Here is a 224,263-nt window from a genome sequence, read left to right as displayed (position 1 = left end):
GGCCGTCACCTGCCAGCCGTCCGCGGCCAGGGCGCGTACGGCCTGCCGCCCGATCTGTCCAGAAGCGCCGATCACGAACGCGGTTCCCGTCATGGTGAGGACGCTATGCGGGCGGGCACCGCGCGGACCAGAGGGGTTCGCCCTGCGCGGATTCGCCCTCGGCGCAGCCCCGGCAGCGCGAGAAGGAGCCCCGGCAGCGCGTGGCGGGGTCCCGGCGGGGCGCGGCGCAATCCCCGGCGGGGCGGGAACAGGCCCCGGATCAGGACGACTTGCGGCGCAGCCGCCCCCCGGTGCCGCCCTGCGCGAGCGCCGCCTGCTCGGCCTTCACCTCGCCCGCGTACCGGTCCACGTACTCCTGCCCGGACATCGCCATGATCGCGTACATGATCTCGTCGGTCACCGACCGCACCACGTACCGCTCTTCCTCCATGCCGAAGAAGCGGCTGAAGTCCAGCGGCTCGCCGAAGCGGATGGTGACCCGGCCGATCCGCGGGAACTTCCGTCCCGGCGGCTGGAGTTCGAAGGTGCCGAGCACCGCGCAGGGGATCACGGGGGCCTGGGCGCGCAGCGCCATCAGCGCGACGCCGGTCCTGCCGCGGTACAGCCGCCCGTCGTGCGAGCGGGTGCCCTCCGGGTAGATGCCCAGCAGCTCGTCGCGCTCCAGGACCTCGATCGCCGCGGTGACGGCCGCCTGCGACGCCTTGCCGCCCGACCGGTCGACCGGGATCTGTCCGACGCTGCGGAAGAACGCCGCCGTCAGCCGCCCCTTCAGACCGGGACCGGTGAAGTACTCGGCCTTGGCCAGGAAGGTGATGCGGCGCGGCAGGATCGCGGGCATCACGAAATGGTCGGTGAACGACAGGTGATTGCCCGCGATGATCGCCCGGCCGCTCTCGGGGATGTTCTCCATCCCCTCGATCCGGGGCCGGAACATCAGCCGCAACAGCGGCCCGAGGACCACGTACTTGAGCAGTCGGTAGAACACGGTGGCTGCCTCCCCTGACCCGTCCCGGTGCGCCCGGAGAGCGGTGCCCCGATCCTCGGTGCCCCGGCAGAGTAGTGCCCGCGCCCCCGCCGCGCGAGCCCGGAGCACGCCCACGACCCGCGCCTTTGACCGGCCCGGGGCGTACGCACGGTTCTCCGGTCAGTGTCCGGCCGGCCCCGACTCCTCGCCCTGCCCGGCGTGTTGGGCCGCGCGCGGCATCAGGAAGGCCACCAGGAAGGCGGCGGCGAGCCCGCCCGCCGCCATCAGCAAGGTGGCCACGGCCGCCGCGCCCATGCCGTGTCCGGTCCGAGCGAAGAAGGCCGTGCCCAGGACGGCGACGCCGATCGAACCGCCGAGCTGCTGCACCGCGTTGAGCACCCCGGAGGCGGAGCCGGTCTCCTGGTCGGACACACCCGCCAGCGCGATGTCGAAGAACGGCGCCATCACCACACCGAGTCCCGCGCCGCTGACCAGCAGGGACGGTACGAGCTGCCAGCTCGTCACGGAGTCGCCCGCCAGGCGCACGGTCAGTGCCACCGCGCCCACGGACAGCGCGGTGAGCAGCAGCCCGCCCTGTACGGCACGGCGGCCGTAGCGCGGGCCGAGCCGCATGCCGGACAGCGTCGCGCCGACGGCGGAGCCGAACGCCCAGGGGATCATCGTCGCGCCCGCGTGCAGGGCGCTGAAGCCGAGCCCGTACTGGAGGTAGAGGGTGACCACCAGCATCAGGCCGGTCAGCGCGGCGAAGAAGACCAGGCCGACGGCGAGGGAGCCGGTGTAGCCGCGGTGCCGGAACAGTCCCGGCTCGATCAGCGGCGAGCCGCCGCGGGCCCGTACCGACTTCTGGTAGCGCGCGAAGAGGACGAGGACCGGTACGGACGCCGCCATGCAGAGGTGACTCCACAGCGGCCAGCCCAGGTCGCGGCCCTGCACCAGCGGATAGACCAGCAGCAGAACGGCGACGCTGAGGATGCCGACACCCGGCACGTCGAGCCGGGGCGGCCGTGGGGCGCGGCTCTCCGGCAGTACGCGCAGGGCGGCGGCGAAGGCGACGAGCGCGATCGGCACATTGATCAGGAAGATCGCCCGCCAGCCGGTGCCGAACAGATCGGCGTCGGTCAGGAAACCCCCGAGCACCGGACCGGCGACCGCCGCCAGACCCATCACCGGCCCGAACACGCCGAAGGCGGCGCCCATTTCGGCCGGCGGAAAGACCTCCCTGATCAGGCCGAGGCCCTGCGGCACCATCATCGCGGCGAACGCGCCCTGCGCCGCCCGCATGCCGATCAGCATGTCCGCGGAGCCCGAGCAGGCGCACAGCAGCGAGCAGACCGCGAAGCCCGCCACCCCGATCAGGAACATCCGGCGGCGGCCGACGATGTCACCGAGCCGCGCCCCGGTGATCATCAGGACGGCGAAGGCGAGGGTGTACGCGGCGGCGATCCACTGGATACGGGTGGAGCTGCCGCCGAAGTCCGCCTGGATCGAGGGCGAGGCCACGCCGACGATCGTGGCGTCCAGCAGGTCCATCACCTCCACGGCCAGGACCACGGCGAGGGCGAGCCAGCGCAGCCGCGCACCGCCGACCGGGGCCGCGTCCGGCTCCGACGCGCGATCCGGGTCCTCGGTGAGGGTCGATGCGGTCACGGTGATTCCTCCGGGCGGTGGCGGGACGGCGTGCTGTGAACGAACACCGTTCTACTTACGAACACTGTTCGTGTCAAGTACGATGTTCGCAGCCGCTGTCCCTGGAGGTTCCACCGCCGTGACCGAGATCCCCGCCCCGCCCTGGGGGCCGACCCGCAAGCGCGCGCCGCGCCGCGTCCTCAGCCAGGACGGGATCATCGCGGCGGCCCTGCGGATCGTCGACACCGAGGGCATCGACGCGATGAGCATGCGCCGGGTCGCCCAGGAGCTGGGCACGGGAGCGGCCTCCCTCTACGCGCACGTCGCCGGGCGGGACGAGCTGATCGCCCTGGTCCTCGACCGGGTCAGGGCCGAGATCCACTGCCCGGTCCCCGACCCCGAGCGGTGGCAGGAGCAGGTGAAGGACGTGATGCGGCAGGCCCGCGCGGCGCTGGCCGCGCACGGCGACCTGGCCCGGCTCTCGATCGAGACCGGCGTCCCCACCGGCGAGAACGCGATGCGCACGGCCGAGGGCGTGCTCGCCATCCTCGCCGCGGGGCGACTGCCCGTGCAGGTCTGCGCCTACGGGGTCGACGCGCTCGCGCTGTACGTCACCGCCGCCGCGGCCGAGGAGGCCGCCCTCGCCTTCCGCACCGGCGTCACGACGGCGGGCAAGGACGACTTCCTCGCCCAGGTCCGCGACTACTACAAGAGCCTGCCCAGCGGGCAGTTCCCCGTCATCACCGGCATGGTCGACGAGCTGATGCGGGACGTCGGCGACGAACGCTTCGAATTCGGCCTCGACCTGCTGGTCTCCGGCCTCGCCCGGCACGCGGCCCCGGCGGCGGGGGAGTAGGCCACTCGCCCAGATCCGGCCGCCCGCCCGTATCCAGCCGCCTGCCCAGATCCGGCCGCCCGCCCGTATCCGTATCAGGCCGGTCGGCCGCCCGCCCGGCCCGGGGCTCGCTCAGCCGGCCCGCTCGTTCGGCGCGCCCGCACACTCAGTGCGGCTCCCGGATCGCCGCCGCCCCCGCCGTGCACAGGCCCAGCACCACCCAGCCGAACCACAGCCAGCCGTTCGACCCCAGTGCCACGGTGTAGGCGACCACCGCGACCAGAAACGCCACCGTGGTCAACGCCATCGCTTTCACGGAACCCGGCATCGCACGCCTCCCTTCCGCAGGCGCGTGCGCGCACCCGCCGACGAGGCGGAAGCCGTATCGCGGCCCTTCCTTCATGGTGACCCCACGGGCACCCCGCGCGCCACCACGCCTCACGGCCCGCCGCGCGCCAGGCCGCTCACCACTCCCCGTCGGTCACCCGGCCCGGATCGTCGCCCAGGTGCTCGACCTGCTCCGGCTTCGGCGGCGCCCACGGCTGCTCGTCATCGCCCAGCCAGTCACCGACCGGCCTGACCCCGGTCAACGGCTCGGTGGCGGCCAGATCCTCGCCGTCCGCGTCGTAGTAGTCGAACCACGGCAGCCCCGCCGCGTTGTACGCCGCCCGGTCCACCGGGGACGCGGGCGCCGGTTCTCCGGTGATCTCCCGCCACTGCGGGGCCGTCGCCAGATGGACGAAGACCCGGCCGGACGGCTTCTTCCGCCAGTCCTGCGCGGGCCGCTCGTCGCGGTACACCTCCTGGCGCATCCGGCCGCCCGCGCCGAGCCCCATCGCGGGCGCCGACCTGGCCGCCATCGGTGCGGGCGGCGGCACGTGACCCGCGCCAGGGGCCATCGACGGGAGCGCGGGTCCGCCGTACCCCCCGCCCGCCTGCGCCGACACACCCCACGGCCCGTTCGTCGTCACCGTCCTGCGGCTCTGCTCGGCGCGCCAGCGCGCCAGCGGCTCCTCGCGCAGCTCGAACACCTGGAGCTGCACCCCGCCCCAGACCTCCTCGCCGGAGACCTGCCCCTCCACGGTCGCCCCGAGCCCCAGGGGCACGGCCACGAACTGCCGGATCGTGCCGGGGCCCGAGTTGATGCCGTCCAGCCACGGCTGCCGGGGCAGCACCACGTAATTCTGCGGGTCGCGCGACAGCCGGTCGCTCCACGGCCGGCCCGACACCGCGCACACCTTCCCGACACCGACCTGGAGGGCGGCGGGCGCGGCCGAGGAGAAGCTGAGCCACATCGCCTCGCGCTGATACACCGGCAGCAGCACCCCGCCGTGCGCGCGCCACCGCTCCGGAGTCCGCCCGGCGAAGTCGCCCACGCGGCGCAGCGGGAAGGAGCCCAGGCCGGGCGGCAGCGGGTGCGTGCCCTTCTCGGGCAGCCGCAGCGTCCGCATGAAGCGGACCGTCACCCCGCCGGGCAGCTCCAGCGCCGCCCCCGAGATCCGTACCTGTTCGCCCATCCCGGGCCCCCCTCCGTCAGCCGCGACCGCGCGCCTCCAACGATGCCAAATACGCGTTGTACGCGACGAGTTCCGCGTCACCGTCGCGGTCCGCGGCCCGGTCGCCGCGCCGTGCCTGCCGCTGCTCGGAGGTGTACCACTGGAAGAGCAGCGCCACCAGCACGACGACCGACGGGATCTCGCTGAACGCCCAGGCGATGCCGCCCGCCGCCGTCTGGTCGCCGAGCGCGTCGATGCCCAGCGAGGCGGGCGGGTGCTCGAAGGTGGTCAGCATCGGCTCGCTGGCCATCATGACCGCGATGCCGAAGAACGCGTGGAAGGGCATCCCCGCGAACAGCTCCAGCATCCGCATCACATAACCGGGCCGGTGCGGCCCCGGGTCGACGCCCATGATCGGCCAGAAGAACAGCAGGCCCACCAGCAGGAAGTGCACCATCATCGCGATGTGCCCGGTCCTGGTGTGCATCAGCGTGTCGAAGATCGGCGAGAAGTACAGCCCGTACAGGCTCGCGATGAACAGCGGGAGCGTGAAGGCCGGGTGCGTGATGATCCGCAGATACCGGCTGTGCAGCAGCTTCACCAGCAGCTCGCGCGGTCCGGTGCGCCCGCGCTCGGCGGCGGGCAGCGCCCGCAGCGTCAGCGTCACCGGGGCGCCCAGCAGGATCAGGATCGGCGAGAGCATGCTCAGCACCATGTGCTGCACCATGTGCACGCTGAACATGACCATGCCGTAGTCGTTGAGCTTGGTGCACATCACCAGAGCGACCGTCAGCACCCCTGTGACGAACGCCACGGTACGGCCGGGCGACCACGAGTCGCCGCGCCGCCGCAGCCGCAGCACACCCCAGCCGTAGAGGACCAGCGCCACCAGGCAGCCGATGAGGAAGAACGGATCGCCGCCGCTGAACGACAGCCCCCGGCCGAGGGTGAACGGCGGCAAGTCCATGTGCATGCCGTGTCCGCCGTGGTCCATCCGTCACTCTCCTGTCGCGCCGGGCCGCGTGCTGCCGGTCCGGCCCGTGCTCCGATTCGACCCTTGTGCCCGCTCCAGAGTAGAACCGCCCCCGGACGCCGATTCGGCCGGGGGCGGGGAGCGCCGACGCACGTGGTCGGAGCACGTCATGAAGCGTCAGGACACGCCACTCACAGCACGCACTCGGCCTCGACGTACCGCTCGGCGGGCACCGTCTTCAGGTGCTCGACGGCCTCCCCGAGCGGGACCAGCGTGATGTCGGTGCCGCGCAGCGCCGTCATCATGCCGAACCGGCCCTTGTGGACGGCCTCCACGGCGTGCCAGCCGAAGCGGGTGGCGAGAACGCGGTCGTACGCGGTGGGCGTGCCGCCGCGCTGGACGTGCCCGAGGATGACCGGCCTGGCCTCCTTGCCCAGCCGCTCCTCCAGCTCGACCGAGAGCTGGTTGGCGACGCCGCTGAACCGCTCGTGGCCGTAGATGTCGGTCGCGCCCGACGTGAAGTCCATGGTGCCCTCGCGCGGCTTGGCGCCCTCGGAGACCACCACGATCGCGAACTTCTTGCCCGCCTCGAAGCGCTGGCCGACGACCCGCGCCAGCTCCGACACGTCGAACGGCCGCTCCGGCACCAGGATCGCGTGCGCGCCCGCCGCCATCCCGGAGTGCAGCGCGATCCACCCGGTGTGCCGCCCCATGACCTCCACGATCAGCACCCGCTGGTGCGACTCGGCGGTGGTCTTGAGCCGGTCCAGGGCCTCGGTGGCCACCATCACGGCGGTGTCGAAGCCGAAGGTCACGTCCGTGGACGCGATGTCGTTGTCGATGGTCTTGGGCACACCGACGATGGGCAGGCCCGCGTCCGACAGCAGCCGGGCCGCCTTGAGGGTGCCCTCACCGCCGATCGGGATGATCGCGTCCAGGCCCAGGTCGGCCACGTGGCCCCTGGCCTGTTCGACCCCGCCGCGCAGGTGGGCGGGCTGGACCCGCGAGGAGCCGAGGATCGTGCCGCCGCGCGCGAGGATGCCGCTCACGGCATCGAGGTCCAGCTTGCGGTAGTCGCACTCGAGCAGGCCCTTCCACCCGTCGTGGAAGCCGATGACCTCGTCACTGTGGTCCACCACGGCGCGGTGCACCACGGACCGGATGACGGCGTTCAGCCCGGGGCAGTCGCCGCCGCTGGTCAGCACACCAATACGCATTGCTCTCGTTACTCCCGCAACTCGACCGGACGGCCGGACCCCGTCGTCCGGATGGATCGCAGCCAGCTTACCGAGAGCGGCTGTCACGCCTCCACGGCGACCGAACTGCGGACACCTGACGATTACTCAAACTCCGGGGAACGCCTGCGCAGCGTGACGGACCCACCTCGGACCCCCGCCGACGCACGACGCCCGCGCCCTCCTGCGAGGACACGGGCGCGGTACGGGTCAGGCGGGTCGGAACGGTGTCACGCGGGCTGTACGGCCGCCGCGATCCGCTCGGCGCGCAGCGCCTCGAACCACTGGTCGTCGACCGGCGGCAGCGCGTTGACGTCCAGCGCGAGCTTGATCAGCAGGTCGGCGATCTGCGGATTGCGGGCCATCACCGGACCGTGCATGTACGTACCGAAGACCGTGTCGTTGAAGGCGCCCTCGGTGCCGTCCCCCGTGCCGTTGCCCTTGCCCATCCGCAGCCGGGCCAGCGGCCTGGCCTGCGGGCCGACATGGGTGACGCCCTGGTGGTTCTCGAAGCCGGTCAGCGGCGGCAGATTGAGGTGCGGGTCGATGTCGGCCAGGACGTCGCCGACGCACCGCTCGCCCTCGCCGCGCACGCTCACCACGTCGAGCAGGCCGAGGCCCGGCTCGGGGCGGCCCAGGTCGTTGACGAACTCGTGGCCGAGGATCTGGTAGCCCGCGCAGACCGAGAAGACGATCGCGCCGTTGGCGACCGCCCGGTTCAGGCCGCCGTCGCGGCGCAGCCGCTCCGCCGCCAGCCGCTGCGGGCGGTCCTCGCCGCCGCCGATCAGATAGATGTCACCAGACGTCGGCACCGGCTGGTCGGAGCGGACGTCGACCCGGGTGACCGGCACCCGGCGCTGCTGGGCGCGGCGCTCCACGACCAGCGCGTTGCCCTGGTCGCCGTAGGTGCTCAGCAGGTCGGGGTAGACCCACACCAGGCGGAGGCTGGACTCACTCATGCGTGCTTCTCCTTGTCCGTCGTCAGCAACGTGACGCGATGTGACGCGACGTGGTCGCGGTCAGTTGCCGACCCGGCGGCGCAGGTCCTGGAAGGCGGTGTAGTTGGCGATGGCCTCGATCCGGCCGGGCGGCGCGGAGCGCACCGCCTCGTCGAGGTTGGCGCAGACCCGGAACTGGAGCCCGGCGACCTCCAGGCGGACCGCGAGGTCCAGCTTGCGGTCGCCGATCACCATGATCGGGTGTCCGGCCAGCCGGGTGTAGTCCACGTCCCACAGCCAGGAGGTGTCGGTGCCGTCGGCGCCGCGCGCGTTGACCGACAGGATCACCGGGGTGGGCGGGCCGTCGATCAGCGAGAAGGTCTCCAGCCAGCCGGCCGGGTTCTTCGCCAGCAGCAGCCGCAGTTCGCGCTGCTGGAAGCTCACCACGTCGTAGCGGCCCGCGACCGCCTGCACCGCGTACATCCGCTCCAGCGCGACCTTGGGGTCGATGCCGAAGGCCGCGGCGGCGGCGGCCGAGACCGCCGCGTTCGACTTGTTGGCGCGGCCCGGGAGCTGGAGGTGGATCGGCCAGGCGGAGCCGTGCGGGTCGATCACGTGGTCGCCGGACAGCGCCCAGGTCGGGGTGGGGCGGCGGAAGCCGCACTCGGCGCAGAACCAGTCCTCCGACGGGCGTTGCAGGACGCCGCCGCAGGACGGGCACGACCAGGCGTCGTCCTTCCACTCCTGGCCCGCCGCGACCCACACCACGGTCGGGCTGGAGGAGGCGGCCCAGGTGATCAGCGGGTCGTCGGCGTTGGCGATGATGATCGCCTCGACGCCTGCCAGGCCCTCGCGCCACTTCTCGGCCAGCATGCGGGTCTCGGCCGCGCGGTCGAGCTGGTCGCGGGAGAGGTTGAGCAGCGCGATGGCCTTGGGGGCGACGTCGCGGGCGACGCCCGCCAGGTACTTCTCGTCGACCTCGATCACGCCGAAGCGCGCCTCGGAGCCGCCCGCCAGCGCGGAGGTGATCCCCGCGGGCATGTTCGCGCCGAGCGCGTTGGAGACGACGGGGCCGCCCGCGCGCAGCGCCTCGGCCAGCAGCCGGGTGGTGGTGGTCTTGCCGTTGGTCGCCGACACCAGGATCACGTCGAGGTGCCGGGCGAGCCTGGCCAGCAGGTCGGGGTCGAATCTCAGCGCCACCTTGCCGCCGATCACCGAGCCGCTGCCACGGCCTGCCGCACGCGACACGCCCGCCGCCACCTTGCCCGCCGTCACGGCCAGTTTCGCCCGCGGCGACAGCGGCTCCGAGTTGCCTGCCATCGTCTCTCTTCCTCCTCGACTGCGACCGGCCCCGCTGCCCCGTGGCGGCTGGTTGTACGCCTCCGAGCGCCACTTGGGCGGCCGACAAGGTTCGGTCCCGGCTCAGCCTATCGACTCCGGGCCCCCGGACCGCACCGCGCCGCCCCGGTCGGACCGTGCGCCGAACTCCACGCGCACCGGGGGCATCCGCGCCACCGGCGCTGTCTGTGGGGACGGGTGCGGCCCGCCCGCGGTTCCTGATCCGCCGACCGCGTCACAGCCCCGGGCTGCCCGCCCGGTCGCCGGCCGCCGCGAGGCGGCCCCACAGCAGGTCGGCCAGGTGCCTGACCAGCAGGTCGCGGGAGAACGGCCGCTCGCCGAGCCACCAGTCGCCCGCCGCGTACATCATGCCGACGATGCCGTGTCCCCAGGCGCGGGCGAGCTGCTCCGAGTCGGGGCCGAGGTCGAGGCGTTCGGCGATCACCTCTGCCAGGTCCTCGCCCATGCGGCGCAGCAGCGGTACGGAGTGCCGTCCGGCGTCCAGTCCCTTGTCGCCGTCGGCGGGCGCCTCGGCCGGGTGCATCAGGAAGCGGTAGACCTGCGGGTGGGCCTCGATGGCGGACAGATACGCGTGCAAGGTGGCCTCGACGCGGTCCCTGCGGTCGCCGGGGGAGTCCAGCGCGGCCCGCAGGGTGGCCAGCAGCGCGTCGGTGTGCCGCTTGGCCAGCGCCCGGTACAGGCCGCTCTTGTCGCCGAAGTGCCGGTAGAGGATCGGCTTGGTGATGCCCGCCTCGGCGGCGATGGCGTTCATGGACGCCTCGGGCCCGTCCCGCAGGACGACGCGGTCGGCCGCTTCGAGCAGCTCCGCCCGGCGCCGCTCCGTGGCCGTCCGCTGGTCCTGCCGCTGGCCGGTGTCCACCCGCGCCTCCCCAATTGTTCGATTGCTGGTGGTCAGCGCAACGTAACACCCCGCCAGCCGCCCCCCGCGCGCGGCGGAATGAGTTGACATGGCCTACCGGTCGGTAACAGACTGCTGTTACCGCTAGTAACTGGCACGTGGAGGGGAAGATGGGCGACTTCACGCTCGAACTCAATGACGACCAGCAGTCCGTGCGCGACTGGATCCACGGCTTCGCCGCCGACGTGATGCGCCCGGCCGCCGCCGAATGGGACGAGCGCGAGGAGACCCCGTGGCCCATCATCCAGGAGGCCGCCAAGATCGGACTGTACTCGCTGGACTTCTACGCCCAGCAGTTCTTCGACCCCACGGGCCTGGGCATCCCGCTCACCATGGAAGAGCTGTTCTGGGGTGACGCGGGCATCGCCCTGTCCATCGTCGGCACCGGACTCGCCGCCGTCGGCGTCCTCGCCAACGGCACCGAGGAGCAGATCGGCACCTGGGTCCCGCAGATGTACGGCGACGCCGACGACGTCAAGCTCGCCGCCTTCTGCTCCTCCGAGCCCGACGCGGGCTCCGACGTCTCCGCGATGCGCACCCGCGCCGTCTACGACGAGGCCACCGGCGAGTGGGTGCTCAACGGCACCAAGACCTGGGCCACCAACGGCGGCATAGCCAACGTCCACGTCGTCGTCGCCGTGGTCGACCCGGAGCTGGGCACCAAGGGCCACGCCTCCTTCATCGTGCCGCCCGGCACTCCCGGCCTGTCCCAGGGCCAGAAGTTCAAGAAGCACGGCATCCGCGCCTCGCACACCGCCGAGGTCGTCCTGGAGGACGTACGGATTCCCGGCGACTGCCTGCTCGGCGGCAAGGACAAGCTCGACGAGCGGCTGGCACGGGCCCGCGAACGGGCCAAGTCGGCCCATGGCGGCGAGCGGGTGAAGAACGCGGCGATGGCCACCTTCGAGGCCTCCCGCCCGGCGGTCGGCGCCATGGCCGTCGGCACGGCGCGCGCCGCGTACGAATACGCCCTCGAATACGCCACCGGCCGCGAGCAGTTCGGCCGCCCGATCATCGACAACCAGGGCGTCGCCTTCCAGCTCGCCGACATGCGCACCCAGATCGACGCCGCCCGCCTCCTGGTCTGGCGCGCCTCCTGGATGGCGACGGCGGGCAAGCCCTTCACCTCCGCCGAGGGCTCGATGTCCAAGCTCTTCGCCAGCGAGACCGCCAAGAAGGTCACCGCCCAGGCCATCCAGATCCTCGGCGGCAACGGCTACACCCGCGAGTACCCGGTGGAGCGCATGCACCGCGACAGCGCGATCTACACGATCTTCGAGGGCACCAGCGAGATCCAGCGTCTGGTCATCGCCCGCACGCTGTCCGGGATGCCGCTGCGCTGAGGCGGCGCGACGGCACAGGGCTCAGGGGCGGACGCCGGGGGTGTCCGCCCCTGACGCATGTCCCGGCGGCCACCCCCTCGTTGGGCAGGGTGTACATCATCCGATACGCGCCGATTTCCGGCGCAAGCCCCGGGGAGGGCCGATGGCCGACCCGCAGTGGAAACGACTCATCGAACACGTCATGGCGGTCCCGGAACGCGTCTACGAGCACTGGAGCGGCGCCGACGGCTGGGACAACGACACCGAATTCGGCAAGGAGTACGGAGAGAACCGCGTCTCCTGGTGCGTGATCTTCGACTGGGACATGTACCACGACGTCGGTCTCGACCAGGCCGTCCCGAAGACCGACAACGTGACCGCGTTCAGCACATGGGCCCGACGCAAGGGCGCCTGGTCCGCGTACCCGAGCATCGGCGCCTGGGTGAATCTGGACGGCGGCGGGCACACCGAGATCGTCACCGGCTTCGACGAGCGCTACGTCCACACCAAGGGCGGCAACAGCGTGAAGGCCGGGGCCACCGACCGGGGCCAGGGCAACGGCGTGTGGTCGCACCGTGAACTGCGTCACGCCCAGCGCGTCACCGGCTACTTCGCGCCGCGCTTCCCCGACGGGATCTGCCCGCCGACCGCGGACCCCGCCGACCCGCGCGGCGGCACGGCGGTCGCCTCCTACCGAGTGCGCCCGACCGCCACCACGCACCCGGCGCCCGCGTTCCCCGGCCGTGAGTACTTCGTCCTCGGCGCGGTCAGCGACCACACCCTGCTGCTCCAGACCTGGCTGCAACGCGGCAACTGGGGCCCGCCGTACAAGGTCGGCCCGTCCCGCACCATGACCGCGCTCGACCTGACCAAGGTCAAGGCCCTCCAGCGGCACTACGTCGCCGCGCTCGGCCCGGCGGACGGCGCCGTCGGGCCGCTGACCTGGCTGTACGCCTACGAGGTCGCGTACGGCCTGCGCGCGAGATGACCGCGGCCGCCCGGCGCGGCCCCGCGTGACTAGTCCCCGTCGTTGCGGTAACCGCGCAGCAGGAACCAGGCGAGGAACACCACACCGACCACCGAGACGACGATGATGCTGCGCATCACCGGACCGGGGCCGGGCGAATTCGACATCGCGAACGTCGTGACGTCGTGGAACGCGCCGAGATCCATGTGGGTATGCATGGGGGTACTCCTTATGGTCCGGCTGCCCAGGGTAGACCCGCGCCCCGAGCCGTCCGCGCTCCGGGTCGGCCCGCGCGCCGACCCGGAGCGCGCGCCCAGGTCAGTGGCCGGAATGCGGGCAAAGCGGCACCAGTGTGTCCGGGCGGTCACCGCACGCGCACGTCGTCTGGTTCAATAGGACACATGGCCAGCACTACTGACTCCGGGACAGGTCGCGACGACCTCGAACCCTTCTGGCCGTCCCGGCAGGAGCACCACTTCGACCGCTGGTGTTGCCGCGCGACCCCCGCGCGGACCCGCGTCCTGAGCTGACCCCGCCGCACCGGCCTCCGAGCCGCTGCCCGCAGCCACCGGTCCCCGCGCAATACGGCGTCCTGACGACCCCATCGCGCGAAAGAGCCGAATCATGTCGAACCTGCCGAACGTCCACTCCCTTTCCACGCTGCCCGCCCGACCGGGCGGCGCGCCCTCCTCCGGCGGCGCTCCGGCCGTCAACCGGCAGCGACTGCGCGCCGTACGCCCCGACGAGGTGCCGCCCGCACCGGACTTCCTGCCGCCCGGCGCCACCTGGCTGCCCGCGCCGGGACATGTGCTGCCCACCATCCCCGGCGGCGCCCCGATGGTCGGTTACCTGGTGCTCGTCCCGGCCGAGCAGGTCCCGACCGCCGTCCCCGCCCCGGCCCCCGAGTTCCGCACCGGCCGGACGGAGACCTCCGACCCGCTTTCCCAGGTGCCGATCAGCATCGACGACGAGCGCCGCACCGCCGCGGTCGACGGTCGCCAACTCGACCTGACCTACCTGGAGTTCGAACTGCTCGCGCACCTCGTCGCGCACCCGCACCGGGTGCACTCGCGCGACCAGCTCGTGACCACGGTCTGGGGATACGGGCATGTCGGCGACGGCCGCACGGTCGACGTCCACGTCGCCCGGCTGCGCCGCAAGCTCGGCGCGGAGCACCGCGCCAGCATCGTGACGGTGCGCCGGGTCGGCTACAAGTACGCCCCCGTCGCGCCGGTATCGACCGCGGGCGCGACCGCGGCTACGGCACGACCGTGACCGGCCACCGTCCGGCTTTCACGAGCCGGACGGCGACCGAGCCGACGAACCGGTGCCCGGCGCGCTCCGAGGCGCCCACCACGACCGCGTCCGCGGTGAGCTGTTCCGCGGCCGTGGTCAGGCCGTTGTAGGGGTCGCCGCGGAAGGTGTGGAACTCCCACCGCACCGTGAACGTCCCCTGCAACCGCTCGACGGAGTCGCGGATCTCCGCCATGAGCTGCTCGGCGATCCCGGTGTCGACCTCCGACACCGGGACCCCGAGGGCGGCGCCGGTCGGCATGTACGGCTGCACGTAGACCAGGGCGAGCAGCGCGTGCTGCCGCCGCGCGAGCCCCGCCGCGTACGCGGCGGCCCGCCACGACGTGTCGGAGCCGTCCAGTCCGGCGAGGATGACCTTCGGTCCGTCCGTGCCGCGCTCGAAGTGCGCCGGCAGCTTCTGCTCTTCCACGCGCGCCAGGCTATCGGCCTCCGGCCTGCGGTTTCATCCCCCGGCACGCAGCGTTCTCACTCCAATGGGCGCATTGCCACGACATGTGCACCTTTGCGGGGCACGCTGTGCGAGAGGAGTGAAACAGGCGGCGGTACCGCGCCGGAGCCGCGCACCCCACGGGTGCGGTCGGCGTACCCGCGACGGCTCGCCGCCCACGCCGCTACCGGGGAGGTTTGTGATGCCGAGCGTGTCCACGAACGTGTTCGTGTCGAGGCCGACCACGGAGGTCTTCGACTTCCTCGCCGACGCCCGCAATCTCGCCCTGTGGAGCTCGGGGGTGGCCTTCGTCGACTCAGCGCCGGTCCCGCCGGGTGTGAACGCGGAGTACCGCTACCGCTACCCCGGACGGCGCAGACCGCACCGGCTGGTCTGCGCCGCCTTCGAACCGGGCCGCCGGATAGTCTTCCGCGGCCAGCGTATGTGGTGCCCGCTGGGCACCCAGGTGCCCGTGTACGGCTTCGAGCTCGCCCCGCACGCCGACGGCACGCTGGTGCGGCTGTCGGTCACCAGCTCGCTGCGCGCGGCCCTCGTCCTGCTCGCCCCGGTCGTGGCCATGGCCTGGCGCCGTGACCTGCCCGCGGACGCCAGGAAATTCTGCGATCTGCTCGGCGGCTCCCGCGCCCCGGCCGCCCCGCTGCACGCTCCCGTGTCCGCTCCCGCGGTCGCCTCGGCCCTCGAGGACCCGGCGCGGTCCACGTCCGCGCCGAGTGGCTTTGACTTCGCTCATTGAGTGTTAAACTAATATTGTGAAGACGTTCGCACACGTTCTTCACCCTTTACTGCCCCGGCCTGGTCCCCCCGTCCCGGCCGGGGCTCCTCCATGTCCGGACCCGCTCCGGGCCCGCCCCGAACCCGCTCCGGGCTCGTTCCCGCCTGTGCCCGGCCCGCGCCGGCCCGCCTCGGGGGCCGACTGTCAGACCCTCGTCGTACGGTGCGGACATGAACGACGCACATGAGCCGCGAATTCGCATCGAGCCCTGGTCGGCGGACGACCTGTGGCTGCTCCGCAGGACGAACACACCCGAGATGACCGAGTACCTCGGCGGACCGGAGACCGAGGAGCAACTGCTCTCCCGGCACCAGCGCTACCAGGACATCGAGAAGACCGGCGGCAGGATGTACCGCGTGGTGCTCGTCCCGGACGGCGAGGTCGCCGGTTCCATCGGCTTCTGGGAACAGACGTGGCGGGGCGGGAAGGTCTACGAGACCGGCTGGGCGATCCTCCCGGAGTTCCAGGGCCGGGGCCTGGCGGCGGACGCCGCCCGCGCGGTGACCGAGGCGGCCAGAGCCGCCGGTGCCCACCGCCACCTGCACGCCTTCCCCAAGGTCAGCCACCCGGCGTCGAACGCCGTCTGCCGCAAGGCCGGATTCACGTTGCTGGGCGAGGCCGACTTCGAGTACCCCAAGGGCAACCCGATCACGTGCCACGACTGGGTGATCGACCTGACGCCGGACGCCCCTGAGGCTGACCCGGCCGGGGCTCCCACGACGACCGGCTGACGGTCGCAGGGCGTTCGCGGGGCGCCGCGGGCCGTCAGGAACCGGCGGCCCGCAGTTGGGGAACGATCTGCTGCCGTACGTAACCGCGCACGTCCTGGCCGCGCAGGCCGCCCCGAATCACCGTCACCGAGTGCGCGGCGGCGGCCTTCCGCAGCCGACGCGCGGCCAGCGGGCCCACACCGCCGCCGATCACCAGCGCCGTCACACCGCCCGCGCCGATCAGGGAGACGGCGTCGCGCGCGCCGGTGACGCCACGCGCGTCGAAACCCTCCTCGCGAAGGACCGTGGTCGCGGAGCTGACAATGCTCTCCATACGGCCGATTACCACAACGGTCATGCTTAGCTGCTGCCCATCCACACCCCGCACACACCCGGCTGGCGCTCATCCGCCACCACCGCACCGAGGAGACCCCGTGCGCCCACTGACCCCGACCACCCTGGTCACCGCCGCAGCCCTCGCCACCACGCTCGCGGTCGGCGGCGCCGGCGCCGGTCCCGCTCCCGGCTCGGGTACGGCGCAGCCCCGGCCCGTGGCGAACCTCCCGCAGATCATGAAGGACACCGGCGGCGGCACCCAGCTCATCACCGCGAGCGCCCCCACCCTCGGCTCCACCAGCGGCACCCTCACCTGGTGGGAGAAACAGAGCGGCGGCTGGAAGGCCGTCGGCACCGCACCCGCCCGCTTCGGCGCCCACGGCCTGGCCGACGGCGCGACCCGCACCCAGAACACCAGCACCACGCCCACCGGCCTCTACGGCCTGCCGCTCGCCTTCGGCAACGCCGCCGCGCCCGCGGGCACCGCCCTGCCGTACCGCGCGGTCACCCCGACCGCCTGGTGGTGCGAGGACACCCAGTCGACCTCCTACAACCGCTGGGTCGACCCGCTGCCGAAGGACTGCCGGGGCACCGAGTCCGAGCGCCTGGCCGACTATCCCGGGCAGTACGCGCACGCCGTCCTGATCGACTTCAACTACGCCAAGCCGGTCAAGGGCCGCGGCGCTGGCATCTTCCTGCACGTCAACGGCAGCGGCGCGACGGCCGGTTGCGTCTCGGTACCCGCCGACGCGATGAGCCGGATCCTCGCGTGGCTGCGGCCCGCGGCGCAGCCGCACATCGCCATCGGCACGGTGGACGGCGGCACGGCATTGACCGGTTACTGACCCCCTGGCGCGCTGTTGGGTGACGCTACCGCCCCGTACCGTAGGGCACAGGCGCAACACCAGTGACGCGAAGGGGAATTGCCGTGTCGTTCGCAGAGGACCGGTCGCAGGCCGTGGAAGACGTCGTCCACGCGTGGACGCACGGCACCGACTGCCTGTTACGCGAGGCCGACGGCGGCTCGGGGGAGACGGTCGGGACGGAGACGGGCCCCAGGATGCTCTCGCACGCGGAAGCCGTGCAGATCGTCCACGCCCAGCTCGTCCTGATCGCCCTCGGAGCCGACCTCGGCCGCCTCCAGACGACCGCGAGGACCTGCTACCGCACCGCGGTCGACACGCGGCTCGAACGGCCGGAGGACGCCCGCGCCTATGCCAGGGCCGCCGATCTGTGCGAGCGCGCCGCCCGGCTGGTGGTCGACGCGGGAGCCGCGGGCGACGACCGGGCCAGGCGCCGCCTGCTCGCCGTCGCCGAGCACGACACCGCCGTGGCGACCGGAGCCGTGGACCCCGAGGTCGCCGACCGCGCCCGCCGCGTCCTGGAGTCCGCGCTCAGCGAGGCCGAGAACAGGGCCGCCCGCGACACCGCGCCCCAGCAGCGCGGCCCGCGCTATCCCGGCCCGACCTACGACGAGACCACCGGACGGCACCGCGTCGGCGTCGGCGCGACCGGCGAGCCCGCCTACTGGCAGCTCAACACCCCCGGCTCCGGCATGGAGAGCGGCCTGATCTGCGGCGCGCCCGGCAGCGGCAAGAGCAGCTTCCTGCTGATGGTGCTCTACGAGGCCGCGCGCCGCGAGGAGTTCACGCTGTGGCTGGCCGACCCCGGCGGCCGGCACGACACCCCGGCGCCGATCGCCGAGGCCGCCGCCCGTACCGCCGCCACCCGCGAGCAGACCGTGGACCTGCTGCGCGACGCGGTGGCCGTGATCGCCGACCGCGCCCGCCACCACGGCCCGGTCCCCGACCCCACCGACACCTGGCAGGGCATCGTGCTCGCCGTCGAGGACTGCCGACTCGTCTTCGCCGACGACCTGGAGGCCACCCGGCTCGCCGAGCGCGTCGTCGCCGTCGGCGGCCGGTTCGGCGTGGCGCTGGTCGTGACCGCGCCCGACGCCGACCTCGCGTCCTTCGGCGGCAGCCTCGCGCTGCGCGCCGGGCTCGCCAGGACCAACTGCTTCCCGCTCGGCCCCGGCGGACGGCAGATGCTCACCGCGCTCGGCCGCGCGGTCTGACGGCCAACCGCCTCCGGCCGGACGTCGGTCGGCGGGCCGCCGGTCGGCCGGCTCTCGCCCGCCTACCGCCGGATCTGACACTCCTCTGACACGCGCCTGGCCCTTTCCGGAAGGTCGGGCGGTGCATCTGTGGTTCCTGACCGAGACCTGAAGCCGGGGATCTTGTGACGGACCGGCGGACCGAAGAACCTGGTAGTCAGGATCCGGTGCGGTGTCGGCGAAAGCCCCCGGCGCGGTCCTTTCTCTCGGAATCTCTACGAATCTTCACGAATCTCGCGGATTCTCCCTGATTCTCTTTGATTCTCTCCGAACGACCATGGCGACCGTCCCCTGACGTCCGGGTGCGGCCCCTGAATCGCGTTGTCGGGCTCTGTGGTGTGGGAGGTGTGGACGATGGCAGGTGCGATGTCGTCGAACGCGGTGGCGGCCGGGACCGTCGCCGGAAATACGGTGGCGCCGCCGGAGGAACGGGTGGGCGAACCGGCCCCGTTGAGCAGACTGATGTCACTGCACCAGGCGCACCCGGTGGACGGCCGGTCACTGCGGACGGTGTGCGGGATGTTCGTGACCGGCGTGACGGTGATCACCAGCGGCGAGGACGGCAACGCCGAAGGCACCACGGTGAACTCGTTCACCTCGGTCTCCCTCGACCCGCCGCTGGTGCTGTTCTGCCTGCACAACGAGTCCCGACTGCGGTCCGTCGTGCGGGAGTCGGGGAAATTCGTCGTCAACTTCCTCCAGGGGCAGCAGGAGGGCGTGGCCCGCGCCTTCGCGGGCAAGGGCACCGCGGAGATCCACGACGTGGCCAACCACCCGTCGGTGACGGGCGTTCCGGTGCTCAGCGAGGCGCTGGCGTTCCTGTCCTGCCACCTGGTCGAGGAGTTCGACGGCGGCGACCACACGATCTTCCTCGGCCGCGTGGTCGAGTTGGGCGTGCCCCGGCAGCACCAGGAGCCGCTGGTCTTCTTCCGCGGCTGGCTCGGCGCGCTGGAGGAGGAACTGCGCGGCGTGCACCCCATCATCGACGGCTGACCGCCCCGCCCGTTCCCTGTCTCCTTGGCACGGCGGTGCGTCGCACGGCGGTATTTCGCGGCGCCCCGCGGTCTTCCGCGTGGATCCGAGGTGATCCGCGCTGTTCGTGTTCCTGACGTTTCTGCGAGTTCCCGAATTCGACCGGTGGAGGGTGTGATGGGCGTGGATTCCGGCAAGGTCGTCCGACTGGAGGACGTCGTACCGATCACATACGGCGGAGGCGAGGAGACCCGCTTCCTGCTGCGCGGCTCGGACACCAGCGGCCGTTCCTCGTTCTACGAGGTCCGGATGCCCGCGGGGGAGGGCTCGGTGTGGCATGTGCACCATGACACCGACGAGTCCTTCTACGTCCTCGAGGGCGAATTCGAGGTCAAGGTCGGCGAGGAGATCCACAAGGCGCCCGCCGGGACGATGGTGCACGGCCCGCGCGGCGTGTGGCACTCCTTCTTCAACGTGGGCGAGACCACGGGACTCATGCTCTGCACGATGACGCCCGGCGGCATCGAGCTGTTCTTCGAGGAGCTGAGCGAGGTGCTGACCCGCCCCGAGCGGCCCGACTGGGACACGATCAAGGCGGTCGGCGAGCGGCACGGCATCACCGCCGCCCGGCCGCAGGGCGGACCGCACGGCGGCCCGCCGGTCAGCGCGCCGCAGTAGTCCGTACCGTCGCGCACCGTCCTCGCGACGGGGGTCGGGAGCCGCCGGGTGACCGGCGCCCTGCGCGCCGTCGGGTGACGGGGGGCGGCCGGTCCGGGGGATTCACCCGGCGGCTCCCGGGCCTAGGGGGTGTCCGCGCGCCGTCCGGCGTCCCGGGGGTGCGCGTCCTCCTGCTCGGGGTCCAGCTCCGGCTCGGGCACCGCGTCCGGCGCGAGCCGCGGCGCGCCCGTCGGCTCACCGCTCTCGTCGAGCCGGACCCGGGAGAGCTTGTCGGGGTTGGTGACCAGGTAGATGTCGGTGATCTGGTCGTTGCTCGGGTTGAGGTCCATGACCATGACCGCGTACGGCGAGTCGCCGGAGAAGACGACGGCCGACGGGTCGCCGTTGACCTGCTGGTAGCGGATGTCCAGCGACTCGGGCAGCCGGCTGGTGGCGTAGCCGTTGAGGAAGCGGGCGACCTTGTCCCGGCCGTTGACCGGCCGGAGCGCGGAGCGGACCTTGCCGCCGCCGTCGGTCCACATCGTCACGTCCGGCGCGAGCAGGCTCATCAACTCGGCGATGTCGCCGCCGAGCGCGGCGGCCACGAACCGCTCGGTGACCTGCTGCTGGAGGTGCGGATCGGCCTGGTAGCGGGGCCGCCTGGCCTGGACGTGCTCGCGGGCCCGGTGCGCGAGCTGCCGGATCGCGGACGGGCTGCGTCCCAGGATCTCGGCGATCTCCGTGTGCGCGTAGCCGAACACCTCGTGCAGGACGAAGACCGCCCGCTCCAGCGGCGTCAGCGTCTCCAGCACCACGAGCAGCGCCATGGACACCGACTCGGTGCGCAGCGCGGACTCCGCGGCGTCCACGGCCTGCGCGCCCTGCGGGCTGTCGAGGGCGTCGGGCGTACGGGTCAGCAGCGGCTCGGGCAGCCAGGGGCCGATGTACGTCTCGCGGCGACGGCTGATCGTCGCCTGCCGGGCGAGCGCCTGGTTGACCGCGATCCGCACCAGGTACGCGCGCGGGTTGTCGATCTCCTCGGCGTCCGGCTGGCGGACCCGGCGGGCCCAGGCCAGCCAGGTCTCCTGGAGGACGTCCTCGGTGTCGGAGACACTGCCGAGCAGGTTGTAGACCACCGAGAACAGGAGTTCCCGATGGCCGACGAACACCTCGGTCGCGCGGTCACCAGCAGCCGAGGGGAGCTGAGCCGGAGTGTCGGACACGATGTGAGCCTCCCGTGATGCGTTTCACCTATGAGGTACGACGGACCCGAAAGCGTGACACTCGCGCCGCGAAATGTGACGCGCGTCTCTTTCACCTGCGATATTCCGGCGCGCCCCACCGATCTCCATGAGTGCTGGAATGATCACACGGTGCCACGATGTCACATCGACCGTGGCCCGAAGCTCTTTATCCGCGGGGCCGGACACGGTCTGGCGGTGGCCCGGACGCCGGGCCCGGAGGGGAGCCTCCGGACCGTCGAGGCTCCGAGCGGTCACCCCGATCCCCGGGGGGCCGATAACGACATTCGTACGAAGAAAGTGGTGGGCCGTCGTGGCCGAGTCGAAAGACCCGAACGTGGACATCGATTTCACCGTCATGTATGCGACGCACAAGGCGTTCCGACGCGACCTGCGCCGGCTGGCGACCGCGGTGGCCGCCGGTCAGGCGACGGCGCCGCAGGTGCGCGCGGGGTGGGACAACTTCAATCACCAGCTCCACAACCACCACTCGGTCGAGGACCGGGCGCTGTGGCCGCAGGTGGAGGCCAAGATCGCCGACCGTCCCGACGATCAGCGGCTGATGAAGGAAATGGAAGAGGAGCACGCCGAGCTGGGCCCGCGCATCGAGGCGGTGGACACCGCGATCAAGGGCGGCGGGGGCGACCTGGCCGCGCTGATCGAGGACCTTTACCAGGTGATGGACGGCCACTTCACGCACGAGGAGGAGGCCGCGCTGCCGCTGATCCAGGACGTGCTGTCGCCCGCCGAATGGCGGACCTTCGGGCTCGCCAACGCCAAGAACCTCGGCATCAGCGGCGTCAGCGTCTACATCCCCTGGGTCATCGACGACGCGACGCCGGACGACCAGAAGCGGTTCCTCGGGTCCTTCCCGCCGCCGCTGCGCGTCGTCAACAAGCTGATCTGGCAGCGCGGTTACGCGAAGAAGGAGCTGTTCAAGGTCTGACCGGACCCGGGCACCGACGACCGGGCGCCTGAACGGCCGGAATCGGCGGGCACCGCGCCACCGGGCGCGGTGTCCATGCTCGGGCGCGGTGTCCATGCTCGGGCACTGCGGAAAGGCGTGGCCATGGACAGCACGGCGATCGTGGAGCGGGCCCGACCGGCCCCGCCCGCCCGCCGCACCGGGCGGGTGCCCGGCGCGGCCGAGCTGCTGCGGAGGGTGCCGTGACCGGCGCTGTGGTGGTGACAGGTCTGGGCATCGTCTCGCCCGCGGGACTGGGCGCCCGCGACTACTGGGCGCAGGCGTGCGGGAGCGGGCGCGGCGCCGGACGGCACGGCGAGGCCCGTACGGCGGGCGAACCCGCCTGGCAGACCGCCGCCCTCCTCGACCCCGCTCCGGGCGACCAACTGTGGGGCAGGCCCGCGCCGCAGGCCGACCGGATGGCCCGGCTCGCGCTGGCCGCAGCGGACTGGGCGCTGGCCGACGCGGGCATCCGCCCGCAGGACCTGCCCGACTTCGGCCCCGACGCGGTGACGGCCGTCACCGCCGCGGCTGCCGCCGCCGCGGCTCCCGGCGGGCGGTACGGCGAGGGCCGCGGGCCCGGCTTCGGCACCCGCTTCCGTGCCGGCACCGGCGGACCGCGCGGCCAGGCCGGGCGGCAGAGCGGCGCGTACCGCTCCTTCGCCTGGTTCTACGCCGTCAGCAGCGGCCAGATCTCGATCAGGGACGGCATGAAGGGCCTGGACGCCGTGGCGCACGCCCGGCGGCAGATCCGGCAGGGCGGACGGCTCATCGTCTCCGGCGGTGTGGACGCGCCGGTCTGCCCCGCCACCTGGAGCGCGCACACCCCGCCGCCCGCCGCCCGGCCCGGCGGCGGAGCGCTGCTGGTACTGGAGACCGCGCACGCGGCCCTGGCCCGCGGCGCCAAGATCTACGGCGAGGTCGCCGGATACGGCGCGACCTTCGACCCCGACCCGAGCGGCGGACGCGAACCGGGACTGCGGCGCGCGGTGGAACTGGCCCTGTGCGACGCGGGAGCCGTCCCCGGCGAGGTGGACGCGGTGTTCGTCCCCGGCCTCGACGCGGCCGAATCGGCCGCCGTCACCGCGGTGTTCGGCGTGCACGCCGTACCCGTCACCGCGCCCCGCACCATGACCGGGCGCCGCTACCCGGGCACGGCCGCGCCGCTGGACCTGGCGGCAGCCCTGCTCGCCATGGAGGAGGGCCTGATCCCGCCGACCGCGGACGATCTGCCGTCCCCCGGCTACGACCTCAATCTGGTCCTGTCGCCGCGCACCGCGGAACTGCGCACCACGCTGGTGGTGGCCCGCGGCCACGGCGGCTTCAACTCCGCCGTCGTGCTGCGCACCCTGGACTGACCGCACCGCCCCGCGACAGCGCGGCGAGCAGCAGCACCGCACCGACCCCGTGACGTCCCCTCTCCCGCACCGGGAGCCGGGGACGTTTTCGCGTGCCCCGACACATTCCTACCCGGGAGGGACGAAGCAGCATGAACACAACCGCCCAACAGGCCCAGTCCAATGAGAAGTTCGATGTGGCGATCCTCGGCGCGGGAATGGCCGGCGGTCTGCTGGGCTCGGTGCTGGCCCGCAACGGGGTGAAGGTCCTGCTCATCGACGCGGGCGTGCACCCGCGCTTCGCGGTGGGGGAGTCCACCATCCCGTACACCTCGTCGATGACCCGGATCATCGCCGAGCGCTACCAGGTGCCCGAGATCGAGCCGCTGGCCAGCTTCAAGGGCATCCAGGAGAAGATCGCCCCGTCGTGCGGGCGCAAGCAGAACTTCGGCTTCGTCTACCACGTCGAAGGGCAGCCGCAGGACCCCGAACAGATCAACCAGCTCGTGGTGCCCGAGTGGCAGCGCACCGAGACGCACCTGTTCCGGCAGGACGTGGACGCCTATCTGTTCAACCTCGCCGTGAAGTACGGCGCGGTGCCCAAGGTCGCCACGAAGATCGCCGACATCGAGGTGTTCCCCGAGCACGGGGTGCTGCTCAGGTCCGACAAGGGCGAGGAATTCCACGCCAGTTACCTCATCGACGGCAGCGGCTTCCGGTCGCCGGTCGCGGAGAAGTTCGGGCTGCGCGAGACCCCGACCCGCGCCAGGGCGCACTCGCGCTCGCTGTTCACGCACATGGTCGGCGTCACACCCTTCGACGACGCGAAGGCGGCCCGCTCGCACAAGCAGCCCAGCCCCTGGCACAACGGCACCCTGCACCACGTCTTCGACGGCGGCTGGCTCTGGGTGATCCCGTTCGACAACCACGACGGCGCCCTCAACCCGCTGTGCAGCGTGGGCCTGCAACTGGACGAGCGCAAATTCCCCGCCGAGCCCGGCGTCTCCGCGCAGGAGCAGTTCGACCAGTTCCTGGAGCGGTACCCCGAGATCGCCGAGCAGTTCACCGGCGCCACCGCCGTACGCCCGTGGGTGGCCACCGGCCGGCTCCAGTACTCCGCGACGCAGACCGTCGGCGAGCGCTACTGTCTGACCGCGCACGCCGCCGGATTCATCGACGCGCTGTACTCGCGCGGCCTGACCAACACCCTCGAGGTCGTCAACGCCCTCGCCTGGCGGCTGATCGAGGCGTCCAAGGACGGCGACTGGTCCGTCGAGCGGTTCGCGTATGTCGACAGCCTCCAGCAGGGCCTGTTCGACATCCACGACGACCTCGTCTACTGCTCCTTCGTCGGCTTCCGCGACTACGACCTGTGGAACGCGGTCATCCGGGTGTGGGAGTCGACCAGCATCCTGCCGACGGTCACCATCGACCGGGCGTACCGCACCTTCATGGCCGACCCCGAGCGCGACGAGCAGGTCTTCCGCGACCTGGAGAAGCGCGATGTGCCCGGACTCCCGGCCCCGGTCGGCCAGGACATATCGGAGCTGCTCGGCTTCACCCGCTCCATCTGCCAGCAGGTCGAGGCGGGCACGCTGGAGGCCAAGGCCGGCGCGGCCCAGCTCTTCGAGCGGCTGCGGACGTCCGAATTCCTCCCCGCCCCCTTCGAGTTGGGCTCGCCCGACAACAGGTGCTTCGAGGCCACGCCGGCGGTGATCCAGAGCGCCGTCGAATGGGCCGGTACGGACGCGCCCGCGCACATCGCGCAGCTCTTCGCGCGCTGAGCCCTCGCCGTACCCAGGCCGTCGAGCGCCGCCGTACGCAGGGCCCCCCGCCGTACGCATCGCAGACGTACCGCACCCGCGCCAGCGCCGCCGGACGCCTCCTGACGGGCCGTCCGGCGGCGCGTCCCTGCCCGTGGCCCCGTTCGCCGGAGGCAACTTCCTTTCAGACAGGAGTCAGACGTGGACGAGAAGGTGGACGAGAAGGTGCACGAGAGGGACAGCACGGACGCGGGCGGAGCCGCTGCCCTGGACACCGATGTGATCATCGTGGGGGCGGGGCCCACCGGGCTGATGCTCGCCGGTGAACTGCTGCTGGGCGGCGCCCGGGTGATCGTCGTGGAACGCCTGGACGAACCCACCGGGCAGTCGCGCGGCCTGGGCTTCACCGCCCGCGCCATGGAGGTGTTCGACCAGCGCGGGCTGCTGCCCGCCTTCGGCGGCCCCGACGGCACCCTGGAGATCTCCCCGGTCGGCCACTTCGGCGGCCTGGTCTTCGACTACACGGTGCTGGAGGGCGCGCACTTCGGCGCCCGCGGCATCCCGCAGTCGCTCACCGAGTCCGTGCTGGAGGCGTGGGCCGTGGGCCTGGGCGCCGACATCCGCCGCGGCTGGGAATTCCTCGAAGTCGCCGACGGGGAAGGGGCGGTGACCCTCACCGCGGGGACCGCGGACGGCGTACGCCACCTGCGCGCCTCGTACCTGGTCGGCTGCGACGGCGGAAAGAGCGCGGTCCGCAAGGCCGTCGGCTTCGACTTCCCCGGCACCGACCCGACCCGCGGCATGTACCTCGCCGACGTGGTCGGCTGCGGGCTGCGCCCGCGATTCCTCGGCGAGCGGCTGCCCGGCGGCATGATCATGGCCGCGCCGCTGGGCGAGAACGTCGACCGGGTCATCGTGGTCGAGAACGGCACCCCGCCGCCGGACCGCACCGAGGAGCCGACCTTCGCCGAAGTGGCAGGTGCCTGGCAGCGGATCACGGGCGAGGACATCAGCGCCGGTACCGCCGACTGGGTCGGCTCGTTCACCGACGCCAACCGGCTGGTCACCGAATACCGGCGCGGGCGCGTGCTGTTGGCGGGCGACGCCGCCCACATCCACCTGCCCGCGGGCGGCCAGGGCTTGAGCACCGGCGTGCAGGACGCGGCCAACCTCGGCTGGAAGCTGGCCGCGGTCGTCACCGGCTGGGCGCCCGAGGGTCTGCTCGACACCTACCACGCCGAGCGGCACCGGGTCGGTGAGCGGCTGATGATGAACACCGCCACCCAGGGCATGGTCTACGTCGGCGGTCCCGAAATGGACCCGATCCGCGAGATGTTCGCCGAGCTGATCGAGTACGACGAGGTCAAGCGGCACCTCGCGGGCACCGTCAGCGGCCTCGACATCCGCTACGACTTCGGCGCGAAGGACGACGACCACCCGCTGACCGGACGCCGGCTGACCCCGCTGAAGGTCGACACCGACGGCGGCGGCACCGACACCACGGAACTGCTGCACACCGCGCAGGGCGTGCTCGTCGACCTCGCCGACGCGGCGGCCGTGCGCGCGGTCGCCGCGCCCTGGAAGAGCCGCGTCCTGACCGTCAGCGGCACGGTCGCCGAGCCCGAGGGGCTGTCCGCACGGGAGTTGGCGGGGGCCACCGCGGTCCTGCTCCGGCCCGACGGACATGTCGCCTGGGTCTCGACGGGCGGTGAGGACGGCCTGGCCGAGGCGCTCCAGCGGTGGTTCGGCGCGCCCGAGACGGGCGCGTGAGTTCCAGCCTCCGACCGGAGGGCGCCGACCGTTCGAGGGCCGGCGCCCTCCGCCAACCGAAGGGCGGGGCACGGCGGTCCGCGGGCGGGCCCTTCCGGTCGCTGGCCGTGCGCAACTTCCGGCTCTTCGCGCTCGGCCAGGTCGTCTCGGCGGCCGGCACCTGGATGATGGTGGTCGCGCAGGACTGGGCGGTCCTCTCGCTCACCGACAACTCACCCACCGCGCTCGGCTTGGTGACGGCCCTTCAGTTCACCCCGGTCCTGCTCCTCGCGCTGTACGGCGGGCGGCTCGCCGACCGCCACGACAAGCGCGCGCTGCTCGTCGCCGCCAACCTGGTCTGCGGTGTGCTCGCCGCCCTGCTCGCGCCCCTGATGCTCACCGGGACGCTGCGGCTGTGGCATCTGTATCTGTTCGCCCTCGGCCTCGGCACCGCGAGCGCCGTGGAGATCCCCACCCGCATGTCGTTCGTGCGCGAGATGGTCGGCCCCGAACTGCTGCCCAACGCTTCGGCGTTGAGCGCGGCGTACTTCAACGTCGCACGGGTGGCGGGGCCCGCCTTCGGCGGCCTGCTCGTCGGCTGGCTCGGCACCGGACCCGTCGTCCTGCTCAACGCCGTCAGCTATCTGGCCACGGTCGTCGCGCTGCGGATGATGCGGCCCGCCGAACTGCACCGCGGGCCGCCGGGCGCAGCCCGCGCCCGCGTGATCGACGGCCTGCGCTACACCGCGAGCCGCCCCGACCTGCTGCTGCCGCTCGCCCTGGTCGCCGTCATCGGCCTGGCCGGGTTCAACTTCCAGCTCACGCTGCCGCTGGTGGCCAAGACGGTCTTCCACACCTCCGCGGCCTCCTTCGGACTGCTCACCACGGCGCTGGCGGCCGGATCACTGCTGGCGGCGCTGGTCACCACCTCGCGTACGACCCGGCCGAGCGGACGGCTGGTGACCGGCTCCGCGCTGGCCTTCGGCGCGGCCGAGACCGCGGCGGGCTGGGCGCCGAACTACCTGAGCGAGCTGCTGCTGCTCGCGGTCACCGGCTTCACCACGCTCTACTTCGCCCAGGCGGCCAACCACCGCATCCAGCTCGGCGCCGACCCCGCGTTCAGCGGGCGGGTGCTGGCCATCTACGCGCTCATCCTCCAGGGGACCACCCCGCTGGGCGCGCTGGCGGTCGGCTGGCTCACCGAGCACTGGGGCGCCAGATCAGGACTCTACGCGGGTGGCATCGTCTCGCTGGCCGCGGCGGCGGTCGCCATGCTGCTTGACCGGCCCCGTCCGGGCCGAGGGGACGACGGCGACCGGGCGGAGCGCGAGGGCGACCGGGCGGAGCGCGAGGGCGACGGTGATCGGGAGGCCGGGCGCGCGCGGGAGACCGACAGCCGGTCGCCCGAGACCCCGGCCGTCCCGACGACCGGCGCGTGACGCCGGCGCGCGCACGGTGCCCCGAGGTCCCCGCACCCCCTCCCGTACGCGCCCCGTCCGTACCGCGCCCGTCCCCACGAGGGCCGCGGGCCCGGTCCCGGACGACCGCCGCGGGCCGATGCTCCGCCACCGCGCGGAGCGACCCGTGCCCCGCGGAGCCGTCCGCGCGGCACGTTCTCGAACCTGCCGGTGAACCGCCGCGCCACAGCGCAACGGCGGCGCCGGTCCGTGCACTACCGATGGAAGGCGGTATGCCGTGATGGAACAGACGGTCCCCCTGCACCTGAGGGGGCTTCCCGACCCGCACGTCCTGCGTGCCGCGGGCATCGACGTGCGGACCAGGATCATCGAGCGTTACATCTGCCGTCAGTTGGAGCCGTATCTTCATGTGCCCCCGGCCCACCGGATCAGCACCGACCGGTCGCTGCGCAGCCAGGGCGTCGACTCGATCACCGCGCTGGCGCTGCGCCGCAGGCTCGTCTCGGCGCTGGGCGTCGACGTCCCCGCCGCGGACCTGCTGCGGGACGACTCGGTCACCGAGGTGGCGGCGCTGCTGGCCGGGCTGGTGACCCCCGTCCCGCAGAGCGTCCCGCAGACGGCCCCGGTCGGCGCCGTCGCCGGGGCCGTCTTCGACACCCCGGCGGAGAGGCCGCGGCTCACCGCAGCGGCGCGCACCGCGCGGTGAGCGGCGCGGTGGACCGTACGGGGGCCGCCACCGCACCGGCTCTGACCGTCGCGCCGGGCGACCTGCACATCTGGGTGCTGCCCCGGCCCTGGACGCACACCGACCCGGCGCCGCTGCCGGTCGGGGAACTGGACGACGACGAACGCGAGCGTGCCGCGGGCCTGCTGCGTACGGGCGACCGGGTGCGCTACCTCTCCGCCCACGTCGCCCTGCGCCGCCTGCTGTCGGCCTACACCGGCCTCCCGCCGCGGGCGCTGCGGCTCGGCCGGGACCGCTGCCCCTGCTGCGGCGGCCCGCACGGCCGCCCGGTGCTGCTCGACCGCCCGCGCGGCCCCGTGCCCGACTGGCCGCACTTCTCGCTGTCCCACAGCCACCAGGTCGCGGTCGTCGCCCTCGCGGGCGCCACCGTCGGCGTGGACGTGCAGCGGGTGCCGCCGGCCAACGCCGTACGGCTGTGCCTGCCCGACCTGCACCCCGCGGAACAGGCGGAGTTGGCCGCTGTGCCCGGCCGCAGGAGGCCCGCGGCCTTCGCCCGGCTGTGGACCCGCAAGGAGGCGTATCTCAAGGGCCTCGGCACCGGTCTGCGCCGCGACCTGGCCGCCGACTACCTCGGGACCGCGGCGGCCCGGCGCGGCGGCCCGCACCGCCCGTCCGGATGGTCCGTCACCGATGTGCCGGGACCGCCGGGCCACGCCACCGCGGCGGCCGTCCGCACCCCGCACCACTACCGCACCGTCGTCCGCACACTGACCGCCGACTGCCTCCACGCCGAGGACGCCACGGAGCTGATCGCCGATTCCCGCACGCGGGTGCACCGCGTGCCGCAGGCCGCCGTCCGGCGGCCACAGGAGTGATCGACATGAACCCGAGCAAGGGAGGGTGGAGCGCCATGCCCAACGCGGAGTCTCCCGCCGAGGTCCCCGACCGGTTGCAGGAACTGAGCGACCTCAAGGAGCTGGCCCGGCAGGGCCCCGACCCCACGGCGACAGAACGCCAGCACGCCAAGGGCAAGCTGACCGCGAGGGAGCGGATCGACCTGCTCCTGGACAAGGGCAGCTTCACCGAGGTCGAGGCGCTGCGGCGGCACCGGGCCAGCGGCTTCGGCCTGGAGGGCAAGCGCCCGCACACCGACGGCGTGGTCACCGGCTGGGGCACCGTCGAGGGCCGGACGGTCTTCGTCTACGCCCACGACTTCCGGATGTTCGGCGGCGCGCTCGGCGAGGCGCACGCCGAGAAGATCCACAAGATCATGGACATGGCCATCGCGGCCGGCGCCCCGCTGGTCTCGCTCAACGACGGCGCGGGCGCCCGTATCCAGGAAGGCGTCTCCGCGCTCGCCGGTTACGGCGGCATCTTCCAGCGCAACACCAAGGCGTCGGGCGTGATCCCGCAGATCAGCGTGATGCTCGGCCCCTGCGCCGGGGGCGCCGCGTACTCCCCGGCCCTGACCGACTTCATCTTCGCCGTCCGCGGCATCTCGCAGATGTTCATCACCGGGCCCGACGTCGTGCAGGCCGTCACCGGCGAGGAGGTGACCCAGGACGCGCTCGGCGGCGCCGACGTGCACGCCAGCGTCTCCGGCGTCGCCCACTTCGCCTACGACGACGTGCACACCTGCCTCGCCGAGGTCCGCTACCTGCTGTCGCTGCTGCCGTCCAACAACCGCGAACTGCCCCCGGCCAGCCCCGGACAGGACCCGGTGGACCGGCCGGGCGACGCACTGCTGGAGATCGTGCCGACCGACGGCAACCGCAGCTACGACATCAGGGACGTCATCGAGGAACTGGTCGACGACGGCGACTCGATGGAGGTGCACGCCGCCTGGGCGCCCAACATCGTCTGCGCGCTGGCCCGGCTCGACGGGCAGACCGTCGGCATCGTCGCCAACCAGCCGTCGGCGATGGCCGGGGTGCTGGACATCAAGGCGTCGGAGAAGGCCGCGCGCTTCGTGCAGTTCTGCGACGCCTTCAACATCCCGATCGTCACCCTGGTCGACGTCCCCGGCTTCCTGCCCGGCGTCGACCAGGAACACGACGGCATCATCCGGCGCGGCGCCAAACTGCTGTACGCCTACTGCAACGCGTCGGTGCCGCGGATCTCGGTGGTGCTGCGCAAGGCGTACGGCGGCGCGTACATCGTCATGGACTCGCAGTCGATCGGCGCCGACATCGCGCTGGCCTGGCCCAGCAACGAGATCGCCGTCATGGGCGCGGAGGGCGCGGCCAACGTCGTCTTCCGCCGCGAGATCGCCGCCGCCGAGGACCCCGAGGCGATGCGGATCCAGAAGATCGAGGAGTACCGCAGGGAACTCGTGCACCCCTACTACGCGGCCGAACGCGGCCTGGTGGACGACGTCATCGACCCGCGCGACACGCGGTCGGTGCTGATCCGGTCGCTGTCCATGCTGCGGACGAAGGACGCGGACCTGCCGCGCCGCAAGCACGGCAACCCGCCGCAGTAGCCCGCCGTACTCCGCACAGCCCTTGACGGTGCGTCAGCGCAGCCGCCCGCAACTCGTGCATTCCGTCCGGCAGTTCCGAGACCGAAGGGGACACCGCCCATGCCCGCCGCCATCACCGCTCCCACCCCCGCCGCACCGCACCTGGTGCGGGTCGGCACGCTGACCATCCCGGCGCAGCCGGGACCGCCCGCGCTGGAGACGATCAACGCCGCGCCCGCCGTGGTGCCGCTCGCCGCACCCGAGGCGGCTCCGGCGCCGACGACGCTGGTACGTGTCGAGCGCGGCACCGCGACACCCGAGGAGATCGCCGCGGTCACCGCCGTGCTGCTCGCCCGCGCCGCCACCGTTCGCGCGGCGGCCGACGCCGACCACGCGACGGCCGCCCGCCGCCGGGGCGCCGCCCGCTGGCGCGCGCACGGCTTCACCGGCCCGCGCGCCTGGACCGCCGGGACCCGGGATCTGCTCGCGAGTTGAGCGCGGGCGGTCCCGTAGGAGTACCTGAGCGCCCGACGCTTTGAGCACTGAGCACTGAGCACTGAGCACCGAGCACTGAGCACTGAGCACCGAGCACTGAGCACCGAGCACCGTCAACGGCCCCACGCGCTTCGGCGCGTGGGGCCGTTTTTCGTCGTCTCACCCGCGATTCCCGCCGGAGGCGATTTCCCCCGGCCGCGCGGCGGGGTCCCGCGGCCGGAAGAGGGCAGGCGTCGTAGCGTGACGGGGACGTACAACGGATCATCGGACCGCACGACGCGAGGGGACCTCATGTGCTGGAGCGCCACGGCCGATCTGGCGGCGGGCTCGGTGATCTGCGCCCTGGGCGTGACCTGCGTCGCGCGCGTACGCCGGGCCCGGGACCTGCCGCTGGCGGCGCTGCCGCTGGTGCTCGGCGCCCATCAGCTCATCGAGGCCGCGGTCTGGCACCGCGGCGGCGGCACCGGGCCCGCCACCCTCGCGTGGGCGATCATCGCGCTGCCGCTGCTGGCCGCCTATGTGCCGCTCGCCGTGCTGACCGCCGCGCCGCCGGGCGGGCGGCTGCGGCTGGCCGTACCGGTGCTGGCCGGACTCGCCACCGCCGTCGTGCTCGTCGCCTGCCTGATCGACCGGGCGCCCGTCGCCGACATCCGCGGCCACACCGTCGGCTACGCGGTGGACGTGCCCGCCGTACCGCTGGTCATCGCCGGATATCTGGTGGCCACCGTCGGCTCCCTGCTGCTCAGCGCGGACCGGATGCTGCGGCTGCTCGGCGTCCTCACCGGGGTGGGGGCCGCGGTCTGCGCGGCGGTGTGGCGGACCGAATTCGTCTCCACCTGGTGCGCCTTCGCCGCCGTCGTCTCCGTCGTCCTCCTGCTGTGGGTACGGCGGCCGTCGACTGGGCCGGCGCCGAGCGCGCCCGTACTGTCGTAGCGGCTGATCACACGTCAGACTGAGCGGATGCGTCCTCACCGTACCGTGTCCACGGTCGCCCTCACCGTCGTCCTGATCACGCTCGGCCCGGCTCTCGCCGCCTGCTCGTCGGGCTCGCCGTCCCCCGGCTCGCCCGGCGCCGCCCGTTCCGGCCCGTCCGGCCCCGGCACCGTTGATCCCGACGCGGTCGACCCCGACAGCGGTGTGAAGCCGTCGGAGTCGACCGCCTCGGGCCGCACCGTCGCCACGTACACCGCCGCCTCGGCGATGAGCGCGGACCAACTCCAGGAGACGGTGCGGCGGCTCAAGGAACGCGCCGCCGCCTTCGGACTGACCGGCACCCGTATCGAACAGCGCGGCAACGTCATCACCGCCGACGCGCCCGGCGACAGCGGCGACCGGCTGCGGCAGTTGGCGGCGACCGCCGAGCTGGCCTTCCGGGCGGTCAAGGGCGATCACGCGGAGGGGTCCGCCGAGATTCGGCAGCGCTTCGACGCCCTCACCTGCCCGGTCACCGGCACGCCCCCGCTGTCCAGGCCCGAGGAGCCGACCCCGGCCTGCGACGCCAAGACCGGCCAGAAGTACCTGCTCGGCCCGGTCGCGCTCGACGGCGAGGACGTCAAGAGCGCCAAGCCCGCGTACGAGCCGAACTCCGGCCAGTGGATGGTGAATCTGAACTTCACCGAGCGGGGCGCGAAGACATTCGGCACGGTCACCGCGGCGCTGGCCCAGGAGACGCCGCCCGCCAATCAGTTCGCGATCCTGCTCGACGACGACCTGCTGTCCGCACCGGCCGTCCAGCAGGCCATCACCGACGGCGCGGCGCAGATCTTCGGCGACTTCGACCGGCAGCGCGCGGAGGACCTGGCCGCCCTGATCGGCAGCGGCGCGCTGCCGGTACGGCTCACGGTGAGCGGGGTGACGCGGCAGCCGTAGCCGGTCGCCGCGCCGGCATGATCGCCGGACACTGTGTGTCCGGCGTGTGTTCGGGTGTGTGTTTGGCTAGGGTGACGGCCGGAGGTGGTCCGGTTGTCGAATGAGCAGGGCGAGCTGTTCGCTTCGGTCGACGCGCTGCTCGAACAGGTGGCCGCGCAGGACTCGCTGCCGGAACCCGCCGAGCGCAAGCGGCTGCGTGAGGCGGCCGGGATCAGCCAGGACCAGATCGCGAAGACGCTCAAGGTGCGGCGCGAGACGGTCACCGCGTGGGAGTCCGGCCGCGCCGAGCCGAGGTCGCCGAAGCGGGCGGCGTACGTACGGCTGCTGGACGGTCTCGCTGCGCTGCATCCGGCGCCGCCGGTCGCCACGGCTCCTGAGCCGGCCCCGCAACCTGTGCCCGTACCTGTGCCCGTACCTGTGCCCGCGCCGGTCGCCGTGGTGGCGCCGCCAACTCCCCGTTCCGCGGCCCCCGTTGACCCCGCACCCGAACCAGCAGCCGCCCCCGCGCGCCAGCCCGCCGCGCCGCCGCGCCGCCCCGCCTCTGCTCGTCGCCCCCAGGCCCCCGCCTCCGTCCGTGCCCCCGAGCCCGGTGCCGATCCGCGGTTCGCCAACGGACCGCTGGCCGTCGTGGACGGCGACGGCAGCGCGTACTGCGTCGGCGGCCTCGTCCTGGAATGCCCGGCGGACGACATTCCGTCGCTCGTGCAGTGGGCCCTCACCGACGCACGCCTCGGCGCGGCCCGGCTGCACCGCTCGGGCAAGGACGCCGACCCGCTGGTCGTCCTCACCGAGTCCGCCACCACCCGCTTCGGCCTCCCCGCGGAACTGGCCGACCGGCGCGGGCTGCGGCTGCCCGAGGACCACGAGGCCGTACGCCGCGTCGCCCGCGCGGGCTGGCAGCTCACCCGGCGCGGCTTCGGCCCCTGGGCACGCGTCTACCGGCCCGCGCAGGCCGGACAGCGCCAGTGCGTACAGCTCGCGATCCTGCCCTGGGGCGCGCTGGACAGCCGGTCGTGGGGGAACGTGGACCAGGCGCCGCCCGCCGAAGTGGCCCGCGTCCTCGGCACGTACGCCACCCGCGTGATCACCCCGCGCGGCTCGACCGCCGTCTGCGGCCTCGAACTGATGACGAGCCTGCGCCCGCCGACCAGGGCCGTACGGGACGAGACGAGCGGCGCGTGGGTGTCGGGGCAGGTGGCAGGCGCGCTCGGCGCCGCCGTCGACCCCGCGCCGCCCGAGGCCCCCGACGAGCACCCCGTGGCGGCCCGGCTCCATCCGCGCGGCCACCGGCGCACACCGGACCAGGTGCTGGACGAGGAGGCGTACGACTGGATCCGCGACCCGCAGCTCCTCGGCGACGACGAGTGCGCCAGGCCGTACGCGGTCGGCATCGACGTCAACATGGCCTTCGCCGCCGCCGCGAACCGCCTCACCGTCGGCCTCGGCGCCCCCGTCCACCGCACCGCCCCCGGCTTCGACAAGGCGCTGCCCGGCTGCTGGCTCGTCGACCTCTCCGGCATCGAACTCGACCCCCGGCTGCCGAGCCCCTTCACCCCCCAGGGCACCCGCCCCGAGGGACCCGCCTGGTACGCCACCCCGACCGTCGCCTACGCCGTCGAACTCGGCCACGACGTCAAGCCCGTCGAGGCGTACGTACGGCCGGAGACCGGCGCGTATCTGGACGCCTGGTACACCCGGCTGCGGGACGCCTACCTCGCCACGATGGGGCAGCTCGGCGTCACCGCGGGGATGGACGAGGCGGACTTCCTGGCCGCGATGGCCGTCCACAAGGACACCGATCCGGGCCTGGCCGCCGTGCTGTCCGCCGTCAAGGCGACCGTCAAGGGCGGCATCGGCAAGCTCCGCGAGCGCCCGCAGGGCGCGGGCTACCGGCCGGGGGAGCGGTGGTCCGCGCTGGACCGCCCCACCTGGCGGCCCGACATCCGCGCGGCCGTGATCTCCTCCGCGCGGGTCAACATGCACCGCAAAATGCGGAAGTTCGCCGCCGTCGGGCTCTACCCGCTCGCCGTGCTGTCCGACTGCGCCGTCTACGCCTCGGACGGCCCCTCGCCGCTGGACTTCCTGCCGCGCGCGCCGGAGGGCAAGCCGCTGCCCGGCGGATTCCGGCTCGGCGTCAGTCCCGGCATGGTCAAGCACGAAGGCACCCAGGACCTGATGTGGGCGGTCGAACTCCTCGACCAGGGCCACAACCCGGCCCGCCACATCAAGGGCACCGACGCCGCCGTCGACGGAGAGTAGGACCACAGCGTGGGCATCATCGGCGACAGCCTCGACAAGGCGACGGCCAACACCCAGACCCGGCCGATCCCCAAGTCCGCGCAGGCCCAGATGCGCTTCCTGGTCAAATACGCCAAGGGCTCCACCCGCGCCGTCGCCCAGCGCCTCGGCGTCACCCAGCGCACCGTCGAGCGCTACCTGAAGGGCACGCTCAAGCGGCCGCGGCGCGAACTCGCCGACCGCCTCGCCGCCGCCGTCCGGCAGGACTGGCAGCCCCGTGTCAAACAGCGCGCCCAGCGCCGCGCCGCCACCTCCGACGGCCTCGTCATCGAGACCCGCGCCCGCTTCGGCTTCACCGCCGCCCCCGGCTCCACCGACGACGGCCGCATGCGCCGGATCACCCAGCACCTCCCGCCCGCCTACGCCGCCCGGCTCTTCGAAGCCCAGTCCTCCGGCGCCACCGAACAGCAGCTCCAGGCCATCGCCGCCGAGGGCCTCCAGGAGGTCTACTTCAAGGACAGCGGCCGCCGCGCGGACGGGCTGCTGGTCGAGTTCACCGACATCGACTACGTGGAAATCGACTTCTGACGGAGGCGCTCGTACGGGCGGACCGCACGCACACGGTGACGCCGACCTGGCGGACACCGCGCTGCGCGCCGCGGAGTCCAAGGCGCGCCAGCGCGGCGCCGCCGTGCGGTTCCCGCGCCACGACGCGCGGCGGCTGCCGGAGCTGGGGGAGCGGGCAAGAGGCGGGGCCCGCCGCGCAAGAGACCGGGCAAGAGACCGCGTATGAGGCGAGGCCCGAGGCGGAGAAAGGCCGTGCGGGCCGTCAGTAGCGCAGCACGGCCGCGATGTGGTGGGAGCCGTTGAGCATCGCGTCGGGGACGAAGTGCACGCGGGCGCCGGTGTCGAGGGCCTGTTCGGCGATCTCGTCGACGATGTCCTCACGGGCGCCCGGGGTTTCTGGCGTGGCGGGGACGAGGTGGTCGGCGTCGTCGCGCACGGTGGTGCGGTAGTCGTCCTCGATGACGACGACGGCGGCGCGGCCCTCGACGACGCACTGCCAGACCTCGTCCACGCCCGCGGCGAAGGTACGGCGGCCTCGGGCGGCGTCGAGTTCCGCGAGGACATCGGAGACGTCCTGGTCGGCGCGCTCGCGGACGGCGGGCAGCACGGCCTGCCGGACGGCTTCGGCGGGGCCCTTGGACAGACCGCCCTGGAGGACCCGGACGGCCTCCTTGGCATCGGGGCTGACCTCGTCCAGGACGGCGAGGGCCTCGGCCTCCGCGACGACGTAGAGGGGCCGCGGCTCGGCCGTGAGCACCGTACCGACGGCGTCGGCGACCTCGCGCAGATAGCGGCGGGTCTCCTCGTCGTTGAAGGTGCTGGGCCGGTCTCCGATGCGCTCCTCGCGCTCGATGTCGGTGTCGGGCAGCGACCGGGTCTTCGGGAAACCGCTCGCGGTGTGCTCGGTCAGCCGCTCCCGGCCGCCGCCCCACAAGGTGGCGTGGTCGGCGGAGACCGCCAGCACCCAGTACGGCTGGTCGGCCGCCTGCGCGGCGATGAGGTTACGGGTCAGGAACGTCTGCGCGAGCAGCACCCGCTCCGGCACCGAGCGGTCCAGCGACCACACCTGGTGCTCACCGGGGGCCGCGAAGATCGCCAGACCGTCCTCGGCGTGCACCAGGTCCACCTCGGACAGCGCCTTGTCCAGCTGCTCGACCACATCGATCCGGTCGGCCCTGGACACCTCGGGGTCGGACTCCACCTCGTCCTTGGCCCGCGCGATGAGATTGCGCAGGCGTACGGCGTCCTGCGCGTTGTCCGGCTCCCGGCGGTGCGTCGGCATCAGCACGGAGACGGCGGGGTAGTGGCGCGGACGGCGCAGGTCGGCGAGGGTGGCGGGGCTGAGAGGCGAGTGCATGGCAGGCCCTTCCGGCGAAGTCCCCCCGGACATGAAATCCCTTTGTCTCTTTATGGATATCTCACTGGGGCAGTGGCCGCAGCTCGTACAGCAGTGCGTCCTCCGCCCACGCCAGCGCGTCCTCCACGCTGTCGTGCCGTACCGCGACACCGCCCCAGTGCTGGTCCGGCGCGCCGACCAGGGCGACCTGGTGCCCCGCCGCCGAGATCCGCTCGAAGGCGTTGCCGAGCATCAGCCCGGCCACCTGATTGACGTGCGTCACGCGCTCCATGTCGACCACCACCCAGCCGGGCACCAGCGGCACGGCGCTCGCCAGGGCGTGCAGCAGCCGCTCCGCCGCGGGGAAGTCCACCTCGCCGCGCGCGGCCACCAGCACCACCCGGTCGCCGTCCCGGTCCAGCAGGTCGCGGTCGGCCGTCACCCGCTCCCGCCCGGAGGAGACCCGGGTCCCCGTACCGCCGCTGCCGCCCGTGCCGACCCGCGTCACGGTGTCCGCGCCCGGCACCGGGTGGTGCATCAGATGCATGCCGAACCGCCGCGACAGCTCCCGCAGCGCGACCACCCCGCGGATCGTACTGCCGGTACGGTCCAGCGGCGGGCTGTAGCAGGCGATGCCGAACCGGGCCGGGCTGGCCGCCGCGAGGCCGCCGGACACCCCGCTCTTGGCGGGCAGCCCCACCCGCACCAGCCAGTCACCGGCCGCGTCGTACATCCCGCAGGTCGCCATCACCGACAGCACCTCGACGGCCACCTGCTCGGCCACCACCCGCTCGCGCGTCACCGGATTGACCCCGCCGTTGGCGAGCGTCCCCGCCATCACGGCCAGATCGACGGTGTTCACCAGCACCGAGCACTGCCGGAAGTACACCTCGGCCGCCTCCACCGGATCGGTGCGCAGCGAACCGGCCGCGTGCATGAGATACGCCAGCGCCCGGTTGCGGTCGCCGGTGGCCGCCTCCGAGCGGTAGACGTCCTCGTCCACGGTGAGCCGCCGCCCGGCGAAGGCGCTCAGCGCGTCGAGGATGCGCGCGGACCGTTCGCCCGGCGAGGCGGCCGGTACGAGATTGGTCGTCGCGATGGCCCCCGCGTTGATCATGGGGTTGGCGGGGCGGCCGGTGCCGTGCTCCAGGCTGATCGCGTTGAAGGCGTCGCCGCTCGGCTCGTTGCCCACCCAGCGGGTCATCTCGTCGAGGCCCAGCTCGGACAGGGCCAGCGCGTGCACGAACGGCTTGGACACCGACTGCACGGTGAACTCGGTACGTGACCTGCCCGCCTCGTAACGGTGGCCGCCCATGCTCACCAGCGCGATGCCGAAGTCGTCCGGGTCGGCCAGCGCGAGCTGCGGGATGTACGACGCCACCTCGCCGTCCCGCAGCGGCAGCAGCCGCCGGTGCACCTCGGCCAAGCCCTCGCTGACCACGTCGAACGCCACCGGATCGGTCATGGCCTCATGCTCGGCCCGCCCCGCCGACCCCGCAAACGCGCAAGGCCCGCGGCGGACACCCCCTCGCAGGGCCGGTGCGGACACCCGACCGCCGGGCCCGGCGCGTCACCCGTACGGCACCGCGCACGCTGCGCGCCGCCGGGGCACCCCGCACGGTGGAGGGGCGGCCGGAGCGTGTGCCCGGCCGGTGACCAGCGCAGAAACCGGAGGGGAAGCCCGTGAGCCGACGTCGTACCGAGGGGACCCGCGCAGGAGAAACCGGTGACGGACGGGTCCGTACGGCCCGCTCGCGCCGCCTGCGCTCACTGACCGCGGCGGCGCTGGTGGCCATGGCGGCCGGCGGCCTGGCGCTGGTGTCGGCCTGCGACAACTCCTCCGGCAACAGCTCGACCGGAGCGACGACGCCCGGCGCCCCGCCCAGCACCGGGAACTTCTCCGGCACCCTGCCCTCCCCGCTGGACTCCCTCGCCTCCGCCGCCCAGCAGACCGCCTCCGCCGCGCAGTCCTCCGCGAAGGCAGCCGCCTCCAGCTTCGAGGCGTCGGTGGAAGCGGGCGCGGGCAGCGCCGCGGCCGAGGCGAAGTCGGAGCTGGCCAAGGTCGACGGGCAGGGCAACGCCGTCGAGGACGTCCAGCTCACCGGCTTCCCCAAGGCCAGGACCGGCGGCCTCAACGCCGTCCTGGTCAGCATCACCAACACCACCGACACGAAGGCGTCCTTCGCCGTCAAGGTCGAATTCGCCGACTCCGACGGCGCCGTCGTGGACTCCACGGTCGTCGGCGCCCGCGACGTCGAGCCCGGCAAACACGCCCAGCCGGTCGCCTTCAGCACGAAGGACGCCGACAAGACGCTCTTCCCGCGTGTGGCCCAGGCCCAGCGCTACTGAAGGACGCCCCGGCCCGCTCCCGCCCCCCCCGTCAGCGCGTCCGCCCCGGCGGGGGGCCTGCTGACAGCCCTGGACTCGTGTGCGAAGCTGCCTTCCGCGACAAGGGGAGGTGGCGGTGGGACGGGCGGGGAACGGGGGAGGGCCGCGGACGAGCGCCGGGGCACGGGCGGCGCTCGGCGTCCTGGTGATCGCGGGTCTGGCGCTCAGCGCCCTGGTGCTGCGGCCCGAGGGCAAGGCGTTCGGCAAGGGCGGCGGACCGCTCGGCGGCAATGTGTTCGTGGTGGCGCTCGGCCTCGCGTGGTTCATCGGCGCGCTGATGCTCCACAACCGCTATGTGCTCCAGGTCGGTGACGACGCCGAGTCCGACCCGCTGCGGCAGCGGCTCGCGGACGTGGTCCGCGCCGCACTGCTGGGCGCCGCCTTCGTCGTCCCGCTGCTGATCTTCGTCATGCACCGGTTCCACGCGTCCGGCCGTACCTCGGGCGGCGGCAAGGACCGCAAATGGCGAGACGCCACCGCGCCGACCCCCAGCGCCCCCACACCGCCGCGTCCGCTCAAGAGGCACCAGGACAACCACGGCTTCCCCTCCTGGCTGACGCATGTCCTGATCGGCATCGGCATCGGACTGCTGGTGCTGGCCGTCGTCCTCGCCGCCGTGCTGCTCTGGCGCTATCTGCGGTCGGGCGAGGCGGAGCGGCAGGACGGCCCCGGGTACGACCAGGCCGACGACGAGGACGAACTGCTCGCCGAGGCCGTGGAGTCCGGGCGCCGGGCACTGCGGGACGACGCCGACGCGCGCGCCGCCGTCATCGCCTGCTACGCCGCCATGGAACGGTCCCTCGCCGCCTCCGGCATCGCCCGCCGCGCCTCCGACAGCCCGCAGGACCTGCTCGAACGGGCCGTCACGGCAGGCCGGTTGGCGGGCCCGAGCGCGGCGGCGCTCACCGCGCTCTTCCGTGAGGCGCGCTACTCCACCCACCCCATGGACGACGGCCACCGGGACCGCGCCGCGCGGGCACTCACCGAGATCGCCGCCCAACTCGCCCCGGACGAGGCCGCCTCGGGCGACGGCGGCGGTTCCGGGGAGCGGACCACCGAAGCAGCCGCGGAGGCCGCACAGTGAAAGAACGCCTCCGGCGGGCGGCGGGCCCGCCCGGCTCCGTACGCCACTCGCTGACCCTGCTCGGCTGCCTCGTCGTCGCCGCCGAAGTGCTGCTCGCGCTCACCGACGGCCTCGTCGCCGCGGCCACCGGCCTCGCCCTGATCACCGTCGTCGCGCTGGGCGTCGCCCGGTACGTCGGCGGCGCGGGCGCGCAGGACAGCGGATACCGCAAGTCCGTACGGCTGCTCGGCGGTCGCGCCCCGGCGCTCGGCGAATGGCCGCGGGTCGTCCGCAAGGCGCTCGGCCCCGAAGGCGCCCTGCACTTCCACTCCACGCTCCGCCCGCAGTTGCAGCGGCTCTTCGCGGCCCGGCTCGCCGAGCGGCACGGGGTGCTGCTGCGCAAGAGCCCCGACCGGGCCCGCGCGATCGTCGGTCCCGACCTGTGGCGGTGGATCGACCCGACGACCGGCCCGCCGCAGCCGGCGATTCCCGAAGCCGTACTGCGGGCGCTGCTCGACCGGCTGGAGACGCTGTGACCGCGCCCGCATTCCGCGCGTCCGCCGCCCCGTGCCCGCATTCCGCGCGTGCACCATGCGGCGCGCCCCCGTACCCCGTTTCACGACGCTCCACGACCAGGCAAGGTGAGGACCGCAGTGACCAGCTCCGAGCGCATATCCGACCACGACGCCGACGCCCTGAGCCCCCGGCGGGCGGGTGAGAGGGCCGCCGAGGTGCTCGCCGAGATCCGCACCGCCGTGGTCGGCAAGCCGGAACCGCTGGAGCTGGTCATGCTCGGCGTGCTCGCGGGCGGCCACGTCCTCATCGAGGACCTGCCGGGACTCGGCAAGACGCTGCTGGCCAGATCCTTCGCCACCACCCTCGGACTGGACTTCCGCCGCATCCAGTTCACCCCCGACCTGCTGCCCTCCGACGTCACCGGCGCGCCCTTCTACGACCAGCACAGCGGCGAGATGGTCTTCAGGCCCGGCCCCGTCTTCACGCACCTGCTGCTCGCCGACGAGATCAACCGCACCCCGCCCAAGACCCAGGCCGCCCTGCTGGAGGCGATGGCCGAGTCCCAGGTGTCGATCGACGGCAGCACCCGCGAACTGCCCGACCCGTTCGTGGTGATCGCGACCGCCAACCCCATCGAGTACGAGGGCACGTACACGCTCCCCGAGGCGCAGCTCGACCGGTTCCTGCTGCGGGTGCGGATGGGCTATCTGTCGGCGCCGCAGGAGACCGACATGCTGCGGTCCAGGATCGACAGGGCCGCGCCCGAGGCGAAGCTGCGCACCCTCAGCGGGCCGTCGGAAGTGCTCGCGATGCGCGCGGCGGTGGAGCGGGTCGAGGTCGAGGACGACCTGCTGGAGTACATCGTGGCGCTGGTCGGCGCGACCCGCGACCACGCGCACATCCAGGTCGGCGCGTCACCGCGCGGCGGCCTCGCGCTGGTCCAACTCGCCCGCGCCCGCGCCGTGCTCGACGGCCGGGACTACGTCACCCCCGAGGACGTGAAGTGGGTGGCGGTCCCGGCGCTCGCCCACCGCGTCACGCTCCGCCCCGAGCTGTGGGTCCGGCAGATCAACGCCGACGACGTGATCCGGGAGATCGTGCAGTCCGTACCCGCCCCGCAGACCCTGCCGCTGGCGGCCCGTGACGCCGTCGCGTCATGACCGACCCCCACGCGGCCGTCGCCCGCGCGCTCGGCGGCGCCCAGTCTCCGCCCGGCGAGCGGCGGGCCGTGCCCGCGGAGCCACCGCCGCCGCCGCCGACCGGCTGGCGGGCGGGCGAACGCGCCCTGCGGTACGGCACGGTGACCGCGGTCGCCGTCGCCGCCGCCCTGCTCACCGGACGGCCGTGGCTGCTCGCGCTGGCCGCCGGCCCGCTGGTGCTGCTCGCGCTCTCACTCCCGTACGGCACGCGCACGGCGCGGATGGACGTCACGGTCGACGTCGAACCGCGGCGGCTGTTCGAGGACGAGACCGTCACCGCCAGGATCACCGTCGCGTACGACGGCGACCGCGGGCGGCTCGACCCGGGCGTCACGCTGGGGCCCGGTGTACGGCTCGACCATCTCACCGTGGGCAGCTCGCGCGTGGAACTGCGGCTGACCGCCGAGCGCTGGGGCCGCTGGACGCTCGGTACCGTCGACCTCGACCTCTACGACGCGGGCGGCACCGCCCGCCGCACGGTCCGCGCGGACCTCGGCGAGGTGCGGGTGTTCCCCGTGCCGTCCCGCGCCGGGATGACGCCCATCCCGGTCCGCCTCCCGCAGCGGCTCGGCGAGCACACCGCGGCGCAGCGCGGTGAGGGCGTCGAGGTCACCGGCGTACACCCGTACATCCGCGGCGAGCGGCAGCGGCGGATCAACTGGCCCGCCACGACCCGCCGCGGCTCCCTGCAACTCCAGCAGTTCGCCGCGGAGCGCGCCGCCGACACCGTCGTCATGCTCGACGGACTCGGCGACGTCCTCGACCCGGTCACCGGCACGTCCTCGCTGGACGAGACCTTCCGCGCGGCGGCCGGACTGGTCCGCGCCTATCTGCGCACCCACGACCGGGTCGGCGTCGTCTCGGTGGGCGGCACGACCCGCTGGCTCCAGCCGGGCAGCGGGGACGGCTACTTCTACCGGATCGTCGAGAGCGTCCTCGAAGTCCGCAAGGACATCTCCTACCGCACCGAGGGCGTGAGCAACCTCCCGCCGCCCGCGCTGCCCGAAGGCGCGATCGTGTACGTCTTCACGCCGCTCGCCGACCAGCGGATCCTCGACGTGCTGCATCGCGTGGCCGCGCGGGCCCTCGCCCTGGTGGTGATCGAGATCGCCACCGCGGACCCGTACATCGAACCCGGCGACGTCAACGCGGAGCTGGGCCTGCGGCTGTGGCGGTCCGAGCGGGACGCGACGCGCTTCGCGCTGAAGGAGCGCGGCATCGCGGTGGTCACCCACGAGCGCGGCGAGACCCTCGATCTGGCCCTGGCGCCGCTGGTGCGCACACGTATCCACGGAGGCAGGCGATGAGCGGTACGGCGGAGCGGCCGGGCGCGGCCCCGGCACCCTCGCCCCTGACGCCCGCGGCACCTTCGGCCGACGCGCCCGCGGCGCCTTCGGCCGACGCGCCCGCGGCGCCTTCGGCTCCCGCCCTGACGCCCGCGGACCCGGCCCCCTCGGCCGACGCGCCTTCGGCACCTTCTGCACCTTCGGCCTCCGCCCGGGCGGCCCGCCGCATCCGGCTCCCCGCCCAACTGCCCGCCCGCTGCCTGGCCGTGGCGCTCGCGCTCGCGGCGTGCGACGCGCCGGAGGCCGTACGCCACTCGCTCGGCGCACAGGTGGCGCTGCTCGTGGTGGCCGGGGTCGCCTGGTGGGCGGCGCCGATGGTGGACGAGCGGCCGGTGCGCAATTCGATGCGCTGGGCGAAGATCGCCGCCCGCCGCCGCTCCACCGTCCTCGCCGTGGGGTCGGTGGTGGCCGCGGCGGTCACCGAACCGCCGACCTGGCTGGCCGCCTGCGTCGTGGGCCTCTTCCTGGCGTATCTGCTGATCACCGACGACTGGACGCGGGGCGCGACCGCGCCGCGCGCCGCCCGCGGCCCGGCCCCCGCCCTGACCGCGGCGGCGGCCGTCGCCCTGACCTTCGTCTGCGCGACGGTGCCGGTGGCCGGTACCGACTGGGCACGGCTGCCCGCCGCGCTGGCCCTGGCGGCGACGGTCGGCTGCGTGGCCCTGGCCGTGCGCGGCCGGCGCGGCCCGCGCTGACCGCCGCCTCCTCGCGCGGTGCGGCCTCGCCGCGTGCCGCGGCCTCCCGCGCTCAGGCCGACTCCGCCGCGGCCAGCGCGCGGGCCTGGGCGAGCCACCGCGTGAACAGTTCGGCGTCCACGTCGTCCAGAGCGCGCAGCTTGACCGAGGCCATGGCCCGCGCGCCCGGCTCCAGCCGCCCGCTGGCGTCCTCGACCTGCTGGCCCTGCCAGAGCCCGAAGGTCACATAGGAGCCGTACGCCTTGAGCAGGCAGACCGGTGCGACGCCCGGCGCTCCGCCCAGGCTCCACACCGGGTGGCCGTGCCACATGGCGCCGGGCGCGTCCGGCAGCGCGGCCTCGATGATCTCCCGCGCCTTCGTGCCGACTTCGCGCAGCGGCTCCTCCAGGGCGGCGAGGTAGTCGGTGACGGTGGTGGTGGACTTGGCCATGCGGATCACTCCCGAGGATCGGATACGGCTTGTGCGGGGTTGACCGGCGCGGCGTCCGAAACTCATCGCCTCCGGCGGAGGTTTTTTCACCGCCACGGCCCGCCGGGTCCCGCACCGGCCCCGGACAGGCTCCGGGCCGGCTCCGGGGCGGCCCTGTATCGGTTCAGCAAACCCCCTGACATCAAGGGAACACCCCGCTTCCCATCAGCACTTGCGGTGCTTTACCGTTTAATGGACAGCCGGTCGGCGGGGTCGCTAGGTTGGGCGCCGCGGGCCACGGGGCCGACAACCGGCCGGAAACCGCCCGGCGGCAAGGCAACAGCAGGCAAGGAGCAGGGATGAAGGACGTCACGCCGATCGCCGACGGCTGGAGGCTGCGCCTTCCCGAGTCCGGGTCGGCAGCCGGAGGCGGAGCCGGAGCCGGAGCGGACGCCGCCCCCGCGCTCGGGGGCGGCACCGTACCCGCCCAGGTACCCGGCTGCGTGCACACCGACCTGATGGCCGCCGGGCTGCTGAAGGACCCGTTCCTGGATCGGAACGAGACCGCGGCGGCGTGGGTGGGACGCGCGGACTGGACGTACGAGACGGCGCTGCCGCCGCGTGCCACCGGGCACGAGCGCACCGACCTGGTCTTCGACGGCCTGGACACGGTGGCCGAGATCCGCCTCGGTGACACCGTCCTCGGCGCCACGCGCAACATGCACCGCGGTTACCGCTACGACGTCACCGAGCGGTACGGACCGGCGGCCGAGACCGCGCTGACCGTCGCCTTCACCTCCGCCTACACCGAGGCGGAACGGGTCCGCGCGCTGGTCGGCGACCGGCCCAACTCGTACCCCGAGCCCTTCCAGTACATCCGCAAGATGGCCTGCTCCTTCGGCTGGGACTGGGGTCCGACACTGGTCACCGCCGGGATCTGGAAGCCCGCGCGGCTCGAACACTGGTCGACCGCGCGGCTGTCGGGCGTCACCCCGCTGGTCACGGTGGCCGACGGCACCGGACGGGTCGAGGCCCGGCTGGAGATCGAGCGCACCGCGTCCGGCCTGAACCGTCCGCTGACCGTCCGCCTGCGGGTGGGGGAGACGCGGGTCGAGGCCGACGTGCCCGCGGGCGCCGACCGGTGCACCGTCACCGCCGAGGTGCCCGGCCCCGAGCTGTGGTGGCCGCACGGCTACGGCGCCCAGCCGCTGTACGACTGCGAGGTCACCCTCGTCGACGCCGGGACCGAGGGCACCGACGGCGAAGGCGGCGTCGCGCTCGACCACTGGCAGCGTCGCATCGGCTTCCGCACCGTCACCCTCGACACCGCCCCCGACGAGAAGGGCACCCCCTTCACCCTGCTGGTCAACGGCGAGCCGATATTCGCCCGCGGGGTCAACTGGATCCCGGACGACGTCTTCCCGACCCGGATCACCCCCGACCGCTACCGCCGCAGGCTCCAGCAGGCCAAGGACGCGGGCGTCGACCTGATCCGCGTCTGGGGCGGCGGGATCTACGAGAGCGACGACTTCTACGACGCCTGCGACGAGGCCGGGCTGCTGGTCTGGCAGGACTTCCTGTTCGCCTGCGCCGCCTACTCCGAGGAGCAGCCGCTGCGTTCGGAGGTGGAGGCCGAGGCGCGGGAGAACGTGGCCCGGCTCGCCCCGCACGCCAGCCTCGTGCTGTGGAACGGCAACAACGAGAATCTGTGGGGCTTCCGCGACTGGGACTGGGAGCAGGATCTGGCGGGCGCGTCCTGGGGCGAGGGCTACTACCTGGGCCTGCTGCCCCGCGTGGTCGCCGAGACCGACCCCACCCGGCCCTACTGGGCGGGCAGCCCCTGGTCCGGCTCCTGGAACCACCACCCCAACGACCCGGCGCACGGCACCGCCCACTCCTGGGAGGTGTGGAACCGCCGGGACTGGACCGGCTACCTGGAGGACGTGCCGCGCTTCGTCGCCGAATTCGGCTGGCAGGCGCCGCCCGCGTACGCCACGCTGCGCCGGGCGCTGACCGACGACCCGCTCACCCCGGACTCGCCCGGCATGCTGCACCACCAGAAGGCCGCCGACGGCAACGGCAAGCTGGACCGCGGCCTGGCCCACCACTTCCCGGCCCCCGCCGACTTCGACACCTGGCACTACCTGACGCAGGTCAACCAGGTCCGCGCCATCGCGTGCGGCATCGAGCACTGGCGCTCGCACTGGCCTGCCTGCGCGGGCACCGTCGTCTGGCAGCTCAACGACTGCTGGCCGGTGACGTCGTGGGCCGCGATCGACGGCGACGAGCGCGAGAAGCCGCTTTACCACGAGCTGAAGCGGCTCTACGCGGACCGGCTGCTCACCGTCCAGGAGCGCGCCGACGGCCTGATCGCGGCCCTGATCAACCAGAGCGCGCGGGACTGGTCGGGCACGGCGGTCCTGCGCAGGGTCGCGGTGGACGGCGCCGTACTCGCCGAAGCCCGGCTGCCGTTCACCGCGACGGCCCGCACGGTCGCCGAGATCGCCGTACCGCGCGACCTCGTACCGCCGGGCGACAGCACCAAGGAACTGCTGACCGTCGAGGCCGAAGGACCCGGCGGCGGCGAGGACGTCCGCGCCCTGTGGTTCCCGGCCAGGGACAAGGACTTCGCCTACCCCGCGCCCCGCTGGGACCTGGAGCTGGCCACCTCCGACGGCGGCGCCACCGAAGTGACCGTCACCGCCCGGACGCTCCTGCGCGACCTGCTGCTCCAGGCCGACCGGCTCGACCCCGCGGCCCACGCCGACCGGGGCCTGGTCACGCTGCTGCCCGGCGAGCGCGTCACGATCACCGTACGCGGCTGGGACCGGCCGGAGCCCGGAGCCGCCGCCGCGGCGCTGTACTGCGTCAACTCCGCGGTCCAGCGCACGGATCCGGGCGACGAGCGGTGAGCCCTCCGGCCGGGGAGCCGGGACGCCGCCCCACCGCGATCCTCCACGACAACGACCTGATGGCCGTCGCCGGTCTGTCGGTGGCCGCGAGATGGGCCTCGCCGTCCCCCGTGACGTCTCGCTGCTCGCCTGGGACGACTCGCAGCTGTGCCAGCTCACCCCGCCGAAGCTGTCGGCGATGAGCCATGACGTCTTCGGCTTCGGCGCCGAGGTGGCCCGGCTGCTGCTGACCGTGCTGAAGGGCGGCACACCCGCGACGGGACCGGTGGCCACCCCGGTGCCGACCCCGCGTGAGAGCACCGCCCCGCCCGCCCGTACGACCTGACCGGCGAGCGCCGGTCCGCTTCGCTCCCGCTGCGTCCCTACTTCGTCGCGCCTCTGGTGAATCCGTTGTAGATGAACCGCTGGAGGAACAGGAAGATCACCAGCGTCGGCACGATCACCAGGATCGCGCCCGCCGAGATGTCCTCCCAATGCGCGCCGTAGGGCCCCTTGAAGCGGAACAGCGACGTCGAGATGGTCCCCAGACTCTCCGACGGCATGTACAGGAAAGGGATGAAGAAGTCGTTGTAGACCGTGATCCCCTTGATGATCACCACCGTGGCGATGGCCGGTTTGAGCAGCGGCAGGATGATCCGCCAGTAGATCGTGAAGGTGTTCGCGCCGTCGATCCTGGCCGCCTCGTCCAGCGAGACCGGAATGCTCCGGATGAACTGGAGGAAGATGTAGATCGACACGATGTCCGTGCCCATGTACAGCACGATCGGTGCCCAACGGCTGTCGTACATGCCGAAGTTGTTCACGATCTTGAAGGTCGCCACCTGTGTCGTCACGCTCGGCACCAGCGAGCCGATCAGGAACAGCGCGATCACCAGCCGCCGCAGCCGGAAGTGGAACCGGTCGATCGCGTACGCCGCCATCGAGCCGATCAGCACCGTGCCCGCGATCGAGAAGACCAGGATGAAGGCGGTGTTCCCGAACGCGCGCAGCATCTTCCCGGCCCGGAAGGCCGTCACATAATTGTGGTAGTTCAGCCAGTTGTGCGGCAGCGACAGCGCCCCGCCGTCCGCCGTCATCTCCCGCGACGTCTTGAGCGAGGTCAGGAACACCGCGACCAGCGGCAGCAGCACCACCGCGGAGGCCAGCACGAGCGAGAGGTACACCAGCGCTCTGACCAGCACCCTGCGGGTGCGGGCGGGCCAGTCGACGGTCTCCGGCGGCGGGGCCTGCGCCGTGTCGCGGACGAGCAGCGAGGTCATACGAGATCGTTCCTCTCGTCGGGCACCACGACGCGCTGCAACCAGGTCACCAGCAAGATGATCACCAGCAGGGCGACGGCCGCCGCCGAGGCCAGCCCCATCTTGTTGAACTCGAAGGCCAGCTTCACCGTCTGGATCACGAAGGTCTGAGTGCCCGCCGCGCCGCCGGTCATGATGTACGGGATCTCGAACGCCGACAGCGAGCCGGAGATCGCCAGGATCGCGCTCAGACTCAGCACCGGTTTGATGCCCGGCGCGATGATGTGCCGGAACTGCTGCCAGCGGTTGGCGCCGTCCAACTCCGACGCCTCGTACAGCTCACCGGGGATCGACTGGATCGCGCCGAGGAACAGCACGAAGTTCAGGCCCATGAAGCGCCACACCGACACCGCGGACAGCGAGGTGTTCGCCGTCCGCCCGCTGCCCAGCCAGAAGTGGTGCCCGTGCACCCCGAAGGCGCTCAGCACGGTGTCGAGGGTGCCGTGCGGCTGGAAGAAGTACAGGAAGACGAAGCCGATCGCGACCCCGTTGAGCAGGTAGGGGAAGAACAGCAGGCCCTTGAAGAGATTCCGGAACCGCAGGTCGAAGCTGAGCACGGTCGCGAAGTACAGCGCCAGCGCGATCTGCGCCACCGACGCCACCAGGTAGTAGACGCTGACGAAGAAGACCTGGAACAGCTCGGGTCTGGTGAACAGCTCCACGTAGTTCTTGGCCCCGACGTAGTTCCGGTCGGGGCTGACCCCGTCCCAGTCGGTGAAGCTGTCCCTGATCATGGTGCCGACCGGCAGGTAGGTGAACGTGATCAGCAGAGCGAGCGGCACCGCCAGGTACAGCCACGGCGTCACGGTCCGCCAGACCCGGGCGCGCGTCACAGGGCGGCGGTCTTCTGCGCGTTCGCCCACTTCTTGGCGAGGCCGGCGAAGATGCCGGGGAGATCACCCCCCGCGGCGCCGCGCGCCACGTCGATCAGGTGCTGGCGGTACTCAGGCTTGTCGGTCATGCCGATCTCGGACTGGTTGTCGATCCTGGTGACCTTGGCGCTCTGCGCCTGCGACATCTCCACGAACCGCACACCGGCGTCCTGGAACGGCTTGAGGGCCGACGGCAGCGGTCCGCCCTTGAGCGTGGGGACGGCCTGATTGGTCTGCACGTAGCCGGACTTGTCGGTGAACCAGTCGATCCAGGCGCGGGCCGCCGCCTTGTTCTTGGAGTGGACGTTCACCGCCTCCTGGTAGTCGGGCGCCACCGGGGTGCAGAAGGTGCCGTTCTTCTGGGAGGGGAAGGGCATGTAGCCGATCTCGGACGGGTCGCGCCCGGCCTTCTTCGCCGCGTCCTGCATCTGCACGATGGACCACGAGCCCAGCCACATGGTGGCGATCTTGCCGGTGGCCAGCAGATTCTTGCTGTTCTCCCAGTTGGTGGTGGTCGGGTCCTGCTCGGAGAGCTTGTCGTGCACGATGGTGTAGAGCAGCGTGTCGCCGACGTTCAGGTCGGTGCCCGCGCGCCAGGGGTCCGGGTCGGTGGCGGGCTCGTCGGCCGCCTCGGCGTCGCAGGTGGCCGCGCCCTGCACCGAGGTCCAGGCGGTCAGCGGCCAGCCGTCCTTGTAGTTGGTGTAGTACGGCGTCGCGGAGGTCTTGGCCTTGACGGCCTTGAGGTCGGCGAGGAAGGCGTCGGGAGTGGTCGGCCAGTCGGTGACCCCGGCCTGCCGCCAGACGGCCTTGTTGTAGACGAAGCCCGCCGCGTTCGCGAAGTTCGCGATGCCGTAGACCTTGCCGCCGACCGTGGCCTTGCCGGTGAAGGTGTACTTCTTTCCCAACTCCTCGGCGCTGCCCAGCGAGGCGAAGAACTTCGGGTAGTCGTCGGTCTTGATGGCCGCCGGGATCATCAGCACATCGCCGTAGTTCGAGGTGTTCATCCGGATCTTCACCTCGCCCTCGTAGTCCGTGATCCCCTCGAAGGTCACCCGCACCTTCGGGTAGAGCTTGCTGAACTCGGCGGCGTACTTCTTCATCGTGCCGTCCTGCACGAGGTCGGTCCGCTGGGTGAGGACCTTGATGTCACCCGACACCGCCGACGGGTCGGCGGGCACGGTGGCGGTGCCGCCCTTGGACGTCGAGCCCCCGCCACCGCAACCCGCGGCGAGCAGCGCCATGGTCGCCAGCAGCGACCCGGCGAGTGCCTTGCCCTTCATGTGCACCATCTCCGTCTCCACAGCGCGGTACTTAAGCGATTCAGTGGCGGAACGACCGCACTATTGCATTGGGTTGTGGGCCGGTAAAGGGACTGATTCAGCGCTGATGCTTAACCGTTACATTGCGGTTAGTGCGCCGCCGTCCGAGGGCGCGGGTCCGGGGCGACGGGCGCGGCGCGCCGTGGGGTAGGGTCGATGCCGTCAGCGGCGGGCCAGGACCCGCCACAGCAGTGGAGATCAGCCGAGATCAGCCGAGGAGGTGGGACCGATTACCGGTATCGCAGGCCGGGTGCTCCCGCCGTACGGCCGAGCGGTCTCTCCGACGTAGGTGAGGCCGGGGGAGTGCCCGTGGGCTTCCCGAAAGGCTCTACATGTCGGACTTCACCGCACCGTCGCCCGAATCCACCGTCGTCGCCGCGCTCAGGGCGGCGGGCTGCGTCTTCGCCGAGGACGAGGCGCGGCTGCTCATCGCGGCGGCCGGGACCCCCGAAGAACTCACCGCGATGGTCGCGCGCCGCGCGGACGGTCTGCCGCTCGAACACGTCCTCGGCTGGGCCGAGTTCGCCGGACAGCGGTTCGCCGTGGACCCCGGCGTCTTCGTGCCGCGCCGCCGTACCGAATTCCTCGTCCAGGTCGCGGCCGGGCTCGCCGCGCCCGGCGCCGTCGTCCTGGATCTGTGCTGCGGCTCGGGGGCCGTCGGCGTCGCCCTGGCCACCGCGCTCGGCGGCGGCGTCGAACTGCACGCCGCCGACCTCGACCCGGCCGCGGTGCGCTGCGCCCGCCGCAATGTGGCCCGCGTCGGCGGGCGGGTGTACGAGGGTGACCTCTTCGCGCCGCTCCCGGCCGACCTGCGCGGACGGGTCGGGCTGCTGGCCGCCAACGTCCCCTACGTACCGAGCGAAGAGGTCGGCCTGCTGCCGCCCGAGGCCCGCGACCACGAGGCCCTGATGGCGCTCGACGGAGGCGCCGACGGCCTCGACGTCATGCGCCGTGTCGCCGCGCGGGCCACCGACTGGCTCGCCCCCGGCGGTTCCCTGCTGGTCGAGTCGAGCGAGCGGCAGGCCCGGCGGGCGGTCGGCCTCTTCACCGCCGCCGGGCTCCGCGCGCACGTCACCGACTCGGACGAGCTGTACGCGACCGTCGTCGTCGGCACCCGCCCGCCGCTCGGGGCGGGCGGTTAGGGCCCGCCCCGGACGCGTCGTGGGCCGTGGGCGGGCCGCCGGTCAGTCGGCCTGCTGGTCGGCGGTGCGCAGGCCCGCCGACCACTTCTCCTCGATGTTGCCGAACCGCCAGACGGCGAAGGCGACGGCCCAGGTGGCGAAGAACAGGCCCACGATGACGTAGCCGACGATGTTGAGGTCGATCCCGCCGACCCAGTCCCAGAAGGCGCCGTGGAATCCCGCCTTGTCCGCGACCAGGCCGAGGAGTTCGACGGTGCCGATGATGAGGGCGACGGCGACGGACAGGCCGGTGATGGTCAGGTTGTAGTAGACCTTGCGGACCGGCTTGGAGAACGCCCACTCGTAGGCGAAGTTCATGAACGAGCCGTCGATGGTGTCCAGCAGCGACATGCCCGCGGCGAAGAGCACCGGCAGGCAGAGGATCGCGTACCAGGGCAGCCCGGACGCCGCGCCGGAGCCCGCGAGCACCAGCAGCGCGATCTCGGTGGCGGTGTCGAAGCCGAGGCCGAAGAGCAGGCCCAGCGGGTACATCTGCCACGGCTTGGTGATCGACTTCATGACCCGGCCCAGCAACCGGTTCATGAAACCGCGGTTGTTGAGCTGCTCCTCCAGCGCCGCCTCGTCGAAGTGGCCCTCGCGCATCTGCCGGAAGACCTTCCAGATTCCGGCCAGGATCACCAGGTTGATGAAGGCGATGACGTACAGGAAGGTGCCGGAGACGGTGGTGCCGATCCAGCCGGTGACGTTGTGGAGCTGGGAGTCGTCGTCCTCGACGGGATTGGCGAGCGCCTTGACGCCGAGCGAGAGCAGGAAGGCCAGGCCGAAGACGATGCTGGAGTGGCCCAGCGAGAACCAGAAGCCCACCGACAGGGGCCGCTTGCCCTCGCCCATCAGCTTGCGGGTGGTGTTGTCGATCGCCGCGATGTGGTCGGCGTCGAACGCGTGCCGCATGCCGAGGGTGTACGCGGTGACGCCGATGCCGATGCCGAAGGACTTGGTGCCGAGGCTGTAGTGCTCGGGGGCCACGATCGCCACCAGCGTGAACCAGCCGATGATGTGCAGGGCGAGGATGAAGGCGAACATGCCGCCGACCCTCGTCCACTCGGCGCGGGTCATCGAGCCGGCGATGCGGCGCCAGCGGGACCCTGGTGGTGCCGGTGCGTCCGGAGACGTGGCGGTGGTCATTTCATCAGTCCTTTGTCGAAGCGGGCGAAGCCAAGCTAGACGCACCTCTGTCCTTGTTGCAAGGTACTGGCAATAAGGATGCCCACCCTGGCCTGCCCCAAGCTCAGCGGGGTGCCGGTACCACCGGCGCGAGGACGCAGTCGCCGCAGAGCCCGCCCGCGCCCCCCGGCGCGGCCCGGTAGATCAGGCAGCAACTGCGCCGGCGGAAAGGCGCGCCCGGTGCGCCCGTACGTGCCCCCGTGCTCGTACCGCGCAGCGGCGGCCGGTCCAGCAGCAGGGCGGCCAGCGACCGTACGCGCCCGGCGTCGGCGGGGCGCGCCGCGGCGAGCATCCCGGCGGCGCCGTTCAGCGCGGAGGCGCTGTTGCCCCACAGGATGTGCGGGGACACCTTGAAGGGCGTGAAGGCGTCGGCCAGTTCGCGCACCGGCCCGTCGAGCAGATGGCGGGCGAGGGCGGCGGCCAGGGCCTCCCCTCCCGCGGGCGCGACGGGAGCCGTGTGGCCGGTGTCCTGAGGCGTGTGCGGCAGCGACAGCGGGAAGGGGCCGCCCAGGACCGGCTGCCAGCGCAGATCGGCGAGCCGCAGGCCCGGCGCGACCTCGCCGCGCAGGACCGCGAGGGCCAGCGACGGCGACAGCACCCGGGCGACCAGGCCGAGGTGGGCCACGGACGCGGCGACCCGCGGTTCCACGGCCTCCGCCTCCCGGCCGCCCGCCGCCGCGAGATACCGCCTGACGCCCGCCACCCGGTCGCCGAGCGCGGGTCCGCCGTCGGCCAGCTCGGCCATCGAACGCCAGGGAGCGCCGGTATCGGAACCGGCGCGGTGCCCCTCGGCGGCGAAGAACGGGCCGAGGGCCGCGAGATCCGCCGTCCGGGACGCCTCGGCGGGCGGCTCGGACGGCGGCGGCGCGTCGTCGTTCATCGGTTCACGCGCTGACCGGGTCCGTCCTGCCGGTCTGCGCGGCGGGGGCGGTGCGCGAGGCGAGCACCCGCTCGGCCAACGGGCCGAAGGCCAGCCCGATCACCGTCCACAGCAGGAGCTGCGCGGCCACCGAGTAGAAGCGGAAGGAGAACAGCACATCGGCGGGGAATCCCGGATAGACGATCCGGCCCTTGTCGTCGGTGAGCGGCAGCGGCGTCTCCGTCGCGTGGTTGCCGAAATTCTCCTTGTTGTACGCCAGGTGGCCCAGTTGCGGCAGCAGCGCCATCACCACGCCGATCGCGACGACGAAGGCGGCACCGGCGAGCAGGGTCGCGTTCCAGTTCCCGAACCGGGCCTGGAGCCTTCTGCCGAGCAGTGCCGCGCCGACCAGAAAGGCCAGCGAACACACGACCATCACCAGATAGAGCCCGGTGCGGTCCTTGATGGTGTCCTCGTGCCCGATGGCGGGCGGATTCGCCGGGTACTTGAGGAACGGCACCAGGTAGATGCCGAGGAATCCGCCGCCCGCGACCAGCAGCGCGAGATTGCGCGCCCGCAGATTGCCGACGCGTCCCAGGCAGACCGCGTAGGCGACCGCGAAGAGCGCGCCCATGGCCATGCCGAAGAAGATCATGCCGACGCCGATGCCCACGTCCGCCTGGACGGTGCGGCTGAACAACTCGTGTCCCGCGTGCTCCATCGGCAGCCCGGCGGCTTTGTCGAGCGCGGCCTGCGCGTCGTCCCTGCCGCTCTCGTAGTCGATCGCTTTACTGATGTCCGGCTCCGCGAAGATCCGCGCGAAGAGGAATGCGAGCAGCCCTGCGACTGCGCCGACGACTATGCCGCGCAGGATGAGTTTCTTTTCCATGTCGAATTGTCCGTCTGTTCTGTCGGCTCCGTCGGCGCGAACTCAGTGGCAGGGGAAACCGAGGAAGTGCCGGGCGTCGTGGACGAACTCGTGGATGTGGGTGTCCTTGCCGAAGACGCTGACCGCGCCCTGGTCGACACCGATGAAGTAGTAGACGGCGAAAGCCAGGATCGCGGTGCCTACCAGCCACATCACGGCCTTCGAGACCGGCAGGACAACCGGTGTGGCGGTGGTGGTGGGAGCGGACACAGAGCTCACGGGTGGGCCTCCTTCAGGGATTCGGCGTCCCTCGATCGAATGGGGCGTTGTGACGGCGGAGTATCTGACTCACCGGCCACCTCCTCGATGACCGGCTACACAGTGGCGCGACCGTGCTGGATTTTCACCAGCTTCCTCACGCCATCACGTAATTGAGCGTAGGGGCTGTCGAACAGGCACGTCAATCGGGCCTGCGACGTTGTGACATACGCCCCTGACCGCTGTGCGAGACTCCGGACCGTGAAACAGATCTTCGTCATCGGTATCGGGGCGGGCGACCCGGACCAGCTCACCCTCCAGGCCGTGCGGGCGATCGGCCGCACCGAGGTGTTCTTCCTGCTCGACAAGGGCGAGGAGAAGGCCGATCTGGTCGCGCTGCGCGAGGAGATCCTGCGACGGCACGCCGTACGGCCGCACCGTGTGGTCGTCGCGCGCGACCCGGAGCGCGACCGGGAACGGACAACTCCCGGCTACGCGAACGCGGTTGGCGACTGGCGACGGCGCCGCGCCGACATCTACGAGCGGCTGATCGCCGGGGAACTGCCGGACGACGGCTGCGGGGCGTTCCTCGTCTGGGGCGATCCGGCCCTGTACGACAGCACGTTGGGCATCCTCGAAGAGGTGCACGGCCGGGGGAGCGCCGCGTTCGAGTGGACGGTCGTGCCCGGCGTCAGCAGCGTCTCGTCGCTGGCCGCCAAGCACCGCACGGGCCTCAACCAGGTCGGGCGGCCGGTGCAGATCACCACCGGGCGCAGGCTCGCCGACGGCGGGCTGCCGGACGGGGTGGACGACGTGGTGGTGATGCTGGACGCCCACCAGACCTTCGGGCGCTTCACCGGCCAGGGGCTGGAGATCTACTGGGGCGCGTATCTCGGCACGCCCGACGAGATCCTGCTGTCCGGACCGCTGGACGACGCCCTCGCGCAACGGATCAGCGACGTACGGGCGCGGGCCAGGGCGCGCAAGGGCTGGATCATGGACACCTATCTGCTGCGGCGCGGCGTCGCCAAGTGACCTCGCCCGGCGCGGAGTCGAGGCATGTGCTGATCCTCGGCGGTACGGGGGAGGCCCGGCGGCTCGCGGAGCTGCTCGCGGCCGTTCCGGGGTTGGTGACGACGAGTTCGCTGGCCGGGCGGGTCGCGGAGCCCCGGCTGCCGGACGGCCGGGTCAGGATCGGCGGCTTCGGGGGAGCGGACGGGCTGGCCCGCTGGCTGCGCGAGGAACGGGTGGACGCGGTGGTCGACGCCACGCATCCCTTCGCCGCCGTCATCAGCGCCCACGCTGCCGAGGCGGCCCGCGCCGTACGCCTGCCGCTGCTCGTGCTGCGCCGGCCGGGCTGGGCGGCCGGTCCCGGCGACCGCTGGCACTGGGCCGACTCCGTCGCGGACGCGGCGGCCCTGCTGCCGGGCCTCGGGAGCCGTCCCTTCCTGACCACGGGGCGCGGCGACCTCGCGGCCTTCGCCGCGGCGCCCGCCACATTCCTGCTGGCACGCTCGGTCGACCCGCCGGACCCGCCGCTTCCCCCGTACGTCCATGTTCTGCTGGCCCGCGGCCCGTTCACGGCGGAGTCCGAACGGGCGCTGCTGCGCGAGCACCGGATCGACGTCCTGGTCACCAAGGACAGTGGCGGCTCCGCGACCGCCCCCAAACTCACGGCGGCCCGTGAGGCGGGTATCCCCGTCCTGATCGTCCGCCGCCCGCCCCCGCCGGAGTCCGTCCCCGTCGTCGCGACCCCCGCGGAGGCCGTCAGCCTGCTGCGTGCCCCACGCAGGACCTGGCCGCCTCCATGGGGGTGGCCGTCCCCGCGAGGACCTGGTCACGGTGGGTCCGCGCCGTGACCATCAGGGCGTCGAGGGTGTCGCGGGTGCGGACGAGGTCGTCGATATGGGCCGAGAGGCGGTCGCGCTCCAGGGCCATCCGGTCGAGGGCGGCGTCGGAGTTCTCCTCGCTGGGGGAGTCGACGCAGGGGAGCAGTTCGGCGATGGTGCGGCTGGACAGGCCCGCCGCGTAGAGGCGCTGGATGAAGGCGACGCGCTCGACCTCCTCGTCCGTGTAGTGCCGCTGCCCGCTGCCGCTGCGCACGCTGGTGAGCAGCCCCTGCTCCTCGTAGTAGCGCACGGACCGCACGCTGACCCCGGCCCGCGCCGCGAGTTCCCCGATCCGCACGATGTCCTCCCGGCTGTTCCCACCGCCCGGGCGGTGGCTCCCGGGCGGGCTATGGTCTGCGTCACAGAGCTTGCCTCTGACGTCAATGTCAGGTTTTAGCGTAGCAGTCGTGTCCGGGAGACCGGGCGGTACGGAAGTGACGCGCTACGCATGAAGGAGCCCGACGTGACGAACCTCTTCACCAGCTACCGGCTCGGCGGTCTGACCCTGCCCAACCGGCTGGTCATGGCCCCGATGACCCGGGTCAGGGCCGCGGCGGGCGGGCTGGCGACACCGTCGATGGCGGCCTATTACGCCCAGCGGGCGACCGCCGGGCTGATCGTCAGCGAGGGCGTGCAGCCGAGCGCGATCGGGCAGTCCAACCCGGGCACGCCGGGGCTGCACACCGACGAGCAGACCGCCGCGTGGCGTCCGGTGACCGACGCCGTGCACGCCAGCGGCGGCCGGATCTTCGCCCAGCTCATGCACGGCGGCCGGGTCTCGCACCCCGACACCATCGGGACGCTGCCGGTCGGGCCCTCGGCCGTCGCTGCCGTGGGAGAGGTGTTCACCCCGACCGGCCCGCAGCCCGCCCCGACGCCCCGCGCCCTGGAGACCGCCGAGATCCCCGAGCACGCGCGGTCGTACGGCGACGCCGCCCGCCGCGCGGTCGACGCCGGGTTCGACGGGGTGGAACTGCACGGCGCCAACGGCTATCTGATCTCACAGTTCCTCTCGTCCAACGCCAACCTGCGCACCGACGGGTACGGCGGCTCGGTCGTGAACCGGATCCGCTTCGCCGTCGAGGCGGTCGCCGCCACCGTCGAGGCTGTCGGCGCGGACCGCACCGGCATCCGGCTCTCGCCGGGCGCCACCTTCTGGGGCGTCCGGGAGGACGACGTACCGGAGCTGTACGCGGCGCTGCTCACCGAACTGGCGGCGCTCTCACCGGCGTACGTCCACCTGGAGGCGACCGCCGACGAGGAGGTGCTGACCGCTCTGCGCCGGGCGTGGCCCGGCACCCTCATCATGAACCCCGTGCTGCCGATGGGCCCCAAGCAGACGGGCCGGGATGACGCCGACCACTGGCTCGCGCTGGGCGCCGACCTGATCAGCTTCGGCCGCGGCTTCATCGCCAACCCCGACCTGGTCGAGCGGCTGCGCGTCGGCCTGCCGCTGGCCCCCGTCGACGAGGCCACGTACTACCAGGGCGGCGACGCGGGCTATCTCACGTACTCCTCCCACCAGTACGCGGCCTGAGACCCTGGTCGGTCAGGCGGCCTCGACCGCGGGCCTGAGGACGTCCTCGCACCACTGCCGGAGCGTGGTGGGGGTGTCGACGGCGTGCTGCGGGGTGCGGGTGATCCCGTTGTCGAGGCCGCCGTCCTTGGCGATCGCCATGTCCAGCATGCCCTGGGCGATGGCCTCGGACATGCCCGCGCCGAGGAACCGCTCCTTGAACGGCCCCGCCGGGACCTGCTGGTAGCGGACCGGGAAGCCGAGGACGTCGGCCATCACGGCGGCCGTGTCATTCTGCGACAGGTCCTCGGGACCGAGCAGCGGTACGTCCTCCCGGCCGCTCCACGAGGGGTCGAGCAGCAGGCGGGCGGCGACGGCGGCGATGTCGCGGGTGGCCACCGTGGGCAGCGCGCGGTCAGGGGAGAGCGCGTTGAAGAACACGCCCTGCGCCTTGATCACTTGGGCCTGGCGGAGCAGGTTGTCCATGAAGCTGGGCAGATTCAGGGACCGGAAGGCCGCGCCGGTCTCCGCGAGCCGGTCGTCCAGGGCCAGCGTGGCCGTCACATGCCCGGCCCGGTCCGCGTAGGCGGTGCCGCGGCCCAGGGAGCTGACGCTGACGACGTGCTTGACGCCGTAGGCGCGGATCGCCTCGACGGCGGGCCGGGCGAAGTCGGAGTACACCTCGTCTAGGGTGGCCGCGTGGGGGTTGGGCGGCGGCAGCCAGAACAGCGCGTCGGCGCCGTCGAGGGCGCGGGCCACGGCCTCGGGGTCGCCGTGCGAGCCCTGGACCACCTCCGCGCGCTCGCGGACGTCGGCGCTCAGCCGGGCGGGGTCGCGGACGACGACGCGGACCGGCTCGTCGGCGGCGAGGACGCGGCCGACCACCTGGTGTCCGATATTTCCGGTAGGTGCGGTGATGACGATCATGAGTTCACTCCAGCGGCATGGGAAAAGGTCGCTCGAACAAGTAAACTCTACCGTACCGTTTACTTTTGAGGATGCAAGCCGATGACCGAAGAAGGCGGGCCGCGACAGCGCGGGGAGCAGCGACGGGGCGAGGAGTTGCGGCGCCACATCCTGTTCATGGCCAAGGATGTGTTTCTCGAGGCCGGGTACGCGCGCGCCTCGATGGACGCCGTCGCCGCCCGCGCCGGGACGTCCAAGCGGTCGCTGTACGCGCACTTCGAGAACAAGGAGAAGCTGTTCCTCGCCGTCCTCGGACTCGTCCGCGAGCTCTACCTCGGCAGGCTGCGGACGCCCGACGCGTACTCCGCGGACCCCGCGGAGGCCGTCACCCTGTTCTGCGGGCGGTTCCTCCAGCTCATGACGTGGGAGTCGCAGGTGCGCACCTGTCGGCTGAGCATCGCCGCCGCCGCGTGGCTGCCCGCCAGTTCGCGCGCGTACTTCGACGCCATGTTCGCCACCACCCACGAACGGCTGGCCGCGTATCTCGTCGAGCACTACGGCATGGGACCCGAGGACGGCGCCGCCCTCGCCGAGGACCTGCTCGGCCGCACCGTGCTGCCGCGCGTCTTCCGCACCCTGCTCAACGTCGAGGACGCGACCACGGGCATGCCGGAGGACGACGCGCTCGCCGCGAGCGTCGACCTGCCCGCCATCCGCCGGGTGGTCGCGACGGCGCTGCCCGCCGCCGAGGACTGACGGCTACCGGTGTTCGCGCCGAGACGCGGTCCTCACGCGCAGGACGGGCACACGCCCCGGTAGGTGACCTCGAACGCCGAGACGGTGAAACCGAAGCGCTCCTCGGGCGGCAGGTCCGCCAGCGGGGCGCCGGTCGGGTGGACGTCCCGGATCGTGCCGCAGCGCGAGCACACCAGGTGCTGGTGGGCGTGGTGCGCGTTCGGGTCGTACCGCTTGGCGCGGCCGTCGGTGGAGACCTCGATGACCTCGCCGAGCGCGACCATCTCGCCCAGGGTGTTGTAGACGGTGGCCCGCGAGATCTCCGGCAGCCGCCCGGCCGCGCGGGCGTGCACCTCGTCGGCCGTCAGGTGGACGTGGTCGCCGTCGAGAACCTCGGCGACGACGCGCCGCTGGGAGGTCATCCGCCAGCCGCGTCCGCGCAGCCGCTCCAGCAGGTCACTCATGTCGGTTCACCTATTCAGGTTCGGCGGGATGCCCGAAGTTTACTCATGGGCGTCCGGAGTCTGATGGGATATGAGCTTGGCCCGCTTCTTGACTTGGACACAGTCCATCGTAGGATCGGTTCCGGCGATAACCAAGGGACAGGAAGCCCCCAGTAGGGCAGGAGACGGAGACGTGACGGGACCACCGCCGTGAAGTCGCGCGGCGTCGGCCTGAGGGTGGGGACCGCCCGCGTCACGGCCACCGCCCGCCCGACCGTGTCCGATGACCCTGACTCGTCGTTCGACTTGTCGCCCGACGAACCGCGGTCGTCTCCCGGGGCCGAGCGCCCCGACTGTTCCATTTCCCCGCAGTTCCTGAGCACCGTGATCCGCCTGGTCCGGAAGGATTCCCATGTCTGAGAACCATGATGCAATCGTCACTGACGCGAAGGCGGAGGGCGGGGGTGGCTGCCCGGTCGCGCACGGACGCGCGCCGCACCCGACTCAGGGCGGCGGAAACCGCCAGTGGTGGCCCGAGCGGCTCAATTTGAAGATCCTTGCCAAGAACCCCGCCGTGGCCAACCCGCTCGGCGAGGACTTCGACTACGCCGAGGCGTTCAAGACCCTCGACCTCGCGGCGGTCAAGCAGGACATCGCGCAGGTGCTGACCAGCTCCCAGGACTGGTGGCCCGCCGACTTCGGCAACTACGGCCCCTTCATGATCCGTATGGCGTGGCACAGCGCGGGCACGTACCGCATCAGCGACGGCCGCGGCGGCGGCGGCGCGGGCCAGCAGCGCTTCGCCCCGCTCAACAGTTGGCCGGACAACGCCAACCTGGACAAGGCCCGCCGTCTGCTGTGGCCGGTCAAGAAGAAGTACGGCCAGAGCCTGTCCTGGGCCGACCTGATGATCCTCACCGGCAATGTCGCCCTGGAGCAGATGGGCTTCGAGACCTTCGGCTTCGGCGGCGGTCGCGCGGACGTCTGGGAGCCCGACGAGGACGTCTACTGGGGCCCCGAGACCACCTGGCTCGGCGACGAGCGCTACACGGGCGACCGCGAGCTGGAGAACCCGCTCGGCGCCGTCCAGATGGGCCTGATCTACGTCAACCCCGAGGGCCCCAACGGAACGCCCGACCCGCTGGCCGCGGCCCGCGACATCCGTGAGACCTTCCGCCGGATGGCGATGAACGACGAGGAGACCGTCGCGCTGATCGCGGGCGGCCACACCTTCGGCAAGACCCACGGCGCGGGCCCGGCCGACAGCGTCGGCGACGACCCCGAGGCCGCCTCCGTCGAGCAGCAGGGCCTCGGCTGGAAGAACAGCTACGGCACCGGCAAGGGCGGCGACGCGATCACCAGCGGTCTCGAGGGTATCTGGACCAACACCCCGACCGCCTGGGACAACAGCTTCTTCGAGATCCTCTTCGGCTACGAGTGGGAGCTGTTCCAGAGCCCCGCGGGCGCCAACCAGTGGCGGCCGAAGGAGGGCGCGGGCGCCGGCACCGTACCGGACGCGCACGACGCGTCCAAGAGCCACGCCCCGACGATGCTCACCACCGACCTCGCGCTGCGGGTCGACCCGGCGTACGAGCAGATCTCGCGGCGCTTCTTCGAGAACCCCGCCGAGTTCGCGGACGCCTTCGCCCGCGCCTGGTACAAGCTGACCCACCGCGACATGGGCCCGGTCGTGCGCTACCTCGGTCCCGAGGTCCCCTCCGAGGTGCTGCTGTGGCAGGACCCGCTGCCCGCCGCCACCCACGAGCCGCTCGACGCCTCCGACCTCGCCGCCCTCAAGAGCCAGATCCTCGGCTCCGGGCTGTCGGTGGCCCGGCTCGTCTCCACCGCGTGGGCCTCGGCCTCGTCCTTCCGCGGCAGCGACAAGCGCGGCGGCGCCAACGGCGCGCGCGTCCGCCTCCAGCCGCAGATCGGCTGGGAGGTCAACGAGCCCGACCGGTTGGCGACCGTGCTGCGCACCCTGGAAGGTGTCCAGGAGTCCTTCAACGCCGCCCAGAGCGGCGGTAAGGGGATCTCCTTCGCCGACCTGATCGTGCTGGCCGGTGGCGTCGGCGTCGAGCAGGCCGCCAAGGCGGCCGGGTTCGACATTCAGGTGCCGTTCACGCAGGGCCGCGTGGACGCGACCCAGGAGCAGACCGACGTCGAGTCGTTCAGCGCCCTGGAGCCGACCGCCGACGGATTCCGCAACTACCTCGGCAAGGCCAACCGGCTGCCCGCCGAGTACCTGCTGATCGACAAGGCGAACCTGCTGAACCTGAGCGCCCCCGAGCTGACCGTCCTCGTCGGCGGCCTGCGCGTCCTGGGCGCCAACTACCAGCAGTCCGCCCTCGGCGCCCTCACCGAGACCCCCGGCACGCTGACCAACGACTTCTACGTCAACCTGCTCGACCTGGGCACGACGTGGAGCGCGACGTCGGAGGACGCGAACACCTTCGAGGGCCGCGACGCCTCCGGCGCGGTCAAGTGGACCGGCACCCGCGCCGACCTGGTCTTCGGCTCGAACTCCGAGCTGCGCGCCCTGGCGGAGGTCTACGCGAGCGACGACGCGAAGGAGAAGTTCGTCAACGACTTCGTCGCGGCGTGGGCCAAGGTCATGGACCTCGACCGGTTCGACCTGGTCTGAGAACGGTGCCTCCGGGGCACCGCGTGAGGACGCCTGACCGCGTCTGACGCACATCCCGGCCACGACGTCCGGGGCGGCTCGCAGAAGCCGCCCCGGACGTCGCTGTGTGCGGGGCCCTTTCGGCCGCCGGGTGCCCAGGCGCCCAGCGGCCCGGGGGCTCAGTCCTGGGCGAGCACCGCGCGGATCACATGCCGGGCGTTACGTGCCATCGTCGGATTCGTCTCGCGGTAGTACGGCAGCGCGTTCACCGCCTGGGAGAGCGCCCGGCCCCGCCCGCGCCTCCACGTCGCGTCGTCGACGCCGAGCGCGCCGCGCAGGACCTCCCGCGCGTCGGGCGGCAGCAGATTCCACGCGGGGAACAGGTCACAGGCCGGATCGCCCACGCCCGCGCACCCGAAGTCGATCACCGCGGTCAGCCGGCCCCCCGACACCAGCAAATTGCCCGGCATCAGATCGGAGTGCACCCACACCGGCGGCCCGTCCCAGACGGGCGCGCGCAGGGCGTCCTCCCACACGGCGGTCAGGCCGGCGCAATCGACGCCCTCCTGCGGAATCCCGCGCAGTCGCGCGATCGCCGACCGGGTCGACGCGTCGTGGTGGGCGAGCGGTTCGCCGCGATAGGCGGGCGGCGGGTCCGGCAGCGTGACGTCCCGCATCGCCCGCACGAATCCGGCGATGTCCTCCGCCAGGCGTACGGGTTCGGTCAGCGCCCCCGCCTCCGGCGGCTCGCCGTCCAGCCACCGGTACACCGACCACGGCCACGGATACCCCCGCGCGGGCTCCCCGGCGCCGAGGACTTCGGGAACGGCCGCGGGCAGCAGGGGCGCGAGCCGCGGCAGCCACTCCTGCTCCAGCGCGACGTCCCCGGCCCCGCCCGCCACGAGTGGCAGACGGACCACCATGTCGTCGCCGAGCCGGTACATCGCGTTGACCGTGCCGCCGGACGGGAACCGCCGCACGTCCAGCCCCGCCCACCGGGGGAACTGTTCGGCCACCAGCCGCCGTACGAGGTCGGCGTCGATGGGGTGCAGGTCAGGGTGCATGGGCGGGGTGGTCATGGGGCGTCATACGACCTCGCGGCGGCGGCTCCCGTCAACCGCTTTTCCCCGCGCGTCGGCCCGCCGCGCGGGCGCCCCGCCGGGGGCCGGCGAGGGGGGCCCGATCCCGCCCCCGCAATCCATTTGCCATTCCTTTACTATGGCTCGGTCGGTCCGCCCGCGACCCTGGTAGGAGCCGCGGTCGCCGCCGACCCGGCGAACGCGCCGCGCCGCCCGACCGCCCGACCAACACCGGTCGGCCCGGACGCCGTTCACACGACACGTCCCGTCCCCCTTGGAGCACGCAATGCAGCACACCGTCCACGCGCGCAAGACCCCGCTCCCGGGGGTGGGCATCCGCTACGACGTGTCCACCGACGCCGGTCGGCACCTGTCGGTGGTCGTGCACCACGACGGGCGGCGCACCCTGGCGTTCCACGACCCGGAGGACGACGACGCCTGCAAGGACGCCGTGGTCCTGGAGCCGCACGAAGTGAGCGCGCTCGCCGAACTGCTCCCGCCCGACCCGGTCGCGCACCTGCGCCAGCACTTCGAGATCGACCTGGTCACCGAGCACATCACGGTGAGCAAACGGTCGCCGTACGCGGGCCGCACGCTCGGCGACACGCAGGCCCGTACCCGTACCGGCGCCTCGATCGTCGCCGTGCTCCGCCGCACGGCCGCCGTGCCGTCGCCCACTCCCGACTTCCGCTTCGCGGTCGGCGACATCCTTGTCGTCGTCGGCACCCGCGAAGGTGTGGACGCCGTCGCGGAACTGATCACAGGGGGATAAGAGCCTGTGCACGACACGACCGACATGCTCATCGAGCTCGGGGCGATCATTCTCGCCCTGGGCATCCTCGGCCGCCTCGCGGGACGCGTCGGCTTCTCGCCGATCCCCCTCTATCTGCTCGCGGGGCTGGCCTTCGGCAATGGCGGGCTCATCCCGCTGCACGCCAGTGAGGACTTCGTGGCCACCGGCGCCGAGATCGGCGTCGTCCTGCTGCTTCTGCTGCTCGGCCTGGAGTACAGCGCTTCGGAACTCGTCACGAATCTGAAAACGCAGTACCCCTCGGGCGCGGTGGACTTCGCGCTCAACGCCGTACCCGGCGCGGTGGCCGCGCTGCTGCTGGGCTGGGGTCCGGTCGCCGCCGTCGCGCTGGCGGGCGTGACGTGGATCTCCTCGTCGGGTGTGATCGCGAAGGTCCTCGGGGACCTCGGCCGTCTCGGCAACCGTGAGACCCCGCTCATTCTGGGTGTGCTGGTCCTCGAAGACCTCTCGATGGCGGTCTATCTGCCGATTCTCAGCGCCCTGCTGGCGGGCGTGAGTCTCGCGGGCGGCACCCTCACACTGCTGATCTCGCTCGGCACGGTCGGGATCGTCCTGTACGTGGCGCTGCGCCACGGGCGGCTGATCAGCCGCGCGGTGTCGTCGGACAACGCGGAGATGCTGCTGCTGGTCGTGCTCGGGCTGACGCTGCTGGTGGCCGGTGTCGCGCAACAGCTCCAGGTCTCCGCCGCTGTGGGCGCGTTCCTGGTCGGCATCGCGCTGTCGGGTGAGGTCGCCGAGGGGGCGAGAAGTCTGCTGACTCCGCTGCGGGACCTGTTCGCGGCGGTCTTCTTCGTCTTCTTCGGCCTGAGCACCATCCCCGCCGACATCCCGCCGGTCCTGGTCCCCGCGCTGATCCTGGCCGTCGTCACGACCCTCACCAAGGTCGCCACCGGCTGGTACGCGGCGCGCAGGGCCGGAATCCGGTCCGCCGGACGGTGGCGGGCGGGCGGCACGCTGGTCGCGCGCGGCGAGTTCTCCATCGTCATCGCGGGACTCGCGGTCGGTGTCGAGCCCCGGATCGGGCCGCTGGCCACCGCGTATGTGCTGATCCTGGTCGTCCTCGGCCCGCTCACCGCCCGCTGGACCGAGCCCATCGCCCGCAAACTCACCGGGGCCATCGGCCCGTACGCGCGCCGCCGCGCCGCGCTCCCGGCCGCCGCCGCGTCCCCCGGCCCGGCCGAGGAACAGATCGACACGACGGCCACGCGTTCCTGAGCGCCCCGCCCGCTCCGCGACGACGGCTCACTCGTGTCGCTGGGCGCGCACCAGCACCTCCCCGGCGTCCGTCCGGTAGTAAAGCACCGACCGCCCCGCGCGACGGCGCCGGATCAGACCGACGTCGAAGAGCACCTTCAGATGGCGGCCGACGGAGCCGAGTCCCTGGCCGGTGAGCGCGACCAGTTGGGTGGTGCTCTTGGGGGAGTCCAGGAGGACGAGGACGGCCGCGCGCCCCGGCCCGAGCAGCGCGCGCAGGGCGTCCGGCGCCGAGGGCCGGTCCGGCTCGGCCAGTACGCCCGCGCACGGGTAGATCACGGCGTAGCGGTGCGGCCGGTCCCAGGAGACCCAGCTGCGGCGCGGGGTGACCGGCACGAACAGCAGCCGCGCCCCGGAGATCTCGCGCGGCGGATTGTCGTACGCGTTGATCTGGAGCCGTCCCTCGCCCAGCCAGCGCATCCCCGGCCGCATGTCGTCCAGCGCCGCCGTCCAGCCGCCCTGGCTCAACTGCCGGGTGCGCGCCACGATGTCGGCCTCGAGAACGCGGCGCCGCCGTGGCCAGTACGGCAGGACCGTCTCCGTCCACACCCACCGCATCACATCCGCGGCCCGCCGGGGCACTTCGGCCTCGGGCAGCCAGGCGGGCAGCGGTCCGCCCAGCGATATCGCCAGGTCGGCGCGGGCGACGTCGGCCGGGGTCGTACGGATACGGTCCAGCTCCGCCTCGATCGACGGCTCGCCCTCGGCCCGCGGCGGGGGGATGAGGAAGTCCGCGATCCAGGTCGGCCGGAATCCGGCCCCGACGATCAGCGCGGCGACCGGGTCCTCGGCCAGGCGGCGCCGGTACGCGGACCGGTGGGCGCGCAGCCACGCGCTCTCGCCGGGGTGCGCGGCCGTGCCGCCCGCCAGGTCGAGCAGGCTCGCGACGGTCTCGGCCAGCGGGGAGACGACGAAACGGCCTCCCGCGAGGGTGTCCGCGTTGACCAGCCACCAGCCCATCGTTTCGCCTCCCCGCGAAACTCTAACGCCGGGCCGGCCGGGCCGCGGAGACTCCCCGTCCATGCGCACCTACCGAGAACTCTTCCGCGCCCCGGAGTTCACGCCGCTGTTCGCGACCGGCTCGCTGTCGACGGCCGCGTCCACGGTGAGCGGTCTCGCGCTGGGCACGCTGATCTACACGGCGACCGGCTCGCCGCTGCTGTCCGCCCTGGCGATGTTCGGCCCGGCGCTGGTCCAGGTCGTCGGCGCGACCACACTGCTGTCGGCCGCCGACCGGCTGCCGCCGCGCGCCGCGACGGCCGGGCTCGCCCTGCTCTTCGGCCTGTGCACCGCCGCCCAGGCCGTGCCGGGACTGCCCGTGTGGGCGGCCTTCGCCGTACTCCTCGGCGAGGGGCTGATCGCCTCACTGGGCGGCGGAGTGCGCTACGGGCTGCTCAACGAGATCCTTGAGCGCGACGGCTATCTGCTCGGCAGGTCCGTGCTCAACATGTCGGTCGGCGCCACGCAGATCTGCGGCTTCGCCGTCGGCGGGGTCCTGGTCACCGTGCTGTCCCCGCGCGGCACCCTGCTGGCCGGCGCCGCGCTCTACCTGGCCGCCGCGGCCGTCGCCCGGCTCGGCCTGAGCGGTCGCCCGCCGCGTACCGCGGGACGCCCCTCGGTCGCCGACACCTGGCGCACCAACGGCCTGCTCTGGTCGTCCGTGCCCCGCCGCTACGTCTACCTCGCCCTGTGGGTGCCCAACGGGCTCATCGTCGGCTGCGAATCCCTCTACGTCCCCTACGCGCCCCGGCACGCCGGGCTCCTCTTCGCCAGCGCGGCCCTCGGGATGCTCGCGGGCGACACCGTCACCGGCCGCTTCCTGCCCCGCCGTTGGCGCGAACGCCTCGGCGCGCCGCTGCGGCTGCTGCTCGCCGCCCCCTACCTCGCCTTCGCCCTCCACCCCGCCCTGCCGCTCGCCGTGACCGCCGTCGTCCTCGCCTCCGTCGGCTACTCCGCGAGCCTCCTCCTCCAGGAACGGCTCATGTCCCTCACCCCCGACGCCCTCAGCGGCCACGCCCTCGGCCTCCACTCCTCCGGCACGCTCACCCTCCAGGGCGTCGGCGCCACCCTGGCGGGAGCTGTCGCCCAGCGCACCTCACCCGCCACCGCCATGACCGTGATGGCGACCGCCTCCGTAGCCGTCACCCTCGCCCTGGCCCCCGGCCTGCGCCCGCTCCCCACCGCTGAAGGTCCGGCCCTCGGCGAGACCCCGGCGCGGAGCCCGTCCGCCTGACCGGGCCCGGCGGGAGCGCCGACCGGGAACGGGAGGGGGGCTCGCCTAGGGTGGCTGTGAACCGGTGGGAAAGGGGCGGGGCGTGGGTCCGAGGAGCGGGGTGGCGCGGGCCGATGTCGTGGTGGTCGGGGGAGGCGGGAGCGGGGGGCCGATGGCCGCGCGGCTGAGCGAGGACGCGGGGCGGACGGTGGCGCTGATCGAGGCGGGGCCCGCGCCGAGAACCTTCGCGCCGGAGTTGCTGGACGCGCGGCTCGTACCGGGGGCGTGGGCGCGGGGGGCGCCGCTGTGGCTGTATCCGGCGCGTCTGACACCCGAGCGTCCCCACACGATCGGCCGCGGCAGGATCCTGGGCGGCTCGACCACCGTCAACGGCGGGTATTTCGTACGGGCCCGGCGGGACGATTTCGACCGGTGGGCGGCGGCGGGCAACGACGCCTGGTCCTTCGACCGGATGCTGCCGTTCCTGCGCCGGATGGAGACGGACCTGGACTACGGCGCGTCCGCCGTCCACGGCGCTGACGGCCCGGTCCGGGTGCGGCGGACCGCGCTCGACCACCCCGCCGCCGCGGCGTTCGGCGCGGCGGCCCGCGAGTCGGGGTTCCCGGCCGAGCCGGACAAGAACGACCAGGGCGCGCCCGGCTTCGGCCCGGTGCCGTCGAACGCGGTCGACGGCGTACGCGCCAACACCGCCGTCGGCTACCTCCAGGACGCGCTCGCGCGCCCCAACCTCACCGTCCTCGGCGACCGCACCGTCCGCCGAGTCCTGGTGGAGCACGGCCGCGCGGTCGGCGTGGAGACCGAACGCGACGGCGTACGGGAGACCGTCACGGCGGGTGAAGTCGTGCTGTGCGCGGGCGCTTTCGGGTCACCGCACCTGCTGGCGCTGTCCGGCATCGGCCCGCGCGCGGACCTCGAACGCCTCGGCATCCCCGCGCTGCGGGACGCCCCCGGCGTCGGCGGGTCGTTCAGCGACCACCCGCAGATCGTCGTGGAGTGGACCCCGGTAGGCGACGTGCCCGCCGCCGACGGCGGTTGGCTCGGCGGCGCCCTCCACCTTGCGTCGAGCGGCGGCCCCGCGGCGGGCGACCTGGAAATCCTCCAGTCGCTCACGCCGATGGCGGCCCTGATCCGCGCCCGCACGTCGCTGCCCGGCGCGCCGCTGCCCTTCCTCGTCTCCGCGCTGGCCCCGCGACCGCGCGGACGCCTGCGGATCGTCTCCGCCGACCCCGCGGTGCCGCCGACCGTCGACTACGGCTATCTGCGGACGCCCGACGACCGGCGGCGGCTGCGCGAGGGCGTCAGGACGACCGCGGCACTGATCGCCGCACCCGCCTTCCGTACCGTCGTCGCGCCGGACTCGACGGCCGGGCCCGGCCACGAGACGCTGGCCGACGACGGCCTGCTCGACGCGTGGATCCGGGCCCGGATCGGCACCTCGGTGCACGCCTGCGCGAGCGCGCCCATGGGTCCGGCCGACGACCGGCACGCCGTGGTCGACCAGTACGGCAGGGTCCACGGGGTGCGGGGGCTGCGGGTCGCGGACACCTCGATCCTTCCGGCCGCTCCCCTGCGCGGTCCCGCGGCGACCGCCGTCCTGATCGGCGAGGTCGTCGCGGACGCGATCCGCCACGACCGCGCGTGAGCGTCAGCCCGAGGCACCCTTGCCGGACCCCAGGCGCGGGCGCAGCGCCGCTGTCGAGCGGCCCTTGAGCGCGGAGAGCCAGACGCCCGTGCCGTAGGCGAGGTCGTCCAGGCGGCGGGCGACGGCGTAGCGCAGGGGGTCGAGGCCGACCTCGCCCGGACGGTATTCGAGGGCGACGTCGGCGACCGACGCGACGGCGACCGCGCGCCGGATCCGGGGGGAGACCGCGCAGCCGACGGCGGCCAGCGGCCACCAGTGGCGGGTGAGCAGGGCGCCGGTCTGGGACAGGGCGCTGACCGCGCCGTTGGCGGTGAGCCGGGTGGCCAGCCGTACCGGGTGGTCGGCGCCCTTGAGTTTGCGGGCGATCCGTACGGTCGTGACCCCGCAGACGGCGCCCGCCACCGGCAGCGACCAGCGGCGCTGGGCCAGCAGCGCGAGGGACAGCGCGCCCGCCCAAGGGGCGAGGACGGCGGGGGCGATGAGTTCGGGGTGGCGCTCGGCCAGCGGATGCGCTCCCGTGCCGTACGCGGCCTTGCGCAGCATCCAGTCCGTGAACCGCACGCGGTGCTCGTGCTCGGCGCGGACCGACGGCTCGTACCGTACGCGCCAGCCGTCCTCGATCAGCCGCCAGCACAGGTCGACGTCCTCGCCGACCCGCATGGCCGCGTCGAAGCCGTCCGCCATCGCGTCCACCCGCGCCACGCTGCACGCGGTGGAGGCCCAGGAGACGGGGGTCCCCGGGCGGACGGCCGCCGGGTCCCGGCCGAGGTCGAGCGAGGACCTGGCGGCCTCGTACCGGCCGATCCAGCCGGTGGCCGCGGCGGTCGGCAGCCCGGTGATGCGCGGCACGGCCATGCCGACCTTGGGGTCGGTGAAGTGCCGGAGCAGGACGGGGACGGTCTCCGGGGGCAGCACGATGTCGGAGTCCACGAAGACCACATAGGGGGTGCGGACCAGCCGCAGCCCCGCGTTGCGGGCCGCGGCCGGGCCCATGTTCCGCTCCAGCACGACCAGTTGGGCGCCGTGCTTGGCGGCGGTGTCCTCGATGTCGTCGGCGTGCCGCGATCCGTCGTCCACGACGACGACGCGCTGGCCGGGGCCGATGCTGGTGAGCAGCCGGTCGAGTTGCGCCGCCCGCTCGTGGACGGGCACGACGAAGGTGTGCCGCGGGTCGGGATTCTGCGGCAGGTCGCGGGCGACCGGGTACGCCATGCCGTTGTCGAGCAGCCGGTCGGCGAGGACGCCGCTCGCCGCGTCCCGGACGCGCACCGTACGGTCGTCGGCCAGCAGCGGGCGGGCGCGGGGGGTCAGCCGGACGAGCCGGGTCGGGAAGCCGCCGAGCAGGGCACGGCCGCCGTCGATGACGCGGGTGTGGCGGTTGAGCGCGATCACGAAGCCGCCGGGCAGCCGCGCCGTCCCGCCGGGCGCGCCCGTACCGCTCCTGCCGTCCGGAGCGCCGGCGCCGCGCTTGCCGTCCGGCGCACCCGTACCGCCGTCGCCTTCGGGCGCGCTCCCCGCCGGTTCCGCGGTCATTCGGTCACCGTCCCGTCCACCGGTTCGGCGTCGACCAGTCGGCCGCGGGTGTCCGCGGACCCTTCGGCGATCAGCCGGGTGGCCGTGGTGACCATGTACGTCATCGCCTTCTCTCCTTCTTCGGCGGACGCCCCCGCCGGGTCGCCGAGGACCCCGGACGGCGAGACCGCCAGCACACCGCCCGCGACCAGGTCGGGCATGAGGTCCGCGAGCGGCCGGGTGTCCCCGGCGACGGCCTGCGCGGTCCGCACGTCCCCGGGCGCCAAGTGGAGCATGACCGAGGTCTCCCACCGTCCGGCGTGCGGGTCCGCGTCGGGCGCCACGCACGGCACCCACGCGACGTGGTGGCCCTCGGCGCGCAGCAGGACGACCGCCTCGGCGAGCGTGGCGACATTGCCGCCGTGCCCGTTGACGAAGACGATCCGCCCGGCCCACATCGCCAGCGACCGCACGGACTCCACGAGGACCGCCTTCAGGGCCTCGCGGCCGATCGAGACGGTGCCCGCGAAGCCCGCGTGCTCGCCGCTCGAACCGTAGGCCATGGTCGGCGCGACCAGGGTGTGCCACTCGGGCGGGGCCCCGGCCGCCACCCGCTCGGCGACCGCCCGCGCGATGGCGGCGTCGGTGCCCAGCGGCAGATGCGGCCCGTGCTGCTCGGTCGAGCCCAGCGGCACCAGGACCAGCGGCGCGAACGGGACCGTCGGCCAGACGGCGTGCGCCAGGTCGGAAGGGGCCGCGGGTCCTGCCGTGCTCCCGGGGCCCGCGCGGTTCGCGGGTGTCGACGGCATGTCAGCGGATCGGGTCCTTGGAGCGCGGCGCGGCCTCCGCGGCGCCCGCGCGGTCCGCGCGGCCGACGAGCCCGCCGCCGAGTGTCCTGGTGAAGCCGTCGGGGATCACCAGGTCGTCGGGGGACAGCTCGTGCACCGACGAGTGGCCCAGGCCCAGCACCGCGGAGTCCAGGCCGCCGCGCATGATGTCCAGGACGTTCTCCACCCCGGCCTGGCCGTTGGCCGCGAGCCCCCACAGGTAGGCGCGGCCGATCAGCACCGCGCGGGCGCCGAGCGCCAGCGCCTTGGCGACGTCGCCGCCGCGCCGGATGCCGCCGTCGAGCACGACCTCGATCTGGTCGCCCACCGCCTCGGCGATCGACGGCAGCATCCGTATCGTGCCCGGCGTCGTGTCCAGGTTGTTGCCGCCGTGGTTGGACACCGAGATCCCGCTGACCCCGGCGTCGACCGCGCGCTTGGCGTCGTCCACCCGCGTCACGCCCTTGAGCAGGAACGGGCCGCCCCACTCCTCGCGCAGCCACTTCACGTCGTCCCAGGTGGGCGGCGCCGTCTGCATCCACTCGTAGTAGGCGCCGAAGAAGGTGGGCGCCGCGCCGCCCGGCGGGCGGAGGTTGGGCGCGGTGAGGTCGGGGAGCCGACGGGATTTGAGGAACCGCATCAGCCAGGCCGGGTGCGGCGCCACGTTCGGCGCGAACTTCAGCATCGTCTTGAAGTCCAGCTTCTCCGGGATCGAAGGACTGCCCCAGTCGCGCCCGTTGGAGAAGGACCAGTCGAGCGTGGAGATCAGCGCCTTGGCCCCGGCGGCCCTGGCCCGGTCCATCCGCTGCACCATCGACTCGCGGGTGCCGGTCCAGTACATCTGGAAGAAGGTGTTCTCGTTCGCCTCGGCGACCTCCTCGACCGGCTTGCTGGCGAAGGAGCTGAGCCCCATGATCACGCCCCGGTTCGCGGCGGCCCGCGCGACGGCCACCTCGCCGTCCGGGTGCACGGCCTGCACACCGGTCGGCGAGATCACCACGGGCATCGACGTCGGGATCCCCAGCACCGTCGTCGACAGGTCGCGCTCGGCGTGATGGCCCACCACCCGCGGCGCGAAGCCCAGTTCGGCGAACGCCTCGATGTTGTCATCGACGGTCCGGCCGCGCTCCGAGCCCGCGACCAGGGCTCCGTAGACCGAACTCGGTAGTTGCTTCTTTGCCCGGCGCTGCGCCTCGGCGACGGTCTCGAACCAGGGATTCCTGCTCATTGCGTGTTCCTCTTCGTCTCGGAGCCGGTCCTTCGGGGCCGGTCCATGTCCGTGAGCGTCAGGTGCCGCCCGTGCGCCGCTGAGGCGCGGGTCAGCCGCTCCTCACGTGCCCCGGGCGAACGTGCCTCCACGCGCCGTTCATGTGCGGAAGACCTCCCTGAGAGCCGGTGCGATGTCGTGGTGGGTGCGGATGCGGTGGAAGGTGCCGTGCCCGGCCCTGGCCAGTTCCGCGCCCAATTCGACGTCCTTCTCACCGCTCGTGTCGAGCAGCACGTCCAGCCGCGGCAGCCGGGCCGCCGCCGGGCGCGGGTCCGGCCCCGCGTTGTGGACGCAGTCCGACAGCAGCAGCACCCGCGCGCCGCGCCGCGGCACCGACGCCAGCCGGGCGGCGGCGAGTTCCAGCGGGAAGGCCACATTGGTCAGGCCCCTGGCCGGGATGCGCAGCATCGCGTCCAGCAGCTCCATCGGCCTGACCGGGTCGCCCAGTTCGAGCAGCACCGCCGCGTCCGACCAGAAGGCGACGACGGCCAGCGCCTCGGACTCCAGCTCGGCCGCGAGCGCGCCCACGGTCGCCGCCGCGGTACGTACCCGCTCGCCCTTCATCGACCCCGACAGGTCCACCGCGAGCACGACGGAGCGGGGCGCGCGGACCCGCTCGAAGACGAAGACGTCCTCGTCGTCGGGGACCGGCCGCTCCGCCAGCCGCTCCAGCGTCGGATCCAGGTCGATGTCGCTGCCCCGCTGCCGGTACGGGAGGCTGGCCAGCCGCCCCGAAGCGGCCGGCCGTCCGCCGCGCGCCCGCTTCGGCTTCGGCAGGGACAGCCGCGCGGCGATCTCGCGGGCCCGCGCCCGCACCGCGGGGTCCACCGGCTCGGTGTCGTCCGAGCCGCTGAGCAGCTCCCCCCGCTCCTCGGTGAAGTCGGCCGCCGAGCGGGTCGGCCGCGGGCGCGCGGGACCGGCGCCGCGCGAGCGGGCGCGCAGCACCGTGCCTCCCGTGCCTGCCACCGCTTCGAACACCTTCGGCTCCTCGTCGAGTGTCTTGGGGATACGGCGCAGCGGTCGCCGCGACCGGTCCGTGGACGCCGGTTCGCGCCGCCGTACGGGCGAGTCGGCCTCCACCGCTCTTCATCCGGGCTCCGCCCGCGCCGGATCCAGCACGAAGCGGTCCTCCCAGATCTCCCGCAGGACGCGCTCCGCGGTGGTCTCCGCCGCGTCGTCCAGCCGGATCCGGCCGGACAGCGAGACCGTCATCGCGTCGTAGAAGCTCTCCGGGTAGCGGTCGTCGTCCGGTCCGCCCAGGCCGCGCATCGTCATCAGGCCGTCGGCGACCAGCGCGCAGTCGATCGCGCCCCGCACGCTGCTGCCCGCACGCAGATCCGGGTGCGCGCGGGTGGCCCGGGTCACCGCGACGGCGTCGGGCACGATCCGGTCCGCGAGCGGACCGGACAGCGCGGCGCGCAGCCTGACGATGTCCTCCTCCGCGGCGGCGTCCTGGTAGCCGACCACGATCCGGTTGAGCCGGTCGCTGACGCCCGCCGACAGCCGGGTGGTGCCGATGTCGTCACTGGGGTTCATCGAGGCGATGACCCGGAACGACGGCTCGGCGGTGACCAGGCCGACCCTGGGCACCTCGACCGCGCGGTCGGCCATCGCCGACAGCAGGGTGTTGAGGGTGTCCTCGGGGGCGCGGTTGAACTCCTCGATGTAGAGGAACCCGCCGGTGCGCATCGCCTGGACCAGCGGCCCCGCCACGAAGTTGTCGGCGCTGTAGTCCTCCCGCAGCACCCGCGCGGGATTGTGGTGCCCGACCAGCTTGGCCGGGGTCAGATCGGCGTTGCCCTCCACGAACACCAGCGGGATGCCCCACTCCTCGGTGATCGCCTTGAGCATGGTGGTCTTGCTGGTGCCGGGCGGGCCCTCCAGGACGAGATCCCGCCCGGCGCCGACGGTCGCGAGCGCGAGTTCCAGCTCGCGCTCGCGGCCGACGATGCGCGAGGCGATCCGCTCCCCGGCCGCCGCGACGCCGGAGCCGGCCCCGGCGTCCCGTACCGTCCGCAGTGTGGTCATCGTTCGCGCTCCCTACGCTCGACGTGGCTGACAGACCCGCTATTTGGCCGTCTGGCCCGCGTCGATCGGCAGGGTGACGCCGGTGACGTACCGCGCCTCGTCCGAGGCCAGCCACAGCACCGCGTTGGAGATGTCGACCGGCTCGACCCACGGGATCGGCAGCGCGTTCATCGAACCGAAGCGCGGGCCGAGATTCTCCTTGGTCCGCTCGGCCACCGGCAGGTCGGACGCGAACAGCTCGTACGTCGCCGAATTCTGGATCATCGGGGTGTCGACCGACGTGGGGTGCACGCTGTTGACCCGGATGCTGTCCGGGGCCAACTCCAGCGCCAGCGTGCGCATCAGGCCGACGACACCGTGCTTGGCGGCGACGTAGTGCCCGATGTTCTCCATCGCCATCAGTCCGGCCGTCGAGCTGGTCAGCACGATCGAACCGCCGTTGCCACCCGCCTTGATGTGCGGGATCGCCGCCTTCGCGGTGTGCCACACACCGGTGAGATTGACGTCGATCATGTCCTGGAACACCTGCTCGTCCAGCTCCGACATGGTGCCGAAGCTGAAGATGCCCGCGTTCGCCGAGACGATGTCGAGCCGTCCGAGCTGCGCGACCCCGGTGTCCACGGCTGCCTTCAGCGCCTCGAAGTCACGGACGTCCGCCTGTGCGGCGACGATCCGCCGGTCCAGCTTCTCCACCTCGCGTACGGTCTCCGCGAGGTCGTCGGGCGTCGCCATCGGGTACGGCACCGAGTCGATCTGCGACACGACGTCGACGGCGATGATGTCCGCGCCCTCCTGCGCCAGGCGTATCGCGTGGCTGCGGCCCTGACCACGGGCGGCCCCGGTGACGAGTGCGACCTTTCCCTCTACACGCCCCATCGCGTGTTCACCTCTTTCTCTTTCGATGACGCTGTCGTTCTGCGAACCCCCGTGAACCCCCGCTGATCCCCGTGAGCCGTGTCGCGTTCTGCCGCGAACCGCCTGGCTCGCGGCCCTACTTGAGGAAGTTGCCGCCGTCGACGGGCAGCGTGACCCCGGTGACGTACCGGCCCTCGTCCGAGGCCAGCCACAGCAGGGCGTTGGAGATGTCCACCGGCTCCACCCACGGGATGGGCAGCGCGATGACCGACCGCGAGACCTCGGCGAAGTCCTCCGCGGTCGGGTGCTCCAGGTCGGGACGGAACAGCTTGTAGGTCATCTCGTTCTGGATCATGGCCGTGTCGACCTGGGTCGGATGGATGCTGTTGACCCGGATGCTGTCCGGGGCCAACTCCAGCGCGAGCGTGCGCATCAGGCCGACGACGCCGTGCTTGGCGGCCACGTAGTGACCCGCGTGCGGATACGCGCGCAGGCCCGCCTCCGAGCTGGTCAGGATGATCGAGCCGCCGCGCCCGCCCGCCTTGAGGTGCGGGATCGCCGCCTTCGCGGTCTTCCACACGCCCGTCAGATTGATGTCGATGACATCGCGCCAGCGCTGGGCGTCCAGTACGTCGAGGGTGTCGGGTATGACGCCGATCCCGGCGTTCGCCGCGACGATGTCGAGCCGTCCGAGCTGCGCCACACCGTCGTCCACGGCGGCCTTCAGCGCCCCGAAGTCACGGACGTCCGCCTTCGTGGCCACGATCCGGCGGTCCAGCTTCTCCACCTGCCGTACGGTCTCGGCCAGGTCCTCGTCGGTGGCGCCCGGGTAACCGGCGCTCGGCACGTCCTCGCAGATGTCCACCGCGATGATGTCCGCGCCCTCCTGCGCCAGCCGCACCGCGTGGCTGCGGCCCTGACCGCGCGCGGCTCCGGTGATGAATGCGACCTTTCCTTCTACACGCCCCATTGCGTGCACCTTTCGTTACGGGTTGATTACTGTGAGTGATGTCCCCGAGGTGTGCGGAATCGATACGGTGGCCGGGTTCCGTGACCGGAACCGGCGGCCGGGCCGGTGGGGCGGTCCCGGAGTGCTCAGACCGGACGGAAACCGGCGAGCGGATCCTCCGCGCAGTCGCTGACGGGCGGCCGGTCCAGATCCTCACGACGGGTGAGGGTCAGCGGGACCGGTCCCCGGCGCGGTGCGGGGGAAGTACGGTGTGAGTGGTCGACGGACGACTTCGGGACGGGTGTGTGCTGCGTACGGTTCGCGAGCAGTTCCTCGCCGTAGCCCTGCACGCACTCCGGGTCCGGCCCGTCCAGCGGCAGGCCGGTGAAGAACTTGGCCGCCATGCACCCGCCCTTGCAGGTGTCGAAGAACTGGCAGGAGGCGCAGGCGCCGCCCGACTGGGGCTCGCGCAGGCCGCGGAACAGCTCGGACTCGCGCCATACGCCGGTGAAGCCGCCGGGTTGCCGGATGTTCCCGGCCAGGAACTCCTCGTGGATCGCGAACGGGCAGGCGTAGACGTCCCCGACCGGGTCGATGAGGCACACCACGCGTCCGGCGCCGCACAGATTCAGGCCGGGCAGCGCCTGCCCGTAGGCGGACAGGTGGAAGAAGGAGTCACCGGTCAGCACGCTGTCGCCGTGCGCCACCAGCCAGTCGTACAGCTCGCGCTGCTGGTCACGCGTCGGGTGCAGCTCGTCCCAGACGTCGGCGCCGCGCCCGGACGGGCGCAGCCGGGTCAGCCGGAGCTGGGCCCCGTACCGGTCGGCGATGGCCTTGAACTCGTCCATCTGGGGGATGTTGTGCCGGGTGCACACCACGGACAGCTTGAAGTTCTTCATCCCGGCGGCGGACAGATTCGCCATGGCGCGCAGCGCGGTGTCGTACGAACCGGGGCCGCGGACCGCGTCGTTGACCTCGGCGGTCGCGCCGTCGAGGGAGATCTGCACGTCGACGTAGGAGTTCTCGGCCAGCCGGGCCGCGACCTCCGGGGTGATCCGGACGCCGTTGGTGGAGAACTTCACGCCCACGTGGTGGGCGGTGGCGTAGTCGACCAACTGCCAGAAGTCGGGGCGGACCGTGGGCTCGCCGCCGCCGATGTTGACGTAGAAGACCTGCATGCGTTCCAGCTCGTCGATCACCGCCTCGGCCTCGGCCGTGGTGAGTTCGCGCGGATCGCGGCGGCCGGAGCTGGACAGGCAGTGCGTGCAGGACAGATTGCAGGCGTAGGTCAGTTCCCAGGTCAGGCAGATGGGCGCGTCGAGTCCGTACTCGAACAGGTCCACCAGCCGTTCGGCGCCGGGAGCGCGGGCGGGGGCGTCCGTGGTCGTCGTGGTCATGGGGCTCACGGGGTCCTTTCCACCACCATCGACGACCTGGCGAGGGTCGCGAGGGCGCGGCCGTACCGCGGCACGTCGGCTTCGGTGACCCCGGCCGCCGAGCAGGCGGCCCGTGCCGTGGGGGAGTCCTTGAGGGACTGGACGACCGACAGCAGTCGCCGGTCCTTGAGGAACGAGAGTTTGCGCGTTCCGAAGTGGTACAGCAGGGCGCCGAACGGTTCCGGCCGGACCGAGACCTGCGGGTGCAGATCCCAGGGGCGGTCGAGATCCATGCCGGGCGCCGGGTCCGGGGCGTTCACCGGACGGTCCGTGCCGCTCATGGCGGGGCGGCTCAGTAGACGCCGCACATGCCGTCGATCGAGACCTCTTCGACCAGGTCGTCGGCCTCGATCACGGAATCCGCGGTGACATCCTCGTCGGCGGCACGCGGCTCGCCGGGCTCCTTGAGCTGAAGCTCTTCCATACCATGGCTCCTCAGTCGGGCGATGGTCGCAGGCGGGGTTGTTGTCGTCCGCCGTGCCTTCAATAATGTTCAGACTAATGGCACCCGGTGCCAAATGGAAGAAGGAAAATCCGTGAGGTCCCCAGCCGACGCTCCGAAACCGCCGTCGACCAGCACTCGCATGGGGCGTCAGCCCTCCACGACGGTGGACGAGCTGAGCCATGTGGCGCTGGAGCTGTTCGCCGAGCGCGGCTTCGCCGAGACGACGGTGGACGACATCGCCGCCGCCTGCGGCATCGGCCGCCGGACGTTCTTCCGCTACTTCCCGTCCAAGAACGACGTGCCCTGGGGTGACTTCGACGCCCTGGTGGAACGGATGCGCCGCTACCTCCAGCGCACCCCGCCGGACATGGCGCTGGCCGAGGCGCTGCGCGGCGCCATCGTGGAGTTCAACCGCTTTCCGGCCAGCGTCGTCCAGGACCACCGGCTGCGGATGTCCCTGCTGCTGAACGTGCCGACGCTGGTCGCGCACTCCACGCTGCGGTACGCCACCTGGCGGCAGGCCATCGCCGAGTACGCCGCCCGCAGGCTCGGGGTGGACGAGGACGACATGCGGCCGCAGGTGATCGCCTGGGCGGCGCTGGCCGCCTCGCTGTCGGCCTACGAGCAGTGGCTCAAGGACGAGGACGCGGATCTGCCGGCCCTGCTGGGCTCGGCCTTCGACATCCTCGGCGAGACCTTCTCCGGCGAAGGGCGCTGAGTCGGGCCTCGATCGCGGGTGTTGAGCATGTCCCCAGCCAATCGCGGTGCGCCTGGCCGCCGTTGGCGTGAAAGCACCGCAAGGTCGGGTGCCCGCGACGGGTACGTCAGGCGCCGACGTACGCCGCGAGGTGTTCCCCGGTGAGGGTCGAGGCGTCCGCGACCAGGTCGGCGGGGGTGCCCTCGAAGACGACCCGGCCGCCGTGGTGACCCGCGCCGGGGCCCAGGTCGATGATCCAGTCGGCGTGCGCCATCACCGCCTGATGGTGCTCGATGACGACGACGGACTTGCCGGAGTCGACCAACCTGTCGAGCAGGCCCAGCAGTTGCTCCACATCGGCGAGGTGCAGGCCGGTGGTCGGTTCGTCCAGCACATACACACCGCCCTTGTCCGACATGTGCGTGGCCAGCTTCAGCCGCTGCCGCTCGCCACCGGACAGCGTGGTGAGCGGCTGGCCGATGCCCAGATAGCCCAGGCCCACATCGGCCAGGCGCCGCAGGACGGCGTGCGCCGCGGGGGTGTGCGCCTCGCCGCCGCCGAAGAACTCCTCGGCCTCGGCCACCGACATCGCCAGCACCTCGCTGATGTCGCGCCCGCCGAAGCGGTAGTCGAGCACCGACGCCTCGAACCGCTTCCCCTCGCACTCCTCGCACGTGGTCGCGACCCCGGCCATCATCCCCAGGTCGGTGTAGACGACGCCCGCGCCGTTGCACGTCGGGCACGCGCCCTCGGAGTTGGCGCTGAACAGCGCGGGCTTCACCCCGTTGGCCTTCGCGAACGCCTTGCGGATCGGGTCGAGCAGCCCGGTGTACGTCGCCGGGTTGGAGCGCCGCGAGCCGCGGATCGCGCCCTGGTCGATCGACACCACCGCCGTACCGTCGGCGCCCTTGACCTGCGCGCCCTTGACCAGCGAGCCGTGGATGAGCGAGCTCTTGCCGGAGCCCGCGACACCGGTCACGACGACCAGCACACCGAGGGGGACATCGACGTCGACACCGCGCAGATTGTTCGTGGTCGCGCCGCGGATCTCCAGCGCGCCGGCCGGTTCGCGGACCGTCTTCTTGAGCGAGGACCGGTCGTCGAAGTGCCGCCCGGTGAGGGTGCCGCTGGTCCGCAGCCCGTCGAGGCCGCCCTCGAAGCAGACCGCGCCGCCCGCCGTACCGGCGCCGGGCCCCAGGTCGACCACATGGTCGGCGATGGCGATCGTCTCCGGCTTGTGCTCCACGACGAGCACCGTGTTGCCCTTGTCCCGCAGCCGCAGCAGCAGGTCGTTCATCCGCTGGATGTCGTGCGGGTGCAGACCGGCGGTCGGCTCGTCGAAGACGTACGTGATGTCGGTGAGCGCCGACCCGAGGTGCCGGATCATCTTCACGCGCTGCGCCTCGCCGCCGGACAGCGTGCCCGCGGGCCGGTCGAGCGCGAGATAGCCGAGGCCGATCTCCACGAACGAGTCGAGGGTCCGGAGCAGCGCGGTCAGCAGCGGGGCGACCGAGGGCTCCTTCAGCTCGCGGACCCACTCGGCCAGGTCACTGATCTGCATCGCGCAGGCGTCGGCGATGCTGATCCGCTTGATCTTCGAGGACCTGGCGCCCTCGCTGAGCCGGGTGCCGTCGCACTCGGGGCAGGTGGCGAAGGCGACCGCCCGCTCCACGAACGCCCGGATGTGCGGCTGCATCGCCTCCTTGTCCTTGGAGAGCATCGACTTCTGGATCCGGGGGATCAGCCCCTCGTACGTCATGTTGATGCCCGCGATCTTCATCCGCGTCGGCTCGCGGTGCAGGAAGTCGTGCAGCTCCCTCTTGGTGTACTTGCGGATCGGCTTGTCCGGGTCGACGAAGCCGGACTCCTTGTACAGCCGCATGTTCCAGCCGTCCGAGCCGTAGCCGGGGATGGTGATGGCGCCTTCGGAGAGCGACTTCGTGTCGTCGTAGAGCTGTGCGAGGTCGATGTCGGAGACCGTGCCCCGGCCCTCGCAGCGCGTGCACATGCCGCCGGTCCGGTGGAAGGTCGCCTTCACCGCCGTCTTCGAGCCGCGCTCCACGGTGATCGCGCCGCTCGCGCTGACCGAGGGGACGTTGAACGCGTACGCGCCGGGCGGGCCGATGTGGGGCTTGCCGAGGCGGCTGAAGAGGATCCGCAGCATCGCGTTCGCGTCGGTGGCGGTGCCGACCGTCGACCGCGGGTCGGCGCCCATCCGCTGCTGGTCGACGGTGATCACCGTGGTCAGCCCGTCCAGCACGTCGACGTCGGGGCGTGCCGTGGTCGGCATGAAGCCCTGCACGAAGGCGCTGTAGGTCTCATTGATCAGCCGCTGCGACTCGGCGGCGATCGTGCTGAACACCAGCGAGCTCTTGCCGGAACCGGAGACCCCCGTGAACACCGTCAGACGGCGCTTGGGGATCTCGATGCTGACGTCTTTCAGATTGTTCACCCGCGCGCCGTGCACACGGATCAGGTCGTGGCTGTCGGCCGGACGCACCGCGGACGGCCGGGTCGTCCCGGCGCTTTCGGCGGCCTCGTCCGCGCCGGCGGGTGCGGCGGTCCTCGCAGGCTTGGCGGTTTTGGCGGTCCTGGCGGTCTTGGTGGTTGCCGCGGCTGTCGGCCTGGCCGTCTTCTTCGCCGTGCTCATCGTCTCTCCATGACGTCAGGTCGACCGGCGGGCGTCGTCACCCGGCGCGTGGCCGGACTCGCGCGGGTCGGCGGTCATCGGTCCTGGAGGATACCGAGGACATTGCCGTCGGGGTCGGTGACGGTGGCCACCAGCCGGCCGCCGCCCACGTCCGACGCCGCGTCCTTCACGGTGGCGCCCGCGGCGGTCAGCTCGGCCAGCTTCGCCTCGATGTCCGACACCTCCCAGTACACCACCGGGGACGTCAGACCCTGCGGGCCGCCGCCCGGCACCAGCCCGATGTGCTGGTCCCCGGTCTCGAAGCCCACGTAGTACGACTCGTCGGTCTGCGGCTCGATGCCGAGCAGCGCCGCGTACACCGCCTTCGCCTTCGGCAGGTCGGACACGGGGTGCAGCACGGTCTTGATGCCCTGGGTGGTGGTGCCGGTCATGATCGCTCCTGTGGTCGCGGGCCGCATGGACCCGGTGTTTCCGTGCCGAGGTCCCCTGACGTTCGGGGGCTCGGCGTCCATGCGATTCACGCTACGGGCGGGCGCCGGGATTCGCTTCTCCATTCCTGACCGGTCCCGCGCCGCCCTCGCGACCGGCCCTTTCCCGCCGGGGCCCGAGGCCCGGTGGCCGGGGCCCCGCGCCCGGTGTGCTCAGGCGCGGGCGGTGGGGGACATCTCCCAGGGCGCCTGCGGCAGCACCTCACCGGTTTCGAGCAGCGACTTGAGGTTGGCCAGCACGGCGGGCCAGCCCCGCGAGATGCCGTTGAACATGTCCGTATTGGCCAGCTTCTCGTGGGTCACGGTCAGCCGCACGATGTCCTGGTGCGGCTCGACGAGGAAGGTGACCTCCGACGGCTCGCGCGGCGGCTCCTTGCCGACGGAGTCCTCGAAGGTGAGGACCAGGCGCGTCGGCGGCTCGGCCTCCCGCACCTGGCCGACGGCGTCCACGGCGCCCGAGCCGTCGGCGCGGCGGTGCTCCCAGGCCGAGCCCGGCCGCCAGTCCGAGACGTTGGCGTGTCCCCAGTACCGCGCGGTCAGATCGGCGTCGGTGAGGGCACGCCACACCTGCTCGGGCGTCGCCCGGATGTAGGTGACGTAGACATAGGTCGGTACGGATACGGATTCGTCGGTCATGGCGTACTCCTCTGCCAGGTTCTTGATGGCGCTCAGGGCCCGCAGCCGGGGCTTGTCGAACCCCGAGATCCAGCGTTCCTCGATGTCGTGGATGGGTGCCGGATTCAGGTAATGCAGCCGCTCCCGCCCACGGCGCACCACGGTCACGAGATTGGCCTGCCCGAGCAGGTCGAGATGCTGCGTCACCGATTGGCGGGCCATGCCGAGACGCTCGCACAGCTCACGCAGCGTCTGACCGTTCTGTTCCCGCAGCCGGTCCAGCAGGAGTCGCCTGGTCGGGTCGGCCAGTGCTTTGAAGACCGGGTCCATCTCGCTCGGTTCTGGGCTCACCTCTCCATTATGCAGGTATCTGCCTGCCTATTGTCAACGACGCAGGTCAGGGGCGAGGTCAGGGGCGAGGTCAGTGGCGCGGGCCAGTGAGGTGGGCCCCATGGCTCAGCTCGGGGACTCGGCCCGGCGGCACCGTCCACGGGCGCCGGGCGCCACGCTGTCGGGGCAGGGACGAGGGCGCGTCCCCGGTCAGTCGTCGGATTTGTCGGCGACCGACGAGACGCTCAGCAGCTCCTCGAACTCGGACAGGCCCGCGACCAGGTGTTCGGGGCTGCCGGTGCCCTCGACGTCGACCGCGACCAGGGCGGTGCCGCCCTCGGTGGGGTGCCAGTTCTCGTCGTCGGGGTGCTGGGCGGCGCGGTCGACGCGGACCTGGACGACGCGGAAGCCCTGGGTGGCGGTGTATTCGAGGACGCGGGTGAGGACGCCGGTGCCGATCCGGTACGCGAGGTGGATGCGGGTGCGCTCGGGGGTGGCGAGGACCGGGACCCGGCGGGTGAGCCACGGGTAGCCCTGGACGACCAGGAAGTGCGCGAGGGTGACTCCTATGGCCAGCAGCGGGAGACCGCCGCCGCAGGCCATGCCGACCGCGCAGGTGAGCCAGACTGTCGCCGCGGTGGTGAGGCCGCGGACGGCGTCACGCCGTACGAAGATCAGGCCGCCGCCGATGAAGCCGATGCCCGAGACGATCTGGGCGGCCACCCGCGACGGGTCGAACGAGACGGCCTGCATGCCCAGCACGGCGTTGAACCCGTGCTGGGACACCTCCATGAACAGCGCGCTGCCGACACCGACGAGGGTGTGGGTGCGCAGTCCCGCGCTCTTCTGCTGCGTGGCGCGCTCGGCGCCGATCAGGGTGGACAGCAGCAGGGCGAGGCCCAACTCGGCGAACTGCCTGGCCCCTTGGCCCGCGCCGGGATCGAAAAGCGGCAGAGCGAACGAAATATGCTGCATGAGGAGATCCTGCCACTGGCCACGGCGGCGGCGCGGAACCGGCTCTCCCACGCCCGGTTGGGCGGATCAGCGCATCAACCGATGAGCGCGTAGCGGGACGGGCGGCCTGGGGAGCCCGCGCCGCGAGCGACTGCCCAGCTCCGGACGGCGGTTCGGGTTACGGCGTCAGGACGATCCGGCCGAACACCTCGCCCGCGTCCATCTTCCGGTGCGCCAGCGCGGCCTGCTCCAGCGGCAGCACCTCGTGCACCGCGAGAGGCAGCTCACCGCGGCTCGCGGCGGCGAACTGCGCGGTACGCACGGCGGTCAGATCCGCCGCGGCCACGGTGTCGGTGCTGAAGGTGGCGAACGAGAGGGACTTCTGGAAGGCCGCGATCATCGTCATGCCGAAGTCGGCGGGCGGCGGGCCGCCGACCACGCCCACGGCCACCATGCGGCCGTTCGGCCGGAGCCGGCCGAAGAAGGACGGCAGGTCCGCGCCCGCGACGATGTCGATGATGACGTCGTATCCCCCCGGAGCGTCGTCGGGAGTGTCGTCGGCGCCGGAACCGCTGCCCATGGTGTCGCCCGAGCGGTCCAGCACACGCGTCGCGCCGAGTGCGCGCAGCCGCTCGCCCCGCGCGGCCGACGATGTCGTGACCGCCACCGCGGCGGCGCCCGCGCGGGACGCCAGATGGACCGTCATGATCCCGATGCTGCCCGCCGCGCCGCGCACCAGCACCGACTCGCCGGGGGCGAAGCGGGCGTGGGCCAGCGCGAAATGGGCCACCGGGCCCGAGTTGCCGAGCGTCACCGCGTCCACCGCCGACAGCCCGTCGGGCAGCGCGAGGACCGCCTCGACCGGGACGGCCGCCTGCTCGGCGTAACCGCCGCTGAGCCCGGTGAACGCCCACACGCGCCGCCCGATCCACGACGTGTCGACGCCGTCGCCGACCGCGGTCACCGTACCGGCCGCCTCGCTGCCGAGGATGTGCCCCTCCTTGAAGCCGTACGAGGCCAGCGTCCCCCTGCGGATCACGGCGTCCACGCCGCCGACACCGCTCGCCTCGACGCCGATCAGCACCTGCCCGGCGGCGGGCGCCGGGGCGGGGAGGTCGACGACCGCCATGCCCTCGGGGCCGCCGAACGTCTCGATCGCGACTGCCTTCACCGTCTGCTCCCTGCGCTGGTCCACGGCCGGTCCCGGCCCTCGTGGTCCGCGCCCGTCCGGAACCCGGCGGCCCGCGGACCTGGTGCTTCGGACGGTAACGGACGCCGCCGTCCGTTTGGCTAAAGTGAGAGCGTGACCGACGAATTGCCTCACACCCTGCGCTCCGACGCCCTCGACAACCGCGAGCGCATCCTCGAAGCGGCCCGCGAGGTGTTCGCGACCGAGGGGCTGAATGTGCCGATGCGGGAGATCGCCCGGCGCGCCGGAGTCGGCCCCGCCACCCTCTACCGCCGCTTCCCGACCAAGGAGACGCTGGTCACCGAGGCGTTCACCGGTCAGTTGCGGGCCTGCCACGACATCGTGGACGAAGGGCTCGCCGACCCGGATCCCTGGCGCGGCCTCTGCCTGGTGATCGAGAGGATCTGCGAGCTGCACGCCCGCGACCGCGGCTTCACCGCGGCCTTCATGTCGACGTTCCCGCGCGCCGTCGACTTCGACGCGGGCCGCGAGTACGCGCTGAAGGCGGTCGCGGAACTGGCCGCCCGCGCCAAGTCCACCGGCCGCCTGCGCCCCGACTTCGTGCTGGACGACCTGATCCTCGTCCTCATGGCCAACAGCGGCATCCACGCGCCGTCACCCGCGGCCCGCGTCGCGGCCTCCCGGCGCTTCGCCGCCTTCGCGATCCAGGCGTTCCGGGCGTCCCCGCAGCACGCGCCGCTCCCGCCCGCGGCACGGCTGTCACCCGTACCGCCGGTCATCCCCGTGGCGCCCGCCCGTACGCCGACCGCCGCGCCCCGCCGCTAGGGCCTGTCCCGCCAGAAGCTCCGGCCCGCGTACGTCAGCCGGTCGAGGTCAGTCGGTCGCGGTCGGCCGGTGTATGCGGTGGCGGCCTATTGGGAGGATCAGCGGGGTCCGCGAGACCTCGTCGGTGACGATGCGGCACTCCATGCCGAAGATGTCGCGGACGGTGTCCTCGGTGACGACCTCCGAGGGCGGGCCCTCCGCGGCGATCCGGCCGTCCTTCATCGCGATGAGGTGATCGCCGTACCGGCAGGCGAGGTTGAGGTCGTGGAGGACCGTGACGACGGTGGCGCCGCGCTGCCGGTTGAGGTCGGTGACCAGGTCGAGGACCTCGACCTGGTGGGGGAGGTCGAGATACGTGGTCGGCTCGTCGAGGAGCAGGACGCCCGTGCGCTGGGCGAGGGCGACGGCGATCCACACGCGCTGCCGCTGGCCGCCGGACAGTTCGTCCACCGAGCGCTCGGCCAGGTCGAGGGTGTCGGTGGCGGTCAGGGCCTCGGCGACGGCCTCGTCGTCGGTGGCCGTCCAGCGCCGGAACCAGCCCTGGTGCGGGTAGCGTCCGCGCCCGACCAGGTCGATGACGCGGATGCCGTCCGGCGCGACCGGGGTCTGTGGAAGGATGCCGAGCCGGGCGGCGACCTGACGGGTGGGCAGGCGGTGGATGTCCTGTCCGTCGAGCAGGACCTCGCCCGAGGTCGGCGCGAGCAGCCGGGCGAGGCCGCGCAGCAGGGTGGACTTGCCGCAGGCGTTGGGGCCGACGATCATCGTCACCCGCCCGGCGGGGATGTCGGCGGTGATGCCGGTGACCACGGGCCGCTGGTCGTAGCCGAGTCGCAGGTCACGGGCGGCGAGCGTGCTGGGCGCGTCCACCGCGCCCTTTCCGTACGTCTCGGCCCGCGTGTCGACCGCCCTCTTCCCGTTCGTCTCGGCCTCCCGCTTCCCGTACGTGTCGCCCCGGCTGCCGTACGCCTCCGCCGCGCCGGATACGCCGTCCGTCGCGGCGGCCGGCCGCGCGGGCGCGCCCTGCTCTGTCGTGTCCGTCATCGCGGTGTCCTCATCCTCCCTGCCCGACCCGGTTGGCCCGGGCCAGCAGCCACAGCAGACCCGGGGCGCCGAGCACCCCGGTGATCACACCGACCGGGAATTCGGTCGGGCCCAGCAGGTGCTGCCCGGCGAAGTCGCAGCCGAGCATGATGACCGCGCCGGTCAGCGCGGACAGTGTCAGCGCGGGACCCCGGCCGTGCACCAGACGGCGGGCGACGGGACCGGAGAGAAAGGCGACGAAGGCGACCGGCCCGGTCGCCGCCGTGGCGACCGCGGCCAGACAGACCGCGAGGCCGATCAGCACCAGGCGGCTGCGCTCGACGCGTACCCCGAGGCCGGTCGCGCTGTCGTCGCCGAGCCCGAGCACCGGCAGCGAACGCACCGCCAGACAGACCGCGGGCAGCAGCGGCAGCAGGCACAGCAACAGGGCGCGGGCGAGCGGCCAGTCCGCGCCGTTGAGGCTGCCGGTGAGCCAGAGCAGTGCCTGCTGCGCGGTGTAGATGTCGGCCCTGGTCAGCAGGAAGGACACGATGCTGGAGAGCCCCGCGGCCACGCCGATGCCGACCAGCACGAGCCGGTAGCCGGTCACCCCGCGCCGCCAGGCCAGCAGATAGATCGCCAGCGCGGTGGCCAGCGCGCCCGCCACGGCGAGTCCCGACACCGTCGCGCCGCCGAGCCCGAACACGACGATCGCCACCACGGCCGCCGCGCTCGCCCCGGAGGTGATCCCGATGACGTCGGGGCTGGCCAGCGGATTGCGGATCAGCGTCTGGAACACCGCGCCCGACAGGCCGAACGCGGCGCCCGCCGCGACCGCGGTGACGGCCCGCGGCAGCCGCACCTTCAACACGATGAAGTCGGTGGCCGCGTCGCCCCGCCCGGCCAGCGAGCGCAGCACGTCGGACAGCGGGACGGAGTAGCTGCCGACGCACAGCGAGGCGCACAGCAGAGCGACGGCGCACAGCACGAGGACGAGTGCGACGGCGCTGGTACGCGCCCTCGGCCGGCGCCGCGCGGCCCGCATCGCGCGCAGGGTGTCGGCAGGCACCGTCGTCGAGATCGTGCGGTCCGAAGCGGCGCTGCCCGCTATGGCCCTGTCCGAAGTGGCGGCGTCCGCAACGGCGCTGTCCGATCCGGCGCGGCCGGTCGGCGGTCCGGGGGTCCGCGGTCCGGGCGGCACGGACGTCTGCGGGCCGGAGGTCGGTCTCACTAGAGCCCCGCCTGCCTTCCGCGCCGGACCAGCACGATGAGCACCGGCGCACCGAGCACCGCGGTGACGATGCCGACCTGGATCTCGCCGGGCCTGGCCACGATGCGGCCGAGGACGTCGGAGACCAGCAGCAGAGCCGGGGCGATGAACAGCGAGTACGGCAGGATCCAGCGGTGGTCGGGGCCGGTGAAGGAGCGGACGACGTGCGGAACGGTCAGCCCGACGAAGCCGATGGGACCGGCGAGCGCGGTCGCGGCGCCGCACAGCAGCACCACGGACACCGCGCAGAAGATCCGGGCGGCGGCGATGTTCGCGCCGAGCCCGCGGGCGGTGTCGTCGCCGAGGCTCAGGGTGTTGAGCAGCCGTCCCGATCCCAGCGCGCACACCGCGCCGACCAGGAGGAACGGTCCCGCCTGGTAGGCCACCGGGAGATCGCGCCCGGCCAGCGAGCCGACCTCCCAGAACCGGAACCGGTCGAACGTCGCGGTGTCGGTGAGCAGGACAGCGGTGGTGAGGGAGGTCAGCCCCGCGCTGACGGCGGCGCCCGACAGCGCCAGCTTGACCGGTGTCGCGCCCTCCCGGCCGAGCGAGCCGACCGAGTAGACCAGCAGGGCCGCCGCCGCGGCGCCCACGAAGCCGAACCACACGTAGCCGGTGAAGGAGGTGATCCCGAAGACGCTGATCGCGGTGACGACGGCGAGCGAGGCCCCGGCGTTGACGCCCAGCAGGCCGGGATCGGCCAGCGGGTTGCGGGTCAGACCCTGCATCACCGTCCCCGCCAGGCCCAGCGCCGCACCGGCCATCAGACCGACGACCGTACGCGGCAGCCGCAGCGAGGTGACGACGGTCTGGTCGTCGTTGCCGGAGTCGTGGTGGAAGACGGTGTCCAGGACCGTGCCCAGGGGGACGGACTTGGCGCCGATCGCCAGGCTCGCGCCGACCGCGAGGGCGAGCACGACCGCGGCGACGATCAGTCCGGCGCCGAGCGCGGCCGTACGATCACGGCGGGGTGAACCGTGCGCGCTCGCGGGGGAGCCGGTCGCGGCCGGGACGGGAGGCGTCCCGTCGGCCGGTACCGGGGCGGGCCCGCTGCGGGCTCGCAAGACGTTCATGGGCCAACTCCTCGGCGGACTCACCCGGGCGGAAAGTAAGGGCAGGCTAACTTAAGCCGTGCGGTCGTTCTGCCGCCCCTTGGGGGGAATCGAGCCGCCCGGCGGCGGCGGACAGGCCGTAGGAAGACATCTTGTGTCGCCGAACGGACACTCCTGAGCGGTCCTGTCCGATCGGGCCGATGCTCCGTGCGGCCGTTCCGTCGTCGCACCGGAGTGCGGAATTCCGTGCCGCGCGGGGGAGTTGGCGAGATCGCGTCCGTACGGCGGCGGGAGCGGCCGGAGGCCGCGGGTGACCTTCTGCCGACACCGACTGGCCGAGGCCAGAATCCACCCCGGAAAGCCGCGCTTAGGGTAACCAAAGTTAGGTAAACCTAAGTTCTGCTCGGAGGTCCTCATGTCGTCCCTGCCGCCCGGCCCCTCCTCGTCGCGCCTCGCGCGTCCGACCCGCCGCACCCTGCTCGGCGCGGGCGCGGCGGGCGCCGCGCTCCTCGGCCTCGCCGCCTGCGGATCCGGCGGATCCGGCTCCTCGGACAGCGCTTCGGCCGGAACCAAGGGCGGCGGCAAGAGCGGCGGAAAGGCGACCCGTACCGTCGACTCCGCCAAGGGCCCGCTGGAGATCCCGGACAAGCCCCAGCGCGTCGTCGCGATCAACGACTTCCCGATGTCCGCGATCTTCGACCTCGGCCTGACCCCCGCGGGCCTGTTCAACGCGGGGGAGGAGTACGTCCCGCAGCGCGACCTGGAGCGCTGGAGAAAGATCCCCAAGGTCTCCAACGGCGTCGGCGGCGCCATCGAGGTGGAGAAGGTCGCAGCCCTGCGCCCCGACCTGATCATCGGCATCGACGTCCAGGCCAACCTGCCGTACAGCCAGCTCAGCGAGCTCGCGCCGACCGTCCTGCTGCCCTTCTCCAAGTCCAAGGCGCCCTGGCGGGACATGTCCGACCAGACGGCGGCGGTCCTCGGCGTACCGACCGCTCTCGACAAGCTCAAGGGCCGCTACGCCCAGCGCGTCGCCGAGATCAAACAGAAGCACGCGGACGTCCTCGGCCGCGTCCACTGGGATCTGCTCCAGGGCGGATTCGACGAGGGCCAGTGGTGGCTGTACGGCGTGGGGTCGCCGATCGGCGGCATCCTCAAGGAGGCGGGCGCGCAGTTCGCCACCGCCACCCAGCGGCTGGCCGAACAGCAGCCCGTCTCCTACGAGTTGATCACCGCCAAGCTCTCCGACGCGGACGCGATCTTCTACTACACGACCAACGACGGGAAGCCCGCCAACCTCGGGCCCAAGCTCTTCGCCCAGAAGTCCTTCAAGCAGCTCGCCGCCGCCAAGGCCCACCACCTCTACGGCAGCGACTACTTCCTGCCCGGCGGCTACGAGGACGCGCTCGGCGTGCTCGACGACTTCGAGAAGGCGCTGACCTCGCTGTGACGGCGCTGCCGCGGGACCGGTCTCAGCGGGGCGAAGCGGAGAAGTACGCGCCCGGTGTGCGGCCGGTCTCCTGGCGGAAGGCCGCGATGAACGAACTGGGCGTGGAGTACCCGACCTGGAGCGCCACCGCCGCCAGCGGCCGGTTGCCCGCCATGTGCTCCAGCCCGGCGCGCAGCCGTGCCCTGGTGCGCCAGCGGCCGAACGACATCCCGGTCTCGGAGCTGAACAGCCGCGCGAGCGTACGGGCGCTGGCCCCGACCTCGCGCCCCCAGTCCTCCAGCGGCCGGTGGTCGGCGGGCAGCGCCAGCAGCGCCTCGGCCACCTTGCGGGCCCGGCCGTCCACCGGCATCGGGAGGTCGATCGTCGTCACCCCCACCGGCCGCAGCAGGTCGAACATCACCGCCTCCGCCCGCGCCCTCGGCTCCGGCTCCAGATCCGGGTCCGCCAGGTGCGTGATCAGCTCGCGCAGCAGCGGCCCCACCGCCACCACCGTCGGCTGCGACCACGCCAGCGGGCAGCTCTCGGGATGCACGTACACACTGCGCATCCGGGCGGTGCGGCTCGCGCTCGTCGTGTGCGGCACCCACGCCGGTATCCACAGCGCCAAGGTCGGCGGCAGCACCCACGAGTGCGCGCCGATGTCCACGGCCAGGACACCGGTCGGCGCCCACACGAGCTGGTGCACGTCGTGCTCGTGCTCGCCGAAGCGCTGGCCGCGCGCCATGTCGAAGTTCACGACGCGCAGCGCCTCGGCGCGGGCGGGCGGCGTCGAACCCTCGGCGACGGCATGGCTGTTCAGCGACATAAGTCAGCAGCGTAGCTCATTTACGACAGCCCGGACCGACCCGTAACCTCGCGGTGGCCGCCGCACGTACCACCGTCCGGCGGCCGTACGCACGACGCACCACCCACCGGCCAAGGTCCCCGCGGGCCTGGAAAGAGCGCACACCTCGCCATGCCCCAGACACCGCCCACCGCCGCCGTCACCCCCGCCGCCGACCCCGGCCCGCTGCGCGCCGCGGCGCTCCACGTACGCGGCAGCCTCACCGCCGCGGTGCTGCTGCGCAGCGGACATCTGGCCGGTGAGGCGCTGGTGCCGGTGGTGGTCGGCGTCGTCATCGACCGGGCGGTGGACGGCGGCTCCGGCCGGGAGCTGGCGGCCTGGCTCGCCGTGCTGGCCGCCGACTTCCTCGCACTGTCGCTGTGCTTCCGCTTCGGCTCCCGCGCCACCGTCGCCGCCGCCGAACGCTCCGCGCACGCCGTCCGCGTACGGCTCACCGACCGGATGCTCGCGCCGGACGGGACGGCCGTACGGGACCGGATGCCCGGCGACCTGATGTCGGTCGCCGTCTCGGACGCGCAGAACGTCGGCAGATTCACCACGTCCGTCGTCCAGGCGATCGCGTGCGTGTTCGCGCTCGTCCTCGGCGCGGCCCTGCTGCTGCGCATGTCCGTCACGCTCGGCCTGCTGGTGCTGCTCGGCACGCCCGCCGTCCTCGTCGCGGTGCATCTGCTCGGCCGACCCCTGGAGCGCCGCGGCGCGGCGGAACAGGCAGCCGCCGCCCGCGCGTCGGGCACCGCGGTCGACTTCGTCGCGGGACTGCGGGTCCTCAAGGGCCTGCGCGCGGAGGGCCCCGCGTACGCCCGCTACGTCGAGGCCAACCGGACCAGCCTGCGCGCCACGATCTCCGCCGCCCGCTTCGAGGCGCTGATGGACGCCGCCGCCGTGCTGCTCGGCGGAGTCCTGGTCACCGCGGTCGCCCTGGTCGGCGGGCGGCTCGCCCTCCAGGGCCGGATCAGCCTCGGCGACCTCATCGCCTGCACCGGCCTGTGCCAGTTCCTGCTCGGGCCGACCCAGGGCCTCATCGCCGTCGGCCCCGACCTCGCCCGCGCCCGCGCCTCCGCAGGACGCGTCACGGCGGTGCTCGACACGGCGGGCGCGCCCGGCGCTCCCGCCGCGGCCAAGGACGCCCCGGAGGCCGACTCCCCTGCGAACCCGCGTGGCGCGCTCGAACTGCGCGCCCTCACCTACGGGCGGCTGCGCGGGGTCGAACTGAGCGTCGCGGCCGGGGAGCACGTGGGGCTGGTCGTGCCGGACCCGGCCGCCGTCGCCGACCTGATGGCGTGCCTGCGCGGACAGGCGGAGCCCGAGAGCGGCGCCGTCCTGCTGGACGGCACGGCGGCCACCGACCTCACCGGGGCCGCGATACGCGAACGCGTCCTCGTCGCACCGCACCACCCGTTCCTCTTCGACGGCACGATCCTCGACAACCTCGGCTCCGGCCCCGAGGGAACCCCTCCCCGGCCCGCCCCCGACGGCCTGCTGCCCGCCGCGGGGGACACCCGCGTCGGCGAGCGCGGCGCCTTCCTCTCCGGCGGCCAGCGCCAACGCGTCGCCCTCGCAAGGGCGTTGGCGGCCGACCCGCCGATCCTCGTGCTCGACGACCCGACCACCGCGATCGACTCGGTCACCGAGGCCAGGATCGCCCGCACGGTCACCGACGAGCGGGCGGGCCGTACGACACTGATCGTGACCACGTCCCCCGCGCTGCTCGCGGCCTGCGCGCGTACCGTCCTGATCACCGAAGGCGCGGTGGTGGCCAGCGCGCGGCACGCCGACCTCACAGCGGCCGAACCGGCCTACCGGGCGGCGGTGTTCGCATGAGCGCGCAGACCGAGCGGACCGGGGAAGCGACCACCGTCGCCGACCTGCTGCCCGTCGCGACCCCGGCGAGAACCGGCCGCGCGGTGCTCGAACTCGTCCGCCCGCAAAGGGCGTTCGCCCTCCTGACCGCCGCGGTCTTCGTCGCCGAGGCACTGGTCGGCCTGGTCGGGCCGCTGGCGCTCGGCCGGATCGTGGACGTGGTGCAGCAGCGGCGCGGCGAGGGACCGGTCTACGTGGCCGCGGGTGTGCTGCTGGCCGCGGTGCTGGCCCAGGCCGTACTGACCGCGATGGGCCTGCGGCTGACCGCGCGGGTCGGCGAGACCGCCCTGGCCCGGCTGCGCGAACGCGTCATCGAGAGCGCCTTCGCCCTGCCTGCGCAGCGCGTCGAACAGGTCGGCGCGGGTGACCTCGCCGCGCGGATCGGCGACGACGCCTCCCTGGTGGCGGGCGCGCTGCGCGGCGTGCTGCCCAGTGTCGCGGGCGCCGCGCTGACCATCGGCTTCACCGTCATCGGACTGACCGCCCTCGACTGGCGGTTCGCCCTGGCGGGGCTGTGCGCCATGCCGATCCAGACAGCCACCATGCGCTGGTACTTGCGCCACTCGGGTCCCCTCTACGCGGCCCAGCGCGTCGCGGGCGGCGAGCGGACCCGGCAGATTCTCGAATCGGTGTCGGGCGTCGAGACCGTACGGGCCTTCCGGCTCACCGAACGGCACACCAAGCGCGTCGCGGACCGCTCGGCCGCCGCGATGGGCTACGCCCTGCGCGCGGTCACCCTGCGCTCGCGCTTCTACGGCCGCCTCAACGCGGCCGAGTTCACCGGCCTCGGGCTGATCCTGTGCACCGGCTACTGGCTGGTGCACACCGGCCACGCGGGCGTCGGCGAGGCCACCGCCGCCGCGCTGCTGTTCGTCCGGCTCTTCGACCCCGTCAACGTGCTGCTGGGGCTCGCGGCGACCGCGCAGGAGGCGGCGGCGGGACTCGCCCGGCTGGTCGGAGCGGCCGACCTCGCACCGGAGTCCGCCGCCGAGCCGGGCGTGACGCCCGTACCCGCGCCGCGGGGGCCCGCCGCCGACGCCGCACAGGGCCCGGCGTATCTCCTCGACGCGCGGGACATCCACCACGCCTACCTGCCGGGACGGCCCGTGCTGCACGGCGTCTCGCTGCGGCTGGCCCCCGGCGAGCAGGTGACGCTGGTCGGCACGACCGGCGCGGGCAAGAGCACCCTGGCGAGGATCGTCGCGGGCGTCCATCCGCCGACGTCGGGTCACGTGTCGGTCGGGGCCACCGGGCGGGCGGGGCGGCCCGCCGTGCTGCTGCTCGACCAGGACACCCACGTCTTCGCCGGTACGGTCGCCGACAATCTGCTGCTGGCCCGGCCGGACGCGGACGAGGCGGCGCTCACAGCGGCTCTCGACGTGGCGGGCGCCCTGGCGTGGGTCCGCGCGCTGCCCCAGGAGACGGCGACGCGGGTCGGGTCGGGCGGCATGGCGCTCACCGCCGTGCAGTCCCAGCAACTGGCGCTGGCCCGGCTGGCGTTGGCCGATCCGCCGATCGCCGTGCTGGACGAGTCGGCGGCCGAGGCGGGCAGCGAGGGCGCCCGCACGCTGGAGGCCGCCGCGCGCGAAGTGCTCGCCGGACGCACGGCGTTGGTGGTGGCGCACCGGCTCACGCAGGCCGCCAGCGCGGACCGGGTCGTGGTGATGGACGACGGCCGCATCGTCGAGGAGGGCCCGCACGACGAACTGGTCGCCGCGGGCGGCCGGTACGCCGAGCTGTGGTCGGCCTGGTCGTCGCGGGCGACCGCGCCCGCCACGCCTCCGGTGTCCTGAGCCGCGACACCCGGAGTCCGGCACAAGGCATGAGGCACCAGCCATGAGGCATCAGCCATCAGGCATGAGGCATCGGGCACTCGGCGTCCGCCGCGCGGTCAGCCGGAGCCGCGCACGTCCCGTCCCGCGGCGGCCCAGTTCGAGGTCAACTGGTCGAGATAGGACTGGGCTTGTGACCCGGGAGTGACGCCTCGGGCGAAGGCCAGCATGTTGCCCGCGCCGGTGTTGTAGCCGAGCGCGATCAGCTGATTCACCGTCAGTGAGGTGGAGCGGTGGGCGGGGAGCTGGGCGGCCAGGTCGTGCAGATACCAGGCCGCCGACTCGATGGCCAAGCCGGTGTCGTCGGGCAGCTCGTCCCAGTCGCGGCCGGCGAAGTCGCGGCCCCGCCTGGTCTCGTCGAAGGTGGCCTTGTGCATGTTCGCGATCCCGAAGGCGGCGTCCGGCTTGAGCTTCTGCCAGGCCCGTTGGAAGGCCGGGTCGTGCGGCTTGTAGTCCTCGTTGTAGAGGATCGCCATCAGCACCTGCGGGTCGATCCCGGCGCGGGCCGCGTACCGCTTGACCTGCGGCGCGTACTGCCCGAGACCGTCGCTCGCGGAGGCCGAGGGTTCGGCGGACGTGCTCGGCGCGCTGCTGCTCGGCCGGGCGGAGCCGCCGGCCGCCGACCGGTCGGCGGCGTCGGGACTGTGCCCACGGCCGCCCGCGGCCCATCCGGCGACCACCAGGGTCGCCAGGACGACCCAGGGCCACCGCTTCCGGGGCTTGTCCACCGCCACTGTCCCGCCGCCTTCCGTCACCGCACGGTGCCACCGTACGGACTCGCCCCGCGACACGCGCGTCCGCCGCGTCGCGAGGGGGTACCGACCTCCGCCGCAGGTCCGGGCCTGGACCTGTGAGCACTTCAAAGATTGCGCAATCAAGGAACCGCGTCGCGCGGATCCTCGTTCTTCTCAGTAGAGGACGCGAAAACAAGCGGGAAGGTGGAGAGGGCTCGTGGGTGTGACTCTGTCCAAGGGCGGCAATGTCTCTCTCAGCAAGGAAGCCCCCGGACTGACGGCCGTCACGGTCGGCCTGGGGTGGGACGTACGGACCACGACGGGTTCCGACTACGACCTGGACGCGTCCGCGCTGCTGTGCGACGCGGGCGGGAAGGTGCTGAGCGACCGGCACTTCGTGTTCTTCAACAATCTGGAGAGCCCGGACGGCTCCGTCACGCACAGCGGCGACAATCTGACCGGCGGCGGTGACGGGGACGACGAGCAGATCAGGGTGAGCCTCGCGACGGTCCCGCTCCAGGTCGACAAGGTGGTCTTTCCCGTGTCGATCTACGAGGCCGAGAAGCGCGGCCAGAGCTTCGGCCAGGTCCGCAACGCGTTCATCCGTATCGTCAATCAGGCCGACGGGCGCGAGCTCGCCCGCTACGACCTGACCGAGGACGCCTCCACCGAGACGGCGATGGTCTTCGGCGAGCTGTACCGCAACGGCGCGGAGTGGAAATTCCGCGCCATCGGCCAGGGGTACGCCTCCGGTCTCGCGGGCATCGCCACCGACTTCGGCGTCAACGTCTGAGGTCCACCGAGCCGGGGCCGCCCCTTCCACCCCCCCTGGGGGCGGTCCCACCCCCCGTCGCCTGAATCCCGCCACGTCCGCACCCGCAACAGTTCCCCAATTGCGTAATCGATAAAGTGTCGCGCATGGAGAGAGCAGGGAACGGCGCCGACGGCTGGGAAGCCGCGGTCCTTGACGGCGGTCCGGCGGACGGCGTGCGGATACGGGTGGCCGGACGGCCGCGAGTGGTGCAGGTGAGCTGTCCGTGCCCCCTCGACGACGAAGCGGGCACGACGGGCGTACGGGTGGACGCGCTGCACATCTATCGACGCACGTCCCGCGCCGGGGACACCCCTTTGCGCTACGGCTTCGACGCCGCCAGTCCCTGACGGGCGGCGGTCCGCGCCTCGTACCGCGTCTTCGCCATCACTAGCGCCGTCCCGTACGACATGAGGACCGCGGCGAGCAGCGCGTAATAGAAGAGCGGGAGCGCGGTGAAGCCGAGGGCGGGGGCGAGGGGGGAGAGGGGGACGAGGATGCCGATGGCCGCCAGCGCGCTGGTGGTCAGCCGGATCGGGCCGGGCGCGCGGCCCTCCGCGGCGGTGCGGCCGGTGCGCAGCAGCAGCATCACCAGGGCCTGCGTGAGTAGATTCTCGGTGAACCAGCCCGACTGGAAAGCCTCTTGGCTGGCGCTGGTGCCGAATCCCCTGATGGACAGGGCGAGGATGCCGAAGGTCGCCATGTCGGCGATGGCGTTGAGGATGCCGAAACCGGTGACGAAGCGCAGGATGGCGCGGGGTTCGAGGGCCGAGGGCCGCGCCATGTCGGCGGCCGGCGGCCGGTCGTAGGCGAAGGCGAGCTGCGCGCCGTCGAAGCAGAGATTCTGCACGAGGACCTGCATCGGCAGCATCGGCAGGAAGGGCAGCAGCAGCCCGGCGGTGAGCATCGCGATGACGTTGCCCAGATTCGAGGACAGCGCGATCCGCAGATAGGTGGCGATGTTGCCGCTGCTGCGGCGCCCGGCGACGATCGCGTGGCAGATCGCGGTGAGGTCCTTCGCCGCGAGCACCACGTCGGCCGCCTCGCGCGCCACGGCGGTGGCGTCACGCGGGCTGATCCCCACGTCGGCGGCGTGCAGCGCGGGCAGGTCGTTGACACCGTCGCCGAGGAAACCGGTGACGTGGCCGCCCGCGCGCAGCGCCCGCACCACGCGGGCCTTGTGTGCGGGGGTGCAGCGGGCGAAGACCGTGGTGGTCTCGGCGAGTTCGGCCAGAGCGTCGTCGTCAAGGCCGTCGATCGTGTCGCCGGTGACCACCAGGCCGGGGTCGAGTCCGATCTCGTCGCAGGCCCGCGCGGCGGTGCCCGGATGGTCGCCGGTGAGCACCTTCACGGTGACACCGCGCCCGCTGAGCGCCGTCAGGGCGTCGGCCGCGGTGTCCGCCGCCGCGTCCCGCAGCCCGACGACGCCCAGGAACGTCAGCCCGTACTCGTCCGACGCCGTGACGGACGAGGCGCCGGACTTCGCGGGCCGCTCCGCCGCGGCCACGGCGAGCACCCGCAGACCTCCCTCGGCCCGCTGCGCGCACATGGACAGCAGCCGCGCGCGGGCCTCGTCGTCCAGGTCGGTGTCCCGGCCGTCCACGCGCTGCCGCACGCACCGGGCGATCACCGCCTCCGCCGCGCCCTTCACGACCAGCGCGTGCGTGCCGGGACTGCCCGGTGTCCGAAGCACCACCGTGGCCAGGCGGCGTACGGGATCGAAGGGGAGCGCCGCCACCGCGTCGTGGTCGAGGTCGTCGCCGCGCTCCTCCGCCGCGTCCAGCAGCGCCTCGTCGAGCGCGTCGGGCGAGGGCAGCTCGGCGAGTTGGAGGGTCCACAGACTGTTGACGGCCGCCCAGTGCAGGACGTCGGGACTGTCGTGCCCCTCGCCGTCGACATGGCAGGCGACGACGGGCCGGTCCTGGGTCAGGGTGCCCGTCTTGTCCGTGCACAGGACGTCCATCGCGCCCAGGTCGTGCAGCGCGGGCAGCCGCTTGACGATCACGTCGCTGCCACGGGCGAGCAGGGACGCCCCCCTGGCCAGCGTCGTGGTCACCACGACCGGCAGCATCTCCGGCGTCAGGCCGACCGCCACCGCGACCGCGAACGGCAGCGTCTCCAGACCGCGCCCGCGCAGACCCGCGTCGGCCATGAGCACCAGCGGCGGCGTCAGCAGCATGAACCGGATGAGCGACCAGGAGATGCCGTGCACGGAACGGTCGAAGGCGCTCTCCCGCCGCCGCGTCGACGTACCGCGAAAGCCCCGCGCGAACCGGGTGTGCTCGCCGGTCGCCATCACGACCCCCGTCGCGCTGCCCGAGGCGACGCTGCTGCCCTGGAGGCACAGGTGCGGCGCCTCCTGCGCGGACGACGAACCGTGCCGGTGCCGGCGGTCGCCGGACGCCCCGTCCCCCGGCTCCTCGTCGGAGGCGGGCGACGCGTCGCCCGTCGGGGCGGGACTCTCCACCGGATACTTGGCGACGGGCGCGGACTCCCCGGTCAGCGCGGCCTGGTGCACGGTGAGCCCGGTGGCGCGCAGCAGCCGCAGATCGGCCGGGACCAGATCCCCCGGGCCGAGCAGGACGACATCCCCGGGCACCAGTTGGTCGACGGGGATCTCGCGGGTCTCCGGCGCGCTGTTCGCATCCGCTCGACGGCGTACGGTCGCGGTCGCGGCGACCAGTTCCCGCAGCGCCGACGCCGACTGGTCGGCGCGGTACTCGCCGCTGGAGCGCAGCACGCAGCTGACCGTGACCAGCGCCATGATCACGCACGCGGTGTTCCAGGCGGCGACGGCGGCCGACACCAGGGCGAGGCAGAACAGCACGGTGGTGAAGGGATCGCGCAGGCTGCGCAGGAAGCGGCGCGGCCAGGAGACGGAGCGCAGCGCGGGAAGGACGTTCTCGCCGTACCGGGCGAGCCGGTCGTCGGCCTGCGACTCCAGCAGCCCGCGCGGACCGCTGCCGACCACGCGCAGGAACTCCAGCGTGGGCAGATCCGCCGTGTCGGGGGCGGTGAGGTGACCGGGCGGCGCGCCCTGCTCCAGGCCGTCGACCGGCTCGGGCGCCGCCCAGGCGGTGGGACGTGGTCCGCTGTCAGGCGCCCAGGTCACGGACGCGCCCAGGCGTTGTCGTGTACCCACCGCGTTCCGCGAGCTGCCGCAGCATCCACCGCACCATGGTCTCCACGTCCGGGTCGTCCACCAGGTACACCACGTGCCGTCCCTCACGGCGCGACCGCACCAGGCCGGCGAGCTTGAGCTTCGTCAGGTGCTGGCTGACCGCGGGCAGCGCGCCGCCGACCCGCTCGGCGAGCGCGGTCACATCGCTCTCGCCCTGCATCAGCGTCCACACCAGGTGCAGCCGCGCGGGCGAGGCCAGCAGGCCGAAGGCCGCGGCGGCCTGTGTCAGCACCTCAGCGGGCAACTCCTCGAAGTCGCCCCCGCCCCTCGCCACCACCGCTCTCCCTCCGGACCGCGCCTGCGCGCCGACCGCGCGAGCGCTCAGTCTAGAGCGTGTCCGCGAACGCCGGACCTCTCCCGTGACCTGCGCTTCACGGGCGCCGGACACCGACCCTCCGGCGCGGCCGGGCACCGGCGCGTGAGGCCGCGGGGTAGGGCAACAGCCGTCGGCTCAGAGGGACGTGACCCACTCGTCGGTGGTCATGACCTGGGCCTGCTTGGGGAAGACCTTCTCGATGAGGATGCGGTGGACGTCGGGCTCGTTGTCGGCGCAGGCGTCGGACAGGACGGTCAGGCGGTAGTCGAGGTCGGCCGCCTGGCGGATGGTGGACAGGATGACGCCGCTGGTGGACAGGCCGGTGAGGACGAGCGAGTCCGCGCCGGTGCCGCGCAGCAGGACCTCCAGGTCGCTGCCGGTGAAAGCGCTGACCCGGCGCTTGACGGCCACCGGCTCGTCGGCGCGCGGGGCGAGCGCGTCGACCACCTGGGTGGCCGGGTTGTCCTGGGTGAAGGCGTCCCCTGCCTGGCTGAGGGCGCTGAAGGAGAGGTTCGAGGCGGCGGTCTCCGGATAGCCGGGCCGGAAGGCGACCCGTACGAAGATCACCGGAATCTCGGCGGCGCGGGCGGCCTCGACCGCGCGGGCCGCCGCGGCCACGACGGAGTCGTCGGCGATGCGCTGCACGATGCCGTTCTGGAAGTCCATGACCAGCAGGGCGGTACGGGATGCGGACATGAGGGGCGGGTCCTCTCGGCGGAGAAAGTAGACAGTCTTAACTGAACAGTGAGAATTAAACAGTGTAGACTGACGATATGCAAAGTGAAGCGAAGCCGGTCGCTCCCGGCATGCTCCAGGCGTCCCTGGACGTCCGCGTGGTGGTGGGCAGACTGCGCCGCCGCATCCTCCAGGTGACGGACGGGGAGGATCTGACCCCGTCGCAGTCGTCCGTGCTCATGCGCGTCAGCCGGGGCGACGCCGTCACCGCCGCCGCGCTGGCCGACGCCGAGCACGTACGGCAGCAGTCCATGGCCGCGACGCTGTCCTCACTCGAGCGGCTGGGACTGATCCACCGCACCCCCGACCCCGCCGACGGCCGCCGCCAGATCGTCGAGCTGACCCCGGCGGGCCGCGAGCGCGCGGAGGGCGCTCGGCAGGCGGGCGTGGAGTGGCTGGCGCGCGCCTTGGAGGAGCAGTACGACGACGCGGAGCGGCACACGATCAGTGAGGCGATGCGCCTGTTGGGCAGGCTGACGAACTGATGGCCGCGATACCGCAGGGACAGCCCGGGCAGTCGGGGCCGTCCGGGCCGTCTGAGCAGCCCGAGGCGTCCGCCGTGGCCGCCGTACGAACGGAGCAGGCCGCCGTACGGCCGGAACGGACCGCCGCGTCGGGTGCGCCAGCCGCCGTACAACCTGCCGTACAACCCGCCGCGCAGGACGCCGGACCGGCCGCTCCAGGCCGGCCCGAGCGGCCCCAGCGGTCCGAGCGGTCCGAACCCTCCTCCGCACCGGCCGAGGGCGCCTTCGACCGGCGGCTGCTCGCGCCGATGATGATCGGCTCGATCCTCAACCCCATCAACTCCTCCATCATCGCCGTCGCCCTGGCGCCGATCGGCGCCGCCCTAGGCGCCGACGCCGCCCGGACGGCCTGGCTCATCTCCGCGCTCTACCTGGCCACCTCCATCGGGCAACCGCTCGTCGGACGGCTGGTCGACACGTACGGCCCCAAGCGGCTGTTCCTCGCCGGGGCCGCGCTGACCGGCGTCGCCGGGGTGATCGGCACCCTCGCCCCGAACCTCACCGTCCTCGTCGCCGCCCGCGTCGTCCTCGGCTTCGGCACCTGCGCCGGTTATCCGGCCGCCATGTACCTGATCCGCAGCGAGGCCGAACGCACCGGGATGAAGAGCCCGGCGGGCGTGCTCACCACGCTCGCCGTGACCGGCCAGACCGTCGCCGTCATCGGCCCGACCCTCGGCGGCCTGCTCATCGGACTCGGCGGCTGGCGGAGCACCTTCGCCATCAACATCCCGCTCGCGATCGCCTGCCTCGTCCTCGGTTGGATCTACCTGCCGGGCAGGACCGCGATCGCGCCGTCGGGCGCCGCCGACGGCGCCCCGCTCCCCGACGGTGGGCCGCTCCCAGTCGGCGCCCCGCTCCCCGACGGCGGGCCGCGTCCGCGCAATCGCCTCGACTGGGCGGGCGTCCTGCTCTTCGCCGCCACCCTCGTGTCGCTGCTGCTGTTCCTCATGGACGCCCGCACCGACCGGGCCTGGCTCATCGCGCTCACCCTGCTCGCGGGCACCGGCTTCGCCCTGCGCGAGCGGCGCGCCGCCGACCCGTTCATCGACGTCGGCGTCTTCGCGGGCAACATCCCGCTGCTGGCGACCTACGCCCGCACCTTCGTCGCGTACACCGTCTCGTACTCCTTCATCTACGGCTTCACGCAGTGGCTGGAGGACGGCAGGGGGCTGAGCGCCTCCGCGGCCGGGCTGCTTCTGCTGCCCACCTTCGCGGTCGGCATCGTCGTGTCCACCCTCACCGGGCGCAAGGCCGTCGTGCGCGGCAAGCTGGTCGTCGGCGCCGTGGCCCAACTCGTCGCCTGCGCCATGCTGTTGGCCGTGGGCGACCACGCCGCGGTGTGGCTGCTGGTCGCGGTCGCCGTCGTCCTCGGACTGCCGCAGGGCCTGGTCAGCCTCGCCAACCAGAACGCGCTCTACTTCCAGGCCGACCCCGCGCGCATGGGCGCGTCGTCCGGGCTGCTGCGGACGTTCATGTATCTGGGCGCCATGGTCGCCTCCTCCGCGACCGGCGCCTTCTTCGGCCGCCGCGCGACCACCTCGGGACTGCACGGCCTCGCCCTGTTCATGCTCGCCGCCGCGGCCGTCTTCCTCGTCCTCACCCTCGTCGACCGCTCGCTCGGCCGGATCGCCGCGCCGCAGGAGACGAAGCAGGCCGCGCCCGCGCGGTGAGGGGCACGGTGGTCAGCCGCGTCCCGTCGCCCCCAGCAGGCGCGACACCGCCGGCAGCCGCAGAATCCTCGGCAGGAGCAGGCCGAAGAGATACGCGAGGGCCACGCCCGCGATCGTGGCCCACAGGCGCTCGTCGGCCCGGGCACGGGCCTGGTCGGGCTCCGCGTGCAGCAGCAGGAGCAGCACGAGGACCGTCGAGTACGCGGGGGTCAGATACCAGCGGCTGCCCTGGGTCGCCGCGGCGAGCGCGAGCGTGGCCGCGGCGGTCACCGCGTACGCCCAGTCCGGCGCGTCGTTACGGAGCAGCAGGAGCGCGACCGCGCCACCGGCCAGCACCGACAGCACCCGGCCGAAGGACCGCAGCCGTTGCATCTGGGGTCGCGGACGCATGACCATCAGCGCGGCCACCACCGGCCAGCCCGGATGCGTCGGCGCCAGCGCCAGACCGCAGCCCGCCGCGGCGGCCCCGGCCGCGCCGAGCCGCAGACCGTACATCCTGGCCTGCTCGGCGGAGTGCGGCGGGTCCGGCGGCCCGGGGGGCGGCGCGGTCGACGGCCACAGCAGCGACACCAGCCAGGCGTACGCGGAGCCCGCGACGATCAGCCCGGTGATGCCGAGCGCCTGGGACACGTCGTCGTAGCTCAGCCCTGCGCCCACCATGGGCAGGCTGAGCGCGAGCAGCACCATCCCTGCGGGGCGCCGTGCGGCGACGACGGCGGACGCGTATGCCAGCAGGAACACGCCGGGCACCGCGACCCACCGCACCTGCACCAGCAGCGACCCCAGCACCATCGGCAGGCCGGTGCACAGGCCGACCACGACGGTCATGAACCGGGCCCGCCGCCGGGCGGGCATGCGCATGACGGCGGCGGGGAGCACGCCCACCGCCAGCGCCATGCCCGCGCCCGGATCGTGCAGCGCCACCGCGGCGCCCGGCAGCGCGTACAGCAGACCGCGCGCGAAGCCGGGCCACGCCCAGGCGACCCGCGGCGGCGACCCGGCGGCCGGTGTCGCGGTGTCCTCCTCGCTCACGGCCGGTGTCGCGGTGTCCTCCCCGCTCACGACCGGTGTACGTCCGCTGGTACGGAGCGGGCGGGCGACGGGTGCAGGGACCGCATGTGCGCAAACCTCCGGTACGGAGCCCCCGCCCGGCGCGGCGCCCTGAACTTCCCACCCTTCGCCGTAACACCCGGCCGCGCACGTCACGGCACGCATCGGGGTGACGGTATGTCACGGGACCCGCCGCCCGTTCCCGCCGTCGGGCGGGTGCGCGGGCCGCGCGGAGGCGGGTGGCGTCCCGGCTGGAACGGCTGCGTCGAGCGTCACGATCCCCGCCGCTGCCGCCCCGTCCGTCCGATCCCGGATGTGGCAGGTGTGAAAAGGGTGTCGACCGTATGCTGTTGACCGCTGGTGGTGCGCCGGCCGGGGCGAACAAGGGCAGTTCGGCGCATCGCGCGGCTCCCGCACATCGCAAGAGGGGAAGCGCTCACGTGACCGATCCGACCGAGCAGGAACTTCCGGACAACTGGGGCCGCTGGGGTTCCGACGACGAACTCGGCACGCTCAATCTGATCACCGACGCCGTACGCGCACAGGCCGCCGCCGAGGTGCGGACCGGCCGGTGGGTGTCGCTGGCGCAGCCGATCACGCCGACCCCCATCGTCAGCAGCCCGTTCGCGCCGACGACGGTGGACGTCTCCCCGGTCCAGCAGATGATGTCCTACACCGGCGTTCCCGTGGCGGCCGATCTGACGCTGACGCAGAACCACCACGCGGGCTCGACCCACATCGACGCGCTGGCGCACTGGTCGACCGACGGTCAGGTCTACCCCGGACGCCCGAGGGACCAGGTCGTGACCGCCGCGGGCGTGACCTTCGCTTCGACGGGGGCCTTCGCCGCGGGCATCGTCACACGCGGGGTGCTGCTCGACCTGGCCGTGGACGGCCCGCTCGCGCCCGGTCGCGCGGTGACCTCCCACGACCTGGAGGAGGCCGAGAAGCGGCAGAACGTCGAGGTGCGCTCGGGCGACGCCCTCGCGATCCGGCTCGGCTGGCCCGCCACGCCCGTCCCCGGCACACCGACACCGGGCATCAGCCTCGACGCGGTGCGCTGGATGCACCACCGCCAGGTCGCCGTCTACACCGGTGACCGGGGCGACGCCTTCCCACCGCTCGATCCGAACGCGCCGTCGCCGCTGCACGGCGTGGCACTCGGCCGGATGGCCATGCCCCTGATCGACGCCTCACAGCTCGACGATCTCGCCGCGCTGTGCGCGGAGTTGGGGCGCTACAGCTTCCTGCTCTCCGTCGCGCCGCCGCGTATCCACGGCATGACCGGCGTCCCGGTCAACCCGATCGCCCTCTTCTGATCGGCCGGTTCCGCACCGTGGGGACCGGCTCGCGGGCGTCAACCGGCCAGCAGCAGGGCGCCTGCCGTGATCAGGGCCGCGACCTTGGCGGCTTCCAGGCCGATGTAGGCGTAGTGGGCGTGGGAGCGCGGCGGGTCCTGCCCGGCCAGGACCGCGTTCGAACGGCGGGTCAGGCGGGGCCGTACCACGGCCAGTTGGAGGACGAGCAGAGCCACGGCGGCGGTCAGCGCGACCGTCGCGCGGGCGGAAAGGGGTCCGCTGGCCGCGACGGTCAGCAGGGTCACCGCGAAGACCCCTTCGACGGAGTTGAGCGCGCGGAACACCAGGCGGCCGATGCCGAGACTGATACGGACGGTGACGTCCGGGGCGCGGAACTTCAGCGGCGCCTCCAGGAAGGAGATGGCGAGGACCATCCCGAGCCAGGTGAACACCAGGGCCACCGAGGCCGCCGCCGAAGCGCTCAACGCCCCTTCCCTTCCACGGGGCGTGCCGCCCGGCCGAGGTGGACCACGCACAGGTCGGGTTCCACGAACGGCTCCAGCCGCTCGGCGGTCAGCGGCGCCTCCATCGCGGCCAACGCGCCCTGGATCAGGCCCAGATGGATCGGGCAGACGATCTTCGACCGCTCCTGCGCCAGGTCGAGGAAGGGGCAGTGCCGCAAGCCGATCCGGTCGACGGCGCCGCGCGGCGGGCGCTCCGGGGCGAAGCCGAGGTCGTCGAGCAGGCGGATGAGACCTTCGACCGCGCGCGCCTCGGTGACCGTCGTGCGCGCCTCGGTGACCGTGCCCGACGGGGCCGTTGCGTCCGGTGCCTCGGTCAACTCCCCGCCCCAGGCGCGCCCGGCCGCGACCGCCGCCTGCGTGGGACGGGGCCTGTGCGACAGCTCCTCGACGAGGATCGACGCGAGCAGCCGGTAATTGCGCGGTCCCGTCCGGTCCATGCCAGGGGCGGCGCGGAACAGCAGCGGCGGCCTTCCGGGCCCGGTGCGCGCGGCCGCGACCTGCTCCGCCTGCCCGTGCCCCACCAATGTGTCGAGGTGGAACCGGGCCGTGTTCGGGTGCACTTCGAGGCGGCGGGCGATGTCGGCGATGCTCAGCGGCGCCGCCGATCGCCGGAGCAGGTCGAGGACGTCCCGCCGACGGCCGGCGAGCGCGTCGGTCACGGCGTCCGTGGGATCGGAGGGAGGCGTCATGCGCTAGAGTTTACACAATCGCCACTTGTAGAAATAGAGGGAGGCGCGGCCCGTGCCAGGACCCGAGCTCGACGTACGTCCGCTGCCCAAGCCCGGCAGGCACCCCGCCGTCTTCGCCGCGTACGACGCCCTCGCAGTAGGGGATTCGCTGGTCCTGGTCAACGACCACGACCCCCGCCACCTGCGCGAGGAGTTCGACACGGAGCACCCGGGCGGCCACGACTGGCAGTACGAGGACAAGGCGCCGGGGGAGTGGCGGATCCGCATCCGCAAACTCGCGTCGACCTCGCTGCCCCGCGTCCTGACCGGCGCGCGGCGACCGGACTCCCCGGCAGCCTCGGACTCCCCGGTGGTTTCGGACTCCGCGGTGGTTTCGGCGGCCCCGGCCTTCCCGGATGCCGCGGACGGGCCGGGCGCCCCGGCCGTCGCATCGCCGGGCGTGCCCGACGCCTCCGGCGCGGTGTGGAAACTGCGCATGCGTGACCGCGACTTGGACTCCAACATCATCCAACTCCCGCCGCACGCGGGCATCGCGCCGCACCTCGGCCCCGACCTCGACGTGCTCGTCCACATCCTCGACGGCGGCGGCCGCCTCACCACCGAACTCGACCAAGTCCCCCTCGTCCCCGGCGATTTGGTGTGGCTCCCGCGCCGCTCGCTACGCGCGTTCACCGCAGGTCCGCACGGGCTGCGCTACCTGACCGTCCATCAGCGCCGCCAGGCCCTCGTCCTCGCGCCGCCGAGCCCTCGCGTCTGAGGGACCCCGTGTGAGCGGCCGCATGGCGCGCGGCCGGCGGTGATTCCCGCTGCCGACGAGGTCTGCCCGGACCGGGCGGTGCGGAGGACACCGGGCGCGGACCGGACCGCGACAGGAGGGCAGCGGGCACGGCATGGCGTGTCGTCGTCCATAAAACGCTGTAGTAGCATGCTGGTCCGAGATCGACTCCTTTGCGCTGACGCACGCCTAAATGGGGCCAGTTCCCACGGCCGGCCCGTCTCCCGTCTCTCTGCCGTGAACGGAGATCCACCCCATGGCCACTGATGCCGCGCAGCCGTCCTTGCTCCTGCCCGAGGTCGGAGGGCGGCTGCTGGCCGCCCTGGACATCGGCGGGACGAAGATCGCCGGAGCGCTGGTGGACGCCGAGGGCCGCGTACGCCACCGGGCCCGGCGTCCGACGCCCGCGGGCGCCGACTCGGCGGTTCTCGGCGCCGTCCTCGAAGTGCTGGCCGAGCTGTCGGCACATCAGGACTGGCGCGCGGTCACGGCGTTGGGCATCGGCAGCGCGGGTCCCGTCGACATCGCGGCGGGCACGGTGAGCCCGGTGAACATCCCCGCCTGGCGCGGCTTCCCGATCGTCGAGCGCGTACGGGCGCACCCCGCCGTGGCGGGAAAGCCGGTGGTGCTGTGCGGCGACGCCGTGGCGATGACGGCGGCGGAGCACTGGATCGGCGCCGCGCGCGGATACCGGAACGCGCTGTGCATGGTGGTCTCGACCGGCGTCGGCGCCGGACTCATCCTTGACAACGCTGTCCGCAGCGGGCCGACCGGCAACGCCGGGCATCTGGGGCACATCACCGTCGACCTGCTCGGCGAGCCGTGCGTCTGCGGATCGCGGGGCTGCGTCGAGCAGTTGGCGAGCGGCACGTCCATCACGCGCCGCGCGCTGGAGCAGGGCTGGCGACCCGAGGAGGGTCCGGCCGACGCGGCGGCGGTGGCCGTCGGCGCCCGGCGGGGCCACCCGGTCGCGCTGGCGGCCTTCGACTCCGCCGCGCGGGCCCTGGCCGCGGGCATCGCGGCGGTCGCCACCCTGGTGGAGATCGAGGCCGCCGTCATCGGCGGGGGCGTCGCCGAGGCCGCCGACGTGCTGTTCCCGCCGCTGCGCCGCCACTTGGAGTCGTACGCCGCGCTGCCGTTCGCGGCCGGAGTGCTCGTGGAGCGGGCCGCGCTGCGGGGGGACGCCGGACTGGTCGGTGCGGCGGCCATCGCGGGAGCGGCCACGGCCGGAGCGCGCTGAGCCACGGGCCCGCGTCGCGGCGTACGGCCGGGGCGTGGGCCCGTCGACCGGCTCCGGTGCTGCTTGGGCCGCTGACCGTCGCCGACCGGCGCGTATGCAACGTTTGAGTGTACGCTGAGTCGACGAGGCGGCTCGCACGGTCCACCCCTCGGCCGGGACTTCCCGCGACCCGCGACTTCCGGCCCCGGTGCGGCGCGTCTCGGCACGGCCCGACCACGAGACGAAGGCGGACATCCGGGTGAGCCAGACGGCAGCAGCGGGCGGCGGGCGCAAGGCCACGATCAAGGACGTCGCCCGGCGTGCGGGAGTCTCGCCGTCCGCTGTGACCATCGCCGTGCACAACAAGCCGGGCGTGTCGTCCAGTACGAAGGAGCGCATCCTCCAGGCCGCCCGTGACCTGGGCTGGAGCCCGAACCAGGCGGCGCAGTCGCTGTCCGGCCGGGCGCTGCACACCGTGGGACTCGCCATCGCCAGACCCGCGCGGATGCTCGGCCTCGAACCGTTCTACATGGAGTTCATCTCCGGTATCGAGAGCGTGCTCGGCCGCCACTCCTGCTCGCTCCTGCTGCGGCTGGTCGAGGCCGACGACGAGATCGAGGTCCACCGCGAGTGGTGGCAGGGAAACCGGGTCAACGGCAGCATCCTGGTCGACCTGAGGGTGGACGACCCGCGCATCCCGGCGCTGTCCGCGATCGGCCTGCCCGCCGTGGCCGTCGGACACCCCTCGCTCGCCGGTCCGTTCACCTCCGTGTGGACCGACGACGCCGCCGCGACCGTCGAGGCGGTCCGCTACCTGGCGGCGCTCGGGCACCGCAGGGTGGCCCGGGTGAGCGGACCCGCCGAGCTGGGGCACAGCGCCATCAGGACCCGCGCGTTCACCGAGACGGCGGCCGAGTTGGGCCTGTCGGCGCAGACCGTTGTCGCCGACTTCTCCGCCGACCAGGGCAGCCGCGCCTGCCGTACGCTCCTGCTCTCCGCCGAGCGCCCCACGGCGATCGTCTTCGACAACGACATCATGGCCGTCACCGCGCTGGGCGTGGCCGCCGAATTCGGCCTGTCCGTACCGCAGGACCTGTCCCTGCTCGCCTGGGACGACTCGCAGTTGTGCCAGCTCACCCGGCCCATGCTCTCGGCGATGCGGCACGACATCTTCTCCTTCGGCGCCGACGTCACCGAGACGCTCTTCGATGTGATGACGCATCAGAAGCCCGCGTCCCACGCGGCCCAGATCCCCGGCCTCGTCCCGAGGGGTTCGACAGCGCCGCCGCCCAGGCCGTAACACCGCGCTGTCGTCGGGCTGTTGAGGTCGGATCGCCGGTGACGGCGCGCCGCCCCACCGCTGTCGGCGCCGCGTCCCTCGTCCGTACGAGTACGTCTCCCCGCGCTGTGGCCCGCCCGCGCTCTCTCGCGTGCCCGGCCGCGCCCCGCGATCCCTCTTTAGTTACTGATGAGTAACTGGCACGTTTTAGAAAACCTGTGCCGGACTCATTGACATGGCCTAGACCAGAGTTCTAGCTTCCAGGCGTTGGTCTTTCCGCCGTTTTCCCGTGGCCGCGATGACGCGACATCTCGCTGCCACGGACGCGCGGCATGCAACGTTCCACCCCCATGGGATACATGAGAGGGTCCGATGAGAGCGAAGATCTTCACCCGCAGGCGGGCCGCCTTGCTCGCCGCGCTGCCGCTGGTGGCCGGGGCGTGGCTGGTGACCTCGCCGCCGCAGGCGTCGGCGACCGGTGCCTCGACGCCCGACGCGGTGATCGGCTACCTGCACCAGATCAGCGGGAACCATGTGATCAGCGGCGTCCACAACAAGGAGCCGCTCAGCCAGCCCTCGGCCTACACGGCCCAGGCCCACTCGATCACCGGGAAGTGGGCCGGGCTGTGGGGCGGGGAGTTCGGCTTCCGGCCGGACGACGTCGCCAACCGCCAGACGATGATCGACCAGGCGAAGACCGAGTGGGCCAACGGCTCACTGGTCAACCTGACCTGGCACATGTGCCGCCCCGACGTGGCGACCTGCGACTTCGACACCGGCCCCAACCCCATCAAGGGCAGCCACCTGTCGGACCCGGAGTGGAGCCAACTCGTCACGGACGGCTCGATGCTGAACACCGACTACAAGCGCAAGCTCGACCAAGTGGTGCCGTACTTCCAGCAGTTGAAGGACGCGGGCATCCCCGTGCTGTTCCGTCCGCTGCACGAGATGAACGAGGGCTGGGCCTGGTGGGGCGGCAAGACCGGCGCGGCCGGGAGCGCCCGGCTGTTCCAGATCACCCACGACTATCTGGAGTCCAAGGGCCTGGACAACATCATCTGGGTCTGGAACGTCAAGGACATCGACGGCGGAGCGGCCCACGTGGCCGACTACTACCCGGGTGACGCGTACGTGGACGTCGCCAGCCTCGACCCGTGGGTGCACGGCTCGGCCAGCACCGAGTGGTACCAGGCGATCGTCAACCAGGCCCACGGCAAGCCGGTTTCGCTCGCCGAGGTCGGCACGGTCCCCACGCCCGCGCAGTTGGCGGCCCAGCCGCTGTGGACCTGGTTCATGATCTGGTCCGACTACCTCACCTCGGCCAACACCGCCGCCGGTCTCCAGACCACCTTCAACACCTCCCGCGTCCTCAGCCAGGGCCAGTTCACCGTCCCCACCGGCACCCCGCCCACCTCTCCTCCGACTTCGCCGTCCGCTCGTACGGGACCCATCACGGGTGTCGGCGGCAAGTGTGTGGATGTGGCGTCGGCGAGCAGCGCGGACGGCACTCCCGTGCAGCTTTACGACTGCAATGGCACCAACGCGCAGTCGTGGACGGTCGGTTCGGACGGTACGGTCCGGGCGCTGGGCAAGTGCCTGGACGTGACGGGCCAGGGGACGGCGAACGGGACGAAGGTCCAGCTCTGGACGTGCAACGGTTCGGGTGCGCAGCAGTGGCAGGCCCAGGCGTCGGGCCAGCTCAGGAATCCTCAGTCGGGCCGTTTCCTCGATGATCCGGGCGGCAGCACGGCCAACGGCACCCAGTTGCAGATCTGGGACTCCAACGCCAACGCCTGGCAGAAGTGGAACCTCCCCGGCGGGGGAGGGACGGCGCCGGATCAGTGCGTGCCCGCGCTCGGCAGCGGGCAGTACAACACGCCGGTGTCGTTCGGCGGCGCGACCTACCAGGTCCTCGTCCATATCCCGGCTCGCGCCCAAGGCGCGCTGCTGCCTCTGGTGCTGGATCTGCACGGCAGCCAGGGCACGGGCGCCGGGCAGCTCGCGTACAGCGACATGGCGCCGACCGCCGACGCGAACGGCTTCGTCGTCGCCGCGCCCACCGGGGTGGTGCCCAGCGGCGGCGGCTTCATCTGGAACGTTCCCTCCGTCACCCCGCAGGGCACCCGCGACGACGTCGGATTCCTGCGCCAGGTGATCGACACGGTCACGGCCTCCGCCTGCGTCGACCCGGCGCGGGTGTACGCGACCGGCTACTCCGGCGGCGGCCGGATGACCTCGGCGCTGGCGTGCGCGCTGGCCGACAAGGTCGCCGCGATCGCCCCGGTGGCGGGCATCCGCGCCGGGCGCCCCGACCCCGCCGACGGCAGCCGGCCGGACGCCGCGTCCTGCGCGCCCGGCAGAGCCGTACCGGTGATCGCCTTCCACGGGCAGCAGGACAACACCAACCCGTACTACGGCGGCGGCGACAGCGCCGCCTGGCACTACTCGGTGCCCGTCGCCCAGCAGCGCTGGGCCTCCCTCAACGGTTGCACGACGGGACCGGCCACCACCCAGACCACCGCACACGTCCAGCGGACCGTCTACGGAGGCTGCCGCGACGGCGCGGACGTCGAGCTGTACTCGGTGTCGGACGGCGGTCACACCTGGCCGGGATCACCACAGGACTCCGCGGGCAACGGTACGACGACGCGTGAGATCAGCGCCGACGCCCTGATGTGGCAGTTCTTCCGCCTGCACCCCATGCCCCTCACGCCGTCAGTTCTCTGACGAGCGCGGCCACTTGATCCGTCTCGATGAGGAATCCGTCGTGCCCGTACGGCGATTCGACGATCCGCAGCCGGTCGGAGTGCGGGATGCCCGCCGCCAACTCGGCCTGCTGGGGGAGGGGGTAAAGGCGGTCGGAGTCGACTCCGGCGACCAGGGTCGTGGCGGTCACGCGGCGCAGGGCCGCCGCCGTACCGCCGCGGGATCTGCCGATGTCGTGCGCGTTCATCGCCTCGGTGAGCACGACGTAGCTGGCCGCGTCGAACCGCCGCACCAGCTTGGCGGCGTGGTGGTCGAGATACGACTCGACGGCGTACCGCCCGCCGCGCCAGGGCTCCTCGCCGTCCTGCGCGGAGCGGCCGAAGCGGGACCGCAGCTCGCCCTCGCTGCGGTAGGTGACGTGGGCCAGCCGCCGCGCGAGGCCGAGCCCCGCGTGCGGTCCGCGGCCCGGACCCGCGTCGTGGTAGTCGCCGCCGCGCCAGTGCGGGTCCGAGCGGATGGCGTGCGACTGGACGGCGGCCCAGGCGATCTGCTCGGCGCTCGCCGCGGCGGGGGAGGCGAGCAGCAGCAGGGCGCGGGTGCGCTCGGGGCGACCGACCGCCCACTCCAGGGCGCGCATCCCGCCCATCGACCCGCCGACCACCAGCGCCCAGCTCCCGATGCCCAGCGCGTCGGCCAACTCCGCCTCGGCAGCGACCTGGTCACGCTGCGTCAGAAACGGGAAGGAACCGCCCCAGCGACGACCGTCGGGACCGTACGAGGACGGACCCGTACTGCCCTGACAGCCGCCGAGGACGTTCGGCGCGACCACGAACCACCGGTCGGTGTCCAACGCGCGGCCCGGTCCGATCAGGGCGTCCCACCACCCGGCGGTCGGATGCCCGGGACCCGCCGGACCCGCCGCATGGCTGTCCCCGGTCAGGGCGTGCAGCACCAGGACCGCGTTGGACGCGTCCGGCGCGAGCCGCCCCCAGGTCTCGAACGCCAGCCGCACGCCCGGCAGTTCGCCGCCCGCCTCCAGGGCCAGCGGCCGGTCGAGGGCGTGCCAGTTCCGGCGCCCCGGCGGGTCCCCCGGCTGCCAGGCGCCCGTGGCGGGCAGCAGGGGGACCCCAGTGGTGGCAGCGGTGTTCAGGACGCGCCCTTCGCCGCGCGGAAGCCCGCCTCCAGGTCGGCCTTGAGGTCGTCGATGTGCTCGATGCCGACCGACAGCCGCACCAGGCCCGGCGAGGTGCCGGTGGCGGCGAGCTGCTCCTCGTCCAACTGGCTGTGCGTGGTGGACGCCGGGTGGATGATCAGGCTCCGCACGTCACCGATGTTGGCGAGGTGGCTGAAGAGCGACACCGCGTCCACGAACCGCTTTCCGGCCTCCGCGCCGTCCCGCAGCTCGAAGGCGAGCACCGCGCCTGCCCCGCGCGGCAGATAGCGCTGGGCCGCGTCGTGCCAGCGGCTGGACGGCAGTCCCGGATAGTGGACGACCGCGACCTCGTCACGCGCCTCCAGCCACTCCGCGAGCGCCTGCGCGTTGGTCGAGTGCCGCTCCAGCCGCAGCGACAGCGTCTCGACGCCCTGGAGCAGCAGGAAGGACGAGTGCGGCGACAGCGCCGGGCCGAGGTCGCGCAGGAGCTGCACGCGCAGCTTCGCCGCGAAGGCGCCGGGGCCGAGCGCGGGCCAGTACTGGAGACCGTGGTAGCTGGGGTCGGGCTCGGTGAAGTCGGGGAACCGCTCGGCGTGCGCGCCGAAGTCGAAGGTCCCGCCGTCCACGACCACGCCCGCGATCGTCGTGCCGTGCCCGCCGAGGAACTTGGTCGCCGAGTGCACCACGATGTCCGCGCCGTGCTCGATCGGCCGCAGCAGGAACGGCGTCGGCACCGTGTTGTCCACGATCAGCGGCAGACCCGCCGCGTGCGCGACGTCGGCGACCGCCCGCACGTCCAGTACATTGCCGCGCGGATTGCCCAGCGTCTCGGCGAACAGCGCCTTCGTCTCCGGCCGGATCGCCGCCCGCCACGCGTCCGCGTCGTCGGGGTCCTCCACGAAGGACACCTCGATGCCGAACTTCGGCAGCGTGTGACGGAAGAGGTTGTACGTGCCGCCGTACAGCGACGCGCTGGAGACGATGTGGTCACCGGAGCGCGCCAGTGTGAGGATCGCCAGCGTCTCCGCGGCCTGCCCCGACGCCAGCGCCACCGCCGCGACACCGCCCTCCAGCGCGGCGACCCGCTGCTCGAAGGCGTCCTGCGTCGGATTGTGGATGCGCGTGTAGATGTTGCCGGGCTCCGCCAGCGAGAACAGGTCGGCGGCGTGCTGCGTGTCGCGGAACACGAACGACGTCGTCTGGTAGATCGGCACCGCCCGCGCGCCGGTCGTCGGGTCGGGCGCGGTGCCCGCGTGCACCTGCTGGGTCTCGAACGACCACCCCGGCAGGTCCCGCGCCGCGGTGTCCTCCGCGGTGGTGCCCGCGGTCACGGAGTCGATGGGCTGGGTCATGGCTCTCCCCTGGGAAATGGCGTACGGCCCTCGGCTCGCGCGGAGCGCGCCGTACGGATGTGCGGATGTGTCCGGCGCGCGGACCGCCGCCGCGACGACCCGTACGGCGGGCGGCGAGGACGGCACCCGGCGGTGGCACGGCGCGGCACGGGAACGCGCCTTGCGTGGTGAAAGGGGCTGATCAGCGGCCGTTGCGGGCGGCAGGACGTCGAGAGCGCGACGTCAGCGCACGGCGGGACAGGCCATGTTCGTGACACGCCCGTAGTCCACGTGGCGGCGCATCACGAGCAGCGGGGTCATGACGCCAGGGAACCACAGCGGCGGCCGGTGTGTCAGCGGACCGGCGCCCTCGACCGGCCGGTGTGACACGTTGTTCATCTTTCTGTCCGCGTTCACCTCTCTGTCCGCCTTTCGACCCGTCCTCCCGAGCCCCTCCGGGACCATGTCGCGCCCGCTTCCGCGCCACCGCCGTGACCGACGGCGTACCCGCCGGGTCCCCAGAGGCGGGCCGGGGCGTCGCGGGAGATGATGGGCGGGTCAGGAGGTCCCATATGGATTACCCGGAGATCTACGAGCTGGTGTTCCAGGCCCCCGCGGTGGAGGACGACGTCGTCGTCGTACGCAGGACCGAGAAATCCGGCGCGGGCGGCTACCCGGTCTACGAGGACGAGACGGGGATCGTCCGCGCCGAGATCAGCGCGGACGGCGAGGTGCGGATGATCGCCAGCGGCGGCCACCAGGCCCCCGGCGTCCCCCGCGCGGTCCGCTCCCTCCACCCCTGAGACCCCGGAGCGCGCGAGCCCCCGCGGAGGCGGCGGCGTAGGCCCCGTCCAGGGGTCCCCTACGCCTCCGCCCCGCCCTGCTCCACCAGCGCCCGCTCGCGCGCCGAGATCACCGCCGCGGACAGGCTGTCGATGTCGTACGCGCCATGGTGGCGGCGGCCGTTGATGAAGAAGGTCGGGGTGCCCGACACCCCGCTCAGGTCGGCGGACTCCACGTCCTTCGCGATCCGCCGCGCGCCGTGCCGCTTGTGCAGCGACTCTTTGAACAGCGCCACGTCGAGCCCGATCTCCCGCGCGTGGTCCAGCAGATCGCGCACCTTGAGCGCGTTCTGCCGCTCGAAGAGCAGGTCCCGCATCTCCCAGAAGCGGCCCTGCTCGGCGGCGGCCTCCGACGCCTCCGCGGCGAGCTGGGCGTGCGGGTGCACGTCGTTGAGCGGCAGGTGCCGCCACACGTAGCGGACGCTGTCGCCGAAGTCGGCGAGCAGCTCGCGTACGACGGTCTCCGCCTGGCCGCAGAAGGGGCACTCGAAGTCGCCGTACTCCACGATCGTCACCGGCGCGTCCACCGGCCCGCGGACATGGTCGCGGGCCGGGTCGACGGGCTCGACGAGGTCCACGACGGACTCCGCGGTGCCCAGCAGGGCACGCGCCCTGCGCGTCTCCGGCAGCCGCCCGGCGACCAGCGCGACCACCGTCGTGCTGAGCATGGCGAAGACGACCGCGCTGAGCACGCCGATCTTCGCCTGCGCGAGCTGGTCCCCGTCGAAGGCCAGCGTCGCGATCAGCAGCGACACCGTGAAGCCGATACCCGCGATGGAACCGCCGCCCAGCACCGCCGCCCAGCCGACCGACGGCCGCATCCGGCCCCGGCTCAGCCTGGTGGCCAGCGCGGACGCGCCCACGATGCCGATCGGCTTGCCGAGCCCGTACGCCAGCAGGATGCCGAGCGTGATCGGCGAGGTGAAGGCGTCGGCCAGCAGCGACCCGTTGATCTCGATCCCCGCGTTGGCCAGCGCGAACAGCGGCACGATCACATAACTGCTCCACGGGTGCCACAGCCGCTGGAGCCGGTCGTTGGGGGAGACCGCGGAGGCCAGGCCCAGCCGCGCCTCGCGCTCCAGCTCCGCGGTCGGCTGCTCGCGGAAGGACCGGAACAGCCCCGTCGCCCGCTCCAGCGCGTCCCGCGACGCCGGGTAGGCGAAGGAGAGCAGGCCCATGATCAGACCGACGACCAGCGGGTCCACCCCGGAATGCAGGAACGCCACCCAGGCGATCACTCCCAGCACCCCGTAGACCGCGCCGCGCCGCACACCGGCGCTGCGGACCGCGTACACCACCAGCAGGACGCCGATCCCGACGATCAGCGGCGTCCACGAGATGTGGTCGCTGTACGCCACCGCGATCACGCCGAGCGCCAGGAAGTCGTCCACGACGGCGACGGTCAGGATGAAGGTGTGCAGCCGTTCGGGGAACCGCGAGCCGAGCAGCGCCAGCATGCCCAGCGCGAAAGCCGTGTCGGTGGACATCGCGGTGCCCCAGCCGTGCACCGAGGACCGGCCCGCGTTCACCATGAGGTAGATCGCGATCGGTACGGCCATGCCGCTGATCCCGGCCAGCATGGGCAGCGGGATACGGCGCCGGTCGCGCAGCTCGCCCATGTCGAACTCGCGCCGCGCCTCCAGGCCGACGACCAGGAAGAACAGCGTCATCAGCCCGCTGTTCACCCATTCCCGCAGGTCCAGGTCGAGCCCGTGGTCCCCGAAGCGGAAGGACAGGTGCGTCGCCCACGCCGACTCGTAGCCGCCGGGCGCGACATTCGCCCAGACCAGCGCCACCAGGGTGGCCGCGAGCAGCACGGCCGCGCTGCCCGTCTCGGTACGGATGTACGCCAACGCGGAGGCGGCCGTCGTACGGTCGCGCTCGGTCCTGCCTGACAAGGGCGCGGTGAAGCCCCGGAACATCCAGCCTCCCAGCAGAGGAACGGTCTTCCCACACCCTGGCACGAGCGGGACCCCGGTGGCGCGTCCAATCGCCATCCACGGATGAGCGGTACGGTGCGGCGTTCCGTATTTGGTACGGACCGGTGACGGACCGGAAGAGGCCGCTGGTGGGAGGATGAATGAGACGGAGATTCCAGGACCGGAACGGACACGAGAAGTGAGGGGCGGCCGGGAATGGCGCAGGACGAAGCCGTGATCGGTTGTACGGGGGAGCTGCTCATCGGCACGCGCGGCCTCGCCGGACCCGGTGAGGTCTACGTGCGGGTCAGAGGAGGCAGCGAGACCTTCCTCGCCTGGTCCGAGGAACCCCTGCCTAAGGGGGCGACCGTGCTGGTGGTGGACTCGCGTGGCACACGCCAGGTGGACGTCATCGAGTGGGCCGACCCGTTGGACGCGCTGGCCGACTGAGCCGGCGCACATGAAGGAGACAAAGGATGTTCGGTTACCGCGTTCCCGCGCCGGACGAGGCGATGTTGATCTCGGGCGGTCGGCGTGGACTGGGGGGTGCGCCGTTCCGTGTGGTCACCGGCCACGGAAAGTTCGTTCTGCCGGTCTTCCGCAAGACCCGGTTCATCACGCTCGCGATGTGCGAGGCGGAAGTCGCCGAGACCTGTGTGACCCGGCAGGGCATCGCGCTGACGGTGAAGGCCGTCATCGCGTTCAAGGTCGGCAACGACCACGAGAGCATTGTCAACGCCGGACAGCGTTTCCTGTCCGACCAGGACCAGATGTCGATTCTGACCGGCCGGATCTTCGCCGGTCACCTGCGGTCGATCATCGGCTCGATGACGGTCGAGGAGATCGTCACCGAGCGGCAGAAGCTGGCCTCCGAGGTGCTGGAGACCTCCAAGACGGAGATGGCGAAGATCGGCCTGAGCGTCGACTCGTTGCAGATCCAGTCCATCGACGACGGCGAGACCGGCTACATCGACGCCATGTCGGCGCCGCACAAGGCCGCCATCCAGCGGCAGGCGCAGATCGCGCAGGCCCAGGCCACGCAGGCGTCGGTGGAGGCGCAGCAGATCGCCGCCAGGAACCAGGCGGAGTACGCCCGGCAGACCGCCGTCGTTCAGGCCGAGTACTCGGCGCAGGTCGACCGCGCGCAGGCCGAGGCCGCGCAGGCGGGCCCGCTCGCCCAGGCGCACGCGCAGCAGGAAGTGCTCGCCGCGCAGACCGAACTGGCGCTGCGCGCGGCCGAGTTGCGTCAGCAGCAGCTCGTGGCGGAGATCGTCAAACCCGCTGAGGCGGAGGCCGAGCGGATCAGGGTGCTCGCCGTCGCCGACGCCGAGCGGATGCGCATCCAGGCCGCCGCGGCGGCCTCGCACGACCGGGTGGCGCTCGACCGCATGCTGATCGACCAGCTCCCGCTGATCGTGAAGGAGGCGGCCGGCGGTCTGGCCGGTGCCAATGTCAACGTGCTCAACGGCGCCGACGGGCTCAGCGAGATCGCGGCGGGCCTGGTCAGCCAGGGGCTGACGATTCTCGACTCGGTCCGCAACAACCTCAACGGCGGCGAGGGGGGCTCCGGTTCGGACTCGGACAGCTCGGACCACCTGCCCGCGCTGCGCGGTCTGACGCACCCGGGCGACGGCCGCAACGGCAAGGGGAAGGGCGGCAAGGGCACGTCGTCCGACGGCCCGATCGACATCGAGTAGGACGCGTACGGCCGCTCCGCCGGGGCGGCCGTACGGCGTGTGCGCACAGCACAGACGGGCGGACCTCCTGTACGGAGGTCCGCCCGCCGCTTTGACGGGTGCGGTGCGGGCCGGGGCTGGAGCCCGCACCCTCAACCGTTCGTCCTCAACCGTTCGTCCGCAGCCCTTCGCGCTCAGCCCTTCGCCCTCATTCTTTCGCCCGCAGGTCCTTGACCCGCTGGATCTTGCCGACCGAGCGCTCCAGCGTCTCCGGGTCCACGACCCGCACCTCGACGCTCACGCCCACACCGTCCTTGACGCCCTGCGCGATGGCCGCCGCGCCCGCGTCCCGCAGCTCCGTACCGGCCTCGGCCCTGGCCTCTGCGTAGACGGTCATGTGGTCCATCCGGCCGCGCCGGGTCAGCTCGATCCTGAAGTGCGGCGCGACACCGGGCGTCCGCAGCACGATCTCCTCGATCTGGCTCGGGAAGACATTCACCCCGCGCAGGATGATCATGTCGTCGCTGCGGCCGGTGACCTTCTCCATCCGGCGGAAGGCGGGCCGCGCGGTACCGGGCAGCAGCCGCGTCAGGTCGCGGGTGCGGTACCGGATCACCGGCAGCGCCTCCTTGGTGAGCGAGGTGAAGACCAGCTCACCGCTCTCGCCCTGCGGCATGACGTCGTCGGTCAGCGGGTCGACCACCTCCGGATAGAAGTGGTCCTCCCAGATGTGCAGACCGTCCTTGGTCTCCACGCACTCCTGCGCCACGCCGGGGCCGATCACCTCCGACAGGCCGTAGATGTCGACGGCGTCGATGGCGAAGCGCTCCTCGATCTCGCGGCGCATCTGCTCCGTCCACGGCTCCGCGCCGAAGATCCCCACCCGCAGCGAGGTGCCGCGCGGGTCGACGCCCTGCCGCTCGAACTCGTCGAGCAGCGTGAGCATGTACGACGGGGTGACCATGATGATCTCGGGCTCGAAGTCCTGGATGATCTGCACCTGACGGGCCGTCATGCCGCCGGACGCGGGGATGACCGTACAGCCCGCACGCTCCGCGCCGTAGTGCGCGCCCAGGCCCCCGGTGAACAGGCCGTATCCGTAGGCGACATGGACCTTGTCGCCGGGACGGCCGCCCGCCGCGCGGATCGAACGGGCCACCACGTCGGCCCACATCGACAGATCGCCCTCGGTGTAACCGACCACCGTGGGACGACCGGTGGTGCCGCTCGACGCGTGCACCCGGCGCACCTCGGACATCGGCACGGCGAACATCCCGAAGGGGTACGTGTCGCGCAGATCGGCCTTGGTGGTGAAGGGGAAGCGCGCCAGATCCTCCAGCGTCCGGCAGTCGGCGGGTACGACACCCGCCTCGTCGAACTTCCGCCGGTACAGCTCCACATGGGCATACGCGTGGCGCAACGTCGCCTGGAGCCGTGTGAGCTGAAGGTCCGTTAGCTCCGCGCGGGTCATCCGCTCCGCCGCGTCCGGGGTCTCCCGCGGGGTCGTCCCGCCCAGGTGGCTCACGAGGTCTCCTTCGCGTCGGCGCCGCGCAGCGTACGGCTCCGGCCGCGGAATTCGGCGATCAGCTCGTCGCCGCGCCGCACCTGTACGTCGTAGATCCCGCTGCGGCCGAACCGCGCCCGCTCGCGGGCGGTGGCCAGCAGCGCGTCGCCCTCATGGGCCGGGGCGACGAAGTCGATGTCCGCCGCCGCGGCGACGGTCGCCGCCCCGTCGGTGTTGCAGGCACAGGCGAAGGCGGTGTCGGCCAGCAGGAAGAGATAGCCGCCGTGGGCGGTGCCGTGCCCGTTGACCATCGCGGCGGTGACGACCATCCGCACCACGGCGACGCCCTCACCGAGGTGCAGCAGCTCGATACCGAGCCCGTTCGACGCCCGGTCGGCCGAGAACATCGCCTGCGCCGCCGCGATCCCGGCCCCGTTTTCGGCCCCGTCCGTGGTCCCTCGCGCGGCCGCTCGCACCGCGTCCGGGGGCGGACCCGGTGCCGGTCCCGTGTCGAGCCTGGCGTCGCTGCCCTGAGTCACCGCTGCCCACCACCTTGTGGATGCACCGACCGACCATTCGGTTCGGGCGTATGACAGCTAAAAAATCAGCATCGGGAGTGCCTGTCAAGCACAAGGCGGGACGAGCGGCCGGCCGCGGGGGAGAGGCGGCACCGGACGGCCGGGCGCCCGGTCCGCCCGGCCGCCGCGGTCGCTGCGGTCGTCGCGATCACCACGGCCGCCACGGTTCGCCGGGAAAACCGGTACGCCGATCGCCGACCGGCTGCCTACGATCCGGGCATGAGTACACGCACCTTCCGGATCACCGTCCGCGGCGCCTTCGACGCGCTCACCGCGGACCAGCGGACCGCACTCCTCGCGCGGGCGGCGGAGCACGACATCCTGCACGCCGCCTTCACCGCCGAGGGCACCCTGACCTACGACCTCGCGGCCCGCCCCTTCTTCACCTTCCGCTACCTGGACTCGGGCGAGGCGGAGGAGGACATCCTGGAGGCCACGGAGCGTGCCGAGGCCGCCGCCCGCGGCTGGCTGACCGAGCGCGGCTACGGCTGGAAGAACCTCACCTCGAACGCCGAGGACCTGTCGCAGGCAGCCCTCGGCAAGCGCCGCCGCCAGGCCGCGGCCCGCGGCGAGGGCTGACCGCCTGGGCGGGGTCGGCACCGCGACTCCCGGGGCTCACCGCGCGGCGACGGACGGGCGGCGCCGGTCGCCCAGGGCCGGTACGAGCGCGGCGAGCATCAGGCCCGCGGTGAGCGTGAAGGCGAGCGGATAGCCCGTGGCGGCGGCCAGCGCGCCGTATCCGAGGGCGCCGAAACCCATCCCGGCGTCGTACGCGGAGTTCCACAGCGCGCTGACGGTGCCGTAGCCGGACTCCGGGACGCGCGCGTACATCAGGGCCAGCGTCGCGTTCTGGGCCATGCCGAAGCCGACGCCGAAGAGGGCGACCCCGGTGAGGACCGCGACCGCGCTGCCGGTGAGAGCGGTGAGCAGCAGCCCGGAAGCCGACAGCAGCAGGGCGGGCAGCACGAGGCGCTGCGAGCCGTGCCGGTCGCCGCTGCGTCCGGCGAACCAGTTGGCCGCGGTGGACGCGGCGGGCTGTACGAACAGGGCCGCGGCGACCAGGCCGGTCGCGCCGGAGGGCACGGCGAGCGGCAGGAAGGTCACGATGATCCCCACGCCGAGCGCGGTGGTCGCGAAGACCGCGGTGGGCCTGGCCAGCGCGCCGGTACGGAATCCGGCCAGCACACCCACCGCCGCCTTGTGCCCGTCCCCGGTCGGGGCGTGTCCCGGCAGGGCGGGAACGACCGCGACGGCGGCGAGCGCCAGCAGCCCACCGGCCACGCAGACGGCGGTGTATCCGACGTGCGCGGCGAACCACACCCCGAGCGGCAGCGCGATGAACGAGGGCACCCCCTCCATGGCGCCCGCGAGCGCGAGGCCCTCGCCCCGCCGCTCGGCGGGGATGAGCGTCGCGGTCAGCGCGCCGCCCGCGACGATGGTCAGGGCGAAGCCCACGCCCCGGACGAAGCAGACCGCCGCGATCCACGCCATGCCGTCCGACGCGGTCAGCACCAGGGCGGGCGCGCCGAGCAGCACGAGACCGGCCGCCAGCGCCCGCCGGTACCCGTACCGGGCGACGAGCCGAGGCGTGGCCAGCTCGCCGCAGACAGTGGCCAGCATCAGCGTCCCCGACGCCAGCCCCGCCCCGCCACTCGCGCCGGACCGCTCCGCGTACAGCGGCACCACCGACAACAGCAGAAAGAAGCTCGCCGACGCGCCGACGATCGTGGCGCAGCGCAACAGCAACTCCCGCGTCACCAGCGTCGGCCGCACGCCGCCGGACCCGGCCCCTGCCCCCGAGCCGGTCGCCGCCGGACCGCGAGCGGCCGACGAGCAGTCCCGTGCCTGCCCCGAGCCGCCCCCCTGGGCGGGACCCGAGTCCGCCCCCGCCTCCCGGCCTGAAGCGGGCTCCTGGGCGGAGCCCGAAGCCGGATTCGCCTCTTTGCCCGAGCCGCCCCCCTGGGCGGGACCCGAGTCCGCCCCCGCCTCCCGGCCTGAAGCGGGCTCCTGGGCGGAGCCCGAAGCCGGATTCGCCTCATTGCCGGAGCCGGGCTCCGGTCCTTGGCCCGTGGCGAGAGCCGTCTCCTCGCCCGAGCCGGGCCTCTCGGCGGGAGCCGAGGTCAGGCCCGCCTCCCGGTCCGAGCCGGGCCCCTGGGCAGGACCCGAGTCCAGGCGCGGATCTCGGTCCGAGGCCGAGGCGGGTTCCGGGGCCGGGGTCGGCTCACGGCAGGTGGCGGGCTCCGAGGGGTCGTCGGCATCTGGTTGCGCGGCGGGGTCGGCGGCGTCGGAGGCGCGCGTCGTGGTCGGCATGGCATTGACGCTAGGGGTGCGGCCGGTACCCGGGTAAGCTCCATTTTCATGCCGCTGGAGTGGTCCGGTTTGTCGCCGGAACTGTTGCTTGTGATCGACCGGGACAGTACGGAACCGCTGCGATCGCAGCTCGAACGCGGGGTGCGGGACACGATCAGATCCGGCCGGCTCCAGGTCGGCGAGCGACTGCCCTCCTCCCGGGAACTGGCCTCGGCCCTGGGCGTCTCGCGCGGCCTCGTCCAGGACTGCTACGCCCAGCTCCAGTCCGAGGGCTATCTGGTCACGCGGGTCGGCTCCGCGACCCGCGTCGCCGCCGGGGCCTGCGCGCCGCCCGCGCCGCAGCCGAGGAGGCCGCCCGCACCGCGCCTGCTCGCCGACTTCCAGGCGGGCGTCCCCGACCTGGCCGCGTTCCCCGTCGCCGACTGGCTGTGGGCGATGCGCGAGGCGGTCCGCGCCATGCCCGCCTCGGCCCTCGACTACGGCGACCCGCGCGGCCACGCGCTGCTGCGCGAGGTGGTGGCCGGATACCTGCGCCGGGTACGGGCCGCCGCGGCCGACCCGGAGCGGACCGTGATCTGCTCCGGGTACGCCCAGGGCCTCGCCCTGACCCTGCGCGCGCTCGCCCGGTCCGGCGTCCGCACCGTGGCGTACGAGGACCCCGGCTCCCACGCCGTGATCGGGCCGGCGGCCGCGGCGGCGGGCCTGACCGCCGTCCCCGTACCCGTCGACGAGCACGGCGTCGACGTGACCGCGCTGGAAGCGACCGGCGCCCGCGCGGTCGTCGTGACCCCCGCCCACCAGTGGCCGACCGGCGTGGTGCTGGCGCCCGAGCGGCGCCTGGCACTGATCGAGTGGGCGGTGCGCAGGGACGCCGTGGTCGTCGAGGACGACTACGACGCCGAGTTCCGCTACGACCGCGAGCCGGTCGGCGCGCTCCAGGGCCTGGCCGCCGACCGGGTCGTCGCCATCGGCACCGTCAGCAAATCCCTGGTGCCCGCGCTGCGGATCGGCTGGCTGCTCTGCCCGCCCGCGCTCGTCGACGCGATCGTGGCCGACAAGCATCTCAGCGACCGCGGCTCACCCACCCTCGACCAACTGGCCCTGGCCCGGCTGATCGAATCGGGCCGCTTCGACCGCCATCTGCGGCGGATGCGCGGGACCTACGGGGCCCGGTGCGAAGCACTCAAGGCGGCGCTCGCCGCGCACGCGCCCGCCATCCGGCTCAGCGGCCTGGCCGCCGGTTTCCACGCCGTGGCGCACCTCGACGCCGCCGCGCGGCCCGGCGTCACCGAACACTCCGTCATCGCCGCCGCCCGTGGCCGCGCGGTCGGCCTCTACGGCATGAGCGCGTTCCGTTCGACGGGCGCGCAGTCCCCGGCCCAACTCGTCCTGGGATTCGGCAATGTGAACGAGCGCGCCGTCACGGAAGGGATCGCCGCGGTCGCCGACCTGCTCGCATGAGCCGGTGCCGGGCCGGTCGGCCGGGCCGAAGTCCGCGACGGCGTCACGTACCTGAATCCCGGTCAGGTCAAGGTCCGCGCGCGACCCCTTGACGCGCCGCGTCCGGAGCAACACTCTTACTCCTCAAGCAGGTTAGGAACCTTTCCTAACTATCGCGACGACCCTCTCCTGCCCGGTGCGCGCTCCCGTGCCCGGCGCCGTACCCCACAACCGACGAGGAGTTGGAAGATGCCACGACCCGTGAAGACGAGGACGAGGAGGCTGGCGGCCTGTACGGTCGCCGTCTGCGCGTCCTTCGGCCTGCTGGCGACCGCGGGCGGCGGAACGGCCGACGCCGCCACCGCCCCGGCGCACCCGTTCCCCGCGCACACCACGTACAAGGTGGGCGTGCTGCCCTCCGCGACGCAGACCACCCGTGACGCGGCGGTGAAGAAGGCGTACGACTCCTGGAAGAGCGCCTACCTGGTCAAGGGCTGCGCCTCCAACGAGTACTACGTCTCGACCAAGGGCGACGACGACGCCCCGCACAACGGCACGGTCTCCGAGGCCCAGGGCTACGGCATGAACATCGTGCCCCTGATGGCCGGTTACGACAGCGACGCCAAGGCCGAGTTCGACGGCCTGTGGCAGCTCGTCAAGGACCACAAGGACGCCGACGGCCTCATGCAGTGGCAACTCGACGGCAAGACCTGCAAGTACACCGACAGCGGCACCCCGGACTCGGCCACCGACGGCGACCTCGACATCGGCTACGGCCTGATCCTCGCCGACAAGCAGTGGGGCGGCTACACCGCGGACGCCAAGGCGTGGCTCGCCTCCTTCTACGCCCACGACGTCGCGCCCGACGGCCACCTCAAGTGCGAGGACGACGGCCCCACCACGGACACCCGGCCGTCCGACATGATGCTCGACCACCTGCGCGCCTTCGCCGCCTACGACACCGCGCACGACTGGAACAAGGTCGTCACCCGCACCGAGGCCGTGATCAGCGAGTTCACCGCGGGCTACTCCTCGTCCGCCGGACTGCTCTCCGACTTCGTCGTCAACGCCAATACCACCAGCCCCAAGCCGGCCCCCGCCGACTACCAGGAGGACCAGCCGGACAACATCGTCGGCTACAACTCCCTGCGCGTGCCCTGGCACTTGGGCACCGACGCCCTGGTCAACGGCTCCTCGACCGCCGCCGTCGCCTACGGCGCGGCGAAGAAGGAGTCCGCCTGCCTGAAGTCGCTGTCCGGCGGCAACCCGGCCAAGGTCCAGCCGCACATCAAGCTCAACTGCGCCAACGGCAACGTCTCGGGCGACACCGAGGCGGAGGAGGCCGGGGACTCGGCCGGTCCCGCCGCCATGGCCTCCGGCGACCAGGCGTGGACCGACGCGATCTGGAAGCAGCTCGCCTCCAACCCCTACGAGGACGCCTACTACGGCGAGACCATCAAGATGCTCGTGTACATCGTGATGGCGGGCGACTACTGGAGCCCGGCCGCATGAGCCGCCTCCGTACCCCGCGCGGCGCGGCCGTCCTGTGCGCCCTCGTCCTGGCCGTCATGGCCGCGCTCGTCGGCGCGACCCCGTACGCCTCGGCCGCCCCGAAGTCCCCCGCGGCGGCGGCCTCCACCGACCGGCAGGCGTTCCTCACCTTCTACGGCTGGTACGACAACACCCCGCCCGGCGGCGACATCTCCTACCCCGGCCTGCACGACACGGCCGGCGGCACCGGGACCTACGCCGACCCGATCACCTTCGCCTCGTCCACCAAGGAGATACCGGCGGGCACGCGGATCTGGGTGCCAAGGGTCGGCAAGTACTTCGTCATGGAGGACTCCTGCGAGGAGTGCGGCGCCGACTGGAGCGGCCACGGCCCCAACGGCGGCCCGAATCTGTACCACTTCGACCTCTGGCTCGGCGGCCAGGGCGGCAACGCCTTCGACGCCATCGACTGCGAGGACGCGCTGACCCACTACAACGACGACAGCACTCCGGTGCTCGAATCCGTCGTCGTGGACCCGCCGTCCAACGAGCCGTACGACGCCACGCCCGTCTTCAACACCAAGACCGGCGCCTGTTACGGCGGAGCCCGGCCGACCACCACCGTCGGCCAGTACAAGAACGTCTCCACCGGGCAGTGCCTGGACAATCCGGGGAACAGCTCGGCCAGCGGCACCAAGCTGGACACGGCGGCCTGCACCGGCTCCGCAGCGCAGGCGTTCACCTTCCACGGCGCCTTCCTGATCAGCAACAATCTCTGCGCGACCCTGTCCGGCTCGTCGATCACACTCAGGGCCTGCGACGGCGGCCCGAACCAGCAGTGGTCGGTCAACCCGAATCTCACCGTCTCCGACATCCAGACCGGGCAGAAGTGCTTCCGGGCGAGCGGCTCGACGCTCACCGCCGGAAGCTGCTCCGGGGCCGCGAGCCAGTGGAACTTCACCCCCTCCGGCGGCACGGGACCGCCACCGGGCGGCGGTGACACCCTCCTCTCGCAGGGCAGGTCCGCCACCGCCTCCTCCACCGAATCCACCGCCTACCCCGCGAGCAAGGCGGTCGACGGCGACCTCACCTCCACCCGCTGGGCCAGCAAGGAAGGCTCCGACCCGCAGTGGATCCGGGTCGACCTGGGCACGAGCGCGCACATCAGCCGGGTGAAGCTGAGCTGGGAGGCCGCCTACGCCAAGAGCTACACCGTCCAGACCTCCCCGGACGGCGCCGCCTGGACCACGGTCTACTCCACCACCGCGGGCAAGGGCGGCACCGAGGACCTGACCGGCCTCACCGGCACCGGCCGCTACGTCCGCGTCAACGGCACGGCGCGCGGTACGGCGTACGGCTACTCGCTCTACGAGGTCCAGGTGTACGGCGCCACGCCCTGACCCCCGGTCACGGCGCCACCTCCTGATCCTGCTCGTCTCGACGGCCCCGCCGGCGGCCGGCGGCCACCGCGCCGTCGGCCGCTGCCGTGTCCGCCACCTCCTCGCCGACCGCCGTGTCTGCCGTCCCTGCCGTGTCCTCGGCGTTCGTGGTGTCCTCCGGGCGCTCGTCCTGGTCGATCGAACGGATGCCGGGCACCGGCGACGGCAGCAGCCACAGCACGGACAGCGCCCCGCCGACCGCCGCGACCAGCAGGGTCGTACGCAGCCCGAGGAAGGTCGCGAGCACGCCGCCGACGACCGCGCCGAGCGGACGGATGCCGTAGTTGACCGTGGCGTACGCGCCGGAGACCCGGCTGCGCATCCCGTCGGGGATCACGGACGCCTGAAGGGAGTTGAGGTTGACGTCGAAGAGCATGACACCGAGGCCGGAAAGGAACTCGGTGCCGGTCAGCGCCACGGCGCCGACCCACGGCGGCCCGTCGGCGACCGCCACCAGCGCGATCGGCGCGGGGAAGAGCACCGCGCCGATCGCGATGCTGCGCCCCATCCCGATCCACCGTGAGATCCGCGGCGCCAGGACCGCGCCGAGCAGCGCGCCCGTGGAACCGATGCCGAAGGCCAGGCCGATGAAGCCCGCCGACAGACCGAGGCTCCTGGTGGCGAAGAGCACCATCAGACCGCTGCCGGAGACGAAGGTGAAGAAGTTGACGGTGGTCGAGGTGCCGAGCCCGGCCCGCAGCACCGGGTGCCGTACGACGAACGCCAGCCCCTCCTTCGCCCGCAGCAGCGGCGCGTCCCGCGCGCCCGCGGCGACCGGCGGCTCGTCGATCCTGATCCGCCCGATCAGCACGGCCGAGGCGAGGAAGGACAGCGCGTCGACCACGACGGCCACCGGCGCGGTGAGCGCCTGCACGAGCGCGCCGCCCACGGCAGGACCCGCGACATACGACGCGGACCGGCTCGCGCTGAGCTTGCTGTTCGCGTCCACATACGACGAGCGCGGCACGAGGTGGGCGAAGAACGGGGGATAGGAGGTGTTGAACAGCACCTCGGCGGCGCCGATCAGCAGCGCCACCGCGTAGAGCTGACCGAGCGTCACCGCCCCCGCCAGGTACGCGACGGGCAGCGACAGCAGCACCCCGGCGCGGATCAGATCCGCGGCCACCATCAGTCCGCGCTTGCGGGCCTGGTGGTCGACCCACGCGCCCAGGACGATCGCCAGCAGATTCGGTGTCCAGATCAGCGCGGTCAGCCACGCCACCTGGTTGGCGGAGGCGTGCAGCGCGCTCACCGCGATCAGCGGCAGGGCCAGTTCGCTGATCCGGTCGCCGAACTGCGAGACGCTCTGGCCGGCCCAGAAGCGGACGAAGCGGCGGTCGCGTGCCACGGATATCGGTGGCGGCCGCGTCGCTGCGGCGGTCACCGGGTGCCGCCGCCGTCGCCGTCGTCGTCCTTACGCGCGGCCGTCCGCGTACCGGTATCCGTATACGAGTCCGAGTCCGAGTCCGAGCCCGGGCCCGGTGCGCGGCCCTGTGCCTCAACCTCAGCCGGACCTTCACCCTCACCTTGAGGTTCACCTTCAGGGAGCGTGTAGCGCAGCAGGCGTACGGAGCGGGCGGCGGCCGGGCGGTCCGCCGCGTCCCGCGTCACATAGGGCGCGAGCACGCGCTCGATCCCGTCCTCGATGGCGGCGGCCTCCTCGGGCGTCACCATGACGCGCGTGTTGGCGAGTCCCGAGAGCCGCCGCCACGCGGGATCGAGGCCGGGCTCCACGGTGGCCGCCCAGCGGGCCGGCAGATCGGCGGAGCGCAGGAACATCTCACGCGAGAGCAGCCGCGCCGCCGAGCGGCCCTCCTCGTCCCCGTCGTCCTCCGGCACCTCGAAGCGGAAGCCGCGCGCGACCGCCTGCCACCGCCGCTCACGCCGGTCCCGTCGCCCGTCGCCCCCGGCGTCCGGATCGGGGTCCGCGTCCCGGACGAGCCCGAAGCCCGCGAGATGGCGCAGATGCCAGCTCGTCACCGAAGGGGTCGCCCCGACGCGGGGTGCGAGCACGGTGGCCGTCGCGGGCCCGTTGCGTTGCAGATGCTCCAGGATCGCCAACCGCACCGGATGCGCGAGCGCGCGCATCGCCTTGGGGTCGGTGATCTCGATGTCTCCCAAACGGTTACCCGGTTCCATGGCGTGAGAGTGTCCTCTCACAATGTATGAGAGTCAACTCTCACACTTTTCGCGCTGCTTGTGGCGGCGCGCGGCGAGGTCCGCCGCGCGAGGAGACATGCCGGGTCAGGGGGATGCCGAATCAGGGGGCCGCCGGGGCGTCGCGTACGGCGGTGGCGACCGTGCTCGTCGCCGTATCGGTCGGACCGGTCGCCCGACCCCGGGCTCAGCCGCCGCCCTTGACCGCCCAGGCGGGGTGCCCTTCCGTGGCCGCGTCGGTGCTGAGCCGCCGTTCGCCGGTGCCGTCGGCGCGGACCGCCCAGATCTCGGGAGTGGCGAGCGGGCCGCGGACGAAGGCCACCCACGCGCCGTCGGGAGACCAGTCGGGGTCCATCTCGTGGGCCGGGGTGGCGGCCAGCGGCCGGTCGCCGGTGCCGTCGGTGCCGACGAGGCGGATGTCGCCCTGCGTGCCCTTGCCGTAGTCGCCCGAGGTGTAGGCGAAGACCTTGCCGTCGGGGGACCAGACCGGGTCGAGGGCGGGCCGGGGCAGGTCGGTGATCCGCTGCGGGGCGGCGCCCGGCGTCGTCGGATCGACCATGTTGATCTGCCAGTTGCCCGTCCCCTTCTCGACGCAGATCGCGATACGGGTGCCGTCCGGTGACCAGGAAGGGTCCTCGATACGCGTGTTGCCGGTGGTCATCTGCTGGGCGGAGCCGTCCGCGACGTCCACGACGTAGAGCTGCTGGACGCCGCCGGTCTTGCGCAACACGGCCAGTTTGCCGCCGTCGGGAGACCAGGAGACCCGGCCGCCCGAGGTCTCGGCGATTCGCTTGGCGCCGGTGCCGTCGGCGCCGACCGTCCACACCGAGGTGTCCTGGGCGGTCCTGCGGGTGAAAGCGACGGTCTTGCGGTCGGGCGACCACTTGGGGAGGAAGTCGCACGGGCTGCCCGACGCGAGCCGCTTGAGGCGGTCGGTCGTGCTGTCGCGCAGCGCGATGTAGGAGTGGCAGGTGGCGGGCCAGCCGGGGGCGGTGTCCACCCGGACCAGCAGCGGCACATCGGGGAACGGCGCCGGGGTCGGCGGCGCCGACGAGGCGGTCGTGGTGTGCCCGCCCGAGGGAGCGCCCGCGTTGTCGTCCTTCGCGGAGCCGGACGTCCACGGATGCCAGACCAGCGCCCCCGCGACGGCGGCGGCCACCACGACAAGACCCACGGCCGCGGTCCCCTTGCGCCGGTCGCGCGGCGGCCCCGACGGCGGACCGAAACCGGGCGTCGGGGTGGGCGCGGGCGTCGGCGGGCCGCCGTACCCCTGCCCCGGACCGTACGGGGACGCGAGCGGCGACGGCGAACTCCCCGCCGGGGGACCCGCGTAGGAGGCGGTCGGCTCGGACGCGGCGGCGGGCCCGGTGGCGTGGGGCGGGGGCGGGGGCGTCGAGACCGCGGGCGGTACGGCCTGCGGCACCACCTGCGTCAGCAGCGCCGTCGCCTCGGCGGGCAGCCAGTCGCCGTCATCCGGGTGACGTACCGTCAGCCTGCTCAGGAACTCCGAAGGGGTGGGCCGCGCCGCGGCCTCCTTCGACAGACACGCGGCCACCAGCGCGCGAAGTTCGTCAGGTACCGCCCTGAGGTCCGGCGACTCGTGAACGACCCGGTAGTGCCGGGCCGCTGACGGGCCATCACCGAAGGGCGCGCCTCCCGCCGCCTGGCTGAGCACCACGCCCAGCGCGAACATGTCGACCGCCGCGGTGACCTGACCGCCGGTCAGCTGCTCGGGCGCGAGAAAGCCGGGGGTGCCGATCTGGAGCCCGGTCTGGGTCAGCGCCGTGCCGTCGAGGGCGCGGGCGATGCCGAAGTCGATGACGCGCGGGCCGTCCTCGGCCACGATGATGTTCGCGGGCTTGAAGTCGCGGTGGATCACCCCCGCCCGGTGGATCGCCTCCAGCGCCTCCGCCAGCCCGGCCGCCAGCACCGTGAGGGTGTCCGTCGGCAGCGCGCCGACATCGGCGAGCACGTCCGCCAGCGTGGGCCCCGGCACGAACGCCGTGACCAGCCAGGCCGGTTCGCCGTGCGGATCGGCGTCCACCACGGGCGCGGTGTGGAAGCCGCCGACCCGGCGCGCCGCCGCCACCTCGTCGGCGAAGCGGCGCCGGAATCCCGGCTCGGTGCTCAACTCGGGGCGTACGACCTTGACCGCCACCGCCCGGCCGGACCGCGACCGGCCGAAGTACACCACACCCATACCGCCTTGGCCGAGCCGGCCGGCCAACCGGTATCTGCCGTCGCCCACGGAAGTGGGATCACCCGCTTCGAGCGGCTTCATGGTTCCCCCCATTCGCACCGTCCGCGCGGTGACGGGATCTCCCTACCGCCCCGCGCGGGACCAGTCAAGCACCGCCCGGCGCGGGTCCGCCCACTCCTTCACTCCGGTCCTTCACCCGCCCTTCCCCGTGCGTACGCCGGGGGCTGCTTCCCTGGGCACATGGACCACATCACATTCCTTGTGGCACTGGTCATCGTCACGGCCCTGGCCTTCGACTTCACCAACGGTTTCCACGACACCGCCAACGCGATGGCCACGTCCATCGCCACGGGAGCGCTGCGGCCGAAGGTCGCCGTCCTGCTCAGCGGCGCGCTGAACCTGGCGGGCGCCTTCCTGTCGACGGAAGTCGCGAAGACGATCTCCGGCGGCATCGTCGACGACGCGCTGGTGACCCCCGGCATGATCTTCGCGGGCCTGGTGGGCGCCATCCTGTGGAATCTCATGACCTGGCTGCTCGGACTGCCGTCCAGTTCCTCGCACGCGCTCTTCGGCGGCCTGATCGGCGCCGTGTGGGTCGGTGCGGGCCGGCACGGCGTCCACTTCGGCAAGGTCGTCGAGAAGATCCTCATCCCCGCCGTGGCCTCGCCTGTCGTGGCCGGGCTCGCGGCGCTCGCCGCGACGTACCTCGCCTACCGGCTCACCGGCCGGGCCCGTAAGGGCACCGTCTCCAAGGGCTTCAGGATCGGCCAGATCGCCTCCGCCTCGCTGGTCTCGCTGGCGCACGGCACCAACGACGCGCAGAAGACGATGGGCGTCATCACCCTCGCGCTGATCTCCTGCGGAGCGCTCGGCCACGACGCCGGTCCGCCCGTCTGGGTGATCCTCGCCGCCGGACTGGCCATCGCGCTCGGCACGTACCTGGGCGGCTGGCGGATCATCCGCACCATGGGCAAGGGCCTGGTCGACATCGAGTCGCCGCAGGGCTTCGCCGCGGAGTCGGCGTCCACCGCGGTCATCCTGTCCTCTGCGAATCTGGGCTTCGCCCTGTCCACCACGCAGGTCTGCTCCGGCGGCATCCTCGGCGCGGGCATGGGACGCAGGCTCGCCGAGGTCCGCTGGGGCACCGCGGGCCGGATGGCGCTCGCCTGGCTGGTGACGCTGCCCTCGGCCGCGGCGGTCGGCGCGGTGGCCGCGAGCGTCGTCGTGCACGGCGGCACGCCGGGCGTCGTGGTGATCGCGCTGATCGCCGTCGCGGTGGCGGGCGGCATCGTCGTCCTCTCGCGCCGCAACCCGGTCCACGCCGACAATGTGAACCACGGCCACACCACCTCCGTCCGTCCCGCCGCGCCCGCCGGCGCGGGCGTCTGAGCGGCGACGCCACCGGAATCACCGGCATCATCGGGGAAAAGGGGAACAGCAGTATGAGTGTGGACTGGAACGCGCTGGGCGAGGTGGCCGCGGTGAGCTTCGGCGTCACCGTCGGCGTGGTCGTGGTCTTCGCGGTCGGGGTGCTCGCGCTCTCCGCCCGCGACACCGTACGGGCGTCGGGCGGCAGCGGCACGGGACAGTTCGCGGGCGCCGGGGTGTGTTTCCTGGCGTGCGCGTGCGCGGTGCTCTACGGGCTGTATCTGATCATTCCGCAGTTCCACTGAGGCCACCCGCGGTGGCTGAGGACCACCGGGTCCACTGACGGTTCCACCGGCGAAGGGCGGGCGAGCGATGAGCGCAGGCACCGACGGCTCCGCACTCCTTGCGGGCATGCATGTCGACTACACCGACCAGGACGACCCGGTCCTGGTCAGGGCGGACGGCAGCGTCGTCGACACCTGGCGGGAGAACTACCCGTACGACACGCGGATGGAGCGGCCCGAGTACGAACTGCACAAGCGGCTCCAGCAGATCGAACTGCTGAAACTCCAGAGCTGGGTGAAGGAGACCGGCCAGCGGCTGGTCATCGTCTTCGAGGGCCGGGACGCCGCGGGCAAGGGCGGCACCATCAAACGCTTCATCGAGCACCTGAACCCGCGCGGCGCACGGGTGATTGCCCTGGAGAAGCCGACCGAGCGCGAGAGCGGGCAGTGGTACTTCCAGCGGTACGTCGCCCACCTGCCGACCGCGGGCGAGATCGTGATGTTCGACCGCTCCTGGTACAACCGGGCGGGCGTCGAGCGGGTCATGGGTTTCTGCTCGGACGACGAGTACCACCGCTTCATGCGGCAGGCCCCGGCCTTCGAACGGATGCTGGTGGACGACGGCATCCACCTGGTGAAGTTCTGGTTCTCGGTCTCGCGCGACGAGCAGCGCACCCGGTTCACCATCCGGCAGGTCGACCCGGTGCGGCAGTGGAAGCTCAGCCCGATGGACCTCGCCTCGCTCGACCGCTGGGACGACTACACCGCCGCCAAGGTGGCGATGTTCCGTGAGACGGACACCGCCTACGCGCCGTGGACGGTGGTCAAGAGCAACGACAAGAAACGGGCGCGCGTCGAGGCCATGCGCAGCGTCCTCGCCCGCTTCGACTACGCGGACAGGGACGACGAAGTGGTCGGTACGCCCGACCCGCGCATCGTCGGCTCCGCGGCCACGCTGCTGGAGCGCGGTGAGGACACGCTCTGAAGGGCGGTGAGGAGACCGTCTGGATGACGGAGCTGGCCGCGACCTGGGAGGAGCGGCTGGGGCTGCTCAAGCGGACGGCGGAGGCCGGTCCGCAGGGTGAAGCGGGTGCGGGTGCGGGTGCGGGTGCGGGTGCGGGCGCGGGCACGGACGCACGTACTGGCACTGGCACCGGCACGGCTGCGGACGCGGGTCCGGAGCCCGGCGGTTCCTGACCGGAATCCCGTGCCCGCCCCGGCGCGTCACTCTCCGGTGAAGTGGCGACAGGCTCCTACGATGTGACGAAATGTCAGAGTTCACCCCGTAGGAGCCTTCATGCTTCGCTTCTCGCGAGCCTGTGCCACCGGTCTCACCGCCCTCACGCTGTTGACCGCCCCCGTGGCCCAGGCCGTCGCGGCGGACAGCGTCGCCGTGGCGCCCGCCGTCGCCCGACCCGCCATCACCGCCAAGGCGACGGTCAGCGCGATCAACGCATGGCAGCAGTTCCGGATCTACGGCGCGACCAAGGACATCAAGGTCGGCACGCGGGTGACGCTCCAGCAGATGCAGGGCAAGCGCTGGGTCTCGCTGCCCGCGTCGATGAACACCAACCACGACGCCACGTACAACCTGCGGGTCAAGCTGGGCATCAAGGGCCTCAACAACCTGCGCATCGTCGGCGGTGGCGGGATCTCCAACGTCGTCAAGGTCACGATCCGCTGACGCGGCGAACAGCGCGAACAGCGCGCAAGCCGCTCACGGCGTCAACAGCGCGAGCACCGCGTCAGCCGCGAGGACCGCGACAGCCGTAAGGCGTCGCGAGGCGTTCGGCCGCGGGTACGGAAGATGCGCTCCGGGCCCGCGGCCGTGCTCCCGCCGATGCCGCCGTTCCCGCCGTTCCCGTCGCGCCGCTCTCCTCACCGATGTCACGCGGCGGTCGGCGGCAGCGATACCAGCGGTTCGTGGGCGATCACGGTCGCCTCGACGGGTGTCGGCAGCAAGGTCACCATCCGCACACGGGGGTTGTGGGCGGGGGAGGAGACCAGGGTGCGTACGCGGTACGGGGCACGGCCGCCCGGCGGGATCAGCAGCCGGACCTGACCGTCGTTGTGCAGCGCCATCCGTCCGCCCCGGCCGACCGTCTGCCACAACACGCCCAGCTCCGGATCGAGTTGCAGCTCCGCGACGATACGCCGCAGCTCCGGCTCTTCGCTGATCCCCGCCTCCAGCCTGAGCTGCCGCAGGTACGGCACCGCCCAACTCGCCTGCCAGTCCCCGCACAGGCGGCGCGCGTAGGGCGAGAAGAGGATGAAGCGCAGCAGATTCGCCGGCGGCCGCTGGCCCTCGGGCTCGAACAGGCCGCGCCAGGCCGCGTTGTCCTCGTGGATCCGCCACGTGCTGTCGAGAACGAGCGCGGGCACCTGGAGCGCGCGCAGGTACAGCCGCCAGCCGCTCATCGCCTCCAGGTCCGGCTGGGCCGGGCCGGTCGGCGCGAAGCCGCCGGTCACGATGAACCACAACTCGTCGCGCTGGTACGGGTCGAGGCCGAGGGTGCTCGCGAGGCTGTCCAGCCGGTGGACCGGCACCGGCCGGCCGCCGCCCTCCCAGTCCTGGTACAGCCGCGGCGAGATGTCCATCCGGTGCGCCACCGCCTGCTGGCTCAGCCCGGCGGGGCGGTGTCCCGTGTGCCCGCTGCCCGGCTCCGGCGGTCCCGCGTAATCCTTGCGGGCCTGCCGCAGAAACCCGCGGATGAGCGGGGTGGTGCTGTTCGAGCCGCGCGTCATGACCGTTCCCCCCGGATGCTCGGCCCGCGCCCGGACTGACCAGTGGCGTGCCCAGCCGCAGAATGCGCTTACCAGTCGATCGTGTTCGCTGGACGCATGGGGTGTCAACCGACTTGGCCGGCCCCCACCACCTGCGCAAACCCGTCCTCAGCGGTCGAATCCCGCCCTGCGTCAGTGGTCGGTCGCCGTCCGTGGCAACGTCGTTGACCTGCGACGACGTACCGACCAGTGGCAGTCGGCAAGCGCGCTCGCTACGCCGCCGCCACCGTTGTCCAGTTGGGTCGCTGTCTCCTTTTGGACACCTCGGGTGGCCTGCGCGAAGCCGTTCACCGGGCATTACGTACTCGGGGGTTCGTAGCCAGCGGTTGTCGGGTGGGCAAAGATCGAGGTGTGGTCGGGTACGGCGCCGAAGGTGACTTCGGCCGGTGCGCGGCCTCGGGGGGAACGGCATGCCGTCGGCTCCGGGAGGGCTCGTGAACGTTCAGGCGTAGCGAGGGAGTTGTCGGCAGGCCGATCACCATCACGCGGAGGTCCCGCGTGCGCACCACCCGCCGCGGGCGACGGCCGGACCGCCGCGGCGACACGACTTCCGGCCCGTGGATCCCCCGAATGTCCGCGGGCCGGGGCTGCCGGAGGCGGCACTCCACCTGGTGTGGAGGCCGCCGAAGGCAGTCGGCGGGGGCACCACCTGGGCCTGGTGGCGCCCCCGCTGGTACGTCACGGCCGTCAACGGGTGACCCAGGCCGGTCAGTTCAGCGGGTAGACCTTCATCAGGGCCGGGTCGCGGGCGAGTTTGAGACCCGCCTCGAAGCGGCTTGAGGCATTGAGGCGGTCCATCAGTTTGGCGACCGCGCGCTGGACCGTGCGGCGGTGCACGCCCATCTTCCGGGCGATCTGGTCGTCGCTCAGCCCGCTCGCCATCAGCCGGATGACCGTGCGCTCCTGGTCGTTGACCTCCGGGCCCTCGGCGGGCGCGGGCGGCGCGGCGAGGACGACGGGGGAGGCGCGCAGCCAGTAGTCCTCGTACAGCGCGGTGTAGCCCTTCAGGAGGGCGGAGCCGCGGATCAACAGCATGGACTCGCCCGGCCGTTCGGGGTCGCCGGGCACGCACGCGGTGTGCCGGTCGAAGAGCAGGATGTCGAAGGGGGAGTGCTCCAGGAGCCGTACCTCGACGCCGATGTCGAGCAACCGGTGCAGATACCAGGTGTACTTGGGGGAGCGCAGCAGCGACTCGGGGTAGATCACCCGGACCCGGATGCCGCGCGAGGTCAGCTTCGCGTCCTCGTCGAGCGACGCCTCCAGCGCCTCGGCCGGGGGCATCGGACCGGGGTGCATCGAGTCGCAGGCGTCCAGGACGGCGGCGTTGAGGTCCCGCACCGTACGCGTCCTGCGCTTGCGGTCGCCGAGCCGCTCCACCGCGACATCGGCCGAGTCACGGGCCACGGCCGGGCGGAAGACGGTCATCAGGGACTCGGTGACCCGGCGCAACGAGTGCGCGTCCCGCAGTTGCCTGGCGGTGTTCTCGTTGTAGGTGTCCATCGCGTGCGCCATGGCCGCGTCCGGGTCGACCGGTTCGACGACCGCGCCCACGATCCGGATCAGGCCCAGCTCGTCCAGCCGCCGCCAGCCGCCCGCGGATTCCGCGGCGTCCAGACCGGCCGCCTCCGCGACCTCCGCGATCCGTCCCTCGCCCATGTCGCGCAGGGTCCGGTAGAGCGTGAGCGCCGCCGCCTCGTCGCGCTGGAGGTGCGCCGCGGACACGGCCGGGTGGTCCGGCGGGACCGGTCCGCCTCTGGACGCGCGCAGCGTCACCGGGATCTCCTCCAACCGCGATCGGCAAACGGTGCGTGCCTCCGCCCGCGTGTACGGCTCGACACTCTATGACGCGACACCGGTGTTCGCAGGGGTGTTCGGGTGGGGCCGGTCGCTCATTGCGGACAACCCGTCACGGACCGCACGGCGAGGCATCCGCACATTGCGAACCCTTTACCCGCGCCGGTGCCGTCCGGGTCTTCAGGCGCCGTCGAAGGCGGCGAACGCCGGTCCGGGGTCGCGGAAGCGCAGCAGCAGCATCGCCGCGTCGTCGTGCAGCGGCCCCTCCGTGTGCTGCACCAGATCGGTCCGCAGCGCCTCCAACGCGGCTTCCGGATCCGGGTCCTTGAGGAAGTGCGCGCGCTGCCCCAGCGGATAGAAGGCGCCGGTGTGGTCGCGGGCCTCGGTGACACCGTCGGTGTAGAGGAGCATCTGGTCGCCCGGTCCGAAGGGGACGGCGAACGGCTCGGGAGCGTCACCGCCGTGCACGCCGAGCCCCAGCGGCATCGCGTACTGCGGCGGCTCGGGGAAGCACGCGCCGCCGTCCTGGCGCAGCACCATCGGCGCGGGATGGCCGAAGTTGAGGAGGGTCGCGCCGCGCTCCTCGCTGATCTCGGCGATGATCGCGGTGACGAATTTCTCGCCGCTCAGCGCCCGGTCGGCGGCCCGCTGCACCCGCTCGCCGACGCCCGTCAGATCCCGTTCGTCGTGCGCGGCCTCACGGAAGGCGCCGAGCACCACGGCGGCGGTCTCCACCGCTTCGAGGCCCTTGCCCTGCACATCGCCGATGATCACCCGCACGCCGACCGGCGACGCGACGACCTCGTACAGATCGCCGCCTATGCGCGCCTCGGCGACGGCGGAGGTGTACGACACGGCCGTGCGCAGGTGGCCCGCGCTGCGCGGTACGGGGCGCAGCAGGACGCGCTGGGCGACCTCCGCGATCGACCGTACGTTGGCGAATTCGGTCTCGCGGCGCTGGCGCATCACGGCGGCGATCACTCCGGCGACCGTCACGCCGATCACCGAGGCGAGGGCGCTGAAACCGCGCCGCTCCTCGAACAGGCCGTCGTAGACGCCCAGGGCGCACACGAGCGCGACGGCCAGGGCCCCGACCAGGGCGGTCCGCCGCCAGCCGCCGACCAGACCGGAGAAGGCGGGGCCGAGCGAGACCAGCGGCAGCAGGCCGACACTGGTACCGACGCTCACGTCCACCACGGCGACCACGGCCATGAACACGTAGGGCAGCGCGGTGAGCACCGGCGGTGTCCGCCCGGCGACCGACACCTGCGGCGAGAGGTCGGGGTGGGGCGTCGGGAGGCGGCGGCCGAAGGATATTCGTCGTGTCACGGCCACCTCCCTCTCCCCGGCTCAGGCTAGGCAGATGATCCGGGGCCGGAGGAACACACCCTACTCATTGTCACCTGTTCAGGGGACAACTCGCACCTGTGAACACCCTGAGATCTCCCGCCCCTCCCTTCCGGCGCGTCGCAGGTCGGTGCGGGTCCGGGGCGGCGCCCACGGGCTGAGCGGAGAGCTCCCCGGCTCAGGCGGAGGTCTCCAGCAGCCGCCGCAGATCCTCGGCCATCCGCAGCGCCGCCGCGCGCCCGTCACCGCCGAGCGAGCCGCTGTCGGCGGGCCGCGCGCGGTCCACGACCACCCGCAGCGCCGCCGCCGCGTGCCGGGCGAAGAGCGCCAGCAGATCCAGTTCGTCCAGGCTCGACCTGGACTGCGGCACGGGATCGAGGACTTCCAGCACCCCCAGCACCCGGTCACCGTGCGTCAGTGGCGCGGCCATCAGCGAATCGGGCACGTACTCCGTGGACTCCGCGAAGTCCCGGTCGAAGGACGCGCTGTGCGACAGGTCGTCCACCACCATCGGCTCACCCGAGGAGACCACCCATCCCGCGATCCCGCTCTCGGCCGGGAAACGCCGTCCCACCAGGAAGCTCTCGCCCTGGCCCGAGACGGCCTGGAAGACCAGCTCGTGGCTCGACTCGTCCAGCAGGAACACCGAACTGGCCTGGGCGCCGAAGATGGCCCGTGCCGTGTCGACCACCGACTGCATCAACTCCTGCGACAGCGGATCCGTCGCTGTGTTGCTCTGTGTCACGAAGCACCCCTGATGCCCAGTTGGACGTTGGCCGCGGAAAGGTAGAGCGCGTTCTTGAGCTGGAAGGTCGTCATCCGGCGGTGCCGGGACAGAATGCGGGCGCAGAGCCCGGCGATGTACGGCGTGGCGAAGCTGTTGCCCGTCGTCCTGATCGTCGCCCCGCCGAGCCACGCCACCTGGACGTTCTGTCCCGGCGCGAAGAACTCGACCGGCGGGCTCGGGTTGTACAGGTGCAGATCGGGATCGTCCTCCTGGTGGCTGCCCACCGAGATCACCGAGGCGAAGCGCCACGGGTAGCTCTCCACCGGAGTGTTGTGCGCGGAGGCGACGATCGCCGTCCCCCGGAAGTACGCCTCGTCGGCGAGGACCCGCAACTCCTCGGCGAACTGCGGCCTCGTCGTGGACAGGCTGAGATTGATCACGTCGAAGCCCTGCCGGATCGCCCAGCGCAGTCCCGCGAGCAGGACGTCGCCGGTGCCGCCGAACCCCTTGCCGAGCACCTGCACGCTGTACAGCTCGCAATCCGGCGCGGTCCTGCGGATGATGCCCGCGCAGGCCGTGCCGTGCCCGCAGGTGTCGGTCGCCGTCGTCTCGACCACGCTGGTGCCCGTCTCGTCCTTGCGCACCGTCCACGCGCCGTCGACCGGGCCGATCAGCGGATGGCCGTCCTCGACACCCGAGTCCACCACGCACACCCGCACCCCGGCGCCGCGCGCGTCGTCCCAGCTCCGGTCGAGCGCGGGCAGCTCGCCGTCGGCGGTGATCAGCACGTCCTCGGGGCGCTTGCCGCGCAGCGTCCAGGTGAGTCCGGGGCCGGCGCCGTGTTCGGCGGTTTTCATCAGCAGCCTTTCGCGTTCTGGCGTTGTCGCCTTCCGATGCGGTGGTGGCCCGAGAGGCCGGGGCGGGAGCGGACGGGCGCCGGTCGGCGCCCGCGGCTCCGGTGCCCCTGGTCCTGGCGCCTCACGGCGGACCCTCCCCCCATCGCACGGCGCGGCGCGCCCCCGGCACATGGCCCTTGGCGCCGAAGTGCCGGGCGGCCTGCGCGGCGGCGCTCGCGGACTCCTCGGTACGGCCCGCCAGGCGCAGCACGTCGGCCCGGTCCAGCCAGGCCACCGCCAGGACGACGGGCGAGTCGGTGCCGGACGCGGTCCGCACCGCCCGCTCCGCCAGCGGTGCGGCCTCCTCGGCCGAGCCGCGCGCCGCGGCGATCCTGGCCAGCAGCCCGTCGAGGTCGGCGGCGTCCGAGGCGGCGAGTGCCGTGTGCCCGGGGTCCGGCGCGGTGGCCAGCCTGGCCGCGGCCTCGTCGTGACGGCCCGCGTCCACCAGCAGTCGCGCCGCGTCCCTGGCCACCGCGTCCCGCAGGGCCTCGGCCTGCAACTCCCGTGCGGCGCCGTCCGCTTCGTCCAGCAGACCGAGCGCCCGGCTCCCGTCGCCCGCCAGCGTCGCCACCGCCGCGGCGAACAGCGGCAGCACCACCCGGCCCTCGGCGTAACCGAGTTCACCGGCCAGCCGCTCCGCCCCGGTGAGGCAGGCGTGCGCGTCGTCCCAGCGCTCCTGGAGCGCGAACAGCACGGCCAGCGGGCAGTTGAGGGTCAGCCGTACGGTGGGGCGACGGTCGCCGTGCTCCGCCAGCAGGCGGCGACTGCGCGAGACCGCCGAGGGCACCGGCTCGGGCCCGCGCCACAGCGAGACGCCGATCGCGCCCAGCGCCAGGGCCCGTTCGGGCTCGGCGCCCGAGCGGCGCGCGTGGTCCAGAGCGCGGGAGAGCAGGACATCGGCCTCGCCGTGCCTGCCGTGCAACTGCCGCTCCTGCGCCAGCCGGATGCACGCCCGTGCCTGCCCGAGGTCGTCGCCCGCACTCTCGAAGACCGGCAGCGTCCGCTGGGCGACGCTCCCCGCGCTGCTCCCGTCGGGGGCCGCCGACACCGCGGCCAGGGCGAGGTCGGCGTGCGCGGCCTCCACCGGCCGCACCGCGTCCCCCGGCGTGGCGTCCGCGGCGGCGAGCACGCGCAGCAGCAGCGCCCGGCCCTCGTCCGTCCGCCCGGTCGCCAGCAGCACGTCACCGAACCGCCGGGCCGCCGCGGCCCACTCCGGCTCGCCCTCGACGGTCAGCTCCACCGCCCGCTCCAGCAGCCCGCCCGCCCACGCCAGATCCGAGCGCGCGAGCGCCCTGGAACCGCCCTCGATCAGCAACGTGGCGGCCCGCAGGCGCAGTTCGTCCGTCTGCGGACCGAGCGTGCCCAACTCGGCGCGGTAGCGGTAGGCGCGCTCCAGGTGACCCGCCACGGCGGCGGCATCCTCGGCGCCGCGCGTACCGGGAGCGCCACCGCCGAACAGGACACCGCCGTACGGGGCGGCGCTTTCCCCCGCGCTCCCCGCCGCCGTGCCGCCGCCCGCCAGCCGCGCGGACAGCGCCGCCGCGGCCCGCTCGTGCCGCTCCGCCCTCGTCCGCTTGGCCATCGACTGATACGTGACCTCGTGCACGAGACCGCTGCTGAAGCGCAGCCGGTACGGGGAAGGCCCCTGCCGGTCCGCGGGCCGCAGCAGGCGGTGACTGCTGAGCATGCCGAGCGCCGCGCCGACCGCGCCGTCCAGCGCCGGGACGCCGGACCCGGTCTCCGCCGAGGGCGGGTCCGCGTCGTGCAGCGCGCCGCCGGGCGCACCTTCGCGGTCCCCGCCCACCAATTCGGCCACCTCGTCGGCGCTGAACTCCCGGCCCACCACGGCCGCGATGTCCAGCGCCGCGCGCTCCGCCCGGCCGAGCGCCCCGATCCGGGCGCCGAGCAGCGCCTGCAAGGTGGTCGGCACATCGCCTCCGCCGTCGGGGCGGTAGCCGGACTCGGGCTGCGCGAGAGCGGCGATGAGCTGTTCCAGATAGAACGGATTGCCGCCCGCGGACTCCAGCACCTGGGGCGGCACGCCCGTACCCCCCTCATGGGACGGCGCCCCGCCGTCCCAGTGCGCCCCGACCTCGGTCAGCGCCTCGGCCACCGCCTCGGCCTCCGTCGCCGTCAGACCGGGCAGCGTCAAGGAGAGCGAGCGCGGGCCGCCCTCGCCCCAGCCGACGCCGCGGTCGAGCAGATCGGGGCGGGCGGCGCAGACGAACAGCACAGCGGACGCGGTGAGTTCGGCGCTGAGCGCGCTGACCATCGTCAGCAGCGGGTCGCTCGCCCACTGGAGGTCGTCCAGCACCAGCACGACCGGCCGCCTGCGCGCGAGCGCGGCCAGCAGACCGGTCAGCGCCGCGCAGGTGTCGTCGGTCGACGGATTCGGTGTGCCGTCCTCCAGCAGCCCGGCCGACAGTACGGCCAGCGCCGCGTCGATCTCCTGGCGCTCGGGCGAGGGCTCTCCCGCGCGCGCCGGGGCCTGGGCGATCTCCGGGAAGGCGTCCAGGAGTTGGCTCACGGCGTCGGCCAGCGGCGCCAGGCTGCCGCGTTCACCGTACGTGCGGCAGCGGCCCGAGCCGTAGCGGAAGGCGCGGCCCGACCGTTTGCGCCACTCGTGGATCAGCCGGGTCTTGCCCATCCCGGCCTCACCGAGGACCGTCACCAGATTCGGGCCGCGCCCGGCGCGGTCCGCGACGGCGCGGAACGTCGCCCACAGAGCGTCCAGTTCACGGTCCCGGCCGACGAAGGGCACATCGAAGCGGCGGGTCAGCTCCGGCTCCTCCTCGACCACGTCCAGCAGCCGGTAGGCGGTGACCGCGTCCTCCTTGCCCTTCAACCGCAAAGGGCCGACGCGCTCGGTGACCGCTGTCGCCCCCGCGGCCCTGCGGCTCTCGGGACCGATCAGGACCTCGCCCTCACCGGCGTTCTGCTCCAGCCGGGCCGCGACGTTCACCGTCTCGCCCGACACCAGCGCCTGACGGGACGACACATCCGAGGCCGTCACCACCGGGCCGGTGTTGATGCCGATCCGGACACCGATCCGAATGCCGAGCGTCGGCTCCAACTCCGTTTCGTTGAGCCGCTGTATGGCGTCGAGCATCGCCAGGCCCGCGGCCAGCGCCCGCGCCGCGTCGTCCTCGTGCGTCACCGGCACGCCGAAGACGGCCATCACCGCGTCGCCGATGAACTTCTCGACCGTGCCGCCGAACTGCTCCAGGCACTCGCGCATCAGGTCGAAATAGCGCAGCACCACCGTGCGCAGCGTCTCAGGGTCGAGCACACCGGACAGCGCCGTCGACCCGACGAGGTCGCAGAAGACGACGGAGACGACCTTGCGCTCCTCGACCGCCGTCACGGGTGCGGGGGAGTCGGCCGGTGTGCCGCAGGACGGGCAGAAGCGCGCGTCCTGCGGCAGGTCGCCGTCGCACGAGGCGCAGCGCGTGGTCATCTCGTCTCCCCGTCCCTTCCCCGTGTCTTCCCGATGGTGTGGACCCCGGTCGCGGGGAGATGTCAGAAGAGCGCCCCGCCGGCGATCTCGCTGTGGGCCTGCACCTCGGGACCCACCTCGTCCAGCCGGGCCTTGATGTCGAGCATCATCGACAGCTCCTGGCTGCTCAGCCCGCGCAGCACCTCGCGCTGTTCGTCGGTGAGTTCGCCGACGCCGAAGCCGTGCGACTCCAGCACCACCAGCGCGTCGTCGGCTCCGTCGCCTGCCCGCTCCGCGCTCTCCCCGCCCCGCGCCGCCGTGTCACTCATGAGGTGTACGTCCCTTCCCTGAGGTGTTCCGGCTCCGCTGTCCGGCCGATGCGCGCGAAAAGCTCCACAAGTCCGTCCACGGTGTGCAGCGCGCTCATCACGACCGCGCGTACCTGGGCCTGGTCCAACGGCAGCGCGTCGAGCAGCGCGAAGAGCGCGGCGGTGTGCCCGGTGTCCAGTTCGGCGTGGCCGCGTACCGTGCGCAGCGCCGCCTCCGGCACACCCGCGGCGGCGATCCGGTCCGCCAGCCAGGGCGCGGGCGCGTTGCTCTCCAGCACCGCGATGTAGCCGAGCAGCGCTACCGGATGGTGGTGCTCGATCCAGTAGTACTGCGCGCCCGCCAGGCGCGCGACGGCGGATATGGGCTGCTCGGCGAGGACCGCCGCTGGTTCCCCGCCCAGCGCGGTGATGTCACCGAGCAGCCAGTCGTCGTGGCCGCGCTCCTCCTCGATGTGCTCCCGCAGATAGTCCGTGAGCGGCTCGCACAACGGGTCGCGCGGGCCGAATTCCGCCAGCCGCGCCACCGCCCGTTCCATCAGGGGCACCGAGGCGCGGACGACTCCGTGCATCACCGTCAGATACGTGGCGTAGCGCGCGGCGAGTCCGGGCGGTCGCCACACGGCCGCGGTCGTCGCCCGCACGGCGGGGGCCGTCAGCAGCAGCCGGACCCGCAGCGCGGCGCCCGCGCCCGCCGTGCCGACCGTGGTCATCGCCGCGCTCCGGGCAGGTCGACCAGGTCCGCGTAGGGCGCGCAGCCGTGCCGCCGCACCAGCGTGGCCGCGCCCGCCTCGACCTGGCCGCGGGCCGCGTACCGGTCGAGCAGCGCCCCCACGGGCCCGCTGGCCGCCGCACTCGCCGCGGCCAGCGCCTCCGGATGGTCACCGAGTGCCCGGCAGCCCGCGCAGTAGTCGGGGCGCGCGGTCGCCTGCTCCGCGCCGCCGTACCGGTGCAGGAGGTGGGCCGGGCCGACCGTCCTGATCATCCGCAGGACCGGAGAGGTACGGGCCCGTACGGCGACCGACCGCCAGTCGTCGGTGGCGATGTGACCGAGCGTCAGGTGACGCGGGGCGGGCCTGCGGTCGACGACCCGCTGATTGCAGCAGGCGACCACCGTGCCGTCGGCGGCCACCACCGGCCACGCGGCCATCGAGCACGGCAGCGCCCGCTCGGGGTCGGGCGCCGCGGTACCGGGCAGCGCGGCACCGGGCAGCGCCGTGTTCGCGGCGGCCCAGGACGCGGCGCGTCCCACCCGGCGCAAAGAGTTGACGAGCATCGGGACGCGGTCGCCGAAGGTACGGCGGATGTCGGCGGTGACGTCCGCGAGGTACGGGTCGTCGGGGCCGGCGCCGACCAGGTGGAAACTGGTGGCCACTCCGGCGTCCAACACCCGCCGGATCAGGCCGAATACGGACCTGCGGTCGACCTCGCGCTCATGGAAGGCGTCAAGGCTCACCGAGAAGTGGTCGACGGAGGTGACGGCCCGCCAGATCCGCTCGGGAACAGGCACGGAGTCGGGCACGGGAGCGGGCAGCGGGCCGGCGCCGGAGGCGAGGTGTCCCGCGCCGTGGTCCGCCCGGCCGACGAAGAAGGCGCCGGTCAGCAGCGCCGTCCTGGTGCCCGCCGCGCGCGCCGTGGCGGCGAGGTCGGTGACCAACTCGGGCCGCAGCAAGGGCTCGCCGCCGGTCATCATCAGCACCGCAGGGTGCTCGGCCGGGGTGAAGGTGGAGACGAAGGCGCGCAGCCGGTCCGCGTCCGGCTCGTCCGCGGCCATCGTGGCGGCGGTCGAGCAGTGCGCGCAGTGCAGGGGGCAGCGGCCGGTGACGGTCAGGAGCAGTCCCGCGCCGGGTTCGGGGCGCAGCGTCATGAGTTCGGCGAGTTCCATCGCGTGCTCCCTTCCTCGTCCACCGAAGTCTCGGCGGGGCCGGTTCGAGGTCGGGGTCATGGACGGTTGGGAAACGGTAAATCCGCAGCTCACCGGCGCGCCTGGTGGCGTGTTCCGTCGCGTGTGCCCTGCACCGAAGGCCCCTCAGGCGGTGGCCCGGGGGAGTGGCCGCATCCCCAGGAGGGATTGTTCACGCGCGTAGACTCTTGTCAGGCGCGGGAGTTCGTACCGCGCTGCGTGCGCGGTGACCTCGCTGTCCGGGGCGAGCAGCGCGCCCGCGTCGAGCAGGGACTCCAGCCGGCGCAGCGCGTCGTCCTGACCGCAGGTGAGCGCCGCCGCGGCCTGCCGCAGCGTGAAGGGCCCCTCCGGCAGGTGTCCCAGCAGACACAGCGTGGTCCGGTCCGCCGCCGACAGGTCCCGCCACCCGCTCGCCAGCCGCGGCCGTACATCCGTGTCGCCCGCGACCAGTTCGTCCAGTACGGTCCTGCCGTCGGCCAGCCGCGCCGCGTATTCGCCGAGCGGCAGATGGCGTCGTACCGCGAGCTTCAGACCGCTGACCCGGACCGCGAGCGGCAGCATGCCGGTCGCGGTGACGATGCGCCGGGCCGCCTCCGGACAGGCCCGCAGCCGCTCGTGGCCCACGATCCGGCCGAGCAGTTCGAGGCTCTCGCCGAGGTCGAAGGGCGCCAGTTCCAGCCGGTCGGCGGAGACCAGTCCGGCCAACTGAGCGCGGGAGGTCACCAGTACGGCGCTGCCGCCGGAGTCCGGCACCAGCGGCCGTACGGACGCCTCGTCGGCCGCGTCGTCCAGCACCAGCAGGATCCGGCGCGGCCCGAGCCAGTCGCGCCACGCGGCGGCGGCCTCCTCGGCGTCCTCCGACCCGTCGTCGACGGCCGCCGCCCGCTGCCCGGGGAGGTCCGCCATCCGGGCCAGCTCGGCGACCACCGAGGCGGCCGAGCGCGGACGCCCGGCCGCGTCGCGCATCCGGATCAGTACGCGGCCGTCGGGGAACTCCGCGGCGAGCCGGTGCGCGGTGTGCACCGCCAGCGCGGTCTTACCGGTGCCGACCGGCCCGGTGACGACCGCAAGATGCCGGTCACTGCCCAACAGCTGGAGCAGGAAGCGCAGTTGGCGTTCACGGCCGGTGAAGTCGGCCAGGTCCTGGGGGAGCAGGGCGCCGAGGACTCTGCAGGAGCGCCGCGCCGCGGCCCGCGCGCCGGACGGAGCGAAGGGGCCGCCGGGCTCCTGCGGGCCGCCGTCGAGCATCGAGCGGTACAGCGTCTCCAGCGCGGGGCTCGGCTGGAGCCCGTACTCGACGGCGAGCAGCCGGCGCAGCCCCTCGTACGCCGCCAGGGCCTCCGTCTGCCGCCCCTGGTCGAACAGCGCGTTCATCTGGACGGCCCTGAGCCGTTCGCGCTCGGGGTGACGCTCCACCAGATCGGCGACGGTGTCGGCGACTTCGGTGGCCCGGCCCAGCCGCAGCTCGGCCTCGGCCCAGTCCTCGTAGACCTGGAGGTAGCGGCTGTCGAGCCGCTCCGCCTCGGATCTGACGGTGGGTGAGAATCTCAGGTCGTGCAGCGGCGGCCCCTGCCGCAGCCCCATCGCCTCGCGCAGCATCCGGGACGCCGGGCCGAACGCGCCCTGCCCGGCGGCCTCGCGGGCTGATCTGGCCAGGCCCTGGAAGCGCAGCGAGTCCAACTCGTCGTCGCGCACCCGCAGCAGGTAGCCGCCCGGGTGGTGCTCGAGCCGGTCGCCCGCTCCCGCGCGGTCGAGGAGTTTGCGCAGTGCGGAGACGTACACCTGGATGTTCTTGCGCGCGGTGCGCGGCGGATTGCCGTCCCACAAGGTGTCCGTCAACAAGGCCAGCGAGACCGGGGTGTTGGGGCGGCACAGCAGCATGGCCAGGAGCAGCCGCTGTTTGAGCGGGCCGAGCGGGAAGGGGCCTTCGGCTGTGCCGACGGACAGCGGGCCGAGGACGGAGAGCCGCAGGCTGACGTGCGCTGGTTCGGCCATATCCGGTTTCACCTTTCCCGCCCGTTGATCCGGAGATGGGATCGTGAGCTGAGATGAATGACATCAGGCAGACGACTTATATCAGATGATGTGCCTGTGGCGAACCGGCAATGCGGGGACTGCTGGTGAGAGTTCGGACCAACCCCGCATCACCTGGGACGATACCGCGCTTATACCGCGGCTTCACCGGTTCCGAAACGGCCGGTCCTAGCTTCTGAGGTGTTCCCACCACCTGCTCGTACCCCGCCCAGAAGAGGAGACGATCATGGCTGATTCCGTCGAGCCCACCAACGAGGACATCGCGGAGACCCCCGAGAACGAGGTCGAGGCGCACGCCGAATCCCCCCTGGACCTCCAGGAGATGGGCGTGAGCAAGCCCGACCAGGGCGAAGGTGTGCTGGGCGGCCTCCAGGCCCCGGGCAGCACGGTCAGCCTGGCCGCCTGCGCCTGACCGAGCTGGGTGGGTGGCGCGTCCTCGTGGACGCGCCACCCACACGTCTTTCCCGCTCGCGTTGTCCTCCGGGGCGGCCCTTCCGACACCTGAGAACCGACAGGAGACGACCATGAGTGATTCCGCCGAATCCGCCGCCGAGGAAAACGCGCCCGAAGGCGCGGACGCAGGCGAGGGCGAATTCGAGGTGGAGGCGCACGCCGAATCCCCCCTGAGCCTCCAGGAGATGGACCCCACGACGTCGGTGATCAGCAGCCCCGTCGCGTCGATGAGCGCGACCAGCGTCGTCGTCTGCTGCTGAGCCGCCGCCCCCTCGCGTCCCACATCGGAGAGGCCCATGATCCCCTTCCCGTTCGTCGTGGCGGACAGAGAGTTCTACGCGCCGCTGGAGACCACCCGTGACCGCGGTGAGATCTACCGGCCCGGGCCGGTACCGGACGGGTGGACCGAGACCCCGTCGGGGATCTGGACCATGTGGCACCGGGGCAAGCAGCTCCGCGGTGTCGAGGACGGCTGGAAGGTGCACGTGTCCGCGCGGCCCGACCGCCTGCCGTACGTCCTCGACACCGTCGCGGCCGTCTGCTTCGAGCAGGACGTCGCCTTCAAACACCTCGCCGGCAGGCTCTTCTACTGGTGGACCCACCACAAGCAGGCCGCCAGGCAGCAGAGCGGGAAGTTCATCGCCGCGTATCCCACCAGCGTCGCCGCGGCCCGTGACCTCATGGAACGGCTGCGCACCGAACTGGCCGACGAGGAAGGCCCGTTCATCCTCACCGACAGGCGGTACCGGGACTCGCGTACGGTCCACTACCGCTACGGGGCCTTCGCCCCGCGCGAGCGCGTCAACGCCGACGGCACCCACACCCTGCTCGTCCGCGGCACCGACGGCGAGTTGGAGGAGGACCGCAGGGGCTTCTCCTTCTACCTCCCGGCGGGCATGACCGACCCCTTCGTCGAGACGCGCCCGGCGCCGAAGTCCCCGGCCGAGCCCGCTGCCGCATCCGCCGACAGAGCCGTCGCGAAGGCCGGGGCGGAGGCGGGCGCCAATGCCGCCGCCGATCCCGCCGCCGATTCCGTGGACGAGCCCGCCGCCGGCGGAGGCGGGCCGATCGTCTTCCACGGATTCGCCTTCGAAGACGCGCTCCAGTTCACCAACTCCGGCGGCGCCTACCTGGGACGGGAGACGGCCACCGGCCGCAAGGTCTTCATCAAAGAGGCGCGCGCGCACACCGGCGTGGCGATGGGCGACACCACCGCACCCGACCAACTCCGCTCCGAATGGCAGACGTTGACCGCGCTGCACGAAACGGCGCCCGGCCTCGCCCCGGAGCCGCTCGCCTACTTCCGCGAGTGGGAGCACGACTTCCTCGTCACCGAGTTCATCGAGGGCACGACGCTCCAGCGCTGGATGGTCGCCAACCAGGTCATGCTCGGCGTCGACCGCGGACCCGAAGCGGCCGGGGACTACTACGGCCGGTGCGAGAAGCTGTTCGCGGAGATCGAGAGCACGCTGCACCGGCTGCACACGGCCGGCTACCTCTTCGTCGACGTCAGCCCCGGCAATGTGATGGTCACCGAGGACGACGGCATCCGACTGGTCGACTTCGAGGCCGCCCAGCGCCTGGACAGCGACGACACTCCGGTGATGGGCACGCCCGGCTACACCCCGCCCGCCGAACTCGTCGGCGACGATCCGCTGATCCACGACAAGTACGGCCTGGCCGGCCTCGCCCTGCTGCTCATCGGGCCCTTCCACCAGGTGGCGCAGCGCAATCCCGACACCCTCGCGCACCTGCGCCGCGAACTGCTGGAGCGGGCGCCGCTGCCGGAACCGCTGTGGGAGCGGGCCGTCGCGTATCACCGGCCGCGGCCCGCGGCGCAGGGCGTCACCCCCATCCCGACGCCCGAGGAAGTCGCCGCGGACCCGCTGCGGCACCTGGCCGACCTGCGCGACCGTACCGCCGACGCCATGGTGGCCATGGCCGACCCGGCCCACCCCGACCGGGTGTTCCCCACCATCGCCGAGGGCTACCAGAGCAACACCCAGTGCCTGGCCTTCGGCACCGCGGGCGTCGTGCACGCCCTGACCCGGGCGGGCCGCGCACTGCCGGACGGCGTGCTGGAGCGGCTGCGGCACGACGCGCTCGGCGGCGTCGGGAAACTGCCCCCGGGGCTGTTCGCGGGCACCGCGGGCATCGCATGGGTGCTCGCCGACCAGGGGATGCTGGACGAGGCGAGGGATCTGCTCACCGCCGCCGACCGCCACCCCATCATCGCCTCCGGAGCGTCGGCGACCCTCTACGGCGGCACCTCGGGGGTCGCGCTCACCCACCTGGCGATGTACGGCCACACCCGCGACGAGCACCACATCGACCGGGCCCTGGAGCTGACGGCGGCGCTGCCGGCCGACGCCGACCTCACCCCGTACCTCGGCGCCAACGACGCCACCGGCCTCGTGCACGGCCGCACCGGGATCGCGCTGCTGCTCCAGCAGCTCGCCGCCGTGACCGGCGCGGACGACGAACTCGCGCGCGGCGTCCGGCTGTTGCACGCCGAGCTGGACCGTGCCACCGAGCCGGACTCGCCGGGTCTCGCCTTTCCCATCTCGGCCACCGACAACCGCAGCCTGCCCTACCTCTACTGCGGTTCCGCCTCGATGGCGCACACCGTCACCCGCTACACGCGGTCGGTGGACGACGAACGGCTCGCCGACGCGCTGCCCCGGCTGCTGACCTCGACGCGCACCACCTACACCGTGATGTCGGGGCTGTGGCAGGGACTGTCCGGCCTCGGCCTCGGTCTCGCGGAGTACGGGCGGCTGACCGGTGACGGCCAGGGCCGGGACGACGCGATCCGTGCGGCGTGCGGGCTGTTCAAATTCGCGGTGCCGCACGAGACCGGTATCCGTTTCCTCGGCGACCAGCTCATGCGGTTCAGCGCCGATCTGTGGAGCGGTTCGGCAGGGGTGCTGCTGTTCCTGTCGCAACTCCTCGCCCCCGCGCCCGACCCGCTGTTCACCGTGGACGCACTCGCCGGCGCGTACTCCCGTTCCGTCGCGGCCCGTTGAGGTGAACTGATGAGCCACCAGGAAATCGCCGAGCCGGCGCAGGCGCCCGAGAGCGCCGGCCCGGGGGACCCGGGCAACGCCGTCGGACGTGACGTCAGTCTCTACTGGTGCGGGCAGACGGCCTCCGCCTTCGGCTCGACCTTCACCGCCATCGCGCTGCCCGTCGTGGCCGTCGTGCACCTCCACGCCTCGCCGGGCGCCATCGGCCTGATCAGCGCCGCCACGACCGCGCCGATCCTGCTGCTCGGCTTCCCCGCGGGCGCGCTCGCCGACCGCATCGCCCATCCTCGCCGCACGCTCGTCCTGCTGGACCTGATCTGCGCGGCGGCCATCGGCGTGGTCGCGCTGGGCCTGGCCGTCGGCGCCATCTCGCTGCTGTGGCTCGGCCTGCTCTGCGTGATCATGGGAGCCTCGTCCACCCTGTCCGCGGCCGTCTACTTCCTGCACCTGCGCCAACTCGTCGGCCCCGAAGGCATCGGCGGTGCGCGCGCCAGACTCCAGGCAGGACAGTACGGCGCCGCGCTCGTCGGACGCCTGCTGGCCGGTCCCGCCATCGCGGTGCTGGGCGCCGCCGCCGCGCTGTCGGTCGACGTGGCGAGCTATCTGCTCAGCGCGACCGCGCTGATGACGATGCGCTCACCCGACATCGTGCCCCGCGGGCCCGCGCCGTCGGTCCTCACCATGATGCGCGGCGCCATGGCGGGCATGCGGGTCTTCACCGGTGACGCCTTCCACCGCGCGCTGGGCCTGTTCATCGTGGTGCCCGCCGCGACGATGGCGGGCGTGACCGCCCTCACCGGCCCGTTCCTGCTGCGGGTGATCCATCTGCCGACAGCCGCCTACGGTTCCCTGTTCGCGCTCTCGGGGCTGATGGGCCTGGGCGGTTCCGCCGTCGCCGCACGGCTGCTCGCCCCGGGCCGCGACCCCCGGCGGGTGATGCTGATGTCGTTCACCGGCGCGGTGGTGTGCAGCCTGCTGCTGCCGCTGGCGGCGGGACCGCTGCCCCTCGCCGCCTTCTGCGCCGCGATGGGCATCGGGCTGCCGGTCTTCTTCGGCGCCGTCGCCAATGTGGCCGTCAGTTCCGTGCTCGTCGCCGACATGTCGGAGGACACCCTCGGCCGCGCGATGGCCGCGCTCCAGGTGTGCCTGGCGGGGGCGGGCCTGATCGGGGCGGTGGGATGCGGTCTGCTCGGTGACCTGGTCGGGGTACGCGGCGCGCTGTGGGTCATGGGGCTGACAGCCCTCGGCTGCGTGGCCCTGAGTCTGCCGTCCGCGCTGCGCGCCGCACGGCGGTCCCACGACGCGGCGCAGCCGTCACCGGCCTCCGTTTGACCCAAGACCCCGTCGCCGTCCGGCGGCGGACCACCGGAAATCCCATGGACGAGAGACGAGGAAACACCCATGAACGAGGTGCTCAGGCTCCAGGCGCTGGGGAGCGAGAAGGACCAGGGCAAGGCGAATCTCCAGCCGATCAGCGTGGCCGGCAGCACGCTCAGCGTGGTGTGCGGATGGGACTGCGTCTGGGGCAGTTCCCTGCGCATCGCGCAGGAGCCGCAGGGCCCCGGCCTGCTGAACCCGGCCTGACCGACCCGCCCGACCGCACCGGTCGGGCGACAACTCCCTTGCCTCTTAGGCCAATCGGCGGCGGTGTCCGGCACGACGGACACCGCCGCCGCCGTATGGGCGCACGCAAGCGGGCCATTCCGGCGGCTGTGTGTACCAGCTAGGATGAAGCCGGACACGGGACGAACCCATACTGGCTGCACCGACGAAGGGGAGGCGGGCGATGGGCGAGAACGAGTCGCGGGCCCCCTCCGCGTCGACGCTGGCCGACAAGATCGACGCCCTGTTCCGGGTCGTGCGACGGCCCAACCGTGAGCCGTACAGCCATGAAGAGGTCGCCCGCGCCTGCCGCGAGGCCACCGGCGAGAGCTTCTCCGCGACCTACCTGTGGCAGTTGCGCACGGGCCGTCGCGACAATCCCACCAAACGTCATCTCGAAGCCCTGGCACAGTTCTTCGACGTGCCGGTCGGATACTTCTTCGACGACGAGCAGGGCGCCGCCATCGCCAAGGAGCTTGAGCTGCTCGGCGCGCTGCGCGACGCGGGCGTCCGCAGCATGGCCCTGCGCGCGGTCAACCTCTCCCCTGAGGGCGCGGCCACGATCAGCGACATGATCGATGTGCTCGCCCGCAGGGAGCGTGGCTCTCCCAGCCGCGAACCCTGACAGCGCCTGAAGTGCACGCAGCGCTTGAAGTGCGCGAACTCTTCGGTGAGATCTCGCGGTTCCACCCGGCGGACAAGGGGACAGCGTGTGAGACGTGTGCGACGTGACCGGAGCCGAGCTCTGTGGCACAGATGTCAGCGGACGGTCGACGGGCTCGACCTGCCCAATCCGTTCGACGCGACGGTCTTCATCGGGATGCTCGCGGTCGCCCGCGGCCGTCCGATCGAACTCGTGCCCGTCTCCTCCCGGCCCCACACACCGTGCGGCCTGCTGGTGACCACCGACCACGGCGACTGCATCCTCTACGCCGCCGACACCAGCGCGCTGCACCAGCAGCACATCCTGCTGCACGAGGCGGCCCACCTGGTCTGCGGCCACCACGAGACCGCGCCCGCGGCTTCGGCCGCCGCCCAGGTCCTGTTACCGCACTTATCGTCGTCCCTGGTCCAGCGGGTACTCGGCCGCAGTGTGTACACCGAACCGCAGGAGCAGGAAGCCGAGTTGGTCGCTTCGCTGATCCTGACCCGTACCGCCCGTCCGTTGGGGAACACCGTCCCCGTGCCGCCGCCGCATCCGCAACGAACGCGTCTGGACAGGTTGTTCGGCATACCGGAGGACCGCGCGTCGGGCCGCCGTGATGGCTGATCTCCTGTCGTTCGTCTCCGCCGCGTTCTTCCTGGTCTTCGGTGTCCACCGGCTGGTGATCACCCGCCGGCCGTGGTCCGATTCCGCGCAGCGCTACGTCTACGGCTTCGCGCTGTGCCTGGGCTCGGGCATGCTGTTCAACACCCCCGCCCTCACGAAGGCGTTGTCCTCCGACACGACCTTCGACAACCTGGTCAACCTGGGCATCCACGACGTGAAGATGGTCGGTTTCGCCTTCCTCGTCCTGGTGGCGTACGCGCTCAAGTCCCCTGCGGCGGCGGCCCCGCGTGCGGTGCGCCTCCAGATGTGGGCGGCCGGTGCGGTACTGGCCGTCTCCACCGCGCTCTACCTGGTGGCCGACCCCGCCATCGCGGGCGACACGCTGACCGTCTCCTCCGGCCACCGGTGGGCCCTGGCGTCGTACAACGCGCTCTTCGCCCTCTACGGTTCGTGGTGTCTGGCCGTCCTGGCCAGGGAACTCGCCGACCACGCCGCTCGGACCGCCCCCGGGCTGCTGCGTACGGGACTGCGGCTGATGCTGCTCGCCGCCGCGGTCGGCGCGGTGTGGACGCTGTGGGCGCTGGACGACGTCATCGCGGACCTGCGCACCGGCAGCCAAGGCGTCGCCGAGGACGTGGTCTCCTCCGTGCTCGGCGCGGTCACCGCGGCGCTCGCCACCGGAGGGGCCACCACCACGCTGTGGGTCGGCGCGCTCGGCGCCCCCATGCGGTGGCTGCGCGCGTACCGCAGCCACCGGGCGCTGGAGCCGCTGTGGTCGGCGCTGCACAGCGAACTGCCCGAGATCGCCCTCGACCCGTCGGCCGCCGACCGCCGACCGGGCCTGCGGCAGGCCGAATTCGCCCTCTACCGCAGGGTGATCGAGATCCGCGACGGCCATCTCGCGCTGCGCCCGTACTTCGAGTCCGGCGTCACGGCCTGGACCGACGGACGCGGGGGAGACGACGGCAGCGAGGTGACCGGCGGCGGCGACGCGATCGACTGGGCCGACGAGCGCGGCCGTGACCGGCGGGCCGTGCTCGAAGCGGCCACGATCGCGGCGGCGTTGGAGAACAAACGCGCCGGGCGGCTGTGCGAAGGCACCGCCGCTGAGCGGTTCGCGCCCCCCGGCCACACCCCGCCCACGGTCCCCGGCACGGTGGAGGCCGAGGCGGCCTGGCTGCTGGAGGTGACGGCCGCCTTCACCTCGTCCCCCACGGTCGCCGCCGTACGCCACCGCACCCGTACGACCGCCGCAGCCCATACGGCAGGGGTCCGCGCGCCCGAAGCCCGCAACGGCTGAGCCGACCCTCAGACGTCCTGTCCCGCGACCCCGTCGGCGTCCTCCGACAGCTCGAACCACACTGTCTTGCCCTCCGACTCCGGCCGTACGCTCCACTGCTCGGACAGGATGTCGAGCAGGACGAGGCCGCGGCCCGAGGACGCCATCTCGCCCGGGGTGCGCTGGTGGGGCAGTTCGTCACCGCTGTCGGAGACCTCGACGCGCAGCGTGCGGTTGCCGGGCTCGCCCGAGATCGAGGCCATCAGGGCCGCCGTCTGGTCGGTGTGCACCAGCACGTTGCCCAGCAGCTCCGACGCGAGGAGCACGGCGGTGTCCACCTGGTCGGGCTGCGCCCAGTCGTGCAGCAGCGCCCGCAGCTCGGAGCGCGCCTCGGCCAGGCCCTCGGCCTCGTCCTGCTCGATCGTGGTCAGGATGCGCCGAACGGGTCGCACAGGGCGCTGGACGCCGGTGTCGCGGCGCAGCATGAGCAGCGCGATGTCGTCCTCGTTGCGCGGGCTCAGCCGCTCCTCGCCGTTCTCGGTCACCGGGCCGACCACGCTCTGGATCAGCCGGTCGGCCATCCCCTCCAGGTCGGAGGTCGGGCCGGGCGACAGCGCGTCCCGCACCCGGTTCCAGCCGGTGTACATGTCGTGCCCGCCGGTCTCGATGAGCCCGTCCGTGCAGAGCATCATGATCTCCCCGGCCTGGAGCTCCAGTACGTTGACCGGGTAGTCGTCCTCGTCCGGCATCAGGCCGAGCGGCAGCCCGCCCCTGATGTGCTTGATCATGCAGGTGCCGTCCGGCATGCGCAGCACGGGGTGCGGATGCCCGGCCCGCGCCACGTGCAGCGTGCCCGCCGCCGGGTCCGCCTCGATGTAGATGCAGGTCGCGAATCTGTCCCCGTCCAGCGAGGTCAGGAAGCGCGACGTCCGCGACAGCACCGCGTCCGGGCCGTGCCCCTCGGCGGCGTACGCGTGCACGGCGGTCCGCAGCTGGGCCATCAGGCTCGCCGCGTGCAGGTCGTGGCCCTGCACGTCGCCGATGACCAGCGCCAGACGGCCCGAGGGCAGGTCGATGATGTCGTACCAGTCACCGCCCACCACCAGCCCGCCGCCGGTCGGCACGTACCGCGAGGTCACGGTCATCCCGCGGTACACCGACGCGCCCCGCCCCATGCTGCTGCGCAGCCCGCGCGACAGGGCCAGCTCCGCCTCGCCGGTGTGCGTCCGCTCCAGGGCGCGGGAGATCAGCCGGGCGAGCGTGACCAGCGTGCTGCGCGTGTCGCTGTCGAAGTCGACGTCGTCCAGGAACGCCACCAGCCACACCCCGGTGATCCGGCCCGTGCTCACCAGCGGCAGGAACGCCCACGACCTGCTGCCCTTGCGGGCCGCGAGCCGCCACGTCGTCGGAAAGCGGTCGCGGTACTCCTCGACCGTGGGCAGATACACCGGGCGGCCGGTGCGCAGCACCTCCGCCGCCGGATAGTCGGTGGTGATCGTCATACGGACGGTCCGGCTGCCGCTGGTCCGGTACCCGTACCGCCCGATCAGGTTCAGCGACCGCTCGGTGACGCCGAACAGGGCCGTGCCGTCCATCGGGAACTCCGGCGAGGTGAGCGACGCCAGAGCCATGAAGACCTCGTCCACGGAGGTCGCCTCGGCCAGGGCGCGGCCCGCCTCCAGCATCCGCACATCACGGTGCCTGCCCGCGTCGGTGGGCGCGCGGGCGGCGCCGTCCCGCTCACCGTCCTCGCCCGGCGCGGGCCTGCGGGTCCTCTCGTGCGGGCCGGTCTCGTTCAGGGCATCGATCTGACGCAGTTCGGCGGCCTGCTCGGCGGCGCGCCCCGCCGTCCGGTCGTCCGCCGGGGGTCCCTCGTCACGATCGTTCATCCACGGCCCCTTCGACTCATCCGCCGTCCCGTCGCTTCGTCGTTTTGTCCGCTTGTCGTCCGTACCATGCTCCGTCGAGTCGGCCGTCCGTGCAGCGCGGTGTACGCCGTGACCGGCCGTCCGGCTGGCGGGCCCGCTCGCGCCGTACTAAGACAGGAGGTGTGCCGGACCGCGTTCACGGGGCAGGGGAGCAGACGGACGCGAAGACCTGAGAAGGGACGGATGTCGTGGCACGACCCAGGATTCTCGTGGTGGGCGCCGGTTTCGCAGGAGTGGCGTGCGTACGCCGCCTGGAGCGGTCGCTCGCCGCCGACGAGGCGGACGTCTCACTGGTCACACCGTTCTCGTACCAGCTCTACCTGCCGTTGCTCCCCCAAGTGGCCTCCGGGGTGCTGACCCCGCAGTCCATCGCGGTGTCGCTGCGCCGCAGCAGCAGGCACCGCACCCGGATCATCCCCGGCGGGGCCGTGGGAGTGGACACCAAGGCCAAGGTCTGCGTGATCCGCAAGATAACGGGCGAGATTTTGAACGAGCCGTACGACTACATCGTGCTGGCGCCCGGCAGCGTCACCCGCACCTTCGACATCCCCGGACTGCTGGACAACGCGCGCGGCATGAAGACGCTCGCCGAGGCCGCGTACATCCGCGACCACGTCATAGCGCAGCTCGACCTCGCCGACGCCAGCCAGGACGAGGCCGAGCGGGCCTCCCGGCTCCAGTTCGTGGTGGTCGGCGGCGGCTACGCGGGCACCGAGACCGCCGCCTGCCTCCAGCGGCTGACCAGCAACGCGGCCAAGCGCTACCCGCGCCTCGACCCGAAGCTGATCAAGTGGCACCTGATCGACATCGCCCCGAAGCTGATGCCGGAACTGGGCGACAAGCTGGGCAGGAGCGCGCTGGAGATCCTCGGCAAGCGCGGCATCGAGGTCTCGCTCGGGGTGTCGATCGCGAAGGCGGGCCCCGAGGAGGTCACCTTCACCGACGGCAGGGTGCTGCCCTGCCGCACCCTGATCTGGACCGCGGGCGTCGCCGCGAGCCCGTTGGTCGCCACGCTCGACGCCGAGACGGTACGCGGCAGGCTCGCGGTCACCCCCGAGATGACCGTGCCGGGGCTCGACGGCGTCTTCGCGCTGGGCGACGCGGGCGCGCTGCCCGACGTCACGAAGGGCGAGGACGGCGCGATCTGCCCGCCCACCGCGCAGCACGCCATGCGGCAGGGCCGCACGATGGCCGACAACATCCTGGCCACCCTGCGCCACCGGCCGCTCACGCCGTACGCGCACAAGGACCTCGGCCTGGTGGTCGACCTCGGCGGCAAGGACGCGGTCTCCAAGCCGCTCGGCATCGAACTGCGCGGCCTGCCCGCCCAGGCGGTCGCCCGCGGCTACCACTGGTCGGCGCTGCGCACCAACGTCGCCAAGACCCGCGTCATGACCAACTGGCTGCTCAACGCGGTGGCGGGCGACGACTTCGTCCGCACCAACTTCCAGTCCCGCAGCGCCGGCACCCTGCGCGACTTCGAGTACACCGACACGTATCTGACGCGCGAGGAGATCCTGGAGCACACCAGGGGCATGGTCGCGGGCGGCTGACGGCGGCGGTCGCCGGACGTTACGGTCGCCGTACACATCGGGCCGTCGCATACGGCGGGCCGCCGCGTCCGCCGGGAGGACGGAGAGCGTGAGCACGGGTACGGGTACGGAGCCGGTCACCGGCACGGGCGTCGTGGACGAGGCGGTACGCGGCAGGCCCGCGCCCGCCCTGCGCGGCCTGGTCGGCTGGTACTCCGGCTACCGGCAGCGCGGCGTGCCACCGACCAGGCACCGGGGGCTGCCGTCCCCGTACCTGACGCTGATCCTCACGCTCGACGAACCGCTCACCGTCGCCGCCCACCCCGACCCGGCGGAACCGCCAGGCGACTTCTCGGCGCTCGTCGGCGGCCTGCACACCACACCCGCGCTGATCAGCGTGCCCGGCCGCCAGTCCGGCGTGCAGATCGCCCTCGACCCGCTGGGCGCCCGCGTCCTGCTCGGGCTGCCCGCGGGCGCGCTGGCCGGAGCGGATCTCGCCGCGCAGGACGTGCTCGGACCGTCGGTCGCCGACGTCCTGGACCGGCTGCGGGCCGCCCCGGACTGGGCGGGCCGCTTCGCCGTCGTCGACGCCTGGCTGCTGGACCGGGCACGCGCCGACCCGCGCGCGGGCGTACGGCTCCATCCGGAGGTACGGCACGCGTGGCGGCTGCTCGCGGCCACCGGCGGCACGATCGGCGTGGCGCGGCTGGCGGCCGAGGTCGGCTGGAGCGACCGGCGGCTGCGGGACCGCTTCGCGGCCGAGGTGGGGCTGAGCCCGAAGGCCGCCGCACGGGTGATCCGCTTCGACCGCACCCGCCGCGGCCTGGCCTCCTACGGCGCCGCCGAGGGGCGGCTGGCCAGGATCGCCGTCGACCGCGGCTACTTCGACCAGGCGCACATGGACCGCGAATTCCGGGCCCTGGCGGGCTGCCCGCCGACACTGTGGCTCGCCGAGGAGCGCCGAAACATCCAATCCGGGCACCACCCGTCCGAGTGAGGCTGGACGCGACAGCACACCGGCTGCACTGAGGAGGTCCGATCCCCATGACCGAGAGCACTGGCGACACCCCGGCGCAGGGCGCGAGCGACGGCGGTTCCGCGCGAGCGAAGACCGCACCGCCGCCCCAGGTCTGGCCCACCCTGCGCGCCCGCGACGCCCGCGGCCTGATCCGCTTCCTCGTGGACGCGTTCGGCTTCGAGGAAACCGCGGTATACGGCGAGGGCGACACCGTCGCGCACGCCGAACTGGCCTGGCCCGAGGGCGGCGGCATCATGCTCGGCTCGGTCCGCGAGGACCCGGACGGCACCTGGGCCAAGCGGCCCCCCGGCTCCTTCGGCGCCTACGTCGTCACCGCCGACCCCGACGCGCTGCACGCGCGCGCCAAGGCCGCGGGCGCCGAGATCACCGCCGAGCTGTTCGAGACGGACTACGGCTCCCGCGACTTCGCGGCCCGCGACATCGAGGGCAACCACTGGTACTTCGGCACCTATCCGGGCGAGCCGCGATAGGCCCGCGCGGCCTCAGTCGGCCAGCCGGAACTCCAGGTCCGTCTCCCACTTCGCGGTGTCGGGCTGCGAGCGCGGATCGGTGCGGTAACTCTCCATCCGGCAGCCCCACCGGTCGCCCTCGGCCGTCGGTCTCATGTCCCAGCGCAGCCCCGCCGCCAACGCCCAGTCGAGCAGCAGCGCCGTGGCGCCGACGAGCCCGGCGGGGCTGCCGAGGTGCGTGTACGTCACGAAGCGGCCCGCGGGCAGCACGCCGGAGAACAGGTCGCCGTCGTGCACCACCGCCCCCGCGACGGGCACCCCCGGCTCGACCTCGAGCTGCCTCGCCATGTCGATGACGTTGTACTTGAGGAAGGGCGGCCCGGCGGGCTCCACGCCGAGCGCGGACAGCCGCCCGATGACTTCGGGGATGCGGTGGGCGATGGTGTCGACCGATTCCATGGTGACAAGGGCCCGGACGGCCGCGTACGGGCGAGCGGCGCGGTCGACGATCCGGGGCGGTACGTATCCGGTAGTGGTCATGCTCCGGTAGACCGGCCGCGGACCGCGAACTCATCGCGGGCGTCGTACGGGGTCCGCGAAAACCACTTGCGGGCCTTCGTAGCGTTGGCTCGTATGACGAACAGTGACGGCCTGCTCGCGGCCTATGACGAGCAGATGCGCGGCGCTCCGCCGAACCTCCCCGCCGGGGTCAGGTGCGAGTGGGACGGACCGGTCCTGCGGCTCAGCGGGCAGTACCGCGGCTTCGTGAGCACACCGCCCGACCTCGGGGTGGAGGGCGCGGAGCTCGACCGGCTGATCGCCCGCCAGCGCGACTTCTTCGCGGTGCGCGGGGAGGCCGTGGAGTGGAAGACCCGCGCGCACGACCGGCCCGCCGACCTGCCCGAGCGGCTGCTCGCGGCCGGCTTCGTGCCCGAGGAGCGGGAGACCGTCGTGATCGGGCGGGCCGAGGAGATGACGGCCGACCCCGTACTGCCGGACGGCGTCGTCCTGCGTCAGGTCACCGCCGACGCCGACCTGCGGCGGATCGCCGCCATGGAGTCGGCCGTGTGGGGCCAGGACTGGGGGTGGCTGGCCGACGACCTGGCCGGCCGGATCGCCGCCGCGCCCACCGAGGTCGTCGTCCTGGTCGCGGAGGCCGACGGCCAGGTCGTCTCGGCGGCCTGGCTGGTGGTCAGGACCGGCACCGACTTCGCCGGGCTGTGGGGCGGCTCGACACTGGAGGCGTGGCGCGGCCGGGGCATCTACCGCGCGCTGGTCGCCGCCCGCGCCAATGTCGCCGCCGCCCGGGGCATCCGCTACCTCCAGGTCGACGCCTCGGACGACAGCGCGCCGATCCTGCGGCGCCTCGGCTTCCACGCGGTGACGACCACGACGCCGTACATCTGGTCGCCCCCGGTCCGGACCTGAGAGCGGGGACGTGCCCGCGGTACGGACTCCCGTGCCGCGCCCGGCCACCGGTCTCTTTACGGTAGGGGTATGGAAGAGAGCACCGAGGACATCTCGCGGACCGCGGTCCAAGCGGCCCACGACCTGCGGGTGACGGTCAGCCGTCTGCTGCGCAGGCTGCGGGAGATCGCCGACACGCAGGACCTGACCCCCTCCCAGACCTCGGTGCTCAGCAGGCTGGGCAAGGGCGAGGAGTCCACCGCCAGCGCGCTGGCCGCCGCGGAGGGGGTCCGCCCGCAGTCGATGGCCGTCGCGCTCGGGGCGCTCGAACAGCACGGGTTCATCGAGCGCCACCCCGATCCCCGCGACGGCCGCAGGCAGTTGATCGTGCTCACCGCCGCGGGCCGCGAGCGGGTCCAGGGCAACCGCGTGGCCCGCGAGGAGTGGCTGGCCCGCGCCTTCCAGGACCGCTACACGCCGCAGGAGCGCGAGACGGTCATCGAGGCGCTGGCCCTGATGGAACGCCTCACCCAGCCGTAGTCCGCGCGGCGGCCGTCCTCACGCGGGTCCTGATCCGGCGGGCCCTGTTCCGGCGGGCCCTGTTCCGTCGGGCCCCGATCCGGCATTCCGCGATCTGGCGGGCCCTTCCGGCGGCTCCTCGCGCTCGACCGCCGCGAGGGTGCGGCCGGTGAGGACCGAGCGGGCCCTGCGCGGATCCGGAGTGGTCCCGCGGCCCGGCGTGCTGTGCGCGTCCTTCTTCTTGACCAGCAGCCACGCCGGGTCCGCCGCGTCCCCCTGACCGCCGTCGGCGGCCTGGTGGATCCGGGTCAGCGCGTACGCGCCGAGCAGTTTCGTACCGCGCAGCTCGAAGGAGGCGTGGCCGCGCTCCAGGGCCCGCGCGAACGCCTCGGGACCGCCGTCCGTCAGCGGGTGGTAGGTGCCGTGGTCCCAGACGATGACGGGCCCCGCGCCGTACTGGCCGCCGGGGATCACGCCCTCGTACTCCCGGTACTCCAGCGGGTGGTCCTCGGTGGGCACCGCGAGCCGTTTGTCGCGCGGGTCGGTGGACGGCCCCTTCGGAACCGCCCAGGACTTCAGCACCCCGTCGACCTCCAGCCGGAAGTCGAAGTGCATCCGGGTCGCGTCATGGATCTGCACGACGAAGGACGGGTCGTCGCCGGGGGCCGCCGTACCGCCCTCGGGCTCGCCGGTGCGGTCGAAGCGCCGCATGCCGCGGTACTTCGCCAGCCGGTCCCGCTCCTGGCCCGTACCCCGGTCGGCGCCCTGGCCCGCTTCCTCGTCGTCGCCCGAGCCCGTGCCCGTCCTCGCGTTGCTGTTCGCGTCGGTGTCGGCGTCCGCCACGACGGCTCCTCTCCGTACGGCCCGCTCCTGCCATCATCGGGCAGCCGGAGCGACCCGGCCCGGCCGGAGCGGTCCGCACGGGTGGCTGTCGGCCGCCGGAAGAGGCAGGCTCGACAGTGGGGCCACGGGAAGCGCACGGCCCCGGCCACCGTTGCACGGCAGGAAGACGTACGCAGACGCACACCAACAAGTGTGGAGACATCGCATGAGCGGATCGGCGGACATCGGCGTCACCGGGCTGGCAGTGATGGGCAGCAATCTCGCCCGGAACTTCGCCCGCCACGGCTTCACCGTGGCCTTGCACAACCGCACCACCGCCAAGACGAACGCCCTGGTGGAGCAGTTCGGCGACGAGGGCACCTTCATCGCCGCGCAGTCCGCGCAGGAGTTCGTCGCGGCCCTGGAACGGCCGCGGCGGCTGGTCATCATGGTCAAGGCCGGTGAGGCCACCGACGCGGTGATCCAGGAATTCGCGCCGCTGCTGGAGTCGGGCGACGTGATCATCGACGGCGGCAACGCGCACTTCGCCGACACCCGCCGCCGCGAGAAGGAACTGCGCGAGCAGGGCATCCACTTCGTCGGCACCGGTATCTCCGGCGGCGAGGAGGGCGCGCTCAACGGCCCGTCGATCATGCCCGGCGGGTCCGCCGAGTCCTACGAGTCGCTCGGCCCGCTGCTGGAGCGGATCGCCGCCAAGGCCGAGGACGGCACGCCCTGCACGACGCACATCGGCCCCGACGGCGCCGGCCACTTCGTGAAGATGGTGCACAACGGCATCGAGTACGCCGACATGCAGCTCATCGCCGAGGCGTACCACCTGCTGCGCGAGGTCGCCGGTTACTCGCCCGAGCAGATCGCCGAGACCTTCAAGACCTGGAACACCGGGCGCCTGGACTCGTACCTGATCGAGATCACCGCGCAGGTGCTCGCGCACACCGACGCGGCCACCGGCAAGCCCTTCGTGGACGTCGTCGCCGACCAGGCGGAGCAGAAGGGCACCGGCCGCTGGACCGTACAGATCGCCCTCGACCTGGGCGTCCCCGTCTCCGGCATCGCCGAGGCGGTCTTCGCCCGCTCCCTGTCGGGCCACGGCGAGCTGCGGGCCGCCTCCCGCGACCTGCCGGGCCCCTCGGGTGCGGTACTCGGCGAGGCCGAGGCCGCCGCCTTCGCCGACCGCGTGGAGCAGGCGCTGTACGCGTCCAAGATCGTGTCGTACACGCAGGGATTCCACCAGATCCAGGCGGGCAGCCAGACCTACGACTGGGACATCGACCTGGGCGCGGTCGCGTCGATCTGGCGCGGCGGCTGCATCATCAGGGCCGCCTTCCTCGACCGGATCAAGGAGGCGTACGACAGCCGCCCCGACCTGCCGAGCCTGCTGTCCGACAAGCAGTTCGCCGAGGAGATCGGCGCGGCGCAGGACGACTGGCGGTCGGTCGTGGCGACCGCGGTGGGCCACGGCGTGCCCACGCCCGGTTTCTCCGCGGCGCTGGCGTACTACGACGCGCTGCGCGCCGAGCGGCTGCCCGCGGCGCTCACGCAGGGTCAGCGCGACTTCTTCGGCGCGCACACCTACCGGCGCACCGACCGCGAGGGCTCTTTCCACACGTTGTGGGGCGGCGACCGCTCGGAGGTGAGCACGGATTGACCCGACTGCCACGTGCGTGTGGCGCGTGGACCGGGGCACAAGGAAAGTGAACGGGTACCGCACGTCACCAGGAGGACTCGTCATGATCAAGCCCGCTGATCTCCGCGAATGGCGCGACCACGACGTGGTCGACGCAGAGGGACACAAGATCGGCTCCCTCGAAGCGGTGTATGTGGACACCGGCACGGACGAGCCGCTGATGGTCACGGTCCAGATCGGCCTGCCCACCAGGCACCGGCTCACCTTCACGCCCGTCACGGACGTGATCGTGGGCCCCGGATGGGTGAAGGTCCCGTACGACAAGGCATTGGTGAAGTCGGCCCCCTCGATCGGCACGGACGACGTCCTGCCCGTCGAGGACGAGGAGGCGATCTTCCAGCACTACGGTCTGCCGTACAAGCCGACCGGCGACGGCGTGCGCCTGCTCGCCCGACGCTGACGGCGCGTTCGCTGACAGCGCGCGAGCACTGACGGGCACACCCGTTCCCGCACCACCGCCCGTGAGAGAACAACCGAGTGGGGTCCGGCCGCTGCCCAGCGGCCGGACCCCACCGCGTTCCCCGGACGGTCCTAGCCGGGCCGCTGATTGCGGCGGCGCGGCGCCCGGCCCGGGGGCTGCGAGGGCTGCGGCCGGTGCTCGATCTCCGGCAGGTCGCGGCTGACCGGGTGCTCCGCGGTCAGCATGAAGGACTTCTCGTAGTGCAGGACCTCGATCGGCTCGCCCTCCGCGAGGGTGTACGTGGCCTTGCTCCTGGTGACCTCGACGTGCAGCCGGCGCCCGCGGAAGGCCAGCCGGAAGGCGATCCGGCTGAGCGCGTCGGGCAGCCGGGGCGCGAAGCGGATCGGGTCGCCGTCGAAGAGCCGCATCCCGCCGAGCCCCGACACCAGCGCCGTCCACGTACCGGCGAGCGCCGCGATGTGCAGGCCGTCGCGCGAGTTGTTCTCCAGGTCGCCGAGGTCGATCAGCGCCGACTCGCCGAGGTAGTCGTAGGCCAGTTGGAGATGGCCGACCTCGGCGGCGATGATCGACTGGCAGTACGCCGACAGTGAGGAGTCGCGGACGGTCAGCGGCTCGTAGTACGCGAAGTTCCGTACCTTCTGGGCGTGTTCGAAGGCGTCGCCGCGCAGGAACATTGCCAGCACCAGGTCGGCCTGCTTGACCACCTGCTTGCGGTACAGGTCGAAGTAGGCGTAGTTGAGCAGCAGCGGATAGTGCGCCGGATCGGTCTCGGCGAAGTTCCACACCTGGTGCCGGGTGAAGCCCTTGGACTGCTCGTGGACCCCCAGCTCCTCGTTGTACGGCAGGGACATCGCCGCCGCCGCGTCCCGCCAGGCCGCGGTCTCCTCGTCGGTGACGCCCAACTCGGCGGCCCGGCGCGGATGGCGCTCGGCGGCGTCCGCCGCCGCGACGAGATTCGCCTGCGCCATCAGGTTGGTGTACGCGTTGTCGTCGCTGATCGCGCTGTACTCGTCGGGCCCGGTCACGCCGTCGATGTGGAAGGCCCCCGCGTGGTCGTGATGACCCAGGGACCGCCACAACCTGGCGGTTTCCGCGAGGAGTTCGAGGCCGATGTTCTCCTCGAAGTCCCGGTCGCCGGTGGTCGTCACATACCGCACCACCGCGTCGGCGATGTCGGCGTTGATGTGGAAGGCCGCCGTGCCCGCGGGCCAGTACCCCGACGCCTCGGCGCCGTTGATCGTCCGCCACGGGAACGCGGCACCGGCCAGGCCCAGTTGATGGGCGCGCTCCTGGGCCGCAGGCAGCGTGTTGTGGCGCCAGCGCAGCACCTCCGAGGTCGCGCGCGGCGCGGTGAAGGTCAGCACCGGCAGCACGGCCGTCTCGGCGTCCCAGAAGGTGTGACCGTCGTAGCCGGAGCCGGTCAAGCCCTTGGCGGGGATCGCCCGTTCCTCGGCCCGCGCACCGGCCTGCAGCACGTGGAAGAGCCCGAAGCGCACCGCCTGCTGGATCTCGGTGTCGCCGTCGACCTCCACGTCCGCCCGGTCCCAGAAGTCGTCCAGGTAGGCGCGCTGCTGCTCCAGCAGGCCGTCCCACCCGGTGTCGCGGGCGCCGACCAGCGCCGCGTCCGCCTGGTCGCGCAGCGCGGGCAGCGACCGGGTCGCCGACCAGCCGTACGCGACGAATTTCTCCAGCCGCAGCCGCTGCCCGGACTCCAGTACGGAGGTGATGGTGAGCCTGCTGACGTCGTCGTCGGACTCCGAGGAGACCTTCGTGGTCGCCTCGGGGCCGTCCACGCGGTGATCGGCGGCGGCGGCCAGCCGCAGTCCGCTGCGGGCCGTGGAGTGCACCAGCCGCAGCCGGGTGCCGGACGCGAAGTTCTCCTCCGGCACCAGCGGGTTCTCCAGCGCGGCGGCCCGCCGCGGGTCGCCCTCGCTGCGCGGCACCTCCTCGTTGGCCACCAGTTCCGACTGCACGACCACCCGCAGGCTGCCGTCCAGCGGCTCCACCTCGTACGCGACGGCGGCCACCGCGCGCTGCGTGAAGGACACCATGCGCGTCGAACGCACCCGCACCGCGCGGCCCGCGGGGGAGACCCACTCGCACACCCGGCGCAACACCCCGGCCCGCAGGTCCAGTTCACGCTCGTGCGAACGGATCGTGCCGTACCGCAGGTCGAACGGCTCGTCGTCCACCAGCAGCCGGATGATCTTGCCGTTGGTGACGTTGATGACGGTCTGCCCGGACTCCGGGTCGCCGTAGGCCGCTTCGGCGTACGGCAGCGGGTGCGTCTCGTGCAGCCCGTTGAGGTACGAGCCGGGCAGGCCGTTCGGCTCGCCCTCGTCGAGGTTGCCGCGCCAGCCGATGTGCCCGTTGGAGACGGCGAAGACGGACTCGCTCTGCGGCAGCACGTCCAGATTCAGTTCGGACTCGCGCAGGCTCCAGGGGGCGACCTCATAGGCGGGGTCGGTGATCACGCGGTCACTCCGATCAGGTCGGCGAGGTCCTTCACGACGGTGTCGGCGCCGTGCTCGCGCAGCGCGTCGGTCTGTCCGACCCGGTCCACGCCGACGACGAAGCCGAAGTGCCCGGAGCGGCCCGCGTCCATGCCGACCAGCGCGTCCTCGAAGACCGCCGCGCGGGCGGCGTCGAAGCCCAGCTCCTCGGCCGCGGCCAGGAAGGTGTCCGGGTGCGGCTTGCCCGGCAGATGCCGCTCCTTGGCGACAACACCGTCCACCCGTACGTCCAGCAGGTGCTCGATGCCCGCGGAGACCAGCACGTCACGGCAGTTCGCGCTGGACGACACCACCGCCGTGCGCAGGCCCGCCGCCCGTACCGCCTCCAGGTAGCGCACCGAGCCGGGGTAGGGGCGTACGCCCTCGGTGCGGATCTTCTCCAGCACGACGTCGTTCTTGCGGTTGCCGAGGCCGTTGACGGTCTGCCGGTCCGGTGGGTCGCCGTCCTCGCCCTCGGGCAGTTCGATGCCGCGGGCCCGGAGGAAGGTGCGCACGCCGTCGGCGCGCGGACGGCCGTCCACGTACGCGTCGTAGTCCGCCTTCGCGTCGAAGGGGCGGAAACCCTCGCCGTCCCTGTCCCGCAGGAAGTCGTCGAAGGTCTCCTTCCACGCGGCCGCGTGCACCAGCGCGGTCGGCGTCAGCACGCCGTCCAGGTCGAAGAGGCACGCTCGTACGCCATGGGGCAGTCCGATCTCCGTCATGCCGCACAGGTTCCCACTGATAGCCGACACCATGCCGACCAGGGGGTGAAGACCCCCCGTGTCGCCGAACGCCGGGCGGGCGGGAGGCGCGAGGTCCGCGACCCCGCCCGCGTCGCGCGTGTCGTGCGCCGGGTCCGGGTGCCGGGTCCGGGTGCCGCCCGGCGTGTCGTGCGCCGGGTCAGCCGGACACGGGGAGCCTGCGGACCTTCACGGCGTTGTCGGTACGCGTGGTCGGGCGCCCGTCGGGGTCGTTCTGGATCCGCTCGTGCTCCGCGCAGAGCAGCACCTCCCACGCGCCGTCCGGCAGTTCGAGGCAGGCCAGCACCTCCTGCGGCGAGGGCAGATGCACCTCAGGGTGCGGGTTCTTCTCCCAGGCGGGGAAGCCCGAGTGGCCGACGACGAGCAGGACGCCGCCGGGCGCGACGGCCGCCGCCGCTGTCCGCAGGATCTCCTCGCGCGGCATCTCGCCCGGGGTGTGCAGGAATTGGGCCGAGACGAGGTCGAACGCGCCCTCGGGGAAGGACACGCCGAGGTCGTGCCGCTGCCAGTCGATCCGGTCGCCGACGCCCGCCTCCTCGGCGTGCCGCGCCGCGCGGTCGAGCGCGACCCCCGAGATGTCGGTGGCGGTGACCCGCCAGCCCTGCCGGGCGAGCCAGATCGCGTCGCCGCCCTCGCCGGAGCCCAGGTCGAGCGCCCGGCAGGGGGGCAGCCCGGCCACCTCGCGGACCAGGACCGTATTGGGATCGCCGCTCCAGATCCGCTCGCTCCCGGAGTAGCGGGCGTTCCAGAACTCCTCGCCCTGGAGTTCCTCGGTCGCCGGAGTGTTGTCGGTCATCGGCCTGTCCTTGCCCTTCGTGAGTTTTGTGATCTTCGTGGAGCGCGCCCGCACGGGCGTGTCGCCGTCGTCCGCGCGGTGGCGTCGGCGCGTCGTTCCCTTACGGGTCGGTGCCGTCCTCGTACCGCTGGAAGCCGTCCTCGTACCGCTGGAAGCCGTCCTCGTACCGCTCGGTGCCGTCCTCGTACCGCTGGGAGCCGCGCGCCCTACGCGGTCGGCGCGGCGTCCGCCGAAGCGCGGCGCGCGGCCACCGCGGCCAGCGTCTCCTGCTCGGTCAGATCCGCGTTGATCGCCGCGGCGGCCCTGACACCCGCCGTGGCACCGCCGATGAGGATCTCGACAGGTGAGGCCACATTGCCGGCGACCCAGACGCCCGGCACGGCGGTGGCGCCGGTCGGATCGGCCTCGACGCGGGTGCCGATCGGCACCCCGCCGATCTCCTGCTCGACCGTGGTCAGACCGAGGTCCGCCAGCAGATCCGTCCTGGCGTCCAGGCGGGTGGACACCACCAGCGCCTGGCAGGGGATCACCCGGCCACCGGCCAGTGTCATACCGGTGAGCCGGTCGTCGGTCACCTCCACGGCGGCCACCTCGCCCTCGACCACGGCGATCCCGCGGGCGGCCAGCCGCTCGTACTGCTCGTCGTCCGGCTCGGGCGCGGTGTGCACGAAGAGGGTGACGTCCTGGCTCCACTGCCGCCACATCAGCGCCTGGTGCACCGCCAGCGGGCCGGTGCCCAGCACGCCGATCGCCTGGCCGCGCACCTCCCAGCCGTGGCAGTACGGGCAGTGCAGCACCTCGCGCCCCCACCGCCCGGCCAGCCCCCGCACCTCGGGCAGCCCGTCCACCAGGCCGGTCGCCAGCAGCAGCCGCTCGGCGCGCACCGCTGAGCCGTCGTCCAGCCCGACGCGGAAGCCGCCGCCGTCGAGCCGCGCGGCCGACACGACCCGGCCCTCGGCGGTCTCACCGCCGTAGCGCGCGACCTCCTCCCGGCCGGTGGCCAGCAGCTCCGCGGGCTTCGCGCCCTCGCGGCCCAGATAGTTGTGGATGCCGTCGGCGGGCGCGTTGCGCGGCTCGCCCGCGTCGATCACCAGCACCGAGCGGCGCGCCCGGCCCAGCGTCAGGGCCGCGCTCAGCCCGGCCGCCCCGCCGCCGACCACCACGACGTCGAAGCGTCGCTCGTCGGCCGCCTCCGGACGCGCCGCCGCCTGCCCGTTTCCGTTCCCGCTCACCTTGTCGGTCATGGTGACCACCTCCGAGCACGGAGCATCGGACACCTGGCGTGCGGGCGGCAAACATTGTTGCCGGAACAGCAATATTGATCCGGGTCGGCCGGGGTACCCGTGGACAAGGGGACCACGACGCGAGGAGACGGCATGGAGTACACCCGGCTGGGCACGACGGGCCTGAAGGTGTCACGGATCGCCCTGGGGATGATGAGCTACGGCGACCCGGCCAACCGGGCGTGGATGCTCGACGAGGAAGCGTCCGAGCCTCTGGTGCGGCGGGCCGTCGAGGGCGGTGTGACGTTCTTCGACACCGCCGACATGTACTCGCTCGGCCGCAGCGAGGAGATCACCGGACGGCTGCTGAGCAAGCTCTTCGCCCACCGCGACGACTACGTGCTCGCCACCAAGGTCTGCCTGCCGATGGGACCGGGCCCCAACGACGGAGGGCTGTCCCGCAAGCACATCCTGGCGGGCATCGACGCTTCACTGCACAGGCTCGGCACCGACCACGTGGACCTCTACCAGATTCACCGCTGGGACTACGAGACCCCCATCGAGGAGACGATGGAGGCGCTCGCCGATGTCGTCCGCTCGGGCAAGGCCCGCTACATCGGCGCGTCCAGCATGTTCGCATACCAGTTCGCCACCGCCCAGTACACGGCGAAGGCGGCGGGACAGCCGCGCTTCGTGTCGATGCAGAACCACTACAACCTCGTCTACCGCGAGGAGGAGCGGGAGATGATCCCGCTCTGCCGGGAGCAGGGCGTCGGCGCCATCCCCTGGAGCCCGCTGGCCCGCGGCCTGCTCGCCGGATCACGCGGCAGGGACGGCGAGCGCAGGACCGTACGCTCCGGCAGCGACGCCTACGCCGACGAGCTGTACACCGAGGCCGACTTCGACGTGGTCGACGCCGTCCGCGCCGTCGCGGACGAACGCGGCGTGCCCATGGCCCGGATCGCGCTCGCCTGGCTGCTCAGCCGACCGGCCGTGACCGCCCCCATCGTCGGCGCCACCAAGCTCGCCCACGTGGACGACGCCGTCGGCGCGGTCGAGGTGACCCTCACCGACGACGAGATCGCCCGTCTCGAAGCGCCTTACGTCCCGCACACGATCCGCGGCCACCGGTGACGTCCGTCGGCCGTGCGCGGGCCCCGGCCACGGGACCGCACGCGGTCCCGAAGCGGGCCGGTGCCTCAGGTCAGCGCGCGGTCTCGGAGCGGGCCGGGGCCTGAGTTCAGCGCGCGGTCCCGGAGCGGGCCGGTGCCTCAGGTCAGCGCGCGGTCTCCGGCTGCGACGGCTCGGGGGAGACCCGCGCGGCCGGGGCGGGGCGACCGCCGGAGCGGCGGAAGAAGAAGTACAGCGTGGGCACGAGGTAGACGCCCCAGGCGCAGACCTGGAGCACCGTCGGGTCCGGCTGGAAGTTGAAGACGCCCTTGAGCAGGGTGCCGTACCAGCTGTCCGGCGGGATCGTGGAGCTGATGTCGAAGGCCAGGCTGTTCAGGCCGCCGATCCAGCCCGCCTCCTGGAGGTCGTGCAGACCGTACGCGAGCACACCGGCCGCGACCACGACCAGCATGGCACCGGTCCAGGTGAAGAACTTCGCCAGATTGATCCGCACCGCGCCCCGGTAGAACAGCCAGCCCAGGATCACGGCGGTGACCAGACCGAGCATCGCGCCGATCAGCGGACGGACGCCGTCGTCGCTCGACTGCACGGCCGTCCACACGAACAGCGCCGTCTCCAGGCCCTCGCGGCCGACGGACAGGAAGGCCGTGACGACCAGCGCGGTCGTGCCCATCGCGAGCGCGGCGTCCAGCTTGCCGTGCAGCTCGGCCTTCAGATGCCGCGCGGTGCGGCGCATCCAGAACACCATCCAGGTGACCAGCGCGACCGCGATGATGGACAGCGAACCGCCCAGCGCCTCCTGGGCCTTGAAGGTCAGCTCCGACGAACCGAACTGGAGCAGCGCGCCGAAGCCGAAGCTCAGCAGCACGGCGGCGCCGATGCCGGTCCAGACCGGCGGCAGGCTCTCGCGCCGCTCCGACTTGACCAGGTAGGCGATCAGGATGCAGACGATCAGGCTGGCTTCCAGGCCCTCTCGCAGGCCGATCAGATAGTTGGCGAACACGGCGGTACTCCAGGGGCCGGGACGGGTGGGACGCTGGTCGGGGGGAGGGGCGGGGTCAGCCGAGCAGGGACTGCCCCCACCATTCGCCGGATTTCCGGACGCCGGGCGGGCAGGCGAAGTGCGCGGAACCGACGTGCTGGATGTACTCGTTGAGCGCGTCGCTCGCGGCGAGCCGCCGCTGCAACGGGACGAACGCCTTACGTGTGTCGCGCTGGTACGCGAGGAAGAACAGACCCGCGTCCAGCCGCCCCAGACCGTCCGAGCCGTCGGTGAAGGAGAAGCCGCGGCGCAGGATCATCTGCCCGGCGTTGCTGTCCGGATGGGCCAGGCGTACATGCGCGTCCTTCGGCATCAGCCCGAGGTCGGGCGTGTCGCGCTCGCGCTGCTTGCCGTACGGCGCGCCCTCGCCCTTGGTGCGGCCGAACACGTCCTCCTGCGCCTGGAGGCCCTCGCGGTCCCAGGTCTCGATATGCATACGGATCCGGCGCGCGACCAGGTACGAGCCGCCGGTCATCCAGTCGGGACCGTCCCCCGGCCCCGCCCACACATGGCTGTCCAGCGTCGATGTGTCGGTGCCCGACACATTGTGCGTGCCGTCCTTGAAGCCCATCAGATTGCGCGGCGTCTGCGCGTCCGGCGTCGTCGAGGACGTCTTGCCGAAGCCGAGCTGCGACCAGCGCACCGACACCTTGCCCATGCCGATCCTGGCGAGATTGCGGATCGCGTGCACCGCGACCTGCGGATCGTCCGCGCACGCCTGGACGCACAGGTCGCCGCCGCTGCGGGCCGGGTCGAGATTGTCGCCGGGGAAATGCGGCAGGTCGATCAGCGCCGCAGGGCGCCGGGCCCGCAGACCGAACCGGTCGGTGCGCGTGCCGTCCTCGGCGACCTGCTCGAACAGACTCGGGCCGAAGCCGACCGTGAGGGTCAGCCGGGAGGCGGGCAGGCCCAGCGCCTCACCGGTGTCGTCCGGCGGCGCCTCGGCCGGCCCGTCCACCGCGCCCGTGCCGACCTCGCGTCCCGCCGTCATCGCGGCGGCGGCGCTCGTCCACTCCTTGAGCAGCGCGGCCAGTTCCGCCTTGTCGTCGGTGAGGACGTCGAACGCCGCGAAGTGCAGCCGGTCCTGAACGGGGGTGGCGATGCCCGCCTGGTGCTCACCGTAGAAGGGGACGGAGCCGTCGGAGGACGCGGAGCCGCCGTTCGTACCGCTGGTCACCGCCGCCGCGACCGAGCCGCCGCCCGCCGCGCCGAGGGCGAGTCCGGCACCGGCCCAGCCCATGACCGCGCGGCGGCTGAGCGCCCGGTGGGTACGGTCGTCCGCGGATGTGTCGGTGCTCGTGCTCGTGTCGGTATCCGTGCTCGTGTCCGCGGTCGTGCCCTGTGGGGCGGTCGAGGCGGGCTCGGCGCCCTCGGGGTCTGCGGGGGTGGACTCGGTGCCGCCGGTACCGGCTGCTTCGTCCATGAACGGTGGCCCTTCTATCGGTTCTGCGTCGTGCGTACCGCAGCCGTGACCCTCCCTGTGCGGGAGTGCCACGGCTCGGTGAGCTGCGGTTTCGGCGCCCGGGCAGCCGGGCGCCGAGGGTTACTTGGCGGGTGCGACAGCCGCGGCGAGCTTGGACAGCGGCTCGGCGAGCGAGTTGACCGCGTCGGAGAACGCCTTGCGCTCCTTCTCGGTGACCTTGTCGTACGAGACGAAGCCGTCGCCCTGCCGGTACTTGTCCAGCAGCGTCTGGATGTCGGCGAATTCGGTGTCCAGGGTCTTGGACAGCGCCGGGTCCTTCTCGGCGGCGACCGGCTTCAGCAGCTCGTACGCCTTGCGGGCACCCGCCACGTTCGCGTCGAAGTCCGACAGGTCGGTGTGGCTGTAGCGGTCCTCCTCACCGGTGACCTTGCCGGTGGCGACCTCGTCCAGCAGCTCCTTGGCGCCGTTGGCCATGCTGGTCGGCGTGATGTCGGCGGTGCCGACCCGCTTCTGCCAGTCCTTGAGGTCGGCCACCAGCGCGTCGGCGAGGGTGCTGTCCTCGGGGGTCAGCTTGCCGTCGGCCCACAGCGCCTTCTCCAGCCGGTGCCAGCCGGTCCACTTCTGGCCGTCCTCCAGACCGTCCTCGCGGGTGTCGGTCTTCGGGTCGATGTCACCGAAGCTCTCGGCGACCGGCTCGGTGCGCTCCCAGCCGACCCGCGACGGGGCGAAGGCGGCCTTGGCCGCGGCCACGTCACCGGCCTTGATCGCGTCGGCGAACTTCTGCACCAGCGGGATCGTCAGGTCGGCCTGCTCCTGCGCGTACTTGCGGTACGAGGCGACGGCCTCGTCGAGCCGCGGGTCACCGGGCTTGGGCGCGTTGGCGCCGGTCACGGTGATCTTCTGCCGGATGCCGTCGCCCTTCATGCCCGGCTTGCAGGCCACCTCGTACGTGCCCGCCTTGATCTGCGCGGTGATGGTGGCGCTGGTGCCGGGGCCGATGTTCTCCCGCTCGGTGACGATGCGGTCGCCCGGCGCGTAGACGTAGACCTCGGTGACCTTGGAGCCCTTGTTGTGCACGTCCAGGCTGACGGAACCGGCGGGGAACTCCGTGCGCGAGACCTTGCAGGAGCTGTCGGCCGCGTCCACCCGTATCGCGCCGTCGGACGAGGCGTCGTTCTTCTTCGCGCAGCCGGTGACGGCGGCCGTGCCGAGGACGACCAGGGAGAGCAGGGCGACAGCGGAGGCTCTGGGCACGGCAGGCATGGGTCAACAACTCCACGGGCGGGAAAGGGGCGAAGACGACGACAGGTGCGCAGGCAGGGAAAAACACACGGTTTGCCTTAGGCAAGGCAAACCTTAGTGAAAAGCCTGTGACGTGTCCATGTGATCAGCGTCGCTCCCCGACAGGCCGACAGGCCGACAGGCCGGCGGACCGACTGACCGACTGGCCGACCGGCGGGCCGACCTGGCCGACGGGTCGGCCGACCGATCCGGGCCCGGTCCTCCGCGGCTCAGGCCCGGTATTCGGTCAGGTCGATCGCGTGCACCCGCACCGGGCGGCCGGACACCGGGTGGGTCGTCGTGCGGTCCGGGACCATGCCGAGCTTGCGCATCACGTTCTCGGAGGCGTCGTTGCCGAGCTGCGCGATGCTGATCACGCGGTCGAGGCCGCGGTCCTGGAGGGCGAACTCCAAGGTGGCGTGAGCGGCCTCCGACGCGTAACCCTGCCCCCAGAACTGGCGGCCGAGCCGCCAGCCGATCTCCACCGCGGGCAGTACCTCGGGCAGGAACGTGGGCACGGACAGCCCCGTGAACCCGGCCAGTTCGCCCGAGGCGAGGAGTTCGACGGCGAAGAGGCCGAAGCCCTCGTCGTCCCACTCCTCCTCCCACCGCTCGATGGACTCCGCGGTCTGCTCCAGGTCGCGGGGCAGCCCGTCGCCGATGTAGCGCATGACCTCCGGGTCGGCGTTGATCTCGGCCATCGGCGCGATGTCGTCCTCGCGCCAGCGGCGCAGGACCAGGCGGGGCGTGCGGATCTCGGTCATGGCCCCATCCTGTCGAAGTCCGCGGCCGGGTCACAATCGGCTTCCCCGGCGGACACGGCCGCGGCGCCCGCAGGGCTCAGGGCACCACCTGGATCTTCCGGCCCTTGCCTGCCTTGAACCGCTCGAGCGCCGACGCGTAGTCGACCAGCGGCAGCCGGTCGCTGATGAAGACCTCCGGGTCGAGCACCCCGCCCGCGAACAGCTCGGCGGCCCGCTCGTAGCTGTGCAGGACGGCCATCGAGCCGGTGATCGTGATCTCCTGGTTGTAGATGCGGTACGGCTCGATCGTCGCGCGCGCGGCGTAGTCGGCCACGCCGAACTGGAGGAAGGTGCCGCCCTTGCCGACCCGGTCCAGCGCGTCCTGGATGGCCTGCGCGTTGCCGGTCGCGTCGATCACGACGTCCCAGCCGCGCGGGCGGGCGATCTCGTCCGCGTTGGTCGCCACCCGCGAGCAGCCCAGCGCCGTGGCCGTGGTCAGCCGCTCCTCGTTGATGTCGACGACGTCGACGGTCGCGGCGCCGGTCCGCTTGGCCAGCTCCAGCATCATCAGGCCCATGGTGCCGGAGCCGTAGATCAGTACGTGGCTGGCCAGTTGGCTGCGCAGGATGTCGTAGCCGCGTACGGCGCAGGACAGCGGTTCGATCAGCGCCGCGTCCACCGTCCGTATGTGCTCGGGGAGTTTGACGCAGTTGGCGACCGGGGCGACGGCGAATTCGGCGGCGCCGCCGGGGACGGTCACGCCGATCGCGGCCCACCGCTCGCACAGATTGCTCCGCCCGATCCGGCAGTAGTGGCACTCGTGGCAGTACAGCGACGGGTCGACCGCCACCTGGTCGCCCACGGCCAGCTCGCGGACCTCGGAGCCCACGGCGACGATCTCACCGGCGAATTCGTGCCCCGGCACGATCGGCAGGGTCGGGGCGAACTCGCCCTGGAGGATGTGCAGATCGGTGCCGCACAGACCGCAGGCCGCGACCTGGACCACGACGTCCCGGGGGCCGGGCGCCGGGTCGTCGACGGTCTCGATGCCGACGACACCGGGGGAGCTGATGACGGCTGCTTTCACTTGACGGCTCCAAGAGAGAGGCCCTGGACGAGCTTGTCCTGGGCGGCGAATCCGGCGGCCAGTACCGGCAGGGATATACAGACGGCGGCGGCGCACACCTTGGCGAGGAACAGGCCCTGGCTGGTGACGAATCCGGTGAGGAACACCGGCGCGGTACCGGCCACCACACCGGTCAGCACCCGCGCGAAGAGCAGTTCGTTCCAACTGAAGATGAACGAGATCAGCGCGGTCGCGGCGATCCCCGGGGTGACGACCGGGGCGATGATCCGTACCAGGATGGTCGGCAGGCCCGCGCCGTCGATCGAGGCGGCCTCCAGGATCTCCACCGGGACCTCGGCGAGGAACGAGCGCATCATCCACACCGCGATCGGCAGATTCATCGAGGTGTAGAGCAGGATCAGCAGCCAGATGTTGTCCAGCAGACCGGCGTTCTTCGCGATCAGATAGACCGGCAGCAGGCCCGCGACGGCGGGCAGCATCTTGGTCGACAGGAAGAAGAACATCACGTCGGTCCACTTGCGCACCGGCTTGATCGACAGCGCGTAGGCGGCGGGGAAGGACAGCACCAGTACGAGGGCGGTGGAAACCGCCGCCGCTGTCAGGGAGTTGACCAGCGGCGGCCACGGGCTGACGCCGGTGCCGGAGCCGAAGAACTCCCGGTAGCCGTGGAGCGTCAGTGACGCCCCGAGCTTCGGCGGGTTGGTCGCCGCGTCCTGCTCGCTGTGGAAGGAGGTGAGCACCATCCACGCGAAGGGCAGGAAGAAGACGATCCCGCACAGCCAGGCCAGCAGGCCGAGCAGTGAGCGGTTGCGCCGCTCCTTGCGGGCGGCGGGTGCCGTACGGCGGCGGGCGGTGGTCACGGAGACGGTAGCCATCACCGGGTCTCCTCTCGGAACAGCGACGAGACGGTGCGCAGCGCGAAGGTGGCCACGATGATCGACAGGATGACCACGATGACGCCCGCGGCGGACGCCTGCCCGTAGTCGTGCGCCTGGTAGAAGGTCGTGTAGACGGTGTAGGGGAGGTTGGCGGTGCCGAGACCGCCGGAGGTGATGGTGAACACGGCGTCGAAGTTCTGCACCACGTACACCGACCCGAGCAGGGCCGCCAGTTCGAGATAGCGGCGCAGGTACGGAAAGGTCAGATAGCGGAAGATCTGCCAGGTGCCCGCGCCGTCCACCCGCGCCGCCTCGGCGATGTCCATCGGCCGGCTCTGGAGCCCGGCGAGCAGGATCAGCATCATGAACGGCGTCCACTGCCACACCAGCGACGCCTCGACGGCCAGCAGCGGGTGGGTGGACAGCCAGTCCGGCTGCGGCGCGTTGTCGCTGCCGAACAGCTTCCACAGCCAGTTGAGCGAGCCGTTGATCAGGCCGTACGACGCGTTGTACAGCGCGTGCTTCCACAGCAGCGCGGACGCCACCGGTACCACCAGGAACGGCGTGATGAGCATGGTGCGCACGATGCCCCGGCCGAGGAACTTCCGGTCGAGCAGCAGCGCGAGGCCGAGGCCGAGCAGCAGGCTGACCAGGACCACGGAGACGGTCAGCACGACCGTGGTGGTCAGGGCGTGGCGCAGTTGCGGGTCGGTGAACTCTTCCTTGTAGTTCTGGAGGCCGGCGAAACCGCGGTCACCGGGGTCGAGTGCGTTCCACCGCATGAACGAGATCACCAGGGTGCCGACGAACGGCAGTTGGGTGATCACGATCATGAAGACCAGGGCCGGCAGCAGCGGGGCCCGTCGGACCCAGGCGCCGGGGGACCGGCGCGCGGCGGGCGGCGCAGGCTCTTGCTCGGTCTGCGGCGCGCGGATGCGTCTGGTGAGGGATGGGGTGCTCATGGTGTCAGTCGTCTCTCTCCGCTTCGCGCCCCGGGCCCGCCGCCCGGCCCCGTCGTGCGGGGGGCCGGGGGCGGCCGGGACCGTCGGGTGGGGCGGTGGCGGTCAGTTCCCCGCGTACTTGTCGGCGACCTTCTCTGCGAGCTTCTGGCTCGCGGACAAGGCGCTCTTCACGCTGGTCTGGCCCGCGATGGCGGAGCTGATCTGCTGCGAGACCTGGGTGCCCAGATCGGTGAACTCGGGGATGCCGACGAACTGGATGCCGGGCGCGGGCCGCGGCTGGATGCCCGGGTTCGTCGGGTTGGCCGCCTCGAGCGCGGTCTCGGTGGCCTTGGCGAACGCCGAGGCGGAGGCGACGTAGTCCGGATTCTGGTACGTGGAGGTGCGCTTGCCGGCCGGGACCCGCGACCAGCCCAGTTGCTTGCCGACCAGTTCCTCGTAGCCCTTGCCCGAGGCCCACGAGATGAACTTCCAGGCGTCGTCCTGGTGCTTGCTGGCCTTCTGCAGGCCCCAGGCCCAGGTGTAGAGCCAGCCGGAGCTCTTGGTCTGGTCGACCGGAGCGGGCGCGTAGCCGAGCTTGCCCGCGACCGGTGAGTCCTTGGCCTCCAGTGAACCGGCCGCCGACGTCGCGTCGTACCACATGGCGACCTTGCCCTGCTCCAGGTCGTTGAGGCACTCGGTGAACCCGGCCTGCGGGGCTCCGGCCTCACCGTGGGCGCGCACCAGGTCCACGTAGAACTGCGTCGCCTTGGTGAAGGCGGGGCTGTTGACCTGGGCCTTCCAGTCCTTGTCGAACCAGGTGCCGCCCATGGTGTTGACCACGGTGGTCAGCGGGGCGATGACCTCGCCCCAGCCTGGCTGGCCGCGCAGGCAGATGCCCTTCATGCCGGACCGCGCGCCGTCGACCTTCGCGGCGAGGTCCGCGACCTGGGCCCAGGTCGGGTTGGCGGGCATCGTCAGGTTCTTCGCCGCGAAGACGTCCTTGCGGTACATCAGGAACGACGACTCGCCGTAGAAGGGCTCGGCGTAGATGTCGTTCTTGTACGTCAGCGACTGCTGGAGCGCGGGCAGGATGTCGCTCTGCGCGAAGGCCGTGTCGGACTTGGTGTGCGCGGTGAGCGGGGCGAGCCAGCCGTTCTTGGCGTAGATCGGCGTCTCGTAGTTGCTGATGGTCGCGACGTCGTACTGGCCGGCCTGGCTGGAGAAGTCCTGGGTGATCTTGTCCCGGACGTCGTTCTCGGGCAGCACCGTGAAATTGACCTTGATACCGGTGGACTTGGTGAAGTTGGCGGCGGTGAGCTTTTGAAGGTCCTCCATCTGCGGGTTGTTGACCATCAGTACGTTGATGGAGTGACCGCCGGAGCTTCCGCCGGAGCCGCCGGCGCCGGAACAGGCCGCGAGCAGGGTGCCGCAGACGGCGAGGGCGAGCGGGGGCAGCAGGCGGGGAAGGCTTCTCGTTCTCGGTGTCATGATTCGTCCCTTTCATGACCGGGGATGAGGGTGGGTGGAGCGGGAGTCGTGGTGCGGGAGGGCAGGGGGTAGCCCGGATCGGCGTACCGGGGAGGTGCGGAAGGCGGGGGAGCGCCGGGACTGCGGGGGGGGGCGGGGCCTGCGGGGAGCTCGGAGATCGCGGGGGAGGTGGGGGGAGGGGAAGGGGGGAGCGGCGCGGGGCGGGCCCGCGGGTCAGACTCTGAAGACGCGGGGTCCCAGAAGTGCGTAGCGGTGCGCCTCGGCGCTGGACAGACCGGTGTCGGTGACGATCGCCTCGAAGTCGCCGACCTGGGCGAAGCGGCAGAAGCTGCTCGCGCCGAATTTGCTGTGGTGGCCCATGAAGATCCGGCGCCGGGAGACCTCCAGCGCCTTGGCCTTGACGTCGGCGACCACGGGATCCGGTGTGGTCAGGCCGAGTTCGCGGGAGATGCCGTTCGACCCGACGAAGGCCAGGTCGATGACGAAGCCCGCGAGCATGTCGCAGGCCCAGGAGCCGACGGTGGCCAGCGTCCGGGCCCGGACACGGCCACCGAGCAGCAGCACAGTGGTGTTGGCGGAGTCCGCGACGGCCGCCGCGGTGGTCAACGACGCGGTGACCACCGTCAGCGGCCGGTCGCTGGGCAGCAGCGCGGCGAGCAGTTGAGGGGTGTAGCCCTCGTCCACGAAGACGGTCTCCGCCTCGCCGAGCAGCTTGACCGCCTCGGCCGCGATCCGTCGCTTGTCGGCGACGTGCAGCGTCACCCGCTGGGCGAGGTCGGTCTCGAACCCCGCGCCCTCGACGGGATAGGCGCCGCCGTACGTCCTGCGGACCAGACCGCGGCTCTCCAGTACGCCCAGATCGCGGCGGATGGTCTCCGGCGCCACCTTGAGATCGGCGGCCATCACGGTGACCTCGACCTGACCCTGGTGGCGCGCGAGCGCGAGGATCCGATGTTGGCGTTCTTGTGCTCTCACGGTCACCACCTGTCTCTTCGCCGGTCCGGGCAAGGCGTGCCCGGTTTTGCCCGTGGAAGAGTTATACCAACGCCACTTTGACAGGGACCGGCCCATAACGGACAACAAACTGCCCGGTGTTGCCCGGACCGGTCGGCAAGAGTGCCAGTTCAGAGGGTGTGTTGGCGATCAGGTGGTGTGGTGGTTGGCCATACGGCCCGTGGAAGTGCCCGTTTCGGACGACGGGCAGGCAACGGGCGGCCCGCGGGGCACGCGGCGTGCGCCGGACGTGCGAGCGGCGGGCGGCCGACGGGTGGACCGCGGGCGGGCGGCGGCGCCCGGGACGGATCAGACGAGCGTGAGGACGCGCGGGCCCTGCTCGGTGATCGCGACGGTGTGCTCGATGTGCGCGGCGCGGCTCCCGTCGACCGTGCGCAGCGTCCAGCCGTCCGGGTCCGTACGGTATTCGTCGCGCCCGCCGGACATCAGCATCGGCTCGATCGCGAGGACGAGCCCGTGGCGGAGCGGGAAGCCGCGCCCCGGCCGCCCGCGGTTGGGCACGTGCGGGTCCTCGTGCATCTGGCGGCCGATGCCGTGGCCGCCGAAGTCGGTGGGCATGCCGCAGCGCGCCGTGCGCGCCACCGCGCCGACCGCGTGCGAGATGTCGCCGAGGCGGTGGCCGACGACGGCCGCCGCGATGCCCGCGTCCAGGGCGCGCTGGGTGGCGGCGATCAGCTCCACGTCCTCGGGCCGGGGCGTGCCCACGATGAAGCTGACCGCGGCGTCGCCCGCCCAGCCGTCGAGCACCGCGCCGCAGTCGATGCTCACCAGGTCGCCGTCGCGCAGCCGGTAGTCGGTGGGGATGCCGTGCACGAGCGCGTCGTTCACCGACGCGCAGATCACCGCGGGGAAGGGGGAGGGGGCGAAGGACGGCTGGTAGCCGAGGAAGGGTGACGTGGCGCCCGCCTTGTCCAGGACGGCGTGGGCCGCCGCGTCCAGGTCCCGAAGCGATACGCCGACGGCCGCCGCCTCCCGTGCGGCGGCGAGCGCCTGCGCCACGACGCGCCCCGCCTCGCGCATCGCGTCGAGCGCCGCGTCGGTCTTGATCTCCACCATGTGCTGTGACTCCTCGTCGTGCGGGCGACCGGACTCCTTCCGGCCGCGGCCTCGCCCAATACTTATACCGGTATTAGTATCACGGGCATGGTGAGAACACCCCTGACCCCCGAGGAGCGCGCCCGCGGCGAACGCTTCGGCGCACTGCTCCGCGACGCCCGCGGCGACCGCAGCATGGTGGACGTGGCGGCGGCGGCCGGGGTCTCCGCGGAGACCCTGCGCAAGATCGAGACCGGCCGGGCCCCGACCCCGGCCTTCTTCACCGTGGTCGCCCTGGCGGCGGCGCTCGGCCTGTCCCTGGACGTGCTGGCCACGGCCTGCGCCCCGGAGGAGATCGGGGAGGCGGTGCGGGCACTGTCGGCGTGAGGGCGCGGGAGGTGCCGTGGGCGGGCGGTACGACGGGAGCCGGCCGGGTCGTACGGCCTCAGGTGCGGCGGGCGCGCCGCTCGCCGTGCCGAGCGGACACGCCCGGCGCCGTGGGGACCCGGCCTGACCGTGGCGCGACGGCCGTCAGGCCGGGGCCTCGGTGGGGTCGGCCGGCGCGGTGGCCGCCGCCTGCGCCGCGTGCGCGAGCAGTTCGTCCACCGACCACTGGTCGTACGCGTGCTCGCCGTACTTCGCCGCGACGATCCGGCCGTCCGGGGCGATCAGGAAGTCGGCGGGCAGGCCGAGGCTGCCGCCGGTCGGCACGACCGGGGCCATACGGTTGCGGCGCCGGACCGTGCCCCACATCGAGCTGCCGACCGCGCGCGCGATGGCGGGCCAGACCCGCGGATCGGCCACCGCGCGGATCGAGGTCTCGACCCCGAACTCGCGGTAGAGCGTCTTGTCCGGGTCGCCCACCACGGCGAACGGCAACTCGGCCTCGTACTTGAGCAGTTCCTCGTCGGGGGCGTGGAAGACCACGACCTCGTGGATTCCGGCGCCCCTGATCTCGTCGGCCCGCCGGACGAAGGAGCGCAGGTGCAGATTGCAGACCGGGCATCCCGCGAACCGCCGGAATTGCAGGTGCACCGGATATCCGGCCTCGGGAACGGCGACGGTCTCCCCGGTCATCGTGGTCAGGACGTGTGACGGGGCTAAATCCCCCGCGGTGAAGGTCGTTTCGGTCTTCCGCACCGGCTTGTCTCCTGTCGGTAAAGCGTCGAGAGGCGTCGAGAGGCATCGGGAGGCGTCGGGAGGCGTCGATTCGGCGGAGGCGCCGCGAAGGTACGGCAGCGCTGTCGCGGACGGGCGCGATGAGCGGCGACGCTGCCGCTGTCGAGAATAGTCGGCCGAGCGGCGGCGCGTCCGGCCGAACGCTGGGGCCGATTGTCAGCCGAGATATTTGACGATGCCTGACACTATCTGAATCATCCCCTCCGACCTTTCGTGCCCGATACGGACGTTCAACGCGCCTTTCCTGGGCGCCATTCGGGAGAATTCCGGAGGAACCGTCAATCAGGTCTGGACCCTTGACGCACCATTGGATTCAGCAGTTGAATCGGCGCGTGCCCGATACCGCTTGTGCACGGAAGATCGGCGTGAAGGCGCGTGTCAAGGGACTGTGCGCGCCGGACCCCACCGCAAGTCAGCGTAATTCGAGCGGAATTCACCGGGCTGGCCGCGCGCGCCCCGCGCGGCCCACCACGGAACACTGAGTTCATCTGTTGAACAGGCCAACAGCATGAACCCCCACACTCAGTCCACCGATACGCCCGGCGGTCCCGCCGCGCGTCGCCGTTCGGAGTCATCCATGGCAGTGTCACGTCGCAAGTTCGTGAGCGTCACCGCGGCCGGTACGTCCGCCGCCGCCCTCGGCGCCCTGGGTCTGGCCACAAGAGCCTCGGCGTCCGCCGTCTCCCCGTCCGCGTCGGCCGCCCCCGCCGCGAGCGGGCCGGGAGACGTGGTCGGGAAGGTCACGGTCGGCTATCAGGGCTGGTTCGCCTGCATCGGCGACGGCGCCCCGATCAACGCCTGGTGGCACTGGAGCCCCAACTCCAGCCAGCCCCCGTCGCCGTCCAACACCGGCATCGTCGCCTGGCCCGACATGCGCGACTACACCAAGACGTACCAGACCGCCTACGCGAATCTCGGCAACGGCCAGCCCGCCACGCTCTTCTCGTCCTACGACCAGCAGACCGTGGACACCCACTTCCAGTGGATGCAGCAGAACAACATCGACACCGCCGCGCTCCAGCGCTTCAACCCCACCGGCGGGGAAGGCCCGACACGCGACGCCATGGCCACCAAGGTGCGCAGCGCGGCGGAGTCGCACGGCCGGAAGTTCTACATCATGTACGACGTCACCGACTGGACCAACATGCAGTCGGAGATCAAGACCGACTGGACCAACAAGATGAAGGCCCACACGGCCTCGTCCGCCTACGCCACCCAGAACGGCAAGCCGGTCGTCTGCATCTGGGGCTTCGGCTTCAACGACGACAAACGCCCGTGGGCGCCCGCGCCCTGCCTGGACGTCGTCAACTGGTTCAAGTCCCAGGGCTGTTACGTCATCGGCGGCGTACCCACCTGGTGGCGGACCGGCGACCGCGACTCCCGCGCCGGATTCAGCGACGTCTACCACGCGTTCAACATGATCTCGCCGTGGATGGTCGGCCGGATCGGCAACGTCTCGGACGCCGACAACTTCTACAACGTGGCGACCGTCCCCGACCTCGCCGAATGCGCCGCCCACGGCATCGACTACCAGCCGTGCGTCCTGCCCGGCGCCGTCACACTGCGGCAGCGCGCGCACGGCGACTTCATGTGGCGGCAGTTCTACAACATGTGCCGGGCCGGGGTGCAGGGCATCTACATCTCGATGTTCGACGAGTACAACGAGGGCAACCAGATCGCCAAGACCGCCGAGTCCCAGGCTTTCGTGCCGACCAACTCCGGGTTCCTGGCGCTGGACGAGGACGGTACGGCCTGCTCCTCGGACTACTACCTGCGGCTGACCGGCGACGGCGGCAAGATGCTCAAGGGCCAGATCGCCCTCACCGCGGTCCGCCCCACCCAGCCGACGACCACCACACCGGGCGGCGGCACCGGTACCGTGATCAGCCTGCGCGCCCGCGTGAACAACAACTACGTGACCGCCGAGAACGCCGGAGCCGCGGCCCTCATCGCCAACAGGACCGCCATCGGCGTCTGGGAGCAGTTCGACATGACCGACGCGGGCGGCGGCAACATCGCGCTGCGCGCCCACGCCAACAACCGCTACGTCAGCGCGGGTTCCGGCAATCTCATCGCCGACTCCACCACCGTCGGCGCCGCCCAGACCTTCACCCTCGTCCACAACTCCGACGGCAGCGTCAGCCTCCGCGCCCAGGCCACCAACCAGTACGTGACCGCCGAGAACGCGGGCGCCGCGCCGCTGGTCGCCAACCGGGCCGCCATCGGCGCCTGGGAGAAATTCGACCTGATCACCGGCTAGGCCCTAGCGGCAACGGCTCCCGCACCTGGCGCCTTTCTGCCCGGCACCGCCATCCCCGGGCAGGGAGGCGCCCCGCCGCGTCCGGGCCCCGGCGGCCGGCGCGGGCGGACGGTCCGATTCCGCCCGCCGCGGCGGCGGAGTCCGGCCGACCCGTCGGGAAACCGTCCCGGCGTGGCGCGCGAAACAGGGTGGCCGATCGCCGGAGCAGGTGATCTGATGGACGTCGGGGACTGCCGACGCGGGGGCGCGGCGGCACCGAAGAGCCGGTCGAGGACAGGGGCGGGTCGATGTCGCAGGGGGATCCTGCCGGAGCGGTGCCGGAGTTGGAACCGCGGTCGGGCGCGGGGACCGACGAAGAGCACAAGAGCCAGTTGCTCGTACGGGAAGCGCTCTCGGTCATCGGCGCGGTCGTCCAGACGCTGATGGGACTCGTCGCCGACCTCCAGGCGTGGTGCGCGGTCCTGGAGCGCCGGGCGAATGAGGCGGTCGGCATCGACGCCCCGCCGCGGCGCAGGGAACTGGCCGACCACCAGGACCGGTTGGTCGCCGCGGAGTCCCTGCTGGCCAGAGCCCGCAGGGAACGAGAGGCGGCGGAGGAGCTGGCCGTCGGCGTCCGGCGGTCGGCCGTGGAGCAGGGCCGGGCCCGTACGCGACCTGGCCCGTCCCGCACCCCGGTCGTGGACGACGGTCCCGGCTCCGGGGCCGACGAGGGCTCCCGGGTGGGCGCCGCGATCGCCCGGCTGCGGGAATTCGACCTCGCGCTGGAGAGCGCCGACGAACAGCTCGAGGCGTACGACGCCCGGGCCGCCGCCGTACGCGTACTCGTGGAGCCTGGCCCCGAACCGGGTCCGGCCGACGACACCGCCGACGCCGTGACCGGATCGGCCGCGACGCCGAAGACGGCGGACGTCCGCGCGGACGGCTACTCGAAGGACGACCGGGAGGCGGACGAGGCGGACCCGCCGGAGGACCGGAAGCCGCCGGCCCCGGTCTGGACGACCTGGTGCACCGTCCTGACCGGCTGCGGCCTGCTGCTCGCGGCCATACTGGCCGGCACCAGCTTCACCTACGCGCGCTGGGAGCACCCGGGCGCCGAGGCCGTGACCTGGTACGCGATCGGTGACCTGCTCGCCCTGTGCGTCGTCGTCTTCGTCGGCCTGATGGTGCTCGGCACCCTCGTGGAGCGCTACGAGCTGTCCACCCTGGGGGAGACCTCACTCGTCCTGGCGATCCTGCTGGTGGTGCCCGTGCTCGGGGTGGGGATGTGGCACCCCGAGGCGTTCGGCCATATGGGCATGTGGGGACGGTCGTTGGCGCGCTCGCTGGTGTGAGGCGCAGGCGAGCGCGTCGCGGGCCGCCGTGACGGTCAGTCGGTGCCGAGCGCTGAACGCAGCACGGTGACCGCCTGGTTGATCGCACCCTCCGCGGCCTGCGTGCCGCGCAGCGCGTTGAGCATCACGAAGTCGTGGATGATCGCGGGGTAGCGGGTCGCGGTGACGGCGACACCCGCCTGCCGGAGCTTGTCGGCGTACGCCTCGCCCTCGTCGCGCAGCACATCGGCCTCACCGGTGACGACCAGCGCGGGCGGCAGCCCGGTGAGCTGTTCCGTAGTGGCGCGCAGCGGGGACGCGGTGATCTCGGCGCGCTGCGCGGGGTCCTTCGTGTACTGGTCCCAGAACCACTGCATGCCGTCGCGGCGCAGGAAGTAACCGGTCGCGAACCGGTGGTACGAATCGGTGTCGAAGCTCGCGTCGGTGACCGGGTAGAACAGCACCTGCTGGACGAGCGGCACATCACCGCGCTCCTTGGCCATCAAGGTCAGCGCGGCGGCCATGTTGCCGCCGACCGAGTCACCGGCGACCGCGATGCGGCTCGCGTCCAGACCCTTGGCCGCGCCGTCGGTGACGACCCAGCGGGCGACGGCGTAGTTCTGCTCGATCGCGACCGGGTAGCGGGCCTCGGGGGACAGGTCGTACTCGGGGAAGACCACCGCCGCGCCGACACCGGCCGCCAGTTCGCGCACCAGCCGGTCGTGGGTGTGGGCGTTGCCGAACACCCAGCCCGCGCCGTGGATGTAGAGGATCACCGGCAGCGTTCCGACGGCGCCCTTGGGACGGACGACGCGCACCCGTACGGACTCGGTCGGGCCGTCCTCGACGGTCACCCACTCCTCGTCCACCTCGGGCGCGTCGATCTCGCCGGACTGCACCTCGTCGACCGTCTTGCGGCCCGCCACGGGGCCGAGGTCGAACAGATACGGCGGGTTGGCCGTGGCGGCGGCGAATTCCGCGGCGGCCGGTTCCAGGACGGGTGCTGCGGGAGTGGACTCGGACATGACGGGGGCTCCTCGTGGGACGGAAGGGGGACGGACGGTGTGGGCGTCGGCTCCGGGTGCGCTCCGGGCCGGCGCGTCGTGGTGGATCGTGCTCGGCCGTGCCCTGTCGTGCTTGGCAGGGCGAGCCGGCCACACCCCAGAAGACTAGGACACGATTAGCTCGTGTACAAGCTAATCGTGCGCGTTGAAATTGCCTCATGGTGAAGCTAGGCTGATCGGTCGACCCCGTCACCCGTCCCCGAGGAGGGCCGCCCCGCATGGACAGCACGGAAGCCGCCGACGCCGAGCCCGCGTTCACCCTGCTCCTGGACGACCAGCTCTGCTTCGCGCTGTACGCGGCCTCCCGTGCGGTCACCAGCCGCTACCGTCCGCTGCTGGACGAGCTCGGCCTCACGTATCCGCAGTACCTGGTGCTGCTGGTGCTCTGGCAGCACGGCGACGTCCCGATCAAGGACGTCGGCGCCGCCCTGCAACTCGACTACGGCACCCTGACCCCGCTGATCAAGCGGCTGGAGGCGGCCGGCCTGGTCCGCCGCGAGCGCAGCGCCGAGGACGAGCGCACCGTCCGCGTCATCCTCACCGAGCGGGGCGACGCGCTGCGCGACCGGGCCCGCGACGTACCCCCCGCGATAGGCGCGGCGATGGGCCTGTCGCCCCGGGAGACCGAGGCCGCCATGACCCTGTTGCGCCGTCTCGCGGACAACGTCTCGGCCGATCTCGCCCGCCGGTCGTAGAGCTCGCGCACGCACTCGGAAGGCTTTCCGAAACATTCGGTATTTCATCCCCTGGGAGGTGATCTCGCGGGTGGGCGGTTTTGTGGGTCAACCAATTCCTCCGGCTATTGATGCGCGTCTGCCTGCGGAAACGACTGGTGCCGTACGCCTGACTGGTGGCGAAGCTTTCGTAATCGATGCCGAAAGTGTTGACACGTGACGTGCTCCGCTCAACACTGTCGCGGCAGACGGTCCTCACGAGACGAGGAGGAAGCACGCACATGAACGACGCACCCGCACCCGCACCCGACATGAGCCGCAGGCGGCGGCCGTTAGGGCTGCTCAGCCGTTTCCGGCTGCTCATCAGCGGCGCCTGCGCGATAGCGCTGGTCGGCGTGGCCGCGCTCATCCTGCCCGGCACCGCCAACGCCGACACGATCATCACGTCGAACCAGACCGGCACCAACAACGGCTACTACTACTCGTTCTGGACCGACGGCGGCGGATCCGTCTCCATGAACCTGGGCTCCGGCGGCAACTACAGCACCTCGTGGAGCAATGCCGGCAACTTCGTCGCAGGCAAGGGCTGGGCCACCGGCGGACGCCGGAGCGTCGCCTACTCGGGCAGCTTCAACCCCTCGGGCAACGCCTACCTGTCGCTGTACGGATGGACGACGAATCCGCTCGTTGAGTACTACGTCGTCGACAACTACGGCACCTACCGGCCGACCGGCACGTACAAGGGCACGGTCACCAGCGACGGCGGCACGTACGACATCTACGAGACGACACGGGTCAACGCCCCGTCGATCGAGGGCACCCGGACCTTCAACCAGTACTGGAGCGTCCGGCAGTCGAAGCGGACCGGCGGCACCATCACCACGGGCAACCACTTCGACGCGTGGGCCAGCCACGGGATGAGCCTCGGCAGCTTCAACTACATGATCCTCGCCACCGAGGGCTACCAGAGCAGCGGCAACTCCAACATCACGCTGGGAAGCACCGGCGGCACCACCGGAGGGTCGACCACGGGTGGTTCGACCACCGGCGGGTCCACCACCGGAGGCGGGGGCAGTTGCACGGCCGCGCTGTCCGCCGGTGAGCAGTGGAGCGACCGCTACAACCTCAACGTCTCGGTCTCGGGCTCCAGTTCGTGGACGGTGACGATGAACGTTCCGGCGCCGGAGAAGATCATCGCGACGTGGAACATCAATGCCACGTATCCCAGTGCCCAGGTCTTGACCGCCAAGCCCAACGGCAGCGGCAACAACTGGGGCGTGACGATCCAGACCAACGGCGCCTGGACCTGGCCGACGGTCTCGTGCAGTCCGAGCTGACGCCGTACGCCGGTACGCGCGTAGCCCGTACGCCCGTATCCCCGGACCGTGTTGCCCGGTACCGCGTTTCCCGGCACCGCGTGTACCGGTACCGCGTGGCCCCGTCATCCCCCCACGGAGTTCGCAACGCCACCACAAGGAGGCCCCCACATGCGAACGAGACCGCACATGTCATTGCGTTCCCTGATCACGGGACTTGCCGTCGCCGCCACGGCGGTGGCGAGCGTCGTCACCTTCACCGTCGACGCCACCCCGTCGCACGCCGCCACCTGCAACGGGTACGTCGGACTCACCTTCGACGACGGTCCGTCCAACGACCACACCCCGAGCGTCCTCAACGCCCTTCGGCAGAACGGCCTGCGGGCCACGATGTTCAACGAGGGACAGTTCGCCGCGTCCTATCCGTCCCAGGTCCAGGCCGAGATCAACGCGGGGATGTGGGTCGGCAACCACAGCTACACCCACCCCCACCTGATCCAGGAGAGCCAGGCGCAGATCGACTCGGAGGTCTCCAGGACCCAGCAGGCCATCGCCGCGGCGGGCGGCGGCACACCGAAACTGTTCCGTCCGCCGTACGGCGAGACCAACGCGACCTTGCAGTCGGTCGAGGCCAAGTACGGTCTGACCCAGATCATCTGGGACGTCGACTCGCAGGACTGGAACGGCGCGAGCACCGACGCGATCGTGCAGGCCAACGCCCGGCTCACCAACGGCCAGATCATCCTCATGCACGAGTGGCCCGCCAACACGCTCGCCGCGATCCCGCGGATCGCGCAGGGCCTGGCGAGCCGCGGCCTGTGCGCGGGCATGATCTCGCCGCAGACCGGCCGCGCCGTCGCCCCCGACAGCGGCGGTACGAGCGGCGGCACGACCGGCGGCACGACCGGCGGCACGACCGGCGGCACCACCGGAGGCACCACCGGGGGCGGTGGCGGGGGCAGTTGCACCGCGACCCTCTCCGCCGGTCAGCAGTGGAGCGACCGGTACAACCTGAACGTGGCGGTGTCCGGGTCGAGTTCGTGGACGGTGACGATGAACGTTCCGGCACCCGAGAAGATCATCGCGACGTGGAACATCAACGCCACGTATCCCAGTGCCCAGGTCTTGACCGCCAAGCCGAACGGCAGCGGCAACAACTGGGGTGTGACGATCCAGACCAACGGCGCCTGGACGTGGCCGACGGTCTCGTGCAGTCCGAGCTGACCTGAGCCAATCCGCGACGAGCGGCGCCGGACCGCGCTGAAGCGCGGGCTCACGCGACCGGGGCGGGGCCGCCGCCGGGCCGGGCGCCCCCCGGGGGGGGGGGGGGGTGGGGGGCGGGGGGGGGGCGGGGGCCCCCCGCCCCCGGCGGGGGGGGGGTGCACGGGCGGAGGGGGGGGGGGGGCCCAGGTGGGGTGCCCCCCCCCCGCCCCCCCCCCGCCCCCCCCCGGGGGGCGCCGCCCCCCGGCGCGGGGGGGCCCCCCCCCCGGGGGGGGGGGGCCCCCCGGCCCCCCCCGCCACCGGCGTTGTCAGTGGTGTGGTGCACGATCGGAGACGTCGGACATTCCACACTGGACGCGGGGCTGATCCAGGGCAGAAGGGGAGGGCGTCGCCATGACGATCACCAACCAGCAGGTCAAGGAACGGGCGTTCCTCGAGGTGCTGTACGAGGACGAGTATTTTCCCGACCACGTCCTCGACAAGGGGAAGGCCATCCTGCTGGACCTGTGCGAGCGGATCGAGGCCGAGCGGCCCGCGGACCTGAAGGCGCTGTACGCGCTGACGGCGGTCGCGACGGAGCGGTTCAACGCTCTGGAGGCGGAGTTCGACGCCGCGGGCAGCGAGATCGAGACCGTCGCACGGGAGGAGATAGGCGGGGACATCTGGTTCGTGGCGACGGCCTACGGCTTCGAGGACGCGGACGTCGAGGAACTGATCGCCGCCCGCGAGTGGTGACGGCGCGAGTGGCACCGCCGCCCGCCGCCCGGTGACACCCGCCGATAACCGGTGGCACCCGCCGACGACCGGTGACGGCCGCGGGCCGCGCGGCTCAGGCCGCCGCGCCGCCGTCCACCCGCAGGACGGTGCCCGTCACGTAGGACGCGCGGTCGCTGAGCAGCCAGGCGGCGGCCTCCGCGATCTCGGCGGGGTCGGCGGCCCGGCGCAGCGGGGTGTGCGCCGTGATCCGGTCGAGCAGACCGGGGGACTCCGCCGCCCAGGCGTGGATCATCTCGGTCAGTGTGCCGCCGGGAGCGATGGCGTTGACGCGGATGCCCTCGGGACCGTATGTGACGGCGGCCGACTCGGTGAGGCTGTTGACCGCCCGCTTCATCGCGCCGTAGGCGGGCAGGTCGGGATTGCCCCGCAGGCTGCCGACGCTGGAGTTGTTGACGATGGCGCCGGTCCCCGCGGTCGCCCGGATCGCGGCGACCTCGGCGGCCATCGCGAGCCACGGACCCCGGAGGTTCACGGCGTAGAGGCGGTCGAAGTCGGCCTCCGGTACCTGGTCCAGCGGGCCGGGTGACGCGTTCGTGGCGCCGTTGTTGAAGGCGACGTCGAGGCGGCCGAACCGCTCCACCGTACGGTCGACCGCCGCGCGTACGCTCGCCGCATCGGCCAGGTCGCACACCACGTGGTCGGCGGTGCCGCCCGCCGCCCCGACCTGCTCGGTCACGGCCTTGAGCTGCGCCTCGGTACGGGCCGCGAGCATGACGCGGGCGCCCTCGCGGGCGAAGAGCAGGGCCGCGGCGGCGCCGATGCCGCGACCCGCGCCGGTGATGAGGGCGACCTTGTCCGCCAGCAGCCCGGTGGCGGCGCCGGTCGTGGTGGTGTCGGTGGTGGGTGTGTCGACGTTGGGTGTGTTGTTCATGGCATCGAGCGTGCGCCGGACTTCCGGGCGCAGCCAGGCACCGGCTGTACCTGGCTGCGCCCGGCGGCACACGAGCACACTGGAGAGGTGGACAGACGAGAACTGGCCGACTTCCTGCGCAGCAGACGCGAGCGGATCACCCCTGCCGAGGTGGGGCTGCCCGCCGGGACCCGGCGCCGCACGCCGGGGCTGCGCCGCGAGGAGGCGGCTCAGCTCGCCTTCATCTCGACCAAGTACTACACGCGGCTCGAACAGGCCCGCGGCCCCCGCCCGTCCCGCGAGGTCCTGGCGGGGCTGGCCCGTGCGCTGCGGCTGACGGACGTCGAGCGCGACCATCTCCACCACCTCGCGGGCGCCCCGCCGGGACCGCCCGCAGGACCCTCGCGCGAGGTGCGCCAGAGCATCCTCGACCTGCTGGACCGCCTGCCGCAGGCCGCGGCGACCGTGATGTCCGCGACCGGAGAGGTCATCGCCTGGAACGACCTGGCGGCGGCCCTCATGGAGGACTTCTCCGCCCTGCCGCGCCGCGACCGCAACTTCGTCCGCCGCGCCTTCCTCGGACCGCACCGGCAGGGGCAGCGGCTGTACGGGGTGTCGGACGTGGACCGTTTCGCGAGCAACGCCGCCCAGCGGCTGCGTACCGTCGCCGCCCGCTACCCCGACGACCCCGAGGTGACGGAGCTGGTGGCCGAGCTGCGGGCCGGGAGCGCGGAATTCCGCGAGCTGTGGGCCTCCCACGACGTGCGCAGCGAGCCCACCCTCCGCAAGACCTTCCAGCACCCGCTGGTCGGGCCGGTCACCGTCAACTGCGACGTCCTGGACATCGCCGACCGGGACCAGCAGGTCGTGATCTACACCGCGACGCCCGGCTCGCCGTCCGAGGAGGCGCTGCGGCTGCTGTCCGTCATCGGCACCCAGCGCATGGACGTGACCGGCTGAAGCCACCGCCCGGCCGGGTGCGGGCCGGCGTGTCAGCCGAGCGGGTGCTCCTCAGCGGCCGATGCGGGGGTGTCACCCGCCGGGAGGTGGGACGCGGCCCACGAGGCGAGGAAGCGCAGGCCCTCGTGGGTACGGCTGCCCGGCTCCGCGGTCCAGACGATGAGCTGCTGGTCGGGGTCGGTGCTCGCGCTCAGGGTGTCCCAGTCGAGACTGAGCTCCCCGGCGACGGGATGGCGCAGGGCCTTGGTGCCCACGCTGAGCGTGGCGACCTGATGGGTGGCCCACCACTGGCGGAACTGCTCGTCCTGCACGGACAGTTCACCGACCAGTTCGACGAGCCCCGGGTCGTCGGGGTACTTGGCGGCCTCCATCCGCAGCTGCGACACGCAGGTGCGCGCCACTTTCTCCCAGTCCGCGTAGAGCGATTTCATCGACGGATCGGTGAAGATGATCCGCACGTAATTCCGGTGCTTTTCCGGGATGGCCGAGAAATCGGTGATGAGCGCCGAGGCGAGCGAATTCCACGCGATGATATCCATGCAACGTCCCATGACAATGGCGGGTGTCGCACCGAGGTCGTCCAGAAGCCGTCGCAATTGCGGCTGGACTTTCTGCCGGGTGCGGCGGCGCGGTCGCACGAGTGTCTTCCCGGCCAGCCCGAAGAGGTAGTCGCGCTGGTCGTCGTCCAGTCGCAGCACCCGGGCCAGGGCGGCCAGCACGGACACCGAGGCATGGATACGGCCCTGCTCCAGGCGGGTGTAGTAGTCGGTGCTGATCGCGGCGAGCTGCGCCACTTCCTCCCGGCGCAACCCGGGCACCCGCCGGGGTGTACCGGGGTCCGGCAGCCCCACGGTGCGCGGGCCGAGCTCGGCCCGCCGGGCCTTCAGGAACTCGCCCAGCTCATTCATGTGCGCGTCGCCGGTCATGCCAGCCATTGTCGCACCGGCGGCCGGCCGCGTGCGGGGGAGAGTTTCCTCCCCGGATGTCCTCCTCCCGTGAGCCGACGCTCCCTTTTCGTGTTCCCGTGAGGTATGTGATCACGGCCGTCGAATGGCCGCGGTGGTGAGACGGCTGATCGCCGGGGGCCGAAGGCCCATTCCCCGGCCGACCGGGCCGCGCTGATCAACTCCCGCCTTCACCGCTCCCGCCTTCACCCGCTCTCGCCTTCACCGCTCCCGTTCTCTCCGCTCACGCCCCCCGCTGATCCACTTCGAGCGCCGTGCGACGGCGCGGCCCGCTGACGACGACTGCCGACGTTTGTTTCTGTTTTCTTCGTTCGCCATATTGACCAAGAAGTGAACATGACAACACACTGAACGCCATCCCCCCACGGTGAAGGGTTCAGTCATGTTACGAACATGGAGATTTGCCCCGTTGTGGGTCATGGGGCTGCTCATCGCACTGCTGACCGTCGGCGTCGCCCCCGCGAACGCGGCCACCACCACGATCACGGTGGACGGGACACAGGGCGGCCGGACCTTCGACGGCATCGGCGCGATCAGCGGCGGAGGCGGGAACTCCCGGCTGCTGACCGACTACCCGGCCGCGCAACAGGCGCAGATCCTCGACTACCTGTTCAAGCCCGGCTACGGCGCGAACCTGCAACTGCTGAAACTGGAGATCGGCGGCGACGCCAACTCCACCGACGGCTCGGAACCGTCGATCGAACACGTCAAAGGCCAGATCAACTGCGACGCCGGATACGAATTCTGGCTCGCGGAACAGGCCAGGGCCCGCAATCCGAACATCGGTCTCTACGGCCTCGCCTGGGCCGCGCCCGGCTGGATCAACGGCGGCTTCTGGTCCACCGACACGATCAACTACCTGATCTCCTGGCTCGGCTGCGCCAAACAGCACGGCCTGACGATCAAGTACCTCGGCGGCTGGAACGAGCGCGGGCACGACGCCAACTGGTACGTCCAACTGCGAGCGGCGCTGAACACCGCCGGATACTCCGGTGTGCAACTCGTCGCCGACGACAGCGGCTGGGGGGTGGCCGACGACATGGCGAACAACGCGGCGTTCAACAACGCCGTCTCGATCATCGGCACGCACTACTCCTGCGCGGGCGGCGACGGCGGCAGCGCCGACACGTGCAGCAGCACCACCGCCGCGCAGAACAACGGCAAGCCGCTGTGGGACAGCGAGAACGGCTCGCAGGACATGAACACCGGAGCCCCCGCCCTGATCAGGGCCATCACCCGCGGCTACACCGACGCCAAGATGGTCAGCTACTTCAACTGGCCGCTGCTCGCCGCGATCTACCCCAATCTGCCGTACAACACGGTGGGCCTGGCCACCGCCAACTCGCCCTGGTCGGGGAACTACACCATCGGCGCCAGCACCTGGGCCACCGCCCAGGTCACCCAATTCACCCAGCCCGGCTGGAAGTTCATCGACTCCGCCTCCGGCTACCTCGGCGGCGCCGAGTCCAACGGCACCTACGTGACGATCAAGTCGAACACCACCTCCGACTACTCCACCGTGCTGGAGACCACGACCGCCACCGCCGCGCAGACCGTGAACCTCCACGTCCAGGGCGGCCTGTCCACCGGGACCGTGCACGTCTGGGCCACCCAGGTGAACGCGCCGAGCGCGGCCACCTCCTTCGTCCACACGCAGGACATCACCCCTTCGGGCGGCTCGTACTCCCTGACGCTGCAACCCGGTTACGTCTACACGGTCACCACGACCACCGGCCAGGGCAAGGGCACCGCCACCGGCCCGGCGGCGCACGCGCTGCCGCTGCCGTACTCCGACACCTTCGACGCCGTCGCCACCAACACCGAGGCCCGGTATCTCTCCGACATGCAGGGCTCCTTCGAGGCGCGGCCCTGCGCCGGCGGACGGACGGGGCAGTGCGTGCAGCAGGTGACACCGGTCAAGCCGAACGAATGGCAGGAGGACTCCGACGCGTTCACCCTCGTCGGCGACACGACCTGGTCGAATTACACGGCTGGAGTCGACGTCAACCTCCAACAGGCGGGCACGGTGACCCTGTTGGGCCGGGCGGGTACCCAGTCGCGGCCCCAGAGCCACCAGGCCGCCTACCAGTTGCGGCTCTCCAACACCGGAGCCTGGTCGATCGCGAAGAGCACCAGCTCGGGCAACCTCAGCACGCTGACGTCCGGCAGCCACGCCGCGCTCGCGCTCAACACCTGGCACACCGTGTCGATCGGCTTCTCCGGCGACCAGATCACCGCGACCCTCGACGGCGCCACCCTGGGCACCGTCAACGACGGCTCGTACGCCAGCGGCCAGGTCGGTTTCGGTGTCGTCGGCTACCAGACCGACCAGTTCGACAACCTCGCGATCACCCCGAAGGCCGCGGGCAACGTCAGCGGCTTCCTCAAGGACCGGCACTCCGGGATCTGCGCCGACGTGCCCGCCCGCGGTCAGGCCAACGGCACCGTGGTCACCCTGTGGGACTGCAACGGGGACACCAACCAGACCTGGACCGCCACCCCCGCCAAGCAACTCATGGTCTACGGCACCAAATGCCTGGAGGCGGCGGGCGGCGGCGCCGCGGACGGCACGGCCGCCGACATCTCCGACTGCACCGGCGGAACAGGTCAGCAGTGGAACGTCAACGCGGACGGCAGCGTCGTCAACGTCGGCTCGGGCAAGTGTCTCGACGTGACCGGCGCCGGCACCGCGAACAGCACCCCGCTCGAACTGTGGACCTGCAACAACGGCGCCAACCAGAAGTGGGACCGCGGCGCCGTCGCGGCCTCCCTCACCGGCCAGGACTCCGGCCGCTGCGTGGACGTGCCCGCCGCGAGCCAGGCCGACGGCACGAAACCCGCGCTGTGGGACTGCAACCGCGGCAATCAGCAGACCTGGACGTCCACCGCCACCAACCAGTTGACCGTCTACGACACCAAGTGCCTGGGCACCATCGGCCACGCCACCGCGGACGGCACCGGCCTGGAGATCAACGCGTGCGACGGCAGCGCCGCCCAGCAGTGGCGGGTCCGCTCCGACGGCACGGTCGTCAACGTGGCCTCCGGCACCTGCCTGGACGCCGTCGGCACGGGTACGGCCAACAGCACGCCGTTGGACATCTGGACCTGCAACAACGGCGGCAATCAGAAGTGGGCGCGCAACTGAGCGATGCCCGAGGCCGGTTCTCGCCGGTCCGCCGCGCGTGAGGCCGTCCCGGCGTCCGACACCCCGACGCCGGGACGGCCCCTTTTTGCCCCTCTTCGAGTGCCGTGGAGATCAACTGGACATGCCCACAAGGCGACTTGGCGTGAGTTTTGCCGATCGTTTGATTCCGCCTGCACCTACGCGCCGCGCTTGTCAGCACACTGTCAAGCACCACTGGTGCCACGCACCCCTCAGGGGTCACACACCCCTCCGGTCGCGCCGGTGACACCTGTACCGCGAGACCCGCGAGAAGGAGCAGCATGTCGGCAACAACGCGCATCACCGCCGTATCCGCCGTGGCCGCAGCAGTCCTGTCCGCCCTCGCGACCGCGCCCTCCGCGGTCGCCTCGGCCGACTCATCGGTCCGCCTCACCCCCATGGGCAGCCACCGCCTGATCGGCCCGAACAGCCGCATCGTGCACAGCACCAGTTCCAACTGGGCCGGTTACGCGGCCACCGGCTCCACCTTCACCAGCGTCTCCGCGAGCTGGGTCCAGCCTTCGGTGACCTGCACCGGCGCCACCACGTACTCCTCGTTCTGGATAGGTCTCGACGGCGACGGCAGCAACTCCGTGGAGCAGACCGGGACCGAGGCGGACTGCTCCGGCGGTCGCGCCGTGTACTCCTCGTGGTACGAGATGTACCCGGCCTATCCCGTGAACTACTCCAACGCGGTGAGCCCCGGCGACCACTTCACCTCGACGGTCTCCACCAACGGCAGCGGCTCGTTCACGCTCACCCTCAGCGACACCACCAAGAACTGGACGAAGACCACCAAGAAGACGCTCCAGGGCGCCTCCCTGGCCTCCGCGGAGATCATCGCCGAGGCGCCGTCCAGCTCCACCGGCGTCCTGCCGCTCGCGCACTTCAGCACCGCGTCCTTCACCAACGCCACCGCCAACGGCCAGGCGATCGGCACCTACGGCCCCGACAAGATCAACATGGCCTCCGGCAGCACCACCAAGGCGACCACCTCCGCGCTCTCCGGCGGCAACGCCTTCAGCGTCACCTGGAACCACAGCTAGCCCCAGCGCCTCCGGGCGCCCACCGCGCAGGTGACCGCGCCGTACGGATTCCGGCACCGCGCACAGCTCCTCCGTCCGGATGACCTACCCACGTCAGCCGTACCGCGAGGTGCCCGACACGCCGCACGCCGGCGGGCCGGGCACCTCGCGGGTGGGATGGCGGGCGGCGGAACGGGCAGACGTAACCCTCATGACCACCTATGTTGTGACCGTCCCCGGCACCTTCCTCGACGCGCCGACCGCCGAGGCCCGCTCGACGCTCGTCCGGGCCCTGCGCCCCGTCGACCCGCAGAGCACGGACTTCGGCGAGGACGAGGAGCTGGACATCCTGACGATGTACGGCGACTCCAGCGCCTTCAGCGTGCGCGTCGCGGTCGACGCCGACAATCCGCCCGCCGCCGAGGGGGCCGCGCGCGACCTCGTCAACGACGCGCTCGGCGTCGCGGGCTTCACCGAGGAGACCGCCCGGCTCGGCGACCCCGTCATCACCGGCATCGACGCGGAGTGAACGGGCCCGCGGGCGCGGCGGGCCGGTCCCCGACGACGGTCCGCCGCCGCTGTCCGCGCGCCCGCGGAGCTGAGTACGGGAACCCACGCGCCCGCCACCGCCCGGCGGGCATGATCGTGGGCATGACCCGAGCCCGAGTCCGCAGAGCCGCCCTCGTCCTCCCGCCGTCGCTGACCGCCGTGGCGGCGCTCGCGCTGACCGGCTGCGGCACGCGGACCGTGGACAGCGCGGGGGCCGAAGCGCCGTCCGGGCGGCCCACCGCGGCCGTCACCTCCGCCCCGGCCTCGTCGCCCTCGGCTACGCCCCCGACTCGGTCAGCGTCTCGGCCTACGGCTCCACCTATGTGGGCTTCGTCGTCGACCACACCCCGATCTGCCTCAAGGGCGCGCTGAACACGGCCGGCACCGAGGTCGACGCCTTCGCCGGTTACGCCGACGGCACCGGCTGCCAACAGCCGAAGGGCGGTCACTGACCGCCGACGGGCCTTCGCGGACCGTCCGCCGCCACGTCGCGGCGGCGATAAATCCGGTGCGGTGCGACGTTCCACCGCGCTAGCCTCCGCCGCATGACCTGGCTGCCAGCTGACTTCGTCCACCCCGTCCGCGTCCCCGTGCCCGGCGGCCACCATCTGCGCCCGATCGCCGGATCCGACACCGCGCTCGACTACCCCGCGGTGATGGGCTCGCGCGACCGCCTCTGGTCGATCTTCGGCCCGGCCTGGGGCTGGCCGCCCGCCGACATGACGTACGAGGCCGATCTCGCCGATCTCGAACGGCACGCGACCGAGATCGCCGCGCACCAGTCCTTCAACTACGCGCTCTTCGACGACGCGAACACCGCGCTGCTCGGCTGTGTCTACATCGACCCGCCGGAGAAGGCGGGCGCCGACGCCGAGATCTCGTGGTGGGTGGTGGACGACCGGGTGGGCACCGACCTGGAGCGGGCGCTGGACGCCCTGGTGCCGCGCTGGATCGCGGAGGACTGGCCCTTCGAGCGCCCGCGCCACATCGGCCGCGACCTGTCGTGGAAGGAGTGGCTCGCCCTGCCGGACCACTCGCCCGAGCCGTAGCCCCGCCTCACCCCTGCCGGGCGCCTCCTCGGGCCGGGGCCGTACGACCGTCCGCGGGCTGGCATGATCTCTGGCATGGCAGAACGCATCATCGCCGCGTGTGACGGGGCATCGAAGGGGAATCCGGGACCGGCCGCGTGGGCCTGGGTGATCGCCGACGGTACGGGGGAGCCCGACCGCTGGGAGGCGGGCCCGCTGGGCACGGCCACCAACAACGTCGCGGAACTCACCGCCCTGCTCCGGCTGTTGGAGACCGTCGACCCCGCCGTGCCGATGGAGATCCGGATGGACTCCCAGTACGCGATGAAGGCGGTCACCACCTGGCTGCCCGGCTGGAAGCGCAAGGGCTGGAAGACCGCCGCGGGCAAGCCCGTCGCCAACCAGGAACTCGTCGCGGGCATCGACGCGCTGCTCACCGGCCGTGACGTCGAGTTCACGTACGTCGCCGCCCATCAGGTCGACGGCGACCGGCTCAACGACTACGCCGACCGCGCCGCCAGCAACACCGCCATCACCCAGCAAGCCTCGGGCACCCGCTACGACTCCCCGCCGCCGCCCCGCAACCCCGACACCCCCCGCACCTCGTCCGCCCCCAAGCGCAAGCCCTCCGGAGGCGGAAGCGGCAACGGCGGCGGGACCGGGACAGCGAGCGGTGCCACCGGCACCACGTCCTCGCGCACCCTCAACGCCAAATTCCCCGGCCGCTGCCGCTGCGGCCGCTCCTACGCCGCGGGCGAGCCGATCGCCAAGAACCCCGACGGTTGGGGCCACCCGGAGTGCCGCGACCAGGGCGGAACGCGGTAGCGCCGGATCAGGCGTACGAGGCGCCGTCCGCCGCTTCCCGCGGGTGGCGGACGAAGCCGGGGCTGAGGACGCGGTCGTCGTAGGTGCGGTGGAAGACCGGGGTGGTGGCCCCGGACATGGGCGGGACGATCCAGGCCCAGTCGGCCTGGACCTCGCGGCCCTTGCGCCGCTCGCGGTCGAGGTGCTGGAGGAAACGTTCCGCCTCGGTGTGGTGGTCGGCCAGGGTGACTCCGGCGCGGTCGAAGGAGTGCAGGACGGCGCGGTTGAGCTCGACCAGGGCGCGGTCCTTCCACAGGGAGCGGACGCTTCCGGTGTCGATGCCGAGACTGTCCGCGACGCGCGGCAGGAGGTCGTAGCGGTCGACGTCGGCCAGATTGCGGGCGCCGATCTCCGTCCCCATGTACCAGCCGTTGAAGGGCGCCGCCCCGTAGCAGACGCCGCCGATCTCCAGGCACATGTCGGAGACGGCGGGGACCGCGTGCCAGCGCAGTCCCCACTGGGCGCTCCAGGGGCGCTCGGGGTGGTCGAGCGGCACGTGCAGGACGGCGTCGGAGGGCAGGTCGAACAGCCGGGGCTTGTCGTCGACGCCCTCGACGATCAGCGGGAGCACGTCGAAGGCGGTACGCGGGCCGCCGGGCCAGCCGAGCCGCGCCGCGAGGCCGGTGATGTCCGCGGTGCGCGGGTCACCGGTGACCGTGCCGTCGGCCGCCCGGTATCCGGCGTAGCGGATGAGCTGCTCGTTCCTGATCCGCGGGCCGCGCCGCTCGGGGGCGTCAGGGGCGAAGACCGAGATCAGCGGCCTGATCCGGCCGCCGTTGGTGGCGATCCGCAGATGCGTCGCGCACTCCTCGGCGATCTCCTCCGCCTCCGTGACGTGCCGCAGGTCGCGCACCTGCAAGGACCGCCAATAGAGCCGCCCGATACAGCGGTTGCTGTTGCGCCACGCGACCCGCGCGCCGAACGCCAGCTCCGCCGAGGTGTGTTGATACGTGCCTGTGTCGCCGATCTCCGCGCGCACCGCCGTGAGCCTGCTGTCCAGGTCGCCCGCGGCGGGCTCCTCGCCGTGATAGAGCCGCAGGAACTCCTCGGCCTTGCGCCCGAGTTCACGCGCCGCCCTGAGCTTCGCGCGCCCCGCCATCACATCGACGGGGGCCGCCGGTGGCAGCGGCTCGCGCCCCGCGTCGTCCTGCCCTGCCGTGTCGCGCTGCCGGAGTCCCGGTCTGTTCAGGATTCTGAGTATCACAGGCACCTCGGATCGACGAAGGGCTGACCTCGATCGACGGTCCCGGAATTCACTCCCCGGTGTGACACGACCGTCGGCAGTGATCACAGTTGGCCGGACTCCGTCCGAACCGCGTCGCCTTCTGCCCGCCGACACGTCCGGGTCCGACCGCCGCCGGACCGTACGGCGGCGGTCGCGTGCGCACTACGCTGGCAGACCGGTCGGGACGGGCCCGGCCCGAGAGGAGTCCCGTTGCCGCTCACCACCGAGGACCGCGTCGCCGTCACCGAGCTGATCCACCTGCACGGCCACCTCTTCGACGGCGGCGAACTCGACCGGCTGGACGAGCTGTTCACCGCCGACGTGGTCTACGACGTGAGCGACTACGGCGGCGGAGCGCTCGTCGGCATCGCGGCCGTCCGGGAGGCGGCGCTCACGCTCGGCGACCGCAATCCCGTCGCCCACCACGTCACCAACGTCGTCATCACCGAACTGCCCGACGGCGCCGTCCGCGTCCGGTCCAAGGGCTTCGGCGTCAACACCGACGGCACGTGCGGGAGTCTGACGTACGACGACCGGGTGACGCGCGGCGCCGACGGCTGGCGGATCAGCCACCGTACGCTGCTGGCCCGGCGGATCCCGCTGAACGGCGTCGGCCGGGAGCCAGGACCCAGCGCCTGAGCCGACCCCCCTTCGCCTCGGCGTCAGTCGAGGCGACGGACCGGCGCGCCCGCCAGATACGCCCGGATGTCCTCGACCGCCTGCCCGTAGTACGTACGGTAGTTGGCCTCGGTGACATAGCCGAGGTGCGGTGTGGCCAGCAGCCGGGGCGTGGAACGCACGGGGTCGTCGGCCGGAAGCGGCTCGATGTCGAAGACGTCCAGGCCCGCTCCGGCGATCCGGCCCTCGCGCAGGGCGGCGAGCAGCGCCGCCTGGTCGACGATCGCCGAGCGCGAGGTGTTCACCAGATACGCGGTCGGCTTCATCAGCGCCAGTTCCGCCGCGCCGATCAGGCCGCGACTGCGCTCGCCCAGGGCGAGGTGGACGGAGACGAAGTCGCTGGTGGCCAGCAGTTCCTCCTTGGTGGCCAGGCGTGCCGCACCGACCTCGGCCGCCCGCTCGTCGGTCAGATTCCCGCTCCAGGCCACCACGTCCATGCCGAAGGCGAGCCCGACGGCCGCCACCCGCCCGCCGATCCTGCCGAGCCCGAGCAGACCGAGCCGCGCGCCGTGCAGGTCGGCGCCGACCGTCGTCTGCCAGGGGCCGCCCGCGGCGAGGTTGGCGCTCTCCGGCACGATGCCCCGTGCCAGTCCCAGCAGCAGCGCCCACGTCAGCTCGACCGGCGGGGTGCCGGCGCTCTCCGTACCGCACACGGTCACGCCGTGCTCCCGCGCGGCGGCGTAGTCGATCACCGAATTGCGCATCCCGGAGGCGATCAGCAGCTTCAGCCGGGGGAGCGCGGCCAGTACCGAGGCGGGGAAGGGCACGCGCTCGCGCAGGGTCACGACGATGTCGAAGTCGGCCAGGGCCGCGACGAGTTCGGCCTCGTCCGCGACATGACCGGGGAAGCCGACGACCTCGACCTCGTGGGTCAGCGAGGACCAGTCGGCGAGCGTCGTGGCGACGCCCTGGTAGTCGTCCAGCACGGCGCAGCGCAGTCGCATCTCGGTCTTCTCTCCGTCAGGGTGCGGGGGTCGAGGGCTTGGACGGTGTCCCGGCGCTACTCGGGCACGCGGCGTGCCAGCAGCCCGCTGGCCAGGACTTCCAGCGTCTCGCGGACCGTCGCGGCGAAGTCCAGCCGCAGCGCCTCGAGCGCCGGGTCGGCGTCATAGGCGGCCAGCATCGCCGCCGACGGGTGGGCGTGCGTCCACACGGCGCCCGTGACCATCACGGCCGCGCCCGCGTACCGCAGCGCGTCGCCCTCGCCCAGTTCCGGCACGTGCCGCCGTACGAGGTCGGCCAGCGCGTACACGTTCCGGACGGCGGTGCGCTTGTAGTCGGCGGCGACCTCGGGCGAGACATTGCGCTCCAGCACGGCGGCCTGGGCGCCGGTCAGGTCGCAGAACACCGGGCGGACCGCCAACGACCCGGCGAGGACGGCCGCCGCCTGGTCGCCGCGGTGCCGGGGCGGCGCGCCGGGGTCGACCTCGTCGTCCAGTTCGGGTCCGAGATGCGCCAGCCACTCCCGGAAGGCGACGTCGAGCAGTTCGAGCAGCACGGCCTCGCGGGACTCGAAGTAGCGCAGCACATTCGACTTCGCCAGGCCGACGCGGCGGCTCAACTCGTTGAGGCTGACCTCGGCCACCGGCATCTCGGCGAGCATCGCGGACGCGGTGTCCAGGATCGCCTGGCGGCGCTGGGCGCGCTGCTCCTCGCTGCGGGCGCGCTGGAAAGTCGTGGGCATGCCCACATTCTACGGACCTGCGGTCTGTTGTTATCGGACCGCCGGTCTGATAGCGTGAAACGTAACAGACCACCGGTCCTTTATTGAGGTGTCCCGGCACGGACGCCGAAGGAGTCACCATGTATGTCGTCCCCGACCAGACCGGCCGTAAGGCCGTCGTGACCGGCGCCAACAGCGGCACGGGCAAGGAGGCCGCCCGCCGCCTCGCCGCCGCGGGAGCGCAGGTGATCATGGCCGTACGCACTCCGGACAAGGGGGAGCGGGCCCGCGCTGAGATCCTGGAGCGGCACCCGGACGCCCGCCTGGAAGTGCGCCGCGTCGACCTCGCCGACTTGGCGTCGGTCCGCGCGTTCGCCGACGGCGTGCTCGCCGACCCCGCCCCGCTCGACCTGCTGGTCAACAACGCGGGCGTGATGGCCCCGCCGACCCGGATGACCACCGCCGACGGCTTCGAGCTGCAATTCGGCAGCAATTTCCTCGGCCCGTTCGCCCTGACCGTCCGGCTGCTGCCCGCCCTGCTCGCCGCCACCGCGCCGCGCGTGGCGACCATGAGCAGCGGCACGGCCGCCTACGGGCGGATCGGCTTCGACGACCTCCAGTGGGAGCGACGCCGCTACCGCCCGAATCTCTCGTACGCCCAGTCCAAGCTCGCCGACCTCATCCTCACCCGGCAGTTGGCCGCCCTCGCCGCCGACCGCGGCTGGAATCTGCTGAGCACCGCCGCCCACCCCGGCTACACCACCACCAACCTGCAAACCGCGGGCGCGAGCCTGGGCGGCGAGCCGTCACGACTGCACAGGCTCGGCAGGCGGCTGGACTTCCTGCCCCGCCAAGGGGTCGAGCAGGGCACGGAACCGCTGCTGTTCGCCGCGGCCGATCCCGGAGCCGTCGCGGGCGGCTACTACGGCCCGGGCCGACGCCTCGGCCTGGTCGGCCCGACCACGACCGCGCGCATCACCCGCAGAGCGCTCGACCCCGCGACCAACGCCCGGCTGTGGGCGGCGGCCGAGCGCCTGACCGGTGTCACCGTGCCCGAGACCGCGCCGACCGGGACGACCGGGCCAGGGGCGACCATCCGCGGGACGACCGCGCCCGGGACGACCGCGCCCGCGACCCCGCCCGGACCCTGAGGTCCGCGCCGCCTCAGCCCGCCGCCAGCAGCGCGCTGAGCGCACTGGCCTGAGTGCGCCAGTCGCGCACATTGGGATGGTCCGTGCTGCCCTGGCCCGACCAGCGCTCGCCGAGACGGTTGAGCGAATCGCGGTCCGCCGACCAGATCGAGTTGCCCTGAGTGGTGGCGAAGCCGCGATAGGCGCCGCCGGTCGCGCCGTTGAGGTCCTGGAGGTAGCGCATGAAGACGCCCTTGAACTGCTTGGCGTTGTCGTCGCAGGTCGCGTTCAGCGCGTCGCACTGCTCGGTGAGCAACCCCGAGGTGACCAGCGACGGTGCCGCGACCGCGGCGTCGGCCAGTTGGCGCGCCTTCGCCAGCGCCGTACCGTCACCCGTGGCCCGCCAGATCTCCACCGCGGCCCCGATCGCCAGGCCCTGGTTGTAACTCCAGACCGTCTGGCCGTTGTTGGCGCAGCCGCCGGTCAGCCCGTCGTTGACCAGCCCGGACGCGTTGATCAGACCGCTGTTCCTGAACCAGTTCCAGGACGTGGTCGCCCGGCCCAGCCAGGTCGTGTCCCCGCTGATCCGGTTGTGCAGCTCTGCGGTCAACCGCACGTACAGCCCGTTGGTCACCGCGTTCTTGTACGTCCGCTCGCGGTCCCACCACACCCCGCCCCCGCAGGTGCTGGTGTCCCACAGCCCGTTGACGTACGTGGCGATCGTGACGGCCTCGTTGAGATACGTGACGTTGCCGGTCAGGTCGTAGGCGTCGATCCAGGCCAGGGCCCACCACTCGGCGTCGTCGGTGGCCCGGCTGATGAAGTCGCCGTCGATCGGGTCGGAACTGCGGGCCCCGGCGGGGAAGGCGGCCTTGTTCACCTGGAAGGTGCGCGCCACCACCCACAGATAGCGGGTGTCGCCGGTCTGCCGCATGTAGTCGATCACCGTGCTGAGCGCCACCGCGGAGTTCCACCAACTCGATGGCCAGTAGGCGGTGTTCGGGTCGTAGGAGTACATGAGGGCGTCGGCCGCCGCCGCGCTGCGGACCGTCGTCGGCCGCGCCCACGCGGTGCAGCTCCCGTTCTGGCCCTCGACGGCCCGGCCGCAGGCGCGCACCGCGCCGCCGTAGAGCTTGCCGAGCGGATCGGAGGTGTTGAACTCCGCTGTCCTGGTGCCCGACGCGCCGGACGGCACGGATGTCCGCCCCTTCGACGATCCGTCGGGCCAGCTCGCGCCGCCGTCCCACGAGCGGTCGAGCCAGATCTCGTCGCCCGCGCCGCCGCCGGAGACCGTGCCCCAGGCCATCCCCGAGTTGTCCATGTGCAGCGCGATGGTCCGCCCGTTGAGCGTCGCGTCCGCCACCGGCCGGGTGTCACCGGTGCCCGTGGACACATCGGCGCCGTCGCAGCGCGCGGCACACACGCTCAGCCGCGCCCAGCCCGTACAGCCCACGCCCTGCGCGTCCCCGCACGCCCGCAGTACGGCGCGCCGGTGGTGGGTGGGGTCGTAGAGGTTGTACATCAGGGTGCGCGTGCCGGTCCAGGTCGACGGGATCGAGGCCCTGCCCAGCAGCCCGTCCCAGGTCGTCCCGCCGTCCCACGAGCGGTCCAGCCACACCGAGTCGTTGAGCTGTCCCGCGTCGATGGACGCCCAGGCCATGCCGTCGGCGTCCGAGACGTGCAGCGAGACCCGGCGGCCGTTGAGGGTCTTGTCCGCCACCGGGAAGGTCTCCTGCCCTGCCAGTGACGGGTCGCGGGTGTCGCAGTAGACCGCGCACACGGTCGTGGCGTCGTTCGGCGCGGCGAGCGCGACCGGCGACACCGTAAGCGACGGCTCCGCGGACGGCGGCTCCGTGGACGGCGGCTCCGTGGGCACAGGCCCCGTGGACGACCGTCCCGTGTGCGACGACGCCGCAGCCGCGGAGGACGACGAGCCGCCCGCAGGCGAGGCCGACGCGATGCCCGGCTGCGCGGCCAGGACGAGCAAGGCGAGGAGAAGAACGCGCCACAACCACCGTCTGCTCACACGACACCCCTGTCCGGGACCGGGCGGAACGGGTCACGCCGCGCTCGACCGCGCGGCACGGCAACTCCGGTCGAAGCGCGGGCACTTCACCGTTTCTCACGTTGCAATTCCACATTGAGACAGCGTTGTCATGCACAGTCAACCCCTTGGGTCACCCGCGTCCCACGGCAACCGTCCGCCGCGGCCACCGTGGCCCGTTCGGCCCATTAACGGCTGCGCCTCACCCGGACAGTCGACAGAGTGCTCGAAAGGACCGTCATGGCCCTGACCGCACCGGGGATTTCGGACGGCAGGGCGCGTCGGACCACGGAAGCGATCGCACGACAGCGCGACCGCGCCACGGAGCGGTCGGAAGACAGAGAACTCGGGATGAGGAGCACGCCGGTATGGATCTCGCCGCCACCGTCGACAGTCTGATGGAACAGCTCACCGCCGACCTGGTGCGGCTCGCCGAGATTCCCTCGATCGCCTTCCCTGGCTACCCCGCCGCGGAGGTGAACCGGGCGCACGACCTGCTGGTCGAGCTCCTGAGGGACGCCGGGGTCGAGCACATCGAGCGGATCGACCTGCCCGACACCTCACCGGTCATCTACGCCGAGATCCCGCCGCCGACCCCCGACGCGCCGACCGTACTGCTCTACGGGCACTACGACGTCCAGCCGTCCGGCGACGAGTCGGCCTGGCAGTCGCCGCCCTTCGAGCCCACGCCCATCGAGGGCGGCCTGCGGGCCCGCGGCATCGCCGACGACAAGTCGAACGTCATGGCCCACCTCGGCGTCCTGCGCGCGTACGGCGGCCGGCCGCCGACCGGCGTCAAGATCGTGCTGGAGGGTCAGGAGGAGTACGGCAGCGCCTTCGACGACTACCCGCCGACCGACCCCGAGCGCTTCGCCTGCGACGCCATGGTCATCGCCGACATGGGCAATCTGCGGCCCGGCACCCCCACCCTGACCACGGGTCTGCGCGGAGTCGCCGAGGTCGTCGTGGAGGTGCGGACGCTCGCCGAGGCCCGGCACAGCGGCGAATTCGGCGGCGCCGCGCCCGACGCGCTGCTGGCCCTCATCCAGGCGCTCGCCTCGCTGCACGACGCGGCCGGTGACGTCACGGTCGAAGGGCTGCGCCGCGAGCCGTGGGACGGGGCCTCGTACACCGAGGAGGAGTTCCGCGCGCTGGCGACCGTGCCCGACGGCACACCGCTGATCGGCACCGGCAGCCTCGGCGAGCGGCTGTGGAGCGGCCCTGCCGTCACCGTGATCGGCATGGACACCCCCACCGTGGACGGCGCCGCGTCGGCCGTGGTGCCGTACGCGCGCGCCAAGCTCAATCTGCGCGTGCACCCCTTGCAGGACCCGAAGGAGGCCACCGACGCGCTGGTCAGGCACCTGCGCGAGCACCGGCCCTTCGGCATCGAGCTGACCGTGACCCCCAGCGACGCGGGCCCCGGCTTCGAACCGGCCACCGACGGCCCCGCCTACCGCGCCGCCCGCACCGCGCTGCGCGAGGGCTGGGGCGAGGAGGCCCAGCTCGCCGCCAGCGGCGGCTCCATCCCGCTGGTCAACGGCCTCGCCAAGGCCGTACCCCACGCGGAGGTGCTGCTCTTCGGCGCCCAGGACAGCATGTGCAATCTGCACGCCCCCAATGAGCGGGTGCTCTTCTCCGAGCTGCGCGGCGCCGTCATCGCGGAGGCGGCCTTCCTCCGGGAGTACGCGGCGGACTTCCGCGCGGCGGGCGGGGCGCGGTGAGCGGCGATACGGCGCCGGGCGCCGACGCGGCCGATGCCAACGGATCCACCGCCTACCGGGACACCGGGACGGCGGGGACCACGGCCGGGGACTCCGCCGGCGGCTCCGGCACCGGCACCACGGGTGACGGCGACCCGGGCCGACAGCCGCCCAAGAAGCACAAATTCACCTTCCCCAGCGCCCTGACCATCCTCGCCCTGGTCACCCTCGCGGTGTGGGCGCTGGCGTTCCTGATCCCGTCGGGCGAGTACAAGCGGAAGGACACGGGCGCGCCCATCCAGGGCACGTACCACCGTGTCTCGTCCGGGCTGAGCTTCGTCGACCACCTCAAGGACCTGTTCCTCTCGCCGGTCAACGGCCTGTACGGCATCCAGAACGCCAAGACCGGCTTCGTCGCGCCCGACAACTCCGGTGACCTGTACGGCAGTGCGGGCGTCTTCCTGTTCGTGCTCGCCATCGGCGCGTTCATCACCGTGGTCTTCGCCACCGGCGCCCTGGACCGCGGCATCGCCCGCCTCGCGCACGCCCTGCGCGACCGCGGCGCGCTGCTCATCGCGGGCATCATGGTGACCTTCTCCGTGCTCGGCACGGTCGAGGGCTTCGCCGAGGAGACCCTGGGCTTCTACGGCCTGATCGTGCCCCTGATGCTGGCGCTGGGCTACGACCGCATGGTCGCCACCGGCGCGATCATCCTCGGCGCGGGCGTCGGCGTGCTGTGTTCCACGGTCAACCCGTTCGCGACCGGCGTCGCCTCGTCGGCCGCCGACATCTCGCTCGGCGACGGCATCGTGCTGCGCTTCGTGATGTGGATCGTGCTGACGACCGTGACGGTCGCCTACGTCGTCCGCTACGGCAAGCGCGTGCAGAAGAACCCCGACCGGTCCCTCGTCGGCTTCCTGCCCGGCGACCGGGAGCAGGGCGTCGACCGCGACCAGGAGCCGCCCGAGCTGACCGGCCTGCACAAGGCCGTACTGATGGCCGTCGGCCTGGTCTTCGCCTTCATGATCTTCTCGGTGGTGCCCTGGTCGAGCGCGCTGACCGGCAAGGCCGACGCGACCCCGTACGCCTGGGAACTGGACTGGTCCTTCGCCGAACTGGCCGCGCTGTTCCTGGTCGCCGCGGTGATCATCGGACTAGTCGGCCGCATGGGGGAGCAGAAGCTCAGCGCCACGATCATCCAGGGCGCGGCGGACTTCATCTCTCCCGCGCTGGTCATCGTGCTGGCCCGCGGCGTCACCGTGATCATGAACAACTCCAAGGTCACCGACACCGTGCTGCACTCCATCGAGGGCGTCGTCTCCGGCACGTCCAACTCGGTGTTCGGCATCATCGTCTTCCTGGTCAACCTGCCGCTGGCCTTCCTCATCCCGTCCACCTCGGGGCACGCCACCCTCGCCATGCCGATCCTGGCCCCGCTGGCCGACTTCGCCGGGGTCTCGCGCTCAGTCGTCGTCACCGCCTGGCAGTCGGCCAGCGGCTGGATGAACCTCTGGGTGCCGACCACCGCCGTCACCATCGGTGGTGCGGCCCTGGCCAAGGTCCGCTACGACCAGTACCTGCGCTTCATCTGGCCGCTGCTGGCCATCCTCTTCGTCATGATCTGCGGCTTCGTCGCCGTCGGCGCGGTCGTCACCTGACGCCCGGCGGGACGCCGTTTTGCCGGAACGGCAACGGAATTGGCCTGCGCTCCGGCCGGGCCCGCACACTCGCGGCAACGGCTCACGGCGTGCCGGGTCTCCCGGCCCGTGCACGACGTACGCCGCAGGTCAGACCGCCGCGAGCGCGGCCCGAAGCTCCGGGAGGAAGCAATGGCGCAGCCCACCCGTCCACAGCCGACCCGTCCGCACTCCGCGGCCACCGAGGACCCCGCGGCCGACGCGCGGCACCGGCTGGTCGACGTGCCCGGCGGCCGCATCCATCTGGTCGAGCAGGGCGCGGGACCGCTGGTCCTGCTCGTGCACGGCTTCCCCGAGTCCTGGTACTCCTGGCGCCACCAGCTCCCGGCCCTCGCCGCGGCGGGCTACCGCGCCGTCGCCGTCGACGTGCGCGGCTACGGCCGCTCGTCGAAGCCCGCGGAGCCCGAGGCGTACCGCATGCTCCAGCTCGTCGCCGACAACGTGGCGCTCGTCCGCGCCCTCGGCGAGCGGACCGCGACGGTCGTCGGCCACGACTGGGGCTCGCCCGTCGCCGCCAACTCGGCGCTGCTGCGGCCGGACGTCTTCACCGCCGTCGGCCTGCTCAGCGTGCCCTACGCACCGCGCGGCGGCCCCCGGCCCACCGAGGCGTTCGGCGCCATCGGCGGCGACGAGGAGTTCTACGTCAGCTACTTCCAGGAGCCGGGTCGGGCCGAGGCGGAGATCGAACAGGACGTGCGCGGCTGGCTCGCGGGCTTCTACGCGGCGCTGTCGGCCGACACGATGCCGGCGGCGGGGGAGAGCGACCCCCACTTCGTACCGCCCGCCGCCAAGCTCTCCGACCGCTTCCCCACCGGACGGCTGCCCGGCTGGCTGACCGAGCGCGACCTGGACTTCTACGCGGGCGAGTTCGAGCGGACCGGACTGACCGGGGCGCTCAACCGCTACCGCAACGTCGACCGCGACTGGGCGGACCTCGCGCCCTGGGACGGCGCTCCGATCCGGCAGCCCTCGCTGTTCATCGGCGGCGACCTCGACGCCTCCACCACATGGATGGCCGGCGCCATCGACGCGTATCCGAGCACCCTGCCCGGACTGGTCTCCTCGCACATCCTCAAGGGCTGCGGGCACTGGATCCAGCAGGAGCGCGCCGAGGAGGTCAGCGGCCTGCTGACCGACTGGCTGGCCGCGCTGCCCGCACCGCGCGAGGATTGAGGGGTACGCCGCACGGTCGCGGTGGGATGTCCACCGTTTCCGCCGCCGCACCACGGGCAGGCGACCGTCCGTGATGCCACCACCGGCATCGCGAATCCGCCGACCGACCAGGAAGAGGACACGATGTCCGACCGCATGACGGACGACGGCATGGGGGACGACGTCTACCAGCCGGACGGGAGCGAGATCCAGGAGGACGCGGGCCCGCTGGAGCCCGAGGACACCCTGGTCGACCGGGGCGTCGAGGACGTCCTGGACGAGGGGTACTCGCCGCCCGAGCGGCCCTTGGCCGTCGAGCAGAACGGCACCACGGCCGAGGAGCAGCGCGACGGCGACTCGCTGGACCAGCGGCTGGCCAGGGAGCGCCCCGACACCCCGCAGTTCCCCGACGGGGACGGCCTCGGCGACGCCGCCGACACCGACGGGGAACTGCTCGACCCCGAGGCGGGCGACCTGCGCGCGGGCCGGCTGACCAGCCCGGAGCAGTGGGTGGACAGCCCGGTCCAGGACGGTGTGGCCGACGACGTCGGCATCGACGGCGGCGCCGCCTCCGCGGAGGAGGCCGCCGTGCACCTCCTGGACGACCCGGAGTCCCTGCCGGGCGACGACGCCTGACATCCCCCGGCGCCCGAACCCGGACTCCTGACCCCCGGCGCCTCCACCCTCGACAGCCGAACCCCCTCGACAGCCGAACCCCCTCGACACCCGAACCCCCTCGACACCCGAACCCATGCGACACCCCGAGCCCGACGCGGCTCGCGACAGCGACCTCCGGCCACCGCCGGAGGTCGCTGTCGTACGGTCCGCGACCGGTTCGCGGGGGCCTTCTGCGACCGTTCACTTCACGAACCCATGGCCTGAGATCAACGGGGTATGAGTGGGAGGACGTCGGATCGTCGCTCACGCAGGGTCGAGAGGGTCAGTGAATGCAGCAGTGGAACGGTCGTCCCTATCCGCTCGGAGCCACGTACGACGGCTCGGGCACCAACTTCGCCCTGTTCTCCGAGGTGGCGGAGAAGGTCGAGCTGTGCCTCGTCGATGACGCGGGACGGGAACAGCGCCTCACGCTGACCGAAGTGGACGGATTCGTCCGGCACGCGTATCTGCCGGGCGTCGGCCCCGGCCAGCGTTACGGCTACCGCGTGCACGGCCCGTACCGGCCGGACGAGGGGCATCGCTGCAATCCGGCGAAGTTGCTGCTCGACCCGTACGCCACGGCAGTGGAAGGCCAGGTCGACGGTGACGAGTCGGCGTTCGGCCACCGCTTCCACGCGCCCGAGGAGCAGAACACGATGGACAGCCTCGGCCACGCCATGCTGTCGGTGGTGACCGATCCGTCCTTCGACTGGGGGGACGACCGCGCGCCGGGTCACTCGTACCACGAGTCGGTGATCTACGAGGCGCACGTGAAGGGTCTGACGATGACCCACCCGGGCCTGCCGGAGCGAATACGCGGCACCTACGCGGGAGTCGGGCACCCGGCGGTCATCGAGCACCTGAAGGAACTGGGCGTGACGGCGATCGAGCTGATGCCGGTGCACCAGTTCGCGCAGGACGGCCATCTGCGCGACCGTGGCCTGTCGAACTACTGGGGCTACAACACCATCGGCTTCTTCGCGCCGCACAACGCGTACGCGTCGAGCGGGGTACGCGGCCAACAGGTCACGGAATTCAAGGAGATGGTGAAGGCCCTGCACAAGGCGGGCATCGAGGTGATCCTCGACGTGGTCTACAACCACACCGCCGAAGGCAACCACATGGGGCCGACGCTCTCCTTCCGCGGCATCGACAACGCCTCGTACTACCGGCTGGTGGACGACGACCCGCGGCACTACTTCGACACCACCGGCACCGGCAACAGCCTGCTCATGCGGCATCCGCACGTCCTCCAGCTCATCATGGACAGCCTGCGCTACTGGGTCACCGAGATGCACGTGGACGGCTTCCGCTTCGACCTCGCGGCCACGCTGGCCCGGCAGTTCCACGAGGTGGACCGGCTCTCGTCCTTCTTCGACCTCGTGCAGCAGGACCCGGTGGTCAGCCGCGTCAAACTGATCGCCGAGCCGTGGGACCTGGGCGAGGGCGGCTACCAGGTGGGCAACTTCCCGTCCCTGTGGAGCGAGTGGAACGGCGAATACCGCGACACCGTCAGGGACTTCTGGCGCGGCGAGGACGGCACACTGCCCGCCCTCGCCTCCCGGCTCACCGGCTCCTCCGACCTCTACGAGGACGACAACCGCCGCCCGCGCGCCGGGATCAACTTCATCACCTGCCACGACGGCTTCACGCTGCGCGACCTGGTCTCGTACAACGACAAGCACAATGAGGCCAACGGCGAGGACGGCAACGACGGCGAGAGCCACAACCGTTCGTGGAACTGCGGAGCCGAGGGCGAGACCGACGACCCCGGAGTGCTCGCGCTGCGCGCCAGACAGCAGCGCAATCTGCTGACGACGCTGCTGGTCTCGCAGGGTGTGCCGATGATCGCGCACGGCGACGAGATGGGCCGCACCCAGCGCGGCAACAACAACGTCTACTGCCAGGACAACGAAACCGCCTGGGTGAACTGGACGTTGGACGCCGAGCAGCGCGAACTGTTCGACTTCACACGGCGGTTGATCAAGCTGCGCGCCGAGCACCCGGTGCTGCGCCGCCGCCGGTTCTTCCGCGGCGACACCGGGGGATCGGCCGTCGCGGACGCCGTGTGGTTCCGGCCGGACGGCGGTGAGATGTGCGAGGAGAACTGGCACCGCGGCGACGCGCGCGCCGTCGCCCTGCTGCTGAACGGCGACGCCATCACCGAGTCCGACCCGAAGGGCGGCCGGATCTCCGACACGTCCTTCCTGATCCTGCTGAACAGCCACTACGAACCGCTCGACTTCGTGATCCCCGAACGCGAGTACGGCGGCCTGTGGCAGGTCGCCGTGGACACCGCGGCCGAGGCCGACGGCACCGACGAGTCCGAAGTGAAGGCCGGCGGCCGGATCCGGGTCCAGGACCGGGGCATGATCGTGCTGATCGCCGTGCAGCGGCCCACGGGCGGTCGCCTGCGGCGCGCCATCAAGGCGTCCCGCATGCCGAGACGGCGAGGAGCGCGCACCTGACACCGAGGCGGCAGTGACCGTCGATTTCACTCTTCGGTCAACTTGTTGCGTAAAAAACATTGAAGTTTACGTCGTTCTTCTGATGGGATACCCCTTGCTCCGGCGCGCCCTGACACGCGCCGGAGCACACCGACGTTCGGCCGCGGTCTCGTACGGTGAGGGGGCGGGCCGCGAGTACGCGGATGGCGCGGGCCCGCGTGATCGTGGCTACCTCACGGAGGACGACATGAGCGGCAGCGCACGGCCGGGTCCCGGCAACGGCCTCACCGACGTCGAGGGAGTACGCGTCGGTCACGCCCAGCGGACCGGCGACGGCTGGCTCACCGGGACGACGGTGGTGCTGGCCCCCGAGGGCGGCGCGGTCACCGCGGTCGACGTACGCGGCGGCGGTCCCGGCACCCGCGAGACCGACGCCCTCGACCCGCGCAATCTCGTGCCGTACATCGACGCCGTGGTGCTCACCGGAGGCAGCGCCTTCGGGCTCGACGCGGCGGGCGGCGTGGTCGGCTGGCTGGAGGAGCGGGGCCGGGGCTTCCGGGTCGGCGGTCCCGGCCAGGTGGTGCCGGTGGTGCCCGCCGCCGCGCTGTTCGACCTCGGCCGCGGCGGCTCGTGGACGGCGCGACCGGGCGCGGAGACGGGCCTTGCGGCGGTACGCGCCGCGGCGGCGGCCCCGGAGGGCGCGCCGGTGCCGCAGGGCTGCGTCGGCGCGGGTACGGGCGCGGTGGCCGGCGGCCTCAAGGGCGGGGTGGGGACGGCCAGCACGGTCCTGGAGTCCGGCGTGACGGTGGCCGCGCTCGCGGTGCTCAACGCGGCCGGTTCCGTGGTCGACCCCGACACGGGCGCGCTCTGGGGCGCGAGACCGGGCCCCGCCGCCGCGGAATTCGCCCCGTACGGCCCGCCCGTCGCGGCCGACGCCCTGGAGCGGGCCCGACGCCGTACGGCCGCCGCTGCCGCCGAGAACGCCGAGCGGCGGAGCCACCCGCTCAACACCACGCTGGCCGTGGTCGCGACGGACGCCGTCCTCACCCGCGCCCAGGCGCGGAAGCTGGCGGGCACCGCGCACGACGGACTCGCCCGCGCCGTCCGCCCCGCCCACTCCCTGTCCGACGGCGACACCGTCTTCGCCATGGCGACCGGCCGCCGCCCCCTCGTCCCGCCGGGGACGGCCGACGCCGCCGACCCCGCCTTCGGCGTGCACATCGAGGCGGGCGCGATGAACGCCGTCCTCGAGGCGGGCGCCGACGCGCTCACCCGGGCCCTCCTGCACGCCGTCCTCGCCGCCGAGACGGTGGACGGACCGGGCGGCCTCTTCCTCTCGTACCGGGACGCGTACTACGGCACCTGATGGCTTCGGCGCGGCTTCGGCACGGCTTCGGTACGGCGCGGGGGAGCGGTGGGGCCCCCACCGCGCCGTACCGCGTACTCCGGCTTGCCGTCCCGGCGGGCTCAGGCTCCGTACGGGACCCCCGCGCGCGTCCTGGTCCTGCGACGGGCCGGGCGGACCGCGCGCACCGCGTCCTGGTGCACCCGCTCGATGAGCGCGCCGTAGGCGGTCACCATGCGGGTCTGGCTGAAGCGCTCGCGGCTGCGGGCCAGCGCCGGGGCGAAGTCGGCGGCCAGCGCCGCCGCCCGCGACCAGGCCGCGGCGATCGGCTCGGCCTCCGCCGGGGTGAGGAAGCCGTGCCCGGCGACCAGCTCCGCGCAGTCCCCGACATCGGTGGCCACCGGCACCGCGCCGCACATCATGCCCTCGATCAGGCACAGCGGCGCCGCCTCACCCGACGACGACGTCAGCGAGACCACGTCCGCGGCGGCGTACACCGTCTCCATGTCGTGCCGCACGCCCAGCAGCGACAGCCGCCGCAGCAGGCCGGGAGCGTCACCGAAGGCGGCCGTGATGTCCGCGGTCAGCTCCGGGTTCTCCGCGGTCATCCCGGCGCCGCACATCAGGACGTGCGCGCCGGGGTCCCGCCCGAGATGGATCCTGGCCGCCCGCAGGAACAGCGGCACGTTCTTCATCTCCGCGTAGCGGGCCGCGAAGACCGTGACGGGCGCGTCCGCCGCGATACCGAGCGAGGACCGCATCGCGGCCCTGCGGACCGCGTCGGGCCGGAACCGCAGCAGATCGACGCCGTTGGGAATGACGTGCATCAGCTCGGCAGGGATGCCCGCGGCCACGTACGCGGCCCTGGTCGACTCCGCGCAGCAGACGCAGGCCCGCACCCGGCCCGCCGCCACCGCGGCGCGCAGCGCGTCCAGCGCGGGGCCCTGATTCTCCGGATCGGACCTGTGCAGGCACACCACCACCGGCCGGTACGGCAGCCCGGCCTGATTGAGCAGCGCGAGCGGCTGTTCCTTGAGCGAGAGGAGTACGTCGGCCGCCGCCGTCGCCCTGGCGGTGGCCGCGAGCTCCGACCGGCTGAACACGCCGCCGCCGCTCTCGTGCCCGCCCTTGCGGCTGCCCGCCTCGGCGTCCTCCCGGCCTTCGCCGCCGAAACGGTCGCGCAGGGCCGACACCGGTACACCCGCCGCCGTGAGCGCCCGGTAGCAGGCGTCGTCGGACATCGGCTGCCTGGTCGCCTCGCGGTGCATCTCACCCTCGATGCTCAGCACCGCGTGCCGCTGCGCGCCGCCGCTGAGACCGCGCACGACGTCGCTGTGCAGAATCCTCGCACCGCCGGAAAAGAAGCCCTCGTAGATCGACAGCACACGCAGTTCGTTCATGACGCGCACCCATCGCAGGTCCCGCTCTGCGGGAAATCGACAAACCTGGTTGACCAGCGGATTAGCCGCGATGGGACCACCTAAAACTTGCGCGCGTGTGAATTCCAGATTTCACCGAGTGACGCTTTCTGTAACGTGCGGTGCGGATATGGAAATATGCACACCGAGGGGCGCCCGGCGGCCGGGCGATAACCGTGCCGTATTGCACGCGGCCGGACCGGGCGGCGTGCCCCGACTCCGGTGCCCCCGCCCGGTGTTGACCGCCGCGCGGTGCGCACTCGTGTGTGTGACCCGCGGGTCGCAGGGCAGACGGCCCCTATGGGAATCCTCAGTTGGGTCATCCTCGGTCTGCTCGCCGGGGCCGTCGCGAAGATTCTGCTGCCCGGTCGCGATCCGGGCGGCCTGATCGGAACCATCCTGATCGGCGTCGCAGGGGCGTTCGTCGGCGGCTGGCTGTCCGCCAAAATCCTCGACAAGCCGGTACAGCACCACTTCTTCGACGCCGCCACCTGGGGCGCGGCGATCGGCGGGGCGCTCGTGCTGCTCATCCTCTACCGCATCTTCTTCGGCGACTCGCGGGACGCGAGGCGCTGACCACCGGTCACCCGGGCGCACGGCCGGGGGGGGGGCCCCCCCCCCCGGGGGGGCCCCCCCCCGCCCCGGGCCCCCGCCCGTGGGGGGGGGGTTGTGAAAAAAAACCCCCCGGTTAAACGCGTGGGCCCCACCCCCCGCGGGGGGGTGTA

Annotated in this window: 208 protein-coding genes and 1 riboswitch (1 of these 209 running past the window's edge); of the genes, 107 read left to right on the top strand and 101 right to left on the bottom strand. The window is 72.4% G+C overall.

The annotated features are described in order from the left end of the window. The 3 genes from ACIQCJ_RS18710 to ACIQCJ_RS18700 all read right to left on the bottom strand — a co-directional run. Positions 1 to 93: the 5' end (the start) of an NAD-dependent epimerase/dehydratase family protein gene (locus ACIQCJ_RS18710; protein ID WP_402711944.1), read on the bottom strand. 951 nt of this gene lie to the left of the window's left edge; 93 of the gene's 1,044 nt are visible here — the first part of the coding sequence; the start codon lies at positions 91 to 93; the stop codon falls past the left edge of the window. A gap of 166 nt (positions 94 to 259) precedes the next feature. Next, on the bottom strand, positions 260 to 985 hold the full coding sequence (locus ACIQCJ_RS18705) for a lysophospholipid acyltransferase family protein (protein ID WP_355341148.1): 726 nt from the start codon (positions 983 to 985) through the stop codon (positions 260 to 262). 159 nt (positions 986 to 1,144) lie between these two features. Then, positions 1,145 to 2,632 (bottom strand): MFS transporter, encoded by a 1,488-nt coding sequence (locus ACIQCJ_RS18700; protein WP_402711943.1) that lies wholly within the window; start codon positions 2,630 to 2,632, stop codon positions 1,145 to 1,147. Between the two features lie 118 nt (positions 2,633 to 2,750). Between ACIQCJ_RS18700 and ACIQCJ_RS18695 the strand changes: the two genes are divergently transcribed. Then, a complete protein-coding gene (locus tag ACIQCJ_RS18695) occupies positions 2,751 to 3,467 on the top strand; it encodes a TetR/AcrR family transcriptional regulator (protein WP_402711942.1) in 717 nt (238 codons plus the stop codon). A gap of 145 nt (positions 3,468 to 3,612) precedes the next feature. Here ACIQCJ_RS18695 and ACIQCJ_RS18690 read toward each other — a convergent pair whose 3' ends face one another. The 7 genes from ACIQCJ_RS18690 to ACIQCJ_RS18660 form a co-directional block, all read right to left on the bottom strand. Continuing rightward, complete coding sequence (locus tag ACIQCJ_RS18690; RefSeq protein WP_355341139.1) at positions 3,613 to 3,774, bottom strand: hypothetical protein; 162 nt, start codon at positions 3,772 to 3,774, stop codon at positions 3,613 to 3,615. Between the two features lie 136 nt (positions 3,775 to 3,910). After that, a complete protein-coding gene (locus ACIQCJ_RS18685) occupies positions 3,911 to 4,963 on the bottom strand; it encodes a hypothetical protein (RefSeq protein ID WP_401853858.1) in 1,053 nt (350 codons plus the stop codon). A gap of 16 nt (positions 4,964 to 4,979) precedes the next feature. Continuing rightward, a complete protein-coding gene (locus ACIQCJ_RS18680; protein WP_391045115.1) occupies positions 4,980 to 5,936 on the bottom strand; it encodes a cytochrome c oxidase assembly protein in 957 nt (318 codons plus the stop codon). Positions 5,937 to 6,106: 170 nt separating this feature from the next. After that, on the bottom strand, positions 6,107 to 7,132 hold the full coding sequence (locus ACIQCJ_RS18675) for a 6-phosphofructokinase (protein ID WP_188282470.1): 1,026 nt from the start codon (positions 7,130 to 7,132) through the stop codon (positions 6,107 to 6,109). 248 nt (positions 7,133 to 7,380) lie between these two features. Beyond that, on the bottom strand, positions 7,381 to 8,109 hold the full coding sequence (locus ACIQCJ_RS18670) for a type 1 glutamine amidotransferase (protein WP_188282469.1): 729 nt from the start codon (positions 8,107 to 8,109) through the stop codon (positions 7,381 to 7,383). A gap of 60 nt (positions 8,110 to 8,169) precedes the next feature. Continuing rightward, positions 8,170 to 9,408 (bottom strand): MurT ligase domain-containing protein, encoded by a 1,239-nt coding sequence (locus tag ACIQCJ_RS18665; RefSeq protein WP_355341129.1) that lies wholly within the window; start codon positions 9,406 to 9,408, stop codon positions 8,170 to 8,172. Positions 9,409 to 9,661: 253 nt separating this feature from the next. Next, a complete protein-coding gene (locus ACIQCJ_RS18660) occupies positions 9,662 to 10,306 on the bottom strand; it encodes a TetR family transcriptional regulator (RefSeq protein ID WP_188282467.1) in 645 nt (214 codons plus the stop codon). A 149-nt stretch (positions 10,307 to 10,455) separates the two neighbouring features. Here ACIQCJ_RS18660 and ACIQCJ_RS18655 point away from each other — a divergent pair, with 149 nt between their 5' ends. Next, positions 10,456 to 11,688, top strand: coding sequence for an acyl-CoA dehydrogenase family protein (locus ACIQCJ_RS18655; RefSeq protein ID WP_355341126.1), 1,233 nt, complete (start codon positions 10,456 to 10,458; stop codon positions 11,686 to 11,688). Positions 11,689 to 11,830: 142 nt separating this feature from the next. Next, positions 11,831 to 12,655: a hypothetical protein gene (locus tag ACIQCJ_RS18650; RefSeq protein WP_355341123.1), complete on the top strand. Its 825-nt coding sequence runs from the start codon at positions 11,831 to 11,833 to the stop codon at positions 12,653 to 12,655. Positions 12,656 to 12,684: 29 nt separating this feature from the next. Here ACIQCJ_RS18650 and ACIQCJ_RS18645 read toward each other — a convergent pair whose 3' ends face one another. Continuing rightward, positions 12,685 to 12,852 (bottom strand): hypothetical protein, encoded by a 168-nt coding sequence (locus ACIQCJ_RS18645; protein WP_355341375.1) that lies wholly within the window; start codon positions 12,850 to 12,852, stop codon positions 12,685 to 12,687. Between the two features lie 183 nt (positions 12,853 to 13,035). Between ACIQCJ_RS18645 and ACIQCJ_RS18640 the strand changes: the two genes are divergently transcribed. Then, positions 13,036 to 13,164: a hypothetical protein gene (locus ACIQCJ_RS18640; RefSeq protein WP_262928374.1), complete on the top strand. Its 129-nt coding sequence runs from the start codon at positions 13,036 to 13,038 to the stop codon at positions 13,162 to 13,164. Positions 13,165 to 13,258: 94 nt separating this feature from the next. After that, entirely contained in the window at positions 13,259 to 13,909 is a 651-nt protein-coding gene (locus ACIQCJ_RS18635) for a winged helix-turn-helix domain-containing protein (RefSeq protein WP_402711941.1), read from the top strand. Here ACIQCJ_RS18635 and ACIQCJ_RS18630 read toward each other — a convergent pair. Further along, the gene (locus ACIQCJ_RS18630) at positions 13,893 to 14,357 is read right to left on the bottom strand and encodes a universal stress protein (RefSeq protein WP_355341116.1); all 465 of its coding nucleotides are present in this window, start codon (positions 14,355 to 14,357) and stop codon (positions 13,893 to 13,895) included. The two genes, ACIQCJ_RS18635 and ACIQCJ_RS18630, sit on opposite strands and share 17 nt — an antisense overlap. 229 nt (positions 14,358 to 14,586) lie before the next feature. Here ACIQCJ_RS18630 and ACIQCJ_RS18625 point away from each other — a divergent pair, with 229 nt between their 5' ends. Both ACIQCJ_RS18625 and ACIQCJ_RS18620 read left to right on the top strand, forming a co-directional pair. Continuing rightward, entirely contained in the window at positions 14,587 to 15,129 is a 543-nt protein-coding gene (locus ACIQCJ_RS18625; protein WP_402711940.1) for an SRPBCC family protein, read from the top strand. Between the two features lie 209 nt (positions 15,130 to 15,338). Further along, positions 15,339 to 15,899, top strand: coding sequence for a GNAT family N-acetyltransferase (locus ACIQCJ_RS18620; RefSeq protein WP_402711939.1), 561 nt, complete (start codon positions 15,339 to 15,341; stop codon positions 15,897 to 15,899). A gap of 34 nt (positions 15,900 to 15,933) precedes the next feature. Here ACIQCJ_RS18620 and ACIQCJ_RS18615 read toward each other — a convergent pair whose 3' ends face one another. Further along, entirely contained in the window at positions 15,934 to 16,236 is a 303-nt protein-coding gene (locus tag ACIQCJ_RS18615; protein ID WP_355341107.1) for a hypothetical protein, read from the bottom strand. Positions 16,237 to 16,336: 100 nt separating this feature from the next. On the opposite strand from ACIQCJ_RS18615, the gene ACIQCJ_RS18610 reads away from it, so the two are divergent. The 4 genes from ACIQCJ_RS18610 to ACIQCJ_RS18595 all read left to right on the top strand — a co-directional run bounded on the left by ACIQCJ_RS18610 (position 16,337) and on the right by ACIQCJ_RS18595 (position 19,980). Then, positions 16,337 to 17,059, top strand: coding sequence for a L,D-transpeptidase (locus ACIQCJ_RS18610; RefSeq protein ID WP_402712133.1), 723 nt, complete (start codon positions 16,337 to 16,339; stop codon positions 17,057 to 17,059). An 83-nt stretch (positions 17,060 to 17,142) separates the two neighbouring features. Further along, positions 17,143 to 18,291, top strand: a complete 1,149-nt coding sequence (locus ACIQCJ_RS18605; RefSeq protein ID WP_355341104.1) for a hypothetical protein — start codon at positions 17,143 to 17,145, stop codon at positions 18,289 to 18,291. A gap of 393 nt (positions 18,292 to 18,684) precedes the next feature. After that, the gene (locus ACIQCJ_RS18600; protein WP_355341101.1) at positions 18,685 to 19,323 is read left to right on the top strand and encodes a flavin reductase family protein; all 639 of its coding nucleotides are present in this window, start codon (positions 18,685 to 18,687) and stop codon (positions 19,321 to 19,323) included. 156 nt (positions 19,324 to 19,479) lie between these two features. Further along, positions 19,480 to 19,980: a cupin domain-containing protein gene (locus ACIQCJ_RS18595; RefSeq protein WP_355341098.1), complete on the top strand. Its 501-nt coding sequence runs from the start codon at positions 19,480 to 19,482 to the stop codon at positions 19,978 to 19,980. A 122-nt stretch (positions 19,981 to 20,102) separates the two neighbouring features. Here the strand turns inward: ACIQCJ_RS18595 and sigJ are convergent, their stop codons facing one another. After that, the gene (sigJ, locus tag ACIQCJ_RS18590; RefSeq protein ID WP_402711938.1) at positions 20,103 to 21,182 is read right to left on the bottom strand and encodes an RNA polymerase sigma factor SigJ; all 1,080 of its coding nucleotides are present in this window, start codon (positions 21,180 to 21,182) and stop codon (positions 20,103 to 20,105) included. Between the two features lie 331 nt (positions 21,183 to 21,513). On the opposite strand from sigJ, the gene ACIQCJ_RS18585 reads away from it, so the two are divergent. The 13 genes from ACIQCJ_RS18585 (at position 21,514) to tpg (ending at position 36,767) form a co-directional block, all read left to right on the top strand. Then, on the top strand, positions 21,514 to 22,146 hold the full coding sequence (locus tag ACIQCJ_RS18585) for a hemerythrin domain-containing protein (RefSeq protein ID WP_355341092.1): 633 nt from the start codon (positions 21,514 to 21,516) through the stop codon (positions 22,144 to 22,146). 221 nt (positions 22,147 to 22,367) lie between these two features. Beyond that, positions 22,368 to 23,522 (top strand): beta-ketoacyl synthase N-terminal-like domain-containing protein, encoded by a 1,155-nt coding sequence (locus tag ACIQCJ_RS18580; protein WP_402711937.1) that lies wholly within the window; start codon positions 22,368 to 22,370, stop codon positions 23,520 to 23,522. Positions 23,523 to 23,653: 131 nt separating this feature from the next. Next, the gene (locus ACIQCJ_RS18575) at positions 23,654 to 25,285 is read left to right on the top strand and encodes a tryptophan 7-halogenase (RefSeq protein ID WP_391045094.1); all 1,632 of its coding nucleotides are present in this window, start codon (positions 23,654 to 23,656) and stop codon (positions 25,283 to 25,285) included. Between the two features lie 246 nt (positions 25,286 to 25,531). After that, positions 25,532 to 27,034, top strand: a complete 1,503-nt coding sequence (locus ACIQCJ_RS18570; RefSeq protein WP_391045638.1) for an FAD-dependent monooxygenase — start codon at positions 25,532 to 25,534, stop codon at positions 27,032 to 27,034. A gap of 107 nt (positions 27,035 to 27,141) precedes the next feature. After that, positions 27,142 to 28,452 carry an MFS transporter gene (locus ACIQCJ_RS18565; RefSeq protein WP_402711936.1) on the top strand — a complete coding sequence of 437 codons (1,311 nt, stop codon included), beginning with the start codon at positions 27,142 to 27,144 and terminating at the stop codon, positions 28,450 to 28,452. A 259-nt stretch (positions 28,453 to 28,711) separates the two neighbouring features. Next, entirely contained in the window at positions 28,712 to 29,137 is a 426-nt protein-coding gene (locus tag ACIQCJ_RS18560; RefSeq protein ID WP_355341083.1) for an acyl carrier protein, read from the top strand. 8 nt (positions 29,138 to 29,145) lie between these two features. Further along, positions 29,146 to 29,991, top strand: a complete 846-nt coding sequence (locus ACIQCJ_RS18555) for a 4'-phosphopantetheinyl transferase family protein (protein WP_402711935.1) — start codon at positions 29,146 to 29,148, stop codon at positions 29,989 to 29,991. 35 nt (positions 29,992 to 30,026) lie between these two features. Next, on the top strand, positions 30,027 to 31,598 hold the full coding sequence (locus tag ACIQCJ_RS18550) for an acyl-CoA carboxylase subunit beta (RefSeq protein WP_355341348.1): 1,572 nt from the start codon (positions 30,027 to 30,029) through the stop codon (positions 31,596 to 31,598). A gap of 99 nt (positions 31,599 to 31,697) precedes the next feature. Then, entirely contained in the window at positions 31,698 to 32,072 is a 375-nt protein-coding gene (locus tag ACIQCJ_RS18545; protein ID WP_391045086.1) for an acyl-CoA carboxylase epsilon subunit, read from the top strand. Between the two features lie 291 nt (positions 32,073 to 32,363). Further along, positions 32,364 to 33,005: a DUF6629 family protein gene (locus ACIQCJ_RS18540; protein ID WP_401853829.1), complete on the top strand. Its 642-nt coding sequence runs from the start codon at positions 32,364 to 32,366 to the stop codon at positions 33,003 to 33,005. A 27-nt stretch (positions 33,006 to 33,032) separates the two neighbouring features. Beyond that, positions 33,033 to 33,941 carry a preprotein translocase subunit SecD gene (gene secD, locus ACIQCJ_RS18535; protein WP_402711934.1) on the top strand — a complete coding sequence of 303 codons (909 nt, stop codon included), beginning with the start codon at positions 33,033 to 33,035 and terminating at the stop codon, positions 33,939 to 33,941. Positions 33,942 to 34,034: 93 nt separating this feature from the next. Beyond that, positions 34,035 to 36,200: a telomere-associated protein Tap gene (tap, locus tag ACIQCJ_RS18530; RefSeq protein WP_402711933.1), complete on the top strand. Its 2,166-nt coding sequence runs from the start codon at positions 34,035 to 34,037 to the stop codon at positions 36,198 to 36,200. A 9-nt stretch (positions 36,201 to 36,209) separates the two neighbouring features. After that, a complete protein-coding gene (gene tpg / locus ACIQCJ_RS18525; protein WP_355341067.1) occupies positions 36,210 to 36,767 on the top strand; it encodes a telomere-protecting terminal protein Tpg in 558 nt (185 codons plus the stop codon). A 241-nt stretch (positions 36,768 to 37,008) separates the two neighbouring features. Here tpg and ACIQCJ_RS18520 read toward each other — a convergent pair whose 3' ends face one another. Further along, complete coding sequence (locus ACIQCJ_RS18520; protein WP_355341064.1) at positions 37,009 to 38,103, bottom strand: chemotaxis protein; 1,095 nt, start codon at positions 38,101 to 38,103, stop codon at positions 37,009 to 37,011. A 61-nt stretch (positions 38,104 to 38,164) separates the two neighbouring features. Then, positions 38,165 to 39,547 (bottom strand): glutaminase A, encoded by a 1,383-nt coding sequence (glsA, locus tag ACIQCJ_RS18515; protein ID WP_401853821.1) that lies wholly within the window; start codon positions 39,545 to 39,547, stop codon positions 38,165 to 38,167. Positions 39,548 to 39,765: 218 nt separating this feature from the next. Between glsA and ACIQCJ_RS18510 the strand changes: the two genes are divergently transcribed. From ACIQCJ_RS18510 to ACIQCJ_RS18485, 6 genes are all read left to right on the top strand, one after another. Continuing rightward, entirely contained in the window at positions 39,766 to 40,431 is a 666-nt protein-coding gene (locus ACIQCJ_RS18510; RefSeq protein ID WP_402711932.1) for a hypothetical protein, read from the top strand. 115 nt (positions 40,432 to 40,546) lie between these two features. Further along, entirely contained in the window at positions 40,547 to 41,554 is a 1,008-nt protein-coding gene (locus tag ACIQCJ_RS18505; RefSeq protein ID WP_402711931.1) for a DUF4129 domain-containing protein, read from the top strand. Further along, positions 41,551 to 42,069, top strand: a complete 519-nt coding sequence (locus tag ACIQCJ_RS18500) for a hypothetical protein (protein ID WP_402711930.1) — start codon at positions 41,551 to 41,553, stop codon at positions 42,067 to 42,069. Before ACIQCJ_RS18505 ends, ACIQCJ_RS18500 begins: the two co-directional genes overlap by 4 nt. Before the next feature lie 117 nt (positions 42,070 to 42,186). After that, positions 42,187 to 43,209 (top strand): AAA family ATPase, encoded by a 1,023-nt coding sequence (locus ACIQCJ_RS18495; RefSeq protein WP_402711929.1) that lies wholly within the window; start codon positions 42,187 to 42,189, stop codon positions 43,207 to 43,209. Then, on the top strand, positions 43,206 to 44,555 hold the full coding sequence (locus tag ACIQCJ_RS18490) for a DUF58 domain-containing protein (RefSeq protein WP_402711928.1): 1,350 nt from the start codon (positions 43,206 to 43,208) through the stop codon (positions 44,553 to 44,555). The genes ACIQCJ_RS18495 and ACIQCJ_RS18490 overlap by 4 nt, the downstream gene beginning before the upstream one ends. Next, entirely contained in the window at positions 44,552 to 45,289 is a 738-nt protein-coding gene (locus ACIQCJ_RS18485; protein WP_402711927.1) for a hypothetical protein, read from the top strand. Before ACIQCJ_RS18490 ends, ACIQCJ_RS18485 begins: the two co-directional genes overlap by 4 nt. Positions 45,290 to 45,341: 52 nt before the next feature. Here ACIQCJ_RS18485 and ACIQCJ_RS18480 read toward each other — a convergent pair whose 3' ends face one another. Beyond that, positions 45,342 to 45,719, bottom strand: a complete 378-nt coding sequence (locus ACIQCJ_RS18480; RefSeq protein WP_401722016.1) for a DUF1801 domain-containing protein — start codon at positions 45,717 to 45,719, stop codon at positions 45,342 to 45,344. 338 nt (positions 45,720 to 46,057) lie between these two features. Here ACIQCJ_RS18480 and ACIQCJ_RS18475 point away from each other — a divergent pair, with 338 nt between their 5' ends. After that, the gene (locus ACIQCJ_RS18475; protein WP_402711926.1) at positions 46,058 to 48,610 is read left to right on the top strand and encodes a glycoside hydrolase family 2 protein; all 2,553 of its coding nucleotides are present in this window, start codon (positions 46,058 to 46,060) and stop codon (positions 48,608 to 48,610) included. Between the two features lie 91 nt (positions 48,611 to 48,701). Continuing rightward, positions 48,702 to 48,935 carry a substrate-binding domain-containing protein gene (locus ACIQCJ_RS18470; RefSeq protein WP_402711925.1) on the top strand — a complete coding sequence of 78 codons (234 nt, stop codon included), beginning with the start codon at positions 48,702 to 48,704 and terminating at the stop codon, positions 48,933 to 48,935. A 37-nt stretch (positions 48,936 to 48,972) separates the two neighbouring features. On the opposite strand, the gene ACIQCJ_RS18465 is transcribed toward ACIQCJ_RS18470, so the two are convergent. Genes ACIQCJ_RS18465 through ACIQCJ_RS18455 form a run of 3 tightly spaced genes read right to left on the bottom strand, consistent with a single transcriptional unit; the run spans position 48,973 to position 52,069 of the window. Further along, on the bottom strand, positions 48,973 to 49,869 hold the full coding sequence (locus tag ACIQCJ_RS18465; protein ID WP_402711924.1) for a carbohydrate ABC transporter permease: 897 nt from the start codon (positions 49,867 to 49,869) through the stop codon (positions 48,973 to 48,975). Further along, a complete protein-coding gene (locus ACIQCJ_RS18460; protein WP_391118052.1) occupies positions 49,866 to 50,771 on the bottom strand; it encodes an ABC transporter permease subunit in 906 nt (301 codons plus the stop codon). The genes ACIQCJ_RS18465 and ACIQCJ_RS18460 overlap by 4 nt, the downstream gene beginning before the upstream one ends. Then, complete coding sequence (locus tag ACIQCJ_RS18455) at positions 50,738 to 52,069, bottom strand: ABC transporter substrate-binding protein (protein WP_402711923.1); 1,332 nt, start codon at positions 52,067 to 52,069, stop codon at positions 50,738 to 50,740. Before ACIQCJ_RS18455 ends, ACIQCJ_RS18460 begins: the two co-directional genes overlap by 34 nt. 362 nt (positions 52,070 to 52,431) lie before the next feature. Here ACIQCJ_RS18455 and ACIQCJ_RS18450 point away from each other — a divergent pair, with 362 nt between their 5' ends. Beyond that, positions 52,432 to 53,241, top strand: a complete 810-nt coding sequence (locus ACIQCJ_RS18450; protein ID WP_402711922.1) for a putative protein N(5)-glutamine methyltransferase — start codon at positions 52,432 to 52,434, stop codon at positions 53,239 to 53,241. A 42-nt stretch (positions 53,242 to 53,283) separates the two neighbouring features. On the opposite strand, the gene ACIQCJ_RS18445 is transcribed toward ACIQCJ_RS18450, so the two are convergent. The 4 genes from ACIQCJ_RS18445 to ACIQCJ_RS18430 all read right to left on the bottom strand — a co-directional run bounded on the left by ACIQCJ_RS18445 (position 53,284) and on the right by ACIQCJ_RS18430 (position 56,405). Further along, positions 53,284 to 54,426, bottom strand: a complete 1,143-nt coding sequence (locus ACIQCJ_RS18445) for a HoxN/HupN/NixA family nickel/cobalt transporter (RefSeq protein WP_402711921.1) — start codon at positions 54,424 to 54,426, stop codon at positions 53,284 to 53,286. A gap of 103 nt (positions 54,427 to 54,529) precedes the next feature. Continuing rightward, positions 54,530 to 55,345: a (2Fe-2S)-binding protein gene (locus ACIQCJ_RS18440; RefSeq protein WP_402711920.1), complete on the bottom strand. Its 816-nt coding sequence runs from the start codon at positions 55,343 to 55,345 to the stop codon at positions 54,530 to 54,532. 4 nt (positions 55,346 to 55,349) lie between these two features. Then, entirely contained in the window at positions 55,350 to 56,213 is an 864-nt protein-coding gene (locus ACIQCJ_RS18435) for a CbtA family protein (protein ID WP_391161940.1), read from the bottom strand. 42 nt (positions 56,214 to 56,255) lie between these two features. Beyond that, on the bottom strand, positions 56,256 to 56,405 hold the full coding sequence (locus tag ACIQCJ_RS18430) for a CbtB-domain containing protein (RefSeq protein WP_188281174.1): 150 nt from the start codon (positions 56,403 to 56,405) through the stop codon (positions 56,256 to 56,258). 102 nt (positions 56,406 to 56,507) lie between these two features. Continuing rightward, a riboswitch (cobalamin riboswitch) is annotated at positions 56,508 to 56,656 on the bottom strand. A 55-nt stretch (positions 56,657 to 56,711) separates the two neighbouring features. Here ACIQCJ_RS18430 and cobF point away from each other — a divergent pair. Together cobF and ACIQCJ_RS18420 are read left to right on the top strand one after the other, a co-directional pair. Next, positions 56,712 to 57,485 (top strand): precorrin-6A synthase (deacetylating), encoded by a 774-nt coding sequence (gene cobF, locus ACIQCJ_RS18425; protein WP_402711919.1) that lies wholly within the window; start codon positions 56,712 to 56,714, stop codon positions 57,483 to 57,485. Further along, entirely contained in the window at positions 57,482 to 58,309 is an 828-nt protein-coding gene (locus ACIQCJ_RS18420; RefSeq protein ID WP_402711918.1) for a cobalt-precorrin-6A reductase, read from the top strand. Before cobF ends, ACIQCJ_RS18420 begins: the two co-directional genes overlap by 4 nt. Here ACIQCJ_RS18420 and ACIQCJ_RS18415 read toward each other — a convergent pair. Next, positions 58,218 to 58,637: a MerR family transcriptional regulator gene (locus ACIQCJ_RS18415; protein ID WP_391161936.1), complete on the bottom strand. Its 420-nt coding sequence runs from the start codon at positions 58,635 to 58,637 to the stop codon at positions 58,218 to 58,220. The two genes, ACIQCJ_RS18420 and ACIQCJ_RS18415, sit on opposite strands and share 92 nt — an antisense overlap. A 165-nt stretch (positions 58,638 to 58,802) precedes the next feature. Between ACIQCJ_RS18415 and ACIQCJ_RS18410 the strand changes: the two genes are divergently transcribed. Further along, positions 58,803 to 59,876 carry an alkene reductase gene (locus ACIQCJ_RS18410; protein ID WP_355341004.1) on the top strand — a complete coding sequence of 358 codons (1,074 nt, stop codon included), beginning with the start codon at positions 58,803 to 58,805 and terminating at the stop codon, positions 59,874 to 59,876. A 12-nt stretch (positions 59,877 to 59,888) separates the two neighbouring features. On the opposite strand, the gene ACIQCJ_RS18405 is transcribed toward ACIQCJ_RS18410, so the two are convergent. After that, on the bottom strand, positions 59,889 to 60,782 hold the full coding sequence (locus ACIQCJ_RS18405) for an NAD(P)H-binding protein (RefSeq protein WP_402711917.1): 894 nt from the start codon (positions 60,780 to 60,782) through the stop codon (positions 59,889 to 59,891). Positions 60,783 to 60,863: 81 nt separating this feature from the next. On the opposite strand from ACIQCJ_RS18405, the gene ACIQCJ_RS18400 reads away from it, so the two are divergent. Then, positions 60,864 to 61,517 (top strand): TetR/AcrR family transcriptional regulator, encoded by a 654-nt coding sequence (locus ACIQCJ_RS18400; protein WP_402711916.1) that lies wholly within the window; start codon positions 60,864 to 60,866, stop codon positions 61,515 to 61,517. A gap of 32 nt (positions 61,518 to 61,549) precedes the next feature. Here the strand turns inward: ACIQCJ_RS18400 and ACIQCJ_RS18395 are convergent, their stop codons facing one another. Next, a complete protein-coding gene (locus ACIQCJ_RS18395) occupies positions 61,550 to 61,960 on the bottom strand; it encodes a Fur family transcriptional regulator (RefSeq protein ID WP_402711915.1) in 411 nt (136 codons plus the stop codon). Between the two features lie 391 nt (positions 61,961 to 62,351). Between ACIQCJ_RS18395 and katG the strand changes: the two genes are divergently transcribed. Continuing rightward, positions 62,352 to 64,580: a catalase/peroxidase HPI gene (gene katG / locus ACIQCJ_RS18390; protein WP_402711914.1), complete on the top strand. Its 2,229-nt coding sequence runs from the start codon at positions 62,352 to 62,354 to the stop codon at positions 64,578 to 64,580. 158 nt (positions 64,581 to 64,738) lie between these two features. On the opposite strand, the gene ACIQCJ_RS18385 is transcribed toward katG, so the two are convergent. After that, positions 64,739 to 65,638: an aminoglycoside phosphotransferase family protein gene (locus ACIQCJ_RS18385; protein WP_402711913.1), complete on the bottom strand. Its 900-nt coding sequence runs from the start codon at positions 65,636 to 65,638 to the stop codon at positions 64,739 to 64,741. A 286-nt stretch (positions 65,639 to 65,924) separates the two neighbouring features. Between ACIQCJ_RS18385 and ACIQCJ_RS18380 the strand changes: the two genes are divergently transcribed. Together ACIQCJ_RS18380 and ACIQCJ_RS18375 are read left to right on the top strand one after the other, a co-directional pair. Then, positions 65,925 to 66,410 carry a cation:proton antiporter regulatory subunit gene (locus ACIQCJ_RS18380; protein WP_188281150.1) on the top strand — a complete coding sequence of 162 codons (486 nt, stop codon included), beginning with the start codon at positions 65,925 to 65,927 and terminating at the stop codon, positions 66,408 to 66,410. Between the two features lie 6 nt (positions 66,411 to 66,416). Then, positions 66,417 to 67,664, top strand: a complete 1,248-nt coding sequence (locus ACIQCJ_RS18375; RefSeq protein ID WP_402711912.1) for a cation:proton antiporter — start codon at positions 66,417 to 66,419, stop codon at positions 67,662 to 67,664. 27 nt (positions 67,665 to 67,691) lie between these two features. On the opposite strand, the gene ACIQCJ_RS18370 is transcribed toward ACIQCJ_RS18375, so the two are convergent. Further along, a complete protein-coding gene (locus ACIQCJ_RS18370; RefSeq protein ID WP_402711911.1) occupies positions 67,692 to 68,663 on the bottom strand; it encodes an ArsR/SmtB family transcription factor in 972 nt (323 codons plus the stop codon). A gap of 61 nt (positions 68,664 to 68,724) precedes the next feature. On the opposite strand from ACIQCJ_RS18370, the gene ACIQCJ_RS18365 reads away from it, so the two are divergent. After that, positions 68,725 to 69,936: an MFS transporter gene (locus ACIQCJ_RS18365; RefSeq protein WP_402711910.1), complete on the top strand. Its 1,212-nt coding sequence runs from the start codon at positions 68,725 to 68,727 to the stop codon at positions 69,934 to 69,936. Between the two features lie 82 nt (positions 69,937 to 70,018). Next, entirely contained in the window at positions 70,019 to 71,578 is a 1,560-nt protein-coding gene (mftG, locus tag ACIQCJ_RS18360; RefSeq protein ID WP_402711909.1) for a mycofactocin system GMC family oxidoreductase MftG, read from the top strand. Between the two features lie 3 nt (positions 71,579 to 71,581). On the opposite strand, the gene mftF is transcribed toward mftG, so the two are convergent. The 10 genes from mftF to mftA form a co-directional block, all read right to left on the bottom strand. Further along, positions 71,582 to 73,111: a mycofactocin biosynthesis glycosyltransferase MftF gene (gene mftF / locus ACIQCJ_RS18355; RefSeq protein WP_402711908.1), complete on the bottom strand. Its 1,530-nt coding sequence runs from the start codon at positions 73,109 to 73,111 to the stop codon at positions 71,582 to 71,584. Beyond that, a complete protein-coding gene (mftE, locus tag ACIQCJ_RS18350) occupies positions 73,108 to 73,899 on the bottom strand; it encodes a mycofactocin biosynthesis peptidyl-dipeptidase MftE (RefSeq protein ID WP_391161925.1) in 792 nt (263 codons plus the stop codon). Before mftE ends, mftF begins: the two co-directional genes overlap by 4 nt. 1 nt (position 73,900) lies before the next feature. Beyond that, on the bottom strand, positions 73,901 to 75,145 hold the full coding sequence (gene mftD, locus ACIQCJ_RS18345; RefSeq protein WP_401722074.1) for a pre-mycofactocin synthase MftD: 1,245 nt from the start codon (positions 75,143 to 75,145) through the stop codon (positions 73,901 to 73,903). Between the two features lie 138 nt (positions 75,146 to 75,283). Further along, the gene (locus ACIQCJ_RS18340; RefSeq protein WP_402711907.1) at positions 75,284 to 76,264 is read right to left on the bottom strand and encodes a VWA domain-containing protein; all 981 of its coding nucleotides are present in this window, start codon (positions 76,262 to 76,264) and stop codon (positions 75,284 to 75,286) included. A gap of 6 nt (positions 76,265 to 76,270) precedes the next feature. Further along, positions 76,271 to 77,212 carry an AAA family ATPase gene (locus ACIQCJ_RS18335; protein WP_402711906.1) on the bottom strand — a complete coding sequence of 314 codons (942 nt, stop codon included), beginning with the start codon at positions 77,210 to 77,212 and terminating at the stop codon, positions 76,271 to 76,273. A gap of 39 nt (positions 77,213 to 77,251) precedes the next feature. Next, complete coding sequence (locus tag ACIQCJ_RS18330) at positions 77,252 to 78,088, bottom strand: mycofactocin-coupled SDR family oxidoreductase (RefSeq protein WP_401312733.1); 837 nt, start codon at positions 78,086 to 78,088, stop codon at positions 77,252 to 77,254. A 115-nt stretch (positions 78,089 to 78,203) separates the two neighbouring features. Beyond that, a complete protein-coding gene (locus ACIQCJ_RS18325; RefSeq protein ID WP_355340958.1) occupies positions 78,204 to 79,037 on the bottom strand; it encodes a mycofactocin-coupled SDR family oxidoreductase in 834 nt (277 codons plus the stop codon). Between the two features lie 125 nt (positions 79,038 to 79,162). Then, positions 79,163 to 80,413 (bottom strand): mycofactocin radical SAM maturase, encoded by a 1,251-nt coding sequence (mftC, locus tag ACIQCJ_RS18320; protein ID WP_402711905.1) that lies wholly within the window; start codon positions 80,411 to 80,413, stop codon positions 79,163 to 79,165. A gap of 5 nt (positions 80,414 to 80,418) precedes the next feature. Beyond that, positions 80,419 to 80,733, bottom strand: coding sequence for a mycofactocin biosynthesis chaperone MftB (gene mftB / locus ACIQCJ_RS18315; RefSeq protein ID WP_391044977.1), 315 nt, complete (start codon positions 80,731 to 80,733; stop codon positions 80,419 to 80,421). An 11-nt stretch (positions 80,734 to 80,744) separates the two neighbouring features. Beyond that, positions 80,745 to 80,876, bottom strand: a complete 132-nt coding sequence (gene mftA / locus ACIQCJ_RS18310) for a mycofactocin precursor MftA (RefSeq protein WP_188281158.1) — start codon at positions 80,874 to 80,876, stop codon at positions 80,745 to 80,747. Between the two features lie 160 nt (positions 80,877 to 81,036). On the opposite strand from mftA, the gene mftR reads away from it, so the two are divergent. Continuing rightward, the gene (gene mftR, locus ACIQCJ_RS18305; RefSeq protein WP_355340949.1) at positions 81,037 to 81,615 is read left to right on the top strand and encodes a mycofactocin system transcriptional regulator; all 579 of its coding nucleotides are present in this window, start codon (positions 81,037 to 81,039) and stop codon (positions 81,613 to 81,615) included. 106 nt (positions 81,616 to 81,721) lie between these two features. On the opposite strand, the gene ACIQCJ_RS18300 is transcribed toward mftR, so the two are convergent. From ACIQCJ_RS18300 to ACIQCJ_RS18280, 5 genes are all read right to left on the bottom strand, one after another. Next, positions 81,722 to 84,244 carry an ATP-binding cassette domain-containing protein gene (locus ACIQCJ_RS18300; RefSeq protein ID WP_402711904.1) on the bottom strand — a complete coding sequence of 841 codons (2,523 nt, stop codon included), beginning with the start codon at positions 84,242 to 84,244 and terminating at the stop codon, positions 81,722 to 81,724. A 74-nt stretch (positions 84,245 to 84,318) separates the two neighbouring features. Continuing rightward, complete coding sequence (locus ACIQCJ_RS18295; protein WP_355340944.1) at positions 84,319 to 84,675, bottom strand: VOC family protein; 357 nt, start codon at positions 84,673 to 84,675, stop codon at positions 84,319 to 84,321. Positions 84,676 to 84,885: 210 nt separating this feature from the next. Next, complete coding sequence (locus tag ACIQCJ_RS18290; protein ID WP_355341338.1) at positions 84,886 to 85,677, bottom strand: metalloregulator ArsR/SmtB family transcription factor; 792 nt, start codon at positions 85,675 to 85,677, stop codon at positions 84,886 to 84,888. A gap of 210 nt (positions 85,678 to 85,887) precedes the next feature. Next, positions 85,888 to 86,652 carry an MgtC/SapB family protein gene (locus ACIQCJ_RS18285; RefSeq protein ID WP_402711903.1) on the bottom strand — a complete coding sequence of 255 codons (765 nt, stop codon included), beginning with the start codon at positions 86,650 to 86,652 and terminating at the stop codon, positions 85,888 to 85,890. A 157-nt stretch (positions 86,653 to 86,809) separates the two neighbouring features. Beyond that, complete coding sequence (locus ACIQCJ_RS18280) at positions 86,810 to 87,802, bottom strand: zinc-binding dehydrogenase (RefSeq protein ID WP_402711902.1); 993 nt, start codon at positions 87,800 to 87,802, stop codon at positions 86,810 to 86,812. A gap of 132 nt (positions 87,803 to 87,934) precedes the next feature. On the opposite strand from ACIQCJ_RS18280, the gene ACIQCJ_RS18275 reads away from it, so the two are divergent. Next, complete coding sequence (locus tag ACIQCJ_RS18275) at positions 87,935 to 88,606, top strand: TetR/AcrR family transcriptional regulator (protein WP_402711901.1); 672 nt, start codon at positions 87,935 to 87,937, stop codon at positions 88,604 to 88,606. 48 nt (positions 88,607 to 88,654) lie between these two features. Here ACIQCJ_RS18275 and ACIQCJ_RS18270 read toward each other — a convergent pair whose 3' ends face one another. The 3 genes from ACIQCJ_RS18270 to ACIQCJ_RS18260 all read right to left on the bottom strand — a co-directional run bounded on the left by ACIQCJ_RS18270 (position 88,655) and on the right by ACIQCJ_RS18260 (position 91,969). Beyond that, positions 88,655 to 89,473 (bottom strand): ABC transporter ATP-binding protein, encoded by an 819-nt coding sequence (locus ACIQCJ_RS18270; RefSeq protein ID WP_402712132.1) that lies wholly within the window; start codon positions 89,471 to 89,473, stop codon positions 88,655 to 88,657. A gap of 184 nt (positions 89,474 to 89,657) precedes the next feature. Continuing rightward, positions 89,658 to 90,695, bottom strand: a complete 1,038-nt coding sequence (locus ACIQCJ_RS18265; RefSeq protein ID WP_402711900.1) for a FecCD family ABC transporter permease — start codon at positions 90,693 to 90,695, stop codon at positions 89,658 to 89,660. A gap of 161 nt (positions 90,696 to 90,856) precedes the next feature. Further along, positions 90,857 to 91,969, bottom strand: coding sequence for a FecCD family ABC transporter permease (locus tag ACIQCJ_RS18260; RefSeq protein ID WP_402711899.1), 1,113 nt, complete (start codon positions 91,967 to 91,969; stop codon positions 90,857 to 90,859). A gap of 394 nt (positions 91,970 to 92,363) precedes the next feature. On the opposite strand from ACIQCJ_RS18260, the gene ACIQCJ_RS18255 reads away from it, so the two are divergent. After that, positions 92,364 to 93,398: an ABC transporter substrate-binding protein gene (locus ACIQCJ_RS18255; RefSeq protein ID WP_401853756.1), complete on the top strand. Its 1,035-nt coding sequence runs from the start codon at positions 92,364 to 92,366 to the stop codon at positions 93,396 to 93,398. A gap of 22 nt (positions 93,399 to 93,420) precedes the next feature. Here the strand turns inward: ACIQCJ_RS18255 and ACIQCJ_RS18250 are convergent, their stop codons facing one another. Beyond that, entirely contained in the window at positions 93,421 to 94,203 is a 783-nt protein-coding gene (locus ACIQCJ_RS18250; protein WP_355340924.1) for a helix-turn-helix transcriptional regulator, read from the bottom strand. A gap of 150 nt (positions 94,204 to 94,353) precedes the next feature. Here ACIQCJ_RS18250 and ACIQCJ_RS18245 point away from each other — a divergent pair, with 150 nt between their 5' ends. Together ACIQCJ_RS18245 and ACIQCJ_RS18240 are read left to right on the top strand one after the other, a co-directional pair. Then, a complete protein-coding gene (locus ACIQCJ_RS18245; RefSeq protein WP_402711898.1) occupies positions 94,354 to 96,063 on the top strand; it encodes an ABC transporter transmembrane domain-containing protein in 1,710 nt (569 codons plus the stop codon). Then, positions 96,060 to 97,895: an ABC transporter ATP-binding protein gene (locus tag ACIQCJ_RS18240; RefSeq protein WP_402711897.1), complete on the top strand. Its 1,836-nt coding sequence runs from the start codon at positions 96,060 to 96,062 to the stop codon at positions 97,893 to 97,895. The genes ACIQCJ_RS18245 and ACIQCJ_RS18240 overlap by 4 nt, the downstream gene beginning before the upstream one ends. Positions 97,896 to 97,993: 98 nt before the next feature. On the opposite strand, the gene ACIQCJ_RS18235 is transcribed toward ACIQCJ_RS18240, so the two are convergent. Continuing rightward, positions 97,994 to 98,668 carry a lytic transglycosylase domain-containing protein gene (locus ACIQCJ_RS18235; RefSeq protein ID WP_402712131.1) on the bottom strand — a complete coding sequence of 225 codons (675 nt, stop codon included), beginning with the start codon at positions 98,666 to 98,668 and terminating at the stop codon, positions 97,994 to 97,996. 217 nt (positions 98,669 to 98,885) lie between these two features. Here ACIQCJ_RS18235 and ACIQCJ_RS18230 point away from each other — a divergent pair, with 217 nt between their 5' ends. Beyond that, the gene (locus ACIQCJ_RS18230; RefSeq protein WP_391044947.1) at positions 98,886 to 99,461 is read left to right on the top strand and encodes a TerD family protein; all 576 of its coding nucleotides are present in this window, start codon (positions 98,886 to 98,888) and stop codon (positions 99,459 to 99,461) included. A 125-nt stretch (positions 99,462 to 99,586) separates the two neighbouring features. Beyond that, complete coding sequence (locus ACIQCJ_RS18225; protein WP_355340909.1) at positions 99,587 to 99,829, top strand: hypothetical protein; 243 nt, start codon at positions 99,587 to 99,589, stop codon at positions 99,827 to 99,829. Here ACIQCJ_RS18225 and mgtA read toward each other — a convergent pair. From mgtA to ACIQCJ_RS18210, 3 genes are all read right to left on the bottom strand, one after another. Then, positions 99,802 to 102,591 (bottom strand): magnesium-translocating P-type ATPase, encoded by a 2,790-nt coding sequence (mgtA, locus tag ACIQCJ_RS18220; RefSeq protein ID WP_402711896.1) that lies wholly within the window; start codon positions 102,589 to 102,591, stop codon positions 99,802 to 99,804. The genes ACIQCJ_RS18225 and mgtA overlap by 28 nt on opposite strands. Beyond that, the gene (locus tag ACIQCJ_RS18215) at positions 102,575 to 102,934 is read right to left on the bottom strand and encodes a metalloregulator ArsR/SmtB family transcription factor (RefSeq protein WP_391161906.1); all 360 of its coding nucleotides are present in this window, start codon (positions 102,932 to 102,934) and stop codon (positions 102,575 to 102,577) included. Before ACIQCJ_RS18215 ends, mgtA begins: the two co-directional genes overlap by 17 nt. A gap of 177 nt (positions 102,935 to 103,111) precedes the next feature. Then, the gene (locus ACIQCJ_RS18210; protein WP_402711895.1) at positions 103,112 to 103,672 is read right to left on the bottom strand and encodes a cysteine hydrolase family protein; all 561 of its coding nucleotides are present in this window, start codon (positions 103,670 to 103,672) and stop codon (positions 103,112 to 103,114) included. Between the two features lie 77 nt (positions 103,673 to 103,749). On the opposite strand from ACIQCJ_RS18210, the gene ACIQCJ_RS18205 reads away from it, so the two are divergent. Then, the gene (locus tag ACIQCJ_RS18205) at positions 103,750 to 104,196 is read left to right on the top strand and encodes a MarR family transcriptional regulator (protein ID WP_355340900.1); all 447 of its coding nucleotides are present in this window, start codon (positions 103,750 to 103,752) and stop codon (positions 104,194 to 104,196) included. A gap of 287 nt (positions 104,197 to 104,483) precedes the next feature. Beyond that, entirely contained in the window at positions 104,484 to 105,905 is a 1,422-nt protein-coding gene (locus tag ACIQCJ_RS18200) for an MFS transporter (protein WP_402712130.1), read from the top strand. Between the two features lie 12 nt (positions 105,906 to 105,917). Here ACIQCJ_RS18200 and ACIQCJ_RS18195 read toward each other — a convergent pair whose 3' ends face one another. Next, entirely contained in the window at positions 105,918 to 106,967 is a 1,050-nt protein-coding gene (locus ACIQCJ_RS18195) for an FUSC family protein (RefSeq protein ID WP_402711894.1), read from the bottom strand. 428 nt (positions 106,968 to 107,395) lie between these two features. Between ACIQCJ_RS18195 and ACIQCJ_RS18190 the strand changes: the two genes are divergently transcribed. Next, positions 107,396 to 108,274 (top strand): cyclase family protein, encoded by an 879-nt coding sequence (locus ACIQCJ_RS18190; RefSeq protein WP_355340891.1) that lies wholly within the window; start codon positions 107,396 to 107,398, stop codon positions 108,272 to 108,274. 38 nt (positions 108,275 to 108,312) lie between these two features. On the opposite strand, the gene ACIQCJ_RS18185 is transcribed toward ACIQCJ_RS18190, so the two are convergent. Then, positions 108,313 to 108,687, bottom strand: a complete 375-nt coding sequence (locus ACIQCJ_RS18185; protein WP_402712129.1) for a hypothetical protein — start codon at positions 108,685 to 108,687, stop codon at positions 108,313 to 108,315. Positions 108,688 to 108,734: 47 nt separating this feature from the next. Next, positions 108,735 to 109,466: a helix-turn-helix domain-containing protein gene (locus tag ACIQCJ_RS18180; protein WP_355340888.1), complete on the bottom strand. Its 732-nt coding sequence runs from the start codon at positions 109,464 to 109,466 to the stop codon at positions 108,735 to 108,737. Between the two features lie 52 nt (positions 109,467 to 109,518). Between ACIQCJ_RS18180 and ACIQCJ_RS18175 the strand changes: the two genes are divergently transcribed. The 4 genes from ACIQCJ_RS18175 (at position 109,519) to ACIQCJ_RS18160 (ending at position 115,466) form a co-directional block, all read left to right on the top strand. Then, entirely contained in the window at positions 109,519 to 110,223 is a 705-nt protein-coding gene (locus ACIQCJ_RS18175) for a DUF2249 domain-containing protein (RefSeq protein WP_402711893.1), read from the top strand. Positions 110,224 to 110,497: 274 nt separating this feature from the next. Continuing rightward, positions 110,498 to 111,481 carry an ROK family protein gene (locus ACIQCJ_RS18170; protein ID WP_402711892.1) on the top strand — a complete coding sequence of 328 codons (984 nt, stop codon included), beginning with the start codon at positions 110,498 to 110,500 and terminating at the stop codon, positions 111,479 to 111,481. 238 nt (positions 111,482 to 111,719) lie between these two features. Further along, positions 111,720 to 112,760, top strand: coding sequence for a substrate-binding domain-containing protein (locus tag ACIQCJ_RS18165; protein ID WP_391118126.1), 1,041 nt, complete (start codon positions 111,720 to 111,722; stop codon positions 112,758 to 112,760). A 351-nt stretch (positions 112,761 to 113,111) separates the two neighbouring features. After that, on the top strand, positions 113,112 to 115,466 hold the full coding sequence (locus ACIQCJ_RS18160) for a glycosyl hydrolase (protein ID WP_402711891.1): 2,355 nt from the start codon (positions 113,112 to 113,114) through the stop codon (positions 115,464 to 115,466). Here the strand turns inward: ACIQCJ_RS18160 and ACIQCJ_RS18155 are convergent. From ACIQCJ_RS18155 to ACIQCJ_RS18145, 3 genes are all read right to left on the bottom strand, one after another. Further along, positions 115,447 to 116,595, bottom strand: a complete 1,149-nt coding sequence (locus ACIQCJ_RS18155) for a homoserine O-acetyltransferase (protein WP_355341326.1) — start codon at positions 116,593 to 116,595, stop codon at positions 115,447 to 115,449. The genes ACIQCJ_RS18160 and ACIQCJ_RS18155 overlap by 20 nt on opposite strands. After that, entirely contained in the window at positions 116,592 to 117,950 is a 1,359-nt protein-coding gene (locus ACIQCJ_RS18150) for a bifunctional o-acetylhomoserine/o-acetylserine sulfhydrylase (RefSeq protein WP_391118130.1), read from the bottom strand. Before ACIQCJ_RS18150 ends, ACIQCJ_RS18155 begins: the two co-directional genes overlap by 4 nt. A gap of 222 nt (positions 117,951 to 118,172) precedes the next feature. Then, complete coding sequence (locus ACIQCJ_RS18145; RefSeq protein ID WP_355340870.1) at positions 118,173 to 118,328, bottom strand: hypothetical protein; 156 nt, start codon at positions 118,326 to 118,328, stop codon at positions 118,173 to 118,175. A gap of 173 nt (positions 118,329 to 118,501) precedes the next feature. Here ACIQCJ_RS18145 and ACIQCJ_RS18140 point away from each other — a divergent pair, with 173 nt between their 5' ends. Beyond that, complete coding sequence (locus ACIQCJ_RS18140) at positions 118,502 to 118,732, top strand: DUF6296 family protein (RefSeq protein WP_355340867.1); 231 nt, start codon at positions 118,502 to 118,504, stop codon at positions 118,730 to 118,732. A gap of 59 nt (positions 118,733 to 118,791) precedes the next feature. Here ACIQCJ_RS18140 and nhaA read toward each other — a convergent pair whose 3' ends face one another. Further along, positions 118,792 to 120,693 (bottom strand): Na+/H+ antiporter NhaA, encoded by a 1,902-nt coding sequence (gene nhaA / locus ACIQCJ_RS18135; protein ID WP_402711890.1) that lies wholly within the window; start codon positions 120,691 to 120,693, stop codon positions 118,792 to 118,794. 213 nt (positions 120,694 to 120,906) lie between these two features. Here nhaA and ACIQCJ_RS18130 point away from each other — a divergent pair, with 213 nt between their 5' ends. Continuing rightward, entirely contained in the window at positions 120,907 to 121,140 is a 234-nt protein-coding gene (locus tag ACIQCJ_RS18130; protein WP_188285579.1) for a hypothetical protein, read from the top strand. Between the two features lie 26 nt (positions 121,141 to 121,166). Beyond that, positions 121,167 to 122,387, top strand: a complete 1,221-nt coding sequence (locus ACIQCJ_RS18125; RefSeq protein ID WP_355340860.1) for an SPFH domain-containing protein — start codon at positions 121,167 to 121,169, stop codon at positions 122,385 to 122,387. A gap of 187 nt (positions 122,388 to 122,574) precedes the next feature. Here the strand turns inward: ACIQCJ_RS18125 and paaK are convergent, their stop codons facing one another. Both paaK and paaI read right to left on the bottom strand, forming a co-directional pair. Continuing rightward, the gene (gene paaK / locus ACIQCJ_RS18120; RefSeq protein ID WP_355341323.1) at positions 122,575 to 123,837 is read right to left on the bottom strand and encodes a phenylacetate--CoA ligase PaaK; all 1,263 of its coding nucleotides are present in this window, start codon (positions 123,835 to 123,837) and stop codon (positions 122,575 to 122,577) included. 50 nt (positions 123,838 to 123,887) lie between these two features. Beyond that, complete coding sequence (gene paaI, locus ACIQCJ_RS18115) at positions 123,888 to 124,277, bottom strand: hydroxyphenylacetyl-CoA thioesterase PaaI (RefSeq protein WP_402712128.1); 390 nt, start codon at positions 124,275 to 124,277, stop codon at positions 123,888 to 123,890. A 390-nt stretch (positions 124,278 to 124,667) separates the two neighbouring features. On the opposite strand from paaI, the gene ACIQCJ_RS18110 reads away from it, so the two are divergent. Beyond that, on the top strand, positions 124,668 to 125,027 hold the full coding sequence (locus tag ACIQCJ_RS18110) for a DUF6204 family protein (protein ID WP_355340856.1): 360 nt from the start codon (positions 124,668 to 124,670) through the stop codon (positions 125,025 to 125,027). Between the two features lie 36 nt (positions 125,028 to 125,063). On the opposite strand, the gene ACIQCJ_RS18105 is transcribed toward ACIQCJ_RS18110, so the two are convergent. Next, on the bottom strand, positions 125,064 to 126,758 hold the full coding sequence (locus ACIQCJ_RS18105; protein ID WP_402711889.1) for an MFS transporter: 1,695 nt from the start codon (positions 126,756 to 126,758) through the stop codon (positions 125,064 to 125,066). Between the two features lie 48 nt (positions 126,759 to 126,806). Here ACIQCJ_RS18105 and ACIQCJ_RS18100 point away from each other — a divergent pair, with 48 nt between their 5' ends. The 3 genes from ACIQCJ_RS18100 to ACIQCJ_RS18090 all read left to right on the top strand — a co-directional run bounded on the left by ACIQCJ_RS18100 (position 126,807) and on the right by ACIQCJ_RS18090 (position 131,089). Continuing rightward, the gene (locus tag ACIQCJ_RS18100) at positions 126,807 to 128,219 is read left to right on the top strand and encodes a PLP-dependent aminotransferase family protein (protein WP_355340850.1); all 1,413 of its coding nucleotides are present in this window, start codon (positions 126,807 to 126,809) and stop codon (positions 128,217 to 128,219) included. Between the two features lie 228 nt (positions 128,220 to 128,447). Next, positions 128,448 to 129,710, top strand: coding sequence for a glycosyl hydrolase family 8 (locus ACIQCJ_RS18095; protein ID WP_402711888.1), 1,263 nt, complete (start codon positions 128,448 to 128,450; stop codon positions 129,708 to 129,710). Beyond that, positions 129,707 to 131,089: a discoidin domain-containing protein gene (locus ACIQCJ_RS18090; protein ID WP_391161895.1), complete on the top strand. Its 1,383-nt coding sequence runs from the start codon at positions 129,707 to 129,709 to the stop codon at positions 131,087 to 131,089. The genes ACIQCJ_RS18095 and ACIQCJ_RS18090 overlap by 4 nt, the downstream gene beginning before the upstream one ends. A 7-nt stretch (positions 131,090 to 131,096) precedes the next feature. Here ACIQCJ_RS18090 and ACIQCJ_RS18085 read toward each other — a convergent pair whose 3' ends face one another. From ACIQCJ_RS18085 to ACIQCJ_RS18075, 3 genes are all read right to left on the bottom strand, one after another. Next, positions 131,097 to 132,476 carry an MFS transporter gene (locus tag ACIQCJ_RS18085; RefSeq protein WP_402711887.1) on the bottom strand — a complete coding sequence of 460 codons (1,380 nt, stop codon included), beginning with the start codon at positions 132,474 to 132,476 and terminating at the stop codon, positions 131,097 to 131,099. 32 nt (positions 132,477 to 132,508) lie between these two features. Continuing rightward, positions 132,509 to 133,249, bottom strand: a complete 741-nt coding sequence (locus tag ACIQCJ_RS18080; RefSeq protein WP_402711886.1) for an ArsR/SmtB family transcription factor — start codon at positions 133,247 to 133,249, stop codon at positions 132,509 to 132,511. 223 nt (positions 133,250 to 133,472) lie between these two features. Beyond that, the gene (locus ACIQCJ_RS18075) at positions 133,473 to 135,566 is read right to left on the bottom strand and encodes a protein kinase (RefSeq protein WP_402711885.1); all 2,094 of its coding nucleotides are present in this window, start codon (positions 135,564 to 135,566) and stop codon (positions 133,473 to 133,475) included. A 159-nt stretch (positions 135,567 to 135,725) separates the two neighbouring features. Here ACIQCJ_RS18075 and ACIQCJ_RS18070 point away from each other — a divergent pair, with 159 nt between their 5' ends. The 5 genes from ACIQCJ_RS18070 to ACIQCJ_RS18050 all read left to right on the top strand — a co-directional run bounded on the left by ACIQCJ_RS18070 (position 135,726) and on the right by ACIQCJ_RS18050 (position 138,821). Continuing rightward, entirely contained in the window at positions 135,726 to 136,874 is a 1,149-nt protein-coding gene (locus tag ACIQCJ_RS18070) for an anion permease (protein ID WP_402711884.1), read from the top strand. 53 nt (positions 136,875 to 136,927) lie between these two features. Then, on the top strand, positions 136,928 to 137,158 hold the full coding sequence (locus tag ACIQCJ_RS18065; RefSeq protein WP_402711883.1) for a hypothetical protein: 231 nt from the start codon (positions 136,928 to 136,930) through the stop codon (positions 137,156 to 137,158). Between the two features lie 67 nt (positions 137,159 to 137,225). Beyond that, positions 137,226 to 138,122: a polyphosphate kinase 2 gene (ppk2, locus tag ACIQCJ_RS18060; RefSeq protein ID WP_355340826.1), complete on the top strand. Its 897-nt coding sequence runs from the start codon at positions 137,226 to 137,228 to the stop codon at positions 138,120 to 138,122. A 23-nt stretch (positions 138,123 to 138,145) separates the two neighbouring features. Then, positions 138,146 to 138,334: a hypothetical protein gene (locus tag ACIQCJ_RS18055; protein WP_402711882.1), complete on the top strand. Its 189-nt coding sequence runs from the start codon at positions 138,146 to 138,148 to the stop codon at positions 138,332 to 138,334. A gap of 100 nt (positions 138,335 to 138,434) precedes the next feature. Continuing rightward, positions 138,435 to 138,821 (top strand): hypothetical protein, encoded by a 387-nt coding sequence (locus tag ACIQCJ_RS18050; RefSeq protein ID WP_402711881.1) that lies wholly within the window; start codon positions 138,435 to 138,437, stop codon positions 138,819 to 138,821. 203 nt (positions 138,822 to 139,024) lie between these two features. Here the strand turns inward: ACIQCJ_RS18050 and ACIQCJ_RS18045 are convergent, their stop codons facing one another. From ACIQCJ_RS18045 to ACIQCJ_RS18000, 10 genes are all read right to left on the bottom strand, one after another. Next, the gene (locus tag ACIQCJ_RS18045; RefSeq protein ID WP_355340820.1) at positions 139,025 to 139,882 is read right to left on the bottom strand and encodes a helix-turn-helix domain-containing protein; all 858 of its coding nucleotides are present in this window, start codon (positions 139,880 to 139,882) and stop codon (positions 139,025 to 139,027) included. A gap of 747 nt (positions 139,883 to 140,629) precedes the next feature. Beyond that, positions 140,630 to 141,694, bottom strand: a complete 1,065-nt coding sequence (locus ACIQCJ_RS18040) for a helix-turn-helix transcriptional regulator (protein ID WP_355340817.1) — start codon at positions 141,692 to 141,694, stop codon at positions 140,630 to 140,632. Positions 141,695 to 141,895: 201 nt separating this feature from the next. Continuing rightward, a complete protein-coding gene (locus tag ACIQCJ_RS18035) occupies positions 141,896 to 142,927 on the bottom strand; it encodes a PP2C family protein-serine/threonine phosphatase (RefSeq protein ID WP_355341317.1) in 1,032 nt (343 codons plus the stop codon). Between the two features lie 313 nt (positions 142,928 to 143,240). Continuing rightward, positions 143,241 to 143,762, bottom strand: a complete 522-nt coding sequence (locus tag ACIQCJ_RS18030; protein WP_188285584.1) for a GAF domain-containing protein — start codon at positions 143,760 to 143,762, stop codon at positions 143,241 to 143,243. A 41-nt stretch (positions 143,763 to 143,803) separates the two neighbouring features. Continuing rightward, entirely contained in the window at positions 143,804 to 144,646 is an 843-nt protein-coding gene (locus ACIQCJ_RS18025) for a S8 family serine peptidase (RefSeq protein ID WP_355340814.1), read from the bottom strand. A gap of 121 nt (positions 144,647 to 144,767) precedes the next feature. Continuing rightward, positions 144,768 to 148,142 carry an AAA family ATPase gene (locus ACIQCJ_RS18020; RefSeq protein ID WP_402711880.1) on the bottom strand — a complete coding sequence of 1,125 codons (3,375 nt, stop codon included), beginning with the start codon at positions 148,140 to 148,142 and terminating at the stop codon, positions 144,768 to 144,770. 62 nt (positions 148,143 to 148,204) lie between these two features. Beyond that, entirely contained in the window at positions 148,205 to 148,450 is a 246-nt protein-coding gene (locus ACIQCJ_RS18015; RefSeq protein ID WP_355340808.1) for an aroma-sacti cluster domain-containing protein, read from the bottom strand. Then, a complete protein-coding gene (locus tag ACIQCJ_RS18010) occupies positions 148,447 to 149,160 on the bottom strand; it encodes an iron-containing redox enzyme family protein (RefSeq protein WP_391161885.1) in 714 nt (237 codons plus the stop codon). Before ACIQCJ_RS18010 ends, ACIQCJ_RS18015 begins: the two co-directional genes overlap by 4 nt. After that, a complete protein-coding gene (locus tag ACIQCJ_RS18005) occupies positions 149,157 to 150,332 on the bottom strand; it encodes a radical SAM protein (RefSeq protein ID WP_402711879.1) in 1,176 nt (391 codons plus the stop codon). Before ACIQCJ_RS18005 ends, ACIQCJ_RS18010 begins: the two co-directional genes overlap by 4 nt. 144 nt (positions 150,333 to 150,476) lie before the next feature. Then, complete coding sequence (locus tag ACIQCJ_RS18000; protein WP_402711878.1) at positions 150,477 to 152,345, bottom strand: BTAD domain-containing putative transcriptional regulator; 1,869 nt, start codon at positions 152,343 to 152,345, stop codon at positions 150,477 to 150,479. A gap of 265 nt (positions 152,346 to 152,610) precedes the next feature. Between ACIQCJ_RS18000 and ACIQCJ_RS17995 the strand changes: the two genes are divergently transcribed. The 8 genes from ACIQCJ_RS17995 to ACIQCJ_RS17960 all read left to right on the top strand — a co-directional run bounded on the left by ACIQCJ_RS17995 (position 152,611) and on the right by ACIQCJ_RS17960 (position 160,035). After that, positions 152,611 to 152,796 (top strand): hypothetical protein, encoded by a 186-nt coding sequence (locus ACIQCJ_RS17995; RefSeq protein ID WP_188283862.1) that lies wholly within the window; start codon positions 152,611 to 152,613, stop codon positions 152,794 to 152,796. Between the two features lie 112 nt (positions 152,797 to 152,908). Then, entirely contained in the window at positions 152,909 to 153,097 is a 189-nt protein-coding gene (locus ACIQCJ_RS17990) for a hypothetical protein (RefSeq protein ID WP_355340796.1), read from the top strand. Between the two features lie 36 nt (positions 153,098 to 153,133). Continuing rightward, positions 153,134 to 155,863, top strand: a complete 2,730-nt coding sequence (locus tag ACIQCJ_RS17985) for a lanthionine synthetase LanC family protein (protein WP_402711877.1) — start codon at positions 153,134 to 153,136, stop codon at positions 155,861 to 155,863. Positions 155,864 to 155,872: 9 nt separating this feature from the next. Then, positions 155,873 to 157,195, top strand: a complete 1,323-nt coding sequence (locus ACIQCJ_RS17980) for an MFS transporter (protein WP_355340790.1) — start codon at positions 155,873 to 155,875, stop codon at positions 157,193 to 157,195. Between the two features lie 69 nt (positions 157,196 to 157,264). Then, a complete protein-coding gene (locus tag ACIQCJ_RS17975; protein ID WP_355340787.1) occupies positions 157,265 to 157,447 on the top strand; it encodes a hypothetical protein in 183 nt (60 codons plus the stop codon). A gap of 202 nt (positions 157,448 to 157,649) precedes the next feature. Beyond that, positions 157,650 to 158,090, top strand: a complete 441-nt coding sequence (locus ACIQCJ_RS17970; RefSeq protein ID WP_355340784.1) for an XRE family transcriptional regulator — start codon at positions 157,650 to 157,652, stop codon at positions 158,088 to 158,090. Positions 158,091 to 158,177: 87 nt separating this feature from the next. Beyond that, positions 158,178 to 158,735, top strand: coding sequence for a ParH-like protein (locus ACIQCJ_RS17965; RefSeq protein WP_355340781.1), 558 nt, complete (start codon positions 158,178 to 158,180; stop codon positions 158,733 to 158,735). Continuing rightward, positions 158,728 to 160,035, top strand: a complete 1,308-nt coding sequence (locus ACIQCJ_RS17960) for an MAB_1171c family putative transporter (protein ID WP_402711876.1) — start codon at positions 158,728 to 158,730, stop codon at positions 160,033 to 160,035. The genes ACIQCJ_RS17965 and ACIQCJ_RS17960 overlap by 8 nt, the downstream gene beginning before the upstream one ends. A gap of 8 nt (positions 160,036 to 160,043) precedes the next feature. On the opposite strand, the gene ACIQCJ_RS17955 is transcribed toward ACIQCJ_RS17960, so the two are convergent. Then, complete coding sequence (locus ACIQCJ_RS17955) at positions 160,044 to 161,903, bottom strand: SpoIIE family protein phosphatase (protein WP_355340775.1); 1,860 nt, start codon at positions 161,901 to 161,903, stop codon at positions 160,044 to 160,046. A gap of 227 nt (positions 161,904 to 162,130) precedes the next feature. On the opposite strand from ACIQCJ_RS17955, the gene ACIQCJ_RS17950 reads away from it, so the two are divergent. From ACIQCJ_RS17950 to ACIQCJ_RS17940, 3 genes are all read left to right on the top strand, one after another. After that, positions 162,131 to 163,495 carry an NAD(P)/FAD-dependent oxidoreductase gene (locus tag ACIQCJ_RS17950; protein WP_355340772.1) on the top strand — a complete coding sequence of 455 codons (1,365 nt, stop codon included), beginning with the start codon at positions 162,131 to 162,133 and terminating at the stop codon, positions 163,493 to 163,495. Positions 163,496 to 163,583: 88 nt separating this feature from the next. After that, on the top strand, positions 163,584 to 164,471 hold the full coding sequence (locus ACIQCJ_RS17945) for a helix-turn-helix domain-containing protein (RefSeq protein ID WP_402711875.1): 888 nt from the start codon (positions 163,584 to 163,586) through the stop codon (positions 164,469 to 164,471). Positions 164,472 to 164,518: 47 nt separating this feature from the next. Next, positions 164,519 to 164,983 (top strand): VOC family protein, encoded by a 465-nt coding sequence (locus ACIQCJ_RS17940; protein ID WP_401722199.1) that lies wholly within the window; start codon positions 164,519 to 164,521, stop codon positions 164,981 to 164,983. A gap of 12 nt (positions 164,984 to 164,995) precedes the next feature. Here the strand turns inward: ACIQCJ_RS17940 and ACIQCJ_RS17935 are convergent, their stop codons facing one another. Beyond that, on the bottom strand, positions 164,996 to 165,502 hold the full coding sequence (locus ACIQCJ_RS17935; RefSeq protein WP_402711874.1) for a GyrI-like domain-containing protein: 507 nt from the start codon (positions 165,500 to 165,502) through the stop codon (positions 164,996 to 164,998). Between the two features lie 93 nt (positions 165,503 to 165,595). On the opposite strand from ACIQCJ_RS17935, the gene ACIQCJ_RS17930 reads away from it, so the two are divergent. Together ACIQCJ_RS17930 and ACIQCJ_RS17925 are read left to right on the top strand one after the other, a co-directional pair. Further along, entirely contained in the window at positions 165,596 to 166,390 is a 795-nt protein-coding gene (locus ACIQCJ_RS17930; RefSeq protein WP_401722205.1) for a GNAT family N-acetyltransferase, read from the top strand. Between the two features lie 69 nt (positions 166,391 to 166,459). Then, on the top strand, positions 166,460 to 166,909 hold the full coding sequence (locus ACIQCJ_RS17925) for a MarR family transcriptional regulator (protein ID WP_355340757.1): 450 nt from the start codon (positions 166,460 to 166,462) through the stop codon (positions 166,907 to 166,909). An 18-nt stretch (positions 166,910 to 166,927) separates the two neighbouring features. Here ACIQCJ_RS17925 and ACIQCJ_RS17920 read toward each other — a convergent pair whose 3' ends face one another. Continuing rightward, positions 166,928 to 167,617, bottom strand: coding sequence for a DNA polymerase ligase N-terminal domain-containing protein (locus ACIQCJ_RS17920; protein WP_402712127.1), 690 nt, complete (start codon positions 167,615 to 167,617; stop codon positions 166,928 to 166,930). Positions 167,618 to 167,936: 319 nt separating this feature from the next. Here ACIQCJ_RS17920 and gndA point away from each other — a divergent pair, with 319 nt between their 5' ends. Further along, positions 167,937 to 169,379 carry an NADP-dependent phosphogluconate dehydrogenase gene (gndA, locus tag ACIQCJ_RS17915; RefSeq protein WP_355340753.1) on the top strand — a complete coding sequence of 481 codons (1,443 nt, stop codon included), beginning with the start codon at positions 167,937 to 167,939 and terminating at the stop codon, positions 169,377 to 169,379. Between the two features lie 82 nt (positions 169,380 to 169,461). Further along, positions 169,462 to 169,818 (top strand): PRC-barrel domain-containing protein, encoded by a 357-nt coding sequence (locus ACIQCJ_RS17910; RefSeq protein ID WP_355340750.1) that lies wholly within the window; start codon positions 169,462 to 169,464, stop codon positions 169,816 to 169,818. Between the two features lie 131 nt (positions 169,819 to 169,949). Here ACIQCJ_RS17910 and ACIQCJ_RS17905 read toward each other — a convergent pair whose 3' ends face one another. From ACIQCJ_RS17905 to ACIQCJ_RS17890, 4 genes are all read right to left on the bottom strand, one after another. After that, positions 169,950 to 172,313, bottom strand: coding sequence for a glycosyl hydrolase family 65 protein (locus ACIQCJ_RS17905; protein ID WP_366823738.1), 2,364 nt, complete (start codon positions 172,311 to 172,313; stop codon positions 169,950 to 169,952). Beyond that, positions 172,310 to 173,053: an HAD family hydrolase gene (locus tag ACIQCJ_RS17900; protein WP_401722214.1), complete on the bottom strand. Its 744-nt coding sequence runs from the start codon at positions 173,051 to 173,053 to the stop codon at positions 172,310 to 172,312. Before ACIQCJ_RS17900 ends, ACIQCJ_RS17905 begins: the two co-directional genes overlap by 4 nt. 178 nt (positions 173,054 to 173,231) lie before the next feature. Further along, entirely contained in the window at positions 173,232 to 173,888 is a 657-nt protein-coding gene (locus tag ACIQCJ_RS17895; protein WP_401853686.1) for an SAM-dependent methyltransferase, read from the bottom strand. Between the two features lie 206 nt (positions 173,889 to 174,094). After that, the gene (locus ACIQCJ_RS17890; RefSeq protein ID WP_402711873.1) at positions 174,095 to 175,132 is read right to left on the bottom strand and encodes an NAD(P)/FAD-dependent oxidoreductase; all 1,038 of its coding nucleotides are present in this window, start codon (positions 175,130 to 175,132) and stop codon (positions 174,095 to 174,097) included. 132 nt (positions 175,133 to 175,264) lie between these two features. On the opposite strand from ACIQCJ_RS17890, the gene ACIQCJ_RS17885 reads away from it, so the two are divergent. Next, positions 175,265 to 176,245, top strand: coding sequence for an aldo/keto reductase (locus ACIQCJ_RS17885; RefSeq protein WP_402711872.1), 981 nt, complete (start codon positions 175,265 to 175,267; stop codon positions 176,243 to 176,245). A 142-nt stretch (positions 176,246 to 176,387) separates the two neighbouring features. Here the strand turns inward: ACIQCJ_RS17885 and efeU are convergent, their stop codons facing one another. The 10 genes from efeU to map form a co-directional block, all read right to left on the bottom strand. Beyond that, complete coding sequence (efeU, locus tag ACIQCJ_RS17880) at positions 176,388 to 177,245, bottom strand: iron uptake transporter permease EfeU (RefSeq protein WP_355349232.1); 858 nt, start codon at positions 177,243 to 177,245, stop codon at positions 176,388 to 176,390. 55 nt (positions 177,246 to 177,300) lie between these two features. Then, positions 177,301 to 178,707: an iron uptake transporter deferrochelatase/peroxidase subunit gene (gene efeB / locus ACIQCJ_RS17875; protein ID WP_402711871.1), complete on the bottom strand. Its 1,407-nt coding sequence runs from the start codon at positions 178,705 to 178,707 to the stop codon at positions 177,301 to 177,303. Between the two features lie 120 nt (positions 178,708 to 178,827). Continuing rightward, on the bottom strand, positions 178,828 to 179,970 hold the full coding sequence (efeO, locus tag ACIQCJ_RS17870; protein ID WP_355349227.1) for an iron uptake system protein EfeO: 1,143 nt from the start codon (positions 179,968 to 179,970) through the stop codon (positions 178,828 to 178,830). A 248-nt stretch (positions 179,971 to 180,218) separates the two neighbouring features. Beyond that, positions 180,219 to 180,752: a GNAT family N-acetyltransferase gene (locus ACIQCJ_RS17865; RefSeq protein ID WP_355349224.1), complete on the bottom strand. Its 534-nt coding sequence runs from the start codon at positions 180,750 to 180,752 to the stop codon at positions 180,219 to 180,221. A gap of 76 nt (positions 180,753 to 180,828) precedes the next feature. Continuing rightward, positions 180,829 to 181,818, bottom strand: coding sequence for a zinc-dependent alcohol dehydrogenase family protein (locus tag ACIQCJ_RS17860; RefSeq protein WP_402711870.1), 990 nt, complete (start codon positions 181,816 to 181,818; stop codon positions 180,829 to 180,831). After that, on the bottom strand, positions 181,815 to 182,693 hold the full coding sequence (locus tag ACIQCJ_RS17855) for an ABC transporter permease subunit (RefSeq protein ID WP_391049820.1): 879 nt from the start codon (positions 182,691 to 182,693) through the stop codon (positions 181,815 to 181,817). Before ACIQCJ_RS17855 ends, ACIQCJ_RS17860 begins: the two co-directional genes overlap by 4 nt. Continuing rightward, positions 182,693 to 183,658, bottom strand: coding sequence for a carbohydrate ABC transporter permease (locus ACIQCJ_RS17850; protein WP_402711869.1), 966 nt, complete (start codon positions 183,656 to 183,658; stop codon positions 182,693 to 182,695). The genes ACIQCJ_RS17855 and ACIQCJ_RS17850 overlap by 1 nt, the downstream gene beginning before the upstream one ends. Positions 183,659 to 183,760: 102 nt before the next feature. Further along, positions 183,761 to 185,125, bottom strand: coding sequence for a sugar ABC transporter substrate-binding protein (locus tag ACIQCJ_RS17845; RefSeq protein WP_355349214.1), 1,365 nt, complete (start codon positions 185,123 to 185,125; stop codon positions 183,761 to 183,763). Positions 185,126 to 185,338: 213 nt separating this feature from the next. Further along, complete coding sequence (locus ACIQCJ_RS17840; RefSeq protein ID WP_188284604.1) at positions 185,339 to 186,100, bottom strand: DeoR/GlpR family DNA-binding transcription regulator; 762 nt, start codon at positions 186,098 to 186,100, stop codon at positions 185,339 to 185,341. A gap of 327 nt (positions 186,101 to 186,427) precedes the next feature. After that, the gene (gene map / locus ACIQCJ_RS17835) at positions 186,428 to 187,195 is read right to left on the bottom strand and encodes a type I methionyl aminopeptidase (RefSeq protein WP_355349210.1); all 768 of its coding nucleotides are present in this window, start codon (positions 187,193 to 187,195) and stop codon (positions 186,428 to 186,430) included. Between the two features lie 87 nt (positions 187,196 to 187,282). On the opposite strand from map, the gene ACIQCJ_RS17830 reads away from it, so the two are divergent. Beyond that, complete coding sequence (locus ACIQCJ_RS17830; RefSeq protein WP_355349207.1) at positions 187,283 to 187,561, top strand: helix-turn-helix transcriptional regulator; 279 nt, start codon at positions 187,283 to 187,285, stop codon at positions 187,559 to 187,561. Between the two features lie 144 nt (positions 187,562 to 187,705). On the opposite strand, the gene ACIQCJ_RS17825 is transcribed toward ACIQCJ_RS17830, so the two are convergent. Further along, positions 187,706 to 188,314 carry a peroxiredoxin-like family protein gene (locus ACIQCJ_RS17825; protein ID WP_402711868.1) on the bottom strand — a complete coding sequence of 203 codons (609 nt, stop codon included), beginning with the start codon at positions 188,312 to 188,314 and terminating at the stop codon, positions 187,706 to 187,708. A 616-nt stretch (positions 188,315 to 188,930) separates the two neighbouring features. On the opposite strand from ACIQCJ_RS17825, the gene ACIQCJ_RS17820 reads away from it, so the two are divergent. Both ACIQCJ_RS17820 and ACIQCJ_RS17815 read left to right on the top strand, forming a co-directional pair. Then, positions 188,931 to 190,613 carry a xylosidase gene (locus ACIQCJ_RS17820; RefSeq protein WP_402711867.1) on the top strand — a complete coding sequence of 561 codons (1,683 nt, stop codon included), beginning with the start codon at positions 188,931 to 188,933 and terminating at the stop codon, positions 190,611 to 190,613. Positions 190,614 to 190,900: 287 nt separating this feature from the next. Then, the gene (locus tag ACIQCJ_RS17815; protein WP_402711866.1) at positions 190,901 to 191,944 is read left to right on the top strand and encodes a hypothetical protein; all 1,044 of its coding nucleotides are present in this window, start codon (positions 190,901 to 190,903) and stop codon (positions 191,942 to 191,944) included. A 35-nt stretch (positions 191,945 to 191,979) separates the two neighbouring features. Here ACIQCJ_RS17815 and ACIQCJ_RS17810 read toward each other — a convergent pair whose 3' ends face one another. Then, positions 191,980 to 192,948 carry an alpha/beta hydrolase fold domain-containing protein gene (locus ACIQCJ_RS17810; protein WP_391049830.1) on the bottom strand — a complete coding sequence of 323 codons (969 nt, stop codon included), beginning with the start codon at positions 192,946 to 192,948 and terminating at the stop codon, positions 191,980 to 191,982. Positions 192,949 to 193,205: 257 nt separating this feature from the next. Here ACIQCJ_RS17810 and ACIQCJ_RS17805 point away from each other — a divergent pair, with 257 nt between their 5' ends. The 4 genes from ACIQCJ_RS17805 to ACIQCJ_RS17790 all read left to right on the top strand — a co-directional run bounded on the left by ACIQCJ_RS17805 (position 193,206) and on the right by ACIQCJ_RS17790 (position 196,933). Further along, positions 193,206 to 193,682: a MarR family transcriptional regulator gene (locus ACIQCJ_RS17805; protein ID WP_355349192.1), complete on the top strand. Its 477-nt coding sequence runs from the start codon at positions 193,206 to 193,208 to the stop codon at positions 193,680 to 193,682. A gap of 290 nt (positions 193,683 to 193,972) precedes the next feature. Then, positions 193,973 to 194,998 (top strand): glycoside hydrolase family 11 protein, encoded by a 1,026-nt coding sequence (locus ACIQCJ_RS17800; RefSeq protein ID WP_402712126.1) that lies wholly within the window; start codon positions 193,973 to 193,975, stop codon positions 194,996 to 194,998. A 150-nt stretch (positions 194,999 to 195,148) separates the two neighbouring features. Beyond that, complete coding sequence (locus tag ACIQCJ_RS17795) at positions 195,149 to 196,201, top strand: polysaccharide deacetylase family protein (protein WP_402711865.1); 1,053 nt, start codon at positions 195,149 to 195,151, stop codon at positions 196,199 to 196,201. Positions 196,202 to 196,591: 390 nt separating this feature from the next. Next, positions 196,592 to 196,933 (top strand): DUF5713 family protein, encoded by a 342-nt coding sequence (locus ACIQCJ_RS17790; protein WP_355349186.1) that lies wholly within the window; start codon positions 196,592 to 196,594, stop codon positions 196,931 to 196,933. Between the two features lie 94 nt (positions 196,934 to 197,027). On the opposite strand, the gene ACIQCJ_RS17785 is transcribed toward ACIQCJ_RS17790, so the two are convergent. Continuing rightward, positions 197,028 to 197,846 (bottom strand): SDR family NAD(P)-dependent oxidoreductase, encoded by an 819-nt coding sequence (locus ACIQCJ_RS17785; RefSeq protein ID WP_402711864.1) that lies wholly within the window; start codon positions 197,844 to 197,846, stop codon positions 197,028 to 197,030. A gap of 87 nt (positions 197,847 to 197,933) precedes the next feature. Here ACIQCJ_RS17785 and ACIQCJ_RS17780 point away from each other — a divergent pair, with 87 nt between their 5' ends. Then, entirely contained in the window at positions 197,934 to 198,785 is an 852-nt protein-coding gene (locus ACIQCJ_RS17780) for a helix-turn-helix transcriptional regulator (RefSeq protein ID WP_402711863.1), read from the top strand. A gap of 32 nt (positions 198,786 to 198,817) precedes the next feature. On the opposite strand, the gene ACIQCJ_RS17775 is transcribed toward ACIQCJ_RS17780, so the two are convergent. Continuing rightward, positions 198,818 to 199,711 (bottom strand): helix-turn-helix domain-containing protein, encoded by an 894-nt coding sequence (locus tag ACIQCJ_RS17775; protein WP_402711862.1) that lies wholly within the window; start codon positions 199,709 to 199,711, stop codon positions 198,818 to 198,820. A 457-nt stretch (positions 199,712 to 200,168) separates the two neighbouring features. Here ACIQCJ_RS17775 and ACIQCJ_RS17770 point away from each other — a divergent pair, with 457 nt between their 5' ends. The 6 genes from ACIQCJ_RS17770 (at position 200,169) to ACIQCJ_RS17745 (ending at position 206,340) form a co-directional block, all read left to right on the top strand. Further along, positions 200,169 to 202,895 (top strand): ricin-type beta-trefoil lectin domain protein, encoded by a 2,727-nt coding sequence (locus ACIQCJ_RS17770; protein WP_402711861.1) that lies wholly within the window; start codon positions 200,169 to 200,171, stop codon positions 202,893 to 202,895. 299 nt (positions 202,896 to 203,194) lie between these two features. Beyond that, on the top strand, positions 203,195 to 203,959 hold the full coding sequence (locus ACIQCJ_RS17765; RefSeq protein ID WP_355349171.1) for a G1 family glutamic endopeptidase: 765 nt from the start codon (positions 203,195 to 203,197) through the stop codon (positions 203,957 to 203,959). A gap of 190 nt (positions 203,960 to 204,149) precedes the next feature. Beyond that, positions 204,150 to 204,467: a hypothetical protein gene (locus ACIQCJ_RS17760; RefSeq protein WP_355349168.1), complete on the top strand. Its 318-nt coding sequence runs from the start codon at positions 204,150 to 204,152 to the stop codon at positions 204,465 to 204,467. Between the two features lie 343 nt (positions 204,468 to 204,810). After that, a complete protein-coding gene (locus ACIQCJ_RS17755) occupies positions 204,811 to 204,939 on the top strand; it encodes a hypothetical protein (RefSeq protein ID WP_391161858.1) in 129 nt (42 codons plus the stop codon). A 93-nt stretch (positions 204,940 to 205,032) separates the two neighbouring features. Beyond that, positions 205,033 to 205,536: an N-acetyltransferase gene (locus ACIQCJ_RS17750; RefSeq protein WP_391049841.1), complete on the top strand. Its 504-nt coding sequence runs from the start codon at positions 205,033 to 205,035 to the stop codon at positions 205,534 to 205,536. 63 nt (positions 205,537 to 205,599) lie between these two features. Further along, positions 205,600 to 206,340 carry a ribonuclease H gene (locus ACIQCJ_RS17745; RefSeq protein ID WP_355349162.1) on the top strand — a complete coding sequence of 247 codons (741 nt, stop codon included), beginning with the start codon at positions 205,600 to 205,602 and terminating at the stop codon, positions 206,338 to 206,340. 7 nt (positions 206,341 to 206,347) lie between these two features. Here ACIQCJ_RS17745 and ACIQCJ_RS17740 read toward each other — a convergent pair whose 3' ends face one another. After that, the gene (locus ACIQCJ_RS17740) at positions 206,348 to 207,478 is read right to left on the bottom strand and encodes a nitric oxide synthase oxygenase (RefSeq protein WP_391162209.1); all 1,131 of its coding nucleotides are present in this window, start codon (positions 207,476 to 207,478) and stop codon (positions 206,348 to 206,350) included. 336 nt (positions 207,479 to 207,814) lie between these two features. Here ACIQCJ_RS17740 and ACIQCJ_RS17735 point away from each other — a divergent pair, with 336 nt between their 5' ends. Continuing rightward, positions 207,815 to 208,243, top strand: a complete 429-nt coding sequence (locus ACIQCJ_RS17735; RefSeq protein ID WP_391161855.1) for a nuclear transport factor 2 family protein — start codon at positions 207,815 to 207,817, stop codon at positions 208,241 to 208,243. A gap of 23 nt (positions 208,244 to 208,266) precedes the next feature. Here the strand turns inward: ACIQCJ_RS17735 and ACIQCJ_RS17730 are convergent, their stop codons facing one another. After that, positions 208,267 to 209,226 (bottom strand): D-2-hydroxyacid dehydrogenase family protein, encoded by a 960-nt coding sequence (locus ACIQCJ_RS17730; RefSeq protein ID WP_402711860.1) that lies wholly within the window; start codon positions 209,224 to 209,226, stop codon positions 208,267 to 208,269. A gap of 56 nt (positions 209,227 to 209,282) precedes the next feature. Beyond that, positions 209,283 to 209,966: a TetR/AcrR family transcriptional regulator gene (locus ACIQCJ_RS17725; protein WP_402711859.1), complete on the bottom strand. Its 684-nt coding sequence runs from the start codon at positions 209,964 to 209,966 to the stop codon at positions 209,283 to 209,285. Between the two features lie 119 nt (positions 209,967 to 210,085). Between ACIQCJ_RS17725 and ACIQCJ_RS17720 the strand changes: the two genes are divergently transcribed. Further along, complete coding sequence (locus ACIQCJ_RS17720) at positions 210,086 to 211,096, top strand: SDR family oxidoreductase (protein WP_402711858.1); 1,011 nt, start codon at positions 210,086 to 210,088, stop codon at positions 211,094 to 211,096. Between the two features lie 13 nt (positions 211,097 to 211,109). Here the strand turns inward: ACIQCJ_RS17720 and ACIQCJ_RS17715 are convergent, their stop codons facing one another. Continuing rightward, complete coding sequence (locus ACIQCJ_RS17715; RefSeq protein WP_402711857.1) at positions 211,110 to 213,101, bottom strand: glycoside hydrolase family 76 protein; 1,992 nt, start codon at positions 213,099 to 213,101, stop codon at positions 211,110 to 211,112. 386 nt (positions 213,102 to 213,487) lie between these two features. Between ACIQCJ_RS17715 and ACIQCJ_RS17710 the strand changes: the two genes are divergently transcribed. The 6 genes from ACIQCJ_RS17710 to ACIQCJ_RS17685 all read left to right on the top strand — a co-directional run bounded on the left by ACIQCJ_RS17710 (position 213,488) and on the right by ACIQCJ_RS17685 (position 222,141). Continuing rightward, complete coding sequence (locus ACIQCJ_RS17710; RefSeq protein WP_402711856.1) at positions 213,488 to 214,843, top strand: M20/M25/M40 family metallo-hydrolase; 1,356 nt, start codon at positions 213,488 to 213,490, stop codon at positions 214,841 to 214,843. 182 nt (positions 214,844 to 215,025) lie between these two features. After that, positions 215,026 to 216,480: a YfcC family protein gene (locus ACIQCJ_RS17705; protein WP_402712125.1), complete on the top strand. Its 1,455-nt coding sequence runs from the start codon at positions 215,026 to 215,028 to the stop codon at positions 216,478 to 216,480. A gap of 171 nt (positions 216,481 to 216,651) precedes the next feature. Continuing rightward, positions 216,652 to 217,692 (top strand): alpha/beta fold hydrolase, encoded by a 1,041-nt coding sequence (locus tag ACIQCJ_RS17700; protein ID WP_402711855.1) that lies wholly within the window; start codon positions 216,652 to 216,654, stop codon positions 217,690 to 217,692. A 123-nt stretch (positions 217,693 to 217,815) separates the two neighbouring features. Continuing rightward, entirely contained in the window at positions 217,816 to 218,307 is a 492-nt protein-coding gene (locus ACIQCJ_RS17695; RefSeq protein ID WP_401725460.1) for a DUF5709 domain-containing protein, read from the top strand. A 311-nt stretch (positions 218,308 to 218,618) separates the two neighbouring features. Further along, positions 218,619 to 220,796 carry a glycogen debranching protein GlgX gene (gene glgX / locus ACIQCJ_RS17690; protein ID WP_391049858.1) on the top strand — a complete coding sequence of 726 codons (2,178 nt, stop codon included), beginning with the start codon at positions 218,619 to 218,621 and terminating at the stop codon, positions 220,794 to 220,796. 226 nt (positions 220,797 to 221,022) lie between these two features. After that, complete coding sequence (locus ACIQCJ_RS17685; RefSeq protein WP_402711854.1) at positions 221,023 to 222,141, top strand: P1 family peptidase; 1,119 nt, start codon at positions 221,023 to 221,025, stop codon at positions 222,139 to 222,141. A gap of 101 nt (positions 222,142 to 222,242) precedes the next feature. On the opposite strand, the gene ACIQCJ_RS17680 is transcribed toward ACIQCJ_RS17685, so the two are convergent. Then, entirely contained in the window at positions 222,243 to 223,520 is a 1,278-nt protein-coding gene (locus ACIQCJ_RS17680; protein ID WP_402711853.1) for a glycosyltransferase, read from the bottom strand. A 318-nt stretch (positions 223,521 to 223,838) separates the two neighbouring features. On the opposite strand from ACIQCJ_RS17680, the gene ACIQCJ_RS17675 reads away from it, so the two are divergent. Beyond that, positions 223,839 to 224,114, top strand: a complete 276-nt coding sequence (locus ACIQCJ_RS17675) for a GlsB/YeaQ/YmgE family stress response membrane protein (RefSeq protein ID WP_402711852.1) — start codon at positions 223,839 to 223,841, stop codon at positions 224,112 to 224,114. Positions 224,115 to 224,263: the final 149 nt, after the last annotated feature.

Origin of the sequence: Streptomyces sp. NPDC093221, assembly GCF_044753885.1 — a bacterium.
In the GTDB taxonomy this organism is placed as follows: domain Bacteria; phylum Actinomycetota; class Actinomycetes; order Streptomycetales; family Streptomycetaceae; genus Actinacidiphila.
Note: the sequence above shows the minus strand (reverse complement) of the source record. Positions and strands in the feature narration are given on the sequence as shown.

What these genes read in the sequence shown, in the direction of transcription:
- ACIQCJ_RS18335 (WP_402711906.1), bottom strand. Translation starts at nt 77,212, where the DNA reads ATGACCACACTGCGGACGGTACGGGACGCCGGGGCCGGCTCCGGCGTC.
- ACIQCJ_RS18125 (WP_355340860.1), top strand. Translation starts at nt 121,167, where the DNA reads ATGTTCGGTTACCGCGTTCCCGCGCCGGACGAGGCGATGTTGATCTCG.
- ACIQCJ_RS17805 (WP_355349192.1), top strand. Translation starts at nt 193,206, where the DNA reads ATGGACAGCACGGAAGCCGCCGACGCCGAGCCCGCGTTCACCCTGCTC.
- ACIQCJ_RS18485 (WP_402711927.1), top strand. Translation starts at nt 44,552, where the DNA reads ATGAGCGGTACGGCGGAGCGGCCGGGCGCGGCCCCGGCACCCTCGCCC.
- ACIQCJ_RS18430 (WP_188281174.1), bottom strand. Translation starts at nt 56,405, where the DNA reads ATGTGGCTGGTAGGCACCGCGATCCTGGCTTTCGCCGTCTACTACTTC.
- ACIQCJ_RS17890 (WP_402711873.1), bottom strand. Translation starts at nt 175,132, where the DNA reads ATGACCGACAAGGTGAGCGGGAACGGAAACGGGCAGGCGGCGGCGCGT.
- ACIQCJ_RS18475 (WP_402711926.1), top strand. Translation starts at nt 46,058, where the DNA reads ATGAAGGACGTCACGCCGATCGCCGACGGCTGGAGGCTGCGCCTTCCC.
- ACIQCJ_RS18065 (WP_402711883.1), top strand. Translation starts at nt 136,928, where the DNA reads ATGAGTGTGGACTGGAACGCGCTGGGCGAGGTGGCCGCGGTGAGCTTC.
- ACIQCJ_RS18600 (WP_355341101.1), top strand. Translation starts at nt 18,685, where the DNA reads ATGGCAGGTGCGATGTCGTCGAACGCGGTGGCGGCCGGGACCGTCGCC.
- ACIQCJ_RS18670 (WP_188282469.1), bottom strand. Translation starts at nt 8,109, where the DNA reads ATGAGTGAGTCCAGCCTCCGCCTGGTGTGGGTCTACCCCGACCTGCTG.
- ACIQCJ_RS18290 (WP_355341338.1), bottom strand. Translation starts at nt 85,677, where the DNA reads ATGGACCCGGTCTTCAAAGCACTGGCCGACCCGACCAGGCGACTCCTG.
- ACIQCJ_RS17865 (WP_355349224.1), bottom strand. Translation starts at nt 180,752, where the DNA reads ATGACCGAGATCCGCACGCCCCGCCTGGTCCTGCGCCGCTGGCGCGAG.
- ACIQCJ_RS18010 (WP_391161885.1), bottom strand. Translation starts at nt 149,160, where the DNA reads ATGACCACGGTCGGCACGGCGGGCGCGGGCGCCGCGCTGCGGGTCCGG.
- ACIQCJ_RS17815 (WP_402711866.1), top strand. Translation starts at nt 190,901, where the DNA reads ATGTCGCAGGGGGATCCTGCCGGAGCGGTGCCGGAGTTGGAACCGCGG.
- ACIQCJ_RS18240 (WP_402711897.1), top strand. Translation starts at nt 96,060, where the DNA reads ATGAGCGCGCAGACCGAGCGGACCGGGGAAGCGACCACCGTCGCCGAC.
- ACIQCJ_RS18645 (WP_355341375.1), bottom strand. Translation starts at nt 12,852, where the DNA reads ATGCATACCCACATGGATCTCGGCGCGTTCCACGACGTCACGACGTTC.
- ACIQCJ_RS18380 (WP_188281150.1), top strand. Translation starts at nt 65,925, where the DNA reads ATGCAGCACACCGTCCACGCGCGCAAGACCCCGCTCCCGGGGGTGGGC.
- ACIQCJ_RS18465 (WP_402711924.1), bottom strand. Translation starts at nt 49,869, where the DNA reads ATGACCTCGCTGCTCGTCCGCGACACGGCGCAGGCCCCGCCGCCGGAG.
- ACIQCJ_RS18550 (WP_355341348.1), top strand. Translation starts at nt 30,027, where the DNA reads ATGCCCAACGCGGAGTCTCCCGCCGAGGTCCCCGACCGGTTGCAGGAA.
- ACIQCJ_RS18330 (WP_401312733.1), bottom strand. Translation starts at nt 78,088, where the DNA reads ATGGGGCGTGTAGAGGGAAAGGTCGCACTCGTCACCGGGGCCGCCCGT.
- ACIQCJ_RS18075 (WP_402711885.1), bottom strand. Translation starts at nt 135,566, where the DNA reads ATGAAGCCGCTCGAAGCGGGTGATCCCACTTCCGTGGGCGACGGCAGA.
- ACIQCJ_RS17745 (WP_355349162.1), top strand. Translation starts at nt 205,600, where the DNA reads ATGATCTCTGGCATGGCAGAACGCATCATCGCCGCGTGTGACGGGGCA.
- ACIQCJ_RS18160 (WP_402711891.1), top strand. Translation starts at nt 113,112, where the DNA reads ATGAGAGCGAAGATCTTCACCCGCAGGCGGGCCGCCTTGCTCGCCGCG.
- ppk2 (WP_355340826.1), top strand. Translation starts at nt 137,226, where the DNA reads ATGAGCGCAGGCACCGACGGCTCCGCACTCCTTGCGGGCATGCATGTC.
- mftA (WP_188281158.1), bottom strand. Translation starts at nt 80,876, where the DNA reads ATGGAAGAGCTTCAGCTCAAGGAGCCCGGCGAGCCGCGTGCCGCCGAC.
- ACIQCJ_RS18020 (WP_402711880.1), bottom strand. Translation starts at nt 148,142, where the DNA reads ATGACCACGCGCTGCGCCTCGTGCGACGGCGACCTGCCGCAGGACGCG.
- ACIQCJ_RS17845 (WP_355349214.1), bottom strand. Translation starts at nt 185,125, where the DNA reads ATGACACCGAGAACGAGAAGCCTTCCCCGCCTGCTGCCCCCGCTCGCC.
- ACIQCJ_RS18385 (WP_402711913.1), bottom strand. Translation starts at nt 65,638, where the DNA reads ATGACCACCCCGCCCATGCACCCTGACCTGCACCCCATCGACGCCGAC.
- ACIQCJ_RS17850 (WP_402711869.1), bottom strand. Translation starts at nt 183,658, where the DNA reads ATGAGCACCCCATCCCTCACCAGACGCATCCGCGCGCCGCAGACCGAG.
- ACIQCJ_RS18140 (WP_355340867.1), top strand. Translation starts at nt 118,502, where the DNA reads ATGGATTACCCGGAGATCTACGAGCTGGTGTTCCAGGCCCCCGCGGTG.
- ACIQCJ_RS18595 (WP_355341098.1), top strand. Translation starts at nt 19,480, where the DNA reads ATGGGCGTGGATTCCGGCAAGGTCGTCCGACTGGAGGACGTCGTACCG.
- ACIQCJ_RS17750 (WP_391049841.1), top strand. Translation starts at nt 205,033, where the DNA reads ATGACCTGGCTGCCAGCTGACTTCGTCCACCCCGTCCGCGTCCCCGTG.
- ACIQCJ_RS18455 (WP_402711923.1), bottom strand. Translation starts at nt 52,069, where the DNA reads ATGGTGCACATGAAGGGCAAGGCACTCGCCGGGTCGCTGCTGGCGACC.
- ACIQCJ_RS17960 (WP_402711876.1), top strand. Translation starts at nt 158,728, where the DNA reads ATGGCTGATCTCCTGTCGTTCGTCTCCGCCGCGTTCTTCCTGGTCTTC.
- ACIQCJ_RS17975 (WP_355340787.1), top strand. Translation starts at nt 157,265, where the DNA reads ATGAACGAGGTGCTCAGGCTCCAGGCGCTGGGGAGCGAGAAGGACCAG.
- ACIQCJ_RS18540 (WP_401853829.1), top strand. Translation starts at nt 32,364, where the DNA reads ATGTGCTGGAGCGCCACGGCCGATCTGGCGGCGGGCTCGGTGATCTGC.
- efeB (WP_402711871.1), bottom strand. Translation starts at nt 178,707, where the DNA reads ATGGACGAAGCAGCCGGTACCGGCGGCACCGAGTCCACCCCCGCAGAC.
- ACIQCJ_RS18150 (WP_391118130.1), bottom strand. Translation starts at nt 117,950, where the DNA reads ATGACCCAGCCCATCGACTCCGTGACCGCGGGCACCACCGCGGAGGAC.
- ACIQCJ_RS17830 (WP_355349207.1), top strand. Translation starts at nt 187,283, where the DNA reads ATGGTGAGAACACCCCTGACCCCCGAGGAGCGCGCCCGCGGCGAACGC.
- ACIQCJ_RS18520 (WP_355341064.1), bottom strand. Translation starts at nt 38,103, where the DNA reads ATGCACTCGCCTCTCAGCCCCGCCACCCTCGCCGACCTGCGCCGTCCG.
- ACIQCJ_RS18655 (WP_355341126.1), top strand. Translation starts at nt 10,456, where the DNA reads ATGGGCGACTTCACGCTCGAACTCAATGACGACCAGCAGTCCGTGCGC.
- ACIQCJ_RS18640 (WP_262928374.1), top strand. Translation starts at nt 13,036, where the DNA reads ATGGCCAGCACTACTGACTCCGGGACAGGTCGCGACGACCTCGAACCC.
- paaK (WP_355341323.1), bottom strand. Translation starts at nt 123,837, where the DNA reads ATGACCCGCGCGGAGCTAACGGACCTTCAGCTCACACGGCTCCAGGCG.
- ACIQCJ_RS17795 (WP_402711865.1), top strand. Translation starts at nt 195,149, where the DNA reads ATGCGAACGAGACCGCACATGTCATTGCGTTCCCTGATCACGGGACTT.
- ACIQCJ_RS17930 (WP_401722205.1), top strand. Translation starts at nt 165,596, where the DNA reads ATGACGAACAGTGACGGCCTGCTCGCGGCCTATGACGAGCAGATGCGC.
- ACIQCJ_RS17900 (WP_401722214.1), bottom strand. Translation starts at nt 173,053, where the DNA reads ATGACGGAGATCGGACTGCCCCATGGCGTACGAGCGTGCCTCTTCGAC.
- ACIQCJ_RS18170 (WP_402711892.1), top strand. Translation starts at nt 110,498, where the DNA reads ATGGCCACTGATGCCGCGCAGCCGTCCTTGCTCCTGCCCGAGGTCGGA.
- ACIQCJ_RS17910 (WP_355340750.1), top strand. Translation starts at nt 169,462, where the DNA reads ATGATCAAGCCCGCTGATCTCCGCGAATGGCGCGACCACGACGTGGTC.
- ACIQCJ_RS18205 (WP_355340900.1), top strand. Translation starts at nt 103,750, where the DNA reads ATGCAAAGTGAAGCGAAGCCGGTCGCTCCCGGCATGCTCCAGGCGTCC.
- ACIQCJ_RS18000 (WP_402711878.1), bottom strand. Translation starts at nt 152,345, where the DNA reads ATGGCCGAACCAGCGCACGTCAGCCTGCGGCTCTCCGTCCTCGGCCCG.
- efeO (WP_355349227.1), bottom strand. Translation starts at nt 179,970, where the DNA reads ATGCCTGCCGTGCCCAGAGCCTCCGCTGTCGCCCTGCTCTCCCTGGTC.
- ACIQCJ_RS18015 (WP_355340808.1), bottom strand. Translation starts at nt 148,450, where the DNA reads ATGAGTGACACGGCGGCGCGGGGCGGGGAGAGCGCGGAGCGGGCAGGC.
- ACIQCJ_RS18295 (WP_355340944.1), bottom strand. Translation starts at nt 84,675, where the DNA reads ATGACCGGCACCACCACCCAGGGCATCAAGACCGTGCTGCACCCCGTG.
- ACIQCJ_RS18245 (WP_402711898.1), top strand. Translation starts at nt 94,354, where the DNA reads ATGCCCCAGACACCGCCCACCGCCGCCGTCACCCCCGCCGCCGACCCC.
- secD (WP_402711934.1), top strand. Translation starts at nt 33,033, where the DNA reads ATGCGTCCTCACCGTACCGTGTCCACGGTCGCCCTCACCGTCGTCCTG.
- ACIQCJ_RS18545 (WP_391045086.1), top strand. Translation starts at nt 31,698, where the DNA reads ATGCCCGCCGCCATCACCGCTCCCACCCCCGCCGCACCGCACCTGGTG.
- ACIQCJ_RS17995 (WP_188283862.1), top strand. Translation starts at nt 152,611, where the DNA reads ATGGCTGATTCCGTCGAGCCCACCAACGAGGACATCGCGGAGACCCCC.
- mftE (WP_391161925.1), bottom strand. Translation starts at nt 73,899, where the DNA reads ATGCCGTCGACACCCGCGAACCGCGCGGGCCCCGGGAGCACGGCAGGA.
- ACIQCJ_RS17855 (WP_391049820.1), bottom strand. Translation starts at nt 182,693, where the DNA reads ATGGCTACCGTCTCCGTGACCACCGCCCGCCGCCGTACGGCACCCGCC.
- ACIQCJ_RS18110 (WP_355340856.1), top strand. Translation starts at nt 124,668, where the DNA reads ATGAGTACACGCACCTTCCGGATCACCGTCCGCGGCGCCTTCGACGCG.
- ACIQCJ_RS17695 (WP_401725460.1), top strand. Translation starts at nt 217,816, where the DNA reads ATGTCCGACCGCATGACGGACGACGGCATGGGGGACGACGTCTACCAG.
- ACIQCJ_RS18055 (WP_402711882.1), top strand. Translation starts at nt 138,146, where the DNA reads ATGACGGAGCTGGCCGCGACCTGGGAGGAGCGGCTGGGGCTGCTCAAG.
- ACIQCJ_RS17785 (WP_402711864.1), bottom strand. Translation starts at nt 197,846, where the DNA reads ATGAACAACACACCCAACGTCGACACACCCACCACCGACACCACCACG.
- ACIQCJ_RS17935 (WP_402711874.1), bottom strand. Translation starts at nt 165,502, where the DNA reads ATGACCACTACCGGATACGTACCGCCCCGGATCGTCGACCGCGCCGCT.
- ACIQCJ_RS17820 (WP_402711867.1), top strand. Translation starts at nt 188,931, where the DNA reads ATGGCAGTGTCACGTCGCAAGTTCGTGAGCGTCACCGCGGCCGGTACG.
- gndA (WP_355340753.1), top strand. Translation starts at nt 167,937, where the DNA reads ATGAGCGGATCGGCGGACATCGGCGTCACCGGGCTGGCAGTGATGGGC.
- ACIQCJ_RS18400 (WP_402711916.1), top strand. Translation starts at nt 60,864, where the DNA reads ATGACCGAAGAAGGCGGGCCGCGACAGCGCGGGGAGCAGCGACGGGGC.
- ACIQCJ_RS17790 (WP_355349186.1), top strand. Translation starts at nt 196,592, where the DNA reads ATGACGATCACCAACCAGCAGGTCAAGGAACGGGCGTTCCTCGAGGTG.
- mftD (WP_401722074.1), bottom strand. Translation starts at nt 75,145, where the DNA reads ATGAGCAGGAATCCCTGGTTCGAGACCGTCGCCGAGGCGCAGCGCCGG.
- ACIQCJ_RS17740 (WP_391162209.1), bottom strand. Translation starts at nt 207,478, where the DNA reads ATGGCGGGGCGCGCGAAGCTCAGGGCGGCGCGTGAACTCGGGCGCAAG.
- ACIQCJ_RS17765 (WP_355349171.1), top strand. Translation starts at nt 203,195, where the DNA reads ATGTCGGCAACAACGCGCATCACCGCCGTATCCGCCGTGGCCGCAGCA.
- ACIQCJ_RS17885 (WP_402711872.1), top strand. Translation starts at nt 175,265, where the DNA reads ATGGAGTACACCCGGCTGGGCACGACGGGCCTGAAGGTGTCACGGATC.
- ACIQCJ_RS17980 (WP_355340790.1), top strand. Translation starts at nt 155,873, where the DNA reads ATGAGCCACCAGGAAATCGCCGAGCCGGCGCAGGCGCCCGAGAGCGCC.
- paaI (WP_402712128.1), bottom strand. Translation starts at nt 124,277, where the DNA reads ATGTTCTCGGCCGACCGGGCGTCGAACGGGCTCGGTATCGAGCTGCTG.
- ACIQCJ_RS18225 (WP_355340909.1), top strand. Translation starts at nt 99,587, where the DNA reads ATGGAGAGAGCAGGGAACGGCGCCGACGGCTGGGAAGCCGCGGTCCTT.
- ACIQCJ_RS18185 (WP_402712129.1), bottom strand. Translation starts at nt 108,687, where the DNA reads ATGGTCCTCGCCATCTCCTTCCTGGAGGCGCCGCTGAAGTTCCGCGCC.
- ACIQCJ_RS17770 (WP_402711861.1), top strand. Translation starts at nt 200,169, where the DNA reads ATGGGGCTGCTCATCGCACTGCTGACCGTCGGCGTCGCCCCCGCGAAC.
- glgX (WP_391049858.1), top strand. Translation starts at nt 218,619, where the DNA reads ATGCAGCAGTGGAACGGTCGTCCCTATCCGCTCGGAGCCACGTACGAC.
- ACIQCJ_RS18365 (WP_402711910.1), top strand. Translation starts at nt 68,725, where the DNA reads ATGCGCACCTACCGAGAACTCTTCCGCGCCCCGGAGTTCACGCCGCTG.
- map (WP_355349210.1), bottom strand. Translation starts at nt 187,195, where the DNA reads ATGGTGGAGATCAAGACCGACGCGGCGCTCGACGCGATGCGCGAGGCG.
- ACIQCJ_RS18470 (WP_402711925.1), top strand. Translation starts at nt 48,702, where the DNA reads ATGGGCCTCGCCGTCCCCCGTGACGTCTCGCTGCTCGCCTGGGACGAC.
- ACIQCJ_RS18005 (WP_402711879.1), bottom strand. Translation starts at nt 150,332, where the DNA reads ATGGAACTCGCCGAACTCATGACGCTGCGCCCCGAACCCGGCGCGGGA.
- ACIQCJ_RS18285 (WP_402711903.1), bottom strand. Translation starts at nt 86,652, where the DNA reads ATGCAGCATATTTCGTTCGCTCTGCCGCTTTTCGATCCCGGCGCGGGC.
- ACIQCJ_RS18490 (WP_402711928.1), top strand. Translation starts at nt 43,206, where the DNA reads ATGACCGACCCCCACGCGGCCGTCGCCCGCGCGCTCGGCGGCGCCCAG.
- ACIQCJ_RS18665 (WP_355341129.1), bottom strand. Translation starts at nt 9,408, where the DNA reads ATGGCAGGCAACTCGGAGCCGCTGTCGCCGCGGGCGAAACTGGCCGTG.
- glsA (WP_401853821.1), bottom strand. Translation starts at nt 39,547, where the DNA reads ATGACCGATCCGGTGGCGTTCGACGTGGTCAGCGAGGGCTTGGCCGAG.
- ACIQCJ_RS18680 (WP_391045115.1), bottom strand. Translation starts at nt 5,936, where the DNA reads ATGGACCACGGCGGACACGGCATGCACATGGACTTGCCGCCGTTCACC.
- ACIQCJ_RS17685 (WP_402711854.1), top strand. Translation starts at nt 221,023, where the DNA reads ATGAGCGGCAGCGCACGGCCGGGTCCCGGCAACGGCCTCACCGACGTC.
- ACIQCJ_RS18690 (WP_355341139.1), bottom strand. Translation starts at nt 3,774, where the DNA reads ATGCCGGGTTCCGTGAAAGCGATGGCGTTGACCACGGTGGCGTTTCTG.
- ACIQCJ_RS17720 (WP_402711858.1), top strand. Translation starts at nt 210,086, where the DNA reads ATGTATGTCGTCCCCGACCAGACCGGCCGTAAGGCCGTCGTGACCGGC.
- ACIQCJ_RS18025 (WP_355340814.1), bottom strand. Translation starts at nt 144,646, where the DNA reads ATGAAAACCGCCGAACACGGCGCCGGCCCCGGACTCACCTGGACGCTG.
- ACIQCJ_RS18575 (WP_391045094.1), top strand. Translation starts at nt 23,654, where the DNA reads ATGAACACAACCGCCCAACAGGCCCAGTCCAATGAGAAGTTCGATGTG.
- ACIQCJ_RS18675 (WP_188282470.1), bottom strand. Translation starts at nt 7,132, where the DNA reads ATGCGTATTGGTGTGCTGACCAGCGGCGGCGACTGCCCCGGGCTGAAC.
- ACIQCJ_RS18685 (WP_401853858.1), bottom strand. Translation starts at nt 4,963, where the DNA reads ATGGGCGAACAGGTACGGATCTCGGGGGCGGCGCTGGAGCTGCCCGGC.
- ACIQCJ_RS18615 (WP_355341107.1), bottom strand. Translation starts at nt 16,236, where the DNA reads ATGACCGTTGTGGTAATCGGCCGTATGGAGAGCATTGTCAGCTCCGCG.
- ACIQCJ_RS18300 (WP_402711904.1), bottom strand. Translation starts at nt 84,244, where the DNA reads ATGAGCACGGCGAAGAAGACGGCCAGGCCGACAGCCGCGGCAACCACC.
- ACIQCJ_RS18180 (WP_355340888.1), bottom strand. Translation starts at nt 109,466, where the DNA reads ATGACGCCTCCCTCCGATCCCACGGACGCCGTGACCGACGCGCTCGCC.
- ACIQCJ_RS17760 (WP_355349168.1), top strand. Translation starts at nt 204,150, where the DNA reads ATGACCACCTATGTTGTGACCGTCCCCGGCACCTTCCTCGACGCGCCG.
- ACIQCJ_RS18050 (WP_402711881.1), top strand. Translation starts at nt 138,435, where the DNA reads ATGCTTCGCTTCTCGCGAGCCTGTGCCACCGGTCTCACCGCCCTCACG.
- mftF (WP_402711908.1), bottom strand. Translation starts at nt 73,111, where the DNA reads ATGACCGCGGAACCGGCGGGGAGCGCGCCCGAAGGCGACGGCGGTACG.
- ACIQCJ_RS17925 (WP_355340757.1), top strand. Translation starts at nt 166,460, where the DNA reads ATGGAAGAGAGCACCGAGGACATCTCGCGGACCGCGGTCCAAGCGGCC.
- ACIQCJ_RS18450 (WP_402711922.1), top strand. Translation starts at nt 52,432, where the DNA reads ATGTCGGACTTCACCGCACCGTCGCCCGAATCCACCGTCGTCGCCGCG.
- ACIQCJ_RS18445 (WP_402711921.1), bottom strand. Translation starts at nt 54,426, where the DNA reads ATGACCACCGCCACGTCTCCGGACGCACCGGCACCACCAGGGTCCCGC.
- ACIQCJ_RS17895 (WP_401853686.1), bottom strand. Translation starts at nt 173,888, where the DNA reads ATGACCGACAACACTCCGGCGACCGAGGAACTCCAGGGCGAGGAGTTC.
- nhaA (WP_402711890.1), bottom strand. Translation starts at nt 120,693, where the DNA reads ATGTTCCGGGGCTTCACCGCGCCCTTGTCAGGCAGGACCGAGCGCGAC.
- ACIQCJ_RS17800 (WP_402712126.1), top strand. Translation starts at nt 193,973, where the DNA reads ATGAGCCGCAGGCGGCGGCCGTTAGGGCTGCTCAGCCGTTTCCGGCTG.
- ACIQCJ_RS18210 (WP_402711895.1), bottom strand. Translation starts at nt 103,672, where the DNA reads ATGTCCGCATCCCGTACCGCCCTGCTGGTCATGGACTTCCAGAACGGC.
- ACIQCJ_RS18145 (WP_355340870.1), bottom strand. Translation starts at nt 118,328, where the DNA reads ATGAACAACGTGTCACACCGGCCGGTCGAGGGCGCCGGTCCGCTGACA.
- ACIQCJ_RS18370 (WP_402711911.1), bottom strand. Translation starts at nt 68,663, where the DNA reads ATGGGCTGGTGGCTGGTCAACGCGGACACCCTCGCGGGAGGCCGTTTC.
- ACIQCJ_RS18650 (WP_355341123.1), top strand. Translation starts at nt 11,831, where the DNA reads ATGGCCGACCCGCAGTGGAAACGACTCATCGAACACGTCATGGCGGTC.
- ACIQCJ_RS17700 (WP_402711855.1), top strand. Translation starts at nt 216,652, where the DNA reads ATGGCGCAGCCCACCCGTCCACAGCCGACCCGTCCGCACTCCGCGGCC.
- ACIQCJ_RS18250 (WP_355340924.1), bottom strand. Translation starts at nt 94,203, where the DNA reads ATGTCGCTGAACAGCCATGCCGTCGCCGAGGGTTCGACGCCGCCCGCC.
- ACIQCJ_RS18560 (WP_355341083.1), top strand. Translation starts at nt 28,712, where the DNA reads ATGGAACAGACGGTCCCCCTGCACCTGAGGGGGCTTCCCGACCCGCAC.
- ACIQCJ_RS17810 (WP_391049830.1), bottom strand. Translation starts at nt 192,948, where the DNA reads ATGTCCGAGTCCACTCCCGCAGCACCCGTCCTGGAACCGGCCGCCGCG.
- ACIQCJ_RS18105 (WP_402711889.1), bottom strand. Translation starts at nt 126,758, where the DNA reads ATGCCGACCACGACGCGCGCCTCCGACGCCGCCGACCCCGCCGCGCAA.
- ACIQCJ_RS18255 (WP_401853756.1), top strand. Translation starts at nt 92,364, where the DNA reads ATGTCGTCCCTGCCGCCCGGCCCCTCCTCGTCGCGCCTCGCGCGTCCG.
- ACIQCJ_RS17730 (WP_402711860.1), bottom strand. Translation starts at nt 209,226, where the DNA reads ATGCGACTGCGCTGCGCCGTGCTGGACGACTACCAGGGCGTCGCCACG.
- ACIQCJ_RS18395 (WP_402711915.1), bottom strand. Translation starts at nt 61,960, where the DNA reads ATGAGTGACCTGCTGGAGCGGCTGCGCGGACGCGGCTGGCGGATGACC.
- ACIQCJ_RS17955 (WP_355340775.1), bottom strand. Translation starts at nt 161,903, where the DNA reads ATGAACGATCGTGACGAGGGACCCCCGGCGGACGACCGGACGGCGGGG.
- ACIQCJ_RS18090 (WP_391161895.1), top strand. Translation starts at nt 129,707, where the DNA reads ATGAGCCGCCTCCGTACCCCGCGCGGCGCGGCCGTCCTGTGCGCCCTC.
- ACIQCJ_RS18130 (WP_188285579.1), top strand. Translation starts at nt 120,907, where the DNA reads ATGGCGCAGGACGAAGCCGTGATCGGTTGTACGGGGGAGCTGCTCATC.
- ACIQCJ_RS18405 (WP_402711917.1), bottom strand. Translation starts at nt 60,782, where the DNA reads ATGATCGTCATCACCGCACCTACCGGAAATATCGGACACCAGGTGGTC.
- ACIQCJ_RS18635 (WP_402711941.1), top strand. Translation starts at nt 13,259, where the DNA reads ATGTCGAACCTGCCGAACGTCCACTCCCTTTCCACGCTGCCCGCCCGA.
- ACIQCJ_RS18260 (WP_402711899.1), bottom strand. Translation starts at nt 91,969, where the DNA reads ATGAACGTCTTGCGAGCCCGCAGCGGGCCCGCCCCGGTACCGGCCGAC.
- ACIQCJ_RS17970 (WP_355340784.1), top strand. Translation starts at nt 157,650, where the DNA reads ATGGGCGAGAACGAGTCGCGGGCCCCCTCCGCGTCGACGCTGGCCGAC.
- katG (WP_402711914.1), top strand. Translation starts at nt 62,352, where the DNA reads ATGTCTGAGAACCATGATGCAATCGTCACTGACGCGAAGGCGGAGGGC.
- ACIQCJ_RS17990 (WP_355340796.1), top strand. Translation starts at nt 152,909, where the DNA reads ATGAGTGATTCCGCCGAATCCGCCGCCGAGGAAAACGCGCCCGAAGGC.
- ACIQCJ_RS18035 (WP_355341317.1), bottom strand. Translation starts at nt 142,927, where the DNA reads ATGGCCGTGGTCGCCGTGGTGGACGTGAGCGTCGGTACCAGTGTCGGC.
- ACIQCJ_RS18030 (WP_188285584.1), bottom strand. Translation starts at nt 143,762, where the DNA reads ATGCAGTCGGTGGTCGACACGGCACGGGCCATCTTCGGCGCCCAGGCC.
- ACIQCJ_RS18480 (WP_401722016.1), bottom strand. Translation starts at nt 45,719, where the DNA reads ATGGCCAAGTCCACCACCACCGTCACCGACTACCTCGCCGCCCTGGAG.
- ACIQCJ_RS18435 (WP_391161940.1), bottom strand. Translation starts at nt 56,213, where the DNA reads ATGGAAAAGAAACTCATCCTGCGCGGCATAGTCGTCGGCGCAGTCGCA.
- ACIQCJ_RS18440 (WP_402711920.1), bottom strand. Translation starts at nt 55,345, where the DNA reads ATGAACGACGACGCGCCGCCGCCGTCCGAGCCGCCCGCCGAGGCGTCC.
- mftR (WP_355340949.1), top strand. Translation starts at nt 81,037, where the DNA reads ATGGGGCGTCAGCCCTCCACGACGGTGGACGAGCTGAGCCATGTGGCG.
- mftC (WP_402711905.1), bottom strand. Translation starts at nt 80,413, where the DNA reads ATGACCACGACGACCACGGACGCCCCCGCCCGCGCTCCCGGCGCCGAA.
- ACIQCJ_RS18095 (WP_402711888.1), top strand. Translation starts at nt 128,448, where the DNA reads ATGCCACGACCCGTGAAGACGAGGACGAGGAGGCTGGCGGCCTGTACG.
- ACIQCJ_RS17675 (WP_402711852.1), top strand. Translation starts at nt 223,839, where the DNA reads ATGGGAATCCTCAGTTGGGTCATCCTCGGTCTGCTCGCCGGGGCCGTC.
- ACIQCJ_RS17725 (WP_402711859.1), bottom strand. Translation starts at nt 209,966, where the DNA reads ATGCCCACGACTTTCCAGCGCGCCCGCAGCGAGGAGCAGCGCGCCCAG.
- ACIQCJ_RS17710 (WP_402711856.1), top strand. Translation starts at nt 213,488, where the DNA reads ATGGATCTCGCCGCCACCGTCGACAGTCTGATGGAACAGCTCACCGCC.
- ACIQCJ_RS17775 (WP_402711862.1), bottom strand. Translation starts at nt 199,711, where the DNA reads ATGACCGGCGACGCGCACATGAATGAGCTGGGCGAGTTCCTGAAGGCC.
- ACIQCJ_RS18045 (WP_355340820.1), bottom strand. Translation starts at nt 139,882, where the DNA reads ATGACGCGCGGCTCGAACAGCACCACCCCGCTCATCCGCGGGTTTCTG.
- ACIQCJ_RS17940 (WP_401722199.1), top strand. Translation starts at nt 164,519, where the DNA reads ATGACCGAGAGCACTGGCGACACCCCGGCGCAGGGCGCGAGCGACGGC.
- ACIQCJ_RS17985 (WP_402711877.1), top strand. Translation starts at nt 153,134, where the DNA reads ATGATCCCCTTCCCGTTCGTCGTGGCGGACAGAGAGTTCTACGCGCCG.
- ACIQCJ_RS18200 (WP_402712130.1), top strand. Translation starts at nt 104,484, where the DNA reads ATGATGATCGGCTCGATCCTCAACCCCATCAACTCCTCCATCATCGCC.
- ACIQCJ_RS18325 (WP_355340958.1), bottom strand. Translation starts at nt 79,037, where the DNA reads ATGGGGCGTGTAGAAGGAAAGGTCGCATTCATCACCGGAGCCGCGCGC.
- ACIQCJ_RS17680 (WP_402711853.1), bottom strand. Translation starts at nt 223,520, where the DNA reads ATGAACGAACTGCGTGTGCTGTCGATCTACGAGGGCTTCTTTTCCGGC.
- mftB (WP_391044977.1), bottom strand. Translation starts at nt 80,733, where the DNA reads ATGAGCGGCACGGACCGTCCGGTGAACGCCCCGGACCCGGCGCCCGGC.
- ACIQCJ_RS18100 (WP_355340850.1), top strand. Translation starts at nt 126,807, where the DNA reads ATGCCGCTGGAGTGGTCCGGTTTGTCGCCGGAACTGTTGCTTGTGATC.
- ACIQCJ_RS18070 (WP_402711884.1), top strand. Translation starts at nt 135,726, where the DNA reads ATGGACCACATCACATTCCTTGTGGCACTGGTCATCGTCACGGCCCTG.
- ACIQCJ_RS18620 (WP_402711939.1), top strand. Translation starts at nt 15,339, where the DNA reads ATGAACGACGCACATGAGCCGCGAATTCGCATCGAGCCCTGGTCGGCG.